The 230,686-nt window shown below is 38.9% G+C and carries 213 protein-coding genes and 4 pseudogenes (1 of these 217 cut by a window edge); 134 read left to right on the top strand and 83 right to left on the bottom strand.

The window, feature by feature from the left end; all coding sequences use genetic code 11:
* A protein-coding gene (locus tag ACHWSC_RS23105; protein WP_394678317.1) for a transposase crosses the window boundary here: on the bottom strand, positions 1-142 show its 5' portion. 77 nt of this gene lie to the left of the window's left edge; the window shows 142 of its 219 coding nt (coding positions 1-142); it begins with the start codon at positions 140-142; the stop codon falls past the left edge of the window.
* 32 nt (positions 143-174) lie between these two features.
* Here ACHWSC_RS23105 and ACHWSC_RS23110 point away from each other — a divergent pair, with 32 nt between their 5' ends.
* Positions 175-336 (top strand): hypothetical protein, encoded by a 162-nt coding sequence (locus ACHWSC_RS23110; RefSeq protein WP_153846937.1) that lies wholly within the window; start codon positions 175-177, stop codon positions 334-336.
* Positions 337-463: 127 nt separating this feature from the next.
* Here the strand turns inward: ACHWSC_RS23110 and ACHWSC_RS23115 are convergent, their stop codons facing one another.
* The 11 genes and pseudogenes from ACHWSC_RS23115 to mnmE form a co-directional block, all read right to left on the bottom strand.
* A complete protein-coding gene (locus ACHWSC_RS23115; RefSeq protein ID WP_153846938.1) occupies positions 464-994 on the bottom strand; it encodes a hypothetical protein in 531 nt (176 codons plus the stop codon).
* A gap of 9 nt (positions 995-1,003) precedes the next feature.
* Positions 1,004-1,618, bottom strand: coding sequence for a hypothetical protein (locus ACHWSC_RS23120; protein ID WP_394678318.1), 615 nt, complete (start codon positions 1,616-1,618; stop codon positions 1,004-1,006).
* Between the two features lie 150 nt (positions 1,619-1,768).
* Positions 1,769-2,179 (bottom strand): hypothetical protein, encoded by a 411-nt coding sequence (locus ACHWSC_RS23125; protein ID WP_394678319.1) that lies wholly within the window; start codon positions 2,177-2,179, stop codon positions 1,769-1,771.
* A 524-nt stretch (positions 2,180-2,703) separates the two neighbouring features.
* Positions 2,704-3,321, bottom strand: a complete 618-nt coding sequence (locus ACHWSC_RS23130; protein WP_394678320.1) for a helix-turn-helix domain-containing protein — start codon at positions 3,319-3,321, stop codon at positions 2,704-2,706.
* Positions 3,322-4,455: 1,134 nt separating this feature from the next.
* Positions 4,456-6,840, bottom strand: a complete 2,385-nt coding sequence (locus tag ACHWSC_RS23135) for a carboxypeptidase regulatory-like domain-containing protein (protein WP_394678321.1) — start codon at positions 6,838-6,840, stop codon at positions 4,456-4,458.
* A 493-nt stretch (positions 6,841-7,333) separates the two neighbouring features.
* Complete coding sequence (locus tag ACHWSC_RS23140) at positions 7,334-7,510, bottom strand: hypothetical protein (RefSeq protein WP_394678322.1); 177 nt, start codon at positions 7,508-7,510, stop codon at positions 7,334-7,336.
* A 92-nt stretch (positions 7,511-7,602) separates the two neighbouring features.
* A pseudogene (locus tag ACHWSC_RS23145) lies at positions 7,603-7,791 on the bottom strand (IS3 family transposase); the annotation flags it as partial.
* A 10-nt stretch (positions 7,792-7,801) separates the two neighbouring features.
* Complete coding sequence (locus ACHWSC_RS23150) at positions 7,802-8,035, bottom strand: transposase (RefSeq protein WP_394678323.1); 234 nt, start codon at positions 8,033-8,035, stop codon at positions 7,802-7,804.
* Entirely contained in the window at positions 8,032-9,147 is a 1,116-nt protein-coding gene (locus ACHWSC_RS23155; protein ID WP_394678324.1) for a tyrosine-type recombinase/integrase, read from the bottom strand. The genes ACHWSC_RS23150 and ACHWSC_RS23155 overlap by 4 nt, the downstream gene beginning before the upstream one ends.
* Positions 9,148-9,155: 8 nt before the next feature.
* The gene (locus tag ACHWSC_RS23160; protein ID WP_394678325.1) at positions 9,156-9,392 is read right to left on the bottom strand and encodes a helix-turn-helix domain-containing protein; all 237 of its coding nucleotides are present in this window, start codon (positions 9,390-9,392) and stop codon (positions 9,156-9,158) included.
* A 366-nt stretch (positions 9,393-9,758) separates the two neighbouring features.
* Positions 9,759-11,138 (bottom strand): tRNA uridine-5-carboxymethylaminomethyl(34) synthesis GTPase MnmE, encoded by a 1,380-nt coding sequence (mnmE, locus tag ACHWSC_RS23165; RefSeq protein ID WP_394678326.1) that lies wholly within the window; start codon positions 11,136-11,138, stop codon positions 9,759-9,761.
* A gap of 177 nt (positions 11,139-11,315) precedes the next feature.
* On the opposite strand from mnmE, the gene ACHWSC_RS23170 reads away from it, so the two are divergent.
* The gene (locus ACHWSC_RS23170) at positions 11,316-11,801 is read left to right on the top strand and encodes a hypothetical protein (RefSeq protein ID WP_286754453.1); all 486 of its coding nucleotides are present in this window, start codon (positions 11,316-11,318) and stop codon (positions 11,799-11,801) included.
* 67 nt (positions 11,802-11,868) lie between these two features.
* Here the strand turns inward: ACHWSC_RS23170 and xpt are convergent, their stop codons facing one another.
* From xpt to ACHWSC_RS23185, 3 genes are all read right to left on the bottom strand, one after another.
* A complete protein-coding gene (gene xpt, locus ACHWSC_RS23175) occupies positions 11,869-12,444 on the bottom strand; it encodes a xanthine phosphoribosyltransferase (RefSeq protein ID WP_075992052.1) in 576 nt (191 codons plus the stop codon).
* 53 nt (positions 12,445-12,497) lie between these two features.
* The gene (locus ACHWSC_RS23180; RefSeq protein WP_394678327.1) at positions 12,498-14,276 is read right to left on the bottom strand and encodes an AMP-dependent synthetase/ligase; all 1,779 of its coding nucleotides are present in this window, start codon (positions 14,274-14,276) and stop codon (positions 12,498-12,500) included.
* Positions 14,277-14,541: 265 nt separating this feature from the next.
* Entirely contained in the window at positions 14,542-15,735 is a 1,194-nt protein-coding gene (locus tag ACHWSC_RS23185) for a proline dehydrogenase family protein (RefSeq protein ID WP_394678328.1), read from the bottom strand.
* A 95-nt stretch (positions 15,736-15,830) separates the two neighbouring features.
* Here ACHWSC_RS23185 and ACHWSC_RS23190 point away from each other — a divergent pair, with 95 nt between their 5' ends.
* The 3 genes from ACHWSC_RS23190 (at position 15,831) to ACHWSC_RS23200 (ending at position 17,993) form a co-directional block, all read left to right on the top strand.
* Positions 15,831-16,037 (top strand): RNA-binding S4 domain-containing protein, encoded by a 207-nt coding sequence (locus ACHWSC_RS23190; RefSeq protein WP_088161117.1) that lies wholly within the window; start codon positions 15,831-15,833, stop codon positions 16,035-16,037.
* A 50-nt stretch (positions 16,038-16,087) separates the two neighbouring features.
* The gene (aroB, locus tag ACHWSC_RS23195) at positions 16,088-17,155 is read left to right on the top strand and encodes a 3-dehydroquinate synthase (protein ID WP_120334632.1); all 1,068 of its coding nucleotides are present in this window, start codon (positions 16,088-16,090) and stop codon (positions 17,153-17,155) included.
* Positions 17,156-17,276: 121 nt separating this feature from the next.
* On the top strand, positions 17,277-17,993 hold the full coding sequence (locus ACHWSC_RS23200; protein ID WP_394678329.1) for a ThuA domain-containing protein: 717 nt from the start codon (positions 17,277-17,279) through the stop codon (positions 17,991-17,993).
* Positions 17,994-18,148: 155 nt separating this feature from the next.
* On the opposite strand, the gene ACHWSC_RS23205 is transcribed toward ACHWSC_RS23200, so the two are convergent.
* Together ACHWSC_RS23205 and ACHWSC_RS23210 are read right to left on the bottom strand one after the other, a co-directional pair.
* Complete coding sequence (locus ACHWSC_RS23205; protein ID WP_394678330.1) at positions 18,149-20,035, bottom strand: TonB-dependent receptor plug domain-containing protein; 1,887 nt, start codon at positions 20,033-20,035, stop codon at positions 18,149-18,151.
* A 101-nt stretch (positions 20,036-20,136) separates the two neighbouring features.
* On the bottom strand, positions 20,137-21,048 hold the full coding sequence (locus tag ACHWSC_RS23210; RefSeq protein WP_286733537.1) for a zinc dependent phospholipase C family protein: 912 nt from the start codon (positions 21,046-21,048) through the stop codon (positions 20,137-20,139).
* A 219-nt stretch (positions 21,049-21,267) separates the two neighbouring features.
* Between ACHWSC_RS23210 and ACHWSC_RS23215 the strand changes: the two genes are divergently transcribed.
* Genes ACHWSC_RS23215 through ACHWSC_RS23225 form a run of 3 tightly spaced genes read left to right on the top strand, consistent with a single transcriptional unit; the run spans position 21,268 to position 23,884 of the window.
* Positions 21,268-22,254, top strand: a complete 987-nt coding sequence (locus ACHWSC_RS23215; protein WP_394678331.1) for a glycosyltransferase family protein — start codon at positions 21,268-21,270, stop codon at positions 22,252-22,254.
* A gap of 6 nt (positions 22,255-22,260) precedes the next feature.
* A complete protein-coding gene (locus ACHWSC_RS23220; RefSeq protein WP_394678332.1) occupies positions 22,261-22,992 on the top strand; it encodes an FKBP-type peptidyl-prolyl cis-trans isomerase in 732 nt (243 codons plus the stop codon).
* Positions 22,979-23,884 carry an aldo/keto reductase gene (locus ACHWSC_RS23225; RefSeq protein WP_394678333.1) on the top strand — a complete coding sequence of 302 codons (906 nt, stop codon included), beginning with the start codon at positions 22,979-22,981 and terminating at the stop codon, positions 23,882-23,884. Before ACHWSC_RS23220 ends, ACHWSC_RS23225 begins: the two co-directional genes overlap by 14 nt.
* A 6-nt stretch (positions 23,885-23,890) precedes the next feature.
* Here ACHWSC_RS23225 and kdsB read toward each other — a convergent pair whose 3' ends face one another.
* From kdsB to mazG, 4 genes are all read right to left on the bottom strand, one after another.
* Positions 23,891-24,634 (bottom strand): 3-deoxy-manno-octulosonate cytidylyltransferase, encoded by a 744-nt coding sequence (gene kdsB / locus ACHWSC_RS23230; protein ID WP_394678334.1) that lies wholly within the window; start codon positions 24,632-24,634, stop codon positions 23,891-23,893.
* Positions 24,635-24,722: 88 nt separating this feature from the next.
* Complete coding sequence (locus ACHWSC_RS23235; RefSeq protein ID WP_075992064.1) at positions 24,723-25,340, bottom strand: deoxynucleoside kinase; 618 nt, start codon at positions 25,338-25,340, stop codon at positions 24,723-24,725.
* Between the two features lie 12 nt (positions 25,341-25,352).
* Positions 25,353-26,351, bottom strand: coding sequence for a tryptophan--tRNA ligase (gene trpS, locus ACHWSC_RS23240; protein WP_088161124.1), 999 nt, complete (start codon positions 26,349-26,351; stop codon positions 25,353-25,355).
* A 75-nt stretch (positions 26,352-26,426) separates the two neighbouring features.
* The gene (gene mazG, locus ACHWSC_RS23245) at positions 26,427-27,239 is read right to left on the bottom strand and encodes a nucleoside triphosphate pyrophosphohydrolase (RefSeq protein WP_394678335.1); all 813 of its coding nucleotides are present in this window, start codon (positions 27,237-27,239) and stop codon (positions 26,427-26,429) included.
* 136 nt (positions 27,240-27,375) lie between these two features.
* Between mazG and ACHWSC_RS23250 the strand changes: the two genes are divergently transcribed.
* From ACHWSC_RS23250 to ACHWSC_RS23265, 4 genes are all read left to right on the top strand, one after another.
* Entirely contained in the window at positions 27,376-27,675 is a 300-nt protein-coding gene (locus tag ACHWSC_RS23250) for a hypothetical protein (RefSeq protein ID WP_153848806.1), read from the top strand.
* A 4-nt stretch (positions 27,676-27,679) separates the two neighbouring features.
* On the top strand, positions 27,680-28,204 hold the full coding sequence (locus ACHWSC_RS23255) for a hypothetical protein (protein WP_120334621.1): 525 nt from the start codon (positions 27,680-27,682) through the stop codon (positions 28,202-28,204).
* Between the two features lie 107 nt (positions 28,205-28,311).
* The gene (locus ACHWSC_RS23260) at positions 28,312-28,995 is read left to right on the top strand and encodes a hypothetical protein (RefSeq protein ID WP_147420923.1); all 684 of its coding nucleotides are present in this window, start codon (positions 28,312-28,314) and stop codon (positions 28,993-28,995) included.
* Between the two features lie 109 nt (positions 28,996-29,104).
* A complete protein-coding gene (locus ACHWSC_RS23265) occupies positions 29,105-29,854 on the top strand; it encodes an SDR family NAD(P)-dependent oxidoreductase (RefSeq protein WP_075992070.1) in 750 nt (249 codons plus the stop codon).
* Between the two features lie 58 nt (positions 29,855-29,912).
* Here the strand turns inward: ACHWSC_RS23265 and ACHWSC_RS23270 are convergent, their stop codons facing one another.
* The 5 genes from ACHWSC_RS23270 to ACHWSC_RS23290 form a co-directional block, all read right to left on the bottom strand.
* A complete protein-coding gene (locus tag ACHWSC_RS23270) occupies positions 29,913-31,376 on the bottom strand; it encodes a sulfatase (protein ID WP_394678336.1) in 1,464 nt (487 codons plus the stop codon).
* Between the two features lie 13 nt (positions 31,377-31,389).
* On the bottom strand, positions 31,390-32,949 hold the full coding sequence (locus ACHWSC_RS23275; RefSeq protein WP_394678337.1) for a sulfatase: 1,560 nt from the start codon (positions 32,947-32,949) through the stop codon (positions 31,390-31,392).
* Between the two features lie 152 nt (positions 32,950-33,101).
* Positions 33,102-33,686 carry a YdeI family protein gene (locus ACHWSC_RS23280; RefSeq protein ID WP_394678338.1) on the bottom strand — a complete coding sequence of 195 codons (585 nt, stop codon included), beginning with the start codon at positions 33,684-33,686 and terminating at the stop codon, positions 33,102-33,104.
* Complete coding sequence (locus ACHWSC_RS23285; RefSeq protein WP_394678339.1) at positions 33,667-34,158, bottom strand: SRPBCC domain-containing protein; 492 nt, start codon at positions 34,156-34,158, stop codon at positions 33,667-33,669. The genes ACHWSC_RS23280 and ACHWSC_RS23285 overlap by 20 nt, the downstream gene beginning before the upstream one ends.
* Position 34,159: 1 nt before the next feature.
* Positions 34,160-34,480 carry an ArsR/SmtB family transcription factor gene (locus tag ACHWSC_RS23290; protein WP_394678340.1) on the bottom strand — a complete coding sequence of 107 codons (321 nt, stop codon included), beginning with the start codon at positions 34,478-34,480 and terminating at the stop codon, positions 34,160-34,162.
* A 213-nt stretch (positions 34,481-34,693) separates the two neighbouring features.
* Between ACHWSC_RS23290 and ACHWSC_RS23295 the strand changes: the two genes are divergently transcribed.
* The 9 genes from ACHWSC_RS23295 (at position 34,694) to ACHWSC_RS23335 (ending at position 42,792) form a co-directional block, all read left to right on the top strand.
* Positions 34,694-35,326: a hypothetical protein gene (locus ACHWSC_RS23295; RefSeq protein WP_394678341.1), complete on the top strand. Its 633-nt coding sequence runs from the start codon at positions 34,694-34,696 to the stop codon at positions 35,324-35,326.
* Positions 35,327-35,470: 144 nt separating this feature from the next.
* Positions 35,471-37,117 carry a carboxylesterase/lipase family protein gene (locus tag ACHWSC_RS23300; RefSeq protein ID WP_394678342.1) on the top strand — a complete coding sequence of 549 codons (1,647 nt, stop codon included), beginning with the start codon at positions 35,471-35,473 and terminating at the stop codon, positions 37,115-37,117.
* A gap of 297 nt (positions 37,118-37,414) precedes the next feature.
* Positions 37,415-38,548, top strand: coding sequence for an NAD(P)/FAD-dependent oxidoreductase (locus tag ACHWSC_RS23305; protein WP_394678343.1), 1,134 nt, complete (start codon positions 37,415-37,417; stop codon positions 38,546-38,548).
* The gene (locus tag ACHWSC_RS23310; protein ID WP_075992077.1) at positions 38,539-39,252 is read left to right on the top strand and encodes a methyltransferase domain-containing protein; all 714 of its coding nucleotides are present in this window, start codon (positions 38,539-38,541) and stop codon (positions 39,250-39,252) included. Before ACHWSC_RS23305 ends, ACHWSC_RS23310 begins: the two co-directional genes overlap by 10 nt.
* Entirely contained in the window at positions 39,249-40,301 is a 1,053-nt protein-coding gene (locus ACHWSC_RS23315) for a type III polyketide synthase (RefSeq protein ID WP_394678344.1), read from the top strand. Before ACHWSC_RS23310 ends, ACHWSC_RS23315 begins: the two co-directional genes overlap by 4 nt.
* A gap of 14 nt (positions 40,302-40,315) precedes the next feature.
* Entirely contained in the window at positions 40,316-40,756 is a 441-nt protein-coding gene (locus ACHWSC_RS23320) for a 3-hydroxyacyl-ACP dehydratase FabZ family protein (RefSeq protein ID WP_394678345.1), read from the top strand.
* Complete coding sequence (locus ACHWSC_RS23325) at positions 40,753-42,024, top strand: beta-ketoacyl synthase (RefSeq protein WP_201670790.1); 1,272 nt, start codon at positions 40,753-40,755, stop codon at positions 42,022-42,024. Before ACHWSC_RS23320 ends, ACHWSC_RS23325 begins: the two co-directional genes overlap by 4 nt.
* 4 nt (positions 42,025-42,028) lie before the next feature.
* Positions 42,029-42,283, top strand: coding sequence for an acyl carrier protein (locus tag ACHWSC_RS23330; RefSeq protein ID WP_075992081.1), 255 nt, complete (start codon positions 42,029-42,031; stop codon positions 42,281-42,283).
* The gene (locus ACHWSC_RS23335; RefSeq protein ID WP_394678346.1) at positions 42,280-42,792 is read left to right on the top strand and encodes a 4'-phosphopantetheinyl transferase superfamily protein; all 513 of its coding nucleotides are present in this window, start codon (positions 42,280-42,282) and stop codon (positions 42,790-42,792) included. The genes ACHWSC_RS23330 and ACHWSC_RS23335 overlap by 4 nt, the downstream gene beginning before the upstream one ends.
* Positions 42,793-42,809: 17 nt before the next feature.
* On the opposite strand, the gene ACHWSC_RS23340 is transcribed toward ACHWSC_RS23335, so the two are convergent.
* The 4 genes from ACHWSC_RS23340 to ACHWSC_RS23355 all read right to left on the bottom strand — a co-directional run bounded on the left by ACHWSC_RS23340 (position 42,810) and on the right by ACHWSC_RS23355 (position 47,685).
* Positions 42,810-43,868: an alpha/beta hydrolase gene (locus ACHWSC_RS23340; protein WP_394678347.1), complete on the bottom strand. Its 1,059-nt coding sequence runs from the start codon at positions 43,866-43,868 to the stop codon at positions 42,810-42,812.
* A gap of 182 nt (positions 43,869-44,050) precedes the next feature.
* Positions 44,051-45,274, bottom strand: a complete 1,224-nt coding sequence (locus ACHWSC_RS23345) for a hypothetical protein (RefSeq protein WP_394678348.1) — start codon at positions 45,272-45,274, stop codon at positions 44,051-44,053.
* Positions 45,275-45,478: 204 nt separating this feature from the next.
* On the bottom strand, positions 45,479-46,786 hold the full coding sequence (locus ACHWSC_RS23350; protein ID WP_394678349.1) for a serine hydrolase domain-containing protein: 1,308 nt from the start codon (positions 46,784-46,786) through the stop codon (positions 45,479-45,481).
* Positions 46,787-46,860: 74 nt separating this feature from the next.
* Positions 46,861-47,685 (bottom strand): AraC family transcriptional regulator, encoded by an 825-nt coding sequence (locus ACHWSC_RS23355; protein ID WP_120334608.1) that lies wholly within the window; start codon positions 47,683-47,685, stop codon positions 46,861-46,863.
* Positions 47,686-47,901: 216 nt separating this feature from the next.
* Between ACHWSC_RS23355 and ACHWSC_RS23360 the strand changes: the two genes are divergently transcribed.
* Positions 47,902-48,714 carry a class I SAM-dependent methyltransferase gene (locus ACHWSC_RS23360; RefSeq protein ID WP_232475752.1) on the top strand — a complete coding sequence of 271 codons (813 nt, stop codon included), beginning with the start codon at positions 47,902-47,904 and terminating at the stop codon, positions 48,712-48,714.
* Between the two features lie 27 nt (positions 48,715-48,741).
* On the opposite strand, the gene ACHWSC_RS23365 is transcribed toward ACHWSC_RS23360, so the two are convergent.
* On the bottom strand, positions 48,742-49,158 hold the full coding sequence (locus ACHWSC_RS23365; protein WP_075992087.1) for a DUF1801 domain-containing protein: 417 nt from the start codon (positions 49,156-49,158) through the stop codon (positions 48,742-48,744).
* A gap of 294 nt (positions 49,159-49,452) precedes the next feature.
* Between ACHWSC_RS23365 and ACHWSC_RS23370 the strand changes: the two genes are divergently transcribed.
* From ACHWSC_RS23370 to ACHWSC_RS23400, 7 genes are all read left to right on the top strand, one after another.
* Entirely contained in the window at positions 49,453-50,004 is a 552-nt protein-coding gene (locus tag ACHWSC_RS23370) for an RNA polymerase sigma factor (protein ID WP_075992088.1), read from the top strand.
* Positions 50,005-50,071: 67 nt separating this feature from the next.
* Positions 50,072-51,199, top strand: coding sequence for a FecR family protein (locus ACHWSC_RS23375; protein ID WP_394678350.1), 1,128 nt, complete (start codon positions 50,072-50,074; stop codon positions 51,197-51,199).
* Between the two features lie 77 nt (positions 51,200-51,276).
* Entirely contained in the window at positions 51,277-54,627 is a 3,351-nt protein-coding gene (locus tag ACHWSC_RS23380) for a SusC/RagA family TonB-linked outer membrane protein (RefSeq protein ID WP_220699621.1), read from the top strand.
* 14 nt (positions 54,628-54,641) lie between these two features.
* A complete protein-coding gene (locus ACHWSC_RS23385; protein ID WP_201664645.1) occupies positions 54,642-56,519 on the top strand; it encodes a RagB/SusD family nutrient uptake outer membrane protein in 1,878 nt (625 codons plus the stop codon).
* A 268-nt stretch (positions 56,520-56,787) separates the two neighbouring features.
* Positions 56,788-58,875 (top strand): DNRLRE domain-containing protein, encoded by a 2,088-nt coding sequence (locus ACHWSC_RS23390; protein WP_394678351.1) that lies wholly within the window; start codon positions 56,788-56,790, stop codon positions 58,873-58,875.
* 274 nt (positions 58,876-59,149) lie between these two features.
* Positions 59,150-60,271, top strand: coding sequence for a VWA domain-containing protein (locus ACHWSC_RS23395; RefSeq protein ID WP_286834889.1), 1,122 nt, complete (start codon positions 59,150-59,152; stop codon positions 60,269-60,271).
* 6 nt (positions 60,272-60,277) lie between these two features.
* The gene (locus tag ACHWSC_RS23400) at positions 60,278-61,744 is read left to right on the top strand and encodes a sigma 54-interacting transcriptional regulator (RefSeq protein ID WP_394678352.1); all 1,467 of its coding nucleotides are present in this window, start codon (positions 60,278-60,280) and stop codon (positions 61,742-61,744) included.
* A gap of 90 nt (positions 61,745-61,834) precedes the next feature.
* Here ACHWSC_RS23400 and ACHWSC_RS23405 read toward each other — a convergent pair whose 3' ends face one another.
* The gene (locus tag ACHWSC_RS23405) at positions 61,835-62,557 is read right to left on the bottom strand and encodes a DUF3667 domain-containing protein (RefSeq protein WP_394678353.1); all 723 of its coding nucleotides are present in this window, start codon (positions 62,555-62,557) and stop codon (positions 61,835-61,837) included.
* A gap of 311 nt (positions 62,558-62,868) precedes the next feature.
* Between ACHWSC_RS23405 and ACHWSC_RS23410 the strand changes: the two genes are divergently transcribed.
* From ACHWSC_RS23410 to ACHWSC_RS23475, 14 genes are all read left to right on the top strand, one after another.
* Positions 62,869-63,285: a MarR family winged helix-turn-helix transcriptional regulator gene (locus ACHWSC_RS23410; protein WP_394678354.1), complete on the top strand. Its 417-nt coding sequence runs from the start codon at positions 62,869-62,871 to the stop codon at positions 63,283-63,285.
* A gap of 17 nt (positions 63,286-63,302) precedes the next feature.
* Positions 63,303-63,647: a GIY-YIG nuclease family protein gene (locus ACHWSC_RS23415; RefSeq protein WP_153845472.1), complete on the top strand. Its 345-nt coding sequence runs from the start codon at positions 63,303-63,305 to the stop codon at positions 63,645-63,647.
* Position 63,648: 1 nt separating this feature from the next.
* Entirely contained in the window at positions 63,649-64,074 is a 426-nt protein-coding gene (locus tag ACHWSC_RS23420; RefSeq protein ID WP_088161150.1) for a DUF1330 domain-containing protein, read from the top strand.
* A 255-nt stretch (positions 64,075-64,329) separates the two neighbouring features.
* Complete coding sequence (locus ACHWSC_RS23425; protein ID WP_394678355.1) at positions 64,330-66,270, top strand: family 43 glycosylhydrolase; 1,941 nt, start codon at positions 64,330-64,332, stop codon at positions 66,268-66,270.
* Between the two features lie 600 nt (positions 66,271-66,870).
* Positions 66,871-67,782 (top strand): AraC family transcriptional regulator, encoded by a 912-nt coding sequence (locus ACHWSC_RS23430; protein ID WP_075992098.1) that lies wholly within the window; start codon positions 66,871-66,873, stop codon positions 67,780-67,782.
* Between the two features lie 277 nt (positions 67,783-68,059).
* On the top strand, positions 68,060-69,199 hold the full coding sequence (locus ACHWSC_RS23435; RefSeq protein ID WP_394678356.1) for an efflux RND transporter periplasmic adaptor subunit: 1,140 nt from the start codon (positions 68,060-68,062) through the stop codon (positions 69,197-69,199).
* Positions 69,200-69,213: 14 nt separating this feature from the next.
* Positions 69,214-72,354, top strand: a complete 3,141-nt coding sequence (locus ACHWSC_RS23440) for an efflux RND transporter permease subunit (RefSeq protein WP_394678357.1) — start codon at positions 69,214-69,216, stop codon at positions 72,352-72,354.
* Positions 72,355-72,375: 21 nt separating this feature from the next.
* Entirely contained in the window at positions 72,376-73,791 is a 1,416-nt protein-coding gene (locus ACHWSC_RS23445) for an efflux transporter outer membrane subunit (RefSeq protein ID WP_394678358.1), read from the top strand.
* A gap of 17 nt (positions 73,792-73,808) precedes the next feature.
* Entirely contained in the window at positions 73,809-74,063 is a 255-nt protein-coding gene (locus tag ACHWSC_RS23450) for a hypothetical protein (protein WP_394678359.1), read from the top strand.
* A 25-nt stretch (positions 74,064-74,088) separates the two neighbouring features.
* Entirely contained in the window at positions 74,089-74,352 is a 264-nt protein-coding gene (locus ACHWSC_RS23455) for a hypothetical protein (RefSeq protein WP_394678360.1), read from the top strand.
* A 465-nt stretch (positions 74,353-74,817) separates the two neighbouring features.
* The gene (locus tag ACHWSC_RS23460; RefSeq protein WP_394678361.1) at positions 74,818-76,698 is read left to right on the top strand and encodes a hypothetical protein; all 1,881 of its coding nucleotides are present in this window, start codon (positions 74,818-74,820) and stop codon (positions 76,696-76,698) included.
* Positions 76,699-76,842: 144 nt separating this feature from the next.
* Positions 76,843-77,697, top strand: coding sequence for an AraC family transcriptional regulator (locus ACHWSC_RS23465; protein ID WP_394678362.1), 855 nt, complete (start codon positions 76,843-76,845; stop codon positions 77,695-77,697).
* 259 nt (positions 77,698-77,956) lie between these two features.
* Positions 77,957-78,472, top strand: a complete 516-nt coding sequence (locus tag ACHWSC_RS23470) for a hypothetical protein (RefSeq protein ID WP_145327393.1) — start codon at positions 77,957-77,959, stop codon at positions 78,470-78,472.
* Between the two features lie 199 nt (positions 78,473-78,671).
* Positions 78,672-79,025 (top strand): YtxH domain-containing protein, encoded by a 354-nt coding sequence (locus ACHWSC_RS23475; RefSeq protein WP_394678363.1) that lies wholly within the window; start codon positions 78,672-78,674, stop codon positions 79,023-79,025.
* A gap of 138 nt (positions 79,026-79,163) precedes the next feature.
* Here the strand turns inward: ACHWSC_RS23475 and ACHWSC_RS23480 are convergent, their stop codons facing one another.
* The 5 genes from ACHWSC_RS23480 to ACHWSC_RS23500 all read right to left on the bottom strand — a co-directional run bounded on the left by ACHWSC_RS23480 (position 79,164) and on the right by ACHWSC_RS23500 (position 85,578).
* A complete protein-coding gene (locus ACHWSC_RS23480) occupies positions 79,164-80,102 on the bottom strand; it encodes an AraC family transcriptional regulator (protein WP_205398696.1) in 939 nt (312 codons plus the stop codon).
* A 9-nt stretch (positions 80,103-80,111) separates the two neighbouring features.
* Positions 80,112-81,008: an SDR family oxidoreductase gene (locus ACHWSC_RS23485; protein WP_201670820.1), complete on the bottom strand. Its 897-nt coding sequence runs from the start codon at positions 81,006-81,008 to the stop codon at positions 80,112-80,114.
* Between the two features lie 176 nt (positions 81,009-81,184).
* Positions 81,185-82,990 (bottom strand): ABC transporter ATP-binding protein, encoded by a 1,806-nt coding sequence (locus ACHWSC_RS23490; RefSeq protein WP_088161156.1) that lies wholly within the window; start codon positions 82,988-82,990, stop codon positions 81,185-81,187.
* Positions 82,990-84,732, bottom strand: a complete 1,743-nt coding sequence (locus tag ACHWSC_RS23495) for an ABC transporter ATP-binding protein (protein WP_394678364.1) — start codon at positions 84,730-84,732, stop codon at positions 82,990-82,992. The genes ACHWSC_RS23490 and ACHWSC_RS23495 overlap by 1 nt, the downstream gene beginning before the upstream one ends.
* Before the next feature lie 24 nt (positions 84,733-84,756).
* The gene (locus tag ACHWSC_RS23500; RefSeq protein WP_394678365.1) at positions 84,757-85,578 is read right to left on the bottom strand and encodes an ATP-binding protein; all 822 of its coding nucleotides are present in this window, start codon (positions 85,576-85,578) and stop codon (positions 84,757-84,759) included.
* A gap of 487 nt (positions 85,579-86,065) precedes the next feature.
* Between ACHWSC_RS23500 and ACHWSC_RS23505 the strand changes: the two genes are divergently transcribed.
* Entirely contained in the window at positions 86,066-87,355 is a 1,290-nt protein-coding gene (locus ACHWSC_RS23505; RefSeq protein WP_201670826.1) for a glycoside hydrolase family 71/99-like protein, read from the top strand.
* 340 nt (positions 87,356-87,695) lie between these two features.
* Positions 87,696-88,268: a glutathione peroxidase gene (locus ACHWSC_RS23510; RefSeq protein WP_394678366.1), complete on the top strand. Its 573-nt coding sequence runs from the start codon at positions 87,696-87,698 to the stop codon at positions 88,266-88,268.
* Positions 88,269-88,279: 11 nt separating this feature from the next.
* Here ACHWSC_RS23510 and ACHWSC_RS23515 read toward each other — a convergent pair whose 3' ends face one another.
* On the bottom strand, positions 88,280-88,822 hold the full coding sequence (locus ACHWSC_RS23515; protein ID WP_394678367.1) for an SMI1/KNR4 family protein: 543 nt from the start codon (positions 88,820-88,822) through the stop codon (positions 88,280-88,282).
* A gap of 75 nt (positions 88,823-88,897) precedes the next feature.
* Complete coding sequence (locus ACHWSC_RS23520) at positions 88,898-91,570, bottom strand: DEAD/DEAH box helicase family protein (protein WP_394678368.1); 2,673 nt, start codon at positions 91,568-91,570, stop codon at positions 88,898-88,900.
* Between the two features lie 549 nt (positions 91,571-92,119).
* Here ACHWSC_RS23520 and ACHWSC_RS23525 point away from each other — a divergent pair.
* Positions 92,120-92,578 carry a hypothetical protein gene (locus ACHWSC_RS23525; RefSeq protein WP_394678369.1) on the top strand — a complete coding sequence of 153 codons (459 nt, stop codon included), beginning with the start codon at positions 92,120-92,122 and terminating at the stop codon, positions 92,576-92,578.
* Positions 92,579-92,620: 42 nt separating this feature from the next.
* Here the strand turns inward: ACHWSC_RS23525 and ACHWSC_RS23530 are convergent, their stop codons facing one another.
* The 3 genes from ACHWSC_RS23530 to ACHWSC_RS23540 all read right to left on the bottom strand — a co-directional run bounded on the left by ACHWSC_RS23530 (position 92,621) and on the right by ACHWSC_RS23540 (position 94,467).
* Positions 92,621-93,208 carry a hypothetical protein gene (locus tag ACHWSC_RS23530; protein ID WP_394678370.1) on the bottom strand — a complete coding sequence of 196 codons (588 nt, stop codon included), beginning with the start codon at positions 93,206-93,208 and terminating at the stop codon, positions 92,621-92,623.
* A 145-nt stretch (positions 93,209-93,353) separates the two neighbouring features.
* On the bottom strand, positions 93,354-93,752 hold the full coding sequence (locus ACHWSC_RS23535; RefSeq protein ID WP_394678371.1) for an STAS/SEC14 domain-containing protein: 399 nt from the start codon (positions 93,750-93,752) through the stop codon (positions 93,354-93,356).
* Positions 93,753-93,870: 118 nt separating this feature from the next.
* Positions 93,871-94,467, bottom strand: a complete 597-nt coding sequence (locus ACHWSC_RS23540; RefSeq protein ID WP_394678372.1) for a DNA-3-methyladenine glycosylase — start codon at positions 94,465-94,467, stop codon at positions 93,871-93,873.
* A 422-nt stretch (positions 94,468-94,889) separates the two neighbouring features.
* Between ACHWSC_RS23540 and ACHWSC_RS23545 the strand changes: the two genes are divergently transcribed.
* Positions 94,890-95,207 carry a hypothetical protein gene (locus tag ACHWSC_RS23545; RefSeq protein ID WP_394678373.1) on the top strand — a complete coding sequence of 106 codons (318 nt, stop codon included), beginning with the start codon at positions 94,890-94,892 and terminating at the stop codon, positions 95,205-95,207.
* A gap of 14 nt (positions 95,208-95,221) precedes the next feature.
* Here the strand turns inward: ACHWSC_RS23545 and ACHWSC_RS23550 are convergent, their stop codons facing one another.
* The gene (locus tag ACHWSC_RS23550) at positions 95,222-97,000 is read right to left on the bottom strand and encodes an NPCBM/NEW2 domain-containing protein (protein WP_394678374.1); all 1,779 of its coding nucleotides are present in this window, start codon (positions 96,998-97,000) and stop codon (positions 95,222-95,224) included.
* Positions 97,001-97,558: 558 nt separating this feature from the next.
* On the opposite strand from ACHWSC_RS23550, the gene ACHWSC_RS23555 reads away from it, so the two are divergent.
* From ACHWSC_RS23555 to ACHWSC_RS23570, 4 genes are all read left to right on the top strand, one after another.
* Entirely contained in the window at positions 97,559-98,491 is a 933-nt protein-coding gene (locus tag ACHWSC_RS23555) for an SPFH domain-containing protein (protein WP_075992121.1), read from the top strand.
* 1,087 nt (positions 98,492-99,578) lie between these two features.
* A complete protein-coding gene (locus tag ACHWSC_RS23560; protein ID WP_147420919.1) occupies positions 99,579-99,893 on the top strand; it encodes a hypothetical protein in 315 nt (104 codons plus the stop codon).
* A 67-nt stretch (positions 99,894-99,960) separates the two neighbouring features.
* On the top strand, positions 99,961-100,737 hold the full coding sequence (locus ACHWSC_RS23565; protein WP_313236318.1) for a GLPGLI family protein: 777 nt from the start codon (positions 99,961-99,963) through the stop codon (positions 100,735-100,737).
* Positions 100,718-103,408 carry a hypothetical protein gene (locus ACHWSC_RS23570; protein WP_394678375.1) on the top strand — a complete coding sequence of 897 codons (2,691 nt, stop codon included), beginning with the start codon at positions 100,718-100,720 and terminating at the stop codon, positions 103,406-103,408. The genes ACHWSC_RS23565 and ACHWSC_RS23570 overlap by 20 nt, the downstream gene beginning before the upstream one ends.
* Positions 103,409-103,511: 103 nt before the next feature.
* Here the strand turns inward: ACHWSC_RS23570 and ACHWSC_RS23575 are convergent, their stop codons facing one another.
* Positions 103,512-104,399 (bottom strand): alpha/beta fold hydrolase, encoded by an 888-nt coding sequence (locus ACHWSC_RS23575; RefSeq protein ID WP_248933515.1) that lies wholly within the window; start codon positions 104,397-104,399, stop codon positions 103,512-103,514.
* 123 nt (positions 104,400-104,522) lie between these two features.
* Here ACHWSC_RS23575 and ACHWSC_RS23580 point away from each other — a divergent pair, with 123 nt between their 5' ends.
* Together ACHWSC_RS23580 and ACHWSC_RS23585 are read left to right on the top strand one after the other, a co-directional pair.
* The gene (locus tag ACHWSC_RS23580; protein WP_075992126.1) at positions 104,523-104,891 is read left to right on the top strand and encodes a MerR family DNA-binding protein; all 369 of its coding nucleotides are present in this window, start codon (positions 104,523-104,525) and stop codon (positions 104,889-104,891) included.
* 47 nt (positions 104,892-104,938) lie between these two features.
* Complete coding sequence (locus ACHWSC_RS23585; protein WP_248933516.1) at positions 104,939-105,430, top strand: hypothetical protein; 492 nt, start codon at positions 104,939-104,941, stop codon at positions 105,428-105,430.
* 39 nt (positions 105,431-105,469) lie between these two features.
* Here ACHWSC_RS23585 and ACHWSC_RS23590 read toward each other — a convergent pair whose 3' ends face one another.
* The 3 genes from ACHWSC_RS23590 to ACHWSC_RS23600 all read right to left on the bottom strand — a co-directional run bounded on the left by ACHWSC_RS23590 (position 105,470) and on the right by ACHWSC_RS23600 (position 108,532).
* The gene (locus ACHWSC_RS23590) at positions 105,470-107,011 is read right to left on the bottom strand and encodes a YdiU family protein (RefSeq protein WP_394678376.1); all 1,542 of its coding nucleotides are present in this window, start codon (positions 107,009-107,011) and stop codon (positions 105,470-105,472) included.
* A 129-nt stretch (positions 107,012-107,140) separates the two neighbouring features.
* Positions 107,141-107,590 (bottom strand): luciferase family protein, encoded by a 450-nt coding sequence (locus ACHWSC_RS23595; protein ID WP_394678377.1) that lies wholly within the window; start codon positions 107,588-107,590, stop codon positions 107,141-107,143.
* A 15-nt stretch (positions 107,591-107,605) separates the two neighbouring features.
* Positions 107,606-108,532, bottom strand: a complete 927-nt coding sequence (locus tag ACHWSC_RS23600) for a hypothetical protein (protein ID WP_394678378.1) — start codon at positions 108,530-108,532, stop codon at positions 107,606-107,608.
* Between the two features lie 583 nt (positions 108,533-109,115).
* Here ACHWSC_RS23600 and ACHWSC_RS23605 point away from each other — a divergent pair.
* From ACHWSC_RS23605 to ACHWSC_RS23655, 11 genes are all read left to right on the top strand, one after another.
* Positions 109,116-110,156: an endonuclease/exonuclease/phosphatase family protein gene (locus ACHWSC_RS23605; protein ID WP_394678379.1), complete on the top strand. Its 1,041-nt coding sequence runs from the start codon at positions 109,116-109,118 to the stop codon at positions 110,154-110,156.
* 154 nt (positions 110,157-110,310) lie between these two features.
* A complete protein-coding gene (locus tag ACHWSC_RS23610) occupies positions 110,311-110,970 on the top strand; it encodes a vancomycin high temperature exclusion protein (RefSeq protein WP_394678380.1) in 660 nt (219 codons plus the stop codon).
* 89 nt (positions 110,971-111,059) lie between these two features.
* Positions 111,060-111,659, top strand: a complete 600-nt coding sequence (locus ACHWSC_RS23615) for a hypothetical protein (RefSeq protein WP_394678381.1) — start codon at positions 111,060-111,062, stop codon at positions 111,657-111,659.
* A 34-nt stretch (positions 111,660-111,693) separates the two neighbouring features.
* Positions 111,694-112,416: a DUF2625 domain-containing protein gene (locus ACHWSC_RS23620; protein ID WP_394678382.1), complete on the top strand. Its 723-nt coding sequence runs from the start codon at positions 111,694-111,696 to the stop codon at positions 112,414-112,416.
* A 458-nt stretch (positions 112,417-112,874) separates the two neighbouring features.
* Entirely contained in the window at positions 112,875-114,428 is a 1,554-nt protein-coding gene (locus ACHWSC_RS23625) for a serine hydrolase (protein WP_394678383.1), read from the top strand.
* Between the two features lie 71 nt (positions 114,429-114,499).
* The gene (locus tag ACHWSC_RS23630) at positions 114,500-116,998 is read left to right on the top strand and encodes an outer membrane beta-barrel protein (protein ID WP_394678384.1); all 2,499 of its coding nucleotides are present in this window, start codon (positions 114,500-114,502) and stop codon (positions 116,996-116,998) included.
* Positions 116,999-117,180: 182 nt separating this feature from the next.
* Positions 117,181-118,017, top strand: a complete 837-nt coding sequence (locus tag ACHWSC_RS23635; protein ID WP_394678385.1) for an endonuclease/exonuclease/phosphatase family protein — start codon at positions 117,181-117,183, stop codon at positions 118,015-118,017.
* A 124-nt stretch (positions 118,018-118,141) separates the two neighbouring features.
* On the top strand, positions 118,142-118,903 hold the full coding sequence (locus ACHWSC_RS23640) for a DUF6882 domain-containing protein (RefSeq protein WP_394678386.1): 762 nt from the start codon (positions 118,142-118,144) through the stop codon (positions 118,901-118,903).
* A gap of 254 nt (positions 118,904-119,157) precedes the next feature.
* Entirely contained in the window at positions 119,158-120,762 is a 1,605-nt protein-coding gene (locus ACHWSC_RS23645; RefSeq protein WP_394678387.1) for a sensor histidine kinase, read from the top strand.
* Positions 120,759-121,514 carry a LytR/AlgR family response regulator transcription factor gene (locus ACHWSC_RS23650; protein WP_394678388.1) on the top strand — a complete coding sequence of 252 codons (756 nt, stop codon included), beginning with the start codon at positions 120,759-120,761 and terminating at the stop codon, positions 121,512-121,514. The genes ACHWSC_RS23645 and ACHWSC_RS23650 overlap by 4 nt, the downstream gene beginning before the upstream one ends.
* 119 nt (positions 121,515-121,633) lie before the next feature.
* Entirely contained in the window at positions 121,634-123,160 is a 1,527-nt protein-coding gene (locus tag ACHWSC_RS23655; RefSeq protein ID WP_394678389.1) for an ArnT family glycosyltransferase, read from the top strand.
* 9 nt (positions 123,161-123,169) lie between these two features.
* Here the strand turns inward: ACHWSC_RS23655 and ACHWSC_RS23660 are convergent.
* The 5 genes and pseudogenes from ACHWSC_RS23660 to ACHWSC_RS23680 form a co-directional block, all read right to left on the bottom strand.
* A pseudogene (locus tag ACHWSC_RS23660) lies at positions 123,170-123,316 on the bottom strand (helix-turn-helix domain-containing protein); the annotation flags it as partial.
* A 36-nt stretch (positions 123,317-123,352) separates the two neighbouring features.
* Positions 123,353-123,754 (bottom strand): cupin domain-containing protein, encoded by a 402-nt coding sequence (locus ACHWSC_RS23665; RefSeq protein WP_394678390.1) that lies wholly within the window; start codon positions 123,752-123,754, stop codon positions 123,353-123,355.
* A gap of 132 nt (positions 123,755-123,886) precedes the next feature.
* Entirely contained in the window at positions 123,887-124,465 is a 579-nt protein-coding gene (locus tag ACHWSC_RS23670; protein WP_394678391.1) for a sugar O-acetyltransferase, read from the bottom strand.
* Positions 124,466-124,511: 46 nt separating this feature from the next.
* Positions 124,512-125,567: an alpha/beta hydrolase gene (locus tag ACHWSC_RS23675; protein WP_394678392.1), complete on the bottom strand. Its 1,056-nt coding sequence runs from the start codon at positions 125,565-125,567 to the stop codon at positions 124,512-124,514.
* 88 nt (positions 125,568-125,655) lie between these two features.
* Positions 125,656-126,534 (bottom strand): helix-turn-helix domain-containing protein, encoded by an 879-nt coding sequence (locus tag ACHWSC_RS23680; RefSeq protein WP_394678393.1) that lies wholly within the window; start codon positions 126,532-126,534, stop codon positions 125,656-125,658.
* A 462-nt stretch (positions 126,535-126,996) separates the two neighbouring features.
* Between ACHWSC_RS23680 and ACHWSC_RS23685 the strand changes: the two genes are divergently transcribed.
* Positions 126,997-127,881, top strand: a complete 885-nt coding sequence (locus ACHWSC_RS23685; RefSeq protein ID WP_394678394.1) for an AraC family transcriptional regulator — start codon at positions 126,997-126,999, stop codon at positions 127,879-127,881.
* Between the two features lie 132 nt (positions 127,882-128,013).
* Entirely contained in the window at positions 128,014-129,165 is a 1,152-nt protein-coding gene (locus tag ACHWSC_RS23690; RefSeq protein ID WP_394678395.1) for an iron-containing alcohol dehydrogenase, read from the top strand.
* A gap of 437 nt (positions 129,166-129,602) precedes the next feature.
* On the opposite strand, the gene ACHWSC_RS23695 is transcribed toward ACHWSC_RS23690, so the two are convergent.
* Both ACHWSC_RS23695 and ACHWSC_RS23700 read right to left on the bottom strand, forming a co-directional pair.
* Complete coding sequence (locus tag ACHWSC_RS23695) at positions 129,603-130,178, bottom strand: hypothetical protein (RefSeq protein WP_394678396.1); 576 nt, start codon at positions 130,176-130,178, stop codon at positions 129,603-129,605.
* A 69-nt stretch (positions 130,179-130,247) separates the two neighbouring features.
* Positions 130,248-131,027, bottom strand: coding sequence for an AraC family transcriptional regulator (locus tag ACHWSC_RS23700; RefSeq protein ID WP_394678397.1), 780 nt, complete (start codon positions 131,025-131,027; stop codon positions 130,248-130,250).
* A gap of 92 nt (positions 131,028-131,119) precedes the next feature.
* Between ACHWSC_RS23700 and ACHWSC_RS23705 the strand changes: the two genes are divergently transcribed.
* The 6 genes from ACHWSC_RS23705 to ACHWSC_RS23730 all read left to right on the top strand — a co-directional run bounded on the left by ACHWSC_RS23705 (position 131,120) and on the right by ACHWSC_RS23730 (position 136,946).
* A complete protein-coding gene (locus ACHWSC_RS23705; protein ID WP_394678398.1) occupies positions 131,120-131,371 on the top strand; it encodes a hypothetical protein in 252 nt (83 codons plus the stop codon).
* Positions 131,358-132,692, top strand: a complete 1,335-nt coding sequence (locus ACHWSC_RS23710; RefSeq protein WP_394678399.1) for a TolC family protein — start codon at positions 131,358-131,360, stop codon at positions 132,690-132,692. Before ACHWSC_RS23705 ends, ACHWSC_RS23710 begins: the two co-directional genes overlap by 14 nt.
* Before the next feature lie 10 nt (positions 132,693-132,702).
* On the top strand, positions 132,703-133,749 hold the full coding sequence (locus ACHWSC_RS23715; RefSeq protein ID WP_394678400.1) for an HlyD family secretion protein: 1,047 nt from the start codon (positions 132,703-132,705) through the stop codon (positions 133,747-133,749).
* Between the two features lie 2 nt (positions 133,750-133,751).
* The gene (locus ACHWSC_RS23720) at positions 133,752-135,341 is read left to right on the top strand and encodes an MFS transporter (RefSeq protein WP_394678401.1); all 1,590 of its coding nucleotides are present in this window, start codon (positions 133,752-133,754) and stop codon (positions 135,339-135,341) included.
* Positions 135,342-135,614: 273 nt separating this feature from the next.
* On the top strand, positions 135,615-136,202 hold the full coding sequence (locus tag ACHWSC_RS23725; protein ID WP_394678402.1) for a Crp/Fnr family transcriptional regulator: 588 nt from the start codon (positions 135,615-135,617) through the stop codon (positions 136,200-136,202).
* A 54-nt stretch (positions 136,203-136,256) separates the two neighbouring features.
* On the top strand, positions 136,257-136,946 hold the full coding sequence (locus ACHWSC_RS23730) for an MBL fold metallo-hydrolase (protein WP_394678403.1): 690 nt from the start codon (positions 136,257-136,259) through the stop codon (positions 136,944-136,946).
* Between the two features lie 108 nt (positions 136,947-137,054).
* Here ACHWSC_RS23730 and ACHWSC_RS23735 read toward each other — a convergent pair whose 3' ends face one another.
* Complete coding sequence (locus tag ACHWSC_RS23735; protein WP_394678404.1) at positions 137,055-137,315, bottom strand: hypothetical protein; 261 nt, start codon at positions 137,313-137,315, stop codon at positions 137,055-137,057.
* A gap of 334 nt (positions 137,316-137,649) precedes the next feature.
* Between ACHWSC_RS23735 and ACHWSC_RS23740 the strand changes: the two genes are divergently transcribed.
* A complete protein-coding gene (locus tag ACHWSC_RS23740; RefSeq protein ID WP_394678405.1) occupies positions 137,650-139,113 on the top strand; it encodes a hypothetical protein in 1,464 nt (487 codons plus the stop codon).
* 161 nt (positions 139,114-139,274) lie between these two features.
* On the opposite strand, the gene ACHWSC_RS23745 is transcribed toward ACHWSC_RS23740, so the two are convergent.
* Positions 139,275-139,754 carry a hypothetical protein gene (locus ACHWSC_RS23745; RefSeq protein ID WP_394678406.1) on the bottom strand — a complete coding sequence of 160 codons (480 nt, stop codon included), beginning with the start codon at positions 139,752-139,754 and terminating at the stop codon, positions 139,275-139,277.
* Positions 139,755-140,028: 274 nt separating this feature from the next.
* On the opposite strand from ACHWSC_RS23745, the gene ACHWSC_RS23750 reads away from it, so the two are divergent.
* Complete coding sequence (locus ACHWSC_RS23750) at positions 140,029-140,775, top strand: DNA polymerase beta superfamily protein (protein WP_394678407.1); 747 nt, start codon at positions 140,029-140,031, stop codon at positions 140,773-140,775.
* Positions 140,772-141,839: a DNA polymerase beta superfamily protein gene (locus ACHWSC_RS23755; protein WP_394678408.1), complete on the top strand. Its 1,068-nt coding sequence runs from the start codon at positions 140,772-140,774 to the stop codon at positions 141,837-141,839. Before ACHWSC_RS23750 ends, ACHWSC_RS23755 begins: the two co-directional genes overlap by 4 nt.
* 122 nt (positions 141,840-141,961) lie before the next feature.
* Here ACHWSC_RS23755 and ACHWSC_RS23760 read toward each other — a convergent pair whose 3' ends face one another.
* The 9 genes from ACHWSC_RS23760 to ACHWSC_RS23800 form a co-directional block, all read right to left on the bottom strand.
* Complete coding sequence (locus ACHWSC_RS23760; protein WP_394678409.1) at positions 141,962-142,726, bottom strand: LytR/AlgR family response regulator transcription factor; 765 nt, start codon at positions 142,724-142,726, stop codon at positions 141,962-141,964.
* Entirely contained in the window at positions 142,707-143,723 is a 1,017-nt protein-coding gene (locus tag ACHWSC_RS23765) for a sensor histidine kinase (protein WP_394678410.1), read from the bottom strand. Before ACHWSC_RS23765 ends, ACHWSC_RS23760 begins: the two co-directional genes overlap by 20 nt.
* Positions 143,724-143,843: 120 nt before the next feature.
* Entirely contained in the window at positions 143,844-144,242 is a 399-nt protein-coding gene (locus tag ACHWSC_RS23770; RefSeq protein WP_205398669.1) for a DoxX family protein, read from the bottom strand.
* A 26-nt stretch (positions 144,243-144,268) separates the two neighbouring features.
* The gene (locus ACHWSC_RS23775) at positions 144,269-145,312 is read right to left on the bottom strand and encodes an alpha/beta fold hydrolase (protein ID WP_394678411.1); all 1,044 of its coding nucleotides are present in this window, start codon (positions 145,310-145,312) and stop codon (positions 144,269-144,271) included.
* A gap of 43 nt (positions 145,313-145,355) precedes the next feature.
* Positions 145,356-145,796: a hypothetical protein gene (locus ACHWSC_RS23780; protein WP_205398667.1), complete on the bottom strand. Its 441-nt coding sequence runs from the start codon at positions 145,794-145,796 to the stop codon at positions 145,356-145,358.
* Positions 145,793-146,773, bottom strand: coding sequence for a heme-binding domain-containing protein (locus ACHWSC_RS23785; RefSeq protein WP_394678412.1), 981 nt, complete (start codon positions 146,771-146,773; stop codon positions 145,793-145,795). The genes ACHWSC_RS23780 and ACHWSC_RS23785 overlap by 4 nt, the downstream gene beginning before the upstream one ends.
* A gap of 127 nt (positions 146,774-146,900) precedes the next feature.
* Positions 146,901-147,674, bottom strand: a complete 774-nt coding sequence (locus ACHWSC_RS23790; protein WP_394678413.1) for a DUF1223 domain-containing protein — start codon at positions 147,672-147,674, stop codon at positions 146,901-146,903.
* A gap of 33 nt (positions 147,675-147,707) precedes the next feature.
* Positions 147,708-148,130, bottom strand: coding sequence for a protein-disulfide reductase DsbD N-terminal domain-containing protein (locus ACHWSC_RS23795; RefSeq protein WP_394678414.1), 423 nt, complete (start codon positions 148,128-148,130; stop codon positions 147,708-147,710).
* A gap of 172 nt (positions 148,131-148,302) precedes the next feature.
* Positions 148,303-149,601 (bottom strand): epoxide hydrolase family protein, encoded by a 1,299-nt coding sequence (locus tag ACHWSC_RS23800; RefSeq protein ID WP_394678415.1) that lies wholly within the window; start codon positions 149,599-149,601, stop codon positions 148,303-148,305.
* Between the two features lie 379 nt (positions 149,602-149,980).
* Here ACHWSC_RS23800 and ACHWSC_RS23805 point away from each other — a divergent pair, with 379 nt between their 5' ends.
* Complete coding sequence (locus tag ACHWSC_RS23805; RefSeq protein WP_394678416.1) at positions 149,981-150,928, top strand: alpha/beta fold hydrolase; 948 nt, start codon at positions 149,981-149,983, stop codon at positions 150,926-150,928.
* Between the two features lie 419 nt (positions 150,929-151,347).
* Here ACHWSC_RS23805 and ACHWSC_RS23810 read toward each other — a convergent pair whose 3' ends face one another.
* Positions 151,348-151,569: a hypothetical protein gene (locus ACHWSC_RS23810; protein ID WP_286733375.1), complete on the bottom strand. Its 222-nt coding sequence runs from the start codon at positions 151,567-151,569 to the stop codon at positions 151,348-151,350.
* A 311-nt stretch (positions 151,570-151,880) separates the two neighbouring features.
* Between ACHWSC_RS23810 and ACHWSC_RS23815 the strand changes: the two genes are divergently transcribed.
* The 14 genes from ACHWSC_RS23815 to ACHWSC_RS23880 all read left to right on the top strand — a co-directional run bounded on the left by ACHWSC_RS23815 (position 151,881) and on the right by ACHWSC_RS23880 (position 166,510).
* Complete coding sequence (locus tag ACHWSC_RS23815) at positions 151,881-152,738, top strand: helix-turn-helix domain-containing protein (RefSeq protein WP_394678417.1); 858 nt, start codon at positions 151,881-151,883, stop codon at positions 152,736-152,738.
* Between the two features lie 76 nt (positions 152,739-152,814).
* Positions 152,815-153,531, top strand: a complete 717-nt coding sequence (locus tag ACHWSC_RS23820) for an FAD-binding oxidoreductase (protein WP_394678418.1) — start codon at positions 152,815-152,817, stop codon at positions 153,529-153,531.
* A gap of 150 nt (positions 153,532-153,681) precedes the next feature.
* Positions 153,682-154,734 carry a DUF5694 domain-containing protein gene (locus tag ACHWSC_RS23825; RefSeq protein ID WP_394678419.1) on the top strand — a complete coding sequence of 351 codons (1,053 nt, stop codon included), beginning with the start codon at positions 153,682-153,684 and terminating at the stop codon, positions 154,732-154,734.
* A 517-nt stretch (positions 154,735-155,251) separates the two neighbouring features.
* Positions 155,252-155,809: a hypothetical protein gene (locus ACHWSC_RS23830; RefSeq protein WP_394678420.1), complete on the top strand. Its 558-nt coding sequence runs from the start codon at positions 155,252-155,254 to the stop codon at positions 155,807-155,809.
* A gap of 151 nt (positions 155,810-155,960) precedes the next feature.
* Complete coding sequence (locus ACHWSC_RS23835) at positions 155,961-156,929, top strand: NAD(P)H-quinone oxidoreductase (protein WP_394678421.1); 969 nt, start codon at positions 155,961-155,963, stop codon at positions 156,927-156,929.
* A gap of 46 nt (positions 156,930-156,975) precedes the next feature.
* Entirely contained in the window at positions 156,976-157,449 is a 474-nt protein-coding gene (locus ACHWSC_RS23840) for a Dps family protein (RefSeq protein WP_394678422.1), read from the top strand.
* A gap of 70 nt (positions 157,450-157,519) precedes the next feature.
* On the top strand, positions 157,520-158,215 hold the full coding sequence (locus tag ACHWSC_RS23845; protein ID WP_394678423.1) for a LytR/AlgR family response regulator transcription factor: 696 nt from the start codon (positions 157,520-157,522) through the stop codon (positions 158,213-158,215).
* A 75-nt stretch (positions 158,216-158,290) separates the two neighbouring features.
* Positions 158,291-160,483: a response regulator gene (locus ACHWSC_RS23850; protein ID WP_394678424.1), complete on the top strand. Its 2,193-nt coding sequence runs from the start codon at positions 158,291-158,293 to the stop codon at positions 160,481-160,483.
* Positions 160,484-160,711: 228 nt separating this feature from the next.
* Positions 160,712-161,533 (top strand): alpha/beta fold hydrolase, encoded by an 822-nt coding sequence (locus ACHWSC_RS23855; protein ID WP_394678425.1) that lies wholly within the window; start codon positions 160,712-160,714, stop codon positions 161,531-161,533.
* 217 nt (positions 161,534-161,750) lie between these two features.
* Positions 161,751-162,797, top strand: a complete 1,047-nt coding sequence (locus ACHWSC_RS23860; protein ID WP_394678426.1) for a cupin domain-containing protein — start codon at positions 161,751-161,753, stop codon at positions 162,795-162,797.
* A 47-nt stretch (positions 162,798-162,844) separates the two neighbouring features.
* Positions 162,845-163,333 carry a YoaK family protein gene (locus ACHWSC_RS23865; protein ID WP_394678427.1) on the top strand — a complete coding sequence of 163 codons (489 nt, stop codon included), beginning with the start codon at positions 162,845-162,847 and terminating at the stop codon, positions 163,331-163,333.
* Positions 163,334-163,499: 166 nt separating this feature from the next.
* Complete coding sequence (locus ACHWSC_RS23870) at positions 163,500-163,961, top strand: redoxin domain-containing protein (protein WP_394678428.1); 462 nt, start codon at positions 163,500-163,502, stop codon at positions 163,959-163,961.
* A gap of 2 nt (positions 163,962-163,963) precedes the next feature.
* Complete coding sequence (locus tag ACHWSC_RS23875; protein ID WP_394678429.1) at positions 163,964-164,470, top strand: DsbA family protein; 507 nt, start codon at positions 163,964-163,966, stop codon at positions 164,468-164,470.
* Positions 164,471-164,968: 498 nt separating this feature from the next.
* Positions 164,969-166,510 (top strand): carbohydrate-binding domain-containing protein, encoded by a 1,542-nt coding sequence (locus ACHWSC_RS23880; protein WP_394678430.1) that lies wholly within the window; start codon positions 164,969-164,971, stop codon positions 166,508-166,510.
* A 73-nt stretch (positions 166,511-166,583) separates the two neighbouring features.
* Here ACHWSC_RS23880 and ACHWSC_RS23885 read toward each other — a convergent pair whose 3' ends face one another.
* Positions 166,584-166,811: a hypothetical protein gene (locus ACHWSC_RS23885; RefSeq protein ID WP_394678431.1), complete on the bottom strand. Its 228-nt coding sequence runs from the start codon at positions 166,809-166,811 to the stop codon at positions 166,584-166,586.
* Between the two features lie 77 nt (positions 166,812-166,888).
* On the opposite strand from ACHWSC_RS23885, the gene ACHWSC_RS23890 reads away from it, so the two are divergent.
* On the top strand, positions 166,889-167,680 hold the full coding sequence (locus tag ACHWSC_RS23890; RefSeq protein ID WP_394678432.1) for a hypothetical protein: 792 nt from the start codon (positions 166,889-166,891) through the stop codon (positions 167,678-167,680).
* Between the two features lie 312 nt (positions 167,681-167,992).
* On the opposite strand, the gene ACHWSC_RS23895 is transcribed toward ACHWSC_RS23890, so the two are convergent.
* From ACHWSC_RS23895 to ACHWSC_RS23910, 4 genes are all read right to left on the bottom strand, one after another.
* A complete protein-coding gene (locus ACHWSC_RS23895; protein WP_394678433.1) occupies positions 167,993-168,841 on the bottom strand; it encodes a DUF5694 domain-containing protein in 849 nt (282 codons plus the stop codon).
* A 240-nt stretch (positions 168,842-169,081) separates the two neighbouring features.
* On the bottom strand, positions 169,082-169,927 hold the full coding sequence (locus ACHWSC_RS23900) for a sialate O-acetylesterase (RefSeq protein ID WP_394678434.1): 846 nt from the start codon (positions 169,925-169,927) through the stop codon (positions 169,082-169,084).
* A 14-nt stretch (positions 169,928-169,941) separates the two neighbouring features.
* A complete protein-coding gene (locus ACHWSC_RS23905) occupies positions 169,942-170,499 on the bottom strand; it encodes a TetR/AcrR family transcriptional regulator (protein WP_394678435.1) in 558 nt (185 codons plus the stop codon).
* 725 nt (positions 170,500-171,224) lie between these two features.
* Complete coding sequence (locus tag ACHWSC_RS23910; RefSeq protein WP_394678436.1) at positions 171,225-172,292, bottom strand: tetratricopeptide repeat protein; 1,068 nt, start codon at positions 172,290-172,292, stop codon at positions 171,225-171,227.
* Positions 172,293-173,273: 981 nt separating this feature from the next.
* Here ACHWSC_RS23910 and ACHWSC_RS23915 point away from each other — a divergent pair.
* Positions 173,274-173,852 (top strand): hypothetical protein, encoded by a 579-nt coding sequence (locus ACHWSC_RS23915; protein ID WP_394678437.1) that lies wholly within the window; start codon positions 173,274-173,276, stop codon positions 173,850-173,852.
* Between the two features lie 206 nt (positions 173,853-174,058).
* Here ACHWSC_RS23915 and ACHWSC_RS23920 read toward each other — a convergent pair whose 3' ends face one another.
* Positions 174,059-174,799, bottom strand: coding sequence for a class I SAM-dependent methyltransferase (locus ACHWSC_RS23920; protein ID WP_394678438.1), 741 nt, complete (start codon positions 174,797-174,799; stop codon positions 174,059-174,061).
* An 82-nt stretch (positions 174,800-174,881) separates the two neighbouring features.
* Complete coding sequence (locus ACHWSC_RS23925; RefSeq protein ID WP_394678439.1) at positions 174,882-175,241, bottom strand: winged helix-turn-helix transcriptional regulator; 360 nt, start codon at positions 175,239-175,241, stop codon at positions 174,882-174,884.
* Between the two features lie 107 nt (positions 175,242-175,348).
* On the opposite strand from ACHWSC_RS23925, the gene ACHWSC_RS23930 reads away from it, so the two are divergent.
* Positions 175,349-176,140, top strand: coding sequence for an MBL fold metallo-hydrolase (locus tag ACHWSC_RS23930; RefSeq protein WP_394678440.1), 792 nt, complete (start codon positions 175,349-175,351; stop codon positions 176,138-176,140).
* Between the two features lie 217 nt (positions 176,141-176,357).
* Here the strand turns inward: ACHWSC_RS23930 and ACHWSC_RS23935 are convergent, their stop codons facing one another.
* Positions 176,358-177,266 (bottom strand): hypothetical protein, encoded by a 909-nt coding sequence (locus ACHWSC_RS23935; protein WP_394678441.1) that lies wholly within the window; start codon positions 177,264-177,266, stop codon positions 176,358-176,360.
* A 214-nt stretch (positions 177,267-177,480) separates the two neighbouring features.
* Between ACHWSC_RS23935 and ACHWSC_RS23940 the strand changes: the two genes are divergently transcribed.
* From ACHWSC_RS23940 to pgl, 4 genes are all read left to right on the top strand, one after another.
* The gene (locus tag ACHWSC_RS23940) at positions 177,481-178,002 is read left to right on the top strand and encodes a hypothetical protein (protein WP_394678442.1); all 522 of its coding nucleotides are present in this window, start codon (positions 177,481-177,483) and stop codon (positions 178,000-178,002) included.
* Between the two features lie 384 nt (positions 178,003-178,386).
* Entirely contained in the window at positions 178,387-179,811 is a 1,425-nt protein-coding gene (gene gndA / locus ACHWSC_RS23945; protein ID WP_394678443.1) for an NADP-dependent phosphogluconate dehydrogenase, read from the top strand.
* Positions 179,812-179,813: 2 nt separating this feature from the next.
* Entirely contained in the window at positions 179,814-181,295 is a 1,482-nt protein-coding gene (gene zwf, locus ACHWSC_RS23950; protein WP_394678444.1) for a glucose-6-phosphate dehydrogenase, read from the top strand.
* Between the two features lie 17 nt (positions 181,296-181,312).
* Positions 181,313-182,023, top strand: a complete 711-nt coding sequence (gene pgl, locus ACHWSC_RS23955; RefSeq protein WP_394678445.1) for a 6-phosphogluconolactonase — start codon at positions 181,313-181,315, stop codon at positions 182,021-182,023.
* Positions 182,024-182,308: 285 nt separating this feature from the next.
* On the opposite strand, the gene ACHWSC_RS23960 is transcribed toward pgl, so the two are convergent.
* Entirely contained in the window at positions 182,309-182,836 is a 528-nt protein-coding gene (locus ACHWSC_RS23960; protein WP_394678446.1) for a hypothetical protein, read from the bottom strand.
* A gap of 547 nt (positions 182,837-183,383) precedes the next feature.
* Between ACHWSC_RS23960 and ACHWSC_RS23965 the strand changes: the two genes are divergently transcribed.
* Entirely contained in the window at positions 183,384-183,620 is a 237-nt protein-coding gene (locus tag ACHWSC_RS23965; protein ID WP_394678899.1) for a hypothetical protein, read from the top strand.
* A 397-nt stretch (positions 183,621-184,017) separates the two neighbouring features.
* Positions 184,018-184,978, top strand: a pseudogene (locus ACHWSC_RS23970) (Rpn family recombination-promoting nuclease/putative transposase).
* 408 nt (positions 184,979-185,386) lie between these two features.
* On the opposite strand, the gene ACHWSC_RS23975 reads toward ACHWSC_RS23970, so the two are convergent.
* Positions 185,387-186,532, bottom strand: a complete 1,146-nt coding sequence (locus tag ACHWSC_RS23975; protein ID WP_394678447.1) for an Atu1372/SO_1960 family protein — start codon at positions 186,530-186,532, stop codon at positions 185,387-185,389.
* Positions 186,533-186,601: 69 nt separating this feature from the next.
* Here ACHWSC_RS23975 and ACHWSC_RS23980 point away from each other — a divergent pair, with 69 nt between their 5' ends.
* The 4 genes from ACHWSC_RS23980 (at position 186,602) to ACHWSC_RS23995 (ending at position 190,383) form a co-directional block, all read left to right on the top strand.
* Complete coding sequence (locus ACHWSC_RS23980) at positions 186,602-187,423, top strand: AraC family transcriptional regulator (protein WP_394678448.1); 822 nt, start codon at positions 186,602-186,604, stop codon at positions 187,421-187,423.
* 113 nt (positions 187,424-187,536) lie between these two features.
* Positions 187,537-188,139, top strand: coding sequence for a DUF4375 domain-containing protein (locus ACHWSC_RS23985; RefSeq protein ID WP_394678449.1), 603 nt, complete (start codon positions 187,537-187,539; stop codon positions 188,137-188,139).
* Positions 188,140-188,501: 362 nt separating this feature from the next.
* Positions 188,502-190,043 carry a carbohydrate-binding domain-containing protein gene (locus ACHWSC_RS23990; RefSeq protein ID WP_394678450.1) on the top strand — a complete coding sequence of 514 codons (1,542 nt, stop codon included), beginning with the start codon at positions 188,502-188,504 and terminating at the stop codon, positions 190,041-190,043.
* A gap of 79 nt (positions 190,044-190,122) precedes the next feature.
* Positions 190,123-190,383, top strand: coding sequence for a hypothetical protein (locus ACHWSC_RS23995; RefSeq protein WP_394678451.1), 261 nt, complete (start codon positions 190,123-190,125; stop codon positions 190,381-190,383).
* 225 nt (positions 190,384-190,608) lie between these two features.
* Here the strand turns inward: ACHWSC_RS23995 and ACHWSC_RS24000 are convergent, their stop codons facing one another.
* Positions 190,609-191,301 (bottom strand): VOC family protein, encoded by a 693-nt coding sequence (locus ACHWSC_RS24000; RefSeq protein ID WP_394678452.1) that lies wholly within the window; start codon positions 191,299-191,301, stop codon positions 190,609-190,611.
* A gap of 409 nt (positions 191,302-191,710) precedes the next feature.
* On the opposite strand from ACHWSC_RS24000, the gene ACHWSC_RS24005 reads away from it, so the two are divergent.
* The 15 genes from ACHWSC_RS24005 to ACHWSC_RS24075 all read left to right on the top strand — a co-directional run bounded on the left by ACHWSC_RS24005 (position 191,711) and on the right by ACHWSC_RS24075 (position 211,812).
* The gene (locus ACHWSC_RS24005; RefSeq protein WP_394678453.1) at positions 191,711-192,688 is read left to right on the top strand and encodes a FecR family protein; all 978 of its coding nucleotides are present in this window, start codon (positions 191,711-191,713) and stop codon (positions 192,686-192,688) included.
* A 120-nt stretch (positions 192,689-192,808) separates the two neighbouring features.
* The gene (locus ACHWSC_RS24010) at positions 192,809-195,835 is read left to right on the top strand and encodes a TonB-dependent receptor plug domain-containing protein (protein ID WP_394678454.1); all 3,027 of its coding nucleotides are present in this window, start codon (positions 192,809-192,811) and stop codon (positions 195,833-195,835) included.
* A gap of 14 nt (positions 195,836-195,849) precedes the next feature.
* Positions 195,850-196,263, top strand: a complete 414-nt coding sequence (locus ACHWSC_RS24015; protein ID WP_394678455.1) for a hypothetical protein — start codon at positions 195,850-195,852, stop codon at positions 196,261-196,263.
* Positions 196,260-197,882: a DUF6850 family outer membrane beta-barrel protein gene (locus ACHWSC_RS24020; RefSeq protein WP_394678456.1), complete on the top strand. Its 1,623-nt coding sequence runs from the start codon at positions 196,260-196,262 to the stop codon at positions 197,880-197,882. Before ACHWSC_RS24015 ends, ACHWSC_RS24020 begins: the two co-directional genes overlap by 4 nt.
* 63 nt (positions 197,883-197,945) lie before the next feature.
* Positions 197,946-199,523 carry a fimbrillin family protein gene (locus ACHWSC_RS24025; protein WP_394678457.1) on the top strand — a complete coding sequence of 526 codons (1,578 nt, stop codon included), beginning with the start codon at positions 197,946-197,948 and terminating at the stop codon, positions 199,521-199,523.
* Positions 199,524-199,602: 79 nt separating this feature from the next.
* Entirely contained in the window at positions 199,603-200,817 is a 1,215-nt protein-coding gene (locus ACHWSC_RS24030; protein ID WP_394678458.1) for a DUF4876 domain-containing protein, read from the top strand.
* A gap of 146 nt (positions 200,818-200,963) precedes the next feature.
* Complete coding sequence (locus ACHWSC_RS24035; protein WP_394678459.1) at positions 200,964-201,608, top strand: Ig domain-containing protein; 645 nt, start codon at positions 200,964-200,966, stop codon at positions 201,606-201,608.
* 68 nt (positions 201,609-201,676) lie between these two features.
* Positions 201,677-201,934 carry a transcriptional repressor gene (locus tag ACHWSC_RS24040; protein WP_394678460.1) on the top strand — a complete coding sequence of 86 codons (258 nt, stop codon included), beginning with the start codon at positions 201,677-201,679 and terminating at the stop codon, positions 201,932-201,934.
* Between the two features lie 72 nt (positions 201,935-202,006).
* Positions 202,007-202,726, top strand: coding sequence for a hypothetical protein (locus ACHWSC_RS24045; RefSeq protein ID WP_394678461.1), 720 nt, complete (start codon positions 202,007-202,009; stop codon positions 202,724-202,726).
* 69 nt (positions 202,727-202,795) lie between these two features.
* Complete coding sequence (locus tag ACHWSC_RS24050) at positions 202,796-206,137, top strand: SusC/RagA family TonB-linked outer membrane protein (RefSeq protein WP_394678462.1); 3,342 nt, start codon at positions 202,796-202,798, stop codon at positions 206,135-206,137.
* A 31-nt stretch (positions 206,138-206,168) separates the two neighbouring features.
* Positions 206,169-207,611 (top strand): RagB/SusD family nutrient uptake outer membrane protein, encoded by a 1,443-nt coding sequence (locus ACHWSC_RS24055; protein ID WP_394678463.1) that lies wholly within the window; start codon positions 206,169-206,171, stop codon positions 207,609-207,611.
* Positions 207,612-207,622: 11 nt separating this feature from the next.
* The gene (locus tag ACHWSC_RS24060) at positions 207,623-208,492 is read left to right on the top strand and encodes a substrate import-associated zinc metallohydrolase lipoprotein (RefSeq protein ID WP_394678464.1); all 870 of its coding nucleotides are present in this window, start codon (positions 207,623-207,625) and stop codon (positions 208,490-208,492) included.
* A gap of 2 nt (positions 208,493-208,494) precedes the next feature.
* Positions 208,495-209,505, top strand: coding sequence for a DUF4302 domain-containing protein (locus ACHWSC_RS24065; RefSeq protein WP_394678465.1), 1,011 nt, complete (start codon positions 208,495-208,497; stop codon positions 209,503-209,505).
* Between the two features lie 10 nt (positions 209,506-209,515).
* Complete coding sequence (locus ACHWSC_RS24070; protein ID WP_394678466.1) at positions 209,516-210,640, top strand: clostripain-related cysteine peptidase; 1,125 nt, start codon at positions 209,516-209,518, stop codon at positions 210,638-210,640.
* Positions 210,641-210,666: 26 nt separating this feature from the next.
* Complete coding sequence (locus ACHWSC_RS24075; protein ID WP_394678467.1) at positions 210,667-211,812, top strand: cytochrome-c peroxidase; 1,146 nt, start codon at positions 210,667-210,669, stop codon at positions 211,810-211,812.
* Between the two features lie 22 nt (positions 211,813-211,834).
* Here the strand turns inward: ACHWSC_RS24075 and ACHWSC_RS24080 are convergent, their stop codons facing one another.
* The 3 genes from ACHWSC_RS24080 to ACHWSC_RS24090 all read right to left on the bottom strand — a co-directional run bounded on the left by ACHWSC_RS24080 (position 211,835) and on the right by ACHWSC_RS24090 (position 213,533).
* A complete protein-coding gene (locus tag ACHWSC_RS24080; protein WP_394678468.1) occupies positions 211,835-212,341 on the bottom strand; it encodes an RNA polymerase sigma-70 factor in 507 nt (168 codons plus the stop codon).
* 284 nt (positions 212,342-212,625) lie between these two features.
* Entirely contained in the window at positions 212,626-213,084 is a 459-nt protein-coding gene (locus tag ACHWSC_RS24085) for a hypothetical protein (protein ID WP_394678469.1), read from the bottom strand.
* A gap of 53 nt (positions 213,085-213,137) precedes the next feature.
* Entirely contained in the window at positions 213,138-213,533 is a 396-nt protein-coding gene (locus tag ACHWSC_RS24090; protein ID WP_394678470.1) for a (deoxy)nucleoside triphosphate pyrophosphohydrolase, read from the bottom strand.
* 585 nt (positions 213,534-214,118) lie between these two features.
* Here ACHWSC_RS24090 and ACHWSC_RS24095 point away from each other — a divergent pair.
* The 6 genes and pseudogenes from ACHWSC_RS24095 to ACHWSC_RS24120 all read left to right on the top strand — a co-directional run.
* Entirely contained in the window at positions 214,119-214,616 is a 498-nt protein-coding gene (locus ACHWSC_RS24095; protein ID WP_394678471.1) for a hypothetical protein, read from the top strand.
* A 42-nt stretch (positions 214,617-214,658) separates the two neighbouring features.
* A complete protein-coding gene (locus ACHWSC_RS24100; RefSeq protein WP_394678472.1) occupies positions 214,659-215,033 on the top strand; it encodes a hypothetical protein in 375 nt (124 codons plus the stop codon).
* Positions 215,034-215,137: 104 nt separating this feature from the next.
* Positions 215,138-215,608 (top strand): hypothetical protein, encoded by a 471-nt coding sequence (locus ACHWSC_RS24105; protein WP_394678473.1) that lies wholly within the window; start codon positions 215,138-215,140, stop codon positions 215,606-215,608.
* A complete protein-coding gene (locus ACHWSC_RS24110) occupies positions 215,598-216,140 on the top strand; it encodes a hypothetical protein (RefSeq protein WP_394678474.1) in 543 nt (180 codons plus the stop codon). The genes ACHWSC_RS24105 and ACHWSC_RS24110 overlap by 11 nt, the downstream gene beginning before the upstream one ends.
* A 99-nt stretch (positions 216,141-216,239) precedes the next feature.
* Positions 216,240-216,698, top strand: a complete 459-nt coding sequence (locus tag ACHWSC_RS24115) for a hypothetical protein (RefSeq protein WP_394678475.1) — start codon at positions 216,240-216,242, stop codon at positions 216,696-216,698.
* Positions 216,699-216,899: 201 nt separating this feature from the next.
* A pseudogene (locus tag ACHWSC_RS24120) lies at positions 216,900-217,205 on the top strand (integrase core domain-containing protein); the annotation flags it as partial.
* A 230-nt stretch (positions 217,206-217,435) separates the two neighbouring features.
* Here the strand turns inward: ACHWSC_RS24120 and ACHWSC_RS24125 are convergent.
* Positions 217,436-218,245: a LuxR C-terminal-related transcriptional regulator gene (locus tag ACHWSC_RS24125; RefSeq protein ID WP_394678476.1), complete on the bottom strand. Its 810-nt coding sequence runs from the start codon at positions 218,243-218,245 to the stop codon at positions 217,436-217,438.
* A gap of 151 nt (positions 218,246-218,396) precedes the next feature.
* Here ACHWSC_RS24125 and ACHWSC_RS24130 point away from each other — a divergent pair, with 151 nt between their 5' ends.
* The 8 genes from ACHWSC_RS24130 (at position 218,397) to ACHWSC_RS24165 (ending at position 228,128) form a co-directional block, all read left to right on the top strand.
* On the top strand, positions 218,397-218,849 hold the full coding sequence (locus tag ACHWSC_RS24130) for a hypothetical protein (RefSeq protein ID WP_394678477.1): 453 nt from the start codon (positions 218,397-218,399) through the stop codon (positions 218,847-218,849).
* 626 nt (positions 218,850-219,475) lie between these two features.
* On the top strand, positions 219,476-220,438 hold the full coding sequence (locus ACHWSC_RS24135) for a hypothetical protein (RefSeq protein WP_394678478.1): 963 nt from the start codon (positions 219,476-219,478) through the stop codon (positions 220,436-220,438).
* Between the two features lie 86 nt (positions 220,439-220,524).
* A complete protein-coding gene (locus tag ACHWSC_RS24140; RefSeq protein WP_394678479.1) occupies positions 220,525-221,124 on the top strand; it encodes a hypothetical protein in 600 nt (199 codons plus the stop codon).
* 41 nt (positions 221,125-221,165) lie between these two features.
* Entirely contained in the window at positions 221,166-221,936 is a 771-nt protein-coding gene (locus ACHWSC_RS24145; RefSeq protein ID WP_394678480.1) for a helix-turn-helix transcriptional regulator, read from the top strand.
* Between the two features lie 499 nt (positions 221,937-222,435).
* Positions 222,436-223,515, top strand: coding sequence for a hypothetical protein (locus tag ACHWSC_RS24150; protein ID WP_394678481.1), 1,080 nt, complete (start codon positions 222,436-222,438; stop codon positions 223,513-223,515).
* A 20-nt stretch (positions 223,516-223,535) separates the two neighbouring features.
* Complete coding sequence (locus ACHWSC_RS24155) at positions 223,536-224,123, top strand: hypothetical protein (protein ID WP_394678482.1); 588 nt, start codon at positions 223,536-223,538, stop codon at positions 224,121-224,123.
* Positions 224,124-224,378: 255 nt separating this feature from the next.
* The gene (locus tag ACHWSC_RS24160; RefSeq protein ID WP_394678483.1) at positions 224,379-226,466 is read left to right on the top strand and encodes a CHAT domain-containing protein; all 2,088 of its coding nucleotides are present in this window, start codon (positions 224,379-224,381) and stop codon (positions 226,464-226,466) included.
* A gap of 24 nt (positions 226,467-226,490) precedes the next feature.
* Positions 226,491-228,128 carry a S8 family peptidase gene (locus ACHWSC_RS24165; protein WP_394678484.1) on the top strand — a complete coding sequence of 546 codons (1,638 nt, stop codon included), beginning with the start codon at positions 226,491-226,493 and terminating at the stop codon, positions 228,126-228,128.
* Positions 228,129-228,228: 100 nt separating this feature from the next.
* Here the strand turns inward: ACHWSC_RS24165 and ACHWSC_RS24170 are convergent, their stop codons facing one another.
* A complete protein-coding gene (locus ACHWSC_RS24170; RefSeq protein WP_394678485.1) occupies positions 228,229-228,621 on the bottom strand; it encodes a hypothetical protein in 393 nt (130 codons plus the stop codon).
* Positions 228,622-228,858: 237 nt separating this feature from the next.
* Between ACHWSC_RS24170 and ACHWSC_RS24175 the strand changes: the two genes are divergently transcribed.
* The gene (locus ACHWSC_RS24175; RefSeq protein ID WP_394678486.1) at positions 228,859-229,065 is read left to right on the top strand and encodes a hypothetical protein; all 207 of its coding nucleotides are present in this window, start codon (positions 228,859-228,861) and stop codon (positions 229,063-229,065) included.
* 41 nt (positions 229,066-229,106) lie between these two features.
* Positions 229,107-230,063, top strand: coding sequence for an HNH endonuclease (locus tag ACHWSC_RS24180; protein WP_394678487.1), 957 nt, complete (start codon positions 229,107-229,109; stop codon positions 230,061-230,063).
* 8 nt (positions 230,064-230,071) lie between these two features.
* Here ACHWSC_RS24180 and ACHWSC_RS24185 read toward each other — a convergent pair whose 3' ends face one another.
* Positions 230,072-230,554 carry a very short patch repair endonuclease gene (locus ACHWSC_RS24185; RefSeq protein WP_394678488.1) on the bottom strand — a complete coding sequence of 161 codons (483 nt, stop codon included), beginning with the start codon at positions 230,552-230,554 and terminating at the stop codon, positions 230,072-230,074.
* Between the last annotated feature and the right edge of the window lie 132 nt (positions 230,555-230,686).

Raw genomic sequence — 230,686 nt, forward strand, 5'->3', positions numbered from 1 at the left:
TACCTCCGTATTTTTGCTTCCATTGGTAGAACGTAGCAGCGGAGGTCCCATGCTCTCTGCAGATATCCTTTGTGGCCTTTCTTGACTCATATTCCTTGAGAATATTGAAGATTTGATGTTCTGAAAATTTGCTCTTTTTCATAATATATAACAAACTAATTTAACATTTTTAATTTGTCTGAAAAACAGGTAGGTCTACCATTGGCGAAGTTCCCTTTACGTGGAGCTGGTCTTTATCTGATCGAGGGCAAGGTCATCCTTGAATATGGCTGCCCAAGTATCGAAGTGATCCGTTGTGGGAAAATGCCGTTAAAACCAGATCCGAGAAGTGAATAGGGGCAATGTCTCGTTTAGTAAATATAAACGTTATGAATATCATACAAGTCTCAAAATCTCAAGTTAAAAAAGAATGATCATAAAAAATTGCCTGGATATTTCCAGAATATCCAGGCGATAATTTTGATTACCGGAACCTTGTTAAGAGATTCGCTAAGTAGATTGGTGTATCAAAGTCTTCCTCCTCTTCCTTATATGGACCTTCAGCATAATTGAGCTTCCTGACTTCCAGAAATGCTTCATCTTTTGATAACCATTCAGCATTTATATTTGGTTTTATAGCGATCTGATAAATATTATCAATGAGTTTTGATGCACCGCTTTCAATATAGGTTTCAGCTGTATATGGATCGCCATCATAGAGTTTCCAGACTAAAAAGTACTCAAAAACACTGATGCAAATCACAAAAATTCCCTGGTCACTGGAATTCACCTCAAAACATATGCATCTATCTTCCACCGGAAAAGGGCTGAATATCGAAAATTTTATATCCGGAAAATTCGATTTCAAATCAACGATAATTTTTTTGGAAAGATCAGGATAATTTGCCAGAAAATCCCTGCCTTTCTGCTCAACCTTATCCGTTTTCGATGACTGGGGCATCCAAAAAAAATCCCAGTCGAAATACTCATCAATTATTTTTTCAAATCTATTCATTATTAAAAATTAATTACAAACGCCAGTTACAGGAAATTTCGGTGTTGTTCTACCACTTAAATTTAAGGAAGCTCGTGCTTCGGGATATGTTTTTTTTAATTGGCTTAAAAATTCAGCCAAAAATTTCGCGGGGAATGTTCCCAGCTGCATTTGCCTTTTTGTTGCCCTATAGGAGTATTTTTTCAGTATGTTCTGCATTGCATCATTTGCCGCAGCAGCGGCCACATTTGCAGCTTGAGCTGATGGCCTACTGCCACTTACACCAATTTCAAGATTAAAGTTTGATGTAACAATGGCTGATTGGCCGGTTACAACAGTCCAGATATTTTCAAAATAACTGTCCGAAATAGTACTGACTGTCAGTCCTTTTATTGAAGCTTCTTTCCAGCCGGGAAGGTTATCTCCTTCTGAAACAACTTCTGTAAAAGTAAAGGATTTTGAGCAAATCCTATTTGCCAATAACTGTTGTTGTTGTTCATCTGATAAATAATTATCTACCTCTTCCGGATTAACTGCCGGTGCTGGGTCGCCAATTCCGCCAAATGGTGGTGGTGTTGAAGGGGGATTATTTGGATTAGGGTTATTTGGATTTGGCCCATCGTCATCGTTTTGACAGATAACCATTAACCTAGTTTCACAATATGTATATGGAGCATCACCAGCACATATTTGTACATACACTGTCTTACATGGAGGCTGCTCGTCTATTGAGCCATCAGCTTTTTTGTTAGCGGAGCGTCTTTTCTTCCTTGCTTTATGACGAACTGCCGATCTTTATATTCTCCATGAAAGTGTACCATTTTTATAATCTTCATATACGACAATACCCGACTTAAATTTGTCAGAGTCATCGTTTGGTAAAACTTTAAGAATGGTAAACTTCCAATTATCTTCTTTGTAAGTTGCCTTTAACCAGATATCGTTGTTGATCGACAATTGCTTGTTGCCGTCTATAATCGGAAATATTTCTTTATCAGCTTTTAATGGAACATAAATTTCGCCATTATATTCCTGTTTAGCTGACCAATCAGGAGTATAATTTATCTCCTTATCAACTCTGGATGAACTCTGGACTTTAAAAGACTCGACGATTCCGTTTTCTTGTACTGCCAGATCACTATCATTGCGATTACATCCAATTAATAGAATAAGGCAAAGAAAAATTTGCAAAATTTTGAATTTCATAATTTAGGGTTATTAGTTAATAAAAAATGGCTATTTTAAAATTACCTCTTAAATTACGAAATTTATTATACAAAAGGAATGGAAGCGATAAATATATTTACGATAGTTTAAATATATATCATTTGTAGATTTTATCTTGATGGAGTACACATATCTTTATATGAATATAAAACTGTCCATATCTCCATATCTATTACACCAGAAGTCAGCCCATAAATGGTAAGCCTTCTCATCTGAAAATTCTTTTAAGCGCTGAAGTCTTTCTCCAACTTCAATTGGATTAAAACCGGGAACATTTATGATAAGCCAAGCTTCGCTGCATAATTCCAGTATTTGGGTTATAAATAGGGGGATAAATCTCTAGATACAATGATTGCCTACCTTGGGAAATGGCCTTCTTTCTTAATGTAACCTTTGACATAATGTTGTTTTTATTGGAAAATTAAACAATGAGAAATAGCATCAAGTACTACGAGTCCTGAGAGGCATTATTTGGCTTAGTGACGCCAATCAAGATGGATAACCTATCCGCAATATTCGTTTCGCAGGATCTTAATTAAGATTGGCTCTATTAATTTTTTAGGGATGTACACGAATTTTCCTTTTTGAAATTTTGGAATTTTATGCCTCTGAATCAGGCTTCGTAAGGAAGTCTCAGAAAGCTTATATTCTTCAAGAATCTGCCCAATATTAAAGCAGTCTTTCAATGGAATATTTGAAAGGTCAGAATTTGAGATATCATTGTTTTTGATTGGCTCTCTTTGTATAACGAAAAGAGCATCAATATCCTTTTTTAAAATCCTTATTCTTCTTACAGATAAATTCCCTGCTGCCAGTCTTCCTGATTTGATTAATCTGTAAACGGTGCGACGGTCGCATTTTAGTAAGGTGGCTGCTTCTTTTACTGTTAAATAATCCAGGGTCTTGATATCAAAATAGGAGTCAGGATTTTCTTTAGCTTTTGGTTGTTTAATTGCGGTATCTGGATCTGCTGTACTCCCTCGCAATTGTAATTCCCTTACTTTAGCTTTGTAAGCTCTTTGTGCACATTTATGGCAACAATACTTTCTTACTGTAGTTCTTGCAATGAATTCCTGCCCACAGTGATGGCAGATTCCTTTAAGTTTGATGTTTGAACTCATAATATTTTATTTGTGAAAGGTCAAACATCATTTAAGGTACATTAAAGTACAATTAGATACATTTAAGTACCTCAAGTGACATAATCTCTCCCGGATTACAAAAAATAAAATATTAATAGTTGGAGGGGTAAATAAGGGGCAAATTATAACAAAACAAACCAAATACCTTAAAATTCATACAAAATTAAAAATAATGTAAATGATTGAATTTTAGATTGTTGGTTTGTTTTTCTTTGTTTTATTTTATCTATTTACTTGCCGATGCAAAAAGTGTTACGTGTTGGTATTTATAGCTTTATGTTCAAAAAAATACAGTTAAATATCAATTTTGTAGTGTTTTTTGTATTTTTCAAGTCTTGATATTTAATCAATAAATTTCTCTTAAAATATGGCATTTGTCACATCGAATGTTCATAATCTTGAACTATTCCATAATAATTAAAAGCAATATGGAGTTTCGTGGCTATTTGGGATGCGAATGTAACTGATTTCACCACTGAAATAAATATTTATGAATTTTCATTCATGTTCTGGGATTTGGTATTCATTAATTATACTCCTATCCATTTTGCACTAAAGATCTTTGTGTTCTTGTTCCTTTTAATTCATGAAATGCTTTCTGCTGGATTTTAAATCTAGTGCTGCTTTGGTGCTACTTTCCCACCAGAGACAAGGAAACCATTATCTGGTTGTCTAAAAGCATATTTTTCTGGAGAAGGGGGCGAGATTCGAATTTCACGTTTCTTCATTATATTGCCTTTATTTTGTTTAAATCCATTTTACAGCGCTAGTATTAGAGAATATTTTGCGCAAATTTGGTGCTGTTTTGGGTGCTCCTTTTATTTATTGGAATTCTAATTGAAGCATTTTCGAGGAATTTTTCTATAATCAAAATTAGAAAATTTCTATAGATGGATACAGATAATAAATTATTATTAGAAAAGTCCAATTCCTTGTGTTGAAAAATGGGGTACTTACAGGTCATATTCTACATAAAATTTTACTTTTATCATACTGAACATTAAAAAAATAAAGTCTCTTGGTATTTCTCTTAATGATTTTACCTTTTGAAAAGCAAAAGAAGTGATCTGAATATTGAAGTACCACCTCTTTTGCTCAGTTGTTAGTTGTTGATTAAAACTCTATCCGATAATTGATAGTTGGAATAATACCAGACCATTTTTTTGCTTCAATGATCCTTTTACTTTGGTTGTAATGCATTCCAACAGTATTCTCTCTATTGAGTAAATTTTGCATATCTAATATAAACAGATGACTTGTTTTTTTCTTATTAATTCTATAGCTGGTTGAAAAATCCACACGTATATATGGGGCAGCTGTTAAGGTATTAATGCGATTTTGGTCGATAACTTCCTCGTCCAGTCTAAATGATTCTTCTTCGAGGATAGGGGAGTATTTTCTACCACCAGCATAAATTAATTTACCGTTTAATCCAAAAAGATTATTTTTATGTTTTCCAACATTCCACTCTTTTCCGAGTAATAGGTTGCCGACATATCTGGTATTAAATGCAGTATTGAATTCTTTTCCATTCAAAGCTTTAAATTTTGAATCAAATAAAGATGATGTAATCATAAAATAATATCCTTTGTTCAGGGATTTTTCCAATGTTAATTCTATTCCATAATTTCTTCCTGTTCCTTTGTTTACAAGATTCTGATAAGAAGATGATCCAATTGCAGAAATATCAGATACATTCAACAATGAGAAATTATAATTTGGATCAGCAGATACCGGGATATCATATAAATGCTGGTAATACATTTCAGTTTTGAATCTAAGGGTTCTATTGATATTTTTCTCGTAACCTAAGATAACCTGTGCAGATTTCGAAGGAGATAGTGGATCTGTGTTGTTTCCAGTTGAGCTTTTCGCAAAATAATAAGAAAGTGGCTCCAGACGATTATAGAGCCCTGTTCCAAATGATATGGTTTGATTTGGTTTTACTTTCCAGTTTAAGCCCAATCGTGGCTCTAAAGTCCAGCTTTTACTCCTTAAAAAGTAATTAGCGTGTACCCCAGTATTCAATACTAGCTTATCCGACAATACAGTGCGCCATTGGGCAAAAGCATCATAAGTACTTGTATTGCCATTTTCATTTATTCTTTCTTTTAGAGTCGACAATTCGGTGTCATAGCTCAGTGAATACAGATCGTATTTTAAAAGGCTTGCATTCAATCCAGCACGAATCGTATTTCTACTATTGGGCATGTAGTTCAAAGTTCCGGCATATCTATATGCCGTATTGGTGTATTTATCTTTATTATAAAGGCTTGAAATATAATCAGTGGTTAATGTATCCTTTCTATTTGTATTCTGACTTAGGGACATAGACAATATATTTGTAAAATATAATTTGTCATTTGCCGCTATGTGATGTTTTAAACCTACACTCCCGGCATTATAAGTTACATCAATATCTTGTGCATCTGTCCGTTCCTCCCATTTGGAATAATCATGTTCGGCTTTATCCTTGAGTTTACCAAGACCTCCGATTCCAAAAAGTGAAAAAGTTCCGACTTTTTTGGTCGGAAATACAAAATTGAAAGATAGATCCTGATATTTAGGTACACCTGCATCTGTCAGTTTTACACCGACTTTATCAAGTAAACTAAGGGAAGAATAGCGGTAACTGATTAAATAGGAAGACGAAGCTCCTTTTTTAAAAGGACCTTCTAAAGTCGCACCAACTCCTAGTACGCCCAGATTAAATGAGTATTCTCGTTTATCTGTATTTCCTTTACGAAACTTGAGGTCAAATACGCCAGAAGTAGCATTGTTATATTCTGCAGGTAGTCCTCCGGTATAAAAATCTGATTTTCCCAATGCCATTGTATTTAACATACTAATTCCACCGCCTGAGGCACCTTCTTCGCCGAAATGGTTCGGATTTACAATTTCTATTCCTTCTAACTTCCACTGGAGACTTTTTGGAGAATTTCCTCGTACAATAATTTCGTTGTCGTCACCTCCGGCAACTGCACCTGGAAAACTTTGTGCCATTCTTGCAGGATCAAGAAATGCTCCAGCATAGCGGTTGGTTTCTTCTGGTGAAAACGAACGTCCGCTTGTCATTGCCATTTGATTTAGTGGGTTTTTACTATTATTTACATATACAATCGCTTCATCTAACTTATTTGATTGTGTCTCCATTTCAATATTTACGATATTCTCTTTACCGCTAGTAACAAGTACATCGGTTATCTCTTCCAATTTATATCCTGCCATTTTGATTTTAATTTCATGTCGACCAACCGGGATATTACCAAATCTAAATACACCATTCTTGTCTGAACTTACAGATCTAGAATTGCCATTAAAACTAAGTGTAACGGTTGATCCAGCTATTGGTAGTTTATTATTTCGGTCGATAATTGTTCCCTTTACAGTTTCGGTCACTAGCTGTTGATTTAACTTAATTGAATCCTGCTGCTGTGCTGTGGAGATTTTGGCCTGTCCTGATAACGCTATAAATAGCAATGATGATATTTTCTTCATGATTTAATTTTGTTTATCTCTATGACAGACGAAATATAGAGTACCCTTTGCAAGAAAAGGTTGAAACTATGAAATAGATAATTTTGTAAAGCGAATTAATAAAAACCAAAACCAAATGATATTAGAGGCTGAGAGAAATTCCTCATTTTAAGAGTATAAATTTTAGCATCTACAATTTATTCCCATTGAAGGAACTCAATGGTATTATTATGATAATAAAAAAAGCGCATTGAAGTGACTCTTTTCACTAACCTATGAGATAGCTCTCAGAATGATGGCGGTGAAGACTTTTCTACTTTGAAAAATGCGAATAGATTATGTTCTTAGGCTGACAGATCTAGATCAGCCATAAAGCGCTGAGTAAAACCTTGGCTAATTTAATGAGAATTACTTGGTTTTACTGATTTCTGATGAATGCCTATAAATGAATAATAGTTTTTTTGCTTATCCATGATAATCATTTAAAATGACATTCCTGCATTTATATTGTTATTTAAGAGGTTTTTATCTTTTTTTTTGAATACAAATTTTCGGGCAGCCGGGATTGGACTTTTCTAATTTCCGTTACTAATTGATTTATTCGTTGTTTGTGTCTAATATTTTTTGATAACTCCGTTGGTGTGAGATTCCCAAGACCTTCATGGGATCTGTTGCTATTATATTCATCCATCCACGCCCGGGTATGTATTTTTGATTAATGCTGATCTGTTGTTCCAAAGGTTGTTTCTCCCGGGCAGGTAGCCGACGGTTGCCACGCCGCTTCTTGTTCATATCAAGTAGCTTATAGACTCTGTATACTTTTTTATGTTTCCATGGTTTATCTTTTTCGCGCAGGTAGACATATAGCTTTCGAAATCCATATACAGGATGTTGGGAAAACTGCTGATCTAATGCTGCTATAATGGCGCTATTGTCTTTCTTACTAATATAGTAATATTGTGAACGGCACATACCTGTCAATTTACAGGCTCCGGTTGCAATCAAACCGTGATCTGAGACAATCTCCTGGGTTAACTGATTTTGTTGCCGGAGCCCCAACTTTTTTGGTGATGACTTCTTTTAGGATATCATGGTTCATACTCAGTTCGGCAAACATCTTTTTTAAGCGTGCATTTTCTTCTTCAGGTTCCCTCAGGCGCTTGACATCTGATACTTCCACACCACCGTAACGACTTTTCCAGTTATTTATACTCATATTTTTATGCTATTAGCAATTTCATATTTATGGTTTAATCTCATCTTAGCATATATTTCGGTCGTTTTTACATGTTTATGATGTAGCATTTCTTTTCCTGCATATATACCATATTTTTCGATAATTGCAACAGCATAACTATGGCGAAAATTATGCCAGGAGATCCGTTTGTTTATACCAGCCAAACGGATCCATCTATCTAAGATAGCATTATTGTGAGCTGAATATTTCAATCCTTTAAATATTCGTTCTTCTTTGTCTTTTAATTCTCCCATGAGTTGGACTGCTTGATTAGATATTGGATGAATTAAAAATTCTGAGCTTTTTTGGCTTTTGAATCGAAGATAGTGTCCATTTTCCTTATCGAAAAAGTAATCTTCCCAGGTTATCTTTAATATATCACCGATACGGAATCCTGTAGTAAAAGAAAATAATGCTGCACGTTTTACAATTTCATTTTCGCAAAATACATTTTTTAGTATACTGACTTCTTCAATTGTCAAAAATTCTCTATAAGGACTTTCAGCCTTTGGTGACTGAATTCTACTCGTATAATTTTTTGACAATAAGCCTTTATTGTAAGCTTCCTTGACGGCTGCTTTGTACTTATTGAAATACATGTGTTTAGAATTAGGGCTTAGTTTTTTAGCTTCACTGTTTAATGTATGGGTAGTTTCCAGGAATAGTTTAAAGCCTTCTGAAAAGCTTTCGGTAATTTCTTTAAACATACAGTTGCCATTCGTATATCTTTCAAAAAACTTATAAGAGCTTATCCAGGTGGTATAGTTTCCTTCCGAAGACGCTCTATTTCTACATTCTTTTTTAAAGAATTCCAAAAAGCTCTCCTTTTGAGCAAAAAATGATCCTTCTTCAAATGCACCAATAAGTATTTTATTCTCCCTATCCAATCGGATCTTTTCTGCAGCCAACTTAATAATTTGATTCTTCTGTTTTTCTAAAGGATCTTTTGTTTTCTTATTATAATATAATTTTAAAAATTCTCTCCTTGTTTGTTTCCCAGTTTTGGCATTTACAATAGGAGGGTAATAGTCCAAATACAGACTCGTAAGTCCATTTTTTAGTAAGGTTTCTCTTAATTTAACTTTTATCATGATATTTATTATTTAAAAAGTGCATTAATATTTTCTTTTGTGATAATTATTCGTGAACCAATTTTAGTGACTTTTATGTGTTCATTTTTAATTAATCTCCAGAGAGTGGTTCTACTGATACCCATTAACTGACAAGCTTCACTTATATTAAAAAATGATTTATTAGCTTCATTCGATAAAACCGAACTGGATACCATTTTTTCTTGTGTCTCTTCATAGGACTTTAGTATTTTCTTATCACGCATCTGCTTTTTATAAAAGCGGCTGTTACAAATTTTGCTACAGAATCTGGTTACAGTAGTTCTGGCTATAAAAGAATTTTTGCAATGATCGCATAAGCGTTTTATATGAATGTTGCTTGACATGTTTATAAATGTTTCTAAGTATTTCTATATGTTACCATATGTTTCTTTGTGTTTCATGATTCCACCCTACAAGATTTTTTTTGTACTTTCTTGTATTTTTGTATTCAACGTACAAATAACGTACGTGATTTTACTAAACTATACAATTTAAAGTTAAATAATAAAAAACAAAAAATCCGCTTAAAATATTGATTTTAAGCGGATTATGGTTGTTGTTTATTGTTTTTTATTATCGTTAACTACGATTTACTTTCCGATACAAAACTTGGAAAAGATATTATCCAATAAATCGTCTGTAGAAACACTTCCCGTTATTTCACCAAGATGATATAAGGCTTGGCGTATATCCATCGCTAGAAAATCAGAAGTGACAGGATTGTCAATACCATATATTACGCGTTCCAGTGAATCTGCTGTTTTTTGTAGCGCTTCTACGTGACGTATGTTGGTGACCATGACATCGTCGGTATTTAAATTTCCTAATTGTACACGATTGATCAATTCGTCTTTCAGTTCCTCGACACCGATTTGTTCTTTTGCTGAAATGTAAAGCGGATTAAGGACATTGTAAACCTCTTTTTGCGCCTCAGAAAGCAAATCTGATTTATTGATAATGGTGACAAATGGAATTTGTAGGCGCTCGATTTCTGGTAATTGCGCTTGTACTTCTTCAACTTTGTCCTGTGTAGGGTCAAATAGGTAAATGATCAATCGCGCTTGTTTCATCTTTTCACGGGTACGCTCAACACCTTTTGCTTCAATAACATCTGCCGTCTCACGTATACCTGCTGTGTCAATAAATCGGAATGTGACGCCATGAATATTAATCTCATCTTCAATGGTATCGCGCGTTGTTCCTGCAATATCAGAAACAATGGCACGTTCTTCGTTTAAGAAAGCGTTCAATAGGGTTGATTTTCCTACATTAGGTTTCCCGGCAATGACAACAGGAACACCATTTTTTAGGACGTTACCCTGTTCAAAAGATTGCACTAATTTTTGAACAATAACCTGTATTTTATTGATTAGATTTTTTAGCTGATCCCTGTTCGCAAATTCCACATCTTCTTCCGAAAAATCAAGCTCTAATTCAATCAGTGAAGCAAAGTGAATGAGATCTTCACGAAGGGATTTAAGCTGATTGGAAAAGCCGCCGCGCATTTGCTGCATCGCCACTTGATGTGAGGCGGCAGAATTGGATGCAATTAAATCGGCAACTGCTTCTGCTTGGGATAAATCCATTCCGCCATTGAGAAATGCACGTAGGGTAAATTCTCCTGGACGAGCAGCACGTGCTCCTTTTTTGATGAGTAGATTAACAACGCGCTCAATAATATATTTGGAGTTATGCGTTGATATTTCCACCGAATTTTCCCTCGTATAGGAGTTCGGGGCTACAAATAAGGAGACCAATACTTCGTCAATGATCTCTTCGCCATCCCGTATGGTTCCAAAATGGATCGTATGAGACGCTTGTTGAAGTAGGTTCTTTCCTCTAAATATTTCGTTCGTAATTTTTATGGCATTTTGGCCCGAAACACGTATGACAGCAATAGCGCCATTTGTTCCGGAAGATGTCGCTAATGCAACAATGGTATCTTCAGTGATATATCCTGTATTTGACATGGTACAAAGATACGTTAAATTGAAGTAATGGATTCTATATATTGCGGCACAAATTAAATTCATCTTGATCGATTAAACCTTTGTTCAAACATTGAAGTCATACCCATAGAAACGCTTGTAAAAAAGAATGGAACATAGGCGGAGTGGAATTGATTTTTAAATTTAAATTATACTGTTATGAGAAAGATGATATACTTCGCGTTGGCAATTGGAGGACTGGTTTTAATCGCTCCTCAGCAATCTTCGGCTCAACATCGTGGAAATGAACGTGAATGGAAACAGGACAAAGAGCGTAGAAAATATGAAGAGAAAAGGGATAAGGAATATCGAAAATATTTAGAAAAACGCGAAAAAGAAGACCGTAAGTATCATAAAGAAGTAGCTAAGTCATACCGAAAAGGATACCGTCATGGAGCACCAGCCTGGGCAAGTGCACATCGTTACGATAGTAGACACCATGTATACTTTAGAGATTACAAAACATTCTACGATCCTTACAGAGGAGGTTACGTGTATATGCGCAATGGCCGTTGGAATTTTTCAGCAAATGTACCTTCATTTATGTTAAATGTCAACTTGGGAGCAGCCAATATCCGGATTGTAAAAGATGTTGCAATTAGCAGACATCCTGAAGATTTTTACAACGACTACCGTTGGGATTAGAAAGAATTTATCTTGTTGTTTGAATAAAAAAGCCTCAATCTTTAGAAAGATGAGGCTTTTCTTCTTGCTAGTCTTCTTCGAAACTGACTTTATTCACTTCAAGCGACTTTATCCGCGCTAACGATTCAATTCTTAAATCGGGCAATTCTCTTAATCTTTTGCCACCTTCCTGGAAGGATTTTTCGATAATAAATCCCATGCCCAATACTGAAGCCCCCGATTGTTTAACGAGATCGAGCATACCAAAAGCGGCATTCCCATTGGCCAAAAAATCGTCTATAAAAAGAACATTGTCGCTCGGCGTAAGAAACTCTTTGCTGACACAGATGTCATAGGTTCGGTTCTTGGTAAATGAATGCACCTGGCTTACATACATATCAGCCATGGTGGTCGGTTTTGCTTTTTTTACAAATACAACCGGTAATTCCAAAAGGTAGCCAAGCATGATCGCTGGGGCTATTCCGCTTGCTTCAATTGTAATGATTTTATTGATCGGGAGGTCTGCAAAACGACGGACAAATTCCACCGCAATAGATTTCATCAATACGGGGTCCATCTGGTGATTGATAAAGTTGTCTACTTTAAGTATGCCTCCTGCAAGACTTTTACCGTCATGAAGGATTCTATCCTTTAATAATTTCATGTTTTACTCGTATAAATATAGCGCGCTATGTAAAAATTTTGATTTGTTAATCCTTAATCCATTTCCATTTGATAGAGGTTATTGAACTCTTCTTGATGATGTTCGAGAATTACCTTTCGTTTCATTTTCAAGGTTGGTGTTAACTCTCCATTTTCAATAGTAAATTCATCTGTTAAAATAATTGGTTTCTTAATCTGCTCCCAGTTACCAAAGTGCTGGTTCGCCCGACGTACCTCCTGATTGACTTTTTTTACAATGGCAGGGTCAGTCAGAAAATCATCCTTTGTCATGGTTGCAAGTTCAGGAGCATCTGTTCTGGCCCAATCCAACAAATGGGCATAGTTTGGTACAATAAAGGCAGAAGCAAACTTCATCCCGTCACCGATAACCATTGCCTGTTCAATAAATTTAGATTCAACGAGCTTGGTTTCGATAGGTTGTGGTATGACGTACTTCCCGCCCGAAATTTTGAACATCTCTTTTTTTCGGTCAATGATTTTCAAGAATTTTTCATCTTCCCACTTTCCTATATCTCCGGTATGCAGCCATCCATCAATGATGGTTTTATCCGTTTCGGCCTTGTTCTTATAGTATCCCATCATGACATTAGGGCCTTTTACTAATATTTCTCCGTCTTCAGCAAGTTTTATTTCAACAAAACGGACAGGAAGGCCAACAGTACCTATGCGTATTCCTTTGATATAATGATTGACCGAAATGAGTGGGGAGGCTTCGGTCATGCCGTAACCCTCATATAATGGAATTCCTGCAGCTAAGAAGGCACGTGTTAACTTGCTGTGAAGAGAGGCTGATCCAGAAGCAACGGTAAGTAATTCGCCACCCAATGCTTCATACCATTTGTTAAGGACAAGTTTCTTGGCAAGCTTTAGTTTGAGATTATAGGATAGACTTCTTTTCTCAGGATTTGGATCATATTCTTCTGCAACTGAAACAGCCCAATCAAATACTTTGCGTTTGAAGCCACTGAGATCATGACCTGTTTTCATAATTTTCTCATAGACTTTTTCAAGAATACGTGGGACAACGGTCATGATATGAGGTTTTACTTCCTTCAGATTATCACCAATCTTTTCAAAAGATTCTGCGATATAGATCGTAAAGCCAAGATACATATAGGTATATAAAACCATACGCTCGTAGGCGTGGCAAGGTGGTAGGAAGGTCAATCCGCGGTCGTAGGCCTTACAGGGTGTAATTTCTGCTGCGCCCAATACATTGGAAAAGATATTATTGTGTGACAACATTACGCCTTTTGGTTTGCCCGTTGTACCGGAAGTGTAAATCAGGGTAGCGAGATCTTCAGGTTTAACCTGGTCACGTAGTGCTGCTAGTTTTTCTAAGGAGTAATTGGAGCCTATATCATTAAGTTCTTTCCAGCTACGTGTTCCTTCCTGATCTGCGATACAAAAAATATACTTCAATGTATAGATTGAATCGGTTAGATTCATCAGGCGATCGTACAGGCTTTTGTTGCTGACGATACAAACCCTGATTTCGGCATCATTAAAGATATATTGATAGTCTGTATCCGTAATATTTGGATAGATGGCCACCACCACTGCACCAATTTGCTGGATTGCAAAGTCAATCAAATGCCATTCCATACTGCTGCCGGCAATGAGACCAACTTTTTCGTTGGGTTTCACGCCAAGTTCAATCAGCCCTTTGGAGAGGCTGTCTACTTGTTCAAGAAAATCTGCTGTTTTGATATAATTCCACTTGCCGTCCACTTTGTGTGCAAACATATCAAGATCGGGGTATTTGCCCATCTGTTGACGTGCAAGATCAAATAATCTAAGTTTTTCTTCCATTTCAAATCGTATTCTTTTAAGCTCCGGGGGAGCACCCTTCCAGTATGAACTTTGTTTTAAGGGAAAAGTTTGCAAACATAAATAATAGTTTCAAGAATATGGAATGATTTTGTAATTAGCTTGTTTCAAAAGGATGAAGGGGAGGCGAGTGATAGGTAAAGTGCTTTTGTGCTTTTCAAAAGTAGGGTGTTTCTTGGAGACCATCTGAGCATAGTTCCTTGAGTAGATGGACTTGATGCCCGCCAATTATAAAAAAAGCTAGTCGTTATCGACTAGCTTTTCTTCTTTGTTTTTCTTTGATCAAAAGCCCGAGCTCCCGACCTGTCGCTCCTGCGACGGAAGTATTTTCTTGTGCTCTACGGAAAAGATATGGCATCACCGCTTTAACCGGTCCATAAGGCATGTATTTAGCAACATTATAGCCATGTGCCGCTAAGTTAAAGCTCAGGTTGTCAGACATACCCAATAATTGCGCAAAGAAGATGCGATCGATGGATCTATCGATACCACGTCTGTCAATTTCCTTCGCCAATAACATGCTACTGTCCTCATTGTGTGTACCCGCCATTAGCCCAAAGTTGTCCAAATGGTCCAAGATAAATTCAATAGCTTCATTATAATCTCTATCGGAAGCTTCTTTATTTGGCTGGATGGGATCGGAATAACCTTTTTGTGCAGCACGAGCACGTTCGATCTCCATGTAGGCACCACGAACGATCTTAGCACCCATGTGAAAGCCTCTAACTTTTGCGTATTCAAAGTCGGCTTTCAAAGATGCCAACTTATCACTACGGTACAATTGATAAGTATTATATACAATTGGTTTCTCCATATTGTATTTTTCCATCATTTCACGTGCAATATCATCGATCGCATCTTGAATCCATGAATGTTCAGCATCCACTAAAACTTTTACACCGGCGGCATGACATGCTTTACAGATACGGTCAGTACGATCCAACATGCGTTGGTATTCTCCTTGTTCTGCCTCTGTTAAAGTTTCTTTGGCGTTGACCTTTTCAAATAACTCAAAACGTCCTAATCCAGTTGGTTTAAATACTGAAAATGGAATGTACTTGTTTTTACTGGCCGCAACTACGGTACGTAATACCTCTTCGCAGCAGGCGTCAAATGCACTTTCTGTTTCTTCTCCTTCAACGGAATAATCCAAAATCGTCCCTACACCATTCTCTCCCAGTTCGTTGATTGCTGCTTCGCAACCCGCGATGGTCTCTCCACCACAAAAATGTTTGAAGATTGTTTTACGGATGATGCCTTGGATAGGCAGTCCTATGTTCAGGGCAAAGTTGGTCATTGACGGACCTACTTTTGTCAAGAAGTTATTCGCTATTATTTTGAATAACCAATACGCTCTTTCCAAATCCTTATCGCTTTTACTTTTAAAAGCAATCTCTGTATTATCAAAGGATAATGTCTTGGGCTCAGAATTCTCAATCATAATCTTTATTTGCAATAAGGCAAATGTAGCAATTTAGTAAGCATTAAAACGATGATAATTCTTGTATTCCTCAGTGAAACCACTATTTTTGTGAAATGCAAGAATTTAAAATCGAGGGCGAATATATCCAGCTTATACAGTTACTTAAAGCTTTAAATTGGGTAGAGCATGGTGCTATGGCTCAATGGGTTGTGGCGGAAGGGTATGTGAAGTATAATGGGCAGGTTGATTACCGGAAAAGACTCAAATTAAGACCAGGAGATGTTGTTGAATTTGATGGGATGGAAATAAAATTGGTGTAATATTAAACAATATTGGTAAATAGAAAACTTAAACCTTAAAGAATCATAGAATGGAAGTCATAGAAAGTTTGGGCTATCAGGTATATTTTGATGATACGTTGGCGTCTTTAGAGGCGTTTTTAGCTGAGCGCAATTACTCAAAGATCATCGTATTGGTGGATACCAATACTTTGGATAATTGTTTGCCGCTATTTCAGCAAGCTTTACCCAATTTAGCGAATTATGATGTGATAGAAGTAGATCCGGGCGAAGAAAATAAAAATATTGATTTCTGTATTGGTGTATGGCATAATATGCTCGATTTCGGAGCTGATAGACATTCATTGATGATCAATCTTGGCGGTGGTGTGGTGACTGATATGGGAGGATTTGCCGCATCGACTTTCAAAAGAGGGATGGATTTTATTCAAATTCCGACGACTTTACTTTCCCAGGTAGATGCATCAGTAGGGGGTAAAACCGGTATTGATATGGGAAGTGTGAAAAATATTATTGGAACTTTTGCACAACCCCAGGCTGTTTTTATTTCAAGCCAGTTTTTGAAAACTTTAGATCAACGTCAGTTAATCTCAGGTTTTGCTGAAGTAATCAAACATGGCCTGATCTTCGATCGGGCTTATTATGAGCGAGTGAAAACATTGGAGATCGATCAAATCGATAATTCTTTGGTCAAACATTCTGTTTCGATCAAAAACCGTGTTATCCTTGAGGATCCGAAAGAAAAAGGACTGCGTAAAATTTTAAACTTTGGCCATACAATTGGTCATGCTATTGAGGGATACTCTTTGTTGAACGATGCTTCACCTTTATTACATGGAGAAGCTATTGCAGTAGGAATGATTTGTGAGGGGTATCTATCGCATAAATTGAATGGTTTGCCTTTGGATGAATTAAACGATTTGATCCAAACCTTCAGAAAATATTTCAACGATTACACATTCGATTCATCCATTGATACAGCCTTGTTGGATCTGATGCGAAATGATAAGAAAAACCTGTCCAATCAGATCGGTTTCGCATTGCTTGACCAAATTGGCAGTTGTCAATATGATATCTACGTTTCTGAGGATGATATTATAGAAAGTCTTGATTTTTACCGTGAGCTAATCACAAAATAATAAAACAGAAAAGCCGTGTATCGGGAGAATGCACGGCTTTTCTTTACAGCTATTTTTATCGCAATTTCGTTGCGGAAAATAGTAAACCTAAACTTAAATCATCATAATAACCATTTATATCATGAATAGAATCTTCATTTTTCTGTTTCTCCTTTTGGGGATATCAGCTGCTGTTCAGGCACAAAGGCAAGTATTGATCTTTAGCAAGATAAAAGGGTTTAGACACGGAAGCATCGAAAAGGGTGCACAGGTACTTAAACAATTGCTAGATAAAGAAAAGATAAAATCTGATCATTCGGAGGACGCTGCTCTGTTTACAGATCAGGGATTGAAAAAATATGACGCTGTTATCTTTCTGAGCACAACTGGCGATATTCTCGATAATGCGCAACAGGAAGCTTTTGTGCGGTATATCCAATCAGGAAAAGGGTTTGTGGGTATCCATGCCGCGACGGATACGGAGTTTGATTGGCCCTGGTATAACGGCCTTGTAGGGGCATATTTTGCGTCTCATCCTGCCGTACAAAAAGCCAAAATTGATGTGCTGGACAGAAAACATCCGGCCACCAAGCACCTCGATCCGATCTGGTGGCACAAAGATGAATGGTATAATTTCAAGGACGTGAAGGACGGATTGCATGTGTTGATGAATTTGGATGAAAAAAGCTACCAAGGTGGAAAAATGGGGGATCAACATCCAATCTCCTGGACCCAGAGCTACGATGGAGGGAAAGTCTTCTATACCGGGCTTGGACATACCGATGAGTCCTATGACGAACCTGAGTTCCAAAAACATTTAATTGGAGGAATTTTATCTGTTCTTCCCAAGAAAAAGTAACTTATTTTATAGTTGGCGTTTTCTTAAATAGGGCATGGTACATGCTTCTATGTGTCAATAACACAATGAAAAGTCCCAAATGGTCATTCCATTTGGGACTTTTTTATAATTGACGGGGAAAAGGGAAGAGAACCGATTTTGCCATTTGCTTGGGTTTAATAGTTCAGTTTATATTTTGCGCCGATACTAAACCAACGACCGGGCATTGGAACGGCGGCAGCTTCTATATAGCTCTTGTCAAATATATTCTGAACATCCACAAAGATGTTTAAGTCTTGGAGTTGGTACGATCCTCTTACGTCAGCGATAAAATAAGATTTGTAACTGATACGCTCATTAAAGCGGTTTGCAGAAGTTAACATCCAGTTCTTGTGGTTTATGGTAAAGTTGGCAATAACTTGATGCCTTAAGCTTTCAATAGCATATTTGGATAGTATCCCGTCTGCTAATGTTATGCTTGGGTTGAGATAATTATAACTTAGCGTTGTAAAGTATCGTGTCGTTGCGCTGGGATCATTGATATTATATCGGAATGAAGCATTGAATCCATCAATTTTATTTTTTCCAATATTTATTGGTTTCCACGGAATGACCGTTCCGCTTCCTGTAGTGGCATCCTCTTTTTGCCAGTCTATGAAATCGCTTATCCTTCGATGGAAATAGCCTGCTTGAGCAATAATCCGATTGGATAAGTATTTTATACCACCTTCGATCTGATAGGCGTTTTCAGAGCTCAGTGTGGGGTTTCCGACGTTGGCTGTCTGATTGGTGTAAAGATCCGTAAAGGAAGGGATCCGCTGGCTAGAACCTGCGTTGACTACAATCTTCCAATGTTCGGTAATATCATATCCCAAATCTAGACCCGGGAATACTTGCCAGCCAAATTTTGAGTTGTAATTGATGTAGGCACCAGAGTTGATCATCAATTTTTTGATCGCCTCTGTTTTAAATTCAAGGTAGCCACCATAATTCTCCCGGTTATGGTCGCCAATACTGGTGCTATTGATGCGTTCAAATCGACTTTCTAATCCTAAGCCAAATGTACCATAACTTTGCTCCAATGTAGCATTGATTTCTGCTCCGAAGACGTTGCTGTAATGTTTGGATCTACCTTTGGTTGTTTCTCGGCCTAAATACCAATATTCATCTTCGTTGTAGCGATTACTGATACGTGGACTGATGGAAAATGCCTGTGTTAATTGATGCTTGGACTGCAGGGAAGCGAAAGCTGTCTTAACCTGTTCATAAGCTTCCTTGTCACTCGGTGCAGCATAGTAACCATTGGCTCCAAATTGATTGTTGATATAGCCAACATTGGCTTTTATCATATTGGCTGTATTCGGTTGATATGTCCCGTCATAATAAAGTTTATTATTGTTGGAGGCTGTATTATAGCGTTGTCCATTCGAATCTTCGTGGCCAAAATATAAACCATGGCTTGTTTGCTTGGTTAAGAACTGTGAGCCAAGCTGAACACCTTTGCCATAATACTTGCCTGTACTTGTCTGCTCATTATCTTTGAATGAAGAACCACTATACACCTGGGCGCTAATTTGATTTGATTCAATTTTCTTTGTTACGATGTTAATGGCACCGGTTAGTGCATTAATACCGAAAATCCGTGAAGCTGGCCCCCGAATTATTTCGATACGCTCGATGGCCTCCAGAGGAACCGGGAGGTTCATATTGTGATGGGCACTCTGTGGATCGGTGATTTTAACACCATTGAGTAGGATCGCCGTCTGTTCAAAAGACCCACCGTCGATACTTATATCTGCCTGCGAACCGAATGGTCCACGTTGGCGAATATCAACACCTGGGATATTGCTAAGCAATTCGTTGATTGATCGATTTGGTAGTCTCTGTATATCTTCCTGCGTCAATATTTGGATATTCTTGCTTTGTTTTGAAAAAGGGATCTGTAAGCGATTTTGATTAATGATGACTTCGCCCAAAGCGGTTGTGTCTTTAATCTGAGCAGTCGCAGCTCCAATACTCAGCACTAATGCAAGGTTTGTTAACGTAATATTCTTATTCAACATGCTTTCCTAGATTTTACGCTGCAAAAGTAGCTTAGCTGACTAAAAAATAAATAGTCCGGTGTGAATAATACTGGTAGTCCGGGTGATGTTTTGTAGCCTTTTTACATCCATTCTTCTCGACCGATACGCTTTTTCCCCGTTATATCGATGTGATCTTGCTTGTCGCTGCTTTTTATTTTTTCGATGTTAGTCAAGTCGGGTTGGCCGGATTCGAGCCAGGCTGAATACCAATAGGAAGCAACGCGTAAAATGGTTTTTTGCATTCTCCTTTCAACCATACCGTTCATGGCTTCATGATAAGCTCTAGCATAACTGTCGGAATAGGTCCATACCAATTGATTGTTTCGCTCAATAAAAGATTTTTTTTGAGATGCCTTAAATTGACGATTGAGCTGGGCTTCGATGCTCAATACAGAATCCACAAGGCGATTGCTTTCACGGACGATAGTCCAGGCTTCCGCTAAGGGATCTTTGATATAGTTGGCTTTTCCAACGCGAAGGTTGTATTTTTCTGAAAACATTTCTGGTAAGCGGCTTTCCCAGAATGCATGTATACCTTGTTGATGAGTTAGCTGTCCATTATAATTTTTAGTCGTGTGCAATGGAACATGGGCATCAGCAATATAATGGCCGAGTTCTGCAGAGTGTTTGATGATCCGTTTATAATCTTTTGCTTGAAAGGCTTTAACAAGCTTTTGGTAGGTAAGATTGATTTGCCAGGGCACAATGCCATTTTTTAACAATTGCTTTTCTTGAAATTTCTCTTTGGCTTGTGACCAATGTATCGGTATGGAGTCAACTGTACTTTCCTTGCGGTAGTCCTCTAAATCTATAAAATGTCTTGGGCCTTCAGCGCTGTCTGTGAAGCAGCGTTTATCTGGATCAACGGCTTTTTCGGTAATAAGGTCAATATTGGATTTATAGAACTTGGCCAACTGAGCAGGGAGCGCAAAGACGGCATAATGGTTAATTTTTTTATGAGCAAAAAATCCCCATGATGTTAAAATTAGCATGGCGACTATGCAAAGCATCCGATAAAATAGAGACTTCATGGGGTATTAAACTGGCTATTAATTAATTGTTGATATTAAATATACGTAAAGGAAAATTAAAAATGGATTAACGAATTTTTTTATTGATGTTAATTTATATTTTCTTAACATAACTAAACAATAAAATAATATTGATACTCGTTAAAATTGATTAATTTGCCGACACAAAATGCAGTCGTTATGAAGATATTGTATGCCGTACAAGGGACAGGAAATGGACATCTGAGCCGGTCAATGGATATTGTCCCCTGTTTGAGGGAGTTAGGGGAAGTCGATGTTTTGGTTAGTGGAATTCAAGCAGATCTATCATTACCTTTCGAAGTGAAATACCGTTTTCACGGATTGAGTTTTATCTTTGGAAAATCCGGCGGAGTAGATCTGTGGAAAACATTTATGAGTTCGACGATCCGTAAGTTTACGAATGAAATTAAGAGCTTGCCCATAGAAAACTATGATTTGGTGATCAATGATTTTGAACCAATTTCTGCTTGGGCTTGTCATTCAAAAGATTTGGAATGCATTGGGTTGAGCCATCAGATTGCTGCCTTAGATCCATCGAGTCCTAAGCCAGAAGATAGTGATATGTTGGGCAAATTTATTATGAAAAATTATGCTCCGTCTACCCATTCCTATGGTTTCCATTTCAAGCGGTACGGCAAGAATATTTACCCACCGGTTATCCGTAATGCTGTTCGTGAATTGAATGTCACAGATCAGGGGCATTACACGGTTTATCTCCCGGCATATGATGATGCGCATCTTTTAAAGCATTTGATGAAGTTTCCGGACGTGAAGTGGGATGTTTTTAGCAAACATAATTCAAAGGCATTTGACATGAAAAATGTAACGATAAGACCGATCAATAACCAATCTTTTATTGATAGTATGGCATCTTCTTCTGGAGTTTTATGTGGGGCAGGTTTTGAAACACCGGCAGAAGCGTTATATTTGAAAAAGAAACTGTTAGTTATCCCGATGAAAAACCAATATGAGCAGCATTTGAATGCAGCGTCATTGGAAGAGATGGGCGTGCCTGTAATTTCGAGCTTAAAGCAGAAAAACATGCTTGCGATAGAAGCCTGGCTCAACAGTAAATCTAGGGTTGAAGTTGATTACCCTAATATCACGCAGGAAATTATAAATGAAATCGTGCAGAAGCACCGTTAAACAAACATGAAGTATATTGCATTAGCCCTATTATCCTTGACAACTGTCACAGGATTTGCCCAACAAAAAAAAACGAAAACGACGGCCAAGAAGAAGGTCGTCGCAACTAAATCAAGTGCAACAAATCAACTGAAAACGAAGGCCGATTCTGTGTCTTATGCATTTGGTGCCGATATCGGAAATTCACTAAAATCCATTGAGATCGATTACTTGAAGTCAGATGTTATTGCAAAAGCAATTTCGGATGTCTTGAAAGGGGAGAAATCGCTATTGGAGGAAGGCCAAGGAAGAGCTGTTATCCAGCAGGCGATTATGGACGTTCGTGCTAAAAAAGAGGCTGCTAGCCGTGCTGAAGAAGATAAATTTTTTGCCGAAAATGCAAAGGTTGCTGGGATGAAATCTACGGCCGAGGGAATTCAATATCTTGTTTTAAATCAGACGGAAGGTCCAAAACCAAAAAGTGACGATGAAGTAACAGTACATTATAGAGGTACCTTACTTAATGGAAAGCAATTTGATAGCTCATATGACCGTAAGGAGCCATTGAAACTATCCTTGGGTCAGGTGATCAAAGGTTGGCAGATTGGAATCCCGTTAATGTCGAAAGGTGCAAAGTATAAATTTTTTATACCAAGCAGATTAGCGTATGGCGAACGGGCAACAGGTGAAATTCCTGCAAACAGCACATTGGTGTTTGAGGTAGAATTGCTTGATATTGGTGCGGATGGAACAACGTAAATTAGGTAATACAAGCTTAATCGTTTCGGAAATAGGTTTGGGCTGTATGTCGTTAAAAGGCAATCAGTCCAAACAATCCAAAGATATTATGCAAAAAGCTTACGAGAAAGGGATCACTTTCTTCGATACCGCTGATCTCTACGATAAAGGCCTAAACGAGATGATCGTCGGGGAGAGTGTGCAAAGCTTTCGCAAACATATTGTGCTGGCGTCGAAAGTTGGTAACCTTTGGCGTGCAGATGGATCCGGCTGGGATTGGAAGGCTTCGAAAGACTATATTATCAAGGCTGTGGAAGGTTCGTTGTCACGTTTAAAAACGGATTACATCGACCTCTATCAGTTACATGGTGGTACAATAGAAGATCCGATAGAGGAGATTGTTGAAGCGTTTGAGTTGTTGAAGAAACAAGGGAAAATCCGTGCTTATGGCCTTTCATCAATTCGCCCAAACGTTATCAAGGCATTTTTGTCCAAATCTGACATTGCCTCAGTAATGATGCAATACAGTCTATTGGATAGAAGACCAGAAGAAGAAATCAGTGGCTTGTTGGAAGAACGGGGTGTAAGTATCGTCGTACGCGGTGTATTAGCCAAAGGTGTTCTCATCAACAAACCTATTGAAACTTTTCTTCAGTATAGTTCGGGAGAGGTGGCCCATATCGTGAGAAACTTGGCAAATCTTGCCAAACGTATTGGAAAAGATAATATGATTGTTGCACTATCTTATGTGCTTTCTAACGCAGCTGTTGCTACAGCACTCGTTGGTGTGAGTACCAAATTGCAATTGGATGAATTGATCAGAGCAAAGGCGCAGATGATCAAATTAAGTGATTCGGATAAGCAGGTACTATTGGAAGGTGTCCGGTCGTTATACTATACCGAACACCGGTAAGCTTTACTATTTATTAAAAAATAGTCTTAATATTTTAGCGAGGTCTTCTTTTGTATCCACCGCGACCGTTTCATGCGTTGTAATTGCCGTTTGAATGGCGTAACCGTTTTCTAACCAGCGCAGCTGTTCCAATGCCTCTGCTTCTTCTAGCATAGAAATGGGAAGTTGTGTCAGGGCTTTTAATGTATCTACCTTGTAAGCATATATTCCGATATGTTTATAGAATGTTTGCTTTTGTAACCATTGGTCTTTTTCCACACCTCTTAAAAAAGGAATGGTCTGCCTACTAAAGTAGATTGCTTCTCCTTTGCTGTTTCGGACAACTTTAGGGATGTTTACATTGAATAGTTCTTCCTCCGCAGTAATTTCTTTGACTAGGGTCGCTATCTGCGTAGTGGCATCTTCAAAACAATGTGCTAAAAGATCAATTTGCGCGGGGTCGATAAAGGGTTCGTCACCCTGTATATTGATGGCAACATCATAACCTTCTATATCCGTTATAACTTCGGCGCAACGATCTGTTCCCGATTGGTGGTGCTCTGCTGTCATGACGACTTTGCCACCAAAGGAAAGTACAGTTTGTGCTATGCGTTGATCGTCGGTTGCGACAACAACTTCGTTTAATTTTGTTGATTTTTTGACCTGTTCGTAGACACGCTGGATCATCGTTTTTCCTTCGATGTCGATCAGGGGTTTTCCAGGGAATCTGCTCGATGCATATCGAGCAGGGATAATACCTAAAAATTTCATCTTTTATTTTTTATCAATGGATGGGCAATTGGAATTTATCAAAAAGCCTGTAAAATAACGTTATTTTACAGGCTTTTTAATTTGCTGATTATTCGAATAATCCGAATAATTCGGCTTCGATCTTTTGAATGATATCGCCGAGGTCTTCTGGGTTTTTGGTGAAGTCCAGATTGTCTTTGTCCAGAATCATTACCTTACCTTCTTTGTAATTATTGATCCATTTATCGTATTTATCGTTCAGCTTCGACAGATAATCCAAGCGAATTGCGGATTCATAGTCACGGCCCCTTTTTTGGATATTATTCACCAGGGTAGGGACAGAGGCTTTGAGGTAAATCAATAAATCTGGAGGTTTGATATAGTGGATAATGCTTTGAAAAATATTACTATAGTTTTCAAAATCACGTGCGCTCATTAAACCCATATCATACAAGTTTTCGGCAAAGATATAAGCATCTTCATAAATGGTACGATCCTGAATCATATCAATGCCAGTTTCCTGCAATTTTACAATATGTCTAAAGCGACTGTTGAGGAAAAAAATCTGGAGATTGAATGCCCAGCGTTTCATGTCCGAATAAAAATCTTCTAGATAAGGATTGTTGTCTACAGCTTCAAACTGAGGTTCAAATTTAAAGTGACTGGCCAACATTTCAGTCAACGTTGTTTTGCCGGCACCTATATTTCCAACGATAGCTATGTGCATATTATTTCTAGCTTAATAAAATCTTTTAATACCAATAATCTCACGAACCTCTTTCAGTGTCTTGTGCGCAGATTCGCTTGCTTTTTCAGCGCCCATTTTTGCAACTTTAGCAATGTATGCATCATCGTTTGATATATCCTCAATGCGAGAGCGTACATCGTTGGTTGCAAGTACCATATCTTCTGCCAATTGTTTTTTGAAATCACCATAACGAATTTCACATTTGTTATAGAGTTCATCAAAATGCTGTAACGTATCTGCAGTAGATACGACCTTCATTAAATCAAAAAGATTTTGGATAGCTTCAGGCTTAGGCTGGTTCATCTCAGTTGGACCAGAATCGGATACAGCACGCATCACCTTTTTACGAATTACGGTTTCACTATCCGATAGATAAATACAATCTGCCTCACCATTGGATTTACCCATTTTTCCCTGGCCTGCAAGTCCGGGAACTTTCACCAATTTGTCGGAATAGGAGAATGCAAATGCTTCTTTAAAATAATCTACGTTGTATAAGCGATTGAAGCGATTGCCAAAAGTCCGCGTCATCTCCAAATGTTGTTCCTGATCTTTTCCTACTGGAACTTTTGTGCCATGGTGAATCAATATATCACAGGCCATCAAGACCGGATAGGTCAATAAACCTGCGTTAACATTGTCGGGATTGCTTCTAACTTTATCTTTAAATGCTGTAGCACGTTCAAGCTCGCCGAGATAGGCGTTCATATTCATGTATAGATAGAGTTCCGCAACTTCTGGAACATCTGATTGAACGTAAATAGTCGATTTTTCGGGGTCTATTCCTGCAGCTAGATATTCAACAATAACTTGGCGAACCGTTCCCTGAAGTCCATGAGGAGTGGGGTGGGTCGTTAGTGAATGTAAATCCGCAATGAAAAAAAAGCAATTATATTCGTTTTGCATTTTCACAAAATTGCTCAATGCGCCGTAGTAATTTCCTAAATGTAATTTTCCGGTACTTCTGATACCGCTAACAACTGTTTCCATATTCCTGCGAATTTACGCATAAATTTGACAAAGTCGAATTAAATTCGGTCGGTGACTCCCTTTTTAGGAATTGCGTTATTTTTTTAATTTTTTAGCTTCATTCCAATAAACGTCCATTTCTTCTAAACTCATTTCCTGCAGCTGTTGCTTATTTTCAGCGGCTTTTTGTTCTAAATAGGTAAACCGTTCAATGAATTTTTTGTTGGTGCGTTCTAGAGCATTTTCAGGATTGATACCAATATGCCGTGCATAATTTATTAAGGAGAATAACAGGTCGCCAAATTCCCCTTCTGCTTTTTCCTGATCCATAGGAAGTGCTGTCTCCAGATTAAATTCTGCTTTAAATTCGGCAAGCTCTTCCTCTACTTTTTCCCATACTTGTTTCTTATCTTCCCAGTCAAAGCCGACACCGCGAACTTTATCTTGGATACGATAGGCCTTTACCAAAGCGGGTAGGCCTTTCGGGACGCCGGAAAGAACAGATGTATTGCCTTCTTTGAGCTTGATTGTTTCCCAATTGGATTTGACTTGATCTTCTGTATCAGCACTGGTGTCGCCGTAGATATGGGGATGGCGGGTAATCAATTTATCACAGATTGCATTGAGTACGTCTACGATGTTGAAATGTCCTTCTTCTTCGGCAATGCGGGCATAGAATACAAGATGCATCAAGACGTCACCAAGTTCTTTTTTGATTTCTGGATAATCTTTTTCCAAAATGGCGTCGGTTAATTCATACATTTCCTCCATAGTCAAATGTCGAAGGGATTCCATGGTCTGTTTTTTATCCCAGGGACATTCGATCCGTAAGGTATATAAGACATCGAGTAATCGTTGAAAAGCTAGTTGAGGTGTGTGCTGATACGCTGGTGCTGCTAGATTTGTCATATTTAATCGTGTTTGGTAGCACAAAAGTAGAAATATGATTTCGAATAAACTATTTCAAATTGCGGAAAACAAAACTCTTTTGTCAATCGTTTTATAATAAAAATTAGAATTTAGATCGGATTTAGAACAATCAATTATGGAAAGAATGCATGGATACTCCTCTGCAAGTGTTGCCTTGGAAAAGTTAAACAACTTAGGTTACACGATAGATTATAATATTGAATTTGACGATTTGTTGGCTCATGCAGATCAGTACAGAATTGACTATTTATTTCGCTATGAAGGTGCATCGGATCCTGATGATGAATCGTCGGTGTATGGTATTAGCAAAAATTCGGGACAGAAAGGTGTTTTTGTTGCAGGCAATTTGTCTTTAATTGAAGGTAAGAAGCGGGATATTCTATTACAAATGGAACTTAAAGAGCGGGAGCGCTAGCCCTATGGAAAAAAATGGAATGGAAACAACGGAGCGGCTTGAGCAGCTTAAGCTTTGGGCTTTGAAACGTGATGGTAAAGAGGCGGATGCGCAATATCATGATCTTGCTTCGGATCGATGGTTGCAGGTTTATAGAAATGAAGCATTAAACCTCATGAAAGCGGGATTCTACAATAAAGGCTCGGCTTTGTTTGAGTCTTATGTTGAGGTTCATTATCCGCATGAACTGGAAAAATTGATTGGCAAATTAGAACGTAGTTATGACAGTTTACAGCGTTTTAGTCCAGGATTGCTTGAAGATGGTTTTTATAATCTCGTTTTGGGTGATATCCCTTTGCTCATGGCTGGTACGATCGTTGTTTTGCTTAGGGCCAAAGAGTCTGATTTTCCATCCATTTACAATAATGATGCGGATGCCGACATGCGAAGCTCTCCAAATTGGCTTATACAGCAGTCAAACAATGATATTTGGGTTGATATGCACCAGACAGCTTTAAATAATATTCACTACCCGGATAAAATTCTTTAGTCTGGCAAAATTTTTGTGGCCGATCGTACCAGAAAGAGGAAGCCTGAATAGGTTGTTCACTTTTTGGACTTTTTATTGAGTTATAAACCCATTCTAAATTTTATTTTATGATGTTGTACATTGGTATTTTTGCCGTTATCGTTGTGGCTTGCGTATTCATATCTCTTATGATGATGAAAAAGCAAAAGGAGACGGCCAAAAAGTATGAAGGTGAATCTGGGATTGCCCTAGCTCCAGGCGTAAAGGATGAATTGTTAAGTGATGAATTTAGTGAACTAAGAAAACAGTTGAACGGCGCTCCGATCGACGCCTTTACGCAATGCGCGTATATTGCAACAGTTGGCGACAAAGTTGCTTCAGCTGCAGCTACAGCGGCCAAGACTGTTGCTTGGGCGGCTGTAGGTGTAAAGGCTCGTTATAACGAACGGGATAACGCTTCTTATCTGGTGCTTAGCAACAACGAGTTGCATTACGTTTTTTTTGATGAGGGGGAGGTGAGAGATCATTTGGTTTTTGATCATGAAACCTTGCTCGATGCGCGAACTGCGCAGATTACTAATTCTGAAAAAGTAACACGCATGGGCTCTGTCATGGGCTTGAAACCTAAGAAAATGCATCTTGACGTCAATGGAAATGGGCTCGATATTATTTATTACGGCACTGTTCAGCGTATGCCGCATGGTATTATTTCTCCAGGTTCAGGTATGTTTGAAACACAGGCGAGGCTTCAATTGATGGGGCGTTTGTTTTTGGATAGATTATATAAAAAATATCCGCAGCTACAGAACTAAGCCGCCGAGAAATGTCATTTTAGTTTCGTTTTAATTGAAGTAAGTGGCCTTTTTGACTTGATTCCGCATTGCTTTTAGTAAATTGTCTGTATCATAAAATTTATATCATATGAAAATTTTAGCAGATAAAGTAGCTTTAGTAACAGGTGCGGGTTCGGGGATCGGACTGGCAGTTGCATTGGCTTATGGTAAAGAAGGTGCAAAGGTCGTTGTCTCGGATATCAACGAGCAAGCGGGGAATGAAACCGTAAAACAAATTGAATCTCTAGGAGGAGAAGCTGTGTTTTTCAAAGCAGATAGCTCATCTCCCGCTGACAATGAAGCCTTGGTTGGTTACGCTGTCAAGACATTTGGCCGGCTTGATATTGCATGCAATAATGCTGGTATTGGTGGAGAGGCTGCACTAACGGGAGATTACAGTCTCGATGGATGGAAAAAAGTAATTGATATTAATTTCAATGGCGTATTTTATGGGTGTAAATATCAAATAGAAGCCATGGAGAGGAATGGAGGCGGTGTTATTGTCAATATGGCTTCCATTCATGGTACCGTGGCTGCACCTATGTCAAGTGCGTATACTTCAGCCAAACATGCTGTAGTGGGACTGACAAAGAACATCGGCGCAGAATATGGTCAAAAAAATATTCGTTGTAATGCGGTTGGACCTGGTTATATTGATACACCGTTATTGGCTAAGTTGGATAAAGAGCATATCAATGCGTTAATCAGTAAACACCCCATTGGACGTTTGGGAAAGGCAGAGGAAGTCGCTGAGCTGGTTCTTTTTCTAAGTTCGGATAAATCGTCTTTTATGACCGGTGGGTATTACTTAGTTGATGGTGGTTATACTGCTGTTTAACAGATCAGTTTAAGAAAAAAGGGATCCAAATGTGTCGTGTTGGATCCCTTTTTTTGCACTATAACTGGGCTGCTGGACGTATTTCAGTCCCTTCCATGTTATTTAATCCGTCACCCAACGTGCGACGATATTTATCTGCTACCTGTTGGAGTTGTTTGACAATTTCGGGATATTGATCTTTTAGGTCTCTATCTTCACCGGGATCAATTGCAAGATTATATAATGCCAAGGGAACTTTTACTGTAGCATATTTTCCTGGATATCGATCGCCGCCTATGGTTGCAGGTGCTTCGTATGTTTCGGTTTCAGCAGGAAAAACAAGCTTCCATTTCCCTTTTCGGATTGCTTTCAAATTGTTTTTATTATGATAATAAGCGAGTTCATCTCGTGGAGTACTTTGGGGATTACCCAATAGAAGCTCTGTAAAATCAATCCCATCGATTTTCTTTGTTGGCTTGGCTGCCTGGGTAATATTGACAATCGTTGGTAGTAAGTCCATATTGGTCAAAAGCTGGTTACTTACAGTTGCCGGTTTAACATGACCGTGCCAGCTTATAATGCAAGGTACTTTTAATCCACCATCAAATATAGTTGCTTTACCCTCTCTGAGCCCTCCTGTCGAACCGGCGTGGTTTCCAAACGTGAGCCATGGACCATTGTCACTTGTGAAAATAACAATAGTGTTTTCGAGCAGATGATTTTGTTCCAACGTCTTCATCACTTCGCCTACGGACCAGTCTACTTCTTCCATAACATCCCCAAACATACCGGCACCGCTTTTGCCTTTAAATTTTTCGGAAACGCCAAGTGGGACATGAACCATGGCATGGGCTAAATAGAGAAAGAAAGGGTTGTTTTTATTACGTTCGATAAAAGAGACCGCTCGGTTTGTATAATCGGTGGTCAATTGATCCTGACCATCAAAAGAATCGATAATTTTAACTGTTTTGTTGCCTTCTATTAAGGGAAGTGGGGGGTATTGGGCCCGCCAAAAAGTTGAATCTTGCCATTTTTTTCCTTCATAATCGTAGGCCCACATATCATTGGAGTAGGGAAGTCCATAGAACTCGTCAAAGCCATTTTGAAGGGGAAGGTAAGGCTTTTTATGTCCAAGATGCCATTTTCCGACCATGCCGGTTTTATATCCTTTGCTTTTCAATAGTTCGGCGATCGTTTGTTCATCGGGGTTAAGTGCAAATTTGGCGTTATGGTCAATCGCGCCGCTAATGCCAATTCGCGTAGGGTAGCAGCCAGTTAATAGGGCACTTCGGGAAGCTGTACAGATCGGCTGCGCGGCATAAAAATCGGTGAAGCGAAGACCTTGTGCTGCGAGTTTATCAATATTTGGCGTTTGGTAGGGGCCACCACCATAGCAGACTGGGTCGGCATAGCCCATATCATCCATTAAAATTATAATGATGTTTGGGAGTGGAGCTGGTTTATTCTCATCCGTAATAGAAGCTGCTGAAGCTCCAAGGGTAAATAAGAATGGTATAAAAGAAAATATATACTTCAAATCCATCGTTTGCATTTAATTATTTAACGATTAAGTTTTCTTGTTTGAGAACCCGCTGAAAAGCTGGTCTTGTTGCATCATCATCGCCCGCTTCAGCTTTAAGTTTAGCCAACTTTTTCTTCAACCTGGCAATTTCTTTGACATATTTTTTGTCTAGAATGGCATTGTGTGTTTCCATGGGATCTTGCTGCAAGTCATAGAATTCCCAAGCAGGAGCTGTTGTTTTAGAGTCGCTGCCCGTCATTTCTAATGGCTGTCCATAGAAGTAGATCAGTTTGTAGCGTTCATCACGGACTCCAAGATGCGCCGGGCGTATTGGTGCATGTTGCCAGTAACGGTAATACATGGCAGACCGCCATGCTTTGGATGTATTTCCTTTGAGGTTATTCCGGAAGCTTTCGCCTTGGATGTAGGCGGGTTTTTTGATGCCCGCATAATCTGCAAATAGTGCAGCGAAATCGATATTTAGAATCATGTCGTCTAATCGACTACCAGCTTTGATTTCTTTGGGGTAGCTGATCACAAAAGGCATGCGCAGTGATTCTTCGTACATCAATCGTTTATCCATAAAATTGTGTTCTCCTAAGAAGTATCCTTGGTCGGAAGCCAGAATCACAACGGTATTTTCGTCCAAATTTGCCGCTGTAAGATAGCGCATAATTTTCCCTAGATTATCATCGATTCCAGCGACGCAACGCAGATAATCTTTGAGGAACTTTTGGTAGATTTTTTTGCGGGCTTCCAAAGGGTCCATTCCTTTTGTTGAAAACGGAAGCTCAGGATAAGATGTCCAAAAGGGGCCTACCGAAGCTTGCTCATAACGCCGGCCAAGCTCTTCCAAGGGCTGCCCTTCGAAAGAGCGTCCAGTTGTGATTGCTCCTGAATCCAAAAATGTCGGGGGATAAGGAAACTCCACATCTTTGTAGTAATCTTTGAATCGCTCGGCAAAATCAAAGGGTTCATGCGTCGCTTTGTAATGACACATTAAGAAGAAGGGTTTATCGGGGTTGCGTGATTTTAACCAGTCCAGACTCATCGTTGTGGTGATATCATCTACATAGCCTTCGTAGGGTGTACCAGCCTCTTCCTTATCATTCCAGTTGTCTTTAGAGAGGTAAGTCGGGTTATGATAAACACCATGTCCAGGAAGAACTTTAAAATCGTCAAATCCACTTGGCCTTTTTTTCAGATGCCATTTCCCAAACACAGCAGTTTGGTAGCCCGCATTGTGCAGATCCTTGGCGATATTTTCCTTATCGGGATCCAACGCATCTTCCAATGTGTAGACTTGGTTTTTATTACTGTACTGTCCTGTCAGTATGGTTGCACGGCTAGGGGTGCAAATTGAATTGGTACAGAATGTATTATTGAGTACCGCCCCCTGACTGGCTAATTTTTCAATATTCGGATTTTTGACAAAATCTTTTAAAATACCGCCATATACGCCCCATGCTTGGGCTGTGAAATCGTCCGTCAGGATAAAGACGATATTGGGGCGTTGTGTTGCGTTGTTTTTTTTCTGTGCTTGTGAAAAAATGGGCAATAGGCCGCAGATGAGCAATACTAATTTTTTATTCATGTGAATTCAGCTATATATCAGTCGACGAATTGACTATATCGGATTGCAATAATAGCTATAATCGTTCGTCTTGGTCTGGTTCTGTCTATTTGATTGTAGACAAATCTACTCTTTATAGACAAATATATAACGGATAAACTGTAATAAATATGTTAGTCATCGATACCTTTTCCATCTATAATATGCTGGTAATATTTTTCGATTCTCGCCGCACGTGTTTTCTCTTGTTTTGCCTGGTTAAAGTAAAATAGATACCCTTTTTGTCGACCTGGTGTAAGTGATTGAAAAGCTTTTTGAAGTAAAGGGTCTTCAAGTAAGGCGCGCTTAAATTCTTCCGGTACAGGGTAATCGGCAGCTTTCCGCATGTCAACTTTCTTGCCTGATTTTTCAATTTCGATGGCCTCCTGAATATATGCCGATATCACTTCTCGCAATGATTCTATCTGCTCAATAGTGGTGAATCTAAGCTGTCTGGCTGACTGAACATTTTCGGTTTGCTGGATCAGTATATTTTTGGGATCTTTTAATAATGCACCTTTATGGAATAGCAGCGCACAGTATTCTTTAAACCCGTGTATCAATACGACATTTTTACCTTCAAATGTATAACAAGGATGCATCCATTTATAATCCTCTTGCAGTGTTTTATTGCCACGGGCAATTTCTCTCAACAGATTGAATTCTTCATTCCATCTTGTCGCATTTTCAAAAAAATGTTCAATTTTTAGATTCATCATGTAGTGCTTTAGGTAGTTTAGCAAGAATTTCTTGTAATCTGTTGTGCGCCATATTGATTCCTTGCGCAAAGGGCATCTGTAACAGCTGGTTCCGAAATGCGACCGACTGAAATATTATATGGATGTGAAGCCTGCTGCGTTCTGCACTTATTTTTTCAAATGTTAAATATTCCAACTGCACGGGAAATGCGCTGTTTTCCATTTCAAAAGTCCGTGTGATGCGTTGATTGGGGAGGAATTCATGTATCGTTCCATTTGCTTTGAACATAACCTGGCCATTGTGCGAAGTTTCAAATGCATAGGAGCCATGCTTTTTATTTTCCAATTTCAGGACTTTAGTTCCCATCCACTGTTCGAAAATTTCGGGATCCTCGTATGCTTTGAAGAGCAGTTCAATAGGCAAATCGAACTCCCTTGTAATGATAATCTCCTGTTTATTATCCTCAGCCTGGACGTTAGTTTTTGACTCCATATTATTTGTTCTTGTAGCTTTGCATAATAGTTTCCAATTTATTGAATCTGTCGTCCCACATTTGACGGAAAGGTTCAATAAAATCCGCAATTTCTTTCATCTTTGGTGGGTTCAATTGGTAGTATATCTCGCGTCCATTTTGTTGAGACTTTAATAATTCACATTCCGTCAATATTTGCAAATGTTTTGAAACGGTCGGTCTTGCTGTATTGAAATTGGCTGCAATTGCACCAGCAGTCATGGCTTGTGAGGTTAGAAGAAGTAAAATTGCTCTTCTGGTTGGGTCTGCTATAGCTTGGAAAACATCTCGTCTTAAGTTCATATTGATCTATTTGATTACTAATATAAGTGTAGTTATTTGACTACGCAAATTTTTTATAAATTATTTATAACGGAATAGATGGGGGTGGAGCTAACGTGGATCAACGAATAAAAATTTTTTCCTGGCGAATTTAAAATGAAAGCGATCGGGAATTAAACCTATGGATCAATGTTTGGTGAATAATGCTAAATTAGCGTAATTAATTATAGCAGGATGAAAACACAGTTATCGTATTTAAAAAAATTAAGCGTATTAGGGACGAAAACCTTAGTCAAATATTATTTGCTGGCTATTGTTTCGACTTTACTGTATTTGGTGGTTGGCAGTTTTCAGTTTAAGGCTAGTCATGAAGCTTTCTTTTCGACGGTCAGTCCTGTGCAAGCCGCAGCTAAATTCATTTGGCTGATTGGACTGATCCTGCTACCTGTACTACTTTTTATTTTTAGTAACAAATATGTGTTTTCAAAGATTGCAAGTCTTGTTGTAGAAGAAAGGCAGGATGATCTCATTCTTCCGGCATTTGACAAAGTATTATTAATTTTTCAATCGAATCAGCCCGATGTAATACAAAATGTCGCTGATTATTCTTTTGCAAAACTTAAATTGATCAATGACGTGAAAAATAATAAAATCGAGAGCCCTTGGGTGCGACGCATTGTCATTTTTGGTCTGAATAAAGTGAGATTTGATGCCCTCGATTTAGACAAGAACGATAGCTTTTATTCGATCGTACGATCGAAGTTTATCCAGGTACTCGAAATCTTAACAGAACCAAGTAGCAAACCATTTTGGCTATGTATTCTTGCGCAATGGCTTATTCTACTTTTTGTGTGGCTGGCCAACTAAATGTGTTGATCACTGCAAACAAGCAAGCAAGCAAGCAAGCAAGCAAGCAAGCAAGTGCTGAAATAACAGAATATCACGACGGTATAAGTTTTATTTTGTATTTTAACTGTAAGAATAAAAACCATAGAGTTTTAAATGGATGTTATGATGAAAAATATTTTTTTTACTGTTGTTCAGCTTTTGGTTGTATCATTTGTTTTCGCACAAATGCCCCAGGTAAAGGTTGAAGAGGGGATATTAGAAGGAATTACTTTGTCAAGCGGGGTAGAGTCCTTTCGAGGGATTCCTTTTGCAAAACCGCCAGTAGGAGACCTGAGGTGGAAAGAACCGCAAGCTGCTGAACATTGGTCTGGCATCCTTAAAGCAGATCATTTTGGTTATTCTCCGATGCAGAAACCGATCTATGGGGACATGCGATTTCGGTCACCAGGGATCAGTGAAGACTGTCTCTACCTGAATGTATGGCGTCCAAAGACCCTTGGTTCAGGCAAACTTCCTGTTTTAGTTTATTTTTACGGCGGAGGTTTCAATGCTGGTGATGGATCGGAAAACCGCTATGATGGTGAAAGTTTTGCCAAAGAAGGTCTTATTGTCGTTACTGTCAACTATCGCCTTGGTATCTTTGGCTTTTTTGCGCATCCGGCATTAACCGAGGAATCTCCGAAACATGCTTCCGGAAATTATGGACTGCTGGATCAACATGCAGCTTTGGTTTGGGTCAAGAAAAATATTGCTGCATTTGGTGGGGATCCCGATGCCGTCACCATCGGTGGTGAGTCGGCAGGGAGTATGTCGGTTTCTGCCCAGATGACGAGTCCGTTGTCCAAAGGACTATTTAAACGCGCTATCGGTCAGAGCGGAAGTGTTTTTAACTTGCGGTATGGCACTGCCTCTATTACGGAGCAAGAGCAACAGGGGACTGCGTTTGCAACGCGCATAAATGCCGAAGGGCTTGATCAACTGCGTAAAATTCCTGCGGCCGAACTCCTTGATAAAGCCAGCGAGCCAGGGGCCTTTGCGACCCGTTTGATTGTTGACGGCTATTTTCTGCCTAAATCTCCTTTGGCTATTTTTGAGGCAGGGGAACAGTCTAAAGTCCCGCTACTTGCAGGCTGGACGTCTACGGAAGCCCCATATACCGCCTACATGGGTAAATTGTATCCATCTCCGGAGAATTATGAAAAGTTGGTAAGAGCACAATATGGCGTTCAGGCTGACGAAGTGCTCAAGCTTTATCCTGGAAAGACAGAGGCGGAAGTTATTCGGTCAGCAACTGCCTTAAGTAGCGATAATTTTATCGTTTATAGTACCTGGAAATGGCTTGATTTGCAACGAAGAAATAGCGGTCAGCCAGTCTTCGTTTATATATTCGGTAAACCGCGACCACCCATGCAACCGGCATATCGCGATGCACAAACCGGGCTTGCCGGAGGAATTAGCAAGAAATCTGCACAGGAAGCCAAGGAAAAAAGCCCAAAGCCCCTGCCGGGTGCTTTCCATGCAAGTGATATTGAATATTTATTGGGAAATCTGCAGAGTAATGATGTTTTTGCCTGGACTGAAGATGATTACAAGGTATCAAAACTTGGTCAGCGGTACTTTGTTAATTTTATCAAGACGGGCGATCCAAATGGAAAAGGGCTGTCAACATGGCCGAAAACAACAGCACAAGATAAGCGCATGAATATTCTGAATTTGAATATCGAAGTAAAAGTATCTGCTGAAGAATTTCGGAATAGATATCTTTTTCTGGATAAATTGTTTGTCGATCGTGAATATAAATCCAGATAGACAACTTCTTTATTCAACTTACATCGGCGGTTAAGTCGTTTGTCTATCAGGTAAATTAAAGTGCTTTTTTATTTTACGGCCTAATAAAAACTATTTATTGCCAAGGGCTGTTATCAGAGAGACTTTTTATGAAAGCGTATGGGCGATATTGTCCTGTATAGGGGGATTTGAGACAGTGGATAGATTTATCAAGAATCGTTTATTGAATAGTGGGGGGCAACCAATTTAGGAAACTGAAGTACGATTTATGGCGTTGATTTTTTGTAGATGATACTCATATAGAGCAAACTTGGATATATGACAATAAATCCTGATGTGATTATTATAGGCGGTGGTTTGGCTGGACTTACAGGTGCATTGCATCTGTCTAAACAAGGATTCAACGTAACGTTAATCGAAAAACATGTTTTTCCTCGTCATAAGGTTTGCGGCGAATATGTTTCGAACGAAATTTTGGCCTACCTTCATTGGCTGAAAGTGGATGTTGAATCGCTATGCCCAACACATATTCAGGAGCTTGAGTTCACGACAGAAGATGGACAGATGAATAGGGTCAGGTTACCCTTGGGTGGGATTGGTATAAGTCGTTACGCGTTGGATGATCTGTTATATCAGCAAGCAAAAAGTAATGGCTGTACAATTGTTATTGCGACTGTAACGGGTATATCCTTTAGCGCTGATACATTTACTGTTTCGTTTCAAGATCAGGTATTAAGATCAAAAATTGTACTGGGCGCGTATGGAAAACGCAGCAATATCGATCAGCTCTTATCCCGTGATTTTATAACGAAAACCTCTCCTTGGATGGCTGTTAAGGCACACTATTCGGGCGATTTTCCGAATGACTTAATTGCCTTGCATCATTTTGAAGGAGGCTATTGTGGGATTTCCAAGGTCGAAGATGACCGGATAAATTTATGTTATCTGGCCGATGTAAAAACGTTCAAGAGATACAAAAACATCGGTGATTATCAGAAGTATGTTTTGTCTAAAAACAGATATCTTAAGTATTTTTTTGAGCACAATAGGCTACTTTTTGAAAAACCGCTCACGATCAGTCAATTTTCATTTGATAAGAAATCAACGGTAGAAAACCATATTCTTATGATTGGTGATACAGCCGGTCTTATTCATCCATTCTGCGGAAATGGGATGGCTATGGCGATACACAGTGCAAAAATAGCTTCTGAGCTTGTCCTGGAATATTATCGGGGCCATATTCATTCACGAAAGCAATTGGAAAAGGCTTATGTCAAGCAATGGAATCGAACGTTTAAAAGACGCCTCTTATTCGGACGACTTCTGTCGCGGCTGTTAAGCTATAAAATAGGGATCGCAGTTTTGATGAAGACTGCCTCATTTTTTCCGAAAATGCTCAGCTGGATTATTAAACAAACTCATGGAAATGCAAGGTCAATAAAATGGGAATAAACACAAAACAGAGAACATCGGAGAATGAGATCATGGACGATTTTCTGCTCGAAGGAGAAGAACTTCGGACCACATTAGACAGGATAGCAAAGATTAATCGTTTTTTAGGCGGAAATAACATTACGCTGAACGGTGTAAAAAAATTACTTTCAACCAGCTGCAAGAATGAAACAATAACGATTGTGGATATCGGTTGTGGCAATGGGGACATGCTTCGCATGTTGAGCGATTATGGCAATAGACATCATATTAAGCTTTCAATGCTCGGTATAGATGCCAACCCCTATACAATAAATTATGCGGGGGATTTGTCGAAAGATTATACCAATATATCCTATTTGTGTGCGGATATCTTTGAAGAAAATTTTGAAGATGTCAAGTATGACATTGTTCTGTGTACGCTTACCATACATCATTTTGACGATGAAGAGATCCTTCGTTTGCTAGGCAGTCTGGTCAACGTATCAAAATTGGGGGTCGTCATTAATGATTTACAAAGGAGTAAAATGGCTTACCGGCTTTTTCAAACCATTGCTGTTCTTTTTAGGTTAAATAGAATGACAAAAGTGGACGGGCTTGTTTCTATACTGCGTGGGTTTAAAAAAGAGGAACTTACTCAATTCTCCAATAAACTGAAATTAGAAAATTATAGCATCCAATGGAAATGGGCCTTTCGTTACCAGTGGATAATTTCCAATATATGAATGTTAAAATAATAACTGTTGCGAAGCAACTCCCTAGATACTCTTGTGCTACCGTTGATATCCTTCCGCTATTGGATATTTGGCTCCATGGACAAGAGCCTCGCTTTATTAAGAAGATCAAGAAACTTTTCGAAGGCTCCGCTGTGGAAAGACGATATGCAATTATGGATCCGAGAGAGGTCTTCACTGCGACGTCTTTTGAAGAAAAAAATAATGTGTACTGCCGGGAGGCAACGGTCTTAGGGGAGCAAGCACTTCGTAAGGCCCTTGAACAGACGGGATGGGATCCGCAGTCTCTGGATTATATCATTACAGTGAGTTGTACTGGAATTATGATCCCCTCCCTAGACGCGTATCTCATCAATAAGATGAAACTCCGACAGGATATTGTGCGGTTACCAGTTACCGAAATGGGCTGTGTTGCCGGTGTTTCAGGTATTATTTATGCTAAAAATTTTCTTCAGGCTAATCCAGGCAAACGTGCTGCGGTCATAGCCGTCGAAGCGCCAACAGCAACTTTTCAGCTGGAAGATTTCTCCATGTCAAATATGGTCAGTGCCGCAATATTTGGTGATGGTGCAGCTTGCTGTCTGCTTTCCTCCGACGAGTCAGACAATGGTCCGATGATTCTCGATCAGGAGATGTACCATTTTTACGATGCGGAAGATATTATGGGATTTAAGCTGACAAACAGCGGTATGCAGATGATACTGGATGTTGAAGTGCCGAATGTGATCGCGTCTCATTTTGACGCTGTTATACATCCATTTTTGAAGAAGAACCAGCTTAAAATTAAAGATATTGATTACATGATTTTTCATCCAGGTGGAAAAAAGATTGTAGCTACAATCGAAGATATTTTTGCTGAATTTGATAAAGATATTGAGGATACTAAGGCTGTGCTGGCACAGTATGGTAATATGTCGAGCGCTACGGTGTTATATGTCCTCGAACGTATTATGAAACGTAGTCCTCAGGCCGGTGAATTAGGGCTGATGCTGAGTTTCGGTCCTGGATTTTCGGCGCAGCGCGTTTTATTACAGTGGTAACCTACAAAATTTGAATGATGGATCTGAATTCTATACTAGCGAAATTGCCTTACAGTGCCCCGTTTTTATTTGTCGATGCGTTGACCCATGTCGATGAGGAAGGTGTTGCAGGAACCTATACCTTTGATGAAAATTTGGATTTTTATAGAGGACATTTTAATGAAAAAGCGATCACTCCAGGAGTTATTCTGATCGAAACGATGGCCCAAATAGGTTTAGCTTGTTTGGGAATTTTTCTGCTCAATAAAGACTTGAAAAAGGGTTCTTCTATTGCGTTGACTTCTACTGAAATACAATTTTTAAAACCCGTGTATCCGAAGGAAAAAGTTACGGTAATTTCAAAAAAAATATATTTTAGGTTTGGAAAGTTAAAGTGTGCAGTTACAATGAAAAATGAAGCTGGCCAGGAGGTTTGTAAGGGAATATTGGCAGGTATGATTACTGAGGAGCTATGAAGAGAGTTGTTATTACTGGATTAGGGGTCGTTGCACCCAATGGAGTGGGAGTACCGGCCTTTACACAGGCGCTAAAAGAGGGGGTCTCCGGTGTTAGACATGATGTGCAGTTGGAAAAATTGCAATTTTCCTGTCAGATTGCTGGAATGCCACAAGTATCGGATGATCTCAAAAGACAATATTTCACGGAACTTGAGCTCAGGGGTTTTAACAGTACAGGCATATTATATGGTGTCATAGCAGGAATGGAGGCTTGGACAAATGCAGGTTTTCCTATTGCCTTAAATTCGGTCCCCGATTGGGATAGCGGAACAGTATTTGGTTCAGGCACCTCAGGTATCGATAAGTTTCGGGAGAGTATTTATAAAATTGATGAGCTGCAAACACGTAGGCTAGGCAGTACAGTCGTTGCCCAAACGATGAACAGTGGTGTCAGTGCATATTTAGGTGGGAAATTAGGGCTCGGAAATCAGGTGACCACCAATTCCTCTGCCTGTGCTACCGGAACCGAAGCAATTCTAATGGCATATGACCGGATTAGGTCCGGAAGAGCAAAGCGCATGCTAGCAGGTAGTACTGGAGATAGTGGACCTTATATTTGGGGTGGTTTTGATGCACTGCGTGTCTGTAGTTCGCAATATAATGACCGCCCTTCGGAAGGTTCTCGCCCAATGAGTGCAACAGCCGTAGGATTCGTCCCAGGTAGTGGAGCTGGAGCCCTGCTATTGGAGGATTTGGAAAGTGCCATAGAACGCAAGGCCATGATATATGGCGAATTATTGGGCGGTCAAGTAAATTCTGGAGGGCAACGAGGAACGGGCAGTATGACAGCTCCAAATGCTGATGCTGTACGCCGATGCATTGCGGAAGCCCTAAAAAATTCGGGTGTCTCCGGATGGGATGTCGATGCCATAAACGGTCATTTAACGGCAACGGCCAAAGATGCTTTTGAAATAGAAAACTGGACTGAGGCCCTTGGGCGTACAGGGAAAGATTTTCCATTGATAAACTCGCTAAAAGGAATGACTGGGCATTGTCTCAGTGCGGCAGGTAGCATAGAATGCGTGGCCACAGTTTTGCAGTTATATCATGGATTTGTATTTGGAAACAGTAATTGTACTGATCTACATCCTGAGATTGCAGCAATGATTGATCCATCAAGAGTACCATTACATCAAGTTGATGTCAAACCTCATATTATAGCCAAAGCGAGTTTCGGATTTGGGGATGTAAATGCCTGTTTAATATTTAAAAAATTTGATAACTAAACCTATGAACAGAGAAGAATTGATCGGTGCTTTAAAGCCAATTATAGCTCCTTACACAACAAACGAAGAAGCATTTGGAAAGCTTACTGAAAAGACTGATTTTATGCGTGATCTACAAATCAATTCAGCAAATTTGGTTGATATTGTCCTGGATATCGAAGATCAATTTGGGATCGTTATTGAAAATTCCGATATGGAACGTATGCTTAATGTCGGAGCTGCAGTCGAAATAATCGAAAGCAAGTTACAAGAAAAATGATTGGTAATGACGTTATCGACCTGGTTCAGTCTAGAAAAGATAGTAATTGGAGACGTAGGGGCTTCGTTTCAAAGCTATTTAATGAGCATGAACAACTGTTGATTGTGAATAGTCCAGATCCAGAAATTGTTGTTTGGCTCTTATGGAGCATGAAAGAGGCTGCCTATAAAATATGGAATAGACAGACAGGAATTCGGAAATATATACCTAAAGGGTTGCTATGTTCAGTTATTGAACGGTCTTCTTGCAACGCAACGGGAGAAGTCATCTGTGAAGGGAAGAGGTATTACACTAAGACCATTGTTTGCCCTGATTTTATACATACCATCGCAGTTGGCGAATTGGTTCATTTAGGCAATATTGTAGAAATCGAAAAAGGTGAAATTGTTAAAGATGCTCAGGGGATACCAAGCATCATTCTGAAAGATAGCGGCACACACTTACCCGTTTCTGTAAGTAACCATGGCCGTTTTGAGAGAATAGTTGCGATTCAAATCTTATCGACTTAATCAGACGAGTGACCTCCTTATTGCACTTGGATTGATTCTTCCCTAAGCATCTGTTTGAATTTGGGGTCTCGGATATAACGGCTAAAATCATGGCTTGACATTCCTGTGAAATCAGTCATAGAAAAGATGCTGTAATTTTTCTTAAGGGCGTTATAACTTTCTTCTTTGTATCCAAGATCTGTTGGATTAAGTTTGTTCGATAAGAATCCAAAAAACTTCTTCAACATCTTGTCCGTTCCGTTGATCGTAATGTGTATTTTCTTGACTTGTGAGCTGAGAGTCACAAATTTTTTTGTGTTACTTGCCGTATCCGTATATTGAAACTCGGAAAGTCCTATCGCTGGAGCCAGCATAATGCAGGTAATTCTATTTTTGTTTTCTAACAATGGCTTTGCCCGCTCGATATCAACATTGTGAACGTCTTTTGCTTGAGCAGAAAATGAGCTATTGTATTCAGGATTTGAAATAGCGCTCATAACCACAGATGCTCCACGACTATGTGATATGATGAAGACATCCTTATCGGCCATATTGTTCAGTATACGTCTTAATCCAAATTCACCGGCCATCTGGCTAAAAGAGGCCGCTGAAAACCAGTTTTTGGCGGAACGAAAAGGGGAGGTAGATCGTAGACCATCCCAATAAAATCGAATGATTTCATCGGTTTTAGGGTTTGTAACGATATGATCGGAAATATATTTATATTGTTTTACAACAGATTCTTCATCAGCATTGAAGCCATGGACTAAAATAAACACACGTTTTTTGGGGGCAATACGTTTAGACAAACGCAGCATGTTACCGCGTTCAAAAGCGAGTAATTGTTCGCGATCCCCTCTGTCGGTGGCAATTTTCATAAGCGAATAAGGATCTCGAGCAGCTTTATTGGAAGGAATGCCATAATTTTTCTTCCAATTGTCGGGGTAGAAATTACCATTTTGATCCACAAATGAATACCATAGGTTAGGGTCTACACCGGTATTGGGGGTAGCCGAATCGGGAAGATTATGGATAAGGCCACACGAAGTGAACAAGCTGATAACGATGATAATATAGAAAAAATACCTTTTGTTCATATGATTTATTTTCTACTATTCCTGAATTTAATTTTTAACTAGGATCCAATGGCTACTAAATTGGATATATTTTCACAAAAAAGCGATTTGTTGTAATATAGTCATTATTTTGGATAGCGAAAAGTAGGCTTGTATTTTGAACCGTTAATGTTTGCTGAAATTTAGCGGTACCAAGCTACAAATCATTTCTTTGTGATTAAATAAAGTTTGTTGCGTTGGTTAGTGAAAAGTTGATAATTTAAAGCTGGATTCGTATAAAAACCATAGGCATTAAATTGGTCGGTATTCTCAAAGGTTAGTGTGCCGATGTTTTTATTGTTGATATCGACTTGAGACCAATGCCATTTTTCGTCCAAATATAAGCTGTCTTTAAATCTTAAGGTGTCATTTTCGACAATAAGCTGTGAGAATAGGCAGCCTTGCCAAAGATCTCCTTTTTCATATTTCCCCGTTTTGACGTCATGTTTATTGCGAACACGTTTGATTTTCTGGTAATAAACTGATCTAATGTTAGGGGGAGTAGTATTCGTTACCCATTCATTTTTATCCCAGTGACCGAAAAGATCATTTACGGTACGGCCCTTAGATGAGCTTTGTGGGTCTAAATTATTATCATCCGATATGCTTTCGTTGAATACATACCATTTATCGTCCATAAAATAAGTTCGCTTTGTATAGCTTTTCGAATTGCTTTGATCGAAATGATAGATTTTCTCTGACAGCAGATAGGTGGCTTTACTTTTAATATCATTTAGTTTTTGGTCTTGTTTATCTGTGGACCAATTTAGATTTGCGTTGAATACTTCAATTGTTTTTTTTATAGTATCTCCATTCAATGGCCAGCTGCGAAAGTAATGTTTGGAAACGTTGATCAAATACCCTTCAAATAAAACTTCTGAATCCTCATCCTTGTCCTGTTTAAAGGAGTATTCATCAATCTGCTTACCATCTTTATCCAGTCTATAGCATGTATGAATAACTGTTGATGGACTATCAGTGTCGGTTGCACCGGTTAAACAATGAATGATTAATTCATTGTTTTTGGTCAAAAACTGATCTATAGGGTGGTCACTTGCCTTGAAGAGTATGATTTCATGTTTCCCAAACTGGTTTTTTAGCTTGTTAATGTCATCATATTTGCTGTATTCATTTGGCAGTTTTGAGGAGTGGAAAAAGTTTTGAAGCCTAATATCGATATCAAAAATACCATTTGTATAAATAATAGTGCATGCGATCAGGGCACATCCCAGTAAGTAGTACTTCAAATTGCGTGTATCCTTTACCAGCAAAAAGAAATGGAAAAATATCCAGCTCAGTAAGTAAACAAGAGGTGAAAAAATAATATAACTCAACTTTTCACTGCTGCTTAGATCAAAAACGAAAAAACTGATGAGATATGCCGTCATAAAGATTAGGCATAATATAAAAGACTTCAATAACAGTTTCTTTTTGGCTTTCTTCGGTTCCTGATCTATCTGTTGCAATATCTTATAATTTAGTATACGCTATATCCGATCTAACGCTGGACCGATATAGGTGTAATTTAACTTTTTTCTTTAAGGTTTCAAATAATAGATTAAAATCGATATTCTAGCAGCATCCATAGCGTTTCATTCATTTCTATTGGATCTTGGGAAAACTTCCTTAACTCCACCTTTTGTTAAAATAATGGAATTATAGCCATCTGTTTTGTCTTCAACAAACTCGATCGTTCTGTCGTTGTCGTCTGCTCTGAAAAATTTTGTTTTAGACTCGGGAATGAGTTCAATATCCGCATCATTATAATAGAGTTTGCCATCAATTTTTAATATCCGTATTTTTCCATACTCACCCACATAGTTATTGTATATGGTCGTATCTATTTTGGCGCGACGATGTTTGTAGGGCATTTCTACTTCTTTACCAAAGGCAATTGCTGAAAGTCCGTAACCTATGATATGGGAGGCTGAGCCGTTATTAGAAAGGACAGTGACAAAGAGTTTGTCGTCAGTAAATCGATTAAAAGAAGTCATTGTCCCAAAGAATCCGCCGTCATGTGCAATCAAATAATGTCCGTGATTATAAAATGGATTGATGATGAATCCATAGCCCCAATTTTCGGAGTTATATGGTGTAAACATTTTTTCCTTCATCGCGGCTGATAGAATCGTTGTTCCATAAAGTGCTTGGTCCCAAATGGCTAGATCTTCCACGGTTGAATAAATACCGTCGTGACCTAGGTTGATCTCCCAGTTGATATAGGGGTTATGGATAAAACCTTCGTCATTATGATAATATACTTTTGCTTTTTTCGTCACGATGGATTCATTGTTACTAACTCCGGTGTTATTCATCCCAGCTTTATCAAATATATTTTTCTTTAAAAAAGTAGCGTAATGCTCGCCGGAGACTTTTTCAATAATTTTTGCTAACAAATAATAACCGATATTACTATAGGCGCTATTTGTTCCTGGTGAGAATTCGAAAGGAATTTTCTTGATGGCGGCATAAGCAGAATCGCGACTTATGCTGCTTAACGCGATTTCTTTGAAGCCCATAGCAAGTCCGGAGCTGTGTGACAGTAACATGTGGATGCTGATACTATCGGCTTTTGGATAATCGGGGAAAAATTTACTGAGTTTGTCATTTAGGGATAACCGCCCACTGTCGACCAGCTGTAAAATAGCGGCTGCGGTAAATTGTTTTGTGACCGATGCCAACTGGAATTTAGTGTCTAACGTGTTTTTTATATTCCATTCATAATCTGCCAAACCGTAGGCTTTTTTTAATAAAATAGCGCCATTTTTCATGACAAGAACTGTTCCACTAAAATTATTTACATCAGCTTGTGCCTGCATATAGGCTGCAAGTTTGGCTGATGTTTTTTCTTGGGCCACAAGAAAAACTGGACAAAGCATAAGTAGGATTAAAAGCTTCATAACGTATTGCATAAATAATTATGGAGCAATGTTACTGTTTAATAAAATAGTGTGATTGTATTTTTGTAAACCTGCTAAATAAAAATCCATTTTATCTGGCTCCGTTCGAGATTAGCTATTTTGGAAAAGAAAACTTTTGGCGTAAATCCTGTTAATTTTTTAAAATCTCTAATCATGTGGGACTGATCGAAATAATCCAGGTTATAAGACAGACCTATTTTGTTTCTATCTTCGAGGTGGCTTTGAATTGCTGCTCGAAATCTGATGATTTTTTTGAATTGGGAGGGGGTTTTACAGATATGTTGATCAAATTGCTTATTTATGGTTGTTCTCGATCTTCTTGTTTTTAGCGAAAATTCTGACATCGATTGATTGACGTTGCTTGTATCTAACATTTCGGTAATTATGTTTTCGAGCAACGCATTTTCAAATGGCCAAAATTTTGATATCCAATAGTGTTCTAATGCCTTGATTCGCTCGTCCTGGTCATCTATGGACAGGATGGATCTCATAGCATCTTTATAATCCAGGTGTGGGTTAAAATCGGGAAATGTTCCGCTGTTATAATCGCTTAAATCATTGGGTATAAATGCATTTATCCCAAGAGGTTTGAAGTAAGTAGTAATTTCATTTATTTTCCCCTCGTAACACACTAAAACAGGTTCATTAAAATTGCATACAAGGTTTGTTTCTATCGAATTGGATGGAAAATGCTTCGTAATCACCTTATTTGGGCTTACCATCGTTTGGGTCTGCTCACTTATCGTCACAATGGTGTAAATACTCGGAAAAGTAAAATATGCCGTCGCTTTTTCTTCGTCAGTTTTCTCAAGTATATAGAAGCATTCAATATATTTTTTTAGGAGTAAGCTCTCTGGTCTATATATTTTTATCGTCATCTCTTTTCTTCATGTAAATAGGCGTTGTTCTTGCCTCATCCTTTTAAACTTGGAAGTATTTGATAATCGATTTAAATATAGAGAACCTTTATGATAATTTTCATCAAGCTTTATTTCTTAAAACATTTATTTTTAGATTGAGGAAACGATGAATCCGATAGAAATTATTTTTTATTGTAATTTAGCAGCTAATTAACCATTTAATTAAAAAACAAAATGAACGATTTGAACCCGGAAGAGAATTACATCGCAATAAACAAACACTCGTGGAATAACAGAACGGATACGCATTTAAAATCAGATTTTTACAATCTAACAGGATTTTTAAAAGGGGAGACTTCATTAAATTCAATTGAATTAGCATTATTGGGTGATATCAGTGGGAAAAAAATATTACACCTACAATGTCATTTCGGACAGGATACAATTTCTTTGAGTAGACTTGGCGCAAAAGTTACTGGTGTTGACCTATCTGACAAGGCTATAGAAAGCGCCCGCGAAATTGCGAAAGATATGCATGCTGATGTGCAGTTTATCTGTTGTGATCTGTATGAGCTTGAAAATCATCTTGATGAACAATTTGATCTAGTCTTTACAAGTTACGGAACGATTACTTGGTTACCTGATTTAGATAAATGGGCGAAAATAATTTCACGTTTCTTGAAACCGAAAGGGAAGTTTATTTTTGTCGAGTTTCATCCAGTTGTTTGGATGTTCGACGACAATTTTGATAAAATTGGCTATAACTATTTTAATATTGCTCCAATTGTTGAAACAGAGCAGGGAACCTATGCAGATAAAGATGCCGCTATTTCGCAGTCCTATGTCACCTGGAATCATAGTATGAGTGAGGTCGTTGGTGCTTTACTTCATAATGGGCTGAACATTCAAGACCTGAACGAATTTGACTATTCACCTTATCCCATTTTTAAAAACATGACAGAGCTAGATCCTAAAAAATTCAGAATAGCCCATTTGGGAAATAAGATTCCGATGGTCTATGCTATTGTTGCGCGTAAAAGTGAATAAATAAAATTCTGGGAATCGACCTGGTACTTATTTCTTTTTCAAATAACGATTTATCATGGGGCTAAAATCTATTTTGGATGAAACCTGAATATGTTCTGCCAATACTGAGGCGGGAAATTCATCCAAAGTTTTGAAATTAATACAACCTTTTTGAAACTTGGCCTTTGGTATTTTTAATTTTAGTTCTTCCATTAATTCGGGGTTAGTATAGATGACCAAGGAATGGAATGAAATATAATTCTTGGCGACTGTTAACCCGTATTTAAATACACCTTGTTCATTAAAGCTGATTGCATTAGGGTTTGACATGAATTTTCCAAAGCTTTCCGAAACGGTATTGTCATTTTCTGATATCGCTTTCCGAAATTGACGAATTATTTGTTGCTCAGTGTCTGAAAGTGTATCAATATATTGATCTATTTCCATTAATTTTTTATTGTCCATAAGGGCTGTAGTTGTTCGCTAAAAATATTAAATTTTCTTTTATATCGATGTAGACCAGCATAAAAAGATTCGACGGGTTATGGCTAAGGATTGCTTAAAAGAAATTATTCAGGATTTTCTCGCGTTGGTATGATTCTGTGGCTACCCTAATATCGTGTTGTGAACGTATTTTGTATCGATTCGGACCTATTGTTGTACTATGACACTTAGTAGGAAGTTCCGTTTAGATTTTATATATTGCATCTATCAATTTTAAACCAACATTTAATTTCTCAACAATATAAATCTTCAGTTATGTGCAATAGTAGTCTTGAGGATCTTTTTCTTTTGGTGAAAGAGTCGAATGAAGATGCATTTGACGAACTTTATCATCGAACTTGGAAAAAATTGTATGAAATTGCTCTCAGACGCCTGCAACATGAAAACACAGCAAAAGAAGTTATTCAGGATCTTTACATTGATTTATGGGAGAAGCGGCATCGCAAAACAATTCAAGATGTCGATCATTACCTTTGCCAAGCTGTCCGTTTTAAAGTGATTGACAGGTTTCGAAAGGAAAAGAGGTATTTTGAAGAATTAGAAACAATGGTTGAAGAGCTAAGCGATGGATCAACCGCCGATGGCAACTATATTCAAACTGAATTAGAATCTATGCTGCATAACTGGATTGCACGTATGCCACAAAAACGCAGAGAAATATTCTTGCTTCGCTACAATGAGGATAAAACTGTTAAGGAAATTGCTAAATTATTAGGGTTGTCGACGAAAACTGTTCAAAATCAATTGCTTAATACAACAAATGCACTTAAGCTTCTAATCCAAAAAATTCTTTTTATGTTTTTTTAATTTTTTTTTGGGAATTATCATTAGTCACAACGACATATAAGAAAGGAACCAATATAAACCATCTTATATGTCTGAAAGGAAACGTCATGTTCGCACAGTTTTAAAAGATCTTCTCGATCGGTATATTTCGGGAGATACCAATCCTGAAGAACGACAATTTGTTGAATACCTGTATGATGCAATGGAGAGGGAGGGAGAGGTGCAAAATGATATGGACCGCATCGGAGAGGAGATTAAAGAAAAGGTTCATCATCGTATTAAAAAGCGTACTTTAAGTTTTCATATACCCAAAATAGGGTATGCTGCAGCAAGCATTATGATCCTTTTTGGGATATTTATATCCTATAGGCTCATCGATAATTCAAAAACAAGCGAAAAAGTTCTTCATGTCACTAATCATAATCCGTCGTTAATAATCGGGAAAGAGAAACGGTTTGATTTGTTAGATACCTTGCCACAAGGAGCTCATTACACAACCATCAATGATGAAAAAGTACTAGCATTAAGTACGGTTGCCAATGGGACAGATTTAGGGAAACTGCGCATAGAAAATCCTTCGAGAAATGTATTTTCTGTTTTACTGAACGATAGCACACAAGTATGGCTTAATTACTTGGCAACAATTGAACTTGAACCTGATTTTAATAAGAATAACCGTTCTGTCCATATTACTGGGGAGGTTTATTTTGATGTTCATAAACAATATTCTGCAGGTAAAAGGATTCCGTTTTCAGTCCGCTCTGCCTTGCAGACCATTGAGGTATTGGGAACAAAATTCAATGTAAATACATCGGGCAATTCCGAAGAAAATGTATTGCTTACAGAAGGGAGTATTCGTCTTACGCATAATCGCTATGGAACACAGGTGCTTATTAAGCCGGGACAGCAGGCTTTTCTGGAAAAAGATAAACCTAAAATCTTACTTATTCAATCTGAAAATATCGAAAAAGCAAATGCCTGGCGTAAAGGTTTGTTTTATTTTGATAATGAGAAGCTCGCTGAAGTTGCTCTCGAATTTGAACAATGGTACGGAATTCCAATTGTTATAGATTCAAAAATTGCAGGACTTCCCATTACAGGAATGATCAGCAGATATGAGAATATCAGCGAGGTTTTGGCGATCATTAAGATGACCAATAATATAAACTATATAAAAAGGAAAGGAACAATATATGTAACAGAAGCAAATCCATAAAAAATTAGGAATGCTGCTACATTCCTAATCGCGCCTTAACGGCTTTTGGTAATGATCAATTATTAATCAATTTTCAAATGTATAAATTACTTATGACATCCCGCAAACAAAATAAGTTTGCACGCAATTTTTTGTGCCTTTTTTTTGGCAGCCTTGTCTGGTTATTTAGTTCGGCCAAGCCAATCTTTGATGTACAGAAAAACATAACAATCGATTTTAATAATATTCCGGTTAAGCAGGTCTTTAAAGAGTTAAATAGTAAAACCGGTTTAAAATTTATTTATTCCCCAAATGACATCGACGATTCGAAACGTATATCCATGACATTTAGAGAGCAGCCGATAAAGACTGTTCTAGATAAGATTTTTTCAAGTTTAAAGATTTCTTACACGTTAAATGACAATACAATTATTGTGAAGCGTGGTCTTCAACAAGCTTCAATACAAGAAGGCCGCGTCATTGCGGGTCGGGTTCTTAATAAGCGACAGACGGCCCTGGCAAATGCTACTGTCGCGACAGGCCTTGGCAAGAATAGCACATCGACAGATGACCAAGGTCAGTTTACACTCAAGCTAGACCCTCAGGACAGTTATTTCATGGTTAGTCTTGTCGGTTATGTAAGTCAGCGTGTACCACTTAAGACAAACGGAGAATATACGGTGATATTAGCTGATAGTATCAGCGCACTGGACGAGGTCGTTGTTGTCGGTTTTGGTACCCAAAGGCGTGCCTCTGTAGTAGGTGCGATCACGACGATCGAACCCAAACGCTTGCAAATAGGAACATCTCGCTCTATGAGTAACAATCTTGCGGGACAGCTTGCAGGTATTATTGCCGTACAACGATCTGGAGAACCGGGGTACGATAATTCAAACTTTTGGATACGTGGTATCAGTACTTTCGGTGGAAGCAGAAGCCCATTGATTCTTGTGGACGGCGTGGAGCGATCTTTGGATAATATGGATCCCGAAGAAATCGAGTCGTTTTCGATATTGAAGGACGCGGCGGCGAGTGCAGTTTATGGTGTAAGGGGGGCAAACGGAGTGATTTTGATCAATACAAAGAGAGGAAAGGTGGGTAAGCCCAATGTTTCTGCTCGTTTTGAGCAGGGGATCACATCACCAGTACAGCTGCCTAAATTTGTTGGTGCAGCTGATTATTTGGAGGTAATGAATAGTATTCGGGAGGAACGTGGGGAGCAAGGCCTATATTCGAAAGAGCGGATCGAAAACATCCGTAATCATACGGATCCAGACCTTTATCCTGATGTCAATTGGTTGGATGCAGTACTTCGGGACCAAGCTGGAAATTCACGGGCGAATGTTAGTGTCAATGGAGGATCTGATATTTTGCGTTATTCGTTAGTAACTTCATATTATCGGGAAGGTGGGTTGATTGAACGCGATGAAAAACAGGCTTGGAATTCATCTTCACGGTTAAACCGTTATAATGTACGTTCCAATGTAGATATCAATGTTAGTCCAACCACTCTCTTCCGGTTGAATATTGGCGGATATCTCCAGGATAGGACAAGAGCTCCCCAAAGTGTTGATGAACTATTTCAGGAGGCTTTCACTATTCCTCCCTATGTACATCCTACCATCTATTCCTCTGGTGAAATACCTAGGACACCCCAGCGGACAAACCCCTGGGCATTGGCGACTCAACGCGGATATGAACGTATTAGCGCAAGTAAAATCGAATCTTTATTTGCGGTAGAACAGGACTTATCGTTTTGGTTGAAAGGATTAAAGGCTCGTGGGCTGTTTTCCTTTGATAGATACTCTAATACGTCGGTCGTTAGGAGTAAAAGCCCCGATTACTATAATCCAGCTATCGGAAGGGACGAAAATGGAAAATTAAAGTTAGTCATTGATAGTTATGGACAGGAATTCTTAGGCTATGAAAAAAATTCAGACTGGGGCGATAAAAGCATGTATCTTGAGGGAGCTATTAATTATGTTCAATCTTTTGGTGGCCATAACGTAGAGGGAATGTTTTTATACAATCAGCGAAATTATGATAATGGAGATCTTTTGCCTTATCGGAATCAAGGAATCGCAGGTAGATTTTCATACAATTATAGCAACAGATATATTGGGGAATTTAATTTTGGTTATAATGGATCCGAAAACTTTGCTCCAGGAAAACGTTATGGGTTCTTTCCTTCCTTTGCATTAGGCTGGTATATTTCCGAAGAGCCTTTTATGGAACATCTAAAAAGTACATTTTCCAAAATCAAACTGCGCGGATCTTATGGATTGGTGGGGAACGATAAGTTAGATGGTCGTCGGTTTGCCTATATCACAACCATTAATGAGACCGGTGGATATTCATGGGGCTTAAATAACGATTTTAAACGTAGTGGTCGTATGGAAGGTGATCAAGGTAATAGTGGACTTACTTGGGAAACAGTTGCTAAATCCAATATCGGTTTCGAATTAGGCTTATGGAAAACACTGGAATTTCAGCTTGACCTATTTAATGAGGACCGGAAAAATATATTTATGCAACGTCGTTCTATACCCGGTTCGAGTGGTTTTACCAATGCGCCCTGGGCAAATTTTGGACGCGTAAACAATAAAGGCATCGATATGTCGCTTGAATTGAACCGGCAATTAAATCCAAACCTATTCCTTTCTGTTCGTAGCACATTTACTTATGCCCTAAACAAGATTTTAGAACAGGACGAACCTAGCGCAGTGATCGGTACCTCAAGGTCTTCTACCGGAAAGCCGATCGGCCAATTGTTTGGCTTTATTGACGAGGGCCTATTTACGGACGCAGATTTTTCAGATATTGCTAACGGTACTCTTCGATCAGATATACCAAGACATACTTTTGGACCGGTGCGTCCAGGTGATATCAGATATCGGGATTTGAATGGTGATGGTGTGGTAGATGCCCTCGATAGAACTGCTATCGGTGGAACGGAAGATCCACAGATTGTATTTGGCTTCGGATCCAACCTAAGGTACAAAGCTGTTGATTTCGGTTTCTTTTTTCAGGGTGTTTCTCGTACCTACAGGATCATTGGTGGTTCAAATTTTATTCCCGGAAGTGCCAATGGAGCAATGGGAAATATTTTCGACAATGTTTCCGATAGATGGACCTTGGATAATCCTAGGCAGGACGTCTTCTATCCGCGGCTTTCTGATTATCAAAGTGCGAATAATAATTTGGCCTCCACTTGGTGGCTTAGGGACATGAGTTTTATAAGACTACGTAATATTGAATTGGGCTATAGCTTACCATCAAAAATTCTTGATCATCTCGCTATCCGTAATTTTAGAATATTTCTGCGTGGTAATAACCTGCTAACAGTGAGTGATTTTAAGCTTTGGGATCCAGAGCTTGGGGTTAATAATGGTATGCGCTATCCGATCATGAAATCTGTTTCTATGGGATTGGAATTGAATTTTAAATAGAAATAACCTATACAATGAAGACTATAAAATATAATGTTACCCGTATATTACTACTTGTTGCGCTGGGTTTTACAGCGACCTCTTGTTCGAAATATTTGGACAAGAGCCCTGATGATCAGCTTACTTTAGATATGATTTTTAAAGATAAAACCAGAACAGAGGACTGGCTGGCAGGAATATACAGCAATGTACCAGATCCATATTGGGGAAATACGCGAACACTTGGCTGGGATCCACTTTCGGATGATATGGCACCGTCTACGGGCTGGGAGCAATTTGGCTGGTCAGTTATAGGTATGCAGACCGGCAATTGGAATCCCAGTACTTCATGGGATCCTAATTATTGGGTAGAACTTCCCAAACGTATTCGTTCAGCTTATATTTTTCTGGACAATGTAAAACCAAACCCTGCGCAGTTGGTGACCGAGGAGGAGGTAAATCTTATGAAAGCTGAGGCTCGCTTTATGATCGCTTATTATTATACACTTCTGCTAGAAACCTATGGTGCTATACCGTTCCATCTTGGATTGACCGATCCGAATGCATCGGCCGAAGAATTGATGATTGGACAGACACCATTTGATCAGGTCGTGCAATGGGCAGAAAAGGAGCTATTGGATTTGTCTGCTATTTTACCTGCTAAATATAGTGCCGCTCAGAAATATGGTCGCGCGACGTCTATTATGTGCTTGGCAGTCAGAGCTCGTCTTCTACTATTTGCTGCAAGCCCATTAGTCAATGGTAATACCGCATACACCGGTTTTGTAAATAATAAGGGAGAAACTATATTCAACGGGAACTATAGTGTAGATAAATGGAAAACTGCAGCAGCGGCCTCAAAATTACTATTGGAAAAAGCTGAATCAGCTGGTCATAAATTATATATTGAATATAATGCTGATGGGTCTATAGATCCGTTTCTCTCGTATCAAAATATGTTGTTTAGACGACCTCAAGATGGGAATGATGAGATTCTTTTTGCTCGCCCTGATTGCAATATCTGGGAATATGATAGGCACGCACAACCAAGAGGTACTGGAGGAAACGGAGGGCTGGGAATTACACAATCTTTAGTGGATGCCTTTTTCATGGAGAATGGCCGGAGGATTGATGACCCGTTATCTGGATATCAGGAAAAAGGATTCTCAAAGACGGCAGAAGTGCGAAATACACGCTGGACAGAATCTCAGGGAAATGGAAAGGTGACTTTGGAAGGTACCTATAATATGTATACCCATCGTGAACCACGATTTTATATTTCGGTTTTGTATAATGGTGCTTGGTATAGAAGAGAAAATCGGACAACCGAATTTTATAGTGGTAACTGGGATGGGGGACCTACACATGACGCCCCGCAAAATGGGTATCTTGTACGTAAGAAAGTCCATCCAGATCACGACCCCCGCAATGGAACAAATCCCTATAGACCAGGAATACTTTATCGGCTTGGCGAAGTGTATCTGAACTACGCCGAAGCACTAAATGAGTCCGACGCTAATCATCCTGATATATTAAAGTATGTCAATTTGATAAGGGTACGCGCAGGTGTACCACAATATGGTGTGGGAAAAGATGCTTTACCTGTGCCATCTTCGCAGGAGGGGATGCGCAAAGCAATCCGAGACGAGCGTCGGGTAGAACTAAATAATGAGGGTATCCGGTATCGTGATGTGCGACGCTGGAAAATTGGTGAAGCTGTGTTAAATGGGAATTTCTATGGAATGAATTTTTCTGGTACAGAAAAGGATGACAATGAATCTAACCCCAAAGCATTTTTCAAACGCTCAGTTTATCAAAAGCGTATATTTACAGCAAAGAATTATTGGTTTCCAATTCCACAAACGGAGATAGATAAGAATCCAAATTTGGTCCAAAATCCAGGCTGGAAATAAGTATTAAAAATCAATCCAGTTTCAATACTTATTGAATATGCTGCTTAGTTTTTTTGCTATGCGGCATATTCTTTTATAAAGAATATGTTGAATTTCTATTTCAGATTCTAATTTAAAATTTTACCCCTCTTTATTTGTGATTTTACCCCTTGCGGTTGATAAGTTATTTATAATTTAATGTTATTAATCAAATTATAAAATTCGTATTCGTCGGAATTAGAATACGTCTGTAAAAATTATAACAAATTATAAAACTAAAAACAACATTATGAGAAAATTTATGATGGTGATTTCTATTGGAGTCATTGGGCTACTGAGCTGCCAAAAGTCTATTCAACTAGATTCTCCGACACCCTTAAAAACAAAAGCGAAGGCGAATCTGGCAAGTGTGGGCAATACTTACTACATAGATCCCAACGGAAACGATGATAGCACAGGAATGAGCACAACTACAGCATGGAGAACATTGGCCAAAATTAATGCCTCGGTTTTTGGCCCCGGCGACCGTATCTTATTCAAGAGCGGTGGCGTATGGAATGACACTTTGCATATGAAAAATTCGGGAACGGCTGAAGCTCCCATTATCATAGATAAATATGGCGGTGATGTTCGTCCGATTATCAACGGCGGTGGAAAGAGGAATGGATCAAATGCGCTATACCTTAATAAAGTGTCTTATTTTGAGGTAAATAACCTCGAACTGACGAATACAATCCCAAGCGGGACAAGTTATGCTGCCACGGGGATCCGCGTGATTGGAGGTAGTTCTGCAGGAACAGCAATCAGCAATGTCTCCATTAGAAATTGTTATGTTCATGACGTCAATGGTGCTATCGATGGACAGACCAATTATAACAAAAGCTCTGGCGGGATTATCCTAGACGGTAAAATATACGGGGCTTTGGTACAAAGTTGTCATGTCGCCAACTGTTCCGTTGAAGGGATAAGGACCGCTGGCGATAGGGCTATGGCAGCAAGATCAAAAGATATTATTATCGATAACAATTTGATTGAATATATCTACGGCGACGGCATCGTTATGTCTGGCGTGACGGGAGGAAGTAAAATTACACACAATACGGTCTATAAGGCATGTATGAACACAGGCTCTGAAAATTATGCGGGTATTTGGACAATTGGCAGCTTGAATACGCTGGTGGCTTATAATGAGGTTTACGGTATGACAGGCGGAGGGGCCAACGATGGAGTCGCGTTCGATGCCGATGGCTATGATACCAATTCAGTAACCGATGGAGATATCTTCGAATACAATTATTCGCATGATAATAACGGCGGATTTATGCTTTTTATGAATCAGTCTAAGAATATTAAAGTCCGCTACAACGTTTCTGTTAACGATATCGGTACAACAAGGTTAAAGAAGCTCTTTTTGATCGAAAAAACAACATACGATTCCCGTGAGATTTATAATAATGTATTCTACATCAAAAATCCAACCGCCAGCCTGTTTAACGTCATGAATGGCGTGAGTTCAGGAAAGCCTTATGCAACATTTTCAAATAATATTTTTTACACGACCTCGACCATTAGTAGTCTGTCTACTCAGGCCGATAACGGACTGAAGTTTAACAATAATTGTTTATTTCCGTCAAATACATTTACGTCATTGAACTGGGGAACTACCGTGCGGAACAACAATTTCTATGAAGATCCGGTATTTGTCAATCCAATTGGTGGAAACGGCCTTGACGCTGCAAAAGGTTATGATGTCGGTTCCAGTTCGGCTGCCCTTAATGCTGGTGTATTTATAAGTAACAATGGGGGCGAGGATTTCGCTGGAAATGCGCTGCCATTGGGTAATCCAGACGTTGGAGCGTTTCAGCATGCTGTTGTAGCCAATGCCGGAAGTTCTCTTGCCGATGCCTATGTCCGTAACGGTACCTATGCGAGTACAAATTATGGAACTACAGCTGATCTTGTCATCAAATCCGACGCTACATCTTACGCGCGTAAAGCATACGCTAAATTTGATATTGCGATGATTACTACACCTAAAGTGAGTTCGGCAAAATTAAAAATGTATGTTGCAGGAGTGAATACAGCACCACAACGGACTATTAATATTTATACAACCTCCACGACATCTTGGTTGGAAAATAGCATTAATTGGAACAATGCACCAATGGATACTGTACTTGTCGGTAAGATTTCTGTTTCAGGGATAGGTTTACAGACTGTCGACGTCACCTCGGCCATTAACAGATTGCTTACCGGTACTGATCGTAAAGTATCCTTTCTATTTTTAAATACAGCTGCGGCTTCTTCTACAAATGATATGTCTTTTAGTAGCAGGGAAGCAACCGCCAATAAGCCAACGTTGGAACTGCTTTATTAACGGGTACTTATTTCAGCGGTAATTCTCTTGTATTTAGAATAACTGGATTAAAAAGCCGCAAGGAATACCAATTCTTTGCGGCTTTTGACTGGGAGAGCGTAAAAGTCTGAAACTAATTCCTAATTGAAAGTTGTCGCTCGTGCGTCATACTATAGCCAGTTTTTAAAGTTAAATGGACATCCGGTGCTCACAAAAATTATTATTTCGTAAATTCATACTATGAAGTATCCGATACACTATTTGGATAGCTTCCTCATACTAATAAAAGGAATGCATGAAAAGCACGAAACGAAGTAAAGGTTTTCTCTTCAAACAATATGAAGAGCCGTTTCAAACGCCTTTTGATAAATTATTTGACATTTTCAAAGAACTGATTACCCATACCTCTGGTGATTTTGATGAAGCCATTGACTGGCTTAGGCAATTGGATAAAGAGTTCAAACTGACGACTCCAGCCTATACGATAGACGATTTCATTGCGGATCTGAAAGATAAAGGTTATATCAGAGAAAAAGTGGAGTTTGGTGATGAAGGCGGCGTAGATATTACCTCAAAGCTGGAGAAAGCCTTGCGTCAGCATGCCTTGGACCAGATTTTTGGGAAAATGAGGAAAGGGAAATCAGGCAATCATAAAACCAATCACCAGGGACGGAGTGACGAAAATATGGGCGATTTCAGAAACTATCAGTACGGAGATGGCTTGGAGAAAATAGTTTTGACAGAGAGCTTGAAAAACGCACAGATCAATCATGGGATAGGCGAGTTTGCCTTATCAGAAAATGATCTCGTCGTAGAAGATACACAGTTTAAGTCGCAGATGAGTACAGTGTTGATGATCGATATCAGCCACAGTATGATTTTATACGGCGAGGATCGAATCACTCCTGCAAAAAAAGTAGCGATGGCTTTATCAGAACTTATTTTGACTCGATATCCGAAAGACTCACTTGACGTCATTGTTTTCGGAAACGATGCATGGACTATCGCGATAAAAGACTTGCCTTATTTGCAAGTTGGACCATTTCATACCAATACGGTCGCAGGCTTAAAGCTAGCGATGGACTTGCTAAGGCGAAAACGGCATGCGAATAAGCAAATATTTATGATAACCGATGGAAAACCGAGCTGTTTAAATATGCCAGACGGTACCTATTATAAAAATCCTATGGGTTTGGATCCTTTTATCACTAGCAAGTGCTATAGTATGGCTGCGCAAGCCCGAAAGCTGGGAATACCAATTACAACCTTTATGATTGCTTCAGATCCTTATCTACAGCAATTTGTCGACGAGTTTACAGCCTCAAACCAAGGGAAGGCTTATTACACTGGACTTGGGGATCTAGGTGAAATGATTTTTGAGGATTACGAAGAAAATCGAAAAAAAAGAATACGATAAGAATATATGGATTACACGAAGATTACAACATTTGGTGCATTAAAAACTTCGGGTTATAAACCTAAAACAATAAAAGAAGAATTGCGTCAAAATCTGATTACAAAAATAAAGGCGGGTGAAACCGTGTTTAATGGAGTATATGGTTATGAAGATACCGTTATTCCAGAACTTGAGAGAGCAATTCTTTCCAAACACAACATTAATTTCTTGGGCCTTCGCGGTCAGGCGAAAACACGTCTAGCTAGGCTCATGGTCAACTTATTGGATGAATGTGTGCCTGTGGTTCAAGGTTCAGAGATTAATGATGATCCGTTTAACCCCATATCGCGTTATGCGCTAGAACTTCTGCAGGAGAAAGGCGATGATACACCGATAAGCTGGCTTGGTAGAGGTGATCGTTTTGCGGAGAAACTGGCTACGCCAGATGTGACGGTCGCTGATTTGATTGGTGATGTAGATCCCATCAAAGCCGCAAACTTAAAACTGAGCTATGCAGACGATCGCGTGATTCACTTTGGTATGATTCCTCGGGCAAACCGTTCTATATTTGTCATTAATGAGCTGCCTGATCTTCAAGCTAGAATCCAGGTAGCCCTCTTCAATATATTGCAGGAGGGAGATATTCAGATCCGTGGTTTTAAGTTACGCTTACCGTTAGATGTACAATTTATATTTACTGCAAATCCGGAGGATTATACCAATAGAGGAAGTATTGTGACGCCACTGAAAGATCGCATAGGATCGCAGATACTCACACATTACCCTGCATCGGTTGAGATAGCAAAGGCAATTACAGCGCAGGAGGCGAACTTGGAAGCGGCCCAGAAGGAGCAGATATACGTTCCTGAGCTGGCTAGGGAACTGATTGAGCAGATAAGCTTTGAAGCACGAAATAGTGAATATGTTGATGAAAAGAGTGGCGTAAGTGCGCGTATGAGCATTACAGCATTTCAGAACTTATTAAGCACCGCTGAATTGCGCATGCTCAGAAGTGGGGCGCAAGCAACTACAGTACGGCTGAGTGATTTTATGGGTATTGTGCCTGCGATAACCGGTAAAGTTGAGCTCGTTTATGAAGGCGAACAGGAGGGAGCGGGTATCGTCGCATTGCAGCTGATAGAAAACGCGATTAAAAACCTTTTTCCGATTTTATTCCCAAAAATTGAGAAACTGGAAAGAGAAAACGAACGTTATCCCTACGACGATATTGTTCGTTGGTTTTCAGAATCAGAGGGGATCGAATTATCTGATGAACTCAACGATTCAACGTATGAGCAGGTTTTGGACCAAGTGAAACCTATACATGCTTTAATTCAGCAATACCAGCCGGAGACGAAGCCCGAAGATCTCCATTTTCTGACCGAATTTGTATTATGGGGACTTACGCTCAACAATAAATTAAGTAAATATAGGTTGGGGACTGGCCTTCAGTTTCAAGATAACTTCCAGGGATACCTGAGAAATAATCTGTAACAGGCAACTAGTAACATGGTGGGTAAGTTTACAGCGCAAGCTTACCCATCTGGTTTTTAATTAGGTCTCACAAGGAAAAAGGGTGGATAACTATCTTTTCATTAAAATTAAGTCAATCGATAGGCCAATAATAACGACGACGACAGTAAATGACAGATACCCTAAAATATAAACTGCGAGTGCTTTTAAATAACTGGGTATTTTGTAGGGATCGAAAAATTGTCCAATAGCCCAGACGCTATATAACATAGCGACGATGCTAGCTTGCACCATAACGCTTGTATGTGTTAGACCTTCAACTAATGCAAAAATAGTATAGATCAACATCGTCATTCCTAAAATAAAACACAGCAGAATGACAATTTCAAAAAGATTAAAACCGTATTTTTTAAAAAATAGTTTAGCCCAGAAAGCGATAAATAATCCTATCATGATATTGGCGTAACCATAGTGGCCCTGAATCCAGAGGTATATCGAACCCGTGGTAGAATGTTGGGATTCGTAATAACTCACATATTTGTCGTCTACATGAAAAAAATGGCTTACTATAGAGTATATCAATGAGGTGATGATGATAAAAATAATGGGTTTTACGAGGCGGCTTCGGTTCTCGGCAATATATTTTTTTACATTTTTTCCCGGCGTGGTGATAAGTTCACGAATCGTATATAAGATTCCGCGCTCGAAATGAAGGACATGTTCAATTTCGTGAGCGATATAATGCGCATCAATTCTTTTAAGGACAGCTGGCTGTCCACATTTTGGACAGAAATTCAGTGTTATATCAGTCCCACAGTTTTTGCAATTTGTCATGTTTATACTATGCTATAGGTATTATATTTGTTAATATTTGAGGATTCTATCCTTATCATGTCATGTAGATCGTTGGCCATTACTTCTTATCGATTAGAATTTATCCAAAAATATTATAGATTATGTCAATCAATGCTACACCTAAGTGTAGTTTTATACAAACCTCCTTCTCCCGCGAAGAAAAATGGAATTAATGAGCTTTAGTGTAACCACCCCGTTCGCAGAATCTTTTGTTTATTTTGTTCAACCATTTAAATAAAATTATTATATTTGCATAATACTTGACTAATAAAGTATTTTACAAATATAATATGACCGCAATTAATACGATTTTGAACATTATAAAAGTTCAATCTGTCATCACCAAAAAGTTTGATGGGTTGAGCTTGCATGGACTAAGTCTGACAGACTTTATGATCCTACATATTTTAAGTCAGGCTTCCGGGAACCGGTTACGGCGAATTGATCTGGCTGAAAGTACCGGTTTAACGGCCTCAGGGATTACACGGATTATTTCACCTATGGAAAAGATGGGGCTAGTTGTAAAAGAGCACAATGATAGAGATGCCCGGGTCAGTTATGTGAAGCTTACGGCGGCTGGTGATCGAATTTTTAAAGAGGCTACTGTTACAGCTGAGCACATCGCCAATAAGCTATTGGACGGAATGGACGTAACAGATCTCCTTGTTTTTGCTGCGCAATTGAAATCATTGGGTGGTGATTTATAATTTTAATTTAAAAGCACATGAACAAAATAGATAAAAAACAATTGAAAGCCGAATTCCTGGAAAGTAAACCATTGATGGGAGTTTTAACAATTTACAACAGGGCCGAAAATAAAATACATATCGCTGATAGCATGAATTTAACGGCTCTTTCTAACAGAATCAGATTTATGTTAAACATGGGGCAATTTGACAACAAAAACTTGCAGGCGGATTGGAACCGATTAGGTGAGGGAAATTTCCTGTTTGAAAATGCAGTTATTATTCCATTTGAAAACGACAAAATCATTGATTATAAAAAAGTCGTACTTCACGCGGCAACTGAGTTGAAGAGTAAAGTGAGTGAAACAACAAGTATCTATTGATATGACAAGAAAGACGTATTTGTATCCCGGTTATGAAGCCGGAAGGAATTTGGCATTGAAAAATATCCAAGGCCCTATTGTAAATCTCAATTTAATTCAGTTGAGGAAAATCGCGGACTATACTAATTTTCCGGAGATTGCACCAATCAAAGAAATTTCGGGATACGATGCTTTTATGAATTATATAAAGCTAGCCAAACCTTTTGTGGAAGAAAGCGGCGGTGAGCTACTTTTTGTTGGGCATGGTGACCGGTTTCTGATAGGACCCGATCAGGAACAGTGGGATATCTGTATGCTGATTAAACAGAAAAGTGTGTCCGATTTTTTTTCATTTGAACAAAATCCAGCGTATATGAAGATTATAGGGCATCGGATTGCAGCTATCTCGGATTCAAGACTTTTACCCTTGGAAAATGTCCCGTTTTAAACGATACTTATCATAAAAAATACCGCCTATTTGAATAATAAATGTATATTTAACATTAATAAAAGTGAGCCTCGTATCGTATTCTTCTACAGCTTCGTGGAAAAGTGTTTTTGAGCAAATTTAAATTCGTGTTGAATATCCTTTCGAGATCAAGATAATTTGGAATTTGTGCATTAAACAATCCATGGTTAAGTTTTAATAAAGAAGGTTTGCTTGACAAATTAACATTTAGAAAAGCCTAAAAATTGATCAGACATGAAACTAAAACAAATGGGGGTATTGAGTATTGCATTAATGAGTTTTACCAATGCCATAGCGCAAAAAATACACAATGCAGATAAGGCGGCGGGTTATCTTTTTGCTTATTTTGAGGGTTCGGGGGATAAAAATACACAAGAGCAATTGCGATTTGCAGTCAGTCAGGACGCGCAAAACTGGGTTGCATTAAATAACAATAAACCTATTTTGTCATCCGCAGATATATCCCAAACGGGAGGGATTCGTGATCCGCACATCCTTAGGGGAGAGGACAAAAAGTCATTTTATATGGTCGCAACTGATATGTTTACCGCCAAGAATGGTTGGGGAAGTAACCCTGGTATTATTCTGATGCGATCTGATAACCTGACGGATTGGAAACACAATACTGTTGATCTGGCTAAATTATACCCTAAAAAATTTAAAAACGTAAAATGGGTATGGGCACCACAGACGATCTATGATCCAGTTGCGAAAAAATACCTTGTGTATTTTACGGTGAAATCATATGAGAACGATAAGCTTGATTTTTATGCAGCCTATGCGAATAAAGATTTTAGCGGATTTGAAAGGGAACCTACCTTATTGTTCAGTCCAAAATTTGGAGGTATTGATGGCGACATCGTCTATAAAGATGGGTTATACCATTTTTTCTTTAAGGGCAATACAAAAGATGGTGCGGGCAAAGAAGTGAAAAATGGGATTCAGCAGGCGACAAGTAAATCCCTAAAAGGACCATGGAAAGAAGACTTCCGGTATCTCGATGCCTATGCAGACACTTCTGTTGTTGTCGAAGGATCGAGTCTTTTTAAGTTGAACGGAACAGACGATTATATCTTGATGTATGATCTGTATGCGAATGGAAGATATGAATTTCAGCGCACAGATGATCTCTTTAATTTCTCCTCGAAACCTGAGGCTTTGCGTAAAAATTTTAACCCGCGACATGGAAGTGTGATTTCAATTAGCAAGGAAGAGTCTCGTCTTCTGAATAGTAAATGGGGTGGTGTACCCGGTGAATTACTATCTCCAGAGGCTGTGGATGACAGGTATCGTTTTACCGCAAAGGGAAATCCGATTATTAAGCATCATTTTACGGCTGATCCAGCAGCAATGGTTAAGGGGGATACACTTTGGTTGTATGCAGGCCATGATTTTGCAGGTGGTCAGCAAGGCTATAAGATGAAAGACTGGATTGTTTATTCTACAACGGATTTAAAAAATTGGACGGAATATCCAGTGTCTTTAAGAATAAGTGATTTTACCTGGGCAAAAAGCGGCGATGCATTTGCGGGACACGTTACCGAACGTAATGGAAAATATTACTGGTACATCAGCTCTAATTGGTCCGGAATAGGTGTTGCTGTCGCAGATAGACCCGAAGGTCCCTTTAGAGATGCATTGGGGAAACCGTTATTGACCAATAAGGACTGTTTTGCTTCTTCCCATTCTTGGGCCTGTATCGACCCGGCTGTTTTTATTGATGACGATGGCCAAGCCTGGATTTTCTGGGGTAACCGTGAGTGCTACTACGCAAAGCTCAAGGAAAATATGGTTGAGATTGATGGCGAAGTAAAGCAATTGAATTTTGAAGGACTGGCTTTTACGGAAGCACCGTGGGTTCACAAGCACAATGGAAAATATTATTTGAGTTATGCCACGGAATTTCCGGAGAAGATCGCTTATGCCATGGCCGATAAGATCGAAGGTCCCTATGTGTATAAAGGGATTCTGAATGAAATAGCAGGCAATAGCAATACGAACCATCAAGCAATTGTCCCTTTTAAAAACCAATGGTATTTCATTTACCATAATGGGGGGATTAACCCAGATGGAGGCAGTTTTAGCCGTTCGATTTGCATAGATACCCTAAATTACCGTGCAGACGGTACAATCCATAAAATTGAAATGACAACGGAAGGAACTACCGGGGACTAAAGTATGAAAAAGACGGCGAGCAAGCTAAAGTGGCTGTCGTAGAAGGTTGGGGGGAAACCGATTTAATAGATTAAAAATGTGGAACGACAGCATCGTTCCACAAAATGTTTTTCAGTGTAGTATTGTAGGATTCTTTTTACAGTATTCTTATCGAATCAATTCAGAAATTTAAAATGATGAGATAGGCATCTCCATTCATTTCAGCAATTACTTCTTTTGAGTCAAGTTTACTTATGAGGCAAATGTAACTTAGAATAGCAGTAGAAAGAATATGAAAAAGATACTTTTTTATGTGAAAATGGGAATATTTATTTTTTTGCAAAAAAAATACCATCCTCTTTCATAATATTTTAGGCTCAAGCCCGGAATATCGAAAAATTTATCCAGGAAAAATCCTAACGAGACCAGCCGAAAAAGTAGCTTATATAGGGTGCCCTTAAGGTCATCTGAAAGAAATATTTCTTTTTTAACTCAAAAAAAGAGCAGCCTATTGGTTAATTTAGCTCCGCTATTTTCCTCTTTCACTTATCCCGTTTCAAGAATGTAATCTGGTCTATTACGAATCAAATGGGATCTCTAATTTATTGGTATAAGCATCTTATGGGAACAAAATTTGTTGATCTAAAAACCGTAACGTTAATGCAGTTAAGTAATGCATTAGGGACCTCCTTGTTTCCGGTAAAAAACAACCATTATTTAGTCGCCGAGGAAGATGCGGCAAATTTTTCGCTGTACCTTGATTTCTATTACCGTTCAGAATATTATGCGCTGATTTTGATCAAACGGGGGACCGTTGAGTTTAGTGTTGGCGCGCGGAAATTCGTAGCCTCAGCTGGAGATGTTTTATTCTGCGGTCCTATGGAGGCTTTTGTAATCCACACCATATCACCGGATATGCAGATGAAAAGTATTTATTTTACACAGAAATTGATCGAGGAGGCAGGCTTCAATTATAAAACCAACGATATTCTGAAAAGTTTCTCCAGTACGCCGTTTTATATCTTATCAAAACAGGAAAAGATCTTCTTTAGAATCGACTACCATATCACCCAGCTCGGGTTCCTGAATGTTAGTCGCGACCGGATTGACTATTCCAACGATATGATATGGCACCATTTTTCACTGTTGATGTATGAAGTGCAGAATTTTAACAGGTATCTTGAACAGCAAAGTCATATTTCCCCTCGACTTGAAGCTATTACAGCAGATTTCTTTAATCTGGTCAATGAGCACTACGTTAACAATCACGATGTACAATTCTATGCCGATAAGCTGGCAATCAGCAGAAAGTATTTAACTAAGGTGCTGAATACAACCTTGACCAAAAGCCCCAAGGAGATTATCAATAATGTGCTGCTTATCGAGGCGAAGGTACTGTTGAAAAATAATAAGTTCAGCGTTAAAGATGTCGCCGTGAAGCTTTCATTCGCAGATCAGGCTACGTTCAGCAAATTCTTTAAAAAACTGACGGGCAAAAATCCGAGCTGCTATAAAGTAAGTGCAGAGTTTTAAATTTATGCACTTAATATTAATTAATAAGATTTATTATTTCTCTGTTATTTTCTTGCTGTTTTCTAATTATTAATGCTCGCTTTCATTTTATAAAAAATTAAAAATGTCATTTTAGTGTCTTTAATGGTCGATGTTGTAAGAATTTTTTAGCGCATTCGGAAATTCAGATGTTTCACTGTTGTCTTTTTGACAAGAAATGGAGTCTTAACGTTAAGTTATATAGTTTTAATTATCAGTAATTTTGTAAACACTGAATAAATAAAGCAATAATATACTTATGAAGCGAAATTTCGTTGTTAAATCATCGACACTCTATCTTGTGCCCCTGCTGTTCATGTCATGCAGCAATCGACCTGGTGAAGGTGGGTATCCAGGGGGACCGACGGAGGTCAACTTTGCTGCTGTTAAAACTGGCGATGCAGAGGTGAAAAATGAATATACCTGTGCCATTGAAGGCCGCTCAAATATTGAGATTAGGCCACAAGTGACCGGTTACCTGAGTAAAATTTATATAGATGAGGGGGCTTATGTAAAAGCTGGGCAGCCACTTTTTAAGGTGGAAGACCGCGTATATCGAGAACAGCTAAACAATGCGAAAGCCTCTTTGCAGTCTGCTTCAGCAAGTCTGATAACTGCCAAGATAGAACTGGACCGAAAAATAGAACTTGTTCGCAATAAAATTGTGTCAGAACTGCAAGTGCAGGAAGCAAATGCGGTCTATCTTGGAGCCAAAGCAGCCGTGGCACAAGCTGAATCTGCCATTCAATCGGCACAGATCAACATTGACTTTGCGTTGATTAAAGCACCTGTCAGTGGTTATGTGGGGAGGTTTAATTATCGTTTAGGAAGTTTATTGTCCCCAACAAATCAACAGGCCCTGACCTTAATTTCGGATAATCAACAGGTCTATGCTTACTTCAGCCTCAGTGAAAATGATTTTGTGGCCTTCCAAAATCAGCATCCGGGAAATTCGATCGCAGAGAAGCTAAAGGGTACAAGCCTAGTTACTTTATTGCTATCGGATGGTCGTCCTTATGATTTGAAAGGGAAAATTGATGCCGTAGAAGGGCAGTTTAATAAATCAACAGGTTCAATAACCCTACGGGCTAAATTTGATAATCCGAAGGATATCCTGCGCAGCGGAAATACCGGCAAAGTTCTTTTGGAGCGAAATATTATGCAGGTTCCATTATTACCAATTGCCTCCACAGTAACCTATCAAGACAAAATTTTTGTCTATACGGCAGACAAAGACGGAAAAGTAGTGCAATTGCCTGTCGCGGTCTCTGGCAAGTCCGGCGATAACTTTATCCTATCCAGTGGGCTGAAAGCAGGGGATAGGTACATTGCTCAAGGTTTTGAACGTTTACAGGCAGGAATGCCAGTCGTCGAAAAGTCCCCGATTGAACACAAATAAACTAGTCGATTTTCATGTTAAAACAAATTATAAAACGTCCCGTATTGGCGACGGTGATCTCCGTATTGCTTGTTATCTTGGGGGGTGTGGGAATGCTGAGCCTTCCCATTACCAAATTTCCTGACATTGCACCACCGACAGTGACTGTAACAGCTGTTTATCCCGGTGCAAATGCTGAAACGATCGGCCGCTCCGTGGCGCCACCATTGGAAAATGCGATCAATGGGGTTGAAAATATGGATTACATAAGCTCTGTGGCCAGTAATGATGGTACGCTGACCATTACTGTGATTTTTAAATTGGGTACAGATCCGGATCAGGCGGCCATCAATGTGCAAAATAGGGTTTCCCAGGTGACCAACCAACTACCAGCAGAAGTTATACAGAGTGGTATAACGACCATAAAGAGACAGAATAGTATGATTGCAATGGTAACGCTGACCAGCGAGGATGGTAGCATGGACGATCTATTTCTGGAAAACTATACTAAAATCAATATTGTACCCGAATTAAAACGTATCAAGGGCGTTGGAGATGCCATGGTCTATGGAAACAAAGACTACTCGATGCGGATATGGTTAGATCCAGATAAACTAAATGCCTACAATTTGACTCCCAACGATGTTTCGGCAGCGATACAGGCGCAAAATTTAGAGGCTGCTCCGGGGCGGTTTGGCGAACAGTCTACCGAGGTGAAAGAATATGTCATGCGGTATAAAGGGAAGTTTACGGAGCCGGAGCAATATGAGAACATCATTGTGAAAGCACAGAATGATGGTTCAGTTCTTCGGCTTAAGGACCTAGCGCGGGTTGAATTTGCTGCCTACAGTTACACTGTACAGTCCAACTACAATACAAAGCCCTCGGTCACCATGGCGATATTTCAGATGAGTGGTTCAAATGCTAATGAGGTTCAGATCGCCTTGCAAAATCGGATGGAAGAACTTTCAAAATCTTTTCCGGGCAAAATGGAGTATAAAATTCCGTATGCCACGAAAGAGTCCTTGGATCAGTCTATCAAGCAGGTGATAAAGACACTAATTGAGGCGTTTATTCTGGTCTTTATCGTTGTCTTTATTTTTTTACAGGATTTTCGTTCGACATTGATTCCTGCAATCGCCGTTCCGGTATCCATTGTGGGAACATTTTTCTTTATGCATATTTTTGGGTTCTCCATCAATATTCTGACCCTATTTGCTTTGGTGCTGGCCATTGGTATTGTGGTCGATGATGCTATTGTCGTTGTCGAGGCTGTGCATGCGAAGATGGAACGCCGCAAGCTGGGGCCCAAGGCGGCTACGGTATCCGCTATGGGAGAAATCTCCGGAGCAATTGTATCGATTACCTTGGTGATGTCGGCTGTGTTTGTTCCAGTTGCCTTTATGGAGGGATCAACGGGGTTATTTTATAAACAGTTCGCATTGACGCTGGCGATCGCCATTGTTATCTCAGCAGTGAATGCATTGACGCTTAGTCCAGCTTTGTGTGCCTTGTTGCTTAAGAGCCATGACGGTCATGCCCAGGAGAAACTGAACTTTAAACAGCGTTTCTTTACCGCTTTCAATGCTGGGTTCGATAAACTGACTTTCCGCTATGGCAAATCAGTACTCTTTCTGATCAAGAAAAAATGGATTGGCATAGGAATATTGCTCGCCTTTGCAGGTCTGTTTGCCTGGTTTTCTTTGCGGACACCAAAGGGCTTTATACCTGATGAAGACCAGTCTTTTATTATCGTGACGGCCAATCTGGCTGCTGGTACATCCAAGGATCGTACGACCAAACTGATGTCCGATACAGAACATAAGCTCGTTGCACATCCTGCTGTTCGGGAGGTTATTTCGGTGAATGGTCTGAGCTTATTCTCCGGTGCAATGTCTTCCGCAGCCGGCACATTTTTTATTCGGTTAAAAGATGTAAAAGAACGGGGAGAAGTTAAGGATTTGGGCGCTGTCATGGGGCAATTGCAGGGCATGCTTTCGGGAGATAAACGGGCGAATTTTCTGGTGCTGAATACCCCAACGGTAGAGGGGTTCGGTAATTCTAGTGGCATGGAGCTCGTTTTACAGGACCGCACCAATGCGTCTTTACAAAACTTGGGAAATATCTCCTACGGCATGATGGGAGCCTTGATGCAGCGACCGGAGATTGCCGTTGCTTTTACGACTTTTGATGTCTCTTATCCACAATATGAAGTGGTGGTAGACGAAGCAAAAGCTGCACAGCTTGGTTTAGCTGTACGCGATGTTCTTCAGGTGATGCAAGGCTATTACGGAAGTATTCAGGCTTCGGATCTCAATCGCTTTGGGAAGTATTACAGAGTGCTTGTCCAGGCAATGCCTGATACACGTGCGGATGAAAAGTCGCTGAATAGCATCTTTGTCAAAAATGCCAACCAAGAGATGGTTCCTGTCAATACGGTGGTGACGCTAAAGGCCATTACAGGGCCAGAAGTGGTGGAGCGTTTTAATCTGTTTAACGCTTCAAATCTGACCGTTATGCCGGCTCCCGGATTTAGTACTGGACAAGCTATGCAAGCCATTAAGGAAGTTGGTCAACAGGTGCTGCCTCCAGGTTATACCTATGATTATAAAGGAATGAGCCGAGAAGAAAGTACGTCTACCGCACAGTCAACCATCATTTTTATCCTGTGCATCGTTTTTGTTTACTTTCTGTTATCTGCGCAGTATGAAAGTTATATCCTCCCATTTGCCGTATTGCTAGCTATTCCCGTTGGACTGTCGGGCGTATTCCTCGGAATAGGCTTTGCAGGAATTGCGAATAATATCTATGTGCAGATCGCTATGGTGATGCTGATTGGTCTGTTGGCTAAAAATGGAATCCTGATAGTCGAGTTCGCCTCACAACGACGTCAGGCGGGCAAAAGTTTGGTGGCAGCGGCGGTGGAAGGAGCAAAGGCTCGTTTTCGCCCGATCTTGATGACTTCACTTGCCTTTATGACAGGGATTGTACCCTTGATATTTGTGACGGGACCATCAGCCATGGGGAATCATTCCATTGGTTATGCAGCAATCTTCGGCATGTTGGTTGGTACCTGCTTAGGCTTGTTCTTGACTCCTTTGCTTTTTGTTATCTTCCAATTCTTCCAGGAAAAAATGAGTGGTAAAGTGAAAGACGACACAGAATGGGAATTTTAAAAATTAGTGTGAATGTATACAATGAAACAAATAAAATTGATGCCCCTTGCTGCCTTGCTGTCAATTGTTCTGCTTGATTCATGTGCGGTGCAGCAAGCTAAAAAAACGGATCTGGCACTGCCCGAGTCTTTTGACAATAACTTTGTTCCGGCAGATAGCAGTGTGGCTAAAATGACTTATAGGGATTTCTTCAAGGATCCCGTGCTTGTCGAATTAATAGATTTGGGTATGGCCAAAAACAATGATCTTCAAGTCGCGATAAAACAGATTGCTATTGCTTCCGAGGGGTTTAAGCAGTCGAAATGGGTTTATGCGCCGGTTGTGAATGCCAGTTTGGTAAATGCCAGTATTAATAGACCATCCAATAATAGTATGAACGGCATGATGGCGTCCCAGTTTATGGGGCAGCATTATACGACCGATTACACCAGTGCGGTCAATATTTCTTGGGAACTGGATATCTGGGGCAAGCTCAAAGCTCAGAAGCAGGATGCCGTTATCGAGCTGTTAAAAACGAAGGAAGCAGCCAATGCGGTAAAAACTAGACTGGTCGCCGAGATTGTGCAGGCTTACTATAATCTCCTCATGCTCGATAAGCAACTGGCCATAACGAAGGAAAATTTATCTTTTGCCGACAGTACTTGGCAGATATTAGTGAAACAACAGCATCTCGGGATGACAACGGCCTTGGCCGTACAGCAGCAGTTTTTGGTGAAAGAGCAGGTATCCAAGCGGATACCGGATATTGAAGGCGCAATTGCGATACAGGAAAATGCGCTTAATGTACTTGTGGGAAATTATCCGCGGCGCATTGAAAGGGAAAAAGGCTTGGATGAAGTTTATGTACCCAATCAGCTTGCTGCGGGTATTCCCGCTGCATTGTTGAGCTTTAGACCTGATGTGCGTTCGAAAGAACTGGATCTTCGAAAGAGTTATCTCGGAGTTCACTTTGCGCGGGTGAGCATGTATCCGGGATTGAACATCACAGCGCAGGGGGGCCTTAACTCTTTTAAAGCAAGTAATTGGTTTACTATTCCTGGTGCGCTTTTTGGAACTGCGGCGGGTGCGATTACGCAGCCAATATTTAATGGTCGCCAACTAAAGACAAAATATGAACAATCCAAGATCATGGCAGAACAGGCTGAAATCCAGTTTAAACAAGCCGTAATCTTGGGTGTGGCCGAGGTTTCCGACGCATTGGTGAAAATTCAAAAATTGGATGAACAGCGTTTAATTGCTGCGGATGTTATCAAACAGTCTCGGGAAATTGTTGACAAGTCACTGCTGCTTTATAAATATAATGAAGGTACTTATCTGGAAGTGATTATTGCACAAACGAACCGACTGCAGGCAGAAATTGATCTAGCAACAGTCCAAGCTCAAAAACTTAATAGCATAGCCATACTGTATCGCTCTTTGGGCGGAGGCTGGTTATAAAATGAACGCTTGATAGGATGAAAAAGAGTATTTGTATTTTGATAAATCCAAGCACCAGACCACCGGAGCTTACGATAAGACATGAGTTTATTGGAAAATATCAGGAGTTTGTGCTCGTCGATGCAAATTTGGATTTTTTAGATCATCTGGCACTTCAACTTGAAAATATGGACAAATCAGTCATGATCATCGATCGGCTAGATGAACTTTATCGGTATGTCTGCCATATCAGGGCAGACATACAGGATTCAATCGAATTTAGGTTTTTTTAATTAAAGAGAATAATAAAAAAATAAGATGAGCCATTTTGTACATACATTTTCGATCAGTAGTACGGTACTGACGAAGAAGAAAGAAGTTTTGGATTACCTGAACCTAAGGGTTCCCGGAATTTTATTTACTGCGATTTATCTGGACGATCATTTAACTTATTTGTTCGTGAAGACTAAAGGCAGGGTCAGCGATTTGATTCTACTCCTTCTTGTGCAAAAAGGAATCGTGACCCAGCTACTCAATTCAGACGTTTCCACTGGAAATGTCGATATTCCGATCATCGTCTGATCAAAATATTACCCTTAATTTCATGGAAAGCCCGACAACTTGTCGGGCTTTTTTGCGTAGATGCACTCCATTTTTATGCTTGTCCAACCCAATTCATTGCTTATACTATCAAGCTGATGGCTGGATTGCTGCTAAAGACTTTTTAAGGGGGGCAGATTTACATGCATTGTTATCTATTTTGAACGATAAAGTATGAGCTCAAATTGGTACAATATGATACATTGTATCAATTTTACGCCGATTTGTTCCACCATGCTGAATTGTCATAAAAATTCTGTTGATTAGTCCTTTGTTTGTTATTGCTTTGGATTAGATCTTGTGTTTAACTTCATCAAGAATTGCCCTGTAGAAAATTACTGCGATGAAAGCCGATCAATCTCCTGTTGATTCTTTCGGATGGACGTTAATACTAATTTTTAAGTTATAGCAGATCAACTATAAATTCGTTCTATTCCATATAGCCACATGAAAAGACAACATCGCTCCGTTTTTCTAAAATCTATTGTTTTAAGCAGCACAGCCTTTTTGGTTCTAGGTGTTCTTTTTTCCTGTTCGAGTAATCGAGGATTTTCGGGTAAGCAGGAATCGATATATCGCCATGAACTTGATCGTTTAAAGGAAGTGGCAAAAAATAACCTAACAGACAATATAAAGGAGTTCAATGCTTACGAGCACCGGCCAAAATCGGACGGTGCTTTTGACGAATCCAACAACAAAGAATTCTTGGTCAATAACATTCCGTATTTTGAGAGTTCCAACGATACCCTAAGTCGCGTGTATAATTATCGTTGGTGGATGATCAGCAAGCATCTTCGGGATTATTACGATCCACATGATTCAAAGAAATATTGGGTTATAACAGAATTTTTCGGGTATCCCGCCTGGGGATCCTTGAGTGGAGCGATTACCTGCCCAACAGCGCATCAGTTTTACGATGTACGTTGGCTTCGTGATCCAAAATACCTTCGATCTTATGCCGAATATTTTATGCTTGGATCAGCTTCCAAAATAAATCAACGGGAAAACGGTAATTTTTTGACCCACTTGAGCAGGCCCGAAAGTGTTCATTTTTCCAGCTGGATGGTCGATGGTATTGAATCATTTTTAAAAATTCATCCCGATCAGGCCTGGACGCAAAAGATGCTTCCCGCAATGGAGACCCATCAGCACCTTTTGGATAGCCTATTCACTGTAAAAAATCCAAATGCGAAGACCGACGGCATGTACAAAATTCTGGATCTGTACGATGGTATGGAATTCAGCCTTTCGGCGGTACTTGGCTTAATTGAAAGTAAAGGACCTTATGCTATTTATACCGATAGTACATGGAGAGATCTCTATTTAGGTTGGGGGACGACAGACAAGGCGGCAAATACGACTGCAGCGAGGGACTTTCCATTAGCCTTTACCAAAGGTTATCCTGATTTTTATTTGGTGCGCCCATCCGTTGGAAGTTATTCCTTTGGAAATAACAACGCATTGTACAATCTCTATAGACTGGAACAGCAACAACATCCTTCGATTAAGAATAAGGCGAAAGCAGATTACTATAAGGTCAGAAGCCAGGAAATACAGCAGAAATTTCTTCGGACACTTTGGAATTCAGATGATGGTTTTTTTAATACCTTAACAGCTGGTGACAACGCCTATGGTGTACGGGATTACGAAGCGCGGGTGCGGGAATCCGTTGGTTATACCCCCTGGTATTTCAATATGATACTGCCTGAGGACAATAAAAAGTATGAAGTAGCTTGGGCGATGTTTACTTCTGAAAAAGGTTTCAATAACCACAAAGGAATGACCACGGCCGAGAGGCAACACCCCTATTACAATGAGCAGGCTTATGCCTGGAACGGCAGAGGATGGCCTTTTCAAAACTCGGTCGTCTATAAAGCATACAGCAACTATTTAAGAAATTATAAGAATCAAATCACTGCGCAGGACAAAGAGACCCTTTACGAACAAATTATGAAGCTTACCCGACTTCACGGTTATACCCACCCAAATATCGGTGAATGGTATATACCAAGTGATGGCGAGCAATTTGGTGGACAGAATGATTATTTTCATTCAACCTATCCTGACATGATCATAGCAGATCTCATTGGCTTTAAGGCTACCCATCACAACAGCTTTCAGCTTCAGCCACTGATACCTGCGGGCAAAATGGATTATTTTTACCTCGGAAACTTAGACTATCACGGGAAAACTATCGACATTGTCTGGAAAGAAGACTGGGATCAAAACAAACCAGGAAAACAGCCTATGTTATGCATTTGGGTAGATCATGTTTTAAAGGCAAGCTGCAAGAATCTTGGTGTCAAAATAGACGTAAATTTAGACTAATATCAACAGGTGTTTAACCAATTTAAAATGCATCGATTGGATGAATCTATTTTAACGGAAATTTAGAAAATAAGACTCTATTGCACAACCATCATTTTAATTATACGGAACTCAATCGTTAAATTTGAGAAATTGAGCGGCACAATGGTAAATGATTACAAAAAGTATGAGCTATTTGGAAGACCGATGATGCAAAAAATTGCTTTGAAGGCACCATTTACATTTGAATTTCCAGTAGCGGAACAGGCTTGCTTCCTCTATGTGCTGGAAGGGGAGATGCAATACCAAGCAAATGACGAAGAGCTAACTATTGTGAAGCATTATTCCTTATTGCTGAATTGTATTAATTCTGGAAAGCGAATCCAAGATGTGAATCCATCGCAAGATTGTCAGCTGTTAATCGTCACTTTTTATCCAGATACCTTGAAGAAAGTTTACGATAGAGAGTTACCTTCGTTGCTGCTTGAACCCGAAAATATCATTTCAAACCAATCAAAAGAAAAAATTGACAATGATTTCCTGATCCAGAAATATGTGGAAGGCTTGCTGTTCTATTTTGAAAATCCTTCATTGATCAATGAAGATATACTGGTGCTCAAATTAAAAGAAATTATATTGCTCCTGTCCCAAACGAGAAACGCGTCGGTCATACGGGTGATATTATCACAGCTTTTTTCTTCAAGTACCTATTCGTTTAAACAGATCATTGAAGCCAATCTCTTTTCTCAATTGACCATTGAGCAGCTTGCGGAACAGAATAATCTGAGTGTTTCTTCATTTAAAAGAGAGTTTGCCAAATTATATCATGATACACCTGCCAGCTACATCAAAAATAAGAAGCTCGAAAAGGCGGCAGAGCTCCTTTTGGTTTCCAATCAGCGTGTTTCCGAAATTGCCTTTAACTGTGGATTTAACGACCTCGCAACATTTACAAAGAGTTTTAGTGACAAATACCACATATCGCCAACAAATTATCGTCGACAGCTTAAAAGCAACTAAAAACCAATGGTCATTTGTATATGGTATTCCATTTTTATCGAGGGGACCAAGTTTTCTCCAATAAGATTGTAGTCCTGTTATTTGAACTAAAATATCAAATCTTTGAACGAAATCAAAAAACCATTTTTCTTATTCTATTGCAACTTTGTAGTGTTCCATTAAAGGGTTGTTATTCCATGGATTGTGCCGTGAAAGCCTGACAACGACCTTACATTACAGGAACATTTTTTTGAAATTATCAACATTAAAAATAGAAAAAATGAATTTATCAGGTTTAGGAGTTTTCCACACAGTTATTGGTCTTACAGCACTTTTAGGCGCTGTATTAGGTTTTATCAGCTATGGCAAGATCAATCTTAAAGTATTATCGGGGAAGTTATATTTTTATGCGACAGCCATCACTTCTCTTACGGCATTAGGAATTTCGAAACAGGGTGGCTTCAATGCCGGGCATGTTTTTTCACTCTTCATCTTGGTTCTTGTCACGGTGGCCTATTGGCTGCACGCAACAAAGAAAAGTAGTACGAAGGCCCGGTATTTTGAGAATTTTCTATGGTCATTCAGTTTTTTCTTGTCGCTGGTGCCTGCTGTTAATGAGACCTTTACCAGAGTTCCAGTCGGACGTCCCTTGGCAACGGATATAAATGATCCAATTATTGGACAGACCCTTCTTTTCCTTTTTGTGCTTTTTATTATTGCAGTCATTTTTCAATACTTCAAACAAAAGAAAATCAACACTGAATTGGGGGCAGAACCAAAAAGTCGAATCCAGTAGATCTATTTGATCCAAGCCGTTCTCGCACGCTCATCTTTAGCGCCTTTCGATTCATGTGATGCTGTAATCTAGTTTGTTGTACATTATTTAAAATATGACAAACTAATCTTTTGCTTTTATTGTTAGAATTTGTAAGAGTTTTAACAACATAATCATTTTGAAATATATGCTTAATTACGATTGTTTAAAGAAATTAAAGATGTGCGGCGGAAAAAATAATTCAACGGGATTACTTCTGGCAATGGTGGCGGGAGCGGCACTTGGTACATTGGTAGGTGTATTGGTGGCACCGAATAGTGGAAGAAAAACGCGAAAGAAAATCAAGGCAAAAACAAGGGATCTCAAAGAGCAGGCAAAACATAAATATGACGAAGTAGCCGATAAAGTGAAAGAAGAGTATGATCATGTGTCATCCTCAATTAGCGAGACAGCAGGCCATGTGGCTGATAAGGTCTCTGATGAATTTGATAAGTATAAAGATAAAATAAGTGCTAAGACTGCCGAAGAGACAAAAGCGATTAAGGATGCATTTAAAGATCAAAAAGAAAAATAACTTTTGATTCAAACAGCAGAACTGGCAATAGACATTGTGCGGTCTGCTGTTTTTTTTTGATCTTCACCTCTTAAATTATAATGTCCATGCCCAGATGGGTCATTTCTCCCATATCCAATGGTTATTCGATGGTTTTCGTTAGCTTTCAGTAGCGTAGTGAAATCCGGCTCTAAATTCTAGGGGCGAAAGTTTGGTTTTTGTTTTAAACAATTTGCTGAATGACTGTGAATGTTCAAAGCCTAATTCATAGGCGATTTGACTAACGGAAAGTGCCGTTGTTGACAATTTCTCCTTTGCTTTTTCAATCAGTTTTTCGTGAATATGCTGTTGGGTACTTTGCCCCGTTAGTACTTTAAGCAAACTGCTGAGATACTTAGAGGAAATATTTAAGTTATCTGCGATATATTGAACGGATGGAAGACCATTTGAGATCAAACCATCTGTAGAAAAATAAGCATTCAGCAGTTCTTCCAGGCGATTTAAAACCTGATTATTGGCTTTCTCTCGCGTCAGGAATTGTCGGTTGTAAAAACGCTCCGAATAATTCAGTAATGTTTCGAGGTTTGATACAATAATGTTCTTGCTGAATTTGTCCATATTTGCTCGATATTCCCGTTGGATATTTCCAATAATATCGTTTAGTGTTTTCTCTTCACTTTCTGAAAGAAATAAAGCTTCATTTGCCGAATAATCGAAGAATTCATGCTCTTTAATGGTTTTCGCCAATGTGGTATTCCATAAAAAGTCTGGATGAATAAGCAACATCCACCCGCTTCGGTTTACGTTGGTAACAGCGTCATTTTCTTCCAGTTTCAGCAATTGATTGGGCGACATAAAGCCGAGTACACCGTTGTCAAAATCAAATAGCTGCTGCCCATAGCGCATTTTGCCTGTGATGCCCCTTTTATTGGAAATGACATAAAAATCAAACAATAAGGCCGAAGCATCATCCAAAGGAGAACGTTTCATCTTTGAATAGTCCACAACACTGAGCAATGGATGCTCAGGCTGTGGTAAACCTCTTAATTGATGAAATTCACTGATCGTTTTTATACGCTGTGTTCGACTTTGTGGCATATAACAAATTTATAAATAATTCTGATGAACATCTTCCAATAAACCGATATGCGTAGGCGACCAATCTAATTGCTGCTGTGTCTCAAAACTTGTCGCCGGGCTATCGAAGGTGATGAAATGGCTCAGCCATTGGAAATGTTTGACAATATCTTCACCCCGTAATGAAGTAACAGGCAAATGTAATTTCGTGCCGATCAGTTCAGCAATTGCACTGATTTTAATGCCAGTTTCACCAATAGCGTTGTACAATGCCCCAATTTCGGCTTTCTCGGCCGCCTTGCAGAAAACTTTTGCAGCGTCTAAACGATGAACTGCTGGCCAACGATTGTCCCCATTTAAGGGATAGGTCGAAACACCATGATCGCGTGCAAATTGGATCAGACTTGATGTGAAGCCTGCCATAAAGCCAAGATCACTGCTGCCGTGAACAGAGGGTGGTAAGCGAACCACTGAAGCATGGACACCTTTTGCTGCCAGGGCCATTGCCGAAGGTTCTGAACCTCTCGGTGAATTTAGAAGTGTACTTTCCTCTGTGACGAACCCGTTGATAAGTGGTAGACCCAAGGTTCCAGCTGTAACGACAAGCGATTTTTGTGTACCGAGCAGCACTTCGCCCATGGCATTGATCGCATTGATATCAATTTCGGCAGCTTTTGCATATTCATTTGCAAACATCAAATCGTGGGAAAACCCCGTATGGATGACGGCGTCGGCGTTTGAAGCGGCTTGTTTTAATATATCCAAGTGCTGAAGATCGCCACGGATTACCTTAGCACCCAAATTGGCGATTATCTCTGCTGATTTTTCTGAGCGTGCTAAACCAGTTACTTGATGTCCCGCATCGATCATTTCTTGAACGACTGCTGAACCTATAAAGCCCGAAGCTCCAGTTATAAATACTTTCATAATCTTTTTTTTCTTGAGACAAAGTTCTGTGTAAAGTTGCCCGCAGATGTATCCAAATGTCAGAATGTTGTAGCCATCTTTCAGAAAATCGATGAACTTGTATTTCGTAAGCTGCAGTATTTTTCAAAACAAGGCTTCTGTCATGAAAGGAGTATCGTATTAAAATCTCGAAATGATCAGTCAAACTGTCCCATATACAAACGATAATATTTACCTTTTTGCTTTAAGAGTTCTACATGCGAACCGAACTCGGCGATTCTCCCTTTTTCGATCAGACAGATTACGTCGGCATTCCTTATGGTCGAGAGTCTATGGGCAATGACGAAGCTTGTTTTGTCTTGCATTAACCGGTCAATACCTTCCTGAATAGCAATTTCAGTGCGTGTATCGATTGAGCTGGTCGCCTCATCCAATATTAAGATTGGCGTATTGGCCACAGTTGCCCGGGCGATGTTAATTAACTGCCGCTGTCCCTGACTCAGATTGGCCCCGTCATTGGTCAATTCGGTTTTATACCCTTGTGGCAGTTGCATGATAAAGCTATCTGCGGCAGCAAGCTTTGCTGCCGCTATCACTTCATCATCCGTTGCGGTGAGCCTGCCATAACGGATGTTTTCCATGACCGTATCGGTAAACAAATGGGTGTCCTGAAATACGATAGACAGTTTTTTACGCAGTTCATTGCGATCCAACTTAAAAATAGATGTCTTGTCTAAAAGAATATCCCCGGATAGCAAAGGGTAGAAGCGAGGTAGCAAATTGATAATTGTCGACTTGCCGGCGCCGGTCTCACCCACGAAAGCGATCTTTTGTCCTGGTTTTACGTCGATGTCAATATCAAATAAAACCTGTTTTTCGGGTACATAGCCAAAATTTACATGCGATAGTGTCACTTGGCCCTGAATCGGAGCCGGCATTGGCAATGGATCTATCGTTTCACTTTCAGGAGCAGTGTCAATAACGGCAAAAATACGTTCTGCGCCCGCAAGAGCTGCCTGTAAGCTGTTGTATTGGCTGGAAATCTCGTTTACAGGCCGTCCAAATTGCCGTGCATACTGTAAAAATGCAGTTAACCCCCCTAAATCAAATCCACGTGTGATCACTAGAATACCACCTGCGATGGTAGTCAGCGCGTAATTAATGGTGCTCATATTCGCCATCAAAGGCATCATCATTCCAGAATAAAACTGGGCCTTTGTTGCTTTTTCCCGCAGTACCTGATTAAGCTGCTCAAATTGTTCGATGGCAGCGTTTTCGTGGCCAAAAACCTTCACTACCTTTTGTCCGCTGATCATTTCCTCCACATAGCCATTGGCATTGCCGAGCGCAGCTTGGTTGGCGGCAAAAAAACTCTTGCTCTTGTTGATGATCAGTTTCGCCAGATATAACATCAGCGGAATCATGATCAATGCAATAATCGATAGGATAGGGCTGATATACAGCATGAGGGCGAGTGTCCCCAACAAAGTAATTGAGCTGATTAAAAGCTGTGTGATACTATTATTCAGGGCATCGCTTACTGTATCCATGTCATTGGTGAAGCGACTCATCAGATCACCATGCTGATGGGTATCGTAAAATTGCAAAGGGAGGTACTGCATGCGGTCGAACAGATCATTTCGGAGGTTAGAAATCGTTTTCTGTGCCACTTTTATGGTCAGTCGGTATTGCAACATGTTGAAAATTCCTGTAGCGATATAAATTCCGATCATGACCAGGGCAATATGTCCTAGACCAACAATATCTTTTTTGAGGACATAATTGTTGATCGCAGGCCGTAAAAGGTAGTTGCCTGCCAGTGTCCCTGCAGTTCCCAGCAAAAGTGAAATTAAAATCAGCAGGAGCATCAGCCGTTGCGAAGAAAGGTAGCGCATCAATCGCCATAAAGCTTTAAATCCCTGTTGAGGCTTTTCATTTTTAATGCGTCTTGAACTACCGGGGCCAGGTAAACTCACGGGAATGGATTTGTTTGAGGTACTCATTAGGCTTCTTCTTTTTGCAGGTGTTGTGACTGATAAATTTCCTGATAGCTGGTATTTGTTTGCAGAAGTACATCGTGTGATCCAGAACCGACAATGCGGCCTTCTTCCATGACCAATATTTGGTCGGCATGCATGACGCTCGAAATACGCTGCGCGATAATCAATAGGGTGGTGTTCTGCAGATAATTTTTTAAACCTTCACGTATTTTTCTATCGGTATCGATGTCCACAGCACTTGTACTGTCGTCCATAATCAAGATTTTAGGTTTCTTCAATAAAGCCCTGGCAATACATATGCGTTGTTTTTGTCCTCCTGAAACATTGACGCCTCCTTGTCCCAGTAGTGTCTGATAGCCGCTGGGAAAGGAGCGTATAAAATCGTCTGCACAGGCAATCCTAGCGGCAGCGTAAATATCCTCTTCTGTTGCCTGCTCATTTCCCCATTTGAGATTTTCTAAAATCGTTCCTGAAAAAAGTTGGTTCTGCTGCAACACAATCGCAATCTGGCTGCGCAGTTCCTGTAGTTGGTAATTTCTGACATCGATGCCATCTACTAAAACGGCACCTTCAGACACATCATATAATCGTGGAATTAATTGTACCAAAGTGCTCTTTCCCGAACCTGTGCCACCTATGATTGCTAGGATAGTCGCAGGCTTTACTTCGAAGCTAATATTGTCAAGGTTGGGTTTTTCACTTTGTAAGTTATAACGGAAAGTGACTTGCTTAAATGCGATCCGTCCCGTTGTGATGGCGTATCTATTTTGGAGGCCTTCCGCAGTATCCGTTAAGGAGGGTTGTTTCTCTAAAACTTCTTCAATTCTATCGCCAGAAGCGATTGCCCTTGAAATCATCATGAAAGTCAATGAAAGTAGCATCAAAGAAATAAGGATTTGCGTGATATAACTTAGAAATGACATCAATCCACCCAGCGCAAGCGTTCCGGTCATTACTTTTTGTCCGCCAAACCAGGTCACGGCAACAAGCGACAAACCCATCACCAATTGCATGACAGGCATGATAAGGACAACGATGCTCGAAGCTTTGGTGGCAACATCCATCAGATCGAAATTCACTTTGTCGAATTTCTTTTTCTCAAAATCCTGTCGTACAAAAGCTTTTACTACCCGCACATTGAGTAGATTTTCCTGCACAACACTATTGACACGGTCAACTGCCTGCTGCATCTTGATAAAAAAGGGGAGTCCTTTGCGTAATAAAATAAAAATACTTAAGGCCAATATAGGCAATGCAATGGCCATCACGATGGACAGATCCTTATTAATAGAAACTGCAAAGATAATGGCAAAAACCATCATAAGGGGTGCTCTTAGAAGCATACGCAAGCACATCATCATGACTTGCTGCATCATATTGGTGTCGTTGGTGAGCCGTGTTGTTAGCGAGGCCGAACTGAAATAATCGGTATCCGCAAAAGCAAAGGATTGTATTTTTCGAAACAAGGCCGTCCGGAGATTCGTCGCAAAACCCACCGACGCGTGTGCAGAGTAATAGATGTTGCATAAATTGGCAACGATAGCAACGATCGCTAATCCGATCATGGCCAATCCAATTTTCAAAATGTAGTTGATATCTTTATGCAAGATTCCGTCGTCGACAATGATAGACATCAGACGGGGTTGTACAATCTCGCAAAATACATCGATCACAACGAAAAAAGGAATAATCAAAAAAGCCTTTCTAAATGACTTGGTATAAGGGGTAAACGTGGAAAGCTTCATCTGCCTGTATATCCATTAAATCATCTAGTCCAGTTTGTAAGCCTGAACGCTGTTACTCCTAACGGTAGGCACATACAGCATACCTGAAGATTTGTCGTATCCGATATCGGCAGCGTTTATCTTTTTGTCACGTGTGTCAAGTAATACAGCATTGGAGCCGTCAGGTTTGACATGATAGATCAGTCCTTGCCAGCCAGAAACTACAAATTCGTTGGGTTTAATTTGTACGACACCGTCCAATCCGCCTTCCATACCTTTCGATATTACGGTAGTTTTTTTATCCTGATCTATCTTAACAACCGCGCCATCCGATAGCACATACAAGTCTTTGCCGACAGCCAGCAACCCATTTGCACCTTTTAGGTTTTCTGCATAAAGCATAGGAGAGTCGTTTTCAATGCGATAGATTTTTCCAAGTCGCGTATCACTTACATAAACGATACCCTTTGAGTCAACAGTAATGTCATTGAGCAGCTCAGCACCATCGATGGTAATTCTTTTGACGATGCTTGCTTTATCTATATCGATGACGGCAATGGATTTAGAGAATGCTTCAGCCGCGTAGAGCCGGTTTTTGTGGATTCCTATACCCAAAACAGCATTGAGTCCTGTAACCCAATCTCTTTTGATAAATTTTCCGTCCATATCCAGTTTACTGATGAATGCTGTAGTATTAGGTTCGAAGGCGATCGTATTTGAAACATAGAGTACTTTGTTTTTGGCATCTACCCAAACGGACTCTGGAGATCTTAGGGTGGTGTCCGATTGCCATTGGGGCGTTAAAGACTTCTGTCCAAATAGGACTTGTACAAACATGATAAGGGTTAATGTTAACGTAATTTTCATAGAAAATCGGATTGAGATTTATATTAGTTTAATTTATTCGAATTAAATAACGATTACCCAAGGGAACTTTGGTCTTCCGCTAAAGAAGAAATAGTTGTAGTCAAGAAAAAAAACCGACCATTGAGTTCATTTAATATACAGAATTTAGATCGTATTGTTTTCTTTTTTCGAAAGAAAACCTCATCGGATCGCTCAGATCAATTACTTCTTTATAAATAAACTGGTGTAGTATTTATTTTCAATATACAGCAAAATTACTGTACGCACATTAAATGTATTTATAAATAATTTTTCATTTTATACAGATTTATGGAAGCTATTAATTTCTTGTTAATAGTTCATTAATGGTACATAATAACTTTGATTTCAAGAATAACCCCAGTAAAAATTTAGCCTTCCGGAACAACGAGGCAGTATGGGGACTAGCATTGAAATAAACCAATATGTATAAACCAGTCTTCAACCATTTATAAAAAATCACTTAATTATGAGTATTAAGCAGCAAAAAAAAGTATGTATAATCTTCTTGTTGATCGCTTTGATGATGTCCTGTTCAAAGAGCGAAAAGAAGATTGAAGAATCTATCCCGAAAGAGGAGGCCAAAAAAGCGAATGGCAACAATGGGGTTTCCGCGACAGGCGATGTCGTTGGGCAGATTACCGTGGGATACCAGGGCTGGTTTTCCTGTGCGGGTGACAATTCACCCATGGGAACACATTGGTGGCACTGGACTGAGGCTTGGCAGCAGACGCCGACCCAAGGTAATTTCCATATTCCTTCTTGGCCTGACAACAGCGAATATCAAAAAAAATACAATACCAATTTACCGGCATTGGGCAATGGTTCGCCTGCATCTCTGTTTTCTTCATTTGACGATCAGACAGTCAATGTCCAATTTAAATGGATGAAGGATTACGGTATCCACACGGCGGCATTGCAGCGATTTAATCCCACAGGGATAGAAGGTCCTATTCGTAATGCGATTACGGCTAAAGTTAAAACTGCCGCCGAGCAACATGGTATCAAATTCTATATCATGTATGATGTGTCGGCCTGGGTTAATATGCAGGCTGAGATAAAAAATGATTGGCTAAATCTGATGAAACAATATACCCAGTCTACTGCCTATGCCAAACAGAACGGCAAGCCTGTGGTCGGTATTTGGGGATTCGGTTTTAATGACAACAACCATCCCTGGTCAGCAGCCGTTTGTCTGGAGGTTATTCAGTGGTTTCGCGATCAAGGCTGCTATGTCATGGGCGGTACGCCAACACACTGGAGGTTGGCACAAACAGGAGGAGATTCGAGACAAGGCTATATCGATGTCTACAAATCATTTGATATGTTGTCACCTTGGATGGTAGGCCGCATCGGAACCATTGCAGACGTGGACCATTATGCGCAGCATATCCAAAATGCTGATCTACAGTTTTGCAATTTAAATAACATAGACTATCAGCCCTGTGTATTGCCGGGGTCACTGCAGGAGGGGCAACGAAAACATGGTGATTTTATGTGGCGACAACTCTATAATTTGACCGCGCTTGGTGTCAAGAGCATTTATGTGTCCATGTTTGATGAGTACAACGAATCCAATCAGATAGCGAAGACAGCTGCAACTCAACATGATGTTCCTGTTGGGCTGGGGATTAAATCTATGGATGAAGATGGGACTGTTTGCTCTTCAGATTATTATCTCCGGATTACAATGGATGGTGGAAAGATGCTAAAGGGACAGATAGGGCTAAGCCCAAATAGACCAACATCCCCTCAATAAGTCAACTTTAACGTACACAATTGGTTTATATAGTTTAATAGTGTAGCCGAATCTTTGTCATGAAGATTCGGTTTTTTATACTGTTTATTATCCGATCAGAAAAGCATTTTTCATTTCCAATTCAGACTTTCTTTAGTAACTTTAATCCATTGTAAACGCTGAACTCATCGTTTATAAGACTTTGCAGAATACGTTTTGCCTTGTACAACGTTGATCGGCAAGGTTGTTATGTATCGTCCTTGGTCGCAAGTCCAAGGGTGTTCATCGACCTAAGTAAAGACGATTCTGGGATGGTTTCGTGCTTATATCGATTGTCATGTTTCAAAAAAAAATAAAAAAAATGCTCTTTATAATTTTATTCATTGTTGCGGTAGTCGCCGCAGGTGTGGCCTATTATTTATTCACCAATGGTAACGTTAAAGTAGATATGGCTTTGAAATCAGCTACGCTATATGGATTTAAAGTTAAGGGGTTGGACGGCTCGTGCATCGATTTCGCGCAATTTAAAGGTAAAAAGATACTCATTGTAAACACCGCTTCTAAATGTGGGTTTACACCTCAGTACGAGGGGCTTGAACGCTTATATAAAAGATTCAGTGATAAGTTGGTTATTATAGGTTTTCCTTCAAATGATTTTTTAGACCAAGAACCTGGTAAGGATGCCGAAATAGCTGCTTTTTGTCAACGGAATTACGGCGTAACTTTTCCGATGGCAGCAAAGATTGATGTTAAAGGAAAACGGCAGGCGCCTATTTATCAGTGGTTGACCAACAAAAGCTTGAACGGCGTAGAAAGTTCTGCTGTCTTGTGGAATTTTCAGAAATATCTAATCGATGAAAATGGCAGGCTTATGAAGCATTTTCCTCCAAAAATAGATCCCGAGGATCCTGCAATTGTGGCGTTGCTCGATTAGTTAGATAGCGCTCATTCAACTTTCTTTAAACATTTGAAAGTCCGCGGTAGTGGATGGCTGCAGAATGGGAGAAATTCTTTAATAGAACCGCCAGTCAAATTACTAATGAGTTCATCGATTGATTTGCCAGCTTTTCTAAATCCTGTACCCTTAAAATCTGTTATATAAATATCCAGTTCGCCTGCTACATCAATTTCATAGTCCCAAAAGAGATAGTAGCCATTGTCGCTGGAAGCGAAGGGAAACAATCGCTTTACGATTGACAGCGAGCAGTCAGGACCTATATCAAACCAAATATCATCATTTTTAACATCATCAATATAGGTACTTCTAATTTCATCGGATCTAACAGTTAATGAATCTCCATAGTTGCCCATCGGAATATAAATATGAAATTCACCTAATGCTAACCCGTATCCATAGTTTTTTACAAAGGATTTGTATGATTTAGGAAAAGCTTTTCCATTTGGGAATCTAAAATTCTCGAGAATTGACTGATCCCCAAATTCAGAAGGTGTACCTTCTATTTGCAGATCAAAGGTATTATTTAGCATAACGTTTTTATAAAAATTCGCATATTACGATTCAAAATTTCCTGCCTATTGTTGATTTTTTTTTAACTTATTTCTTTACCGCCACTTACTTACCTGCAGTACGTTTTCATCCAGTTGTGCCACTAATGATTTCGCCCGTGCTTTTAAGATCAATTTTCTGCCAGTAATTGTTCGGGTAAAGATTAAATCACAATTCCCAACGTGTGCTTCCCACTGATTGCTAAAATATTCGGCGAACTCTTTTTTGCGTGCCAACAGTTCCGGAACAGCATGATAATCTTCCTGCTTGACAAAAAAAGCAAATTTGTTTTTCCTGACAATCACATAACGCGGATTATTGATCGGCGCAATAATCTCCTGTAGTGCATTGATGAATATTGATTTGTCGTATGTTGTGCCTCCTTCCAAATGGCAGTAAACGGAACCCGAGCGATCAACTTGCGTTTCTATTCTTACTTCGTTTCGATCAGTCCGTATGATATGAGCTTTTAGCAAGCCATTTAAGAGTGCATAACTCACTTGGTTGAGATCTTTGGAAATATCTCGATATTTCAAATATAGTCTGAGTGACCTGACTGTATTTCTACCGAAAAGCAGCATTCCGACTGCACTCAAGCTGGCCATGTAAATATAAAAATCTTTTAGGCTTTGCATATTTTTTAATGCTCTAAAAAATCCCTGTACATTGTCAAGTCCAAAACTAAGCCAGGAAGCGCCCACTGTCGCGAGTAAGTTTCTAATTGTTTTGTTGAGATACAACGATTTTACACGTTGATAATCTTGTTCTTCCGCAAAAGGTATCTTGATCTCCTCGACGAGATTCACTCCTTTGCTAAGCGCATCATTCCACCGCTGTCTGAGGTTCTCTCGGTCGGCAGCAAATAACAACATTTCCGCATTTTTCCGTGAAATTTCCCCAACGTTGTTTATGTTTTCGGGTAGATCAAAACGGCCTATACCATTTTCAATTTCAGGTTCTTGTCGCAGCGAGACGCCGACAAAACTTTTGAACCGTCGCTTTAATAATTTAAGGTCATCACCGCCCGTTGCGGAAGTGGAGTCGGCACATACCAAATGCCAGATATTTGCCGTTTTGTCCTTATTGCCCTGTTGCGCTCTGATAGCCCGACCCCGCATCTGATTGGAAAGTACAAATGAGCCGACAAAGCTCGCTAAAATCAGGGCATTGATTGCCGGAGCGTCCCAGCCTTCACCTAACAATGACTTGGTCCCCAGTAGGACTTCAATTTCTCCAGTCTGGAATAGCTGTGTGACGATGTGAACGATATCGTGTTTAAGTCCCTCTGTCTGGTTTATTAAAAGGTAATTTGTATCAAAAGGAACAGGGCTCGCAGCGTTGTCATAAATATCATACTTAGCAGCAGTGGTTTGAAATGCAGCGTAAGTGCTAGCCGGAATAATGATCATGGATCCTGTAAGTACAGCGATTTTCTTATTATTCTTATTTTCCCGTCTCAATTTTTCGAAAATAGGGATAACACCTATTTTGTTCAATTCAAGCGTATTATGGTCGGTGCTTACATAGAATTCTTTTCGGATAAAATCCGAAAGGACTACCAGCCGTAGGTTTCTACCCAATCTTTCATATTCAAAATCCACAATCGCTGTAATAGCGTCCATTTTACTGATACTGGATGTCAAATATTGTCGGACACGGCTATTTTGGGAAAAGTTAACCCGTTTTCTTTCCGTGGCACCATGCCTTTGTAATCTATTTTCTAGCATGTTGCGGTGTTCTTCAAACGCATTGAAATGTACCTTTTCCTGGTACAGATAAAATTCAAGTAGAATTTCGAGCCATTCATAATCCAGGCGAGGTATTTTAAAATCTTTGCCACCGATGATCTCCATATGGAGCTCGGGAATTGGAATTTGGTTGGCATGGAGAAAAATTAGGCATGCTGAGTAATATTTCAGGTTATTATAGACCCAGTCGAGATCATCCATCGGGTTTAACCATATCGGATGATTTTGGACCGCCTGAAGTACGATTTTGTCGCTGCTTACTTCCTTAAACAGTTTAAGCATGCCATCCCTATAATCGGCAATAAACTGTCTTTCCTTTTGGCTAGGATTGGTGAAATAGATATAATCCTGATGTGGACATAGATCACCCTCAATGACAAGTTCGGGGACGGAAATTTCTGCATCTATGGGGCCATTGAGGTCCATGTAGCGCTGCCATTCTATTGGAGTGACATCGTAAGGTGGAGTTGCTGTTAGACCAACAACCGTCGGCTTCAGCTTTTTCTTTATATGGGTTAATGTATGCCACCATTCATTTTTAAGATGGTGTGCTTCGTCGACGACAATCGTACCGATTTTTTGCGATTTCAATCCCTTTAGGATAAGCTCAAGGTTTGACCCGAGCTCCGGTGCATCCTGATCATTGCAGGCAGCATGCAGCCCCTGATAGGTTACTACGGTGAAAAATTTCGGATTCCGGATATCCCTGGAGATCCAGTCCGGCACGGTGTCCGTTTGAAGAAAAAGTTCACAGAACCGTTGTATCCATTGGTTACGGATTGCACGTGTCGGTGCGAGAATTAGTGTTGGTTTATTGATGCGTATAGCGACTTCAAGCCCCAAAACTGTCTTACCTGAACCAGGTGGTGCCACCACATGTAAATGACCATCTTTAAGATGCTCTTGTAATTCTTCAAGTACCCGAAGTTGGTAATTGCGCCATGAATATTTGAATTTAATTGCTTTAGGGTATTCAGTCAATAGATCCGGATAATTTAAAATTTACACTATATTGTAGTGCAATATACCAATTTTGGTTGCAAATACGATTTGCCGTAAAAGACTTGTGTAATTCCTTCTATTGACCTCGAATATAAGTGGTATATTAAAATTATATTTCTTTTAAGTTAAATATTGTATATACTTACCGAAGGGAAAAAAATAGCCGTTTTATCCAACATGGAGGTGCCCCCTAAGTACGTTTAAAGCATTTTCAAAGCACTAGTCCCTTGTGCCTGATCAGTGTTATATCCGTGCTTGATCTGTGCTTGATCCGTACACCCTCCAAAAACGGGCTAGTTTCAAGCGATTAATTTTAGCAGTTGGTTAATTTTTGATTAATTCTGGGCGAGCGGGATTTGGCATCGTTTCATCCTCCGTTAGGCTTATTGGACAGCGGAACAATTATTATTCGCGGAGACAGAATTTATATTCGTACATCACTCCCGGAAAATAACTTGATATCTTTGTAAGCGTACTTGAAAGTGTTATCGATGAATAGACAACAGTAATTATAAAAATACGGGTAATATGGGAAAAATTATATTCAGATTTTGGTTGGTTAATGTACTGATAAGTGTCGCGCTATTTATCCTATACCGACTTGTTATCGCAGAGACGAATACGGCTGCTACAGGATTTCTGGAGACGATTATAGTTATACTGGACATTGTTGTCAATTTAGGTTTTTCAACAATTTATCTTTTCGTAGTGATTTTATGTTCTTTACTATTTTTTCTAAATCACATCGAAAAAATTCGCCGAAATAAAGTATTATCGTTTCTGACATTTTCGGGAATACCTGCTGTTTGTCTGGTCTTACTGATTATTTATATTTTGGTTGGAGTTTATAAATATAATATGGTTCTCGCCCCGTTAAAAATGCTGCTCCTGTTTTCTGTTGTTTATCTAGCCAGCACCGTCTTAGAATTTGTCCTGTTCAGAAAAATAATCGAAAAACAGCAGGCTGCTCCGAAAGTTCAGCAATAAAACTGCATCATTGTCGTCTGTCTGACTATTTGCTTAATCAAATTAATCAAAATTGGCTGAGTTCAGATACCCCGATGATCTTAATGTTTCTAAGATGTAATTCGCTTCAGCTTGATCCATGTCATTCGCGAATTTTATTGTTTTAAAACCATATTCAAATCGAATAGTCCCTCTATTTTTAAACAACGACAAATCATTCCTGCGGCCCCAAAAAACAAATTCAAAGGGTTCCTCTTCGATATGAAAATTCTTTACTTCCCGTAGATCAAATATCTTATTTCTGAAGAATATATCATTTTTTCTGGCGATGCTGATCTGCTCACGATCTATCACGATGATTTCTTTTCCAATTAAGTGCCACGATAATGTTTTAATCACAAATAAGCCCCCCAGAGTCCAGCCAATCAACCAGATTACTTGAAACAACCGATCAAATTCTAATCCGCTATTTCCGTTATTAAAAAAGTCCTTTACGAACGAGCCTCCAACAAAATTTAATCCAATAAACCAAGCGACCAGCCACAAACTAAGGAATGTTATGACAGGCATATGTTTTTTTGCAGGGATGGTAATTTGGTATCCATTTGACGTTTGGTCAATATTTGCAATACCATCATAAGGTCTTTCCATGGTGATAATTTGTTACTCGTTCAAAATTGGTTAATTTAACAGGGACTAATATGCGAAAAGTAAAAGAATAAAGAAACAATTTTTTATCATTAAATTATACTAATTTTTTCAGGATAAGCCATCTGATTTGTCCGTAATTCGCAGATCAAATTTTTCTATTGCTGTTCTCGATGAATTCTAATGCTTCCTCTAACTGATTTTCATCAAAATATCGCTCTTCTAAAGCCGAGTTAAATAAATGGAGCATCTTGTTTTCAATATTGACTATTGACTTCATGAAATCAGAATGGGATACAACTGCACTGCGTCCGATTTTTCCGAAATGTTTAATTCCCCATAATTCCCCTTCAAAAAATGCTTTTAATTTCATGTCTTTCATCACAGACATGTCTTTAACCTTAATCAATATGTTGACATGCGCATAACCTTCATTCAATTTTTCTTCGAAAAGCTGTTCTATCAAAAGCACATCAGTTTCTGTAAATGTTCCTATTAATTCCAGCGCAAGTGCATTGCCTTTAAATTTTTTTATTTGATTGATCATATTGGTTTTATTATTTTGTATTTCATCTGTATAGTAAAGTTAAAAAATATGGAACGTAATTGAAATTGAGTTACGAACATGAATTGAAACCCAATTGCGGGGGCTGACGAATGAATGGTCACTTTCTGGCATATTTACTTTCCTTTACAAAAAAACGTAGGGGTAGAGCCGCGTGTTCCTGAGCATAAGCGATACCGATTCGTGCTGCTTTTCCGATTTGTGCGGGATTGTATTTTAATCCCTGATCTTCAATCCAAATGCGGTCGTTGGTCAATAGCGCATCATTAAACGACGCGTCAATTCCCAAAGCTTTGGCCGAAGAACCTGGTCCGTTGGAAAATGAGGGTTTTTCTGGTAACACGTGTCTCCGTAAAGCCATCACGTCAATGCCAACGAGCGGTTCAATACTCCTGATTAAAACGCATTGAGGATCCGCTGCACCAGAGGTAACAATATTCAACAGATGGTGAATCCCATAACATAGATATACATAGGCCACACCACCTTCACGATACATCGGCTCAGTCCTGGAGGTTCTCTTTCCGTTAAATGCATGAGATGCTTTATCCATAACGCCAAAGTAAGCTTCAGTTTCGACAATTCTACCCCCTGTTAGCAGGCCGTCTTTTTGCGTATAGAGTACCTTTCCTAACAGATCTTCTGCCAGGAATAAAGTATCGGTATTGTTATAATAAGATTTAGGCAGTTTACTCATCCTTTATACAAAAAATTGACTTATTTATCATTCGTATGGTACTCGTATCGGTAGAGGTATTCAATCCTTCTCTAAGCACAGTTTTGTTTATCCCTATTTCCCAGTTCTTTTTCTCCTAGGTTACATCGTATGTGTTCTCCAAGATTAGCCAATCCAAATCTGAAAGCAATACCATGCCATAACTGGCAACATCAATAACCTTACCCATCATCATCTATGAATCAAATTGTCAACGATTATGTCCATCGTCTAACGTTGATTAAATATAGGGAAAATCACCATTTTATCGCTAACGAAGAGTAGTTAAGCAAATGATTTTCAAACTCAAATTACAGCGCGGATAAAAAGCCTTTTTATCTTAATTTTCGTGAAGCCTAACAGCGGCAATAGGGAAGGTGGCATAGGCTGACAAATAGTAAGCAATGTATACGTATGGTCTGCCAAAAAAATATGATGACGGCGATTTTTCAGGTATCCATACCAATATTGCTTTAACGTGGCACGCAGTAAATAAGGACAACAGTGTGGCGCTGAGCATTGAGCCGACGGAAGCAAAAATACAAAAGGTATTTACATATTACCTTGTCCTAATTGACCGAGCCAAGGTTCGGGTTTTTGTGATGGCAAAAGATTTTGATGAACTGCTGAACCGCAAAGAAAATAGGAGTGAGATCAAATTGCCTGGCCAGTTCTGGGAATATGTAAGCTCCTGGAAATACCTTTACGAACTCGATGAATAGGGGGCGTCATTTTTTTATTTTATAAGATATGGGTTGCACCAAATTGACCAGGCATTAAAGTTGTTGCCACTTTGATCTTGCGTAAGGAGCTCAAGATCATCGACACCTGTGATATCTAGATCAAAAAGATACTGTTCATTGGGCTTGACATTATGGGAAGAAAGGATTTTCCTATTACCACGGATGATAAATTGAATGCCCTCTGGTTTTTGAGCGCCGTCACGTAAAGCTGCGATGATTTTTAATTGCCGCCACTTTTTTGCAAGCTTGTACTTATATAGGGATGGTGCATGGGCATATAATCCTTTGCGATATACCTTAGCGCTGTTTTCTAGAAAAAATAAAGCGTTAGATTCTGCTGTGTAATAATTTCTCGCTGGGTTTTCCCAACCTACGTAAGCTTCTTCCCATGCTGCGTCAGAAAGAAAGATACTATCCTTTTTTATGGTTTTAAGGTTGATGGGTTGGTCGTCCTGCAACAATTGATTTAAGACACTCAACTTGGCCTGTTTTTGATTATCCAGGCTGTCATTTTCTACTACTCTAATCAGGTCATTGACGGTAGCCTGACCAAAATTATTAATGGTTAGGAAATCTCCTTCGTTACTATGGCTAACCATTTTTCGGTATTCTTTAACTGATCCGTTGTCAAATAAAAACAGCATTCTAATTTCATAGGGTATATTGCCTTCAAAAGGAACAATATCAATTTCTACAGAATTGCTCTGGTTGACTACAGCGGTAAAGCTGTTGCTCAAATACTCGGAGGTATTATAAGGGTGGATCAACGCTACAACGCCATATGGTACTGTACCTGCACGGTACTGGAGCTTTAATTTTGTCGTATTTTCAGCTTGAAATAGCTTAAATGATTGTAATAGGAATTCGTTTTTTTGTTGGATAGGTTTTGGTCGCTGTGTAAATATGGGATGACTACTTAATTGAAATACTGAGGCTTTGGAAAATTTAGCTGATTTTAAACCTCCCCATTTTTCGTCTTTGTAGTGCCTGCTGCCATATTCTCCCATTAAGGAAATCGTTTTTGAATTGAACTCATTTGGAAAACCATGATCGTGTGGTAATCCAAAAAGGTGGCCCATTTCATGTGCGATCCCACCAAGGTACCAACTGTTGAACTCTCCTACAGTACATGCTTTATTTGTGGCAAACATCTCAGTAAAAGTTATTTTGGTGCTTGCGTCCGTGAGTAGTGCCGGATCTAGGAGGTCGCAGTCTGCAACCATGCACAAGCCCGAGGAAGCAGAGCCCCTTCCATAGTATGGCGAATGAAAGATGTAGGTACCATTTTCATCTTTATGGCTTAAAGCATTAATAACAAGGATATGTTCGGTGTTTGGATTGATAGCAGGTGCCAGTTTTTCGAAGATTTCATTTTCTATTTCACGCCCTGAATTTATTGTATAATCATTTGAGGATTTCGCCCCTTGAACCAAGTGGTACCGATAACCCGAATCGTCTGTCTCAAAAGAGATACCATCACTCTTAAATCCCGAATTTCCAAGCTCAGTTTTGTAATAGGAGGAGATATCTTTCAGTGTTCGGTCGAGACGATTTTTCCAATCGGAAGATAGTTTTTTGTCAGCAGGATAAAAATAAACAACCTTAACAGTATGAAGCAGTTTACTTTTATTTTTTGAAATTGCTCCTTGAGCGAATTGGTTGAGTGTTAATAGTAAAATAGACAGCATTATCCAGAGGAAGTTTGGCTGACGTTTCATCCATGGTAATATACAATCGCTATTGATTTCAATTAGGTTTAATCTAGGTTTCATATTATCTAGACACTAAGTTAAATAAAATCAGCATGATTTTCATTAATAATATGCATAAGTTCCTCTTCTATATCGTTTTATATCCTATTTGGCTTGAAACGCTGGTGAAGGGGAAATCAATTTATTCTTCCTTACGATAACCCGAGAGATCAAGTCCAGCTTGATTGGCCCAAATAATAACTCCTCCGTTTTTGGTCTTTTGTGGTTTCTATTTTCATATTTTATTTGGGTGGAGTGCTGTCCATCTATCAAGGTGTTATGCATATGCGGAGCCCGAATTGATGAAAGATCCTTTGTGGAATTATATCGTCTTAATACTCTCACGTATTTGTTATAGCAGCTGCTTTCGTTTTATAAATGGGAGTATCAGCGGAGGTAGCTTTATGACAGGATTGCAGAGGTAAAGCGTTGATTATGCCTAGTACGATCAGATGAACCATTGTGATATTTGGGGATGATAACTTAGCGATTGATATTTACCGAAAAATGAAGGAATTGATATAAGAATGACAATGTAAAGATGTAAGTTTGTATATCACCAATATTAAATTTAAGGTTATGCTATATTTAGGAATTCTGGTCTTTTTTGGACTTATTACATTATTTGCTTCATTTTATACGGTAAAACAAGAATCTGCTGCTGTGATAGAAAGGCTGGGTAAATTTTTAAAAGTAAGTCATGCTGGTTTGCATTTAAAAATTCCGTTTTTGGATCAAATATCTAAACGTCTGAATCTTAGAATAAAGCAATTGGATGTCATAATTGATACCAAAACACTGGATAATGTTTTCATCAAGATGAAAGTTTCTGTCCAGTATCAGGTAATCAGAGACAACGTAAAAGATGCTTATTATCGTTTGGAGAATCCCGAAAATCAGATCACATCGTATGTTTTTGATGTTGTGCGTGCTGAAGTTCCAAAAACAAAATTAGATGACGTTTTCGTAAGAAAAGATGATATTGCCATTGCCGTAAAAAGTGAATTGCAGGATGCGATGCAAAGCTACGGTTACGATATTATTAAAGCATTAGTGACAGATATTGATCCTGATGAACAGGTCAAACATGCCATGAACAGAATCAACGCTGCTGAACGTGAAAAAACAGCCGCAGAATATGAGTCTGAGGCTCAGAGAATACGAATTGTTGCTGTAGCAAAAGCTGAGGCAGAATCTAAAAAACTACAGGGACAGGGTATCGCAGATCAGCGAAGAGAGATTGCGAAGGGACTGGAAGAATCTGTAAAAATGCTGAATGCTGCCAATATCAATGCACAGGAAGCCTCTGCGTTAATCGTGGTTACGCAACATTATGATACACTGAATGCTATCGGCGCCAATAGCAGAAGTAATTTGGTTTTGCTTCCTAACTCGCCGACAGCAGCAAGCTCTATGCTGAATGATTTGGTTGTTTCAATTGCAGCGGCACAGAAGATTGATGGACATAATAGTGCGCAATTGCCTGATCTTCCTAAAGATGGCGGTCTTTAGGGATAGAAATCCAAAGAAGCTCTTCCATAGACGTATTATCTAAATGTTGATGTAACTGAATTCCTCAAAAGCAGGATATGGGATAAGATTACCAAGGGTACCACCAGGTTGGGCAATAAAGCATATGGAAATTGTAACATAGCAATATTTGGCTGATCGTAAGCGATCAATTGTATAGGAATTGGGGATGACAGTATTCCTAGAAGAACAACAATGAGAACTGAGCAAATACCGAATATGTTCCATAATCTGAAAATCTGGAAATTGAAAATTTTACGAAAGAATATGCCCGTTATCAAAAATATTAAGGCAGTAATTCCGAAAACTATATCATAATTGCAGCCAATAAAAGTCATTTCTCGCGGCAGCATTTTAGCTTTGAATAAAGCATAGAGAATAAATTCTACAGGAATACGCGAGATATGGATCGCCAAAAGCAAATACATATTTATTTTTGTATTAACCAATAGTATCGAACAACAGACGATTGTTATAACTGTACCCAATAGCGTTAAGGCGAAAGATGGGGGAAATTGTATAAAGAATCCTGCAACAGCGGCAAATGATATGAAGAGCGACCAAATGATATAAACTCGCGTAGAAAGTTTGTGGCGTACAGCGAACCAAAATAATACAAAACAACTTATTGTAATAACTATAAATAGATTCTGCATGATTAAAAAGCATATATCTTATAAAACTAAAGCATAAAAGGCCTAAAATACTTGCCTTAAGGCAAGTATTTTAGTGACAGGAATTCCTCGCTATATGCTTTTGACCAAAATGAGAATATTATAACGACAGATGCTCCAAGCATTGGTTATTATCGAGAAAATTTTATTTAGCTTCCCTCAACAGGTATTTAGGAGAGCTTTTTACTTCGTTACCTCAAAACGATTTGCTCCATAATTCGAGTTATTTAGCGATAAGCCATTGCGAATAGTAACTAATTAGCTACGAATTCTAAGTGACCATTTACAGATATTTAATCATCATTTAAATAATTAAATGTGTCTTTATTTTTACTGCCATATACAAGGGTATGTCTTCAAAACATACCATGGTTTAACAAGTAAATTTAAAGACAATGAAAAGATTAATGATGAGTTTGGTAGCAATGGTGATGCTATCATCTGTTGCTTCGGCCAAGACAGCCGCAACAACAGTCAACGGAAATGCATCTGTGAAAACAACTTCCCAGCGCCTGGCCAACAATACGGTTAGGGTTACCGAGGCAACCACGGAAACGAATGCGGCATTCGTACGCTGTAATTTTAAAGTAAGTATTTATAGCTGTGATGGTGTTTTATTAGGCAGCGCTGTCTACACAGATTATGCTTCTTCAGCTGGCGGCTGTGCTAATTTCTTTGCAGCAATGCATGACTGGGTTGCAAACAACTAAACTTTTATTCATTCTTACACAAAAACAAAAGCGGGGCTTTGACCCCGTCTTTCTAAACTAAATTATCATGCGTAAATATTATATATTCTTTTTATTTCTATTCCTTTCCAGATTATCTTCTGCACAGCGGCTTCATGCGATATATGAATACATCCCATCAGCCATGGCTACTTTTAAAGAAGATGTCTATTATGATGGAACAGTGAAGATTGCAGTTCGTGATTCGATGCCAATACGCAAGCAGGAGCTCAACAAAGATGGCGATGATGAAGTAGCTTCCTCATTTTCGATAACAATCGGATCTGGCAAGAGGTATAACAGGGTCGTGATCCATCAAAATAAGGCTGACCAACAGCTAGAAACCCGTTCCATTCAAGGTGTTAACTATCTGGTGACGGACAAATTTCCGGCATTGGTCTGGAATACCGATTACACCGATGTGGATACGTTAGGCAAACATGTATGCCACAAAGCAACGGCCTCTTATCGTGGAACTACTTTGGTCGCTTATTATACCAATGATATTCCCGTACCTGTGGGACCATCGAAATTTGGTGGCTTGCCGGGCCTTATTGTGATGCTGTATAACGAAAGTGCCAATCCGAACTATTGGTACCTGAAGGAGGTAAATTATCCCTATGCGGGAAATATTCCCGTAAATGATAAATATATCCAGTCTTTACCCAAATTGAGCCTGGAAGAATTTGTCAAGAAAGACGACCAAATCAATGAAGAACAAATGCGTATTATGTACAGCAAAATGCCAATGATGGAAGGTGTAAGCGTTGATAAGCAAAAAGTTAGAGGCAGTGTAGAGCAAGTGTATGAATGGGAACATCAATAAGCGGATAGCGGCCTTATTCAGCTTTTGTCTGTTGTTTATGGTCGTACATGGACAGGTTGCTATCCATGGAAGCGTTAGTACTGAGGGAAAAGCGTTAGGAGGGGTACGTATTGATTTACGGCGTGATGGCGATAACAAAATGTTGGCTTATACGTTTAGCGACGGCCAAGGCAAATATCATGTGCAAACGGCCCAAAGTGGACCATTTACGTTGCTATTCAAGGCGCTTAGCTTTAAGCCAGTTTCCCTTTCGATTACGCCTACGCAGGCCGACACGCTAATTGATGTACAGTTGTCAGCTGGAGGGGTGGAGCAATTGCAGGAAGTGATTGTCCATTCCAAAGGCCCCTACCGCCGGGGCAGAGATACCATTGAGCTTGCTGTGAAATCCTTTTTGCAGGGTGACGAGCGTACGGTAGAGGATCTTCTTCGAAAGATTCCCGGCATTCAGGTGGGGACCGATGGGAGTATCAAAATAGGCAATAAAGAAGTAGAAAAAGTGATGGTGGAAGGGGACGATTTTTTTGAAAAGGGCTATCGCCTGCTGACACAAAGTATGTCCGTTCGTCCCTTGGAAAAAATTCAGATATTGCAGCGGTATTCTAATAATAAACAGCTGAAAGGTATCGAAAATTCGGACAAAATTGCACTAAATCTGCAACTTAAGGAGGAAAGCAGGGCACAGTGGCTTGGCTCGGTGGATGCGCAGGTGGTTCCCATAGGTTCAAAATATTATCAGGCCAATGCGAACTTGATGAATTTTGGAAAAAAGAACAAATATTACCTATTAGGTGCTGCTAACAATAATGGAGTCGATGCCGTAAGCAGTATTAACCACCTGATCCAGTCTGGTTCTCCTGATGAACCAGGTCAGATTGGTGTCGGAATAACAACACCTACTTTGATAGATAATACGCCAAATTTGCCCAGTTTTGATTATAAAAGAACGAATTTCAATAACGATAAGCTGTTGTCCTTGAATACCATTTTAAATCCGACCCCACAGTTAAAGATCAAATGGCTGGGTTTTGCAAATCCTACTAAAAAATCATTTTATCGAAATACCGTGCAGAACTATCATTTGGAGGATATTCAATTTACCAATACCGAAGATTATCAGTTTACCAGAAACATCGATAACTACTTCACGAAACTGGAACTGCAGTTGGAGCCCAATAAGCGTACACTGTTGAGCTATTCAGGTACACTAGGTTCTCTGAGAAAAAATGATTTGGGTGCATTACTGTTTAGTGGTGTTCAAAGTGAGGAACTGACCAAAAGTAAAGGATATTTGACCAACCATAGTCTGAGTTATAGCTACAAATTTTCGGAGCGGGATGTACTGGTCAGCTCACTACGTTGGATAAAGCAGCAGTCGCCATTGGACTACAGTATCAATCAATACTATTATGAAGACTTATTTGGAGGTAAAGATATCCATGCGGTAAAACAACATATCGAAAATAATCTGCAGTATCTGGGCGCTACTACACACTATGTAAGCCGAAAGAAAAATGGTGATTTTTTTGAGTTGGCCTTCAATATGGCCTACCAGCAGCAACAGCTCAACACCGAATTGAAGTTGTTATCAAATCCAGACGAGTTGGGTGGGACAGCAGTATCTCCTTCGGGATTTTCCAATGCGATGGACTTAAACGTGTTTCAGACGAACCTTATTTCCAAGTATACCTTTAAACGAAATAAATGGGAATTGACACCTCGCTTGCAGGCAGGTCTTGTACAGAACAGGTTGACAGATTTTGGGAAACCCAAACATAAAAATAACCTGTTGCTTTCTCCAGGACTATCGGGGAAATGGGTTATCCACCCAAAAGGGCGACTGGAAACAGATCTCTATTTTCAACAACAGAATACCTCACTCACCGAGCTAATTCCCCATTATTATACGACAGGGGTTCGAAACTTTATTCGAGGAACGGATAATCTAGCGACCTTAAGTAGTTCCGGTGGCACGCTGATGTACACCTATGGCAGTATGACAGATCGTTTTTTTGCGAACCTTTCGGCCGGACATCAGATTTTGTTTGATTATGTGGGTACAGAAAGCAGTTTAGACCCCAATTTTAGCCTTGTGCAACAAGTATTGCTTAAAAACAAAAAGAGCAGCAATTACAAGGCAGATCTCAATTATTACCTGAAAGTTGTAGGTGGAAATTTCCGTCTGGACTTAGGTGCAAACACGGCAGATTACGAAACATTGGTGGTGGGCGTGGGCAATCGTCAAATTCATACAGAGACATATGATTATGGACTATCGTTTAGAAATGCATGGAAATCCAGGTTGAATATTTACACAGGTTATGCCCTGCAGTCGGTTACTTATCGCTCAGATAGCAAAACTACACTCAATAATAGCCGCGGATTTCTGAATGTATTTTTGAATATGGGAAAAAATATACAGTGTAATCTAAAGAATGAATCCTATCGCTTTGGCAGTTTCCTTGGGCAGGATTCCAAGACCTATTATTTTTCGGATTTCTCCCTATCTTATGAATTGCGGCAACATAGGACAAGATTTACCATGACAGCAAAAAATATTTTTAATACTCGCTTTTTCAGAAATGCTGAATTGACAGACCTTTATAATACCAGCACCGAATATAAACTTTTGCCGGGTTATATCAGTTTTGGGGTAGATTATAGCTTTTAAGTTTTTATCGAAACCAGGACAGAACATATCCTCGAAGATGAAAAATTCTTTCAGGATAGGCCTGCAACCGTTGCTTTTTATTACAAGTTGATTTCATCCGAAATTAGATTGTCAATAAAAACGCTTTGATCAATTCGGCGGTTTCAATAGGTTTTTCCGCAAGAATAAAATGGCCACAGTTTTCAATTTTTTTAAGTGTTAGATTACGGGTGATTTCCGGTAATGAATGAAGCAGTAGGTCATAGCCACTTGCACCAATCGCCAGGACTGGCATTTCTAATTTACTGTAGCTCGCGTAATCTTTAATATCCTGTGGAAAGGCTTGATACCATGCATTGGAACAACGAATAGCATCTTTATTATCATAAGCTTCACTATAAACAGATTTATCAAATTGGCTTATGCTATCTTTATTAATCAGCAGGTTGTCAAATAACCAAGAGATGACGATTGACATGCGTCCCTCAAGTAACCTTTCTGGTAATTCTTTTACTTGATTAAAAGCTAGCCACCATGGATATAGATAAGTTCCCCCCAAAACAGGTAACATAGGAAGCTGATACATGCTTGGGTCTGGATGTGGTGTATCCAGCAGTATCAATTTGCTAGTTGCTTGAGGATAATTACAAGCAAAACTAAAAGCAACATGTGCACCGATATCGTGACCTGCAATAAAAACGTTGTCCAAGCCTAAATGCTTTACTAATTTGTAGATATCCTTGGCGATGTTCTTTTTGTCGTAACCATTTTCCGGTTTATCCGAGCTACCCATTCCTCTAATTTCAACTACAAATACTTGGTTGCTTTCTGCTAATATAGGCATTACATGATGATACGCCCACCATGTTTCTGGATAACCCGGAATAAGAATTATGGGGTCTCCTTTGCCTCCGTGAACATAATGGATTGAAATGTCATTTATTACGATAAAATTGCTTGTGAAGCCGGGTACAAGTTTAATAAGTTCTTTGTCGGAATATGCTGTTTTCATGATAAAAAGATATTTATAGCGACCATTGATTTTCTATAGACAAATTTAAACTGTATTTTTACAACCAACAAGTATGAAGTATACTTTATACTTGTGATATTTTTTTAAACTATTGATTATCAAGTGAAATTAATTAGTCAACTAGCGAGGGAAGCGAACATTCCTATTGGAACTATACGTTTTTATGAAAAGAGTGGACTCATTTCTGGCAAGACAAAAAAGGATATAACTTCCAATAACTACGTTTATTACGATGATGAAGTAACCGAAAAACTGAGGTTCATAAAGATGGCAAAAGCTGTAGGTTTTACGTTAGCTGAAATTAAGCAGGTTATTGATGCATGGTATCAAAAAGAGCTAACTCAGACAAGTAAAATGGAAGTGCTCGATCTTAAATTGGAACAGATAGATGCTAAGATAAGGGAACTTAAAGTAATGAAAAAGCAAATCGAACAATGTAAAAGCAATATCCAAAATGGTTTAAGTCGATAACCTATGTTTCCGGCTTTACCTACTCCTAGCTCATTGAAATGAAAAAGATGAAAGAATACAAAATTGCTATTGGATTGTCAACCGTATTGTGTCTAATTGCCTTTTTTATTAGAGATCGGTTTTTAATGTTTTTTACAACCGAAATTATAGGTGAAAGCCCCTTGTTTAAGGATAGCTGGCGTCTACCTGGCCAGGTTTTACCAACACTGATTTTTATTTTCTCTTTTGGAATTCTCCCTTTTCTGTATCTGTCAGTCAAAAATTATTGTAAAGTATCTTCGTTAAGAAATCAACGGCTTTCCCTTCTAATTATCAGTACTTCGGGACTTATATTGTGTTGGGTGCGCTTGGTTTATTTAAAATTTAAAGTTGCTCAGATACGAGACCTGTTAAGAAGGGCCGAGTTTACTTCGGATGGTGATATACCCAGCGTTCGGTTTCAAGATATGCATCTAGAGTCTTATCTCTTAGTAGGCTTACTTGTTGGCTGGCTACTAAGTATTATTATTTTTAGAAAATCTACAAATCCTAAACTTTAATTTCCCCCCCTGAATGCTTAACGAGAGGGGGATCTCGTACTATGAACTGCATGAGAGTGTAGAACATCCTGTGGTGTTGTCATAGCTAGAAGGACGTTTGACGGAAAATTCCGGAAATAATTCTTGGTATGGATTTTCTAATGCTTGCGTTAGTTTCATTAACATTGCTGTTTTTCCAGCATTAATTTCTTCAATGCATTGGTAAAGCAGATAGTTCCGCAGTATAAATTGGGGGTTTGTTTTTTTCATTAAATCCAGGGACTCAGCTTTTGAAATTGAATTTGAATGCAAGCGGGATTGATACTGTTCCATGAAGTCTTTAAGTCTGCTAAGCTTTTCTTCATTTAAAACAGCGTAAGCTACTGGGCTAAAATGTTCATGTAAATCAGTTTCTGGAGTTATTTTTTTCAATTGATTGAAGAATAGGGTATGATCCAATGTGAGTTCTTGCATTAAACCCTGCCAGTTGTTAAAAAACACCTCATCTTCCTTTTTTAGCCCATCAAATCCGAATTTTTTGCAAAGCATTTTGTCATGAGCTTCCCAAAAATAAACGCCAAAATTATTTAGGGTGTTTTCAAGGAATTTTTCATCGTTGATGATAGGTTGGAGGGCATTCGCAAGTTTCCATAAATTCCAGTTTGCAATCTGTGCCTGCTTTCCAAATGCATATCTCCTTCCTGGTAGATCCGTCGTATTGGGCGTGAAATTTAAATTATATTCATCCATCATTGAATAGGGACCATAATCGATCGTTAGGCCTAAGATCGACATATTGTCTGTGTTCATTACCCCATGCACAAAACCTACTCTAAACCACTCTACCATTAAGTCTGCCGTGCGGTTACATACATTTTCAAAAAAATCTTTATATTTCTGCTGATCGGATGAAACAATTTCAGGGAAGTAATTTTCAATCGTAAAATCAAGCAGATCCTGTAATAAGCTGTGCTCCCCCTGAGCAAACATCAGTTCAAAATGTCCAAAGCGAAGGAAGCTTTCGGCGGTTCTGATTACCACGGCTCCTTTTTCGTATTTTGGGTTGCCGTTGTACATGATATCCCGAAGAACATCTTCTCCCGTAAAGGCCAGGCTTAAGGCTCTGGTAGTAGGTATGCCCAAGTGATACATGGCTTCACTCATCAGGTATTCACGTATAGAAGATCGCAATACGGCTCTTCCGTCCGCACGTCTTGAATAGGGCGTTGCACCAGCTCCTTTCCATTGAATTTCGGTCTTCTTACCCGCGGTATTGGTAATTTCACCTGCAAGAATAGCCCTACCATCGCCCAGTTGTCCGGCCCAGTTACCAAATTGATGTCCCGCATAAGCTGTAGCGTAGGTCTGAATATTGTCGGGTAGGTGAGATCCTACCAAAAAGTTAAGATCCTTTTCTTCAAATTTACCCAGCCCTATTTCCTCAGAAAGAGCCTCGTTGAAAGCAATCAGTTGAGGCTGTTCAAACCCAGCAGGTTCGATCGTAGCAAATAACACTTTTGGCGTGCCTCGCTGTGTAGGATTATTGGAAAAATCTCCAGGAAATTTTTTGAGGAAAGGTTGTTTGATCTGTTCAATATTCATACGGCAAAGATATTAATTATAAAAGATATAGACTTTCCAAATTATGGAAAGGTCCTGCATATGGTCAAAGCGTTTTCAGAATGACCATGTTGAGAGAAAAATCAGTTGCTGTCGGACTAGGCTCGCTAATTATTGCAGTGACTGAACGATCAAAGCCTGTCTAACAGAATTCTGTTTTTCTCTAGCACGGTCGTAAGCCTTTTTCAAGAGGTAAGAGGCATAGGCAACATCTTGCTTATTGTGAAGGTAAAAACTGATCCATCCTGAATTTTTAAATAGATGATGGTCCTTGATTTTTCCGTCCATCATTAATGATTTTTTTAGCTCTTTATTTAATAAAATATCCACTAAACCATTGCTATGTACATGTGCGAATTCCTTTCCCGAATAATTGAACGCAGTCCCGCCATATTTATGTATCCCAACCGTCGTCCCGGGCATACGTTCGACATTTTCTTCCAGGTCATCGATCCAATGTAGTAGTTCGGGATTCGCAATGAACATCCAAAGTCTCATAAGACTATCAAATAGGATGGCTAATAAAGGGATATCCTTTAAAAAGCCAAGTTTTCTTACCACAAAAGAAAACATAGGTTATCGCTCGCTTAATAGTTTAATATGCTCCATTACTCGGAAATGCACATTCCTAGTGATACTTTCTGCCCAAAGGTCATAATACCAAGTAGGGAAGACATGGAGATTATACCAACTGTTCCCGATAAGGGTAGTGGTACCATTTCCATTGTCTTTCAACATAAATTGACCTCTTCTGATATCTATATGCCCCATAATTTCAGGGTCTTTGGGTTGATCAATGATATCAAAAACTAAGTTTTCATTGACGTCAAATTTTACAATCTTCTCATCGAAAATATATCCGTTGCTGAAAATGCATTTTCGGTTTGCGCCCAGTTTATGCTCACTTACCGTTGTGGCCATTGGGCTCGGCATTCCTATATTAAAGAGCCAATAGTTTTCCTTCTGAGATATCGGATCGAAGGCGACCACGTGCTGCCATACTTGTGCTGGACTCGCATGAATCAAGATCTCATCGGAGACCATATTTTCGTGATGATGATCACTCAGGGAGTCAACAATAAAAATTCCAAGTAATAGGCTAACAATGCTTATATTCAATTTTTGATTGCTCTTTTTAAACATTGACCTTCCAATAAAGGCGCCTGCGATAACAAAACCAAAAATAAGAGGGGAAACAATTAAGAGGCAAATAATGCCTTCATCTAAGAATATAAAACTCAGTAAGATAGCTATGAGACTAGCCAAGATAGAGCATGCCGTTATTTGTGTTCCTCTCATGTTGGTATCTTTCCAACACCAAGCCATAATAATACCCATCAACAGTGGAATAATCACAAACTCAGAAAAGACAAGTACACCCACATCCTTGGGCAGCAATGAAGATTGGATACCAATAATTAGAAATGCAAAAATGTTGGCTATTAGAATGCCCTGAACTATTTTAGAACTTCGTACTTTATAAAACGTTTGTTTCAAACTCATCGTATTTGATTGTTATGCTTCCCGACTCGGGCTGATCTTATTTTAGCCGCATATTCACACACTGTTTAAAGGCGTTTAAGTGAAAAGGCGATATCGGAGCTAATGTTTTTTTAATTGTTAATGACCAGTGGTGTCTCAATATTTATTTCGGTATTTTGTCCCTTTACACAAAGACCGGCATAATGGTTCCATTCATCATTCGGGCGACCATTTATGAATATGCCACCCACTTTTGGCTTGCTATGCGTTATGCTAAAACTTTGTATGGCTAAGATATTAAATAATTCGCTATTTAATAAATTTTGGAATGCTGCTAAATATAATGCTATTCAATTGAAGCTGATCAAAATGTTACAAATACGAAAATGCCCTTGCGTTGGATGTATCTTACTTCTGAATTCGATACAAATCGCGAAAAAGTTGATGAAGCAAGTCTACGACAATGGGGTGGAGTTGATAATGTGGATAAAATTATTTGGTTATTACAGAAATAAGTAAGAAACTCGCTTATAAGATAATGGTAGAAACCGCATTTCGATAAGAACGTTGTGGTAATGCTTGTTCATAGAAATAGACAACTCCAATGAAATTAAGAAAAATTATATTGCTTTTGGTGATAACCCTTTTAGGGCATACGCTCTTCGCTCAGGCAAAAAATGAGGTAAAGGTACTGCAAATCAATATCTGGCAGGAGGGGACTGTCGTGCCGAATGGGTTTCCTGCGATTGCAGACGAAATTATTGCCAAGCATGCAGATGTGGTTCTCTTTAGTGAAGTCCGCAATTACAAGGGAACAGATTTTATTCAGCGTATACTAACGGAACTCAAAGCTAAGGGGGCTATATATTTTGGCCAGTCCAGTGACGCAAAACTGGATGTCGGTTTTATTTCCAAATATCCGATTGAATCACAGCATGCGCTTTATGAAAAAGAAAGTACTATGGGCGGGGTTTTAAAAAGTAAGATCAAGATTGGAAAGCGTTCTTTTGTATGTTATTCTTTACACTTGGACTACACGAATTATGCCTGCTATTTGCCACGTGGTTATGATGGTGTGACCTGGAAGAAGTTCGATCGCCCTGTTTCAGACGTAGGTACCATTATTGAGGCTAATCGGAAAAGCAAACGTGATGAAGCTATCCAGGATATCCTGAGCGATGTAGAAAAAGAGGATCAATCACAATCGTTTATTATTGCAGGTGATTTTAATGAGCCTTCGCATTTGGATTGGATATTGGCAACAAAAGATCTTTTTGACCATCGTGGGGCAGTGGTTCCCTGGGACTGTTCGGTTTTATTAGAAAAAGCCGGATTTATAGATAGCTTCCGTCAATTATATCCCAATCCGGTCAGTCATCCTGGTTTTACTTACCCTGCTTTTAACAAGGATGTTCCCATTGAGAAATTGGCATGGGCACCCACAGCGGATGATCGGGATCGGATCGATTACGTTTATTACCGCAGCAAAAAGCCGTTGAAGCCAGTAAAAGCTAACATTGTCGGTCCTGTGGAAACCGTAAAGTATGGGCAGAAGCAGGAAAAAGATAGTGAAGATAACTTCCTGCTGCCCGAAGGCGTGTGGCCAACCGATCATAAAGCGATGTTGGTTATGTTTAAATTCTAGTGCATTAATAGCCATATGAAATATACCGAAAAGCCCGTAAGTGCCTACGAATGATAATTTATCTTCAGCGAATTATAATTGGTTCGATTTTTAATAGGTTGTACTGTTAAATTTGTGTTTAAAATGATAAGTTTATCATGAATAAATCAAGCTAATGAAAAAGATTAAAAGGTTCATTTTAGTGGTCGTCGCTCTATGTGTAGTAGCCCTGGTTGTTGTGGTGATAACCAATAGCAATGTAACGGCTAAAACAGATTCGGTGATTTTCACGGAACTTAAAGATTTGCCAAGAACCAAGGTCGCCATCATTTTTGGCGCTGGTATCAATGGTGATCAGCCAAGTAGGTATTTGAAAGATAGACTCGATGCCGGGATTTCGTTGTACAAAAACCACAAAGTGGATAAAATATTGTTGTCGGGAGACAACGGACGAGACGAGTACGATGAGCTTAGTGTAATGAAGTTGTACTGTCAGAAAAATGGCATCGATACCGCAAAAATTTATATTGACTATGCTGGGTTCGATAGCTACTCGACCATGTACCGGGCAAAATATATATTTAATGTTGATACGGCAATCTTGGTATCTCAGAAATATCATCTAAATAGATGTGTTTATCTGGGCGATAAATTGGGCATAAAATCATTCGGCTATAGTGCAGATCGGGGCGCTTACCCGGGGTATAAATATTATGCATTTAGAGAAAAACTATCAGTTACGAAAGCTGTTTTGGATATAATGAGAAATAGAAAACCAAAGTATTTAGGTAAACAGGTGGATGTAAACGGAAAGTCGAATTATACGAAAGAATAGGTTATTAGATTTTATAGACCGATAGACTATTTATTATCGTAAAATTGTTTGAGAAACCAGGTATTAATTTAATATTAGATAACAGACAAATGAAAGTTATTCTAAAAATACTCCTAGTTATATGTGGGATAGGGATCGCAATTTTCGTGGGTTTTATCGTTATGATTCAGGCCGCTTTTGGTGGTTTTGACAAAGATTATTCCGTAACGGAACTTAAAGAAAACTTTGAGAAAAAAAGAGCCGAGATTTATGAAGTCAAAAATTATATAAACAAAATAATTCCACCAGATAAATCTGTTGAAATAGAATTTAGCAAAAACAATACTTTAGGTATTTTTCATTTGAAAGTGGGAGGCAGGTTTGACAGTAACTGGGATGTGAAAATTAGTTCAAATACAACAGACTCTTTATTGCAAGAACTTGGTTGGACAAGAGGGACTTTAAAGACTCTCAAAGAGAAGTTAGATAATGCAAATTGTATCGGTATTACAAGCGGAGAACCGTGTAATATAAGCTTTCAACGAAGCGGAATGGGGAGGTATTCCTTTAATTTGTTTGATAAACCAATTGCCGATAGCTTAAAAACGGCTTATAATGACGGTTGTACTTACATTATGGTAAATGACAGGCTTGTGCTGGAATATGGTGGTGGCGCGATTGGAAGTCAATGCTTTTATAATTTAGAATAGGTAGAAAGCTTAGTCGCTAAAAAGAACAGGCCGTATGAAATTGACTATTAAAATTTTACTATTTGTCATGCTTTCTCATTTAGCTTTTGGGCAAGCCAAAATGAGAGAATTAAAAGAACTTATTAATAAGGATGAAGACGCCATAAAGTTAATCATGGCTTGGAAAAATGCTGCAAAAAATAAGATTCAAATTTTAGCGAATGATTCATTAAGGTCCAATGAAGCATTATTTAATACCCAAGTATCAACACGTTCACCAATGGGTGCAATAGTTTTTCATACGGGTGGTATTTTGATTGATAATGGATGGATCAGGATTTACGGTTCTGGAAGCGAAAAATTAAATCGAAATCTACCAAATTGGAATAAAGGGAAAACTTTTCAGAATTTTGGCGACAAACCCGGTTATTTAATTATTGCAGATGATGCTGTAGGTGGATTTTTCTTATTAAATGGAGGTGATTTAGGAAACGATTTAGGCAAAATATACTATCTGTCTCCCGATAATAATGAATATGAACAGCTCGATCTAACTTATACAGAATTTATTAATTTCTGCTTTAGTGGAAATATTGATGTGTTTTATAGGGATTTACGTTGGAAAAATTGGGAAGATGATTTCAAGAAACTAAGTGCCAATGAAGCTTTTATCTTTTATCCCTATTTATGGACTAAAGAAGGAAGGGACATCAATAAAGTGGAAAAAAATAGAGCAAGTATGGAAGAAATCTATACATTGAGAACACAGCAACTATAATATAAATACTACAAAGATTGTATCCTCCGCTTAAGATATCCAAACTACTTTTTCAAGCAGAAATAAGTCATCTTTGTCATATAAACCATTGCATATTAGTGAGCAGTAATCGAGTTCAAGCTCTTTTGAAATAACTCATACGATGGAATATTTGATTACTCCATCTTATCTTCAACCGAAGAGTTGCTCTTTGGTACCTTAACTATTTATTATTCCTTCAATAAACAAAAATCGTCATTCAGAAGTTTAAAATCATTTTAAAACTTCTGAACTATTTGACTGGTAAGATAGCGGGATAAGAGTGAACGCTAGAATAAACGAAGTTTAATCTTTTGCAGCGCCAGTATTCTTCTTTCTCTTACTAGTAGCATTCGGGGATAAAATAGCTAAAGCCAATGTCTTCAGGAGTTTGCAGGAATCAAGTTGAATAAGTATTTTCGTATAAATTCCAACTTGACATGAAATTCCTTTTAACCTTTATTTTTTGTTCCTGGTTTTCTTTTTCACTATTTTCTCAGGTTGGAAAAGTAGGCAGGCAGAAAGATCAATTTGAAGCAATTGATTCTGTTCTCGGCCAAGTTTTAAAAGATCATCATGTGGCGGGTTTTGCCGTTGCTGTTGTGAAAGGCGATAAAATAATTTATAATAAGGGATTTGGTTATCGTGATTTCGCGAATAAAAAACCCGTCACACCCAATACGCTTTTTGCAATTGGTTCAAGCTCCAAAGCTTTTACTGCTTCATTGTTAGGTTTGTTGAGAGCAGATGGCAAACTAACATTTGAGGACCGAGCGGTATCTTTACTGCCAACGTTGCGGTTTTACAATGATGAGATGGATAATCAAATCGTTGTTAAAGACCTAATGGCGCATAGGACAGGCTTGTCCCGCTATGATTTATCTTGGTTTCTGTTCAATAGCAAAAATAGAGATAGTCTGATTTCGCGGGTCAGATTTATGAAACCCAGCTCAGGCCTGCGAATGAAATGGTTCTATAATAACTTCATGTACCTTGCTCAAGGAATGATTGTGGAGCGATTGAGTGGTAAGACATGGGAACAAAATATACAAGAAAAGTTTTTTACCCCCCTACAAATGACCCGTTCTAATACCGATCTCTTAGCATTTCAACGGGACAGCGATGCTTCTTTGCCCTATACACTTTCCAAAGATAACACGATAAAACTGATTGATTATTATAATATTAGTGGTATGGGGCCAGCAGGAAGCATAAATAGCAGTGCTAATGACATGTCTAATTGGCTCAAGGTTTGGCTCAACCGAGGTTATTTCAATGGGAAAGAAATACTTCCTGCAAATTATATAAATGAGGCTGCGAGCTCCCAAATGGTGATGGATGCAGCTTTACCAGACAAACATAAAGATGTCTTCCTTTCCAATTATGGTTTAGGCTGGATGATTGGCTCCTATAGAGGACATTATCAAGTAGAACATGGTGGAAATATTAACGGATTTTCTGCGAATGTGGCATTTTTTCCAACAGATACACTCGGAATTGTCGTATTAACCAATCAAAACGTATCTAAAGTTCCTACAGTGGTCAGAAATTCTATAGCGGATATACTTCTTGGTTTGAATCCAATCGACTGGAATGGTGAAAAAAAGGCTGAAATCGACTCACTGCTTCATAATAAAAAAGAAGACGAAGAAAAGTTGCCCGTTACAGCGACGAAACCTTCCCATTCCTTAAAACAGTATACTGGTTCTTTTGAAAATCCTGCATATGGAATTATTGAGGTAAGGCTGAAGGACAACAAGTTATACAGTGAACTCGGTTATGAGAGGGTTGTTCTCATCCACCGACATTATGATGTTTTTGACCCACGGTCTGTCGATAAAAATGGGGTAGCGGATACTGAGCCAAGTAATCTTCTCTTTAACTTCTTTAGCGATGTGGCCGGTCAGATTCAAGGTATAGGAATTCTATTGGACGGTAATGAAAAACCAGTTATGTTTGATCGTAAACCCAGTTCCGTTGCTGCATCGCGGTAACAGAACGTATGGACCAATAAGATGAAAAGGAAGGTGCCGATGACACGCTTAAGCCAGTTGCCACAGAAAGGATGAAGTGTCAAACTGTAATTGAATATACGAAAGCAGAAGATTGGATGGATTTTAGAATTGGCAACTTTCGAATGACTTCTTTACCAAAATTCTTATTAATTGGGATATTCTTCTTATGGAGCGGAGCCCTTTATGGGCAAGCTACGGAAAATATCGTGCAGGGTAAGGTCGTCAATCCTGATCACGTGCCTGTTTTCCTGGCTACAATAAGCTTATATAGTAGTGATAGCAAACTGATAGTTAGTTCAATGACAGATAGCACGGGCTGTTTTCGGATTGCGCATAGACTAACGGGAAACTATTATTTGTTGATTAAGCACCTTGGTTATAAAGAATTGAGGAGCAGTTCGTTTAATCCGTCCAATGGCGACGTTGGGACACTACATCTTCTCCGACAGGAGAATACACTGGAAGCGGCAGAAGTCGAAGGTAAAAAGAAGTTGTTTTCTGTAGATGGAGGTACAGTCGTCTATCATGTAGAGAATAGCATAGGCTCTCAGGATATATCAGCTTTCGATGCTTTGAAGAGATCTCCTGGTGTGCAGATAGAAAACGATACAGACATTACACTCAATGGGAAAAGTGGGGTACAGATCCTCCTGGACGGAAAACAAACTTTTCTTTCAGGAAAAGAACTTAGTGATGTATTGAAATCGATGTCATCCAATAACCTCAAATCCATCGAAATTATCAATAATCCAAGTGCCAGATACGATGCCTCTGGAGCTGCAGGTATAATCAATATCAAAACCAAAAAAAATCAGACAAAAGGCTTAAATGGAAACATTTCCACGGCCTTTGCCTATGGTGTCAGTCCCAAACAATTGGAAAACCTTGCATTTAACTATCGGGTTAATAGGATTAATGTCTATGGAACTTACAATCATACATTGGGGTATTACAATTACCTCTATGGTACGGATCGCCAGCAAAATGGAAAGTCGTATGACAGCCATACGATCGACGTGGACAAACGTCAGAAAATGGCGGCTCAAGTCGGGGTCGACTATTTTATTGACGAAAAGAATACGGTCGGTTTTTTGGCAAATGGCAATTTTATCTTTGGAGGAGGTCTCACCAATACCGCTACAGCCATTACGACACCGCCTTCCACCACGGTTGAGGAAACGCTGGATGCCATTAACGATTATTACGGGCAGAATACGAAACGCTACAATTTTAACCTGAACTACAAATACGAAGATACAATAGGGCATAGTCTAAATATTGATACCGATTACGGTCTCTTCGGTAAATGGAACAAAAACCTGCAGTCAAATATTTACCGTGACAATCAGCATGTCGTTACTGACGAAAATCTTTACCGTACTCTTAATGATATCGATATTGATCTAAAAGGATTAAAAATAGACTATGCGACACGGTTGTGGGGCGGGAAGTTGGAAACAGGTGCCAAATACTCCGCAGTAGGCTCGAAAAATAACGCAAACTTTTATCATGTTAAACAATCGAAAGATAGCCTAGACAATAGACGTTCAAATGATTTCCACTTCGATGAGCATATCAGCAGTGCATATGTTGACTACAAACGGTCCATCGGTGCCTGGTCTCTACAGGGCGGGCTGCGACTAGAATATGCTAGCTCCAATGGTACCCTACTTTATCAGGAGTATGGGGCAGGTCTCAACGAGCATATCAATAGAAAGTTCACTAACTTTTTCCCCTTTTTTTCCATTGCCACACAATTGACTGCTAAACAGACACTGTCTTTGTCTTATGCCAAACGTATAGAAAGACCAGCATATCAGGATCTCAATCCTTTTGTATATATGCTTGACGAGCTTTCATTCTGGAAAGGGAACCCCTTCCTGGCACCTTCATTGACCCAAAGGTTTTCGTTACTTTATTCCGTGAAAAATTCGACAATAATAGGCATAAACTATGCCTATACAGACCAATTGAATGCAAAAGTAATAGATACACTGGAACAGGATAAAATCATGATGATCAGTAAAAATGTGGGGACACAGCAACATTGGTCCCTGTCCCTGACGCAGACTTATTCGCCTAGGCCCTGGTGGGACATGACTTTCAATGGCCTCTTGTATTATATCCATAATGATGTTTCCTTTGACCAGTACCAAAATCTCAACTTGAGGCAGACTGCGGGACGAGCCGGTCTCCTTCAGACCTTCAAACTCCCCTTTCAGATGAGGGCAGAAGTTTCGGTGGTCTACAATTCAAAACGACTCGGTGGGGCCAATACCATCAGTAGACCGGTTAGTCAAGCGGACATCGCGTTCCAAAAATCTGTATTAAAAGACAAAGCAACAATACGACTGGCTATCACCGACATCTATAAAGGTAACCAAGTTAAATACACGCAAAATTTACCAGGACTGCTTTCATCAAGTTATGGCTACTACGAATCAAGACAGGTACGTCTGAGTTTCAACTATAGGTTCAGCAGTGGAGCGACTAAGGATCAACGTAATCGTAAATCGGCTCTCGAAAGCGAAAGCGGCCGGATACAATAAGATATCGGCACCGTTTGTACATATTTATTTTTTAATATTGGCCCTGCAATACATTGATGAATCTTCTAAATTTGAAATCTATAAATTAATAAAGACACGACATGAAGTTTACTATTTTCTTTTTAACATTAACATTTCTTTGCTTTAACTGCGAAGCCCAAAAGCAAGCTGAAATCTTCAAGATGATGTCATGGAATATATTGCACGGAGCAAATGATAGTGAGGATGGCAAAGCCCATGCGGTACAGATTATAAGAGAAATAAATCCGGACATCATATTGATGGTGGAAACTTACGGTTCCGGTAAAGAAATAGCCGATTCCTTCGGGTACAATTTTCATTTAATTGCTCCCGAAGGAACAGCTTTAAATGATAAGAGTGTTAATTTGTCCATCATATCTAAGTACCCTTTTGGTGAACGGATTGACACTGAATTTCCATTTTATCTAGGAGGAAGAGAAGTTATCATCCACAAGCAGAAAATTAGATTATTCTCGAATTGGTTTCATTATTTACCATGGGAAAACGAGCCCGAAAATTTGGGTAAAACAGCTGCCGAACTTCTTATTTGGGAAAGATCGGGAGCTAAATATGAAATGATACAAAAGGTATTGCCCTATCTAAAAAAATATGCTGCACAAGCGGATTCAATTCCTATGATTCTTGGTGGAGACCTCAATACGCCGTCTCATTTGGATTGGGGTAAGGATACTAAGAAAATACATAATAATCTGGTGGTTCCCTGGTATTCAACAAAAGTATTGGCCGATATCGGACTGGTGGATACTTATAGAACCTTGAACCCCAATCCCATCACACATCCAGGTATTACATGGCATACGAAAGGGGAGAATGATGACCATCGGATAGATTATATATTTTACAAAAGTCCAAAGTTAAAAGCTTTAAAATCTGAGTCTTATAAGGTGTTCTTTAATGAGCCAATCAAACTGAACGGTAAAGAAATTTTATACCCTTCTGATAATGGTTTTGTAGTGACAACATTTAAGATAAGGTAAAAACGATCTTAAATATATCATATAAGTATTGCTGCGCTTATCTATTTTTATCATTTTTATATCGATTCCTAAATAATGTGATAGAAATATTTTCTTAACTGCTATAAATTTAAAATGTAAAAGGTTGAAAAAAACAGATTATGAACAGTTTGCTGGTAAAAAATGTCAGGAACTTATACAGATCCAGGAAACATTTAGAGCGCAGTTTGAGCTAGGCAACTATCAGCAATGGTATTATGACGCTGAACTTGCGCTTCTAAGGTTATACAATAACGATGAAGATCAGATTTATCTAAAATATATTCCGATAGGTACTTTTTCGTTTACATCAGATACATGGATGTGGAGCTGGTTCAATGAGCATAGTGTCGAACCCAATAAAGGGAATATACTTGCTGTTAAAGATTTTGGAATCAAAAACAATTATACCAAATTGACAGAAGGAACTTTCCCGGCAGATGAATTCGATTGTTGGGAGTTTGCGGCGATTTCTTTGGATATGTTGGATGGCATGGGGCTTTATAGGGTAAGCACAGAAAAGCTCCAAAGTTATTTCCTGATCACTGCTGTTCTGGATGAAAATTCTCGGGAAGTTGTCCATTTCAACCAGGCAAAAGTAACATGTAAAATCCATGGCTTGTCGAGACCAGCATTTATATGCCAGCATCTTGATCTGAAAAATCCTAAAGGTTTTGAAGAAAGTTTCGACACCTATAAAGGGATGGAACTTGATGAAGAAGATGATTTTGCAGCTTGGTGCGATGAATGTGAAAGGGTCAGAATGAAATATAATGGTTGGAACGAAGACTCAGAAGAATTTGCGAAGATCAAACTTGTTTGTGAAGATTGTTACTTTGAGCTGAAAGACTTTAATAAGGCCGAGTAATTATATTATCCGTCTTTGAATTGCATATGTCGTTACCGATCCAGGGGAGGAAGCTGCCTCAACTTGGAAGATAACAGATTTGCAACTTTCCATACCCCATTGGGGACAAACCAACAAAACGTTTAAAATATCGACTAAAAAAGATTGAATCCTGACCCTGGAGTATAGTTTACCAAGTGAGCGGAGCGCAATACTGTTTTTGCATTTTTTTTAATTTAATAATTAGGGAGTTTTGTAAGTGTAAACAAAAAATCATGAAAAAAAACACTTTTTTACTAATCGCTATATTCTTTTGGATACCAATTTTTGCTCAGGTCAGCAGCAAAGACGAACAGTATCCTATAGATAAAAAGGTGGAATATTATTTAGGAAGTATCGATATTGGAGGAATAAGCATCGCAGCCTCCTTCGATACCTGGAGTAAAATTATGAGCTATGCAAACAGTTTTCCCAACATCAGTAACAAAGTGCTGACTTATGTCAACAATGGAAATAGGGTACAATTCAAAATTCGAACTAAACTACTTGCAGGCATAAAAAACTATCGTTTTGCTGTTGTCGATGATTTAAAAAATACGTTGTTATCCGGACGCTTAGAAGATCTGACCTTCAAAAAGCATGGCATATTTGGATATATAGCAGAATTGCCAATAACGGAGATTCGAAATAAGAACATTTCTGTAACCTTATATAACGAAAAAAATCCTTCACAACAGGGAACCGCTATTATCTATAATACGGTGATCCCAAAAACTGAAATTATCTTTCTTGGAAGAGAGGTAATTGATAGATCAAATAGATCAGCGGTCGAAATGAAAACAGATGCGTCGAAAATTATCTTCGACAAGGATGTTAGGGGTTTCATGGTTGCTGTTAAAAAAAATGATTACAGTTCCATTTACTCATTATTGGTAAAAGAAAAGAAAACTGGTAAGGTTGTATTTAAGAGTAATTCCTGGAATTACAGTTTTTACACTGTAGATGGAATAGGGCAACCGAATATTTCAATAGGCCGGGAGAATTTCAAAAATTCGGGAGAGTATGAAATCATTATTCGACCAGAATTAGAGAAGATGACGGAGAAAGAGATGGAATCGTCTAGTTTCAGACAAAATGTCAAAATACAAATTGATAGAATTTTCTCTATGAAAGATATGATCATGTGGTCTCTATCATTAATTATTATCTTTAGCATTATAAGCTTTCTTCTAATTTATGTACTGCGTACAAGAAATAGAAAAAAAATCCGAGAAGAGAGTTTATATAAAAAAATATCGGAAACTAAACTGATCTCGATTCAGGCGCAACTCAATCCTCATTTTCTTTTTAATTCACTTGCTAGCATTCAGAGTTTTATAAATAATAATGATGTGGACAATGCAAATAGGTATTTAAGCAAATTTGCCCGTCTCACCCGAAATGTGCTGGACAGTGAATCGGTGAATATACTCGCGGATGAGCGAGATCTCTTAACCGATTATCTTCAGATGGAACAGCTACGATTTGGCTTCGAATATGGGATAAATGTTAACGATCTTGATCCTAACAATATCGAAATACCGACAATGCTCCTACAGCCGCTGGTCGAAAATGCCATAAAACATGGAATATCAGAATTGAAGGAAGGAGGAAAGATCGGCTTATATTTTGAGAGGAAGGAGAGTGCTATGATGATAACAATAATAGATAATGGTCGCGGCTATGATGTCGCGCATACACCATTCGGATTAGGAATCAAGTTGACGAATGAGCGTATACAGCTTTGGAATGAATTGCATCCGGAGACAAATATTTTCATAAATACAGAATCTAAGAATACCGGAACATGCGTATCTTTAATTTTTAAAAATTGGTTATGATAATACGTGCTATTTTAGTGGATGATGAAATTTCTAATACCAAAAATTTAAAGGCGCTATTGGCTAAGTATTGCCCCGATGTTGAAGTTGTGGCAATCGCAAATACGATTAATGAAGCTGCCAGCTCAATTAAAAATAATAGACCCAATTTGGTATTTCTTGATATAGAAATGGGGGGATGTCAAACAAGTTTTGATCTGCTTAGGAATTTTGAAACAATAGACTTTCAAGTGATTTTTGTTACAGCATATAACCACTATGGTATACAGGCCATAAAACATGCGGCATTGGATTATCTTCTAAAACCTATTGATATCGACGAGCTCAAATTGGCCGTTGAAAAGGCTCGCAAGAAAGTAAGTGCAATAGTCCAAAATCTACAGGCAGAATTTTTGGTTCAACAGCTGACAACGAAACAAAGGCTGCCTCAGAAGATAGCACTTGCTTTTCAAAACGAAACTCGATACTTACTCATTAGCGATATTGTACGTTGTGAAGCAGACGATACTTATACCGTTTTCCACTTACTAAATGAAGAGAAAATAACTTCTTCAAAATCACTAAGAGAATACAGCGATATATTAATCCCGCATAGTTTTATTCGGACACACCAAAGTCACCTTATCAATCCCAGCTATATTCAAAGTTGGCTTAAGGAAGATGGCGGGACTTTACTATTGACAAACCGTGAGAAAATACCAGTATCTAAACCAAACCGTGAGCGTGTAAAGAATACTTTGGCTCAGTTGTGAAAACACTTGGCTCTGCAATACTTTGATGAATCTTCTAAATTTAAAATCTATAAATTAGGAATGACTCAAGACAATATTTAAAATAAAAACAATCATAAAGATAACCCTCATACCAATTGATGACTAAAAGTACCCGGATTATTATTATCATTTTCTGTCTCGTTAAACTGACACTTCACATTATAGCCGATTTCCATTCAGGTTTTCAGGGCGACGAACTGCTACATATAGAAACCGGAAACCATCTGGCCTTTGGCTATATGGAATTTCCGCCTGTCATCGGAGTTTTGGCATTTATCCAAAATTTGTTTCACGCTCAATCGGTCTTCATTCATCATCTTTTTCCACATATCGCGACAATACTCATCGTCATCTACCTTGGTAAGACCGTATTTGAACTTGGAGGGGGGAGTATAGCTACCGCTATCACATTATCATGCCTATTGATATCGCCGGGCTTCGGAGGGTCACAGCAGTCGTTTCAGCCGGTTGTATTTAGCCAATGTTTTTGGCTGATCTCATTTTATCAGTTGGTGAGGTTTGTAAAATATGAAGACAGAAAATACCTCTGGTATTTAACGGTCTTTATTTCCCTTGCTTTTCTTACGAAATATGATGCACTGTTTTTTTTGGTGGGCATTGCCGCGCTACTGTTCTTTCGGAGAATTCGAAAGGCTTTAGTAGCTGCTAGGTACTGGCAATGTATAGTCGTTGCTCTTCTTATTTTATTGCCAAATATTGTATGGCAATATGCGAACAATTTTCCAGCGTTGCAGATGTTTGCTAGGCTTTATGAGACGCAATTGGATGAGCTAACTTTCAGCAAAGTTGTTTTTGGACTTTTTTTAGATGTCAATCCTATTACAGCCATTATGCTTATCCCTACATTGATTTTTATCTGGGGTGGTCAAAAAACAAAGCACTATTATAGGCCTATAGCGAGTTCAATTCTACTGTCTATTGCATTTTTGGCCTATTCAAGGGGTAAAGCTTATTACTTTTTCCCGATTGTTCTTACGTTATTGCCCTTTTGTGGTATTTTGTTTGAACATATCATTCTGCCAAAGAGAAAATGGTTGTTAATTCCACTGAGTGTCATTTTATTACTTGGAACTGTTTTGATACCATTTGGTCTACCTATATATTCTTATGCACATTATATGGATCGGATTCATAAATATTTTCCTAAAAATGTAAAAAACGGTAAGGAGGTTCTTCCTATGCAAGAGTATATTACCAAGCAAAAATGGGAAACGAGCATGCATGAACTACACTCAGTATACGACAGTTTACCCCCTAATGAAAAAACAAGTTGTCTTATTTGGGGCAAACATTACTCGCAGGCTGGTGCGGTTGAACTGATGAAAAGTACATTTGGGCTCCCGAATGCTTTTTGTTATCATGGTAGTTTCTATAGCTGGGCACCATCGGGTCGAATGCCCCAAACGGTGATCGCCATTTGTTATAACGATACCAGTGATGACTTCTTTTATCCTTTTTTTGAAGAAGTTGTTCCTGTACGAAAGCTGTATAGCCCCTATGCAAGTAGCGAAGGTTGGGTGCTGCAGACGATTTATATCTGTAAAAAACCTAAACAGGACTTTAATAAAATGAAAGATTTGTTTAAAAGCAGAATATTTGAATAAACATGCTACTTACTTTATTTGACTGGGGCGCATTCCAAATTGTTTTTGAAAAGCCGTTGAAAAAGCTTGCGTACTACCATATCCGTATTTTAACGCAATATTGCTGATTGAATCGACATCATTTTGTTGCAGTTCTTCAAAGGCTTTGGTCAGAACCGATTGATGGTAAAATTAAATAGTGGGAAAGCTTCATTATTTATTGGCTAAACTGAATTCTTCTTCTGTTACGGGATTTAGCCAAGTAACTTGAACATCTTCTTTAAAATTAGTGATGGCAACATGCACCATTTTAGTAGCAGCAGTTGCGCCGTGCCAGTGTTCTATATTCTCAGGAATATTGACGACATCACCTTTTTTGATTGCTTGTGCCGGTTTCCCTTTCTCCTGATAGAGTCCATTTCCTTCGATTACCAGTAAAACCTGGCCTTTAGGATGTGTATGCCAGTTTGTTCTCGCACCAGGTGCAAAAGTTACGCTACCTGCGGAGAAATCATTGTTTTTATCCTTTGCTACCAAAGGGTTTAAAAATGCATTTCCAGTAAACCATTCCTTAGGCAATGGTTCCCCTTTGGGGAATATTTCTGCTGTGTTCATTGTATGATCTGTTTTAGTGTTGCAGGCGAATAAACTTATCGCCATAATTGGGATAACGAATAACCCGTTCATATAGTTTGCAATTTGGTCTTTATAAAGACGATCCGATATAAAGATGATCCGAATTCTTTATTATATGTTTTTAATAATTTTTGCCGGAATCCCACCAACAACTGTATTATCCGGTACGTCCTTGCTGACTACGGAACCAGCTGCTACCACCGCATTTTCTCCAATCGTAACGCCGGGCAGGATTGTTGCATTTGCCCCAATCCAAGCATTCTTTTTTATATGGATCGGAGCCACAGTTAACGATTGTCTCTTTTCAGCCTCAATTGGATGGCCTTCTGTTAATAAACTCACTTTGGGAGCTATTAACACATCATCTTCTATAATTATACCACCTAAATCCAAAAAAACACAGTCGAAGTTGATGAAGACATTTTTTCCTATCGTTGTATTCTTGCCATAGTTGATATATAATGGTGTAAATACAGTTGTACTTTCATCTATAACTGAACCGATAATCTGACTTAATAGATTTCTTATCTCTTTGGGATCGGCTGAATTGTTCATAGGCACCAATAATGCTTTTGTAGCAAAAGAAGCTTGCTGTAAACGGTATCCCTGGGGATCATCGGAAGAAATATTTTTATTCTTTTTCAATCGTTCAAAAATATCTTCCTGATAACTATTATCTGATGTTTTCATAGAATAGCTAGTTAAATTTTATATGTAATTTAATGAAATAAGTACGTTATTTTAAATTAGCAATAAAGAATGCTGTCAGTTTATCGAATGGAATTTTGTCGAATTGATCATATAAGTCAACATGAACTGCATTGGGGATAATCATGAGCTCCTTTGGTTCGGAAGCAGCTTTATAAGCGTCTTCACTGAAATATCTTGAATGAGCATTTTCACCTGCAATGATTAACATGGGGCGAGGTGCAATTTCCTTGATATAAGAGAGAATCGGTATATTCATAAACGACAAGGGGGAAGTTCCCGTCCATGAAGCATTTGAATTGATAGAACGAGGATGAAATCCACGAGCTGTTTTATAATAATCAAAATATTCCTTGACAAACTGAGGCTCACTGCCAGTCAATTTTTCCGGTAAATTGTTTGTTGAAGATGCGTAAGATCCGCTTTCGGCATCTTTCCAGCGCTGCAGGCCTAATTGTTCCAATGTTTGTGTACGTTGCGCAGCAGTTATCATATCGTTATAGCCTTTTGACATGACGCGCGTCATATCGTACATACTGGTCGTTGCTACTGCTTTTATACGTTTGTCTACTGCCGTTGCATTTAATGCAAAACCAGCAAATCCACAGATGCCAATGATTCCGATTTTGCTCCTGTCAATGTTTTTCTGCAGCCCTAGAAAGTCTACAGCTGCGCTGAAATCTTCGGTGTTGATATCTGGCGATGCTACGTTACGAGGTGAACCGCTGCTTTCACCAGTGTAGGAGGGGTCGAACGCCAAGGCAATAAATCCTCTTTCCGCCATTTGGTTGGCATACAATCCAGAAGATTGCTCTTTCACTGCGCCAAAAGGGCCACTGATGGCAAGTGCAGATAACACTTTGTTGTCTGTGTTTTTAGGGATGTATAAATCACCAGAAAGTGTGATACCATAACGGTTTTTAAAACTTACTTTTTTGCGGGTTACCTTATCGCTTAATAGAAAAGAATAATGATCTGACGAACTATTCATCGGTTTTAAATTTTGGTTTGATTGTACATGTTGCGCGGAAGTCCTACCAGAAAACAGGAAAGACAAGACCAATAATGTTGCTGCTATTTTCATATCTGTATTACATTAATTATTACAGATACAAAGGTAGATCAGTATAAAGGGAAGGTGTTAACGATTATCAAACTAAAACTTAAGAATTTCAAACCTCAGGTTCCCGGAGCGATTTCGGGTTTGTTCCCGTCAGTTTTTTAAAGAAGTTATTGAAATAAGTAGGATATTCAAATCCCAGTGCGCTGGCTATCTCTGAAATATTCCAGTCTGTATGTTGCAGTAGGGCTTTTGCTTCTGTCAAGATTCTTTCTGAAATCAGCGTCGTTGTAGATTTGCCCGTAATTTCTTTTACAGCACGATTCAGATAGTTGACATGGATGTTGAGGTTTTGCGCATAATCTTGCGCTGTTCTCATTTTGAGCGGACTTGCAGGTGTTTCGATTGGAAATTGACGTTCTAATAGTTCCAAAAACACCGATGCGATACGTGCTGTACCATTCTTGGTAGGGGTATACACTTCTGACGGTTGAAGTTTAAGGGCTTCGTGAATGATCAAGTTGATGTAATTGCGTATGAGTTCATCTTTAAACGTATAATCACTTTCTTGCTCTTCGATCATCTTCTCGAAAAGTGTGTTAAGGAACAAGCGTTGATCCTCAGTGATTTTTAAGACAGGTGTACCTCCGATTTTAAAGAACGGCGATTGCTGCAAGCTTTCCGCGCGGTCGGCCTGTTTTAAAAAGTCTTCCGAAAACAAGCATGTATAACCTGCATAGGTCGTAGAAATGGTTTCCCAGGAATAGGGGATATGTGGGTTCCCAAAAAATAGTATCGTGCCTTCTTGTTCAAAGCTTTTATCTGCGTAATGAATCTTGCTTTTACCAGTTGTAAGGCATATTTTAAAGAAATCTTTACGACTATAAACACGTGTAGCATTACTGTCATCCTCAATCTGAAATGCTTTAAAACCCTGCAATCTCAGTTCACTATTGAATTCAGAGACACTTCGGACTATTTTTGTTTCCATCGGGCAAAGTTAAGAAATTCAAATATAACATTGGATTTAGTACAAAAATAATCTAAATAAAACGGCTGTATTATCACACTGTTAAACTCGACCTTTTTTTATTTTTATCAAACCAATTACTTCGAGCATCTGTCTATGTATTGACGATCGATTCAATTTAGGAAGTTTAGTTTCGGTTGATTTAATTGTATGGTCAGGTTTAATGCCTGACCATTTTTAAGCTTAGGTTTAGGGACTGGGCTTTTAGAAAGTATACTCCGATCCATTAAGGATTCGTTTATAATTTAGTTAAGGGGCTAGTCGGAAGATTAGTCCTTTTTTTTAAAATTAATGAACAATTCTCACTGGATAACGTTCATTGAAGAGCTTCGGATGTTCTGATGTGAAGGAGAAAAATAGGCTTTCTATTCACGCTAGCTTGACGAAAAAGTAAATTTGACGAATTCAGAATAAATGCTTATCATGGCCTCTATGATAGTTTATCATCTAAAAGATATACAATATAAAGCTGAAAGGGCGATCACCCCTTTTCATATTTTTGATTTGGACAGGGAAGCTCTCGCAGCTTATAGAGAACCTCATACAAAAGACCATTTTTGCCTTTTGTTTGTTAAAAAAGGTCGGCTCAATCTGCATGTGGAAGACCGCCGTTATACCGTCAATGCACCTCATATATGTGTCATCTTTCCCGGTCAGCTCTCCTCCAAAGAGTTGCTAAGCGACGACTTTGAAGGCAAATTGATCCTGTTTGACGAAGTACTATTCTGTTCGGATATCCTGAAAAACGAATTGAGTATTTACAACTACAATATCTCCGTAAAACTCAATCATATTGAATTGCCCGAGGCAGAAACCTCAGAAATAGAGATGCTGTTGGAGCAGGTCGAAAAATCATATCAGGATTTAACATCGATCAAGAAGGAGCAAGCGCGTTTCTACATCAAAATCATCTTACTCAAATTGGTGGAATTTGTCCATACCAAATGGGGAAACAGCCAGCTCAGCAATGAAAACGCGAAGATCTATGGTAAATTTTTGGAATTGCTGGAAAGGCATTATAAAACGGAGCGTACCGTGGGCTGGTATGCAGAAAAATTACAGCTGTCTCCAAAAAAGTTAAATGAAATTACCCGCAAGATTGCAGGACTGACCTCCATAGAGACCATTCATGCACGGATTATGAATGAAATCAAACAATTGCTGCTGTTATCCAACTACTCGCATAAGGAGATTGCTTTTGAACTCGGATTCAATTCACCTGCGGCACTGAACAAGTTTGTGCGCGCCAAACTGGATGAAACGCCAACCAATCTGCAGCAACAATTGGCGCAAATGTATAAGACTTAAGTCTATTATATGATTTGATACGTTTCTATCCTGTGGTTGTATTGGATCAAATGTATATCATATCGTAAGTAAAGTATAACATTTGCCTTCCCGGGCGCAGTAACTTTGCATCAGAAATTTAATATAAAATATATGAGCAAGTTATTTGTTGCCAGCGAAGTATTCCACGGGGCTGGTACATTGTCGGAATTGAAAAATCTAACTGGAAAAAAAGCCATCATCGTAACTGGTGGTCAATCCATGAAAAAAAGCGGAACTTTGGACCGTGCCATACGTTATTTGACCGAAGCAGGATTGGAAACTGCTGTTTTTGACGGTGTCGAAGAAGATCCATCATCAGCGACAAGCCTTCGAGGTGCTGCAGTAATGACTGATTTTCAGCCTGATTGGATCATTGGTCTAGGAGGTTGCTCGGCAATTGATGCGGCAAAGATGATGTGGGTGTTTTATGAATATCCCGATGCAAATTTTGAAGCGATGACCCAACCTTTTAACGTTCCAACATTGCGTCAAAAGGCTAAATTCATTGCCATTCCATCAACAAGCGGTACAGGTACGGAAACCACAGGATTGGCTGTGATCACCGATCGGGAAAAAGGGGTGAAGTATCCAATCGTATCGTATGAATTGACGCCGGATATCGCTATTGTCGATGGAGAAATTTGTGCGACTATGCCTGCACATATTACCTCCAATACTGGTCTAGATGCTCTTACACACTGTGTGGAAGCCTATGTGTCCAACATCGAAAATAACTATGCCGATGCCTTGTCGAAAGGGGGACTGGAAATTGTTTTCGAAAATCTGGAAGAGGCGGTCAATAACCCGACAAACATTAAAGCACGCCAAAATATGCACGATGCATCTTTTATGGGCGGACTGGCTTTCAACAATGCCTGGTTGGGTATTGTCCACTCTCTCTCGCATCAGGTAGGTGCACTCTACGGCGTCCCTCACGGAGCTTCCAATGCGATATTCTTGCCTAATGTGATCCGTTTTAATCAGACAGCTACAACAAGATATCCTGATTTGGCTAAACTTGTCGGTAGAGATTCGGCCGAAGGATTGGCACAGGAAATTGAAAAACTAAGAGCTGCGGTCAACAATATTGGCTCCCTCAAGGCATTTGGTATTTCCAAGGAGGATTGGCAAAAAAATCTGGATTATATGGCTCAAAATGCTTTACAAGATCCATGTACTGGCTTTAACCCGCGTAAGCCTAGCCTACAGGACTTAAAAGATCTTTATAACGCTTGCTACGAAGGTGTGATTTACGAGAATTAATCTAATAGACCACAGAAAGCGGTTGTAGCGAAGGTGCGCAATCGCTTTCTTCTGAATAAAAAGCACTGCTCCAGCTGCAATCGCAACCAATGTCTTATAAACCAAACTAAGTTTCAATCGTTTAAAATAAAAGATGCTGTATCGATAAAAGATGCTGTCGATTGAGGGTATCGGTAAATTTCTGTCGTTTGCAACGTTAATTCAATTCATGAAGATTAGCTTCATTCTTTATAGCATGCAGCGGTAAATTCTATAGAGCTGCACTAATAAGTTATTGTATTTTGAACCTTTTCACCTTGCAATTGTGTTATAGCGGAAAATGGGGTAAACTTAATTTAGTATTATGGCAGATAATGAGATTATTACACCAAGAGTAAGGGGGCGCGGAAAACGGTATTAAATAAAAAGTAAAGCAGATAGATCAAATGACTTAAAAACTAATGATGCTTTTTGACAGATTCATCTATAAGTTTCATTAGCTGATCGACAGTTTTAGCTACTTCTTCTTTCCCAACAACTAATGTCTTTTTTTCTAGATTTGGAGGAAGGGAAATCTTGCCATTAAATTCAGGAAGAAACATATTGATCATTTCCTGATTCATCTTATTGAAATTAAAAAAAGTCCATTTTTTGGTATCGTCTTCTTTTAGCGCTAATAAGTTAGCTGAAGTGATCGCCATTTTGTCTTTTTCAGGCATGGACATGACCAGTACTTGGGGAATAAAGCAATACGCTATCCCATCAATTTTTGAGATATCCATATCAACATAATTGATCATGGAATCAATTTTAACCCCGTATTTTATAAGAGAAAAATAGAGTTCTTTGGTCACCTTTGTTGCTTGCTCAATCCCGCCCATACTTTCAATTATGCGGGGCGATGTTTGACTTAGAATACCTTCGATATCTCCGGAAATAGACGCTTTTGTCATGGTTGAAAGTGCTTCCCTAAGCCGCGGATCTTTTTGAGCAGAGCTTATATGGTGAAAAATAGTTAATAATGTAATTAACAAAAATATTCTTTTTCGCTGAATGTTTTTAAACTTGTTGAACCAATTGTTGCTTTGCATAATGGAAAGAGGCTATTTCGTTTTAAATTCAGTAGGTCTCATGTTGGTAAGCAGATAAAAGTTATTACTAAAAGCCGCTATATTTGAATAGCCAATCTCGTAGGCAATCTCAGTCATATTGAAATCTGTATCGTTGATTAATTCCATTGCCTTAATAATTCGTAGCATTTTTAAGTACTGAACAAATGTAATGTGCAATTTATTTTGGAATAATCTGGTGAGGCTGCGAATACTCATTCCTGATTGCTGAGCAATCATCGCTAAACTTAGATTTTCATTTAACCGATTTCTAAAACTGTCGATTATGGTATTGAGCCTTTGATCGTCTGTTGTAGGAAGTTGTATGGAGAATTTTTTGAGATTTTCTTTTGATAATACGCCTTTCATCGTAATCAAAAATTCATACTCCCACGAACCTTTATAATAATCACCTTGCCACTTTTCACTAAATGAGAGCATTTCTGCCAGGAGCTTACTCACGGGATAAATGCCCAATTCCTCATAAAAATTACCAGCACTTTCTTCCGGAAAATAGATATTGATAATAAACAGGTCCTGCGTATTGAACATCAGGTTGTGCCGATAATTTTTTGGTATCCAAATATAATGATTTGAGGGAATATAGAAGTCCTTTTCGTCAGTCTGCAAATAAGCAATCCCGCCATAAACTAATAACAACTGAGCTTTATTGTGCTGGTGAGCAGGCAAGCGCTGCTCCGTTTGCTGTCGCATCACGAGGATTGAATCAGGGTTTTGATCAACAATATGTATTATTCGACTAAGAATTTCCATGTGGCCAAATTTAATAAATATTAGGCTAATTATATGAAAATATACTTCGCCATGCTGGATAATTTTGCAGTATAAATAAGAGTAAAGTCATTATGAAAGATAAAATCATAACATCTCACACAGATTTTAAACTTGGAACACAAGCTCAAAAGTCTGATAATAAATCACATCATTCAGATGAAGAAATTGACAGTGCAAATATCTTCTGGTTTGCTTATGGGTATAACTATGCTTTTATGCCAATGGTAGATTTAGCTTTTGCCTTTGATGAATTGAAAGAGATCGTAAAACCATGGCTAGTAAAAGGAAAGAAATATATAAAGAAAACCGATGAAACAATATAGAACAGTCCCGATTTTGGGCATATTGTTGGCCCTATTTGTACAATCACTCTATGCCCAGCATATAGAAAATGCGCGGGTATTAAGTTTGGAAGAAATTTGGAAAGTAGCCGAAACAAATAACCGTCAACTGAAACTATCCGACCTAAATCTCCAGCAGAGCAATTTAGAAATATTGGAAGCGAAAGACCGTTTGTTGCCGGAGCTTTCGGTTGGTGGAGATGCAAAACTCAATTCCAAATTCCTGATCTATGACAATGGATTATTTTCTTCTCCACAGGATGTGCCTGTAAAAGGTTATGGTTACGGCGTGGGTTACAATCTGAACGTCAATCTCTACAATGGTGGTAAAGACAAAAGAAACATTGTCATTAAAAAGGAACAAGCGGTACTCATACAATATGAAGTTGATCTGCAAAAGCACAGTGTAAAATACAATGTTGCAGCGGCTTACTTTGATCTATACAAGTTTTTGCATTTCCATGATTTTCTTGATGCAGAAATTAAAGCAGAAAAAAAACAACTGGCACTCGTAGAAAGCCTGCATAAAAACGGCACTGTGCTAAAGAGCGATGTACTGAGAACCTCCGTAAAATTAGCGCAACTGGAGCTCAGCCTTTCTGATGTTACGAAGAAGATTGAAATCGCTAAACAACGGCTCAATATTCTGATGGGGCGTGAAAATGATGCTGAGCTGGCAATAAAATACCAAGATACAATCGAGTTAAGCGCTATCACTGAAGGTGACTATGAGGATTATGTAGACATCGCTTTTAACAAATCGCCGGAATACAAGATAGCCTATAGCGCTGTCAAATTGAGCGAAATGAACATCAAGCAGGTAAAAGCGACGCTGTTACCTAAAGTCTCCTTGTATTCAACTTACAATTACACCTATCCGCAGATTTCATTCTATCCGTATTCCAATGATTTATGGGGATTTGGTCAGACAGGGGTTAAAGTCCAGTTTTCTATAGATAATCTATACAAAAACAAGCATTCCATCGCTCATGCTCAAGTGGTCAGTAATGAGGCAAGAGAAAAAGCGAACATTAAAAAAGATGAAATCTATCTTCAGGTAAAAGATGCTTATTTACAGCGGCAACAGGCTTTGGAGAGCATGGAAACAGCGGAGCAAAATATCATTAAAACCGCCGAAACTGTTCGTGTTATCAGAAGTAGCTACATAAACCAGGAATCACTTCTTACCGATCTTCTAGAAGCCGAAAATGCTTTACTGGAAGCTAAGTTTAATCTGACAACGGCACAAACAAACGTCAAACTTACGCATATCAGGCTATTGGCAATTATCGGAATTCTTTAATACAAATATCATGAACAAAAATAAAACAGATAAAATTGTTGTAAACCTAACCAAATGGTTTGGTATCACATTATTGGTAGGAATCATTATTTGGGCAGCAGCTTATTTCTTCGAGGGATATCGCTATGAACAGACCAACGACGCTCAGATTGATGCCTATCTTTCCCCGATAAACGCAAAAGTAGGGGGCTATATCCGTAAAATATATTATAAGGACAATCAGCAGATTAAAAAGGGCGATACCCTTGTGGTGATTGAATTGGATGAGTACGGGCTGAAAAGAGATGCTGCGTCCGCAGAACTCATGAGCTCACAGGCAAAATTACCGATCTTGGCGGCAAGCGAAGGAACGCAGGTTAAAAGCATTGCAGTCATCAAAGCCCAATTGGGAGGTGCTAAAGCGCGATTGAACCAGCAGCAAAAAGAATTTGACCGGTATAAAAATTTACTGGCGGACGAATCGACCACACAACAAAAATTCGACAACATCAGTGCTACTTTATCCATCACCCAATCAGATTATGACCAGACAAAAGCTTCTTTACAGGTGGCCGAATCTAAACTAAACGATTTCAGGGTACAGCGCAATGCCATAGAGGCAGAGATAAAGATAAAAGAAGCACTTCTCGAAAGACAGGAATTGGACATTAGATATACCGTTATCACAGCACCTTTTGATGGACAAATTGGGAAGAAGACCATTCAGGCGGGACAACTGATACAGCCTGGGCAGACATTGGCATTCTTGGTGAACAGAGCCGAGGAAAAGTGGGTAATTGCAAATTTTAAGGAAACACAGATTGGGAAATTCAAAATCGGTCAAGCGGTATCTGTTGAAGTCGATGCTTTTCCAAATGAAAAATTCATCGGTACAATCGAGTCCCTTTCGCCAACCACAGGATCCCGTTATTCGCTGCTTCCGCCAGATAATGCTACCGGTAATTTTGTTAAAATCATCCAACGTATTCCTGTTCGGATTAAACTGACCGATATGTCCGAAAAATTAACTAAGCTTTCTGCCGGAATGAATGCGAATGTTTACGTTTTAAAAAACTAACGATGCAAGCACATAAAATACCAATTTTTAAATCCTGGGTATCGGAATGGATGGCAAGGTCCGTCATATTTGCTATTCTCATGAGCAGTCTGTTTAGTTTTGCCTTTTACGGAAGTCCGGTTGCTGCGATGGGCTTTTACGGGATACAAGCTACCGATGTACAATATGGTATGGTCGTTATTTATGGTTCTACCGTAGCTTTTCTGGCTCTGGATTTTAGAATCGTAAAATATTTCGCACCAAGGGAATATCTACTGTTGGCACTTGCGGTAAATGCACTATGTGCTGTGGTCTGTTTTTATTTAAGAGATTGGACATTATTTGTTTTCTGTCAATTTTTGCAGGGTATTACCTGTGCATTGATGTCCGGAATTGTGTTACAGCTTATTTTCCCACGGTTACAGTCTGTACGTGCCCGTGTGATTGCTTATAGTCTCCTTTATGGCAGTATACAAATAGCTGTACCATTTTACTCCATCTATATCAGTGTTATCATTCATTTCTTTGATTTCAACTGGATATTCTACGGATTTATTATTGTAGTCATTATGCTGACAAGTGTTGTTTTACTTACCATGAACAGTAAGGCCCGGTTTACCAGAAAAATACCACTGTATCAAGTGGATTGGATAGGCTATTTGTTTTATGTGTCTTTTATCTTGATCGTTGGATACATCCTTGTATACGGACGACAATTGGGATGGTTTGATAGTTCATTAATCAGCACACTTTGTTTAGTTAATTTAATTATTCTTTCTCTTTTTATTAGCAGAGAATTGAAACTTAAGCGACCATTAATCAATTTACAGATCTTTAGAGCAAAGAACTTCGTTATTGGACTCTTGCTTCTTTTTACCTTTTATATCTTTAAAGGAAGTACTGGGCTTGCCTATGGTTATCTTGAAACGATTTTAGGAAACCATCCACTGAGTACCATTCCGATATGGATTGCTGTAATTGCTGGAACTGTTTTGAGTATGTTTATCATTTCCCGATTTGTCTTGATGGGTTATAACCTGATCCGGATGATTATTGTTGGTTTTGGGTTGATGGCAGTATATTATGCCTATATGATACTATTTGTTTCTGTACAGGGCGAAACAGCCGATTTCCTTCTGCCCATGTTTATTTATGGTGTGGCAACAGGTATATTGTTTGTTCCAATTGTTTCATTTGCGGCATCGTCAGCGCCTTCCAAAATCGCCGTCAATGCCTCTCTGATTGGTATATTTTCAAGGTTCATAGGCTTTACAGCTAGTCTGGCACTTAATAACGAGCTTCAATTATTTACAAAATCATCCGTAAGGGAAAAGGTGCGGGAATCGCTCACCGAAACCAGCGCTCAATTGCCTGTTACCTTACTGAATATTCAAAACCAGTACATAAATTCAGGCAGCGATATGTATACGTCAAAAACAGTATCTTCCGGCTATTTTAATCAAATGATCGGTCAGCAGATATTGGCTCGCGCTATCAGGGATTATTATGATCTGATGTTGACAGGTTTGATTTTTGTCATTATTATTTTGCTGCTCTTGCCTCAAATTCAACATGTTGTTTTGAGATTAAGAAAAGGAAATGTTCCTTATTAAGATCTTGTTATTTCAGAAATTATCAAAGCAAAGTATTATCCAATTCCAAGGCCGGGATCGAACACTTGGCGCATGGGCCTATGGGCTACAAGATTACGCAACCGATTTCGTTTGAAAGAAATTTTCTGATCCCAAATTTTATAAATAATTTGTTTTAATGACGCGTTTTTAGCAGTCAAACGTGTTAATGCAATTATTCTTAATTTTGTATGCTGGATTTGGTATAGGCCCCAAGTTTTTTAAGATCAGCAATAGAGGACAAAATAAGATGATATGACGGATGTGCTTGAAAAATATCTATTCTCGATAGGGATGTTGTCGGCTGACGAAATAAATTTTTCTGTTCAGTTCTTTGAACCACTTGGTTTGAAGAAGGGTGATTTTTTTATTCGTGTGGACGAACTCTGTCGTCATGTTGGATTCATATCCTGTGGTGCGGTAAAAGCATATGCTATTGACAAGGAAGGTAAAGAAAATATAACCTGCTTTAAATTTGAAAATGAATTTGTAACCTCATTCCCTGAGTTTGTCGCTCAGGAAAAATCCAGAAGGAGCATCAGGGCTGTGGAAGATAGTATGATCCATAGGATAAGCTATACTGATTATCAATATCTGCTTGGTCAAGTGACTTCTTGGCACAAGGTTATACAAGCTGTGATGGAACGGGAATATAGCCAAAAGGAACAATATCTCCTGAATTACAATAATAAGTCAGCTCTGGATAAATATCACCATGTTCTTTCGAATGAACCCAAGCTCGTTCAGCGCATAGCGACACAGGACCTGGCATCCTATTTGGGTATTACACAGAGATCTCTTACACGGGCGAAGGGACAAATACACAGCCCCAAAGTATTATAGGACAAATGTCCTTATGTATTTCTGTTCAGTGATATAGATTTGCACAAAAAAGCTATGTTACATCAAATTGCCCAAGAAGTGTTCCATGTTCCATTGATGCCACGAAACAGTATCAACTGCTATATCGTAGAGGGTGTATTAGTTGATTGCGGGATACGCAGTTCATATAATGTGCTGAAGGATGCCCTTCAGAAAATACCTGTCCACCAACATGTACTTACGCATGCGCATGCAGACCATCAGGGCTGTAGTGATCAGCTCTGTGATGAGTTTGGAATACCTTTACTTTGCCATGGAAATGAAGTGTCTAGGACGGAAACAGGCATGGTAACCAATGATTATCCAAATCCCAAACATTGGATCGCAAAACTTCAACAAAAATACTGGGCAGGACAGGGCCACAAAGTCGACGGTACACTCGTTGAAAATGGTAGCATCGGAAACTTTCGGGTCATAGAAACTCCAGGTCATTCAAGCGGTCATATTTCTTTATTTCGTGAGCGAGATGGTGTATTGATAATCGGGGATGCCGCTACAAATATGAACCTGCTCACAACAGTGACTGGCCTAGGGCTCCCTCCAAAAATATTCACGTCGGATCAACAGCGCAATATTAGATCGCTTCAGAAGTTGGCAGGACTGAATCCCTCCATCATATGTTTCGGTCATGGCCCGGTGATGCGAAATACGGACCGAAAGTTTGAGCAATTTGTAGCGAAATGCGTATCGTTGTTCAATTCATGAACCACGGCTCCTGTATGAAAGTAAAAAACAAAATAAGAAGTTCCTTATTTCTTGCGATGCTCTAGTGAATTTTTCAAATTCAGGACTTTTATGAAAACTGGGAACATCTTATTGCCTAAGAAGTTTTAAGTAAGTTAATATTATTCCGCTGTGCTCTGCTTCGTGAAAGTTAGCCGCTTTAAGTGCTTGGATGTGATTATTAATGGAGAAGCCAATTGGTAAGCTGAATGGTTGGTATTCAACAAATATACCCGATGCTAAATCTTTACTAAGTTGGTTTACTGTATAAAGCAATAGATGTTTTATTTCATCAAGGTCTGGCGTATTTTTCCATGTATGCGGTGCAGTTCCAATTTTGAACGTTTCCATAAAATCCTGTGATATATGCATTGGAAGTCCACTACGCATATACATATGTCGCTGTTGGGAAGTGATACAGTGACCAATTTGTCAAACGATATTATTGTTAAAGCTTTCTGGAATCTTAAATAGTATGTTATTATCAACTGTTTCCATTAATTGTAATAACCTCGTTCTGCTGGCTTTTAAAATTTCAAATTCAAATAATTCATTCGTCATAGTATTGGTTAATATTTTAAATTAATTTAATAAACTCATTGTGAATTTCATCTGATATACATATATTAACGAGTAAATATTCGAAGTCCAGTTAATAAATATTCTAAACCAAAATCTTGTAATTATGATCTATCTCAAGCTAAATATACACTATAAGATTTTGGTATTTATTTTTTTTCTTTCTAGCTGTACAACTGTAAATAGACCAATAGCTAAATTAAATAAGTTTACTCAAGGGCTAATGAATCAATTGACAAATGATTCATTAGGATTAAAGATTGATTTCTATGGGAACGCAAACCTCGGATCTAAATATATAGATTTAAAAGATGTCAGGTCTGTTTTTCGAAAGAGAAAAATAAAGTTTCCATCAAAGAATATTGTTTTGTGGGGTACATATGATGTGACAAGAAACCCGATGTATTTTGTGGGTAGCTTGGAAACTTTTTTAGATGTCTCAAAGTTCACTGCAGATACTTCTATGTATCATTGTATTTATTATCGAAGTATTCAGAAAAATAGAGATAATATAATAAGTAGTGTAGCGATCCCATATAAAAAAGATTCATTTCTTTTGATTAGCGAGGTTAGAACGGAGATCACCGATATGCAAGAAAGTGTTAAGGATGTTTTAAACAGCATAAAAACTTCCTACAATTCTTTGGCTTACGGAGCAAAATTTGCCGAACAAAAACCAGATGAAGAACCCGATTATTTTAGTATAGCTGAATCAGCTTTTAAAGACGGGGGATATGTTAACTATGTATATCCAAGAGATACCTTAGAAAAGCTTGTTCTGCAAAACGAAAACAGCCAATTTGCGAACGAGTTATTTAAATCATATAGTTCGTTTCTTGGTGAAAGTGTTCAATATGATAGCGCGACTAAACAAGAACAACAAGCAGTCGAAAAAACGGCTATTACAATCGACGAGATAGTCGAAAAAATTAAGGCACATCGAGTGCTTATGTTTAACGAGAATCATTTACAACCACGCTGCCGTTTGTTAATCAATCTTTTGCTACCAAAACTTTCCAAAGAAGGTTTTAATGTTCTTGCTTTAGAAAGTCTATCTGAAGATGAAGACCGGATTAATAGATTGGGATTCCCAAATGTTGAGAGTGGATTTTACACTAGGGACCCAAATATGGCGAATCTCATTAGAACGGCAAGAATTTATGGCTTAAAAGTGATTGGCTATGAAGGTTTTGGCAATGCAAGTCAAAGAGATTTCCAACAAGCTAAGAATCTTATTCAAAAAAGTGAAATCGCTACAAAAAATCAAGTTAAAGTTATTGTATTAGCCGGGGGAGGACATATTGACGATGGGGATACTGGAGAAAATAAAAGTATGGCTCAGTATTTTAAGAAACTGACTAAAATTGATCCCTATACGATTAATCAAGTTAAATTTTTAGCTATGCAAGAAATTAACGATTCAATATACGTTATGGATAACAAGGTGTTGAATGGTAGTGACTTGTATTTGTCAAATAATCTGAATAGCGATAAAATACCGATAAACGTCTGTACCCTACTCATTACATTAAAAAGATGCACTTCACGCTTGATCTTATATAGCGGATAGGTGTTTAACCTAAAGGATGACGTTACGAACTCCTTGCTATCTTCTTCAAAAAGGAAATATTTGGTCTGACTAAATCCTTCAGTATAGAGTAATAGGTAGATAACGATCGACCAAATTTTAAGGAACTTTGTTCTAAGCTTAACAATGTTCATTTTTGACTGTTATTTGAATTCACCATCCCATTTTAAAGTGATTCTGTTCCCTGCATTGGTCTCGAATTCTAAAATTTCTCTATTCCCATATTTTTTGGTTACCAATGTTCCCTTGGTTACGTTGATTCTGTCGGTTTGTCCGTAATCTTCCTCTAATTTATAGGATACATCTATAGCATTATTTTTCACAATCGTTGAGACAGAATTGATAAAATAGCTGCCGGAAGAAAGTTGATTGTTACGGGTAAAGAACAGTAATTTTATGTTATTTTTACTAATCGCAGAGCTAAAAGTGTACAGATGATTTATTCCGTCTACTAGCTTACCATCAACAATTAGATTTCCGATCGACGTTTGTTTAGATCCCTTATCAAAGGCATAAATAGCTTTGTTTACTGTAATTGTACCTTTGCCGTTTTCTTTTTCTTCGTTTTTTTTACATCCGATAAAAAAAGAGACTATAAAGATGACTGGAAATAAAAATTTCATATATGGTTTTATTGGGAAACTCAAATCTATATATTATTGAGTATTAATGCAAGTCGGTGTTTTAGGTTTGACGAATGGAAGAGTTGCTACCTTATGTTACGCAATCTATCTGCGTACTTTTATATTCCTATGTAAGGCTCGATTTTTTTAAGAAAACTATCTGACTGATATAGAGTGATCTCCTGTTGTTTTTATACTCTTTTTTTACTGCGCAAAAAGGCTTCAGTATCGCAATCGATCTTTGTGTTAATGAAACATTAAAAAACACGAAGAAATGAAAGCACAGATCATCAAAAAGCTAATGGAAATAGAAGCGAGCGAAGGAATACGTATACTTTTCGCCTGTGAATCAGGAAGTCGGGGTTGGGGTTTCCCCTCAATCGACAGTGATTACGACGTACGTTTTCTTTATGTGCGAAAAACGGAGGACTACACCCGCTTGTTTCCGCTTGCTACCGAAATGCGATTTCCAATAATCGATGACCTCGATCTGGTAGGCTGGGATCTCTTTAAAGTACTCACATTACTGTATAAGAGTAATGTGAGTCCATTTGAATGGATACAGTCGCCAGTCGTCTATTACGAGTTTAACGGATTCAAAACAAGTTTTAGGACAATAATCGGAAATTATTTTGACGCAGGTAGGCACGCCCATCATTATTTAGGGATTGTCCGTAGCAAAATTGAAGATCTCCAACGAGAAACGAATAAGCTCAAGAGCTTATTTTATATCTTAAGATCTTTACTTGCAGCAGACTGGAATATCACCTATCGCAGTTATGCGCCTATGACATTGGCAGAACTATCCGTATTATTGCCTAATGTTGTAAAAATGGAAGTGTTGGAATTGCAGCTGTTGAAAAGTCAAGTAGATGAGGGGTTTATATACAACTGTTCGGCGACCATAAGGAATTATATTGAAACAAGGTTAATAGATTTAGAGCATCAAGTAAAACAGGTTCCCGTATCTGTATCGGATAAGGAAGGACTGGAGAATTACTTTAAAACCGTATTAAGATGACTATAGACGAACTTCGAGATAGCGGGCTGATCCTGTTTGAGGCCGTTGTCGGTAGCCGGGCATATGGATTGGCCACAGCATCTTCCGATACCGATATCAGGGGGGTGTTTTATCTGCCCCTGGAATATTACTTGGGCGGTCAATATATTGCGCAGGTTGCAAACGCAAGCAATGATGAAGTTTACTATGAGCTTGGGCGCTTTGTGGAGCTTCTTTCAAAGAGTAATCCTACTGTATTGGAGCTTTTGGCTAGTCCTACCGATTGCATACTATACAAAGATCCTCTGTTTGATCAATTTAAAATGCAGGATTTTATCACCCGAGAGGCCGCAATGACCTTTGCGCAATACGCCATGGTACAGGTGCGGAAGGCAAAAGGATTGAACAAGAAAATCAACAATCCGATGGATCGAGAACGTAAAAGTTTACTGGATTTCTGCTTTATCATAGCTGGTAATGGTAGTTTATCGTTAAGAGCCTGGTTAAGCAAGCGGTTGTGGAAACAGGAAAACTGTGGTTTAGCGAAGATCGAACATGCAAAGGGGATGTATGCCCTGTATTATGATGAGACTCAGACTTTGGGTTACAAAGGCATCGTTGCTACACCAGAGAGTACTGAGATTTCCTGCAGTTCTATTCGTAAGGAAGAAACACTTTGTGCGTACCTCTTTGTTAATCACGAAGCTTACTCTTCGTATTGTAAGTCCTATAATGAATATTTTAGCTGGGTTTCAGAACGCAATGAAGCGCGCTTTCGAGGGACAATGAATCACGGGCAGGGCTATGATGCCAAAAATATGATGCATACCATACGTCTATTGCAACAGGCAAAAGAGATTTTGTCTAAAAGTGAACTACAGGTACAACGTTTCAATAGGGAAGAGCTCCTGCGCATCAAAAATGGTGCTTATAGCTATGATGACCTTTTTGTCAGGTCGCAAAAGCTCTTTCAGGAAGTGCAGGAACTCTGCTTGCACAGTTTACTTCCGGTAGTGCCAGATCAGGATAAGCTAAGGCAGCAATTGGTTGACATACGTAAGCAGCTTTATCAGATCAAGCCTTAATTCCTAATGCAAGGATCTAATCTGTTATTCCAAATGATCTTACGAACTTTAAATTAGATCGAAGACCAAAACCGGTTAACTTTTAAGTGGACATATTCGAGCATAAAGCGGACATTTGTATCTTAACGATCTTCTAGCCAACTGAGGAACTGGGCGGTCTTTTCTTTGCTTATAAGCAGCTTATCGTCTGTGGGGACAGTCAATTTGACATATAGCTTCCTGGCAAAATAATGTTCAACCTCTTTAACGGCCGAAAAACTGATTAAATACTGTCTGTTCAGCCGAAAAAAATCTTTACCAGATAATTGGGAGGCTAGTTGATCCAAGGATTGACTGAGATCAAAATGCTCACCCTTAAAAGTCACCATGGTCGGAGAGGTGTAGTTAATATAGATAAAAGCAATATCTTCTGTCTTCACCGTCATGTACTTATTGTTTTTGAAGACGAGAAAGCTCTTCTTTTTATTGTCTTCGCCACTGATCTTCTGGATCAGTTCAACAAGATTATTTTCGGTGGTTTTCTGAAAGAAATTCTTGAAATTATCTACCTTTTCAAAAGCTTTTTTTAGATCTGTTTCTGAAAAGGGTTTAAGCAGATAATCAATTCCGTTCTCTTTTATAGCCTCCATTGCGTATTCACCAAATGCTGTGCAAAAGATGACAGGACATACAACCTTTACCGACTTGAATATATCAAAACTGATCCCGTCAGAAAGTTGTATATCCATAAAGATAAGATCCGGCGTGGCACTGTCAGAGAGGTAATCTATGGCTCCTTCAACGCTCTGGATCTTTGCCATGATCTTAGACTCTGGACGCAGTTTCAATATCAGGTTCTCGAGGGAACGGGCAGCTTTAATCTCGTCCTCAATTATTAGTATGTTCATATATAATGGGAAGTTTTATAGTAAATGTTTCAGTGTCCATTATGATACTGATCTCCTTTTCGGATAGATGAAGATAACGCTGGTTGATATTTTCAAGTCCTAAACCGGTAGAAGGTTCCGATATTTTCCTGGGCTGCATATTATTGCTGACAATAAGGTAATCACTTTCCTGCCCAATGGATATATGTAGGGGTTTCTCAAGTGAAACTATATTATGTTTAATGCAGTTCTCTACCAAGAGCTGCAATGTAAAAGGAGGAATAAAACTTCCATAAATTTCACGTCCTAGATTCAGTGAAACAACTAAACCTTCCTCAAAACGTGCTTTTAATAGGTAAATATAGGAGTCCATGATCTGTAGCTCCTCTCCGAGTGGAAGTAGGTTCAGTCTGAGGCTGCCCAAAGTAAACCTGTAAAAATCAGCAAGCTTGATGATAAATTCCGCTGACTGAGTGTCATTGCTTTCCACCATGTATTTTAACGTGTTGAGACTGTTGAACAGAAAATGCGGATTTACCTGCTGTTTTAAAAGCTCATACTGTGCTGCGAGGTTGGCGGACATTGAACGCTCAAGTTCCCGTACCACCTGCTGGTTGAGATAAGTCTGGTATAGGAGATGTATAAACATATAGAAAGTCAGGTTGATGAGTACACCTCTGACCTCATACATCAGCATTTTAGGTCCAAAATTGAGATGTGAAAGGATGTAATACTGTATTGAGGAAAGTACGAACATCAATACCAAACCAACTCCTAAACCTCTGAAAAGTTGAGGTGATATCACATTTTTGCTGCCCGTTTTCTTTGTATAGGCTGGTATCGAATAGATATTGTAGTACCAGATCAAAAGGGCAAAACCCGTGGTTACACCAAAGTCGGCAATACCCTCAGAAAGAATAAAATTATGGTCCACAATCTTTGGGATAGATGTTAGTATACCCAATGATACTGAACTGATCCAGATTAGTTTATGGGATATATAAAAAGGTGTCTTCATACTTTGCTCACCGTTGTTAAGCTGATAATGTTTTATATAATTTGCTGGTATTTCGGGCTGTTTGAAATGCCAGCAAATTAGCGAAAAATGTTTTATATCTAAATACCTGATACTTGTAATTTAAGTATTTAGATCTTTTGCTGTATAAATGACATGATTTATCCTATTAAATGAAAAATAGGTAACTGAAAGTATAGTAATGGCAACGCATGTATCGATGACGGAAGAAGGTTCAAGAACAGCAATTTTTGAGAAGAATGCAAAAATAATGTCAAAATACATACCTGCGAAGACCCATTCCTTAAGCCTTTTAAATCTATTCGGGATCAGTAGTATGGTAACACCTAAAATTTTGAATACGCCGAGAATGTATATAAAATGCGCTGGATAGCCTAATTTTTGTGTGATGTCCCATACTGCAAGGTTATGTGTCAGTTCAAAAATGCCGCTGAGCCCAAACCATATTGATATCAGGATACTTCCTGTAAAATAAATCTTTTTGTAAGTTGAATTTTTCATAATATTTTTTGTGATTAATTTCTTTATTATTTAGAAAGCGAGTCGGCCTCAATAATGGCATCCGCAAATTCTTTGGGAGCTTCCTGTGGCAGGTTGTGTCCGATCCCACCCGTCAGGTTATGGTGTTTGTACTTTCCTTTATATTTGGAAGCATAGTTTTCAGGGTGTGGAAACGCCGCACCGTTGGCATCACCTTCCAGGGTCACGGTCGGTACGGTGATATCCGGTGATTTGGCGAGCTTTGCTTCAAGTTCGTCGTACTGTTTCTCTCCGGGAGCCAGCCCCAACCGCCAGCGGTAATTATGGATTACGATAGCAACATGGTCAGGATTTTCAAACGATTTGGCCGAGCGCTGATAGGTTTCTTCATCAAAAGACCATTTCGGGGAGGCTGTTTTCCAAATTAGTTTGTTAAAAGCCGCTGTATGTGCTTTGTAACCTTTGTAACCCCGCTCCGTTGAGAAATAGTACTGGTACCACCACAAGAATTCAGCAGCCGGTGGAAGTGGGATCTCATTTGTTTTGGGGCTCCCGATTAGGTACCCGCTTACGGCTACGAGTGCAGAAACACGTTCCGGCCAGAGGGCAGCCATGATATCGGCAGTCCTGGCGCCCCAATCAAAGCCCCCAACAACAGCTTTATCTATTTTCAGGGCATCCATGAAGGCGATGATATCGAGCGCCACAGCTGACTGCTGTCCGTTACGTACAGCCTTTGGCGAAATAAAGGTTGTTGTTCCATAACCCCGGAGATAGGGCACAAGTACCCAGTATCCTTTTGCTGCAAGCAATTCAGCGGATTTTTCAAAACTATGGATATCGTATGGCCATCCATGGAGCAGGATAACGGGTTTCCCGGTTTTTGGACCGACCTCTGCGTAGCCTATATCAAGCAGTCCTGCCCTTATTTTTTTTGTATGCTGGAATGCGGAGTCTACGGTGTTGTCAGCCTGTGCGTGTTTATCCTGAGTAGGCTGTTGGGCGTGGACTAATGATGCACCTGCTGTGGCAAGCAGGGATAACGAGAGGGTGAAAATCACCTTTTTGCCAAAATTTGCTATTGTATTCATTGGATCTGTTTTTTGTCGATTTTAAATTATTGAGTTGAAGCTATCATTGTGGAAAATTTACGGGATCAGTATCCATTATGTCGGCAATACGCTGCTCTCTGGATTCTCCGGAGGGTATTTCACCATATTCTGTGGTATAGTCCAGTTTGCCATCGCCGCCGGCTTTTACCGTCTCTACACGCAAGAGTTCACCGTTTACTTTACTCCCAAAATATTGCGGATCTTCCATCATTTTATAGGTAACAAGCTTGAGGGAAACGCGGTCGTGACTATGTCGGGCTCCTTCCAAGAGGGACAGGGCTTCCTTATTCCCGTATAATGCCGACATCGTCTGCCTGTCCGTATTAAAAGATGATGAGATAAATTTCAGTTCGCCGGGTTCAAACATGAACCGTATTTTTCCATTATCTTTATCTGATATGTTCTTGCTGCATGAGCCGAAGATTAAACTACATAGAAATAGTACTGATAAGATCTTTTTCATTTTTGGACAGTTTTTAAATATTGCTGGATCATTCTTTTGGAGTTTACTTTCGGCGGAACATTGAACAGGTAACCCGTCGATTCTGCGAGCTGCCTATGACAGCTGATACAGGACTGTTGGGCAAACAGTGCGGTCTTTCCGGTAGGTTTTAAATCTTGACCATTGAATTTCGCAAAACCCCAGCCTTCGGTTTCCTTATATGTTTTTCCGTCTTTTACCATGTACTGCATGTTTACGAAATCTCCGGGCACGATATCTCCATTGGATTTTCGGGTCTGTTTAAAAACCGCCTTGGCCACTGCACTGCCATCGGGCCAGGGGTGGAAGTTTTCCTCTTCGATAGCGCGGACTGCGATGTCATTTCCGTAAATTACGCGTATTGTATTGTCGATAAGCGTGCTCATCCCGATCACTTTCCAGTTCTTAAAATCGGCATTGTACGGGATTCCGTTCGGCGATACCGGGGCAAGGTCAGCTGTTGTTTCGAGTACGTTCGCAATACCCTGATGTGCAGGTAGCAAACCATCTTTTGCGGATAGCGAAAGGGTATACTGTTTTATGGTCGCTACTTCAACAGCAGATAGTTTTGAGTCCGGATGTGTGAGCGCATAGGAAGGCAGGGGCATCTTACCCGCGTTTACCATATTGTAAATAGCATAAAATTTACCTTTCTGTTCCGCATCGGAGAGCTTATCCCACTCGGAAAAATTCATCACTTCCCGTGCACGGTTAATATCCCTGTTTACGATCCACGATACCGGGGCAATTTTATCAAAGAACGATAGCCGCTGCTCATTGGAATGGCAGTTGAAACAGGAACGTTCTAGGATAAGCTGGACCTGTTTAGGCACATTTCTGATATGTCCGGTTACGGCTTTTTGTTCAATGGTTCTATTGAAAAATTGAAGGGCGATAAGACCTACCGTAATGCAGATGAATATGGTGGGTATCAGTTGGATTCGCTTTAGGAGTTTCATGATCTTTGCTCTTTTGTTATGTTAAAATTAAGGTAAAGTACTACCTTAGGGAAGCTCAAAACAGTTGGACCGGACATATTGCAGGTTGAATTCTTCTTTTGGATCCCCGAAGTGGACAATCTATTTCCTAAAGGTTTATGCTTGTGGCAGCTAGTATTTCTCCGGATTTCTTGTCCTGCTCGAAAGCGATGATTTCCCATGCATGACCCGTTTCCGGAAGTTTAAAAGAGAAACTGTCCTGGGCTTTAGCGCCCATGCTCTTCAGCTCGCGTACAACCTGCACATGGGAGAGGGCTTTGCCGGCGTTCTCTCCCGCAGATACCTGAGAGGAAGCGTGTTTCTGGACAAGAGCGACCAGGATGTCCGAATTTTTGGAGCTAGAGGATGATACATAAGCGACCTGGATATTTTTGCCTTCGGCTTTCAATAGTTTTAAAGCAAGGGTTTCAGTATGTTGTTCCAGCATCGCGGACTGGATGCCGCTGATGACTTTGCCTGTTTCCGATCCGACCATTTCCTGTTTGCCATTGATGACCATTTGGGGGGTATATAAGGTACTTAGATTCATCCATGTGGCGTACTGTTTCTGTCTTTCGGTAAAACTGCTTTTGCTGAAGCGATCTTTCCATCCCTGATGATCCCAGTAATCGACATGAAAGGCCATGATATAAAGTTTTTTATTCAGGTTATCCTTCTCAAGTTTTGCAATAAGCTCATCTGCGGGAGGGCAACTCCAGCAACCTTCTGAAGTAAAGAGCTCGACCACGGCGAAGCTTTTGTCGGAGTTGCTGCTTTTGATCTTTTGCAGGTTTTTATCATCATTGATACCCTTGGAGGCCATGATCAGGGCAATGATCAAAGGCAGGCTCAAAACGTATAGTATTTCTTTTATTGATTTCATGATCTAAATTTTTAAGCTGTTTATAGTTTGTTGTTAGTTGAAGATTTTTAAGGAGAAGCCGAAATCCTGTGGCGGAACACATACCTGATCGCTGCACTGCATAAACTGAATGGTTCCCCGGATTGTTCCATTTTTGCCCTTTAATCTGATCTTCTGACCGAACTCGACCTCATTTTCAAAATAGGTAACTGGCATGCCTAGAAGTTTATCAAACTTCAACAGTGGGCTGGGCTGGCTCACATTTCCCACCAATTGGTAAGATCTGTCAGGCTCGAATTTAAAATTCATCTTGATCGGGCTCTGGAGGCTGTTGCCCAGTGCATACATATGCCATCCGGGGGCGATCCTGGCCTTCATCCGGATTTCTCCTTCTTCGGGGGATTTCCTTTTAAGCGTGCATTCCCATGTCACCTGACCGGATAAGGTCCGTCCTTTTGAATGTGAGCAGAACATCATTAGAACGGTCACTACTAAAATTGCTAATCTGTTCATTTCTATATTTTTAATTGTTAAACCTTAAATTCTTTGTACAAATAGACCGGAATTATTCTCTCGCTGCCACTGTAAACTGCTTGAAATAGACGTTTTAAGCCCTGAAATGGACAGTTTGGATCATAAAGGAAAATCATCACAGTTGATCCCGCAGCGTTTTAAAAGCGTTCCTCATTTCCTGGGTGAAGAGCTCCGGCTGTTCCCATGCCGCAAAGTGCCCACCTTTTGGTGCGATATGATAATAGTATAAAGAAGGATAAGCCGCTCTCGACCAGCTTTCTGGTGCTTGATAGATTTCATGCGGAAATACTGAAATAGCTACAGGAATTTTTATGCGCTTTGTTTGCTGATGTTCGGAACTGAAATTGTTGTTATTATTTTCCCAGTAAAAACGGGACGAGGATGCTCCGGTATTGGTTAGCCAATACAAAGTTATATCGTCAAGGATCGCATCGCGGCTAATCACCTTTTCTGGCTGGAGGTTACTTTCTGACCACTCAGCGATCTTTTCGTATAAAAACGCTGCTAGTGCAGTTGGAGAATCAGAAAGCAAATAACCCGTAGTTTGTGGCCTTGTCACCATCATCCCGCCATACGCTGCGTTTCTGCCAAAGAAAGTGCGCATTGAATTATAAGCCTTTGTTTCTTCTGGAGAAAGGCTTGTCGGAGCGGGATCACCGGCGTTGATTGGTTTTACCAGGTCTGCAGGAATTGTGGCCGGCATGGTCAGGTGGATACCCAATAGCCCCGAAGGAGCCTGTCTGGCAAGCGCGTCGGAGATTACAGACCCATGGTCTCCCCCTTGAGAAACATATTTTGTGTAGCCCAGACGTTTTACCAAAATATCCCAGGCTTTGGCAATACGCTCTGGGTTCCAGCCAAGTTCTTTAGGGATTTCGGAAAATCCATATCCTGGAATTGCGGGAATGATCACATCAAAGGCATCTTCAGCTTTACCACCGTATTTGACGGGATCTGTCAGTGTGCCTATAGCATCGATAAATTCCAAGGGTGATCCTGGCCATCCATGCGTAAGGATAAGGGGTAAGGCACCTTTTTCCTTTGAACGCACGTGGATAAACTGTATGTCAAGTCCATCAATCTTGGTGACAAACTGTGGCAGCGCGTTCAGTTTGTTTTCAAGCTTACGCCAGTCATAGCCATTTCCCCAATAATTGATCAGTTCTTTTAACTGGGCTAGTTGTATGCCCTGTGATTCATCGTTTACCGTTTCGCTATCTGGAAACCGGGTCTCCGAAATACGTCTTTTCAGTTCATCAAGTTTAGCCTGTGGAATATTGATCTTATAAGGTCTGATACCAGTTTCTGATTTTACGCTTTCCGTTTTTGCTATGCTGCCCTGTGCATTTGTAATTGTAGGAATACATAGTGCGCATGTCGCTACCATAAGGATTGTTGTTATTTTTGTCTTCATTTCTTTTTTGTTTTAGATTTTACGATCTGATTTCTTTTGTTGCAACAAATTTATGTGGGGCGGCGTGGGTGTTAAACGGAGAATAGGTTCAAGTGGACATATTCACAGGTGAGCTGGGAGTTTTAAAGCTCGAACAGGAAGTTCCATTTTTATAAATCGGATTGAAAGTAAGATATCGGTAGATAAAAGAACCGGCTATGAAGGATTTTGATAGAAAGCATTGTCCTGTAATCAACGTAGAGGTACTTTTCTATGAAACTATATGAGCCGCGGAATTGACTAATTCACTTACAAAATTGTCCGGTTCAACTGTTTTGGGTATGTACTGCTTTGAGGATCGTTTTAAGTTTGCTTCATAATCATTAAAACAATAAATAAAATGAAGACAATTAGAAAATTTACTATCGCAGGCGCACTATGTTTAAGCCTTTTTTCCGCAGTATCGATTTCGTGTAGCAACGATAATGATTTACCAATAGGGCAGGAGACAACCATTGTAAATCACAAAAATGCGAAGACCAGCTTTATCAATGTGAAAGGAACAGATTTCGCTTACCGAAGTTGGGGTAAAGATGGAGGAATTCCGCTAGTATTACTACCTGGAACAGGTGGTTCTATGGATGATTGGGATCCTGCCGTGACCGACGGTCTCGCGAAAGAATACAAATTGATCATATTTGATAATAAAGGAGTGGCATCTTCCAAAGGAGCTACCCCCAATACTATCCAGGCAATGGCTAACGATGCCATCGATTTTATTAGAGCAATGAATTTAGGGAAAGTCAATATTATGGGATTTTCAATGGGCGGATTCGTGGCTCAAAGGATTGTTTTGACGGATCCCGAACTAATTAATAAAATAATTTTAGCTGATAGTGGGCCCAAGGGAGCTATTGGTCTTTCCAATCTTCCAAATATAATTGCTGGAAGTGCAGGACTTAGCCCCGAAGATTCCTACTTAAAATTCGGATTTACCGATTCACAGTCAAGTATTGCGTCTGGAAAATCATCTTATGCTAGAGTTCATCAACGGATAATTGATAGAGATCCAGTGCTTAGCGATGCCAGTTCGTCTGCTCAGTTTACAGCTGTACTAACCTGGGCACAGCCAGACCCTGGAGCACTGGATGAAATTAAGGCTATCAAAAAACCTGTTTTAATCGTACATGGTGATCAGGACCTTCCAATTTCCATTCAAAATGCCTACAATATGAAACAAAATTTAGAAAACGCTATACTTTTAGAATTTTCAGATTCGGGGCACGCCGCATTTTATCAAAATTATGAGACTTTTTTAGCGAAGGCTATTGCATTTCTTGCTCAATAGGTTATCTGAAACAAAAAATGATAAATAGCTAACAGGTTTTTCGTTTGAAACGATTATTAAATAGTAAACTACAAAAGCACGTTATTTATTAATGGTTTTAAATTATGATAAAAATACTAAAAGTGAAGCACCGTTTTTAAGGCGGCTTTACTTTTAGTATTATATAGCGCTTTCGTTTTTAATATTTTCAAAGAAGGATAATAAGGAGAGAAGTAGTTCGACCGAACTTCCTCTTTCCCCGCCAAGTGCGGAACTTTTTAAAATAGTGATTTTGAAAGAGATTCTGATAAGTAACGTTTCAAATGAAAAGAACATCGATGTTCTCCTGTATATACAGATCAAAATTTTATTTTGGCAATAGCATATATTCCTCCGCAACCACAGTGAAAGATGATATTTTGTATGGGAACTCCTGCCAATTAAGCTTCTAATTCTGTTATATTATTTTTGATACTCTTGAACATAATAATATAAGGCAAAAAGATGAGAATATAAATTAACAGCGGATTTATCCCTTTTTCTGTCACTTGTGTGTGTGCTGCCGCAGCTCCGATTACCGATCCGTTTAAAAATAGACAAAAAGCGATAATAATAATGGCCTTAACCTTAATAATTATTTTTCCAATTTTTAAGTCTTTCATTTTACTCTAAATTTAAAATGCTATTATCGAATGTTAGCATTCGATACACATTAGCAATTCATCAGTCTTCTAAATTCGATGCATTAAGGCTAAATATACGATTTTTTTAGATAATTTGCTGAAAGTGAGTAAAAAAAATAATTTAGCTTGAAATACGCAAAGTGTTCTGACCGAACTTGGTGGCTTAAAGACTAGAAAAATACTAACTTTGTGTCCCTACTGCAAAGCTTTTTTTGTGAATAAATAGATCGGTTGAACCGTTTATAGGGCATTTATTTTTTACATTTGTATTTAACCATAGTTTAAAATCTATGCAAAAACACAGGGCATCCATTCCTGTCAGGAGCTGGGGCAGCGATTTTGGTAATGGAATAGCTGTAGTTAGTTTGCCATCAGAAATTCCTGGGAGTAAGGAGTTTAATCATGCGCATCGACACGACTATCACCTTTTCGTATTTCAGGAAAGTGGTATCTCGCATACCGAAATAGACTTTAAAAAATATTTGATAGATAAGCCAACTATACTATATCAATCGCCAAATCAAGTTCACAGAGCTTTAAAAGTCGAAAATATAAGTGGATATATTCTAACAATATCCAATGAAAACTTAAATGCGGATTACCTAAAATTATTGCAGCGCAATACACCCCTCGAGCCATTATCGTTATGCTCACGCGCAGATTTAGCGATTATCCAAGCGGGTTTTCTTTTATGTAGAAACCTGTATGACAGAAAAGAAGACAAGTTATATCATTTGCAGCTGAAAGACAGTTGCAATACATTGGTTGCCCTATTTATGTCGCAGTTCCTCAAGCAGTCAAAACCAGCAGATAAATTGTCGCGTTTTGAAATAATTCAGAAGGGATTTTCAGAATTGCTCGAGCAAAATTTTGTGCATATGAAACGCCCCGCGGACTATGCCGAAGTATTAAACATCTCCGTTGCTTATTTAAATGAATGCGTAAAGAACGTAACGGGTTTTTCTGTTTCACATCATATACAACAACGTATTATTTTAGAGGCAAAGCGCCTGCTATATCATTCCGATAATTCTGTAAAAGAGATAGCAGCTGAATTAGGTTACGATGACTATCCCTATTTTTCGCGACTGTTTGTGAAAGTTGCAGGAATTACCGCTTTGACATTTCGTAGCAAAAACCACGATTAATCCAATACCTACTCTTTTCCGTTCTATATTATAAGATTGATTCTATTGTACTTTGCTTCGAACAAAATATAATACTATGCCAAGTGCACCAAAATGGTTATTTGATACCTTAGAATTCTTAACGCCCAAGCTACCGTTGACAGAAGTTGTCGAAACGGTCTCTTTATCAAAATCTGTCAAGAAGATATGTTTTAATGGGAATTTAAAAAATGTACAATTCGCGGTAGGTTCGTTTATCGACTTTAGAATTAATGCTACAGAAGCTCGAAGGTATACCGTTTCTTATGCAGATACTGAAAAGGGCTTGTTTGAATTTATTGTTTATTTGAATGGTAAAGGTTGCGGAAGTCGTTATATGGCAGATTTAAAAGTGGGCGACAACATCGTGATGTATAAGCCAAGAGGGTTAAGCAGATATTATGATAAAACGGTGCAAAGATTTGTCATCTTTGGCGATGAGACTTCATTAGCACTAGCTTGTTCTTTCCTTCCTATGTTAAAGAAGAATAAGCATCAATTTGTGTTCCTTTTTGAATTGGATGAAGAGAATAAAAACGTTCCAGAATTATTAGGCTTGGAAAATTGCCTGATATTCCCCAAAAACTTTTTGGTCAGCATGGAGGACTGGGCAGGCAAGCTACCAATGATCAATACGCCGGACTGGGAAGAGGCCAACTTCGTGTTGACGGGTAACGTAAAATCGGCTCAGCAGTTTAGAAAAATCATTAAAGAAAAAACCAATGGCAATGTTTTTTTACATGGCTATTGGTTAGCAGGCAAAAAAGGATTATAGGCCAATGCGATTAAACTGTACATATTTATTTGTATTTTTAATCTTATAGATGGCATAAGTGTCTGGACGCTAATTTGTAAATCGTAATGCCAAATGTGTAGCTGAATAAGGAAACATCCAATAACTGAACGAAACAAGAAGGCACAACATATGAAGTATATCTTTTATTTATTTTTCTTAATCTCGATCAACGCCAAAGCACAGGACATTGAGGTTTTATTAATAGGTGTCTCCCATGATTATAGTAAATATCCTACCCAGGATTTTTCCAGCATCCATCATAAAATTAGAAAATTTAAGCCTGACGCCTTTTTTGGTGAGTTTCTGAGTAGCGAAGACGAGCGGTTGCTGATGGATTATTGGTGTAAACATCCAAATATCAACCGGCTAAACACCCTTAGGAGCAATCGAACTATAAAAGAGGTATTACTGCACCATACTATTGACAGCTTGAAGGAACGATCCAAGCAGCAACCCAATGATTATCGTGTAAAAGCAGACTTAGCGCATGCCTATTATCTTGATCAGGATGTGGCAAATGGGCATTATCAATTTTGGCAAGTTTATAATTTCCTGCGGCATCAACCTAATGCTGAGTTAGAAAATTATATCGAAAAACTGCTTAGCCCTGGGGTAGATACCATCGGGCGAAGTATGAAAAGACTAAAAACTTCAGAGTATGCCTATATCGCCTTCCCGATGATGCAGGAGCTAGGCATCGAGGAACTGATGGCTATGGATTGCCAGGACTATGATCTGAATTGGCAAGCATCGTGGGGAGCATTTGACGCAAAATTTCTCTTGTTCAGGAAAGATATAACCGATTCCTTAAAAAATCAGCTGAAAACAGCTTTGATAGCTATTGACAAAGGTTTTGAAAAATATGCTCATATCGAAAAGTCTTCAAATACGGTAACGGAATGGTTGAACACGGATGAGGCCGCCAAGATTTCCGCCTCGGGAGATTTTTACTTGCCTCTTCTATATAACATGAAGGGGTTTCCCAAAGAAGAAATGCTATCGAAAATACATTGGTGGATCATGAGAAATGAGGGAATGTGCCATAATGTTATCAACAGGGCTAAGGTGGTAGGGGCCAAAAGAGTCGTAGTCCTAGCTGGGGCCAATCATAGAAAATACATGCAGGACATTTTCAAGACGATGCCTGCTGTGAAAGTGAGAAATAGCAATGAAACCGACTAGATCGTATCGGCTTCATTTTTTTTCTAAAATTCCCTATTTTCTTGCTATATGCCATTCAAGACCGTTATAGCTATTTAAACCATAGGATATGCAGTTTCAGACGTCTGGAAGACTTTTTAATCTTAGCGTATATGAGCAGGATAAGATGTTTCAGTATTTATGAAACCAGCCTTCTGATACATTGCAATCGCTTTTTTTTATACACTTCATGTATCCTTTATCCACGTCGATCTCATCACAAAGATATTGAGTGGTAATCGGACAATTTCTATCGATTTCGAATAATATTCTTGCCTTAGTAAGCGAATAGGTTGTGGTAGCAGATATTTTACTTATAGAAAGTTTTATGTCCATTCAACGGCTGCTCACTTTGAACAAATAGTCATTTTAGCTTTAACGATCATTTTCCCTATTTCAACGCCAGTTTCTGCCCATTCGATGGATATCGAACTTTGCGGGCGATTAAAGTGCATAGATTTACATCAGTGAAACAAAACAAACCTTTAAATTAAACATTATGGAAATTATCCAAACACCCGAAAACACGTTGAGTCATTCAACAGTAACTGCGATCATCAATGCATCAATTGAAAAAGTAAATATAGCAGACTGGTTATTGAACCTGCCTGACGCAGAATACCAGAGATGCTCTAGCCAGCATATTGGTGCTGCGATCTCGACGACATTTGACGGAGAACCTGTGTCACTTAATGTAGAAACCATCGGAGATGCATTAATGGTACAGCATTATGTAGCAGTTGTGCACGAGCCCGGCTACTGCCGTATGCTTTCCATATCGGATTCAATTACCAAAGGGGGGCGAACAAAAGTTCAGGTACTTTGGGAGCTTAAGGCAACCAAAATTGATGACAATACCTGTCTGTACACCAATGAGATCCATGCGACTGCTACTCCAGAGATGCTTGCCTATATCAAAAAAAACGGAATTAACCTTTCCGATGCAGCAGCGGCAAGACAGGCAGCTTCAGATGCGCACAATCATGAAGAGACACCGAACTTTGCTAAAAGTATCGAAAACAAAGCTCTTACCGGAAAATACAATCAGCCTTTCTAACAGCAAATAGGGCGTAAGATTAGTAGTGTTTTCTAAAAGCTCTTTGAATGTTTTTGGAAAGTGGCAAACCTTTTCTCTCAGAGGGAAACGAAGTTCTGCACAAACTAAAATGGGAAAGAGCCGAAAAATTAAAAACAAAAAGTTGAAACATATGAAAGCTGTTGTTATAACAAGCTACGGGGGGCCTGAGGTCCTGCAGCTGAAAGAATTTGAAACTCCAATACCCATAGCAGACCAAGTCCTGATTGAAGTAAAAGCAGCGGGTCTCAATAGATCTGATATCTTTCAACGAGAGGGCAATTATCCTGCTCCCGCGGGCGTACCAGCAGACATACTTGGTCTGGAAATAGCCGGTGTAATCGTAGGATGTGGTCCGCAAGTCACAAACTTTAAAGTGGGCGATAAGGTGTGCGCATTGCTCGCTGGTGGTGGATATGCCGAATTTGTAAGTGTGCGTGAAGGACAATGCCTTGAAATACCGACTGATCTTACTTACGCCGAAGCTGCAAGTTTACCGGAAACAGTTTTTACCGTTTGGTCAAACGTCTTTCAGAGAGCGGCTTTGCAGCCTCTTGAGACGCTTCTGATACATGGAGGTAATAGCGGAATCGGTATTACAGGCATTCAGTTAGCGCATGCGCTTGGATCACGCGTCGTTGTGACCGTAGGATCGGATGAAAAAGGTCAGAACTGTATTGAACTCGGAGCAGATTTTTATGTCAACTATAAAAAGCAGGATTTTGAAAAAGAACTAAAGCAGGAAGGTATAGACGTTATCCTGGATATGATCGGAGGTGATTATGTCCGAAAAAATATCAATATCCTTAAGCCCGAAGGAAGGCTTGTTTATATCAATGCTGTCTCTGGCAGTCGTGTGGATCTTGATATCTGGCAAATGATGATCAAGCGATTAACCATTACGGGAAGTACCTTAAGAAATCGAGGCTATGAATTTAAGAAATACTTAACTGCTGAAGTTAAGAAGCATGTCTGGCCACTTCTTGAATCAAAAAAACTCCGACCTGTGATTTATCAGACATTTCCCTTTAGTGAAGTATCCAAGGGGCATAAGCTGTTAGAAAAGGGAACACATACAGGTAAGATCATACTTGTTAGATAATGCTGGTAATTTAAATTAAAAAAATAAAGCTAAAAACATTCATATTATGAAAGCAAATATTGGAATAACCGAAGCAAACACAGATGCTGTTGCTGCACAATTGGCAAAATTATTGGCCGACGAAACTGTACTTTATATCAAGACCCGAAACGCACACTGGAACGTTACGGGAGACAATTTTCATGCAAACCATATCTTCTTTGAGGGGCAGTACAAGCAGTTGGACGAACTCATTGATAGTGTTGCTGAACGTTTGCGTAAAATTGGACACTATGCACCGGCAACAATGAACATCTACCTTGAACTGACACACCTTACGGAATATAGTGACAGGACGAATGATGGTCTTGGCTACATGAAAGACCTACTTGCAGATCACGAAAGTATCATTGAATTTTTACGAGGAAATGTTACACCTTTTGCAGAGTCATATAAAGACTACGGAACCAGTGACTTTATCACTGGTCTGATGGAAACCCATGAACAGATGGCGTGGATGATCCGTTCCTATTTTAGATAGGAGCTATTGATTCGCATTAAAAATGAAAGTAATAAGTATATTTGTCATATTAACATATATACTTATTACTATGAAAGCGCTCATCGTTGATGATAATGATATTGCAAGGACTACATTAGTTCACTTGGCAAAACAAGTTCCGGGCCTAACGATTGTCCGGGAATTTTCAAGCGCTATGGCGGCATATCATTATATTCAGAAAAACGAGGTGGATCTGATTTTTCTCGATATTGAAATGCCAGAAATGACTGGTATCGAGCTTACCAAAAGTTTGTCAGGTAAAGACACGATAATCATATTCACTTCCTCAAAGAAGGAATACGCGATTGAAGCCTTTGAACTTAATGTTGCAGATTATATTTTAAAACCCATTTCTCCCGTTCGGTTTTTACAGGCGGTGGAGAAAGCTCAAGTAATTCTTGACAGCAGAAAAGAGCAGGTCCAGGTCACCCACGATGAATTCCTATTTGTTAGGGACTCAAATGTGACCAGACGACTAAAGCTTGAAGATATTTTTTATGCTGAGGCGATGGGAGATTATGTAAAATTTTATACAAAAGAAAAGATGTTTGCCGTTCATGGCAAGATGAAAACTGCAGAAGAACGCTTACCTAGTAATGACTTTATCAGAGTCCATCGGTCCTTTATTATATCTATCAGTAAAATAGATACCTTACAGGATGGTGGTATTACAATAAATGGTAAATTTATTCCAGTAGCAGATGCTTATCGTAAAGCTTTAAATACAAGAATGAATGTATTTTAAATCACCTGCTATTTTTCGTCCTAAGCCATCAGTCAACCAATCCTCTTACTTTTGTTTATGAAAAGTAATTCTATAATGAACAGTAAACGGTTTAGCTATTTTATAATTCTGACATTTTTGGCGGGAACAATACTGCTGATTGCCGTTCAGGTCAATTCTGCTAGAAATACAAAAGCACTTATCCATAATAATAACACGCTACTTAACGAGCTGCGCGCGAGTAATCATCTGCGGGAAATCGACCGCGATATCCTTGGTGTGGAAAGTAGGATCCGCGCGTCTATCGCCACGAACGATACGACGCATCTGGAAGGGATCGATAAAAAGATAAATCAGATCGAGAACTTTCTGGATTCCTTGTCCAGAGATAATTCCGATCCTGTGGAAGAAAAACTGATACAACGGCTAGGCACCCTTGCTATGGACAAAAAAATAGTACGAGATCAGCTTTTGGCACGGTATGTTTCTCTTGGAAACATGGATGACCAAACCTCAATTGCCAATCCTCGGGCAAGAGTTATCTCCAACGAAATTACGAGCATAACAGCAAAGATCTATAAAAGCAGGCAGCTCCACATGAGTGAACTCAGTATACGGAGTGAAGAAATGGGCAGAAAAGCAAGGCTATACGATATTTCCCTATTGGTTTTATTGATTTTGAGCGGTTCGGTAGTCGGTTTTCATATCCTACGCCAATTCCGCCGTCAACGGGTCCTAATTGAAGATTTGGATGCTTCGGAAAAAAAAGCCTCTATTGCCGCGCAGACCAAAGAGAACTTTCTTGCCAATATGAGCCACGAGATTAGAACCCCGCTCAGTGGAATTCTCGGATTTACAAACCTGTTGCAAAAAAGGAGTCTTGACGCTACCTCTTCAGAGTTTGTATCATCCATTCAACAATCAGGAGAGAATTTGATGACGATCATCAACGATATTTTGGACCTTTCTAAAATAGAAGCCGGTATGATGCGTATCACTGTCGGTACATTCAGTATCAGTGGATTGCTAAATTCTGTTGAAACATTTTTTGTTCAACGGGCAAAAGAAAAAGGGCTTTCGATTTCAAGTAAGGTCGATACCTCAATTCCGGATACACTAACAGGAGATGCAACCAGATTAACCCAGATTTTAGTAAACTTGATTGGAAACGCCATTAAATTTACCAAACAGGGTAGTATTAATATCGAAATTTATCAAAAGAACAGGAGCGAGAAGGAAGTTGTGGTTGGATTTATCATCACAGATACGGGAATTGGAATTGACAAGGAAAAACTCAGTGAAGTATTTGAGCGCTTTAATCAAGGCGAAGATTCCATTACGCGCAATTATGGCGGAACAGGACTTGGCTTGTCTATCGTAAAAAACCTCGTGCTACTCCAGAAAGGTGACATTGAAGTACAGAGTGAGCAGGGAATAGGCACAACTTTCAAGTTTTTCATCCCTTATGGTGTAGCGCAAGAGCAATTAGTCATAGCACCGGTGGCTCATATTGATTATTTTAAAGATCAATCCAATGTACCGCTTCATATTTTGGTGGTTGATGATAACATGATGAACCAAAGTCTGATGAAGCATATGCTCGGTCAATGGAATGTTGATTTTGAAATTGTTTCCAATGGACAGGAGGCAGTGGAGTATCTGAAAAATAAGCATTGCGACCTTGTGTTGATGGATTTGCAAATGCCCCAAATGGATGGTTATGCTGCAACGCAGCACATAAGAGAAGTATTGCAATTGGATATTCCGATCATTGCCATGACAGCGCACGCTTTGGCAGGTGAACGAGAAAAGTGCCTCAGCAGGGGAATGAACGAATATATTTCCAAACCCATCAATGAAGAAGAACTCTTTAAGCTTATTTCACATTTTGGCATCGGATTCCAGCATGTAGTGCAGTTTGAAGACATTTCTGATAAGGATAAGTTTACTTACTTAGACCTCGCTTACATGCATTCGGTAAGCCGGGGAGACGGTGCTTTCGAACGGACAGTTACCAGCCAGTTTATTGACAAAGTTCCAGGCCAGCTTCAGGAGCTAAAGGCTGCTTATGCTAGTCAAGATTTCTCCAGATTTAAATTAAGAGCACATGATTTTAAAACCAGTGTTGCCATTATGGGATTGCTTCCTTTGCTTGATGATAAACTGGGAACACTTGAACTTACAACTGAACAGAACACCTTGTCTGAAGGTATTTTAAAGGAAGTCGTGCAGATCCTTACCACAGCCGTCGAGGAAGCTCAACGTTTATTAGCAAGCTATACAGACTAAGTTCTACTTTAACAATAAGTAATTGAAAAGATCATCGGTTCAAGCTTGGTGATCTTTTTTGTTGTTCATAGTAAGATGGAAATATACTGAATTCAATATTTTTCTGTTAAGGGGATTTTAACGACTCATTTTGCCTATTCGTCGAATGATTATTGAAATTGGCTAATTGTTCGTATAGTTTTACTGTAGCAAAAAGAAAATACATATTCACATTTAAACCAAATAGCTATGAGCACTTTAAAATTAAAAGACGGAACAGAAATTTTTTACAAAGACCAGGGACAGGGACCAGTATTGATGTTTCACCACGGCTGGCCATTATCTTCCGATGACTGGGATGCACAGGTGATTTTTTTCCTACAGAGAGGTTATCGCGTAGTCACTCATGATCGGAGAGGCCATGGCAGATCGAGTCAGGATATTTATGGACACACCATCGAGCAGTACGCTGCTGACGCTGCCGAACTCGTTGAATTTCTCGATCTAAAAGATGTCATTCATATCGGTCATTCAACAGGAGGAGGTGAGGTTATTCGTTATGTAAACAAATATTCAAAAGGAAGAGCAAAAAAAGCTGTACTCATCAGTGCTGTTCCTCCGATCATGGTACAAAATGGAAGTAATCCGGATGGTGTGCCGATTGAGGTATTCGATAATATTAGGGAGCAGACTTTGAACAACAGACAACAGTTTTATATCGATTTAACGCTTCCTTTTTACGGTTATAACAGAGCGGGAGCTGATATTAAAGAGGGAATTCGGAGAAACTGGTGGAGACAGGGTATGATGGGGGGTATTGTTGCCCATTATGAGGGTATCAAAGCTTTTTCTGAAACAGATTTTAGCGAAGATTTGAAAGCCGTTGATATTCCTGTGCTGGTGCTACACGGTGAGGATGATCAAATTGTTCCTTACGAAAATGCCGCCGTTAAATCTGCTAAACTCTTAAAAAATGGAACCTTGATTACTTACCCGGGATTTCCCCACGGTATGCCTACGACAGAGGCTCCTACGATCAATAAGGATATTCTAGCCTTTATTGAACCCTAAAACAGCCGTACCAAAAAGTTTAAAAAAGTGAGCGCTAAGGCTCACTTTTTTTGTTAAGGAGTAATTAAGAATGCCCTACTCAACATGAATATCTTACTATAGCGCTGTTTCAACGATCACATCTGCCTGTTCACCGAAAGGCGGCATTAACAGAGTTCTTTCTTCGGTAGATTTACACTAGTAAAAAAAGGAATATCAATCGTTAAAAAACAATATTATGAAAACGACATCACTAAGCTTCAAGTACGAATTAGAAAAAAAAGAACCACGCACAAACGATGGTGGTACGACAAGAGGTGCTTCTGTAACCGACTTCCCTGCATCGATCGGAATTGCGGGTGTATCGATGCGATTACAGCCGGGCAGTATGCGAGAACTTCATTGGCATGCAAATGCTGCTGAATGGGCCTACGTCATTTCAGGAACTGTTCGTACGACCATTATTCATCCGGATGGTCACAGTTATACTGACAATTTTGAACCAGGTGATGTATGGTATTTTCCTAAAGGTTATGGACATTCGATCCAGGCAACAGGAACTGAAGAGTGTCATTTCATCCTAATATTCGACAATGGTAATTTTTCCGAGGATCACACATTTAGTGTAACCGACTTTGTTGCCAGTATGCCTGCCGAAATTGTAGCACAGAATTTAGGGTTGACATTGGAGGAAGTTGCGGCACTGCCTAAAAAAGAAGCCTATTTCGCAGCAGGCATCGTTCCGGATGAATTGTCGTTTAATGCTGCTGCAAGAACCGAAGAATCTGACATAGAACTTACTAATCTACATCGTTATCCACTTCACGCACAACAGCCTAGGATCATTCCCGGGGGCGGTCTTCAGCGATTGGTGACAAGTAAGGAGTTTCCGATCAGTACGACTATGGCCGGTTCTATTCTTGAATTGCAGCCTGGGGCACTTCGGGAAATGCATTGGCATCCGAATGCCGACGAGTGGCAGTATTATATTTCAGGCCAGGCGGAGATGTCTGTTTTTCTTGCCGAGGGTATGGTGGTCACCGAGCAGTTCAATACAGGTGACGTAGGTTATGTACCCATGGGAGCTGGGCACTACATTAAAAATACAGGCGATACCGTGTGCCGTGTACTTATCGGATTTAACAGCGGGAAATACGAGTCGATTGATCTGAGCGAATGGCTTTCAGGCAACCCTAAAGATGTGGTGGTGACAAACTTTGGGCTGACGGAAGGTGAAATTGAAAAATTTCCAACAAAAAAGATCTTCATTCAATCTAAACGATAATTTTTTTGCTATTGGAAAAGAAAGTTCTTCTAGCCATTGATAAAATAGTGATACAAGAAAAATTAGCGATACTACTTGCTTTCATAGCTGGGTATACCGACGCAGTTGGTCTGATCAAATGGAAAACCTATGTTTCTTTTATGAGTGGCAATACTACGCAGCTTGGAACAGCGCTTGGCAGAGGAACAATAGAAGTCATCAGCTCATCGCTATGCGTAATAGGGATCTTTGTCGCCGGCATTTACCTGGGCACCTGTCTCTCGGTTTGGCAAAAACAGCATAAATTTTCATCCACATTTTTTATTGTGGCAGGTTTTTTAATCGCTTATAGTATAGTTGGCTACTATTATCCGATTCCCAGTTATGGTTCGTTGGTCATTATCGGCTTTTCAATGGGAATGATGAATACGATCGTTACTTCGGTAGGAAAGCAAAATGTAAATACTGATTTCGTGACAGGGACGTTGAACAGTCTGGCAAAAAACTCAGCGATGTATACCATGAGCCAAAGCGCAGAAGATAGAACTACCTATTGATCCAATGCCATCCGTTTGTTGATTCTTTGGATAGGTTTCCTCTCGGGGGCTTTTATTGCTCTAATTCTTCTGGATATGCTTGCAAAATGGACACTTCTTCTGCCTGCGGTTTTACTGCTGATAGCTGCATTCATATTTCCAATATCAGTTATTAAAAAATAAAATTATGTTAGAACAAAATACTGTTGCACCTGATTTTACATTATTTGCAACACCGGACCAGAAAATCACCCTATCCGAATTTAAGGGTCGTAACGTGATCTTGGCATTTTATCCTGCGGACTGGAGTCCTGTATGCGGTGACCAGATGGCACTGTACAATGAAATGCTGAACTACTTCAAGAAGTATGACGCAGAACTATTTGGAATTTCCGTGGACAGCAAATGGTGTCATCTGGCTTTTTCTCAATCCCGTCATCTACACTTTCCGTTATTAGCAGACTTCGAACCAAAAGGTGGAGTAGCCAAGAAGTACGATGTCTATAATGAGACTGAGGGGCAATGTAACCGCGCTCTTTTTGTAATCGATAAAGAAGGTATCATCCGTTGGAGCTACAGATCCCCAATCGCTGTAAATCCTGGTGCTGATGGAATACTGGATGCTCTTGAAAATCTTAAAATAAAATAGTTATGTCATTAAAAATACCTGTCAGTACTACTGACCACGTTCAAGGCAATCTAGATGCCGATTTAGTTATCGTAGAATATGGTGACTACCAATGTCCATACTGTGGAGCCGCTTATCCAGTTCTAAAGAAATTACTAAAAAAATTTAGTAGAGAGGTGAAATTTGTATTTAGAAACTTCCCGCTTTCAGAAATGCATGAATATGCGCTTTCAGCTGCGATCGCCGCCGAAGCTGCTTCATTGCAGGATAAATTCTGGGAAATGCATGATGCTATTTACGAAAATCAGGAAAATGTTGACGACCTCTATCTTTTTAAATTGGCAGAGAAGATAGGCTTGAACATGGAAAAATTTAAATCCGATATTCAGAAAGAGGAGCTGAATGATAGGGTTGATGCAGATTTTCAGGGAGGAGTGATTAGTGGGGTAAATGGAACACCATCGTTTTATGTCAATGCCAAGAAATTTAATGGCGGGGCTGAGGAGCTCTTTGAGCTTTTTGCTAGGTAAAAAGGGGAAATGTTAGTTAATCTGCAGGACCCAGAAGTAATTATACAGATCAATCAACTTTTTTATTTTAATCAAACTAAAGTGCAATAAATATTGTATTATAATTACTTTTCAAAAATAGGTTAATAATAGTTAAAGCCTTGGGTTCTCCGCTCAAGGCTTTTTTATTGGACTTTTTCAGTGGCTCCTTTTATACAAAGCCTTCATTTAAATAAATACTAGGCAATTGACATTTACAATTTTAAATAATTTGGATCGAATGCATCTTCATAATCTAATATTTGACTTTATAACGTACTTAAACCTATAATTTTTTTACAATGAAAAGTTATATTCCAATTTGGATATTTATTGTTCCTAAGCAATGGATATACTCAACTGCTGACCTGTGATCATCTTAATTTAGTGATTTATTAACATAATTTTAATCTAATTTACACTCCTTAATATTCATTAACACTTGTTGTTTTTAGCTTTGAAACAATAAAAGGTAAACTTATGTTAAGGAAAGTAATATTTTATGGAATGGTCCTGATGCTGGGGGCCTCCATAGCTTCATGTTCAAAAGATGAAAAAGCAGAATCGGAGTCAGGGGAGGTTATCGAAACCGATACTGCGATAAACATTAGTTCGACATCAAAAAGCGGTGCGCTAGAAGGTAGCCATGAGACTGGAGCGGACGACGAAGATCTTATTGCAAACTCCACTTTCAACAGTACCGTAAAAATAAACTTCGATGGCAATTCGGCTACTATTGAAAATCCAGCTTCCGGGGTCACTGTTACCCAATCTGGAGGTGATGTCGTTGTAAAATCTTCTGCAAGCAGTGTTGCCTATGAGCTTACAGGCTCAACAACAAGTGGGTCATTCAAGATCTATTCAGATAAGAAATTCAAAGTCATCTTAAATGCGGTCTCTATTACAAATAACGACGGGCCTGCAATCAATATTCAGTCTGGAAAAAGGACATTTATTGTACTTGCGGATGGGACAGAAAACAAGCTTACAGATGCGGCTACTTATGCAACATCTACGGAAGATCAAAAAGGCACAATTTTCAGTGAGGGTCAAATGATATTTTCTGGGACCGGCACATTAACTATTTCTGGCAAAACTAAGCATGCCATAGCCAGCGACGATTATATACGGATTGTGGACGGTACAATCCAAGTTTCCGATGCTATTTCGGATGGCTTGCACAGTAACGACGGTATTTATATTGATGGAGGAAAAGTAAATATCGTGGCAAGTTCTGATGGTATTGAAGCTGAAAAAGGTCGGATTATTGTCAATGAAGGGGAAGTTACCTTAAAAGTTGCTGATGATGGTATTGTTGCTTCATACGAAGATGGAGACGAGACTATAATACCCGATGTGATTATAAATGGCGGAAAAATAAATATCGAAACCACTGGATCAGGTGGGGAGGGAATTGAGAGCAAGGCGACCCTTAGCATCAATAATGGTGAAATTTACATCAAAGCTATTGATGATGCTATCAACGCCGGGAAAGCAATTTATATCAATGGAGGAACAATCGTAGCTTATAGTACCACAAACGATGGTATAGATTCCAATGGAACGATGATTATTACGGGGGGACATATTTTTGCTATCGGGGCAAAGAGTCCGGAAGAAGGATTCGATTGTGATAACAATACCTTTAAGATTACGGGCGGACTTATGGTCGGAGTGGGAGGAGCCACAAGTTCCCCAACTGCAAGTGTTTCTACACAGCCCTCTGCAATTTTAAGTGGCGGTCAAGCTAGTCAGATCTATAGTGTTATTGACAAGGACAACAATGAGGTCCTGACATTTAAATCTCCTGTTTCTTTTTCAACATTACTGATCTCCAATGGTAGCTTTTCAGTAGGGGCATCCTACAAGCTCGTAAATGTATCTTCAGTTACTGATGCTAATGCGTTTAACGGACTATACTTGGGTGGGAAATTTAGCAATCCAACGGTTACTTCATCGTTTACATTATCAGCTATGGTCAGTAATTTAGGAGGAAACATAGGACCCGGTGGTGGAAGATAGAAAAGCAATTATTCCTTTGGACGATATTGTAAAGTTTATCCGTGATGTGCCAGGAATTGTCTTTTTTTAGTGTTTAAAATATGATAAGATATTTATCTGGGCTGGATCCTTCCAGCCCTTTTTCGGATATAAACGCTATCTTAGCGCCATGCTGTACGATCACTTTTGAACAGGTCACCATTACGAAGCTTTCGATAGAGAAGGATTGACACCATAGGGGAGTGATACGACGCAGACTTCGTTGTTTTAAATCAGTATCCAATGGGAAGTTTAACTGTCTGGGTTGGTCTAGTCTGGTCACTAAAGATGGACCTTTGGCGCAGAAGATGGCGGATTGTCAGGATTAAACCGTAATTTCATCGATCAAATACGTTGAACATGACATTTCCATACCAATATCTTCGTTTTTACGGGGTGATAGCGGCATTCATATTTTCCATCAATGTTTCTGCACAAAAGCAATCAGGGATGGACAGCAATGCGTTGGCAATTAACTTCGTTGACGGACAACTTCCTGAAGGCAACTATACGGCAGCGGTGTTGGGAATTCCCCGACCGAATGCATCGCAGCTTGCAATTGTTGGGAAAATGAAACAAGCCATGAAAGCCAATGAAGAATGGTTTTTCAAAACCATGAAGGAGTTAAAACCCGGAGAGCCTATACCATATCACAAAAATCTAGGTATTAGTGAAGAGGAGTATGCTGCTTTTATGGAGTTTTCGCAATCTATCAAAATAGACAAAATAGGGGCTATGGAGCTCAAGATCATTCGCAAGGATAATAGTATCCATTTCGAGCCTAAAGACTTCGGCGATTATTTGAAATATCTAGTCATCGATTTGAAAGACCAAAGGGTCAGGGTTGATAGTCTGGGCTTGGAATATAAAGGACAGATCAGTTTGGATGCCAAACAGACAACATTGGTCGCAGGACCTTGGACAGGTTACTCCTGGCAACTCGAAGAATTTAAGAAAGATGGAAAATTAATTTCAGATCCGAATAAAGTCGTTCCTGCGGAAATGGGAGAACTGGATATAAAGTCTATAAAAGTGTCAGTAGGCCGACTCGATCATAGCAATCAATGTTTCCTTTATCTCAAGAGTAATATTGTCCATAAAGGCCATGTGCTTGCAAAACAGGATATAGCCCTTTTATTAACGAAAGAATAAGCCGAAATCCAAAAATATACCTAATTTTAAATTAGATCAAAGCCCAAAGCCGGTTAACATTTAGCTAAAGCGGACATCTAGCCAAAAAAGGCTCCCTTATCGGTTAAGAAGGGAGCCTTTTATTTGAGAAAAGTAGCCTAAGATGTTGTGTAGGTACGATTGAATTCAGAGAATATATCGAAAGCTTAGACTCAACACTCTTAAACCATGTCCCTTAAATCGGCGGAAAATAAAGTTTTATTAGCGAAAATGCCTAAGGGGGACCCAATGGAAATGGAAGGAGTAAGAGTTGTAAACTCTGATCTCCTAATATTAATTAAAGATTTTTGTTAGATCCACTAATTCAAACTTTTTATCAACCTCAAAAAATGTTCTAAATATTGAAGCATGTCCGGTTCCAACCAAAATAAAGATGGTTTTTGTACCAGGCTTAATTTGATTTTGGATATTGGCGTACATAATTAAATTTCTTTTATACCAGTCAGTAACGAGTCTAGCACCAAAATAATCTTTCCCGATCATAATTTTGTTTGCGAATGAAAAATAAAAGCCAATATTGTTGTCTAGTTTCGATTTTTCATTCATGCATAAAAAGATTTGACTCAAATTCTTTTCTTCCAGACACTTATCCGACATTGACAATTTTATTTCTTCAAGTTCTTTTTTTAAGGTAGGATTGGAATTAGCCTCTTTCATCAAGATATCAAATCTCATTTCGATCAGTGTATCAATTGGATACAATTCCTGATGTTTCAATTTTTTTGCCAATCGAAATCCCAATTGAACCGTTTCACCTTCCTTAAAAAATCTTCTCATCCGTTCGCTTTTTATTGTATCGGTGAACGCGTTATATTGATTCTTTAAATAAGACTTGTAATTTGCATCTAACTGTTTCTTTTCATTAAAATTGCTTTCAACAAATATTTGTTCAGGTTTATAATCAGATGAATAGATTTTTTCTACGACATTATCCAGGTCCTTTTGATTTTCTGGGGATAGGATATTTCTATCCTGTACTTTAATCATATCGTTTCCTGGATTATTGAAATGATAGGTTCCGAGTAAAATAACCTTTATTTTCTCCTGAGCCGATAGCACTGAAAATTGAAAAAGTATTAGGAAAAGGACTGTGAAAATTTTAGTGAAATAAGAATTTTGCATATAATAGTGTTAAAAAAAAATAATTCACGAAACTAATAAATAGGGATTGCTTATCTGCTACGAATAATAAATGAACAGTCACGAATAATAAATCATTATAAGATTAATCATAGTTGTTTTTACTGTTTCACGTCTATACTTTTCATTAACTTTTCATCCAACTCTGTGAATACTTTAGGAATAAACGTCTTTAGATCATAACATTATTTAATATTTGGTCAATATAACATGAATCTTGAATTATTTATCGATCAATTTCAGTTGATGCTGGAATTCACTTAACGAGATTTTCCCAGATGCAAAGTTGATATCTAAAATAAACTTCCTTTCGTTGGGGGACAGTTCACGTCCATAAATCTTCCCTAGTAGTTCATCTTCGTCAGGTAAAGCTTCGGTTACATCTGCTGCATTTAAAAATGCCTGATAGTATCGTAGTCCGAACTTTCTTAGCGACGACGCGTTGAAATGAATTTGGTCTTCGTTTGCAGTTAACCCTTTTGCCGAAACGAAGTTACAATTGTTGTGCGATGCTGCATATTTTTGTAAGGCGCTATTGACCAAATGGTAATCATTGAAATGCGCTCCAAATAGACCATAAGGCAAAAAATCGCCTATCGCGCCTATAATCATGGGAACTTCAGGAGCCCCTAATTGCTTCCGTAGCTCATTCACTATACTATCAAACTTTTCACCGTATTTTGCCGCCAGTTCGGCGGAAGAGTCATTTTCTCCCTGATGCCACAATATTCCTGTCAACTGGCTGCTACGTTGAGCAAGTTTAGCCTGAAAAATAGCGTGGTCAAAGAGTGCACCACCAACCTGCCAGTCATTTAAGCTGGTACCGCCATCAGCACAAGGGATAAGGCCGATCTCCTCGCCAATGTGATCTGCATGCCGGGAGGCAGCAAATGATGATGCGAGCCCCACACCAGCCATAGGCCTGTCATTGTGTATCGGTTCAGCCATTATCTGCCAGCGTCCATTGCGAAGCATCTTTATTGATTCGTTGATGATAGGCGGTACTGAATCCGGAATTCCGCGGCCGGCCATATTTGATTGCCCTATTAGCAAAAAAGATTGTATCATAGTTGATTATATATTTAAGACTCCACGATTCCTATACTGCGGCTAAACGATAGCCAGGCAAATTTTTTAAGATCATTCGGAGCGACGTCACCAGAATTTAATGCCTTCACACTTGCTCTTGCCACACTGGCAAAGAGATGTTTGATCCAGGCTGAGGACAAACGATTGTCTATAATGTGTTTCGCCTGCAGCTGGGGAACTATAGCAAACCACTTTTCTTTTGCTTGTTCATAGGCAATAACTTTTTCTTTGTCCATCGCTGCGACATCAACCTGCCTCTCCTCAAGGGCGTGTAAGAAAATATATTTTACACCGCTGTCGATAGCAGCGTATAGCATTGCTTCCAATTGTTTGACCGGATCAGTATCGCTGTTAAATGCAGAAACCATAGCGATATACCAGGTTTCAAGCATATCGACATAGCAGGCAGTTATAAGTGCATCTCTATCCTTAAAATACCGATACAAAGTTCGCTTACTGATTTGTGCAACCTCGGCTACTCGCTCTAAAGGAGCGTGAAAGTCTTCATTTAAAACTTTTACTGCACTATAAATTAGTTTTTCCCTATTCATTTGGCACAAATGTATGACAAATGTCTTGTATATGTGTTAGTTTTTAGGTGAAATTCTATTTTATTGGCCCAATTGTCATTAAGTATCGTTAAAATTCCAAGGGGAAATAACGCTGTCTAACAACCTTTTGTCAACTTTTGAACAATATTTCAGGGAAATGAACAGATGTAATTCCAACTGATCTTACGACCTTTGGGGTAGATCGAAGCCAAAGCCGGTTAACATTGTAGTAAGCGAATTAATCATACCTTCTCAATCTTAAATAATATCCCAGTAATTATTGCAGCGATCGAATAATATATGGCCCACTCCATTGATCCCATTGTTAGTGCCATTGTCATTGCAATTCCAGCCAATGTAATCAGTATTAAAGTCATTTTGATCCAATTGACATTGAGTGTATTGCTCTTAAACCAGTAGAATGCCAGTGTACAACATATCAACGTAGGAATAGAATATATTGTGCTATAGCAAAGCCAAAGTAGCGAAAAGAGGATCGTTTGACCAGTACCCGGAAAATTTAATGAGTTAAATCCTGGGGATATAGTCACTAGTGTAGTACCCAATAGTAAGGTACCTATCCAGTGCTTAAAAATATAAGACCATCTTAGACTGTGTAACATAATCGGTGACATAAGATCGAAAACTCAAAAACCACTTCAAGTTTGTGGTAGTTATTAAAACTGGTAAAGTTCATTCTAAATTATCTAAATATCCTGTTAAAGCTATTTTATAGGCCTCTGTTCGACTGAATGACTTTCTAAAGATGAATTAGCTATGTTTTCTCTCAAAAACTTCTGTGCTCGGACTTGCCCCAATTCAATTAATTGATTTAAGATCTCGATGGCTTTTTCGGTCTGCCCCGTTTCGTTATAAATGGCTACCATGTTGTATAATGCGTCAACATTTATTTTTGAAAGGTCAAAGCACTTTTTAAATAAATTGATTGCAAGGTCATATTCTTTTTGTTGATAAGCTTGGATCCCTTCATCAAAAAGCCTATTTTCCTCCCTTTGTTGTTGTGGTGGAATCCCAAAATAACTTTTGATTTTTTTCTTATCCTCACAGAAAAAGAAAATATTGATTCCTTCATAAGTTTTGCTTATTTCGGAATTAAATGCAAATGGAATTCTTATAGCATCATATTTTTTAAAACCTTCCAAATCCCAATCCGCAAAAGACTTGTTAATAACGGATCTAATCGAATTCATTAATTCTTGGTTACTGTGAGGCTTCTCTTTAAATTCTGTGGTCACTAGCTTCTTTTTTGGATAGATGGTTATTTCACCTAAAAAATTAGTTGTGTAAAGATTATTGTCACTTTTAATCCTTTTCATGATCGGCAACTCTATGCTGGATTTTAATCTGGGCGTGAAAAACTTGTTTGCACGTATTTCAAGAGAATCCGCATATCGGCGATTAAAACTCTCGTCTAATAGGCCGGAACGAACGAAGGTGAATTTCTTAAGTTTTTCAGGATCATCCTGATCTTTGAATTTTTCCGAATAAATGAGTGAATCCTTCGATAAAATCTGAATTTCATATCCGGCAAATTCAGATGTTATTATCGTATGACCCAATAGTTTATAAGGTATTTCAAATGCTTTGCGAGGCGAGACAGGTGAGCTATTAAAATATAGCTTGTTGTCATCTATCTTTAGACTATGGAATATATCCTTTACATGCGGTACAGCTAGTATTTTACTACCATCTAATCTCGTCACATCAATCTGTATCCAATTATTTCTGAGATTGTTTAAATCAACTTGGGCAGAGGCATTATTGGAAAGCAATACGGCTAACAAAATGAATAGGTTAATAATGAGTACCTGATAACATTTTCTCAATTCAACAAGGCTTACGGTTAGTAATGGACGCTTTTTCGCTAGGCTTTTCATCATTTGGTCAAATATGCATTAACGAAAGTAATAATTTATCCTTAAAAAATGTACCATTGATTTTAGATGATCACTTTTTACGAAAGCCCTATGCAGGAACTCACTTTTATTTGCTAATGATCATGGGTTTTTATAACCGGTTCATTCGTTAAGGTTGAAAAAAAATGTAATTCTCGTATCTCCCCGATACCGCTTACATACACCTTGTTTTCCTCAGATGGCCTCCGTAGCAACCATACTTTTGCTATACACGTAAAACAAAAGAATAGGGCAAATCAATTTTTAGTTAAGACATGAGGCAAGAGATGAGGCAGCAGGTCTTTTATCTTAATCTCTTTGCAATTACGCAAGTTACACTTATGTTGGTTTCTTCTTGAAATATAAAAATATTTTATTTGATATATTATTTCTGTTTGATGTGTTTTCTCGTATATTTAGATGGATTTATTTTCATAATGTTATTCAAAAAAATATTTTACTATAGTATAATCGTAATCTGTTTCTTCATATTTTTATTGCATTTATTTGGTCCATATGCTGGACCAATGAGTATTATTAACACAATTGTAGATGGTTTCTACGATGAAGAATATTTGAAAAATTATATGAATATCGAGTCGGGGTCAAATACTAAATTTATTAATCAAATAATTGGATTCATTTTTTGGCTAACTGTGCTTGTTTGTTTATCATTATCTTTTTTGAAGCGACTATCGCTTGATAGAAAGTTTAGTATTTCATTTATGTGTTTTCTTATACTTTCGTCAATAATTTTTATACCAAAAATCTGTAATATTATTTTGCATTAGATGAAGGATATTTCATGATATGGCGACCAATGCAGTGTTCAAAAATTATAAATATCTTATCTTTTTCATGATCAAAAAAATTACCATATTGATGTTGATCTACTTTTGGGTATTCCAAAGCGCAGATGCGCAAACATATCTTCAAGGGTACAATGTAATTTCATTAAATGAAGCAGCGACTTGTGGTCTTTTGCCACAATCAAATAGATTAACAAAGGATCAGGTTTTTGAGAAATTAAAGCAGGTTGACCCAGATCCAGTTAAAAAGAGTTTAAAAGATATAGTTGGCGAATCTTGGTGGATTGACAATATGCTTGTTACCCTGATTACAAGGAATGTTATGGCAGAAAGGCCAAAAGAAAATCTGTGTGACACACAGATGGGCGAAGCTCCGGAGGTGCTCTATCGCGAAGGCGCAACACCTGACCGTACAGCGGCCAATGATTATTTCAGCGAAATAAAGTCTATCAATAATTTTGAGGTATTGGTCTACTATTATAAAACACGTAGTCCTTACAAAAGATTCTTAATTCAAGATAATAAAGGGGAATTTAAAGTAAGGGGTATTATTTATGCACAAAAACAAGAGGCAACAAAAGCCCATGCACTTATCAATACCATTTTGAATAAGCTCTCATTTAAATAGAAATAAATACAAGGCCGAAGAGACGAACTCAACTTTTTTATAAAAAGATCAAACGAAATCGAATCAACCATTGTTATACCAATACTTTCATAAATTAGGTTAATAACAGGTAGTAAAAACCTTGAGATCCCCCTCCTCAAGGTTTTTTTATTTTTTAAAAACTGACTATCCCGTTATTGGGATCATAACTTTATATCAGGGCTGGATTATTTCGGCCTTTTTTGTGCCGACACGATCAGCATCATAGGCCTTCTGAGTTCGTCTGCCATTCCGGCGACACTGTTAATCATTTCCATGTTTGGCTGTGGTTCAGTAACTAAATCGATGGCAAAGTTATTGGCCAGCAGGATTGTAAGATAAGTGGTAAGTGTCCTATGGTATTTTATTACATTGTTTTGTAAGAAATGTGTTTCCCGCTTTCCTTCTTCAAAGTAATGGTCCACGGGCCAGTATAATTTGTTCCCAGCAGCATCATAGATCCAGTCTTGGTCGGGTCTTGCAGTGAATATCGGATGCTCAACAGAAAAAACAAAATTGCCGCCCGGTTTTAGCCAACGGTTTATATGCATGCAAAGCGGATCAAAGTCCTTGATGTAATGGAATGTAAGGGAACTGATGACGCAGTCGAACTCCTGCTCCTGAAATGTGATATCCTCCAATGCGCTTCTGATATAAGTGATGCCAGGGAGGTCATTGATTTCTTTCGCCTTATTGAGCATCCTTTCGGAAAGGTCGACACCTGTTACTGTTTTGGCCCCGTTTTCAATAGCATAACGACAATGCCAGCCAAAACCGCAGCCCAGGTCCAGTACATTTTTGCAATCAAAGCTAGGAAGGATGTTTTTTAATGCATGCCATTCTCCGGCACCTTCAAGACCTTTAATAGATCTGTCCATATTTTTATATTGATCGAAGAATGTTTGCTCGTCATATTTGTTCTGCTTCATAATCGGACAATAAATTTTAATAGGTTAAGATACATCTTTTTATCAGGGAACAGTATCACAGCCCTCTGTGTTAAACCATTTCCTATTTTTGCTTTTCTTTCATTGGGTTTAATTCAGTAGTACGCTGAAGCTGGTAATTTTCCATCCACGATTCAATATGAAGCAGCAATTGCTCTAGACTTTTACCCCTTTCAGATAAGCCATAATATACTTCCGGAGGAAAGGTGTTTACTTGCTTTCGAACCACAATTCCATCGTTTTCCATTTCTTTTAGTTGTTCCAATAATACTTTTTTGGAAACCTTGGGCATTTTACGCCACAATTCAATGAAGCGTTCATCACCCGTATAAAAAAAATGATGGAGGATCAAGGGCTTCCATTTCCCGGAAAATATTCTGAAAAAAAGATTTACGGAACAGTTTTCAAATTCCTTATAATTCATTAGGTAACAATTTTGTAACCGGGAAACCTCTAGGTAAATATCTTTCGTTAGCCGAAGGTTGTACCGAAATTTACCAGCTAATTTAGGAATTTAAATACGTTATCACTATGACAATACATCAAATGCGTAATGCCACTATTATTATCGAATCGGAAGACAACTTTATATTGGTTGATCCTTTATTGGGAAAGTCAAAGACATTTGTTCCGCTAACCCTTTTCCGTTTCAAACCCCGTCGCAACCCTTTGGTTGATTTACCCATTGAAAGCGAAAAACTGTTGCAGAAAATTGATTATTGCTTGATTACACATTTGCATCCCGACCATATCGATGCGGTAGGAATCGAGTTTTTGCGTAGCCGTAAAATTCCCGTCCTGTGCGGTGAAAACCACGCCCGCCAATTAAAAAAATGGGGATTAAATGTCCTGCAAGCGATTGATTATTGGGAGACAATCTCGTTTCTGAAAGGCAAACTTACTGCGACACCTGCAGTTCATGGCTATGGCTGGGTAAGAAAACCAATGGGGCATGTGTATGGATTCGTATGGCAGTCATCCAATGATGAATCGGTATATATAAGTGCAGATACCATTTATACCGATGAAGTAAAAAAGGTGTTGACTACCTACAAGCCCGACGTATCTGTGCTAGCTTGCGGTTCGGCACAATTCGATTTCGGCAGACCACTATTGATGACAATGGACGATATTGTAAAGTTTATCCGTGATGCGCCAGGCAAAGTATTGGCAAATCACATGGAAGCTATCAATCATTGTCCTACCACGCGCCTTGAATTAAAGCAAAGATTGGAGAAGGAGGGATTGCTGCACAAGACATTTATTCCGGCCGATGGAGAGCGTATTGAAGTTGTAAAACCATTGCATGAATCCAAGATATAGTTTTAAGCATAGTTTTTCCATGGAACACAATTGCCTGGTTTAGTGTTTAAAATGTGATAAGATCTTTATCAGGGCTGGATCCATCCAGCCTTTTTTCTGATATAAATGTTATCCCTTACGTTAATGTGTTGTTAAATGCCGGGGCGCAAGGTGAATAGAAAAGGAATGGATAATTAATTTGCACTAATTAACACTAAGTGATCGTTTTAACGCCTAGTTATCGTTGAAACGTAAATGAAGAGCTAATTGTAAGTGTCATATCCCCAAATTTTAATTTTCTTTCTTCCTGAAGGGCGGATTTATCCGCTGTCAGATAGCCTGTTTTATAATACTTGAAAATTGAGCCAAAGCAATTATCGAGTATCCTGAATTTTTTGCCATGCTGCATGTAGGTTAATTGTAGGTAAAAATCATCCTTTTCTGGAAAATCAAATGTTGGGATAAAAATAGGATTGGTATTGGTGAATGCTATTTGAGATGCGCCCAATTTCAACGCTTTATTTACCTCTGTTTCTGCGATTGGTTTTTTGCTATTCTCAGCGTCTTCCAAAGAGTTGTATAACGAGACAACGGCATCAAAGACTTCGTCTTCTTTAAAAGAAGAAGTCAGATATGGACTATGCGATGAGAGCTTATCAATCACAATTGAGTCAATGGATTTTATGGCTGAAATCTCCACGATCTTGGACGCCGAATCCACTGCCATATTCAGTGTTTCACTTTCTATTTCATTTTTGAAAATATATTGCGTTAGTCGGTATTTACCCACACTTGCAATATTGAGATGAATATCCGACTCCGATTCCGTTTTTACAACCCTCTTATTATCCAAATCATATAATACCCATTTTACAACAGGAGTTCCCGAGTAATCCTGTTCTATTTTATTTATTACTACTTTTATATCACTTTTGAAAGTTGCTCCTTCATAAGGGATATAATCTATGTTGGCAGGCATAGCAGAGAGCTTGGGAGGAACAATAATAGTAGGGTCTTTTAGCTGTTTGCCTTCTGGATTTACATATACAAACCCCGCTTTCAATACCTCCTTACCTTGGGTAGGATCGATCTCTTTCTTACAACCTGTTAGCAATAGGGCGGAAATTAAAATAAGGTAATAGCGCATACTATAAATTAATTGGTTCAACAATCTAATATACTAAATATATTTGTTAATTTGCGTTTGGAGAAATATTGAGATCGATGTTTTTTATTAAAGAGAAAAATAGATTCAATCAAATATACGAGCACACAGAATAGCTATAAATGAACGATGCGATGCGGTTTAATAAATAGCCTCATAACCAACGATATATTAAAAGAAATTATTACTGGTAAAAATGAAAAAAATACTTTTATGCGCTCTTTTGTCATTTTTCGGCTTAGGTTTAACCCATGGACAGCAATTGAAGCCTTTGTATAGTAAAACGGATACTCTGCCTAAGGTTGTTTACAAAGATCTTGATGAAAGACCTTTGCCTAAGATAGAGATGCAAGGTAGAACCTACTTAGGCGATGCTATGCGATCATTAAAACCTGAAGAGGTTCAATTAATAGATGTTGACAAGACAAGGCAGGTAATGCTCGTTGAATTAAAGCCTGGATACCATCCGGTTTTAATGAGCTTGTCTGATATTAAAAAAAAATATACAAATCTAAAATCTGAACATGTAATATTCCGGATTGAAGATCACTTTGTACAGCACGATCCAAATGAAGTTCTTGTCGATGAAAGCAATATTATGCTAATTTCTATTTCTCCCATTAAGTTTATTGGTGGCTTAGAAGATTTATATATGGTGACATTAGTGCCGCGGACGGATAAGAACCTTAAAAAACTAAATGAAATCCGTTTTCGCTAAGCATTATTACACTCAACCAAAGCGGACATCTAGCTAACATAGCCTCCCTTGACGGTCAATAAGGGCGGCTGTTTTAATCAGCTTGTCGAAGATGCGTGGTTTTTTATATTTTGCCGAATCTTGCAGAAGAAGGATATGGATAACTGTTTGGTTAAGTTAGCGTATGCTGGTACTAAAATAATTTTGAATTCGGATATGTTAAGACTTGTATTGACTAGCCTTGTTTAAGGCACTCTTCTTTTATATTGGAAGCTCGTAACCAAATAACTAATGACATTTTCCAGTTGATGATAACTAAGTCAGAATTGAAAGAAAATTTTAGATAATTTTTTTACTGGCATGCATTTCAGTAAATTTGATGCATAACATAAACTTTAAGTAAGAATGGAAAAGTATAATTACGGGGTCATTGGTCTGGGTGTAATGGGAAGAAATCTGCTTTACAATATTGCCGATAATGGTTTTTCTGTCGTAGGATTCGATTTAGATGAAGAAAAGGTAATCGAACTCCGTAAGGGAGTGGCTTCAGGTACAAAGGTTGTTGGAACTGTTTCTCTAGAGGAATTTGTGCTGAGTTTAGACAGTCCGCGAAAAGTTATTTTGATGGTTCCTGCAGGCAAACCGGTTGATGCTGTTCTTGAAAGCATAACACCGCTTCTGAGTCCAAAAGATATTGTCGTTGATGCGGGAAATTCTTATTTCAAAGATACCGAGAGACGTATAGCTGATTTAGCTTCTAAAAACCTTCATTTTATGGGAATGGGAGTTTCTGGAGGAGAGCAGGGGGCAAGAAGAGGACCTAGTATTATGCCGGGTGGAGATTTGGAAGTTTTCAATTTGGTGAAGCCTATGCTGGAAGTTATTTCGGCAAAAGTAAATGGGGAGCCCTGCACCGCTTATATGGGAAAAGGAGCTGCAGGGAATTACGTTAAAATGGTTCACAACGGTATAGAATATGCCATCATGCAATTAATCAGTGAAGCATACGATTTACTGAAAAAAGGAGCTAATCTTAATAATAAACAATTGAATGAAGTTTTCAAAAGATGGAATGAAGGCGAGATGAATTCTTTCCTTATTGAAATAACAAGAGATATTTTCCAGCAAAAAGATGATGTAACAGACGGTTTTCTTGTCGACAAGATTTTGGATAAAGCAGGAGCAAAAGGAACCGGAAAATGGACCTCCCAGGAGGCTATGGAAGTTGGGGTGTCTATTCCAACCATCGATATTGCAGTAACATCAAGAATTTTATCCGCTTACAAAGATGAGCGCGTGAAAGCTTCGCAATTATATACTAAAGAAGAAGTACAAACCCCTGAAAATACAGAATTGTTCATCAAAGAGGTGGGAGAAGCTTTGTATTTATCTACTTTAATCAGTTATGCGCAAGGTTTGGCATTATTGGTAAAAGCTTCTGAAGAATATCAGTTTGAAATTCCGTTAAAAGATGTTGTTAAAATCTGGAGGGGTGGATGTATCATCCGTTCGGTTTTATTGGAAAAATTTTATCTGGCTTATTCAAAATACGAGAACTTATCTAATATTTTATTGGATCAGGAAATTTCAGAAATTGTAAAAGATAAAATTTCTTCATTAAGAAAAACAGCTGCTTTTGCTGTATCAAACGGAATTCCAAGCTTAGGAATTCAGTCGGCTCTAGGGTATTTCGAAGCTTATACCACAGCATCTTTACCTGTAAACCTGCTTCAGGCCCAGCGTGATTATTTTGGTGCACACACTTACCAAAGAACTGACAGAGAAGGAGTCTTTCATACCTCATGGCAAAACCCAAATAACGGAATCTAACAATGAGTGACAATACAATCCTGCATCCAACAACGATCGTTATTTTTGGTGCAACAGGGGATTTGGCAAAAAGAAAGCTTTTTCCTGCCTTCTACAATTTATATATCGATGGCAGAATGCCAAAGGGGTTTAATATTTTAGCTTTAGGAAGAGCCGAAAATACGGATGAAAAATTCAGGGCTTATATTAAAGAAAATCTGGAGAGTTTTTCCCGGAAGGCTGTAATCAAGGAAGACTGGGCTGGTTTTCAGGCTCACATCAGCTATTTTCAGCATCAGCTTGATGAAGAAAGCTCTTATCAGGATTTATATCAGAAACTGGAAAATTTTGATAAGGTGTACGGAATGAGAGGTAACAGACTTTTCTATTTGTCGATTGCACCAAACTTTGTATCGGTAATTTCAAATCATCTTAAAAATACGTCAATAGCATCTGATCCTGCAACAGATCGAATTATTATCGAAAAACCTTTTGGTCACAATAAAGAATCTGCCATTGAGCTAAATAATCTTCTTTCACAAACTTTCCAGGAAGAACAGATTTATCGCATTGATCATTATTTAGGTAAAGAAACCGTCCAGAATATTTTGGCTTTCAGGTTCGGAAATTCAATTTTTGAACCTCTTTGGAATCACAGACATATAGAATCGGTACAGATTACGGTTGCCGAAGAAGTAGGCGTGGAAACAAGAGCCAGTTTTTATGAGCAGACAGGAGCTTTGCGCGATATGATTCAGAACCATCTTTTGCAAATTCTTTGTATGGTTGCTATGGAACCTCCGGCTTCACTTGAATCGGGTGAGATCAGGGATCGTAAAGTTGATGTTTTAAAATCCATCCGTAGGATTTCTCCCGAAAAAGTAGATCATTATGCGGTAAGAGGACAGTACGGACGAGGCAAAGTAAATGGGGTAAAAGTAAATGGCTATCGCCAGGAAGAGGGAATTGCTCATGATTCCAATACGGAAACATTTGTCGCTATCAAGTTTTATCTGGATAATGAAAGATGGGAGGATGTTCCTTTTTATGTTCGTACCGGGAAGAAGATGAAAGAAAAGCATTCTTATATAACGATTCAGTTTAAGCCACTTCCAAATTCTACGTTTTCAGAAAGCACCTCGCTTCTGTCGGCAAACCGATTGGTTATTAATATCCAGCCGCAAATGGACATCAGATTGCAGTTTATGTCTAAAAAGCCAGGCTTGTCTTTAGAGCTTAAACCAGTGGAGATGATTTTCGATAATTTTGCCTGTAAGACCGATACGCCAGAAGCTTATGAAACTCTTTTATTGGAAGCACTTGTGGGAGACCTTACACTGTTTATGCGCTCTGATCAGGTAGAAGAAGCTTGGGATGTGATAAAAACGATTCAGGAAACCTGGGGAAAAACCAAAGACCCGTCGTTCCCAAATTATGCTTCAGGAAACTGGGGACCTGATGACAGTGATGCACTGGTCGAGCGGCAGGGACATCAGTGGGTTTAAAATCTAATGAAAAGAGAATGAATATTACGATATTTAATAATCTGGATGCTTTATATAAAGAAGCCGCAGATACATTTGTTGAGCTTTCGAAAAAAGCAATCCAGAAGCATGATAAATTTGTGGTCGCGTTGAGTGGTGGCTCTTCACCGAAAGCTATTTTTAGTTTGTTAGCTACTCCCGAATATGCAGATAAAATAATTTGGGAGAAAATCCATTTTTTTTGGGTAGATGAACGATGGGTTTCTCTTGAAGATGAGAAAAGTAATTTTAAGATGACTTTGGAAGTACTTTTGAATAATGTTCCGGTCAATAAAAATCAGATTTTCCCTATGTATAAAGAGGGTATTGAGCCTGAAAATTATGCTAAAGAATACGAAGCCCAAATCCGAAATGTTTTGGGAGCTGACGGTATTTTTGATTTCATCCTTTTAGGAATGGGTGATGATGGCCACACAGCCTCTCTGTTTCCAGGTGAAAAGATCTTACAAGAAAAAGAAAAATGGGTTGATGCCTACTATCTAAAGCCACAGGCAATGTTCAGAATTACTTTGACTGAACCTATTATCAATAAAGCTGAAAATATTCTGATTGTTACCTTTGGTAAATCCAAGAGAAACGCTTTGAATGAAGTTCTTAATGGTGTATATAATCCTGAACTATATCCGCTACAGTTAATTGAAAAGAAAGCAGGAGTCCAGATTTTTACCGATAAAGAAGCTGGAATTTAATATCATTTAACTATAGGGACGCCTAGCCAAAAAAGCTCCCTTAACGATTGACAAGGGTGCTTAAGTACTCTTGTCAATACAGTTATAGCCCCTCATGGAAATATTGGATCTTTTGTATCCTATGTCTCCGGCGATCCACCATGCCAAGACGCCTTTAATGTGGTACCCAAGGAATGAGTAGGGAAACTTAAATATAGTTAATTGGTCTATTCGATTTGAAAATAACAGCTAAGCAAAAATATCAGGATTAGCGTATATACGATCAACTTATTTTGGTAAATTGATCTACCAATTATCAATATTGGCAGATTTTTCAAGAATGGATTTGATCAGCCCATTAAAGTACGCATTTACGAATTGATGGCTTTTTTCCCTTTTTGGGTTACCGTTACCTTTGAAATAAAATTTTTTCACGTCCATTTTATTCCAAGTGCCGTTGTAGTTCATAATTTGAGCATTAAAAGTTGGACTATTGATTCTTATTTTTCCATCTTTAAACAAAAAAGACAAGGTGTAATCGACATCATAGTAAGCAATAGCGGATGTTTTAAGTCCTCTATGTTTGTAAGCCGCTAAAGTGATTGCTTGCCCAGGAACCAAAGTCAGGCCTTCTTTGGGATTGGAATATAAGCTATTGATCGACTTTAATACATTATCGTAAAGTTCTTGCTGTTTAGCGCCAGGAACTTCCACTACGGTATAATCTAGATTCTCTTTAGAAACGAAACCTGTTGGAGCTAGAGTGAAATATTGTGGAAATGCTAAATTTGTGAACAGAAGCAAAAATAATCCAGTAATTATGTAATTTTTCATATTAAATTGTTTTGAAGGAAAGTAACTCAATCAACTTTACAAAATAATTCGTTAGTCGCATCAATTTTTTTGCAATGTACTTCTTTGTGAAGGAAAATCCAAAGCGAGCGGGTTGGAGAATTGAAATTTCTATATCAAATGCGTTGAGTTTTCAATAAAATAAGTCGATCGAAAAAACTATAATACAGATGCAATCATATTTCTCTACATTTTATATAATTTTAATAGATAACAACATCAGAAGCCATACTGTTTTGCCTAAAAAATATTTGAGAAAAGCCAAAACTGCCTCCCTTAACGATTAACAAAAGAGGCTTTTTATTTCCCCCTTTTCTGCTTGACCAGCACGATCCAATCATCTTGTACGCTTTCTGTACCCACCAATAATAGCGCATCGTCTATTGACAATAAATCGTCCTCCCAAAGTGGAGTTGTGCAGGTTCGAGTGAGCAGTTGCTCCAGATTTCCTTTCATGGGTTTATAGGCATCCTTTGCCGTAGAGAGTTATCAGAGTCTTTTTCTTAAGACCTACTATCCTTTGGAGTTTATGGTTGCGGTGCTCAAAAATTATGGCGGGTTTTACAATCGTAAGGTCTATGTCAATGAAGCGCGAATTTCAGGGGGCAATATCTGCCTGCCCTGTGTCAATCAGTCGGTCTTTAATACCTCCATTCAGGGTAAGGACATTTACCTGGGTTTTGACTGCCTGCTCAATTTGGAAGGTAAACTGGCTCATCGTATTATTGAGGAGCGTGAAGCCAATGGCAAGTACACGAGTCTATAAAACTTTGTCAAACGGACACAGACGGGTATTGAACAGGTCGTTATCCTAATTCGTGTGGGTGCCTTGCGTTTTACGGGGAAAAAGCAATTGCTGAGGGACGATTTTTTGATACCGTCCATTTCCCCCAGAGCTTAGCCAAATATCCACTCCGTGGGGCAGGAGTATATTTGGTTGAAGGCAAAGTTATCCTTGAATACGGATGCCCTTCCGTTGAGGTAATCCGCTGCGCCAAGATGCCGCTAAAACCCGATCCGAGGAGTGAGTAGGACGGAAATGATCTTCATTGGGGAAGTTGTTTAATTCATATACATACTAATATTTTAATGCTAAAAATATTAGTATTAAAATGTTTGTTTACTTATATTTGTATTGTTAACCAATTTAAAAACAGTGTATTATGAGTGAGTTGAAACAATCGAAATATATCGATATTACAACAGATTATGGATTTAAAAAAGTTTTCGGATCAGATACCAATAAAGATCTTCTGATCGCTTTCTTAAACGAACTGTTTAGAGGCCGCAAGATTATTGCCGACCTGTATTATAACAAAAATGAGTATGTCGGGGATACAGAGGATATCGGTACCGTTATTTTTGATCTGACCTGCACGGCAGACAATGGCGAACGTTTTATTATTGAAGTGCAGCGCACGGCGCAGGATAATTTGAAAAAGCGCATGCTTTACTACAGTAGTAAATTGATAGCGGATCAGGCACCCAAAGGCAACCGAAGGGCTTGGAATTATGCAATTAGTGAAGTTTATATCATTGTAATGATGGATGGATTTGCAATGCCTGATGCGGGGGATGAGAAGTATTTTCTGCACGATATTTGTTTATGTTATCGAGATCATGGTAAAATATTTTATGACGATCTAGGCTTTATATATGTGGAATTGGTTAACTTTGTTAAAGCTGAGGCAGAGTTAGTTAATGATAGATCGTTGGCTTTATGTACTCAAAAATATGTCTTCGCTAAATGGACTTTCCACTTATTTGCGTAAGCCTATTTTTGAGAAGTTATTTCAGTTAGCAGAGTATAGCAAACTAAAACCGGAGGAACGAGAGATGTACAACGTAAGTTTAAGGAATAAATGGGATGCCGAGAGTATCCGAAGTAGTCAGGAGGAGCAATTGAAACGAGCGCGCGAAAAAGCAATGGCTGAGGGAAAAGCAGAGGGAGAAGTTATCGGAAAAGCCGAAGGAAAGGCGGAAGGAAAGGCGGAAGGAAAGGCGGAAGTAATAAAAAATCTTTTGTCTTCGAATAAATTTTCGATATCGGAGATAGCCGAATTAGCGGACGTCACTGTAGAGTTTGTAAAGCAGATCGAGGCAGAGAAGGCTAAAGGAAAATAAAACAGATTACAATATAAGATTTTAAGGCCACTTGGATACTGTCAAAGTGGCCTTTTCCTTTTTTATAGGATAAGTTGGTCTTAGACGATACCATTTTGAATAAGCTCTCATTTAAATAAAAATAATTATAAGACCGTGGAGACGAGCTCAACTTTTTTATAAAAGATCAAACGAAAGCAAATTAACCATTGTTATACCTATACTTTCATAAATTAGTTAATAACAGGTAGTAAAAAACCTTGAGATCCCCCTCCTCAAGGTTTTTTTTATTTTTATAGGCCTTCTGAGTTCGTCTGCCATGCCGGCCCCATTGGAAAGCATCGTTACGAGCAATTTGACCGGGACGGATTGTCACGAATGGGGAGTGATACTGCGCAGACTTAGTTGTTTTAATTGGATTCCTAATGTTTATTCTATTTCAAATATTGCTTGTATTTCTACAGAAGAATTTCCAGGAATAGATGATGCTCCAAGTGTGGCTCTTGCATGTTTTCCCTGATCTCCAAATATTTCAACTGTTAAATCAGAAGCTGCATTCATTAACTTTGCGTGGTCTGAAAACTGTTCTGAGGCATTGAAAATTCCCACTAATTGCACGCATTTTTTGACTTTATTTAAATCACCATCTACTGCGTCACGCAATACCGCTATTATATTGAGCATTGTTATTCTTGTTGCTTCCTTTACCTGTTCCTCTGTCAGGTCTACGCCAATTTTTCCAGGATTAATCAATTTCCCGTCTTTTAATGCATATTGATTAATAAAGACCAGATTACCGCTTCTTACGTAAGGCAGGTAATTTCCAGCAGGAGCCGGTACTTTGGGTAAAGTTATATGTTTTTCTTTTAAAATCTGATTAATGTCCTTTGTCGCCACTTCAGGAGTCTTGACAGATTTTTTTCCAAATGTACCTTTCAAAGCAAGTGCTACTTTGCTAAAATATTTTCCTTGTTCGGAAGCTAAGAGTCGCTCGCCATCCGAAGGACGAGCTACATTTTTTAATGAAGCAAGGCTCGTCGTACCCAGAACAGTATTACCTTGCGGAATACTTTTGTCAAGCTTTTCATTTCCCCTTATACCATTTGGAACCAGGACCATTCCATGGACCGCAAGCATATTCATAAAGGATTGCATCGCTAATTCTCGTCCTGCACCACTTCCTGCAGACATAAAGACCATGGCTGGCATCCCTTCTAATTCATGCTTGGACCATAGTGTTGTTGTCTGAGCAAAAAACTCACTCATTGCCGTACTTATGTTCCCAAAATATACAGGAGAACCAAATGCAATTCCATCATATGACGAAAGTTCCGAAACGTTTGCGACCGGGATATGGTTGAGTTTTGGATTATCAATAAATTTGACTATTTTGATAATTGCTTTTGTGTTACCATTGTTTTCAATTCCTTTCGCAACCTCTTTTGCAATTTCGTAGGTACCACCTTCATCTGAATGAATTAGTATAAGGATGTTTGCTTGTTTTTGCATTGCCAAAGATCTGTCCGTTAATACAAGTAGTAACAAAAATGTGAATGCAAGAAATATTCTATTCATATTTACTGTAATTTTAAATGAGCATACAAAATTATCTATTGTTTTTTTATGGAATATGCCAATAAGTATATGCAAAGCGACAACATCAAATGTGGCCTGACGGAAAGTAGAACGGGGACATTTTTAGATCCCATTCCATTGGACGCTTACGTGTGGTATGAAAAGAATTATCAACATGATGAGTATGAACATGAACACCAGCGCGGCCAGATTAGTTTTGTGGCAAAAGGCTACCAATATTTTCATATTGAAAATAAAATATATCTTGTTCCGCAAAATCATGTTATATGGATTCCTTCCGGTATCAAACATAAATCACATTCTGAAGCAGAAAACATCGATCTAATGGTGGTTCTCTATAAGATTATCCCAGAATTCGAATTTTTTAAATCAGTACGTGTTTTTGTGGCACCCGTGGTATTGAAGGAAATGCTTTTGTATGCTGCCAAGTGGAGTAAAAATCTTCAAGATAATATAGAGCAATACCATTTTTTGCAGGCCATATTAAACAGTTTGCCAAATTTTTGTTCTGAAAACACGAATCTTCAAATACCTATTCCATCCAATGAAAAATTGATCCCCATATGTGAGGAGATTAATTGTAATTTTAAATACGGTATAGATATCGAATTATTAGCAAATAAAGTTGCTATGTCGGCCAGGACACTTCAACGTATATTTAAATCGGAGACAGGTATCACAGTTCAAAAATATCATCAGCTTATAAGAATTTTAAAAAGTATTGAGTTGATCGATCAGAAAAAATATACACTTTCCGAAGTAGCCTATCTGGTCGGGTATAAGAGTTTATCTGCATTTACATCTTCTTATCAATCTATTATGAAGAGCACACCTAATGTGGCAAAGAAAGGAGTCCTAATGGGTCGGTGATGATTAATCTTTGCCTCAGATAGCCGCGGTATCAGCCATACTTTTGCGAGATACATAAAACACAAAAGTATGGCAAATCAATGTATATATTTGAGTAATAAAAAGATCTAAAGATGATAAAATCAATGCGAACACCGATTATTACTATTGGAATTATAATAATGATTTTAAATTTGTTGGGCTGTTCTGAACGTACGAAGCAAAATAATAATAAGCCATCAATTCAGACTCCATTAACCGAGCAAATTATTGATACGACATCGGATGACATGTTATTGGAGGTCGTCTATGATAACCTCTTTCGTAAGTTATCGGCGGCATATGATAAAGAATATGAAATCGTCTTGTCTTGGAACAAATCTAGACAAGCAATTTATATGATCAGCCGATTAGAAGCAGAAGTAAATAATGGTGGTTATAACCAGTTTTATTTTAATTCAAGTGGTCAATTTGCTGCTGCGTTACCAGAAGCGTTGAAATTAGTTGGCGCTACTAAATTTGCTGATCTGACCGAGCGGGCAAACAGCACATTTGAAAAGGAGAAATCGAAAATAACCGAAAATCAGGATGGTACGGTAGAAGGTTTTAGTAAATCGTATGAGAACAATCCGTTAAACAAATTCGACGAGGAATTTTACAAACTTAATGACGTTGAAAACTTGCAAAAAATTCAGGTTGACTATATCCGAAAGAACAAGAAAGAGTTTACTGATTAAATCCTAACTTAGTCCTAGGCTGTACAATCCCTTTGAACAAGTCACCAAAAGTTCATTTCGCGAGCTTGTCGAGTCGGGCTATGCCCACTTTGTGCTTTTTGCTTTTCGTGTTCATGGGTGGTCAGATCTTAACTGTGAGTTATCCCATATAAATCTTTTTGAAGAGGCTGGTTAGTAATTCAAATTTACCTTCCAAAATAAGTATAATAGAGGTTTTCGAAGCACAATGGATATTCCCAACCGCTGGGTTGTTAGTAGGTTAATTTAATATTTAATTAACATAATTTTAATCTAATTTACACTACTTAATATTCATTAACACAAGTTGTTGTTAGCTTTGAACTGATAAAAAAAGTAAACTTATGTTAAGGAAAGTAATATTTTATGGAATGGTCCTGATGGTGGGAGCCTCCATCACTTCATGTTCAAAAGATGAAAATACTGAATCGGAGTCAGGAGAGGTTATCGAAACCGGTACAGCCATAAACATTAGTTCGACATCAAAAAGTGGCCCGGTTGAAGGGAGCCAGGAGACTGGAGCAGACGACGATGATCTTGTTGCAAACTCCACTTTCAACAGTACCGTAAAGATAAACTTCGATGGTAATTCCGCTACTGTAGAAAATTCAGTTTCCGGGGTTACTGTTACCCAATCTGGAGCTGATGTTGTTGTAAACTCTTCAGCAAGCGGTGTTGCCTATGAGCTTACAGGCTCAACAACAAGTGGGTCATTCAAGATCTATTCAGATAAAAAATTCAAGGTCACCTTAAATGGGGTCTCTATTACAAATAACGACGGGCCTGCAATCAATATTCAGTCCGGAAAAAGAGCATTTATTGTACTTGCCGACGGGACAGAAAATAAGCTTACCGATGCGGCTACGTATGCAACATCCATTGAAGATCAAAAAGGCACAATTTTCAGTGAGGGTCAATTGATATTTTCTGGGACCGGCACACTATCTATTTCTGGCAAAACGAAGCATGCCATAGCCAGCGACGATTATATACGGATTGTGGAAGGTAATATTCAGGTTTCCGATGCTATTTCGGATGGCTTACACAGTAACGACGGTATCTATATTGATGGCGGGAAATTAAATATCGTGGCAAGTTCCGATGGTATCGAAGCTGAAAAAGGAAGGATTATCGTAAATGGAGGCGATATCACCTTAAAAGTTGCTGACGATGGGATTGTTGCTTCCTACGAGGATGGTGACGCGACTATAATACCGGATGTAATTATTAATGGCGGAAAAATAAATATCGAAACCACTGGATCAGGAGGGGAGGGAATTGAAAGCAAGGCGACCCTTAGTATCAATAATGGTGAAATTTACATCAAAGCTGTTGATGATGCGATCAATGCCGGAAAAGCAATTTACATCAATGGAGGAACAATAGTAGCCTATAGTACCACAAACGATGGCATAGATTCCAATGGAACGATGACTATTACTGGAGGACATATTTTTGCGATCGGTGCCAAGAGTCCAGAAGAAGGCTTCGATTGTGATAACAACACCTTTAAGATTACCGGCGGACTTATGGTTGGAGTGGGCGGATCTACAAGTTCTCCAACCGCAAGTGTTTCTACACAACCTTCGGCTATTTTGAGTGGCGGCGCCGCCAGCCAGATCTATAGTGTTCTTGACAAGGATAATAATGAGGTATTAACATTTAAATCGCCTGTTTCTTTTTCAACATTACTGGTCTCCAATGTAAGCTTTTCAGTAGGAGCGTCTTACAAGCTAGTAAGTGTATCTTCGGTTGCCGATGCCAATGCGTTTAACGGACTATACTTGGGTGGAACATTTAGCAATCCAACGGTTACTTCATCGTTTACATTATCAGCTATGGTCAATAATTTAGGAGGAAACCTAGGACCCGGTGGTGGAAGATAGAAAAGCAATTATTCTTTTAGTCGATATTGGAAAGTTTATCCGTGATACGTCAGGAATTGCTTTTTCTAGTGTTTAAAATATGGTAAAATATTTATCAGGGCTGGATTACTCCGGCCTTTTTTCCGATATAAACGTTATTTTAGCACCCCTTTTAAATTCTGCGGAATTTGTTAAAGAAAACCGTGAACCATTTGATGCGAGTTCGCCTGTTGTAGTGACCAGGGATTTTGGGGAAGAAATAGTCGTTAACATCAGCATAAGGGATAAGGCCGATCACCTCGCCAATATGATCCGCATACTAGGAGGCCATGATGATGCGAGGACAAGCGATTGTCAATGACATGTTTCTCCTGCTGCTGGTGAACTATAGCAAACCACTTTTCTTTTGCTTGTTCATAGGCAATAGTCATCTATGAGCGGAGACCCTTCAGTGACCTTTCAATTAGATGTAATAAATTATCATTATAGTTAGTTTTAATAAAGTGATGGATTAATGAAATCAAACTAATACCTGGGTGTTTTTATTTTAAATTCAAAAATGTATCACAGTGAGGGTATGTGATGATTATTGGTTAAATAGTATTGACTCCATATTTAATGTGCTGTCTACGAATTCAATACCCTGAAGGCCTTTACTACCTTCTACCAATTCTAGCTCTTTTGGTTCTTCCAATAAATGTTGCAATAAATTCACATCTAAATTCTTTTTACCAACTATCAATTTCGAAATTCCTTTAATACCATTAGGATGATTAATTTTCGGTGGACGAGGATTGGGTGTATATGTCGACATCAAGAAGGGAAAATCGATTGAATGTGGGATGAGTAATTCCCACTTAAGCTTTTTTTCTGTTATATCCGTTCTTTTAGCTTTATGAAATTTAAAAGGAATCTTTTTTGCACGTAGCAACTGTTTTTGATCATTTAGGTTTATAAGTTTTGTTTCTAGTGACCATTCGCACCATCCTGTTTCAATTTCTTCCCATTTTTTAATTCGCTTCAAAATAGATTCATAACCAAATAGTTTCATAATACATTTTACCCAGGATGCTAACTCCGAATTTTTGAACAATTCTATAAAAATACCTTCTTCAAACCATATTATAGCATTATAAGCCTTTTCAGGTTTGGTACCATATTCGACGATAAATCCCGCATTTTCCATTGATTTTACAGCTTTATGAAGGTCATCGACACGATATAGCACGTGACTGATTTGCATATTCCCATTCCATGTGCGGTTCTCTTTTTGATACATTCTATACTATTATTGATCCATTATAAATATAATAGTGATCTTTTTATCCTAACAACCACTAGAAGGAGCAATATGTCCGTCAAAAGGAATAATTTAAATATGGACTTATCGGATGATTTTCTTTTTGTCTTAAAGGAGATATGAGTTAATGATTTTGGATGTGTTGGTTGCTTGAATTTAACTGAATACACATCTAAAAAAGGAAACTTTGTACTATAACGATTGCAATATTTGAGTTATATGTCAATTTAGTGTTCACCTTTTTGATTGACTAAAATAACACATACTTACTTCAATAAATGTTTTTTTATTAAAATTTATTTCACTGTAAATAAGGGTGTTATCGGTTTTTATCGAAAATAAGTGATTTCTTGACTGGGGTTGGAGGCTGTTTATGCTATATATAAGTATGGAGAAAATAAGTCCGAAACTGTTAAAGAAGTATGTCGAAGGACGTGCGTCCGAAGAGGAATGCCTTTTGGTCGAGCAGTGGCTTGAAAAAGAGGATAACCTTTTTGAAGACACAAATGCGGATTTGATATATGATCAAGTACAGACAGCAAGTGCTACAAATTCAGCAGAGTTATGGCGCAATTTTATGATGCACACTGAGGAAGGAATACGCCAGATCAAATTGTGGTGGTGGGGAACACGTGTTGTATTGCCGCTATTGTTATTAACGTCCCTAGGAAGTATTTATCTACTACAGATGGAAGATCAAAGTGCTGTTGTATTTGAACAACAATTGTTGACTTTGGAAGTTCCGAAAGGAAAAAGTGTCAATCTCAAACTCAGTGATCATACAGAAATATGGGTTGAGGGTGGAAGTAAGTTAATTTATCCAAAACAGTTTGTTTTAGACGAGCGACGGATATCACTTGAATATGGGCATGCTTTTTTACAGGTTGCTAAAGATCCGAGCAGACCCTTCTATTTACAGAGCGATGGTGCGCAAATAAAAGTCTTGGGAACGGCATTCGATGTTAGCAACCGTTTAGGTCAGCATACGGTAACTGTTGCGCTTAAAGAAGGGGCTGTGGAGTTCTCGGATCAAAAAGGTTTCTTGCAAAGAATGCAGCCCGGCGATAGGCTACGGTATAATAAAGTCGATAACAAGTTAGAAGCTTTCGAACAATATGATGTAGCGAATATCGGGCAGTGGACAGCAGGTAAATTAAACTTCTCGCAAACGCAGTTGGTTGACGCGCTGGCTCAGCTTGAAGACCGGTATCAGATTTCTTTCAAAATCAAGGACAGCTCATTGTTGAATCTGCCAGTGACTGGAAAATTTGAAAATATGCCACTTGCTCGCGTTTTATTTCTTTTAGGAGAAAGTACTGGACTAACCTTTAAACAACAAGAAAAAAATATTTTGGTAGATAGGTAGTAGGTAAGGAGTCTGTCATTAATCTGGCAGTCTCCTTTTTTTGACCTTATAATTATAATTAATCTAAATAAAATTAATATGTACAACCACATGGTCATAAGGTTTTTAACAAACTACCTTATGATGATTTTATTGCTAGTTCCATTCGTTGGATTAGGTCAGTCTATTCAGATTTCGGCCAAAGAAATAGCAGTTAAATCGCTGCTCGCAGAGCTTGAAAGCAAATCTAAAGTTAATTTCATTTATAGTGATCTTGGAAATTCCCTTGAGAAGAAGATAAAGTTAACGAACCAGTCTGGCACCGTTCGTCAATTGTTAAATGATGTGGAGCGTCAAAGCGATTTACGGTTTACAATCAATAAACAAGATATCATTATCAGAAGATTAACAAAGTCAGATCCCAGTGTTAAGCAGGTAAGCATTGAGGGAAGAGTTATTGAATCAGGGAGTACGCTGGCTTTGGGTTATACCACTTTACAGTTAAGGTCAAAAAGAGATACCTCTCATGTCTACCGGACAGTAGCCGGGAGTGACGGTCGCTTTGTATTTGTAGCCGTAGCGAAAGGACAGTACATCTTGCAAGCATCCTATATTGGATATTTGTCCGATCGTAAAGAGCTCAACCTGCAGTCCAATCAGGATATTACGATGGTTTTAAAATCTGAAAACAGACTTGTCGAGGAAATTAATGTGACTGCGATGGAACAGAAGGGTATGGCGACATCTTCCGTCATCAAGCGGGAAGCCATTGAGCATATGCAGGCAACAAGTTTGACAGATTTGCTTTCGCTCTTGCCGGGTGGGCAGTCTGTCCCACCATCTTTGAATGCGCCCAATCTGATTCGTCTGCGTGAGGCTAATGCGCCGGTTGGTGCTGATTATGCCATTTCATCGCTAGGAACGCTATTTGTGATTGATGATATGCCTATCAGTACGGATGCTAATTTACAGGCGATGAATGTGGCCATATCTGGGACTGATCAGGGGGGCAAACAATATGTCAATGCGGGTATGGATATGCGTGGTATTATTACCGACAATATTGAAAAGGTTGAAATTATAAGAGGTATTCCTTCTGTGCGTTATGGAGATCTCACCAGTGGTGTTGTCAAAATTGACCGATTATTACAACCTCTTCCTTTAGAAGCACGTTTTAAACTCGATCAGTTTTCTAAACTCTTCGCACTTTCCAAAGGTATAAAATTGGCCAAGAACTGGCTTGTTGTAGGGGACTTCACTTACCTCGATGGTAAAAGAAATCCTGTCAATCCCTTAGAAAATTATGATCGTTACACCGCTTCGTTGCGTGCTGAAAAGTATTGGGGGAAAAAAGACGAAAAACAGTTACGTTGGCGTTTGTCCGCAGATTATACAGGTCAGTTTGATGATTGGAAACAAGATGCCGAACAGCTTGCGGGGGATCTGTTTTTAGAGCAGGGAAAATACAGACTATCCTATAAATCAATGGGATTCAGTTCGCGGTTGTCATTAAAGCAACCAAAGAAAATACTAAGACAAATAGAATTCAATGCCAATCTAAAATATTCCATCGATTATATATACCGGGAAATGTACCCCAATAATACACAAGAACGTGGTATCATCCCTCTTTCGCTGACACCTGGTGTTTCCGAGGCTATTGTCTTACCGGGAAAATATAAGGCAACACATGAAGTAGACGGCCGGCCTTTCAATGCATTTGCTACATTACGCGGAGACCTAGCCTTTCATACCGGATTTCTAACGCACAATGGCCAAATTGGAACAGAATGGCGCATGGACAAAAACTATGGTGCCGGTCAGCTATTTGATATCGCTCGTCCGATCAACAATAGCTTTGGCGTACGTCCTTATCGATTCGATCGTATTCCGGCTAACCAGCACTTTTCTTATTATGTCGAAGATAGAATAAGTCTTCCCAAAATCGCGGGCAGCCAACTGCATATACAGGCTGGATTGCGAGGTGGGATGATGCTTAACCTGGATAAAGCGTATAGCCTAAATGGCAAGATTTATAATGATCCGCGTGTCAATATCCAGTTGGCACTTCCTGCTATCCGAGTACAGGGATCTCCGCTGAATTTTACCCTCACGGGGGGGATTGGATGGCTCAGTAAGATGCCGACCATGTCTATGCTTTACCCGGATATTGTTTATCAGGATTTTGTCGAGTTCAAGCATAATAATGTCAAACCCGAATATAGTTACAGCCAATTGCGCACCTACATCGAAGATCGCGTCAATTATAATCTATCCTATACGCGAAACAAGAAGAAAGAGTTACGGGTAGATGCGGAGTGGAAAGGGCACTTGTTCTCTGTCACCCTTTTCGACGAGTTGCTCACAAATGGTTTTCGTAGCATGGATGAACCCAAAGCGTACTATTACCAATATTACGGCATGCTCAATGTACCTACTTATGGACAAAGACCAGATCTGACCAATATGCCTTACGAAGAACGAACCGTATTTCGTGGTGTAACCAGACGTACCAATGGTAGTCAGCTTTCAAAACAAGGAATGGAATTTACGTTCACTACACCCCGTTATCCGGGGATTGCGACGAGGTTTACACTGAATGGTGCATATTTTAAAAATGGCTACCAAAATAGCCTGCCCATGTGGTTTTTAGGCAGTAGCCGAAATAATCCTGTTGTTGATGGTGTTATTGTTTTTGACAATTATGCCGCTTATTATCCCAATTGGCAGGATGGTTTCGACCGTAGTCGGACGAGCACTAGTTTTACAGCAGATACTTATATCAAACAGCATGGTTTGACCCTTTCGTTGACAGCCGAAACCTACTGGAAGGGAAAGAATGACCAGTACGCAAACAATCCTGAGTATCCATCCTATTATCTGACGACGGATAATGTATTGCACCCTTATACAGAGGCAGATAAATCACATCGATACCTACAATATTTGTTCTATCCTGACGAGTATTCTGGAATTTACTTGGACAATAAATCTTTGACCACCTTACATTTCAGAGGAAGTAAAGATTTTGGCAAATGGCTAAGGCTCTCGCTCTTTGTCCTCAATTTTGCCGATATCACCCCGCATTACAACAATTATCAAGGGGTGCGGGTCAAAGATGCAAGTACGGCGCCTTATTTCGGCATGGAACTCAAACTTAAACTTTAATCGCTATCAATACTATGAAATACCACTATATCTTATCCTTTTGCTTGTATATGTTGCTCACTTTAGTGGCTTGTACAGACAAATTCGGAGAGCTCCAGTACACGCATCTTTCCTTCGTCGTGGATACAAGCAAATTGCAATTGCCAGGCAATGCAGCTATCAGTTTTACAGATGCCGAGCTGAGCATGGAAGATCAAAATCGTTGGAATGAAATGCTAACGTATAGCATCCAAGACGTAGAAGCAGGCATCAGCTTTAAAATTGGTTACTATAATAAGATACGGTTTACGGCTCAATTGCATTATACCGAAAATGGAGAAACAGTCAGTTTTCCGGTTTCATGCTACCTGAACAATATTTCTACAGCTCAGAATATGATTAATCCAGAGGTTGAAGGTAAACTGCCTCTAGAAAGGACCAAGCTATGAAACGTATTTTGGTATTAGCTATCGCTTTAAGCAGTGTACAATATGCCTTATCGCAAGATAGTACTAGTAATGATTTGCAGCAACGGAGCTTTAAACGTTATTCACCAGTATTAGATCTGCAATTAAACCAAAAGCAAAATCCAGCTTTGAAATTTTATTTATGGGATTTTTCCCGTACTGAGATGGCTGCCAGCATAAGTCAGGAGAAACAAGATAAAGCCCTTGTGCAACAGCTGGGCAAAGAGCATACGCGCTATGGATTGGACATTTCTTCTTTGCTTGCACCAAAGGAAAATACTAGAGCCTGGGGGAAAGCATCCTACGAAAATACCCAACATAAGGGGATCAATATGAATCTAACTTCTGATTATGAGCGCGTTTATCCCTATATCATCGCAGATACCTTAGGACCGGCAGATCAAAAAGGAGAGACGTATATTTTTTCAGGCGGCTATACCCAAAATAAAGGCAATTATCTATGGGGAATCGAAGCTTCGATTCGCAATCAGCAAGAGTATCGGCAAAAAGACCCTCGTCCCCGCAATCGGATTAGCGATATGCAAGTGGAATTGGGAGTGGGATACCGTTTCAACGAGCAATATACCATCGGATTATCAACAGGGTTTGCCGCTTATAAGCAGGCGCATACAATTTCCATGCTGTCTGATGAACGGTTGAGAATTACAACCCCACTTTATAATATGACAGGCTTGGCCACAGCGTTTTCACCCGTCAACTCATCTTCCTATTCATATACAGCCAAAACTTGGACTTTGGGGCTGGATATCTATCCCAGCGGGCATAGGGGGTGGATAGGTCATCTGGGTTACCGATTTGATAACCTGAACAAAAGTATTGGTGCCAGTGGCGGAGATAGCGGTGATCTAAACGGAGTAAGATCGGCCTCTGCACTTAATGATATCCTCAATCGGAAAGAGGATCTTATAGAGGCACGGGCAGGTTGGATTGATAAAAAGTACGATCAAAGTTGGTTAGCGCAGGTGAAATACACCTATCGGCATCGCATTGGATCAGAGGCATTGATTGCAAGTTCATTACAGGAGATTGTTGGTGTAACGACCAATCGAACAACGATGGGTATGGCACCTTATTACCGGGAAAATAATACGCAGATAGCGGTTGAAGGGACTTATGAAAAGGGGGAACAAAAGCGTTGGCATATTAAACCTGCTCTTGTGTATATAAAAAATGAGGCAGACTATTTTGATCCGGCGCGCCATATGAACTACGAGCGTTTGCGCTATGGTACGCAGCTGGGTATGTCCTGGTTGGGCCGAAAACACATGGTACAAATATTATTGGAGGGAACTTTCGATCAGTCTCTTTCTTCGGAGATCGATATCGAGAATACCTTTGGTCAGCTCAGCGCAAATAATACCATTCAATACGGACTGTTTAATAGGCATGCCCCGCAGGCAGAGCTATCCAATTATCGTTTCCTGTCGACTAATAATACACAGCTTTCAGTATCAATGCGCTGGGAGTGGCAACTGCTCAATAACAAAGCCTTGTTTTTACAGCCAAGTCTACAACAGGGTTGGTATGTAGATCAGGTCAGGACAAATTTTTATCAGGTGCGTATCGGTTTGATCCTGTAAAGTAGCGTACTAATCAACAATTCAGAAAAATAAAAAAATACATAATCAAACATTAATTAAAAAATGAAAAAGTCAACGATGATTTATGCCTTGTTGGTCACAGGACTATTTGCAGCCTGTAAAAAAGACAATATAGGCAAAGCTCCCGAAGAGCAAAAGACAGATCAGGTTAATTTCAGATTTACAGCGACCAACGGAGGTCCAAGCTTCCGTACAGGACATACTGCCGAAGATGATAAATTGAGCGTGAGCTGGTTGACCGGAGATAAGATCGGTTTGTTTAGCGTGGTCAACAACGACATCAAGAATGCCAATACAGCTTTCTCCATCAAAGCGGCATCGGATATTACCAATAGTGGTAAAAATGCCGTTTTCTCGGGCGAGCTTGCTCAAAGCGCCGATTGGGATATGGATTTCTACGCTTACTATCCGCATGCGGCGCTAGAAACAGCGGACGTCAAAAAAATCCCTGTGTCCCTAGCTGACCAAGCGATTGACGGGAAGGATTCCAAGCATTTGGCTAAGTATGATATTTTGGTAGCAGATCCATTAAAAGGTGTCAAAGCTGGAGCTGAAAATACGCAACTCAATTTTAAACATGTCATGGCCATCGCGGATTTAAAAATAAGTCTGCCGACGGGTGCTGAAGCACAACAGATCAAGCAAATCAGATTTCAACGTGCCGATGGCAAGCTGATAGCGGTAAATGGTACCCTTGATATTAGTGCAGCCACCGAAGCAGACCGTTTAAAAATTACGTCGACTGAAGCCGAGCAGCTCTGGACACAGAAAACAAAAGTAGAAAATGTTAGCCTTGCTGCCGGAGAGTCATTCCAGGCACAAATTGCGATGCTCCCTGCCGACTGGAGCAGTGAAACCATCTCGATTTATGTCGATACAGACAAGGGTACATACCAATTTGACAAAACCAATATCAAGACTGAGGCCGGAAAGCGCTATACCAGCGAGTTGAAGCTTGAGAATAAGCTGGTTGCCAAAGTTGGCGATTTCTACTATGGAGATGGAAGTTGGTCGACAGATTTGGACAGCAAGAAGAAAGTAGTGGGTGTAGTGGTTTATACGGGGCAAAAAGGTGGTGCGACCAATGGCTTTGTCGCTTCATTGGAAGACGTGAGTAATGGTCAGTTTGGCAAACTGTCCTTGTTCAATATTCCTGAAATACCGGGTGCTACATGGACAGGTGTTCAGTCTGGTGAAGAAGAAGACTGGGATGGACAGGCACATGCCAAGGCAGTGGCTGCCAAGCGTACGGAAGAGGGCTATAAAGATATGAATTTTATACTTCTGTCATTGGATTACGCACCGACTGGTATAACGAGTGGACCAGCAGCTAAAGGGAACTGGTATACACCAGCTATTAATCAGCTCTCTGTTGCAGTTATGAACAACAGCGACGCGATAGAGGCCAGCCTGCTACATGTTGGTGGTACTACTATGAAGGCTAAAAATATTCTCAGTAGTACAGAAACTTATTATACAAACAGTCAGCTGAATAATGCCAAGAGAGAGGTGTTGGGGACTTCAAATGGAGCTATACCTACTGGAGCAGTAGCCAATGCTGGATCTTTTCGTATAGATGCGCGCCAAGTTTTTCCGGTTCGTCCTTTCCTAACATTTTAATAGAACACAAATAAAAAAAACACTATTCCGGATGCCACAAGGATAGCTTGTTTCTGAAACAGTAATATATATAGAAAAAATGAAAAGAAATCAATTATTCCGTTTAGCAGCATTAGGCCTGCTCGTCAGTACAATGGCAGTAACATCCTGTCAGAAAGATGTTATTTCGCTCGAAGCGGTGGATCAGACCGAAGCATTGGTAAAGGCCAATCTAAAAACATACAATTTAAATTTCAGCCTCTCTCCTGAATTGGCAGGTAAAGAGCTCTTGGGGGCGCGAGCTATTTTCAAAAATACAGCAACGGGAGAGACCTTTACGATAAATGCACAGTCTACTGCTTCGTTGACAGCCGAACTCCCAGAAGGATCCTATGAGGCGGAGATCTCCGGTTATATCAAACAAAATGTCAACGGGAAAGAACAGAATACACGTGTTAGTGCGATTCAGAAAGTCGGTCCTTCGTTCCGTAGCGCAGCAAATTCGGCTGCTTTGCTCACCCTTTCTGCCAACCCATTTGCCGATTTAAAAATCGAGGAGATCTATTTCCCGGGCTCAGGTACCAGTATTCGTGACCAATTCTTCAAAATCACCAATACGGCAGCTGTAGATGTCAATCCAAGCGGGCTGGTCATTATGGAGGGCTCTTTTTTAAATACAACACAGCGCGTATATACGCCTTCCATTATCGACACGGCTTTCGCGATCAATGCGATCTGGCAGGTCCCGGCTAATTCTGCCGTTATTACGGGAAATAATGGATATATAAGTCTCGTTAATCAGGCGCAAGACCATTCCGGCGGTCTGGATCTCTCAGGTGCTGATTTTGAATGGTATAGTCCAGGAGCGGGTAATGATCTGGATAATCCGCAGGTCGCTAATTTGGAAATTATATTCAGCTATACACCAGCAATATGGGTGTTGCATAATAGAGGTTTCCGCAGCTATGCTATCGGTTATTTAGGTACGACAAAAGCTGATTTCTTGCAAAACTATAAGTATGGACCTACTTACCCAAGACCGGGCGACACAGCAGGTACTAACCCAATGGTGGTGGTCAATACCTATGCTTTCCCAAATAGCTGGATCGCAGATGGCGTCAATTTAAGTCCAACTGGCAATTGGGAGTGGAATACCCTTTACAATACAATTGATTTGGGGTATACAGGTATCGATGCAGACAATGGCCGTTTTGGCAAGAGTGTAAAACGAAAAAAAGTGGGAAATATTCTACAAGATACCAATAATTCGACGAACGACTTTACATATGGTGGCAGCACGGCAGTTGCGCCTTAACCTAATCGTTTTTTGAAACACCTTATCCCTAGGCATCCGAATAGGTTGTTTTCAAACGATATTTCAACGGCGGGGATTTCCTGCAATCCCGCCGTTTAGATTGGCAGGACAGAATAAAATAAAGATATTTTTAAAAGATTCATACAATGAAAAAAGTAATATATACGGTGGCTTGCCTGATGTTATTGATGGGCATGTCTTGTAGCAAAAGTGAAGACACTGCGCAGGTAGGAATCCAGCAATTGTCATTGCCAGGCACCTTAAGCCTCGCAGTAGCAAATACAGCACAGCTAACAGCAACAACTTCTCCCGCTAATGTGACGCGTCCTTATCAGTTGACATGGAGTAGCGATAACGAAGCCGTTGCTACGGTAGATCAGAATGGCAAGGTGACCGCAGTTGCAGCCGGCACAGCAAATATACGAGCACAGGTGTATGAAAATGGGGAAGCGCAAAAAATTGCGGCAGCCACGGTTGTTACAGTCAAAAGCTTTACAATGACGCTAGATAAAGCCACCGGAACCCTCGAGATAGGAGCGAAAGAGACGCTTAAACCGACCGTATCTCCTGAAGGAGCTACCTATACGTTGCAATGGACCAGTTCGGCAGAAACTATTGCCTCGGTCAATGAGCAAGGCGTAGTAACAGCACGCAATGTCGGCGAGGCGACAATAACAGCTAAGGTAAAAGAGCAGCCCTCGGTGTTGGTTACGTATAAAGTTACCGTCGGTGCGGGCGAGGTAAATCCTGGAGCCGGTGTCGGTGATATACCGAATGGTGGAAATTGGTAATTGTTTAAAAATCATTCATCCGGGGAAAATTAAAGTTGTCTTTCCCGGATGAAATAAAATATAGAAAAATGAATATGGAAATATTGATAGCATCTTTGACAAGCCATGGGCATCGTGTGACAACTCAGCGTGTGCATATTATGAAACATCTTTGGCAGAAAAATATCATTTCAAATATCGATGACCTGTATGTAGAACTTCGTACAAAACAGTTGGTAAGTTGGGCTACGGTTTATTCTACGATTAAATTATTATGTCAGCTCGGTTGGTTACAATTACATGGTTCAGAAGCAGGTGATAAATATTATAGCTGGATAAAGAAGTAGCATGTTTTTCGCTGTTTCGAGCCAGATTGAAGCTGTTTAGTTCGGGAGGCGCGGCAAAAAAAATAGAAAGAAATGAGATCATTACGATATATACCAATACTGCTTCTTATGCATATTTGCAGTAAATCCAATGCGCAGCAACAAGCCACTATATTGGAGAAGCCTTATTCCTTCATTATTGCCGATGGTGAAATCAGCAGACTACAACAGCGTAATGACACCTTGCAATGGCTGCACGGTCGGCTGTATGATGTTTCACAAACGAAAAATCTCATTGCATTAGAATGGGAGGTCAGTAAACAGTACAAGATCCGCACATCACAGCATAAAGACAGTTTATGGTATCTCGCGTTGGAAAGATTGGATAGTATCCCCTTATCCACAGATCCGTTGCCGGAAGACCGTTTCTCGGTCATTGCCTTACATCAGGGGAATGGGCAGCAGGTAGGGATAGTACAGCTTGCGATTGGGCTAAATGAACAGGCTTTAGACAGTACGGTGAGTAGCTTCATCGATCGCAAAGAATTGTTCTTTACCACTTATTTCTGCGATGCGCAATGGAAAGTATTTGGTTCGCTTCGCACAATTGAAACAAAAGATGATGTACTTCGGGTCCGCGAAAAGCTACAGTCGGATGAAGTGAAAGATTGGCTGCGGCTTTATGAAAGCAATCCGGTGAAAGAAATTTATGGGACGGGTCTGACGACTGAGTTGCTCAACAGGATAAGCATCGCCATGGGATACAATCCCATCGGAGCGTCTAAGATTTTGCAGCATCTCCATCAAGAATAGGCCGAGATAATAATCCCTGCTTATCCAAAAATGTGAAAAACTCAAAATCTCTATAGAATAAAAAATAACGTGAATAGAAATAGCATATTTATACTTTGGGCTTTGCATATTGCACCTTGTTGTATAAGCCTCGTTCAGGCGGGGACACCTACTTTGGGTGCAAAAGCATTGATTGGAGATAACCAACAATATCGTGTATCCGCCCGTATAACAACAGGCAATGGAGTTTCGCTATCAGGTGTATCCATTACAGAAAAGGGTACAAAGAATCGTGTTGTGTCTGCTCAGGATGGAACATTCCGATTGTTGGTCAGCTCCTCTGAATCAATTGTTGTATTATCTTACGTCGGTTATAGCCCACAAGAATATACCGCAGACAGGGTACCACAACAAATTATTTTAACTGCCGATGCGCAGTCACTTGAGCAGGTTGTTGTCACGGGATATCAAAAATTGGACAAAAGCCGATTTACTGGATCCGTAAGCCAAGTTGAGAAAGCAACGATAGATCGATCGGGCTACGTTGATGTTTCGCGCATGTTGCAGGGCGCGGCTGCAGGTGTCAGCGTACAAAATGTGTCGGGAACGTTTGGGTCAACTCCAAAAATCCGGATCAGGGGAAATGCCTCCATAAGTGCCAATCAGGAACCCCTATATGTCCTCAATGGCGTGCCTATCACATCGCCAGCAAACGTCAGTGTTAGCCAGTTGTATTCGGGTGATCCGGCGTCGATGCTCGGGTCTGCGATTGCGGGCCTCAACGCGCAAGATATTGAAGATATCGTTATCCTCAAAGATGGTGCAGCAACGTCGCTCTATGGTACCAGAGCCGCTAATGGTGTTATTTCGATCCGTACAAAGGGGGGTAAACTGGCAAGCAAGCCTACCGTAAATTTTAATACAGCCATCTCAATAGGTCAAAAGCCGACAATAAGTAAATACAACCGGATGAACGCTGCACAGGAAATGGATCTCTATAAAGAACTTTTTGACCGGGGTTATTTCTCCAATAACAATTGGCCAAGTACGACCGGAGCTTTTACGGATGCTTACAGACGCTATGCCCTACGGGAAATTAATCAGGAGCAGGCTTATGAAGAACTCAACCGTTCGGCTCAGGTGAATACAGATTGGTTTGGTACATTATTCCGAAATAATATCCTGCAGGAGCATAGCCTTTCCTTCTCGGGTGGAAAAAAACGCGTTAGCTATTACCTGTCGGGAAGCTATGCCAAAGACGACGGTCAGGCAATAGGCTATGATATGGATCGGAACACAGCAAATCTGCAGACAGGTATTCAAGTGACCAATGCTTTTCATATAGATGTCAATGCCAATTTGAGTACACGTGATCAATTGGCACCGGGTACTTATAATAGCGGCACGCTTTATTCTGACGTAACACGTAACTTTGAAATCAATCCGGCCATTTATGCGATGAGTGCCAGCCGTGCGATGTACCCTTATCAGGCAGACGGGAATTATAAATACTACCTCAATAATTATGCACCGTTTAATATTATTGAAGAGCTGAAAGAAAACTTTACTGAGCTAAAAAGTAATGAAATACGTTTTCAATTGCGGCCAAGCTACCAGCTGCTTCCGACGCTTCGATACGAATTAACGCTGGCTTATCAGGCGAGTCATTCAGATACAGATCATATCGTCACTGAAAAATCCAATGTAGCCAACGCTTATCGGGTGGACTACAATGATGTGCTGCGTGAAGAAAACGAGTTGCTCTATCGCGATCCAACAGATCCCTATTCATATTATCAGACCATACTACCTGAGGGCGGCTTTTTATATGCCAATCGGTACCGAGGTAAGATGTATCATATGAGGCATTCATTGAACTTCAAGAAGAATTGGGCCTTACATGCCCTGGATGCTACAGCGGGCTTCGAATGGAACCACGATCGCACTGATCGTACCTACAGGAAGGGTATTGGCTACCGACACTATGATGGTGGCACCATCACCCCAAGCGAATTAGCACTAATGCAAGTAGCACAGACTGGAGAGCGTCTTTATGAGGAAACCTTCAAAAATCAATATTTGATTGGCTATTATGTATCCGCGCAGTATGCTTTCAAAAACCGTTATAATCTTGAAGTTGGCGGACGTTTAGATGCCAGCAATATGTTTGGAAAAAGGGCTCGCTCAAAATTTCTGCCCAATTATAGCCTTGGACTGTCGTGGAATGTCGAACGCGAATCATTTATGCAGCCGCTGCTCGCTTCGGGTGCGTTGCAATACCTAAAACTAAGGGGAAGCTACGCCTTGCGTGGTAATGCCTATCAAACTTCGCCACAGCGCTATGCCAAGTATTTTCAAAAAGTTCGTTTGGACAATGCCAATAGTGAACAGATCATAGACATCCTGTCGCCAGAATTGTACAATCTGAGCTGGGAAAAAGATTATATAGGCAATTTAGCCTTAGAAGTGGGGCTATGGAATAAAATTGATGTTGTTGCCGAAGCATACCATCGAAAAAATAAAGACCTCATCAGCGAAGCCGCGGTCGCGCTCGAAGAAGGATTTGGCACCAAAGTAATCAATTTCGCGTCCATGAAAAATACAGGCATTGATATTACGATCGGTTTAAAAAATTTACTTTCATCGCCAGATTGGCATTGGAATATGCAAGGGGTATATGGTTTTGTGCGCAATAGGGTCACTGATGGTGAGCTTCAATCATCCTTACTGACACAGATAACGCGTGCCAATGGTTATCCGCTAAAAGGGTACCCTCTTGAAGGCCTCTATGCCTATCAATACAGCCAGTTGGATCTCAATGGGCGGCCTGTTTTTTCAAATAATGGTCGTAGCGTTCAGGGCATAAGCCCCAGCACGCAAGACCGAGGACTTATCCGCTATATTGGTTCGCGGCAACCCTTGGGTACAGGTTCATTTTCAAATACAATTGGGTATAAAGGATTCGAAATGCGCATATTCTTTACGTTTTCCCATGGAAATCATGTGTTTATGCAGCCTATTGCGGCACGCAGTTATCGTGATAATGTATCTAGTCCTGCAGATCTGGCTTATCGTTGGCGTGGACCTGGGGATGAATCTTATACCGATATCCCGGGTATCCTGAGCAGTATCGAACGTCTTCACTTAGCCACCGTGTCGCAGATTGACGAACTCGCTTACAATAGAAGTGACCTGCGTGTAGCTGATGCCAGTGTACTGCGGCTTTCTGAATTGATGCTATCGTATGAGCTGCAACCAGAACTACTGAAGAGCGTTGGTGGAATAAAAAGAGCGCGATTGAGTTTATCGGGTAATAATTTAAAATACTGGGCCAGTAAAAAGCTCAATGGAATGGATCCTGAATTGTTGCTTACTGGTGTGGCTCTACCGAATCCCGTAAGCTATTCTTTACGAATTACAGCTGGATTTTAATATTTAGAAACAAGAAAGATTGTCATTCGCAATGAGAAAACTATATTATTTACTGCTGCTATGCGTACTACTCCAAATTTCCTGTTCGCATGTGTTAGACGAGCCCTACGACAGTCGGATAGCGCTTAGTACCCTTTCCGATTATCGAGCTCTGCTTTCGCAAGCCTATCCAGAGCGTCAGGATTTATTTACTGATATCTTAACCGACGACTATCACCATTATGCAGGTTCGATTCAGGCCAATCTGATACCTACATACGTACCCCTGTATCTTTGGGAGGATAATTATGAGGAAGGTGTCAGGGCGACTCCAGCTGCTGCCTATGCGCATTACTATGAAAAAATTTATCTGGTCAATACTGTCATAGCCGAAGTTATGCAAACGCAAGGTGAAATGGCCGCAAAAGAGGCTCTTCTAGGCGAAGCTCTATTTGTACGGGCCTATGCTTATTTCTCTTTGGTCAATTTGTTTGCTAAACATTACAATGTACAGACTTCAAGTACCGATCTGGGCGTGCCACTGATCATCGAGATTCCGACGGAAAGTAAACCAAGCTTTCATCGGGCTACTGTAGCTCAGGTATATGAGCAGATTGAGTCTGATATGAAAAAGGGGCAGCAATTAATGGAGAAAAACGCTACATTTCTATCCGCCAATCCGTACCATTTTTCCTTAGCTTCTGTGTATGCCTTCTTTTGTCGTTTATATCTCTACCAGGAGAAATGGGAGCAATGTATTTCTTATGCCGATCGTTCACTACAAATTTCAGGAGGGCAGATCCGGGATCTAACAGCAGACATACAAGTCTGGAAAAGTTATGATATCGCTTATTTTGCACAGGAATTTATGAATCCCGCCACACACAAAAATATTCTTTTGGCTAGTCAAAGCGAATCCTTTTTAACGAGACCAACAGGATTTAGACTCTGTGGATTTTATCCAAGTCATCAATTGTATTATGGATTTCCAAAAAATGATCTCCGTTTTGGTCTTTTTAGTGCGGTAGGTACCGTAATAGATAGCATTACCAACTATGTGAAATATGCGCAACAGCCTAATCAGCCTAATGTTGGCGTAGCACGTTACGAATGCTTTACAAATGAAGAAGTACTGCTCAACCGGGCTGAAGCATTACTAAAGCAAACCGTACCTGACCGGATGGCTGCGCTGGAAACAGTAGAACAGCTGCGCAAAAAGCGGATCACACCATACAGTATTTTGGATGCCAGTACCCTTAGCCTCGAAGAACTGGAAGATCTTGTACTTGACCAACGTCGAAAAGAATTTTTAGGTCAGGGCATGCGCTGGTATGATATTAAGCGATTGAGGCTTTCTGTAAGCCATCGTTTGGTACGTACAAGTCCAACACCTGATGCGGTACTCACAGCAGATGATCCCCGTAAAGCAATACAAATTCCGTTGATTGCAAGAATTGGGAACCCGGTATTGGTAAATGAATTAAATCCGCGCTAAAAAAACAGGAAATGATGAACATATTTATACGTAAAAAACGATTCCTTTTGGGCATATTTTGCACACTGCTTGCTTGTCAGAAAGAAGATACAATAGCACCGCCATCCTACGTAGATTATTTTGCTGTCCAAAGCAAATCTCCCGACAAATGGAATGGCCTTGATTCATTATGTGACAGTATTTACAACGATTATGGGGTAAAGATAATTTACGAGTACACGCCCCGTATTTTAGATGGAACAACATTTTTTGTGCCACCAAACTACGAGAAGGCACTTGAATATACACGAATTATATTACGGGACTTTTGGCTTAAACCATTGAAAGAAAACTTTCCGGTCTATTTTCAGAAAGAAACTCCCATCGAATTTGTCATGGTGGGGGGCTATGTACATTTTAACGATATCACCGTTGCCGGAGCAGCGGCTGGAGCAGGGCTCAATGCTCAGTTTTATCGCTTGGGAATAGGTGGCATCAATAATTTTGATAAGACGAATAAAACAGCATTACGGCAGCTGATGGCCACGATTTATCATGAGCATGCTCATCAGCAAGATCACAAATACGGTCGTGGATATCAATACGATCGCATATCGCAGGGGGAGTATTACGGACTTAACTATAGCAGCAAATATACTGCACAGGCCAATGCGGATGGTTTTTTCTTACCTTATGGTGGCTATGCGCCAGAAGAAGATTTTGCAACATCAGTAGAGTCGATGGTCATGAATAATAGGCAAGCTATTGCAGCAATTGTCAAAGCGAATCCTAAATTGGAAACGAAGTACAATATGGTTCATCAATATTATCTTGATAAGGGAATGGATTTACATCGTTTGCATGAGGTCATTGATTCCGTCATCTATAAAACGGTCTATTAAAAATGAATACACGGATAAAAATAATCGTTTGGGGAGTTTTAGTACTGCTATTTTCTAGCTGTGAAAAAGATCATCTGACACGTTCGGTATCTGACGCAGAAGAACGGCAAGCAGCCCTTATTTCTGATCTGAAGTCTGGCTTGCAAGATGCAACAGATGGTTGGGTCATGATGGTCAAAAGTAGTCTGAGCGAAGTGGCCTATACACCTATTGTCATGAAGTTTGATACTGTTAAAAATACAGTCGCCATACGTACAGTCTATGGGCTGTCCAATGCTGCGCCAACCTATTTTGAAATAGGAAAAGGTACCGCACAACCCTTGCTCACATTTAGTACGGGATCATTGATTAGTGCATTATACCGGATCGGGGCAGAAGGTTCTGACCTTACCGATCATATTTTTAAAGTAATGAACGTTTCCAAAGATACAATCACCCTCCAATGCTACCGTAGTGGCGGGGTATACCAACCAGAAGGGGGAGCAACCTATCAATTATTTAGACGCCCTAAAGGCTGGAAATGGGCTGATGAATACCGCTATTTCGATATCGATGATATCAATAAATGGCAGCAAAACTTTCTGAATCCAACAAAAGTAATTGCAATTGATATCGTTGATCAAAATAAAACTAAAATAGCATCGACAATATGGACAAGTTCGGCAATACTATCCTCCTTATTGACTACTTTTCGTCGGAATGACCCCTTTAATCGAGATGTATCGACCAAGGCATTACAACCTTTTCATGTTTTTTGGATATATTTTAGAAAGGAAAACAATAGCTATCAGACAGCTGTAACAGTAGGTCACAATGCATTGTCATTTTTTCCATTTAGTGTTAATCAAAATATATCGACCAGCACACACGTGCGTTACCTGGCTGATCATCTTGGTACCCATTATTTTGTGGCTAAAGACGTGCGTTTGTCGGGTAGTCAACTTGATATTGATTTTGTAGCTTATGGCAAACAAGGAGAAGAAGTCTTGACAACAACTTATACAAGCAACTAGAATAAAGACGATGAGATCCATTAAATATTTTATACTTTATGTCTTAACACTCGCTTTTTCAAGCTGTTCCAAGGACGAGTTACCACATTCCACAGGACGAACCGTAATGGTCTATATGGCCGCGAATAACAGCTTGAATGGCGATGCATACACCAATATCAACCAGATGGAGTCTGCATTTAAAGATGTCGATGGCAAACTGTTGGTATATGCGCGTTTGAAAAATGTTGCCCCTGCCATTTATGAAATAAGTTATGACACCGGAACAGCTATTGGTAGCCGCATTGTCAAAACTTACGCTGAACATAATTCATCAGACCCTTTGGTCATGCGATCCGTTATTCAAGATATGCAAGGCTTGGCTCCTGCGGAATCATATGGACTAATACTATGGTCACATGCCACGTCTTGGTTACCTGATCCATCGATCAGACTAAAATCTTTTGGCGATGACGCCGGAGAGACAATGGATATTATATCATTAAAAAATGCACTACCCGATGATTTGGATTTTTTGGTATTTGATGCCTGCTCTATGGCAAGTGTGGAGGTTATTTATCAACTCAGGGATAAGGCACATTATATATTGGCATCTCCGGCAGAGGTGATCGCCGTGGGAATGCCGTATCATACCATGTTGAGGTATTTATATCAAACGGATTTAGCCCATGGGCTCAAACAGGCGGCCGAGGCTTATTACGATTACTACAACCAACAGAATGGACTTTATCAGTCGGCGACGATAACGTTGGTCGATAATCAAAAATTGCCAATTTTGGCGGCGCAGGTAGGAGGGATTCTACGTTTACAAAGTGCTACTTGGTCTGTTTTAGAAAGAGATAACGTACAGCGTCTGGATTTTGCCGAAGGCTCGCCGACGGCAGGATTTGATCTTTTGGAATTTTATCAGCTCAATTTTCCCAAGGCTGATCTGAGTGGATTAAAGCAAGCGCTAGAATCCAGTATATTATTTAAAGCCCATACAGCACAATTTAATGGAAAAGAAATTAGGTCTTACAGTGGATTGTCGATGTATATTCCACATGCGGATAATAACTGGGTACATCCATATTATAAAACACTGGATTGGTATAATGCCAGTGCTGCGAATTATCTTTTTAAATGGGTCCCATAATTCAATGTATAGCAAAAAATATTCAAATGAAACAGATTAGTATGGTATTAGGGCTTTGTATTTTGCTCGCAATTTTTTTATCCTCTTATCAACAGCTTGCTGTCGAAAGGGAGATGTTCGACAAGGACTCCCTAAGAGCGGCATACAGCCAGCCAACTTCAAATTGGCCCAAGCCAACTATTGATTCGGGAACTGCTTGGGAGGAATTTTCAGCCCTACCGGATTTCGATACGGCTTATTTTCGGCTTATGGAACAACCGAAAGTGGTTTTGGGGAAAATGTTATTTTTCGATCCTTTACTTTCGGGTTCTAATCAGATCTCCTGTAGCACCTGTCACAGTCCGCAAAATTCATGGGCTGATAAGCTGTCGACTTCCATAGGACACGACCACCAGGAAGGGAAAAGAAATACTATTTCATTATTGAATGTACGCGAACGAAAGACATTTTTTTGGGACGGTAGGGCTACCACCTTAGAAGAACAGGTTAAAAGCCCGATCGCTGCTCATGATGAAATGGCCATGGATATTAAAAAGCTTCCTAAAAAATTGGCACATTATAAGGGATATCGCAGCCTTTTCAAGGCGGCATTTAACAGGGAAAAAGTATCATTTGATCAACTTGCGGAAGCACTTGCGGCTTTTCAGCGTACCATTTCTAGCAGACAAAGTCGGTTCGACCTTTTTTTGAAAGGCGATTATAGTAAAATGAATGATCAAGAAATAAGAGGATTACATTTATTTCGCACCAAGGCACGCTGTATGAACTGTCATTATGGACAATATTTGACAGATGAGGACTTTCACAACATCGGGCTCACTTATTACAAACGTAAATATGAAGACCTCGGACGTTACCACGTGACAGGAGATCCTGATGATGTTGGCAAATTTAGGACTCCATCTTTAAGGGATGTTATGAATACAGCTCCTTGGATGCACAATGGTCTATTTGATAATATTACAGGGCTACTAAACATCTACAATAGTGGAATGCAAATGAATACCGCTAAACCGGCAGTTAAAGCGGCAGATCCTATGGCCCCGATTACGGATCCCAAAATGAAAGCGCTCAAATTGTCTAAACAAGAGATACAGGATGTGATTGCTTTTTTGGGTGCAATTACAGCTACAGAATACAAAATGCGTAGGCCGGAACAATTGCCGAGATAGAAAAAACAGGCAAGAGTTTAGATTACAGCAATTCCCGACGTAAAGTTCTAAGGGAATTGCTGATATGATATTCGACCGTTGAAGTGGAAATGCCTAGACGTTCAGCTATCTGTTTGTAGGAGAGATACTCTCTTCGGCTAAGATAGAAAACTGTACGTGCTGGTTCAGATAATTTTTGCATTTGCCTTTCAATACGTTCCTCAATTTCTTTGTATTGCATCTGCAAATCGGGCCTTAGATAATTTGCCGTATGTTGTTCAGGCATATCTTCCAATGCCAAAAGTTCAATTCTACGAGCATATCTGAAATAATTAAGCACTTGAAATTTAGAGCACCTCGTTAAATACTTTTCCATATCAACTCTGCTTTCAAAATTGACACGACGCTCCCAAAGATCCAAGAATATGTTTTGTGTTAGATCTTTGGCCATTTCAGTTTCTTTGAGATAATAACAGCACATATCGTACACCTTAAACCAATATGATTTAAAAAGTTTTTCAAAAGATCTCAATTTTCCAAATGTCCACATAAGTAACGATGATACGGCCGAAATTATTTATTCAAATATAATATTATTTAGAATGATTACAAATAATGTTTTTAAAATTTGTTTTTATCGTGATACTGATGTGATGTAATCTAGAAGAATCCCGTTGATACTATCAAGTGGAATATGATTTTCAGCCCAGGAAGTTGGTACATCCATCTGAAAAGCATAAGGCTTTTTATAACCACCATTCATAACCAATAGCAATTTAATCAGCTATTTCGGAAGTTTTATTTCAAATTTCCTTTCGGCTATTGAGAACGTTTTTATAACACTTCTGCTTCACCAATAAGTCTAGGTCCTTCATGTAGCCACCATTTACGGCCTTTTGTCAAATATTGCTCCAGCTCTTTTACAAGGAGAAAGCGAATAGTCGTAATCCTTTCTTCACCGGGCATTAGATCCTCGCCCTTAAAATTTATATTACCTATATAATTCTCCTGTAATTTACCTTCTGACGCATATTCAAACACGTGATTGGGGCTATAACCTGAGATGATGCCTGTTTTTCGGCCGCCTTGCTCAGTAGTTATTAGCTTTACTCTTGCCTTGACTATCAATAATCCATATTCGTTGGTAAGCTCTTTTATGCTAGCAAGGGTGTATTTGTCATATGCCATTACGTCGAACACTTTTGACACGCCCGTATCCAACCATCGTTTGTAGATAAGTTTGCCATTCATGAAGATGCAAAGTTCATTTTCTGAAAAATCTTTAAATAGCATTTTGTGGTTTCTTGTTTCTAGTCTGCGGTTATTTCTAAAACTCTTTGCAATCTCTAGCCTTTAAATTCTTCAATCAGTTTCTTCGCAATAGGAATATCAGCGGGAGCAAGCTTCCAGCCTAATAGATCACTAACCTTTACCCACTCGAGTTGATCATGGTCGGTAGACTCTGAAGCTATATTCTCGCTCTCACAAATGAACGAGATCAATTCGATAGCGCCATTATCGTACTGATGTACCGTATTGAAAAAGTGCTGTTTGATTTTGACTTTCAAGTTGAGCTCTTCGATCAATTCTCGAAGCAGCGATTCTTCATTAGATTCACCATCCTCAACCTTACCGCTAGGGAACTCCCGATAGCCACCTAATGACTTTTCAGGTTTCCGTCGACAAATCAGAACAAGATCATCTTTGAATATAATCCCGCAAACAACTTTGATAAGATCCATAGTTATTGAGATTTTATTATCGTTAACTCGCCATCATCAAATCCCACCGTTATTGCTATCGCTTGGGCAAAAATTAAAGTTTTGAAATCTTCGGATTTTACATATGTTTGAACTAAACTTTCAGCATATTTTAAAATATCCTGTCAGTTTTTATCTTTTAAAAACTCATTACCGAATGAAAAATATTTCTGTTTAGGTTCAAAGTTCCTATTGGTAGCCCAATTGTCATCATCTTTATCGAAAATTTTGGATCCAGTGAGATACAGTCTATCAGGGGGCATGCTTGATGATTTCCAATTAAATTTCTTTCGATTCCAACTAACTAACTATTCAGTGGTTCCTTGTAGGCTTTTACGCTTACGTACAACTTCTTTTCCAAAAAGGCGTCAAAATTGAAATGATCTCAAAATTGCTATTTTTTTGAAAGTTAACACATGTCTAAATTTATTTAATACGGAAGTGCTTTTTATTAACGAATTAAAAATAGAACAATCGATTGCGTTATTTTATTTCTTTTGGGTTTTATGAAAATTATTTAATTTAGAGGCAATTAGTAAAAATTATTAAATCCATAGTCCTATTTTTATGAAAATAAATAAGTATACGCTCGATGTACTGTCTTCTGAGCTAAATCTATTGCGAGAGATCGAGTTGCACAATACACTGGGAGGAACGGGTGGAGGAGGTGGATCATTTAACGATATCTGGAATAAATTAGCCAATGGCGACCTGACCGATATCCCGAGTGGAAGATATGATTTTAATACAAGAACATTTACTCCAATGGATTCGTCCATGAGCAATTCTGCATGGCATATAGTTATCCCTACCGTTGATGTTTATTCTAATGGCCATCATAATAGTTATAGCGGATATGGCTTTGGAGGAAATGGCGATTCCAATAGTGGTTTTCCAGGAAACGGAACTAATGAAGGCAATCAGCCAACCAATTATAATGGTTCTGGGAGTGGGTCATACAACTATAATGGCCAAAATCCACAACAAGGATATAGTGGTTATACCGCTTCAGACCCTACGCAAGGTATGTCTCTAATACAAAAAGAAATATACCAATATATTTAAAATAATCAGGATGGATCTGGTCTCAATCTTGAAGGTTTTTTCATGAGTAATTTTAATACCTCTGGAGGAGGAACTACTCTTTATAATCCGAATAACACAAGCCAAGGTGGTAGTTATTTAGAAAACAACCCCGCGAATTCTGTAAATGGTGATGGAATCTACTACATTGTATCTTCTAAGGATACACAGTCACTTCAATCATTAAATTATCAGACAGGTCAGTTCGGAGGATATAACACAGAATTGGAACAATTCCAATTTTTAAATGAGCACTATGGAGACAACAATAGAGCCATTTTAACATATCTTTTAGAGGGGCGGCTAGCTTCTGAACTAAATATTAACGTTCACAGTGTGCTAAGAGATTCGAATAATTATAATTTTGAAATTGATCGCAACAAATTGATTGATGATTAGTTGCTGTCACTAAATTTTTAGCGCAATTTAAAAGCGTTTTAAGCAGCCTTGTTCCTCTTTTAGGCCAGCTTTCTGATGAGACAGATATAAATATTGCTGGCTCAATGGCTGGATTTTTAGATTCTAATTTTGAAAAGGAACTTTTCGATATCTGGTGGCATGGTAAAGCCAAAGATGGATCTTATGTGCTGTCCGAAAGCGATTTTAATGAACTTAAAACATTGAAACCTAATTTAAGCTCCGCGGAAATGGGACAACTGAAACCTATATTAGCGAACGATGGGAAGTTATACTATGCGACCGTATTGGGTACCTACGAAGCTGATACTAACAACCAAGCTATCATAGATAAGTATGAGGGCGCGTTGGGCAAATTTACAGGTATTTATGATTCTACGGGACAGATGGTTGGTTTGTATGATTATTATAATTTTGACAATGGGACAAGATCGTTTGGAAGTGAATACGTAACACGATTAATCAATGAAATGGGGCCAGAACAATCAGCAAATTTTGACATTACTTATGGAAATATTCCATTTGAAATCTTTGAAGAATTAAAAGATGGAAAATAGCGTGAATTGGCGGTGGAAAATAAGTATAGTTTTAACTTTTTTTTGCTTTATTGTTTACTCTTGTCATGATAATTTGCGGACAATGCCATTAAGTGACTTTACAAGAGAAAAGTTTGGATTGACCCTAGAAGAAGATAGTATTCTAGATGATTCCAGAAATTTTCCTGGTAACGAAAATAGGGGGCAGGCATTTATAATAGCTAAGGTAATTAATGGTGAAACGATAAAAGATCTGCAATTTTTTAAGTGGCTAAAATCTAAGCCCGGGCAGTTAGTCCCAGGGAAATATAATTTTAAAGATCTTCACAAAGAATATCCTGTAATATTTGATAGAGAAAACCAATATATCGAAATATTATATGATGAGATGTCTTTTAGATTTTTAGATTTAAGACAGATGTTAAAAGATATCAAATTAACAGAAGTTTACTATAAAATTGAGTCAAATAAAACCCAATTTGGTAATACTGAAAACAAGGTTCTAATTTATGACAAAACCACTAGCGTTCTCTTTTTAATATTTGATAATTGATGCTGTGAAGGGAACAGTATGGATGTTATAAATAGAAACTTTTATTGTTGGCTAATTTGTTGTTTTTTAATCGTGTCTTGTAACGATAATTTGAGGACAATGTCATTGGCAGATTATAATGAAACCATCTTTGGGCTGAAGTTGGACGAAAAAAAGGATACCATTATTTATGAATATCGGAAGTTTTTTGGCAATGAGAATAGAGGGGAATCTAGTATCGCCATAAAATTGAGAAGTAATGAAGCATTAGATTATGTTAAAAATATTCGATGGATCAAATGTCAAAAAGCGACAATAGATACAACAGGTAATTTTGGTAGAGCCCAAATTCCGTCCAAAGTATTAATATTTGATCAAGACAAACAGCTTGTTAGGATTGCTTTTGGAAATGGTATTTACCAGGAGATTTTTTTGAGTAGAATGCTGAAAAGGATCAGGCTGGAGGATTTATATTATAGCATCGAAATCCGTAAGACTGAATTTGGATTTTCTGAAAAAGGTATTTTTCTTTTTGATAAAAAGAAAAATATTCTTTATCTGAGTTTTAGTAATGAATGAGCATATCAATTAACAGATTAATTGATATGCTCTTGACCAATCCCGAAATAATAACATAAAAAGTATAATAACCCCTTCATTTTGAATATTTATATCATTGACTCAAAAAGGGTTTCTCATGGAACCGGAGTTAGAACTTATATTGACCAAATAAGAGATTTTGCAAGATCCAGTGAACCAGATCATTTTCAGTTAACTTTTAGATTCCAGTGTGACAATGGCAGTGAGTTTATATCAAACGATGTAGATAGGTGGCCTACGAAAATCAGATAATAGTGGATTTCTCCAGACCCGGCAAACCACTGACAACCTATATCTGGAGTCTTTCAATGGTAAATTCAGAGACGAATTTCTGTCAGTAAACTGGTTCCTGTCGCTTGAAGATGTTAGCATAGGATTGAACATTTCAGGAGGGAATATAATCATTACAGACCGCATAGGACACTGAATGATTTAACTCACAAAGAATTTGTTAACTTTCAGCTCACAATAACTGCTGATCGCTGATCTTTCTGTTCCCTCAAAACGATATTCATAGAGTTTCACTGACGGTAAAGGTATTTCGTTTATCAGAAATTTTTAGACATACTATTGTCTGTTGCGGTTATCAGCTTGTCCTCTATAAAATCTCTGCTTCACCAATAGTCTGGGGCCCTCATGTAGCCACCATTTACGGCCTTTTGTTAAATATGCTTCTAGCTCTTTTACAGCATGTCTATTTTTCGGCTACCACGTTTTTATATGAAAAATTCTATATTAGAAAAACAAATCAGCTGCAGTAATCCCCATTCAATACATTTGCAGATAAATTCACCTACGCTTTTTGTTCCCGTTTTCCGAAATAGGTTTTTCCGATGTGTCCTTACAGTATCGGGCGAGATAAAAAGCTTTTCAGCAATCTGCGGACTGGAGTTACCTTTGGCAACCAAGGATACGATTTCCATCTCGCGCTTGGAAAGTTTAGGGATCTCAAATTGTGGAAGCTGTTTTGATAAGTCGATCTGACAATAATCATCACGCGTACCAATACCTGTAACGAGCACAATTTTATTATTACTTTGTGTGATGTGTTGTACATCGGTATGGATATTCAATGCGGAAGTCAAACGCCCTAAATCATCCTTAGCAAGATGTATAGCTTGATGATGAAACAGGTGATAATCACCCTTAGCAACACGCATGCGAAAGCAATAGGACGTTTTCAAAAACAGTTGGTGTTCAAACCCAATTTCCTTCATTTTGACTAATGTGGCTTCCTCTGCTTTCAGCACAAACTCCAGATCCTCCGGATGTATTTGGTCTATGATCTCCCTTATTGTATTTGGTTGAGTAGCCAATCCATGGATACTTGTGATACTTTCTGAAACTTGAGAAAGCGAATAGTCAGCTATATTGATTACATAATGGTAATATGGACCAACTGCCAAAATATCCGATAGGTGATTCACAATACCATACGGTTTTTCTGATTGAAAATCATTTGACAATGCATCGGGATAACTTTCCCAAAGGTCGGCGAGGAGGTGATGATGTTTCTTAGGTTCCATAGGCGCTCGGTCAGTAGTCAATAACGTGGCTTAATAAATAGGTTATTTATTCTTACTAAAATATAAAAAATATTTTAATATACCTCAATTGGGGTATATAGCTAACAAATGCTTTGCTGTAAATTAGTATTTGATATGATAGATTAATTTAATGAAAACTGAACGTTTTAATGAGCAGAACAAGAGACTGACCGATTTTCAGACAGAGGTATTGGTTGTCTGTCCGACATGCGGAAGGCAGGCTGTGGCAAGTGTAGATTATGCGAACAAAAAATCAAGGTTGCAGTGTATATGCTGTGGTTATAACAAAGAAAAAACAACAGAGACACGGTTGTTTGGAATTAAAGGACATATAGAGGTGGCAGCACATATTTATTTCAGTGCAGAATTGTGGTTGGTACATACCTTTAAAGATGATGTTGTTTGGGCTTATAATTACGCCCATCTTGATTATTTAGAAAGTTATATTTCGGCCAAATTACGTGAACATAAAGAACGAAGTCATTTTACCTTGCTCGAAAAGCTGCCCAAATTTTACCATGATGCCAAAAATCGAACTGCATTGCTGAAATTGATCGATAAGATGCGAAAGCATTCACGCTAGCCTTGGATTTATTTTATTACACTCATTTCAATTTATATTACATTCTTTGGTACTATACAAGTCTGATCTCAAAACGGCTGCGGATAGCCCTATGGAAAAACCGTATCTCGATAAGAACATCCCATTACTTATCAAGGAGATCAATAATTTTCGTAACTCTAAACGATAGGCACCCAGTTTGCTCATTATCCTCCAATCTCATTCCTTAAAAACTACTGCATCTCAATAGATATTTTAAAAATACCCCATTTGGGGTATTTCTCTGCACGTATTAAAAGTTGAACTTAGCAATATATTTAAAGGCCAATTATTGGTAAGTCCACTGAAGGCGAACTTATTTTATAAAAAGGATTTATTCTTCCAAGCATACACCAAATAATTAACGATGAGAACGATAATTACATTTCTGAATTTTAGTACAAAGCTGTTGAGCAATGCTTGTACAGACTGTGGGCCACAGTTATATTGAAGGGCGGTGCAAACTTGCTGGTAAACCGGTTGCTTGCCATTAAGCAGGTAATATGTCTGCTGCCTATATTAAAAACGAGAAAAGAAAATATCAGACAAAAGCCAATACTTTGTATTATGGAATATATCTGTATTGGTAATAAACACTTATAACAATTATGAAAAAAAGCTTACTTCTGCTATTTTTCCTAGGATGTGTAGGAATAGCGCAAGGACAGGTTACAAAAGACACCTTATATAACCGATTAAAATTAGATAATAAAAGTATATCTGATGACATTTATAACCCTATAAATTTTGTAACGATCACAGAGCGAATGCCAAAAGCAAACGGATATAATACCACTTATAAATTTATACTTGGAGCAGGAATGGATTATATTAAAAAAGGATCTCAGATACATCTCGACTTTAAAAAGGATTATATTGACGCATTAGGAACAGATTGTGACCTGCAGGTTTTAGCATATATTCAACGAAAAGATAAAACGATAAAACCGTTAAGTGTATTTGGTTTTACAGAAGTAGTTGAAGAAACCAATAATGAAGGGCTCATGAAAAATGCAAGTGATTCACCTGTATTACAAACTACCGGAGTTCAATACGGTTATCAAATAAAAACGGATAAAGTATCGGGCGAATCTTATTCTGGTGAAATCAATTTAGCTTGGGAGGAAATTGCAGAAGAGGATAAAATCATCCTTCATGTAAATAACAAAGCTAAAAATAAGACAGGTTTTACAATGACCTTAATCTATGATGATTTTGGATGGAAACAAAATCCAACAGGAGGTTTTAGTTTCGTTAAAATTGCAAAATCAGAATTTACAGAATTTTCTCCGGCAGCAAGTATAGGCTATACGTTTCGATATAAACCTCGTCGTTCCAGTAGTTTCTTGAGCCATTTTTTTTCTCCTAGTTTTGGACCGATGCTTCACGTTTTTCAAAATGGAGATAACACGACTATAGGAGCAGGCGTATCAGCCTCTACATTTTACAACATGGTAAGTGTCGGTTTTGGAAGTACCATAAATGGAGTGAACCATGGTAAACCTTATTTTTCCATCGGATTAAATTTTATAGAAAGCTACAATACTTTGACAGGACTCTTGAATAAATAACAATATCAGTAATGTTGATCCTGAGGTTTCACACGTTGAATTAAATTGCTGAAGGTATTAATTGGGAATTACAGTTATCATTTCTCATGCGTTACACCATCCTACTATATCTACTGTTATCTTTCCTGAGTCTATCCGCTCAGGAACAGGTAACACTTTACAAGGGGAAGAAAGCGCGAATTACTCCCATCGTTGAAACGGGAGATACTAGGGGCTTTGATCCTTTCAAGATAGCTGAACGAGTAGAACTATTATTCTACATCAGTAATCGCTTATTATGGTACCTTAAGACTGGAAAGAATCCCAATGCACTGATTGCAGATGGACTTATAAATATCCCGCTAGACAGTATCGCGAAGGGAGTGCAATTGGATTCCGCGCAATGTGCAGATTGGCAGTATACCTTGTATCAAAGTCAGCGCTGTGAAGAAATGATAGTTGCTGGATGTTATGAACCACGGCATCTACTTGTTTTTTACGATGATAGTAATAAGGTAATTGGCTTTATCGAAATATGTGTCAGTTGCGCTGGTGCCTCGGTCAGCGAAGGACTCCGGGCTTTTGTTGTCTGCCCCGAACGAATGGCTGTTCTCTGGAGCATGGTGAATCAGATCGCGGAAAAGAACAGCATCAGCGCTGCAGTTACTACAACAAAAAGCGTAAAACAAAAACAAAAGTTCAGGTAAACAAACCTTTAATTCTATCGGAAAAAATAAGCATTAAGATCATGGAAAATAAGGAAAACCAACTGGCGACTTCATGGGACAATTACCCTGAGCTATTTTCTCCTGAAAAAGGAGTTGAACAGCAGCTCAGTTTAGTAGACCTAGTAGCAGATTTTCTATTCACAGGCAATTATTATTACTATACCATTGATATACTTGGTCAGGCGATTTCAAACCAGCATCCGAATATTCTCAAAACACATGCTCTAGCTGATATGCCTAAAACATTAAATGAAATAGTCGAATTGGTTCATCCAGATGATATGAGTTTTGTGATTCGGGCAGAGGAAGCGGCACATCGGCATATTCTTAGTGTCGGCATTCAGCATATTCAATCGTTGAAATGTTGCTATTGTTTTCGTATGCGTGTGGCTAACGGCACATACCGATTATTTCATCACCAGTCTATTTCTATTGTAGTGGACAGTAAATTCCGAATGGTCAAAAGCCTCAATATTCATACGGATATAGAACATATTACCAACGTCAATAATCATATTGTAACTGTGATGGGAATCCGAGGAAATAATGAATTCCATCAGATACTCATAAACGACAGCAAAATGCTTAGCTCCCCAGTTATGAAAATTACTATAAGGGAGTGCGAAATTTTACGATACATTGCCAAAGGATTTTCGAGTGAAAAAATTGCCGAAAATATGGGTATCACAACCAATACCTGTAGAACACATCGTAAAAATTTATTCCGAAAAATAGGCTGTCATTGCGTTGCAAGTTTAATTAAAAAGGCAACAGAATTGGGGCTGTTGTAAAAGTTGTTTACATGCTTGAGAAAGCTCAATATTTAAAAAATACCCCATTTGTGGTATTTACCTTTATTTATCAAATAGGTAAGTTCGCTTTACTATTTAACTGAAAAATTAGCGATGAAAACAATTGCAAAGATGATGTTTAGTGAGCGACACAAAGAGAAAATGATAGGTGATCTACTTCAATTTGAAAATTAATTAGAATTTAGTTTTTAGAGATTTAATAATTTTTGTAGCTTGACTATAAGCTAATAACCTATAAACTGAGTATTATGAAGTCTGCCATAACTCTTAATTTACTCTTATTTTATTGCCTTATCATGCGTGATGTTGGTGAATACCTATATTATATTTCCGATCAATTTTTTGCACAATATTACTTATTAGCTAATGAACAGTTCGCGCATTCAACTTTAAGAATGCATCTCACACCTTACCGAAGACAGTAGTTAGGTTGTTTATACGCATTATGTAGTCATATTTTTAATTAAAAACTATTATTATGGATTGTCAAAATCAACAGAATGCTTTTAACGAAGCAATGGAAAAAATTCAGGTACAACTGAAAGAGGAGCTAGCAGAGATCGCTAGAAAAACAGAGGCTAGAACCGAGAAACTGAACGATGAATTTAAAAATGAAAATGATCTTGCTCAGGGTGTTGGTGCAGTTGCGGGAACAGTAATTGGAGGTGTGCTAGGTGGTCCTGTGGGGGGACTTGCTGGAGGACAGATCGGTAGGCAGATTGGTAGTTTTTTCACTATTGAAATAGGTAGCCAACAGCACAAAATATCTTTTGATTTGCCGGAGATCGCTATGAAAAATCAAGATTGGATCTTCAAGGTCCCTTCTGTAACCATGAAAAATACTGATATCATCTTTGATTTACCTACGCTTGTGATGAAGACTGTGGAAGGACCTCCAATCTGGAAAACAAAGGTTGAGATGAAAACCGTCTGTCACAAAACACCATTTGGTAAAGTATGTTTTGATCAACCCCAAGTGGTCGGGTGGTGGGATAAGACTTACATTGATGTGCCGACATGGGAAAACCGAGAGACACGGATTGTACTTGGAGTTCCAGAGATTACAAACAAAGAGCAGCGAATTGTTATTGGTGTCCCTGAAGTCATGATGAAAACTAAAGAGATTGTCTTTAACCTACCTACAATAAAAATTATGTTTATAAAAGATGCAGGGAGGGAGCTAGCAGGAGAACTGGAGAAGATTGCTTTGGCGGCAGAGGAAGACGCAGCAGAAAAACAAGGGAATATGAAGGAAAGAATGAAGCTGGAATTAGCAGAACCTGCAAATGCGATGTTTGATTGCTACCGAACACAGCTTTTGGAAGAAAGAATAAAATTTGCTGATAATTATGATGTTGAAATTAAAAAATTGTCAGATGCTCTGTTGATTCTGAAAGCTAATAAAGTACCTGAAACAGACAATGACTATGTAAGCCAGAAAACTCAACTTGATGCACAAATCGCTAACCGGAATTTGGCCTTACTCAAATTTGATGAGGCAATACAGAAATTTGACAATGAACGTCAGGACGCTATAAATAAAATGATAGGTTTATAATTACTTTAAATTGCTTGAAGATGGCTACAATAAAATTTAAATCGAGTGGCGAAAGCGAGTTTGTTTTGGAAATCAACACAGAAACCTCGCGGGAGGGTGCACATTTCAACTGTTATGCAGGCGGAAATGATTACAGAACAGCTCAAGGTATTTACGAAGCAGACAAAGGTTATGTTATTGTCGAATACATGCCTGTCATGACTAGCCAGTGGGGAGAAAGTGGTTATTCGACCATGCTTATGGCAAGGGACGGAAATATTGAAAAGATGGAAAAGATAACAGAAAATATCGATGAGCTGCTTAAATATGACTCGGAACAAAATAATGAAAAAACAAAGGATGAGCTCAACTGGGTCCGGAAGTATTTTTTTGATTATTATTCTAAAATTACCACTACAAATTCTCATTTTGAAATCAACGCTTATGGAAAGTCAAGAGAGATCAAGGTCCTCGGCGTAGTCGTCGACACTAAAACAGCAAATATTGAAGGACATTTCATTTTCAAAGTAATGAAACTGATATCACCTGAGGAATTGACTTTGCTGACGACATTCTTTGGTGATTGTATCCGCAAAAAGGAATCAGTAACTCATATTTTTATGGATTAGGAAGGATTTAAAGGATATGCATCACAAAGTATTAGTGTAATTTTAACCAGTAAAGGCGGTTTAAATATTTATTACCGCCTTTATCTTCTGTTCGTATTAAAGCACCTGTATTTTAAGAATATGATCATAAACTCTGTTTTAATAAACTTGGCAAATTAGTTTGCGCTACTTTGATCAAGTTTAATGTAACCAAATATTAAATGAATTGATTTACAAGTTATTTTTATATATTTATAGTAGCCATTTAGATTAACCATGAAACAGGATCAACTTAAAGATTTTTTTACTGTTCATAAATTTTATACTGTAGACGAAGCTGAATCAGCGAACTCTCTTTATAAATTGTTGATGAATAGTGCTGATATTCCTATTATAGAATATGAGCTTGGACATCTGTTTTTTTTCAATACGGAGAAAATTTTAGAACTCTTTACAATATGGGATAGCGATAAAATCAACGCCACTGTCAACGAATTTGTTGATTACGCTGCGGGGGAAATGCTCGAGTTAATTTGGATTCCTTCCGATCAATCTATTAAAGATTTCTTCAACGAGGATAAAAAAAATCCAGATAACGCGATTAGATTAAATGATGAACAAATCACATCTCTTCTCAAAACCTGGGTTCCCGTTCAGTATGATCATCTTCAGAAGCGAGACCATATTTTAGATATTTGGCGGACATATAGAAAGAACGAGTACCTGGGATTAGATTCAATATTGGGAAAATACGATACAGAAGATACTATTTTCTTTGATAGTCTCGGTGGTGGTGGTGGGTTTAAAAGTGGGGGCGCCAGAATAGACAATATTTATGGACAAATAAGAGAAAAAATTACTGATGCTGATAACATACCGTCTGAAAGCAAACCTGAGACCAAAGCCTATGACATTCAAATTGAGTACCCAAGTGAACTATTATTAGGTGCTGTTTTTGATGTAGCTTTTATTTTAGATCAGGTTGAAACACCCGGAGGTATAGGCGACGTAATGTTAGCTGACGATTGGGTGATTGATATTTTTGTGAACGCAATATCGGGGCTAGATATTGAAGGAACAAGCTTTCAATCTTTAAAAGTTAATTCCGAAAATATTAATAAACCATTCATTTTTAAATTTCTTTCGAAGACTATAGGTGAAGGTAAATTTAGTGTGATGGTGCTACATGACGGACGGCCGATTTTTCGTGAGGTTTACACCGTTTTGATCGACAAAGAGGATGCAGATATTGTTTCTAATATCGAAGTGTCTTCCGGAAAAATATCTCCTTCAGCTCTAACAAGCCCAGATCTAACATTATTCATAAACGAGTGTTTCGAAAACGGTAGATTCAAATTAAAATATTTACTCTTTTCGCCAAAGGAAGAATTGGATATATGTTATAAAACTTTTGAAACACCCTATTTTCAGCAGAGCGATCCAGCGGCGTATTTCTTGGATTTTTTCAACGGTATAGATCGTATTCCTTTGGACTCAAAAGAGCAGCGCCTTGCCGCAGTTAAAAGAATGGAAGCAAAAGGAGCAAATCTTTACAAATCGCTTATTCCTGAACCATTAAGAACTTTATTTTGGGAGATCAAAGATGGGGTAAGTACTGTCGTTATCAATTCTGACGAACCATGGATTCCATGGGAACTGTGTTATCTGTATTCTGAACAAGAAGGGAAAAATAGTGAGAGCTTTTTTCTCTGTGAAAAATATGATGTTGCACGTTGGATTCAAAGTACACCATTTACTACTTCAACGCTAAGCTTAGAAAATATGGCGGGTATTTTTCCTTCTGATTCAGGACTCGCTTTAGTGGAAAAAGAAAAAAATGAAATTCAGAAAATCGTAGGAGATGGTAAACTTAGTTTAATACCTGCTAATTATAGGGATGTTGTCGATAGTTTCGAAAGAGGAGGATTTAGTGCCTGGCATTTTTCAGGACATGGGACAGATGCTAATACCACAAATGTTGATCATTATTCGATTCTTTTGGAGAGCAACGAGCCCATTAGTGCGTATGATATTACTGGATTGAAAAATTTAGGAAAATCTAATCCCATTGTTTTTTTTAATGCATGCCAAGCAGGGAAAGGCGGAATGGGTCTTACAGGGTTGAATGGTTGGCCAAAGCAATTTATAGATAATAATGCGAGCGCATTTATTGGTGCATATTGGTCGATTCATGATGAAAGTGCCATGAAATTTGCCATTTCATTTTATCGTTTATTATCGACCGGAATGACTATTGGTCAAGCGTTTCGTCAGGCGCGGTTAGCTATTAAAGAAGAAGGTAACCCTACTTGGCTGGCCTATACTCTTTATGCCGATCCATTTGCCCGTTGTAAAAGTTCATAATTTTTAACCTATTATCCACATATTATGCACAATCAATTAATTGTTCAATTTAAAGTTTCTCCTGAAATTATGAGGACGAGAAACATCGATGGGGTGAAGGCAATTGCCACTGGTAGTGATACAGTTGTAGAGTTTTTGGACTCTGGGGATCCACAGTCTAATGAGTGGGACCAGGCACATGCTGTATTTGATAAGGATGATAATATAGCGTTCGCTGAACCTGACGTAAATGTGAGTTTACAGATTCCAACAGAATCGTTGGCCGATGAAAATGAAATTGATGGAGTAAAATATGATGAATTTATTGCCGAATGGCCATTCCCAAAGGAATCAAAAAATGTATGGCATTTGGCGGGAAACTATTCCCAACTAAAAGCTGCTAGAGATGCGGTCTATGCTTTGCCTAAGAAGGCTAAAATTAGAATAGTACATCTTGATACGGGCTACGATGAAGATCACGATTCCTTTCCAAAAGAACTTGTTAATATATCATTAAGTAGGAATTTTGTTGATGGGGAAGATCTTTTCGATGCGAGAGATCGATTCACAGAAGGCATGTTGAAAAATCCAGGTCACGGTACAGGTACATTGAGTATTTTGGCAGGACGCAAAATGCCAATTGCCGGAATAGGTACGTTTGACGACTATATTGGTCTCAGCGAAGCTATTGAAATTATACCGATTAGGATCGCGAAATCTGTCGTGCTCTTTAAATCTTCAAGTTTTGTTAAAGCGCTCGATTATATTGTCAACGAATTAAATAGCAAAGAAGAAACAAGAGTTCATGTTGTGACTATGAGCATGGGTGGATTAGCATCCAAAGCATGGGCAGACCTTGTGAATAAAGCCTATGACCAAGGTGTATTCATTGTTACTGCAGCGGGAAATAATTACAATAAACTTCCTACACGTAGACTTGTCTTTCCGGCGAGGTTTAATCGCGTTGTAGCAGCATGTGGAGCTACTTATGATTATTCTCCCTACGCAAAGCCAGATGGAGAGGGAAGTTTTTCTTTAATGGAAGGCAATCATGGTCCTAAATCACTCATGAGGACTGCCATTGCTGCATTTACACCAAATGTCCCTTGGGCAATATGGAAGAAAAAAGATCTTTTCGGTATCCGAGGTAACGGTACTTCTTCTGCAACACCACAGATCGCGTCTGCTGCAGCACTATATTATTGTAAACATTATGAAGCGTTGGAAAGTCTTCCAGATCGCTATATGATCGTGGAGTCTATTCGAAATGCGCTGTTTTCGACAGCACTAAAAAAGATGGATAAATTTGAGGGATCCTATGAATACTACTTTGGGAATGGTATACTTCAGGCTGCGGAAGCCTTAAAAGTTCCTGTTCCAGAAGTTGGATTTCTAAGAAATAAAAAAGAAAAGAAAGATACGGTCTTTTTGCCTTTTATCCGTTTGATTTTAGGGCTCAGGTCGGGAGTAGCAACAAATGAAGAGATGCTGGAAGCTGAGCTTATGCAATTGGCGTTATCTGATCCCGAAATTCAGCGTCTTATTGATAATCCTGATACAGATGATATTTCCGAGCTTAGTAATGAGCAACGTATTGAATTTGCTGCGCTGATTCGTGAAAATCCTCGTGCTTCACAAGCGCTAAAGAGTGCGGCTGACCGAATAATCAATAAATTGGAGTAAGATAATATTGAACGATAATAACTGTAAAAATGAGGCTGTCTCAAAAGGATAGCCTCTTTTTGCTTTTCTTATCCGCGGGCGGTACGATCTTAATTGTGAGTTATCCTACATAAATCTTTTTGAGGCGGCTGGTTAGCAATTCAATTTTCCCTTCCAAAATAAGATGATAAAAGTTTTCGAAGCAATCCTGATAGATTACCTGTTCGAGTGATTTTATTTCATCTCGGATTTGATCTTTGGGCATTGTGCTATAGTACTTATAATCGTCAGTTTCCATTACATCGTCATCAAACCATTCATCATCCAGATACTTGTAAAGATCATTTAAGTCTGCTACATCCTGACTTGTTTGAAAACAAGGGTGAAACCAAATCCAAAAATTTTCCTGGTCTTTATAAGGATCGGGTAGTGGTACAATCACTGTACCACGGAATAAATCTCCAGGATGTTCCTTATACCTGAAGTGTGTGAACTTTTCATTTAAATTTTTCATGACAGTCATTTAGTGTGAATGCCACAAACGCTGTTCCGGAATGAAAATTATCAACAGTAGTGAATTTTTGAACAACATTTTAGAAGAAATGAACAACTGTTATATCAAATAATCTTGCGACCTTTGATTTAGATCGAAGCCCAAAGCCGGTAAACATTTAGCCAAAGCGGACATCTAGCTAACATTGCCTCCCTTGACGGTTAACAAGGGGGGCTTTTTGTTTGAAAAAATAGCAGTATGACCGAATTCAAAGAACATATCGAAATTTTTAGAGAGACCTACGGCAGGCGGTTTGAAGCTTGGCGAGTGCTCATTGATCCCAAGGAAAAGCTATATCCAATTTTTTGGAAATGGGATGAGGGGAAGTTTGAGAACAGGGAATTTGCTGTTCAATCGATGAAACGGCGGTATCCAAATCTAGAAATCAGGTTTTCGAGATCCTGACGGCTTGATTATATAGAAATGATTTTCTATTTTGCTTCGATATGAATGAGGATCTGCAAACTTATCTCCACGCTTTTGCCCGAATAAATAGGGGCAGCACCAAGTATGGATTGGCACCACATAAACCGATCCTGCTCATAACTTTGGTTGAACTGATCGAAAAGGGTCTCGTGATCAACAATCGCTTTGAAGTTAATGTTGATCTTGTTGGACTATTTCAGGAGAACTGGCGCTTGCTGGTGCGCTCTGCGCATCAACCAGACTTTACCCAACCTTTCTATTATCTACAGTCCGATAAGGCAGCAAACGTAAATTTCTGGTATCTATATCCCAATCCCGGGTTTCAGATCAATGCGCATATCAAAAGTGTAAAGACACTTTCCGAAGTCGTCGCATATGGATCGTTCGACGATAGACTAGCAGTTTTACTTAGTGATCCGTTAGACCGGGCAGCAGTTCGAGATCAGCTACTTCTTACGTACTTTCCGGAGGAGCGGCAAGCATACTATTTTCATAAGGAACTGAATGACGGCTTTTACCATGAAGTACAGTCTATGGTGCTGAACGAGCCCGAGACACAGTACAAACATATTTCTATTCAGACAGAGGAAGATGTGTTTGTCAGATCGGGGTTGTTCAAACGCTATATCCCGCAGCTCTATCAGGACACCTGTGCTATGACAGGAATGCGGATGCGGTCTACTTTTAAGTACAATTTTATTGATGCGTGCCATATCATTCCTTTTGCAATTACGCATGACGACAAGGTAACGAATGGTATAGCGCTATGTCCGAATCTGCATCGCGCATTTGATAGGGGGCTGGTTAGTATAGATGAAAATTACACCATTATGGTTTCAGCGCATATCGACGAATTAGCGGACCATCCTTATAGTCTATCAAAACTAAAAGGAAAGCCAATTTTAGCTCCTGAACTACAACGCTATTATCCATCGCAGGAAAACTTAGCCTGGCATCGGGAGAATGTTTTCAAATGATGATATTGCTATTTCCAGAGTTTTCTGGTTTCCAAGAATAGCTCTATCTGATTTATAACTGTTGGCAGGTTTTTCAGGATGTCCTGTGTCCAGAACCTGAATACGACGTAATCCATGTCCCGCAGAGCTTTATTGACGCGTATATCTTTCTGCATGTTGCGCTCGATCTTAGGAATCCAGAAAAGGCGGTTGGATTTAATGCGCTCTTTATTGTTTTTCCAGTCGAATCCATGCCAGAATTCACCATCGACAAATAGCGCAAGTTTATATTTTTTGATCACAATATCAGGAGTTCCTGGCAGGGACTTATCATGAAGACGGAAACGGATATTTTTTGACCATAGTGCTTTTCTTAGAATGAGCTCGGGTTTGGAGTTACGATTCCTGATTTTTGACATGTTGTAACTTCGCTTTGGCGTAGTATAAAACCCCGCCGCTTCCTCAAAACGAGGAACATGAATTCTATCGTTTTTGTCATCGTAGTTAACCATTGCCTAAAGTTAAAAAATATTAAATGTAGTGATTAAAATATTCTGATGTAAAATCAAAAAAATAAAATGGAATTTAGCATTTTCAAATTAAGCCCGTTTTTTTGTTCGAAAAAAAATCTGGATATTAGCGCT

Source organism: uncultured Sphingobacterium sp. (genome assembly GCF_964277905.1).
Lineage (GTDB): Bacteria > Bacteroidota > Bacteroidia > Sphingobacteriales > Sphingobacteriaceae > Sphingobacterium > Sphingobacterium siyangense.

Coding starts and splice junctions, on each gene's coding strand:
- ACHWSC_RS23645 (WP_394678387.1), top strand. CDS start 119,158: ATGAAAAAAAACACTTTTTTACTAATCGCTATATTCTTTTGGATACCA.
- ACHWSC_RS23150 (WP_394678323.1), bottom strand. CDS start 8,035: ATGAGTATAAATAACTGGAAAAGTCGTTACGGTGGTGTGGAAGTATCA.
- ACHWSC_RS24140 (WP_394678479.1), top strand. CDS start 220,525: ATGCGTTACACCATCCTACTATATCTACTGTTATCTTTCCTGAGTCTA.
- ACHWSC_RS23440 (WP_394678357.1), top strand. CDS start 69,214: ATGTTAAAACAAATTATAAAACGTCCCGTATTGGCGACGGTGATCTCC.
- ACHWSC_RS23735 (WP_394678404.1), bottom strand. CDS start 137,315: ATGGAAACGTTCAAAATTGGAACTGCACCGCATACATGGAAAAATACG.
- ACHWSC_RS23615 (WP_394678381.1), top strand. CDS start 111,060: ATGAAAGTTATTCTAAAAATACTCCTAGTTATATGTGGGATAGGGATC.
- ACHWSC_RS23500 (WP_394678365.1), bottom strand. CDS start 85,578: ATGAAAATTACGTTAACATTAACCCTTATCATGTTTGTACAAGTCCTA.
- ACHWSC_RS24125 (WP_394678476.1), bottom strand. CDS start 218,245: ATGGAACCTAAGAAACATCATCACCTCCTCGCCGACCTTTGGGAAAGT.
- ACHWSC_RS24090 (WP_394678470.1), bottom strand. CDS start 213,533: ATGGATCTTATCAAAGTTGTTTGCGGGATTATATTCAAAGATGATCTT.
- ACHWSC_RS23345 (WP_394678348.1), bottom strand. CDS start 45,274: ATGACGGCATATCTCATCAGTTTTTTCGTTTTTGATCTAAGCAGCAGT.
- ACHWSC_RS23445 (WP_394678358.1), top strand. CDS start 72,376: ATGAAACAAATAAAATTGATGCCCCTTGCTGCCTTGCTGTCAATTGTT.
- ACHWSC_RS23555 (WP_075992121.1), top strand. CDS start 97,559: ATGCTATATTTAGGAATTCTGGTCTTTTTTGGACTTATTACATTATTT.
- ACHWSC_RS23750 (WP_394678407.1), top strand. CDS start 140,029: ATGAAAGCACAGATCATCAAAAAGCTAATGGAAATAGAAGCGAGCGAA.
- ACHWSC_RS24085 (WP_394678469.1), bottom strand. CDS start 213,084: ATGCTATTTAAAGATTTTTCAGAAAATGAACTTTGCATCTTCATGAAT.
- ACHWSC_RS23815 (WP_394678417.1), top strand. CDS start 151,881: ATGCAAAAACACAGGGCATCCATTCCTGTCAGGAGCTGGGGCAGCGAT.
- ACHWSC_RS23180 (WP_394678327.1), bottom strand. CDS start 14,276: ATGGAAGAAAAACTTAGATTATTTGATCTTGCACGTCAACAGATGGGC.
- ACHWSC_RS24070 (WP_394678466.1), top strand. CDS start 209,516: ATGAGATCCATTAAATATTTTATACTTTATGTCTTAACACTCGCTTTT.
- ACHWSC_RS23210 (WP_286733537.1), bottom strand. CDS start 21,048: ATGCTAATTTTAACATCATGGGGATTTTTTGCTCATAAAAAAATTAAC.
- ACHWSC_RS24045 (WP_394678461.1), top strand. CDS start 202,007: ATGAGATCATTACGATATATACCAATACTGCTTCTTATGCATATTTGC.
- ACHWSC_RS24155 (WP_394678482.1), top strand. CDS start 223,536: ATGGCTACAATAAAATTTAAATCGAGTGGCGAAAGCGAGTTTGTTTTG.
- ACHWSC_RS23305 (WP_394678343.1), top strand. CDS start 37,415: ATGACAATAAATCCTGATGTGATTATTATAGGCGGTGGTTTGGCTGGA.
- ACHWSC_RS24135 (WP_394678478.1), top strand. CDS start 219,476: ATGAAAAAAAGCTTACTTCTGCTATTTTTCCTAGGATGTGTAGGAATA.
- ACHWSC_RS23255 (WP_120334621.1), top strand. CDS start 27,680: ATGGAAAAAAATGGAATGGAAACAACGGAGCGGCTTGAGCAGCTTAAG.
- ACHWSC_RS23260 (WP_147420923.1), top strand. CDS start 28,312: ATGATGTTGTACATTGGTATTTTTGCCGTTATCGTTGTGGCTTGCGTA.
- ACHWSC_RS23935 (WP_394678441.1), bottom strand. CDS start 177,266: ATGCGCTATTACCTTATTTTAATTTCCGCCCTATTGCTAACAGGTTGT.
- ACHWSC_RS23315 (WP_394678344.1), top strand. CDS start 39,249: ATGAATGTTAAAATAATAACTGTTGCGAAGCAACTCCCTAGATACTCT.
- ACHWSC_RS23470 (WP_145327393.1), top strand. CDS start 77,957: ATGAATTTATCAGGTTTAGGAGTTTTCCACACAGTTATTGGTCTTACA.
- ACHWSC_RS23905 (WP_394678435.1), bottom strand. CDS start 170,499: ATGAATAGGGAAAAACTAATTTATAGTGCAGTAAAAGTTTTAAATGAA.
- ACHWSC_RS23325 (WP_201670790.1), top strand. CDS start 40,753: ATGAAGAGAGTTGTTATTACTGGATTAGGGGTCGTTGCACCCAATGGA.
- ACHWSC_RS24175 (WP_394678486.1), top strand. CDS start 228,859: ATGACCGAATTCAAAGAACATATCGAAATTTTTAGAGAGACCTACGGC.
- ACHWSC_RS24055 (WP_394678463.1), top strand. CDS start 206,169: ATGAGAAAACTATATTATTTACTGCTGCTATGCGTACTACTCCAAATT.
- ACHWSC_RS23300 (WP_394678342.1), top strand. CDS start 35,471: ATGATGAAAAATATTTTTTTTACTGTTGTTCAGCTTTTGGTTGTATCA.
- trpS (WP_088161124.1), bottom strand. CDS start 26,351: ATGGAAACAGTTGTTAGCGGTATCAGAAGTACCGGAAAATTACATTTA.
- ACHWSC_RS23960 (WP_394678446.1), bottom strand. CDS start 182,836: ATGAAAAATTACATAATTACTGGATTATTTTTGCTTCTGTTCACAAAT.
- mazG (WP_394678335.1), bottom strand. CDS start 27,239: ATGACAAATCTAGCAGCACCAGCGTATCAGCACACACCTCAACTAGCT.
- ACHWSC_RS23675 (WP_394678392.1), bottom strand. CDS start 125,567: ATGAAAATAGCAGCAACATTATTGGTCTTGTCTTTCCTGTTTTCTGGT.
- ACHWSC_RS24185 (WP_394678488.1), bottom strand. CDS start 230,554: ATGGTTAACTACGATGACAAAAACGATAGAATTCATGTTCCTCGTTTT.
- ACHWSC_RS23625 (WP_394678383.1), top strand. CDS start 112,875: ATGAAATTCCTTTTAACCTTTATTTTTTGTTCCTGGTTTTCTTTTTCA.
- ACHWSC_RS23685 (WP_394678394.1), top strand. CDS start 126,997: ATGGCCTCTATGATAGTTTATCATCTAAAAGATATACAATATAAAGCT.
- ACHWSC_RS23725 (WP_394678402.1), top strand. CDS start 135,615: ATGACGGATGTGCTTGAAAAATATCTATTCTCGATAGGGATGTTGTCG.
- ACHWSC_RS23575 (WP_248933515.1), bottom strand. CDS start 104,399: ATGAAAACAGCATATTCCGACAAAGAACTTATTAAACTTGTACCCGGC.
- ACHWSC_RS23360 (WP_232475752.1), top strand. CDS start 47,902: ATGAACGATTTGAACCCGGAAGAGAATTACATCGCAATAAACAAACAC.
- ACHWSC_RS23880 (WP_394678430.1), top strand. CDS start 164,969: ATGTTAAGGAAAGTAATATTTTATGGAATGGTCCTGATGCTGGGGGCC.
- ACHWSC_RS23740 (WP_394678405.1), top strand. CDS start 137,650: ATGATCTATCTCAAGCTAAATATACACTATAAGATTTTGGTATTTATT.
- ACHWSC_RS23510 (WP_394678366.1), top strand. CDS start 87,696: ATGCTCTTTATAATTTTATTCATTGTTGCGGTAGTCGCCGCAGGTGTG.
- ACHWSC_RS23600 (WP_394678378.1), bottom strand. CDS start 108,532: ATGAGTTTGAAACAAACGTTTTATAAAGTACGAAGTTCTAAAATAGTT.
- ACHWSC_RS23525 (WP_394678369.1), top strand. CDS start 92,120: ATGGGAAAAATTATATTCAGATTTTGGTTGGTTAATGTACTGATAAGT.
- ACHWSC_RS23780 (WP_205398667.1), bottom strand. CDS start 145,796: ATGAAAAAGATCTTATCAGTACTATTTCTATGTAGTTTAATCTTCGGC.
- ACHWSC_RS23420 (WP_088161150.1), top strand. CDS start 63,649: ATGACAAGAAAGACGTATTTGTATCCCGGTTATGAAGCCGGAAGGAAT.
- ACHWSC_RS23405 (WP_394678353.1), bottom strand. CDS start 62,557: ATGACAAATTGCAAAAACTGTGGGACTGATATAACACTGAATTTCTGT.
- ACHWSC_RS23630 (WP_394678384.1), top strand. CDS start 114,500: ATGAAGTGTCAAACTGTAATTGAATATACGAAAGCAGAAGATTGGATG.
- ACHWSC_RS23730 (WP_394678403.1), top strand. CDS start 136,257: ATGTTACATCAAATTGCCCAAGAAGTGTTCCATGTTCCATTGATGCCA.
- ACHWSC_RS23530 (WP_394678370.1), bottom strand. CDS start 93,208: ATGGAAAGACCTTATGATGGTATTGCAAATATTGACCAAACGTCAAAT.
- ACHWSC_RS23225 (WP_394678333.1), top strand. CDS start 22,979: ATGGAACAACGTAAATTAGGTAATACAAGCTTAATCGTTTCGGAAATA.
- ACHWSC_RS23755 (WP_394678408.1), top strand. CDS start 140,772: ATGACTATAGACGAACTTCGAGATAGCGGGCTGATCCTGTTTGAGGCC.
- ACHWSC_RS23760 (WP_394678409.1), bottom strand. CDS start 142,726: ATGAACATACTAATAATTGAGGACGAGATTAAAGCTGCCCGTTCCCTC.
- zwf (WP_394678444.1), top strand. CDS start 179,814: ATGAGTGACAATACAATCCTGCATCCAACAACGATCGTTATTTTTGGT.
- ACHWSC_RS23830 (WP_394678420.1), top strand. CDS start 155,252: ATGGAAATTATCCAAACACCCGAAAACACGTTGAGTCATTCAACAGTA.
- ACHWSC_RS23930 (WP_394678440.1), top strand. CDS start 175,349: ATGACAATACATCAAATGCGTAATGCCACTATTATTATCGAATCGGAA.
- ACHWSC_RS23670 (WP_394678391.1), bottom strand. CDS start 124,465: ATGAAAACATCAGATAATAGTTATCAGGAAGATATTTTTGAACGATTG.
- ACHWSC_RS24020 (WP_394678456.1), top strand. CDS start 196,260: ATGAAACGTATTTTGGTATTAGCTATCGCTTTAAGCAGTGTACAATAT.
- ACHWSC_RS23250 (WP_153848806.1), top strand. CDS start 27,376: ATGGAAAGAATGCATGGATACTCCTCTGCAAGTGTTGCCTTGGAAAAG.
- ACHWSC_RS24000 (WP_394678452.1), bottom strand. CDS start 191,301: ATGTATCAAAAAGAGAACCGCACATGGAATGGGAATATGCAAATCAGT.
- ACHWSC_RS24160 (WP_394678483.1), top strand. CDS start 224,379: ATGAAACAGGATCAACTTAAAGATTTTTTTACTGTTCATAAATTTTAT.
- ACHWSC_RS24035 (WP_394678459.1), top strand. CDS start 200,964: ATGAAAAAAGTAATATATACGGTGGCTTGCCTGATGTTATTGATGGGC.
- ACHWSC_RS23870 (WP_394678428.1), top strand. CDS start 163,500: ATGTTAGAACAAAATACTGTTGCACCTGATTTTACATTATTTGCAACA.
- ACHWSC_RS23920 (WP_394678438.1), bottom strand. CDS start 174,799: ATGAAGCAGAACAAATATGACGAGCAAACATTCTTCGATCAATATAAA.
- ACHWSC_RS23430 (WP_075992098.1), top strand. CDS start 66,871: ATGGGAACAAAATTTGTTGATCTAAAAACCGTAACGTTAATGCAGTTA.
- ACHWSC_RS23170 (WP_286754453.1), top strand. CDS start 11,316: ATGAGAAAGATGATATACTTCGCGTTGGCAATTGGAGGACTGGTTTTA.
- aroB (WP_120334632.1), top strand. CDS start 16,088: ATGGAAGTCATAGAAAGTTTGGGCTATCAGGTATATTTTGATGATACG.
- ACHWSC_RS24105 (WP_394678473.1), top strand. CDS start 215,138: ATGGCTGGATTTTTAGATTCTAATTTTGAAAAGGAACTTTTCGATATC.
- ACHWSC_RS23890 (WP_394678432.1), top strand. CDS start 166,889: ATGACATTTCCATACCAATATCTTCGTTTTTACGGGGTGATAGCGGCA.
- ACHWSC_RS23785 (WP_394678412.1), bottom strand. CDS start 146,773: ATGAAACTCCTAAAGCGAATCCAACTGATACCCACCATATTCATCTGC.
- ACHWSC_RS23940 (WP_394678442.1), top strand. CDS start 177,481: ATGAAAAAAATACTTTTATGCGCTCTTTTGTCATTTTTCGGCTTAGGT.
- ACHWSC_RS23690 (WP_394678395.1), top strand. CDS start 128,014: ATGAGCAAGTTATTTGTTGCCAGCGAAGTATTCCACGGGGCTGGTACA.
- ACHWSC_RS23805 (WP_394678416.1), top strand. CDS start 149,981: ATGAAGACAATTAGAAAATTTACTATCGCAGGCGCACTATGTTTAAGC.
- ACHWSC_RS24010 (WP_394678454.1), top strand. CDS start 192,809: ATGATGATTTTATTGCTAGTTCCATTCGTTGGATTAGGTCAGTCTATT.
- ACHWSC_RS23125 (WP_394678319.1), bottom strand. CDS start 2,179: ATGAAATTCAAAATTTTGCAAATTTTTCTTTGCCTTATTCTATTAATT.
- ACHWSC_RS23335 (WP_394678346.1), top strand. CDS start 42,280: ATGATTGGTAATGACGTTATCGACCTGGTTCAGTCTAGAAAAGATAGT.
- ACHWSC_RS23790 (WP_394678413.1), bottom strand. CDS start 147,674: ATGAAATCAATAAAAGAAATACTATACGTTTTGAGCCTGCCTTTGATC.
- ACHWSC_RS23745 (WP_394678406.1), bottom strand. CDS start 139,754: ATGAAATTTTTATTTCCAGTCATCTTTATAGTCTCTTTTTTTATCGGA.
- ACHWSC_RS23850 (WP_394678424.1), top strand. CDS start 158,291: ATGAACAGTAAACGGTTTAGCTATTTTATAATTCTGACATTTTTGGCG.
- ACHWSC_RS23980 (WP_394678448.1), top strand. CDS start 186,602: ATGCAAAGCGACAACATCAAATGTGGCCTGACGGAAAGTAGAACGGGG.
- ACHWSC_RS23485 (WP_201670820.1), bottom strand. CDS start 81,008: ATGAAAGTATTTATAACTGGAGCTTCGGGCTTTATAGGTTCAGCAGTC.
- pgl (WP_394678445.1), top strand. CDS start 181,313: ATGAATATTACGATATTTAATAATCTGGATGCTTTATATAAAGAAGCC.
- ACHWSC_RS23570 (WP_394678375.1), top strand. CDS start 100,718: ATGAATGGGAACATCAATAAGCGGATAGCGGCCTTATTCAGCTTTTGT.
- ACHWSC_RS23545 (WP_394678373.1), top strand. CDS start 94,890: ATGTATACGTATGGTCTGCCAAAAAAATATGATGACGGCGATTTTTCA.
- ACHWSC_RS23590 (WP_394678376.1), bottom strand. CDS start 107,011: ATGAATATTGAACAGATCAAACAACCTTTCCTCAAAAAATTTCCTGGA.
- ACHWSC_RS24115 (WP_394678475.1), top strand. CDS start 216,240: ATGTCATTGGCAGATTATAATGAAACCATCTTTGGGCTGAAGTTGGAC.
- ACHWSC_RS24040 (WP_394678460.1), top strand. CDS start 201,677: ATGAATATGGAAATATTGATAGCATCTTTGACAAGCCATGGGCATCGT.
- ACHWSC_RS23535 (WP_394678371.1), bottom strand. CDS start 93,752: ATGATCAATCAAATAAAAAAATTTAAAGGCAATGCACTTGCGCTGGAA.
- ACHWSC_RS23120 (WP_394678318.1), bottom strand. CDS start 1,618: ATGGTTATCTGTCAAAACGATGACGATGGGCCAAATCCAAATAACCCT.
- ACHWSC_RS23840 (WP_394678422.1), top strand. CDS start 156,976: ATGAAAGCAAATATTGGAATAACCGAAGCAAACACAGATGCTGTTGCT.
- ACHWSC_RS23285 (WP_394678339.1), bottom strand. CDS start 34,158: ATGGAGTCAAAAACTAACGTCCAGGCTGAGGATAATAAACAGGAGATT.
- ACHWSC_RS23460 (WP_394678361.1), top strand. CDS start 74,818: ATGAAAAGACAACATCGCTCCGTTTTTCTAAAATCTATTGTTTTAAGC.
- ACHWSC_RS23715 (WP_394678400.1), top strand. CDS start 132,703: ATGAACAAAAATAAAACAGATAAAATTGTTGTAAACCTAACCAAATGG.
- ACHWSC_RS23540 (WP_394678372.1), bottom strand. CDS start 94,467: ATGAGTAAACTGCCTAAATCTTATTATAACAATACCGATACTTTATTC.
- ACHWSC_RS23620 (WP_394678382.1), top strand. CDS start 111,694: ATGAAATTGACTATTAAAATTTTACTATTTGTCATGCTTTCTCATTTA.
- ACHWSC_RS23985 (WP_394678449.1), top strand. CDS start 187,537: ATGATAAAATCAATGCGAACACCGATTATTACTATTGGAATTATAATA.
- ACHWSC_RS23275 (WP_394678337.1), bottom strand. CDS start 32,949: ATGAATAAAAAATTAGTATTGCTCATCTGCGGCCTATTGCCCATTTTT.
- ACHWSC_RS23350 (WP_394678349.1), bottom strand. CDS start 46,786: ATGAAGCTTTTAATCCTACTTATGCTTTGTCCAGTTTTTCTTGTGGCC.
- ACHWSC_RS24005 (WP_394678453.1), top strand. CDS start 191,711: ATGGAGAAAATAAGTCCGAAACTGTTAAAGAAGTATGTCGAAGGACGT.
- ACHWSC_RS23130 (WP_394678320.1), bottom strand. CDS start 3,321: ATGAGTTCAAACATCAAACTTAAAGGAATCTGCCATCACTGTGGGCAG.
- ACHWSC_RS23480 (WP_205398696.1), bottom strand. CDS start 80,102: ATGCCACAAAGTCGAACACAGCGTATAAAAACGATCAGTGAATTTCAT.
- ACHWSC_RS23770 (WP_205398669.1), bottom strand. CDS start 144,242: ATGAAAAATTCAACTTACAAAAAGATTTATTTTACAGGAAGTATCCTG.
- ACHWSC_RS23200 (WP_394678329.1), top strand. CDS start 17,277: ATGAATAGAATCTTCATTTTTCTGTTTCTCCTTTTGGGGATATCAGCT.
- ACHWSC_RS23990 (WP_394678450.1), top strand. CDS start 188,502: ATGTTAAGGAAAGTAATATTTTATGGAATGGTCCTGATGGTGGGAGCC.
- ACHWSC_RS23800 (WP_394678415.1), bottom strand. CDS start 149,601: ATGAAGACAAAAATAACAACAATCCTTATGGTAGCGACATGCGCACTA.
- gndA (WP_394678443.1), top strand. CDS start 178,387: ATGGAAAAGTATAATTACGGGGTCATTGGTCTGGGTGTAATGGGAAGA.
- ACHWSC_RS23410 (WP_394678354.1), top strand. CDS start 62,869: ATGACCGCAATTAATACGATTTTGAACATTATAAAAGTTCAATCTGTC.
- ACHWSC_RS24030 (WP_394678458.1), top strand. CDS start 199,603: ATGAAAAGAAATCAATTATTCCGTTTAGCAGCATTAGGCCTGCTCGTC.
- ACHWSC_RS23115 (WP_153846938.1), bottom strand. CDS start 994: ATGAATAGATTTGAAAAAATAATTGATGAGTATTTCGACTGGGATTTT.
- ACHWSC_RS24100 (WP_394678472.1), top strand. CDS start 214,659: ATGAGTAATTTTAATACCTCTGGAGGAGGAACTACTCTTTATAATCCG.
- ACHWSC_RS23665 (WP_394678390.1), bottom strand. CDS start 123,754: ATGAACACAGCAGAAATATTCCCCAAAGGGGAACCATTGCCTAAGGAA.
- ACHWSC_RS23925 (WP_394678439.1), bottom strand. CDS start 175,241: ATGAATTATAAGGAATTTGAAAACTGTTCCGTAAATCTTTTTTTCAGA.
- ACHWSC_RS24065 (WP_394678465.1), top strand. CDS start 208,495: ATGAATACACGGATAAAAATAATCGTTTGGGGAGTTTTAGTACTGCTA.
- ACHWSC_RS23655 (WP_394678389.1), top strand. CDS start 121,634: ATGACTAAAAGTACCCGGATTATTATTATCATTTTCTGTCTCGTTAAA.
- ACHWSC_RS24180 (WP_394678487.1), top strand. CDS start 229,107: ATGAATGAGGATCTGCAAACTTATCTCCACGCTTTTGCCCGAATAAAT.
- ACHWSC_RS23235 (WP_075992064.1), bottom strand. CDS start 25,340: ATGCACATAGCTATCGTTGGAAATATAGGTGCCGGCAAAACAACGTTG.
- ACHWSC_RS23900 (WP_394678434.1), bottom strand. CDS start 169,927: ATGATACAATCTTTTTTGCTAATAGGGCAATCAAATATGGCCGGCCGC.
- ACHWSC_RS23270 (WP_394678336.1), bottom strand. CDS start 31,376: ATGGATTTGAAGTATATATTTTCTTTTATACCATTCTTATTTACCCTT.
- ACHWSC_RS23355 (WP_120334608.1), bottom strand. CDS start 47,685: ATGACGATAAAAATATATAGACCAGAGAGCTTACTCCTAAAAAAATAT.
- ACHWSC_RS23795 (WP_394678414.1), bottom strand. CDS start 148,130: ATGATGTTCTGCTCACATTCAAAAGGACGGACCTTATCCGGTCAGGTG.
- ACHWSC_RS23560 (WP_147420919.1), top strand. CDS start 99,579: ATGAAAAGATTAATGATGAGTTTGGTAGCAATGGTGATGCTATCATCT.
- ACHWSC_RS23160 (WP_394678325.1), bottom strand. CDS start 9,392: ATGCGTGATAAGAAAATACTAAAGTCCTATGAAGAGACACAAGAAAAA.
- ACHWSC_RS23295 (WP_394678341.1), top strand. CDS start 34,694: ATGAAAACACAGTTATCGTATTTAAAAAAATTAAGCGTATTAGGGACG.
- kdsB (WP_394678334.1), bottom strand. CDS start 24,634: ATGAAATTTTTAGGTATTATCCCTGCTCGATATGCATCGAGCAGATTC.
- ACHWSC_RS23450 (WP_394678359.1), top strand. CDS start 73,809: ATGAAAAAGAGTATTTGTATTTTGATAAATCCAAGCACCAGACCACCG.
- ACHWSC_RS23710 (WP_394678399.1), top strand. CDS start 131,358: ATGAAACAATATAGAACAGTCCCGATTTTGGGCATATTGTTGGCCCTA.
- ACHWSC_RS23365 (WP_075992087.1), bottom strand. CDS start 49,158: ATGGACAATAAAAAATTAATGGAAATAGATCAATATATTGATACACTT.
- ACHWSC_RS23400 (WP_394678352.1), top strand. CDS start 60,278: ATGGATTACACGAAGATTACAACATTTGGTGCATTAAAAACTTCGGGT.
- ACHWSC_RS23455 (WP_394678360.1), top strand. CDS start 74,089: ATGAGCCATTTTGTACATACATTTTCGATCAGTAGTACGGTACTGACG.
- ACHWSC_RS23965 (WP_394678899.1), top strand. CDS start 183,384: ATGGTTGCGGTGCTCAAAAATTATGGCGGGTTTTACAATCGTAAGGTC.
- ACHWSC_RS23390 (WP_394678351.1), top strand. CDS start 56,788: ATGAGAAAATTTATGATGGTGATTTCTATTGGAGTCATTGGGCTACTG.
- ACHWSC_RS23155 (WP_394678324.1), bottom strand. CDS start 9,147: ATGATAAAAGTTAAATTAAGAGAAACCTTACTAAAAAATGGACTTACG.
- ACHWSC_RS24110 (WP_394678474.1), top strand. CDS start 215,598: ATGGAAAATAGCGTGAATTGGCGGTGGAAAATAAGTATAGTTTTAACT.
- ACHWSC_RS23310 (WP_075992077.1), top strand. CDS start 38,539: ATGGGAATAAACACAAAACAGAGAACATCGGAGAATGAGATCATGGAC.
- ACHWSC_RS23605 (WP_394678379.1), top strand. CDS start 109,116: ATGAAATTAAGAAAAATTATATTGCTTTTGGTGATAACCCTTTTAGGG.
- ACHWSC_RS23565 (WP_313236318.1), top strand. CDS start 99,961: ATGCGTAAATATTATATATTCTTTTTATTTCTATTCCTTTCCAGATTA.
- mnmE (WP_394678326.1), bottom strand. CDS start 11,138: ATGTCAAATACAGGATATATCACTGAAGATACCATTGTTGCATTAGCG.
- ACHWSC_RS23190 (WP_088161117.1), top strand. CDS start 15,831: ATGCAAGAATTTAAAATCGAGGGCGAATATATCCAGCTTATACAGTTA.
- ACHWSC_RS23280 (WP_394678338.1), bottom strand. CDS start 33,686: ATGATGAATCTAAAAATTGAACATTTTTTTGAAAATGCGACAAGATGG.
- ACHWSC_RS23650 (WP_394678388.1), top strand. CDS start 120,759: ATGATAATACGTGCTATTTTAGTGGATGATGAAATTTCTAATACCAAA.
- ACHWSC_RS23320 (WP_394678345.1), top strand. CDS start 40,316: ATGATGGATCTGAATTCTATACTAGCGAAATTGCCTTACAGTGCCCCG.
- ACHWSC_RS23720 (WP_394678401.1), top strand. CDS start 133,752: ATGCAAGCACATAAAATACCAATTTTTAAATCCTGGGTATCGGAATGG.
- ACHWSC_RS23375 (WP_394678350.1), top strand. CDS start 50,072: ATGTCTGAAAGGAAACGTCATGTTCGCACAGTTTTAAAAGATCTTCTC.
- xpt (WP_075992052.1), bottom strand. CDS start 12,444: ATGAAATTATTAAAGGATAGAATCCTTCATGACGGTAAAAGTCTTGCA.
- ACHWSC_RS23340 (WP_394678347.1), bottom strand. CDS start 43,868: ATGAACAAAAGGTATTTTTTCTATATTATCATCGTTATCAGCTTGTTC.
- ACHWSC_RS23705 (WP_394678398.1), top strand. CDS start 131,120: ATGAAAGATAAAATCATAACATCTCACACAGATTTTAAACTTGGAACA.
- ACHWSC_RS23820 (WP_394678418.1), top strand. CDS start 152,815: ATGCCAAGTGCACCAAAATGGTTATTTGATACCTTAGAATTCTTAACG.
- ACHWSC_RS23895 (WP_394678433.1), bottom strand. CDS start 168,841: ATGCAAAATTCTTATTTCACTAAAATTTTCACAGTCCTTTTCCTAATA.
- ACHWSC_RS23495 (WP_394678364.1), bottom strand. CDS start 84,732: ATGAAGCTTTCCACGTTTACCCCTTATACCAAGTCATTTAGAAAGGCT.
- ACHWSC_RS23385 (WP_201664645.1), top strand. CDS start 54,642: ATGAAGACTATAAAATATAATGTTACCCGTATATTACTACTTGTTGCG.
- ACHWSC_RS23380 (WP_220699621.1), top strand. CDS start 51,277: ATGTATAAATTACTTATGACATCCCGCAAACAAAATAAGTTTGCACGC.
- ACHWSC_RS24130 (WP_394678477.1), top strand. CDS start 218,397: ATGAAAACTGAACGTTTTAATGAGCAGAACAAGAGACTGACCGATTTT.
- ACHWSC_RS23845 (WP_394678423.1), top strand. CDS start 157,520: ATGAAAGCGCTCATCGTTGATGATAATGATATTGCAAGGACTACATTA.
- ACHWSC_RS23330 (WP_075992081.1), top strand. CDS start 42,029: ATGAACAGAGAAGAATTGATCGGTGCTTTAAAGCCAATTATAGCTCCT.
- ACHWSC_RS23505 (WP_201670826.1), top strand. CDS start 86,066: ATGAGTATTAAGCAGCAAAAAAAAGTATGTATAATCTTCTTGTTGATC.
- ACHWSC_RS23975 (WP_394678447.1), bottom strand. CDS start 186,532: ATGAATAGAATATTTCTTGCATTCACATTTTTGTTACTACTTGTATTA.
- ACHWSC_RS24015 (WP_394678455.1), top strand. CDS start 195,850: ATGAAATACCACTATATCTTATCCTTTTGCTTGTATATGTTGCTCACT.
- ACHWSC_RS23550 (WP_394678374.1), bottom strand. CDS start 97,000: ATGAAACCTAGATTAAACCTAATTGAAATCAATAGCGATTGTATATTA.
- ACHWSC_RS23475 (WP_394678363.1), top strand. CDS start 78,672: ATGTGCGGCGGAAAAAATAATTCAACGGGATTACTTCTGGCAATGGTG.
- ACHWSC_RS23290 (WP_394678340.1), bottom strand. CDS start 34,480: ATGAACTTAAGACGAGATGTTTTCCAAGCTATAGCAGACCCAACCAGA.
- ACHWSC_RS23370 (WP_075992088.1), top strand. CDS start 49,453: ATGTGCAATAGTAGTCTTGAGGATCTTTTTCTTTTGGTGAAAGAGTCG.
- ACHWSC_RS24170 (WP_394678485.1), bottom strand. CDS start 228,621: ATGAAAAATTTAAATGAAAAGTTCACACACTTCAGGTATAAGGAACAT.
- ACHWSC_RS23465 (WP_394678362.1), top strand. CDS start 76,843: ATGGTAAATGATTACAAAAAGTATGAGCTATTTGGAAGACCGATGATG.
- ACHWSC_RS23875 (WP_394678429.1), top strand. CDS start 163,964: ATGTCATTAAAAATACCTGTCAGTACTACTGACCACGTTCAAGGCAAT.
- ACHWSC_RS23915 (WP_394678437.1), top strand. CDS start 173,274: ATGATCAAAAAAATTACCATATTGATGTTGATCTACTTTTGGGTATTC.
- ACHWSC_RS23140 (WP_394678322.1), bottom strand. CDS start 7,510: ATGGATGAATATAATAGCAACAGATCCCATGAAGGTCTTGGGAATCTC.
- ACHWSC_RS24145 (WP_394678480.1), top strand. CDS start 221,166: ATGGAAAATAAGGAAAACCAACTGGCGACTTCATGGGACAATTACCCT.
- ACHWSC_RS23635 (WP_394678385.1), top strand. CDS start 117,181: ATGATGTCATGGAATATATTGCACGGAGCAAATGATAGTGAGGATGGC.
- ACHWSC_RS23215 (WP_394678331.1), top strand. CDS start 21,268: ATGAAGATATTGTATGCCGTACAAGGGACAGGAAATGGACATCTGAGC.
- ACHWSC_RS23855 (WP_394678425.1), top strand. CDS start 160,712: ATGAGCACTTTAAAATTAAAAGACGGAACAGAAATTTTTTACAAAGAC.
- ACHWSC_RS23135 (WP_394678321.1), bottom strand. CDS start 6,840: ATGAAGAAAATATCATCATTGCTATTTATAGCGTTATCAGGACAGGCC.
- ACHWSC_RS24150 (WP_394678481.1), top strand. CDS start 222,436: ATGGATTGTCAAAATCAACAGAATGCTTTTAACGAAGCAATGGAAAAA.
- ACHWSC_RS24075 (WP_394678467.1), top strand. CDS start 210,667: ATGAAACAGATTAGTATGGTATTAGGGCTTTGTATTTTGCTCGCAATT.
- ACHWSC_RS23435 (WP_394678356.1), top strand. CDS start 68,060: ATGAAGCGAAATTTCGTTGTTAAATCATCGACACTCTATCTTGTGCCC.
- ACHWSC_RS24080 (WP_394678468.1), bottom strand. CDS start 212,341: ATGTGGACATTTGGAAAATTGAGATCTTTTGAAAAACTTTTTAAATCA.
- ACHWSC_RS23395 (WP_286834889.1), top strand. CDS start 59,150: ATGAAAAGCACGAAACGAAGTAAAGGTTTTCTCTTCAAACAATATGAA.
- ACHWSC_RS23610 (WP_394678380.1), top strand. CDS start 110,311: ATGAAAAAGATTAAAAGGTTCATTTTAGTGGTCGTCGCTCTATGTGTA.
- ACHWSC_RS23585 (WP_248933516.1), top strand. CDS start 104,939: ATGAAAGAATACAAAATTGCTATTGGATTGTCAACCGTATTGTGTCTA.
- ACHWSC_RS23220 (WP_394678332.1), top strand. CDS start 22,261: ATGAAGTATATTGCATTAGCCCTATTATCCTTGACAACTGTCACAGGA.
- ACHWSC_RS24025 (WP_394678457.1), top strand. CDS start 197,946: ATGAAAAAGTCAACGATGATTTATGCCTTGTTGGTCACAGGACTATTT.
- ACHWSC_RS23995 (WP_394678451.1), top strand. CDS start 190,123: ATGGTAAAATATTTATCAGGGCTGGATTACTCCGGCCTTTTTTCCGAT.
- ACHWSC_RS23765 (WP_394678410.1), bottom strand. CDS start 143,723: ATGAAGACACCTTTTTATATATCCCATAAACTAATCTGGATCAGTTCA.
- ACHWSC_RS23775 (WP_394678411.1), bottom strand. CDS start 145,312: ATGAATACAATAGCAAATTTTGGCAAAAAGGTGATTTTCACCCTCTCG.
- ACHWSC_RS23860 (WP_394678426.1), top strand. CDS start 161,751: ATGAAAACGACATCACTAAGCTTCAAGTACGAATTAGAAAAAAAAGAA.
- ACHWSC_RS23185 (WP_394678328.1), bottom strand. CDS start 15,735: ATGATTGAGAATTCTGAGCCCAAGACATTATCCTTTGATAATACAGAG.
- ACHWSC_RS24165 (WP_394678484.1), top strand. CDS start 226,491: ATGCACAATCAATTAATTGTTCAATTTAAAGTTTCTCCTGAAATTATG.
- ACHWSC_RS24095 (WP_394678471.1), top strand. CDS start 214,119: ATGAAAATAAATAAGTATACGCTCGATGTACTGTCTTCTGAGCTAAAT.
- ACHWSC_RS23415 (WP_153845472.1), top strand. CDS start 63,303: ATGAACAAAATAGATAAAAAACAATTGAAAGCCGAATTCCTGGAAAGT.
- ACHWSC_RS24060 (WP_394678464.1), top strand. CDS start 207,623: ATGATGAACATATTTATACGTAAAAAACGATTCCTTTTGGGCATATTT.
- ACHWSC_RS23835 (WP_394678421.1), top strand. CDS start 155,961: ATGAAAGCTGTTGTTATAACAAGCTACGGGGGGCCTGAGGTCCTGCAG.
- ACHWSC_RS23425 (WP_394678355.1), top strand. CDS start 64,330: ATGAAACTAAAACAAATGGGGGTATTGAGTATTGCATTAATGAGTTTT.
- ACHWSC_RS23825 (WP_394678419.1), top strand. CDS start 153,682: ATGAAGTATATCTTTTATTTATTTTTCTTAATCTCGATCAACGCCAAA.
- ACHWSC_RS23700 (WP_394678397.1), bottom strand. CDS start 131,027: ATGGAAATTCTTAGTCGAATAATACATATTGTTGATCAAAACCCTGAT.
- ACHWSC_RS23515 (WP_394678367.1), bottom strand. CDS start 88,822: ATGCTAAATAATACCTTTGATCTGCAAATAGAAGGTACACCTTCTGAA.
- ACHWSC_RS23680 (WP_394678393.1), bottom strand. CDS start 126,534: ATGGAAACAAAAATAGTCCGAAGTGTCTCTGAATTCAATAGTGAACTG.
- ACHWSC_RS23265 (WP_075992070.1), top strand. CDS start 29,105: ATGAAAATTTTAGCAGATAAAGTAGCTTTAGTAACAGGTGCGGGTTCG.
- ACHWSC_RS23490 (WP_088161156.1), bottom strand. CDS start 82,990: ATGAGTACCTCAAACAAATCCATTCCCGTGAGTTTACCTGGCCCCGGT.
- ACHWSC_RS23205 (WP_394678330.1), bottom strand. CDS start 20,035: ATGTTGAATAAGAATATTACGTTAACAAACCTTGCATTAGTGCTGAGT.
- ACHWSC_RS23810 (WP_286733375.1), bottom strand. CDS start 151,569: ATGAAAGACTTAAAAATTGGAAAAATAATTATTAAGGTTAAGGCCATT.